This window comes from Terracoccus luteus, from assembly GCF_003635045.1.
GTDB lineage: Bacteria > Actinomycetota > Actinomycetes > Actinomycetales > Dermatophilaceae > Terracoccus > Terracoccus luteus.
Map to the genome: position 1 here is coordinate 2,169,839 of NZ_RBXT01000001.1, position 228,096 is coordinate 2,397,934.

Genomic DNA, 228,096 nt, shown 5'->3' on the forward strand with positions numbered 1-228,096 from the left:
CCGATGCCGCCGAGCAGCCCGGTGAGCACGTCGCGGATGCGGGGGTCGCCCGCCCACACGTGCTCGGGGCGGTCGCCCAGCACCGTCTCGCGGATCGTGGCGGCCGGGTCGAGCGAGTCGTCCTGCGAGAGCATGCCGATGCGGATGCCGTCGTCGCCGCCCTGCTTCGTGATGCGGCCGGAGTCGGGTTCCTGCAGACCTGCGATGACGCGCAGGAGGGTCGACTTGCCGCCACCGTTGACGCCGACGACGCCGATGCGGTCGCCCGTGAGGACGCCGACGCTCACCTCGTCGAGGACGTGCGAAGTGCCGAAGACGAGGGAGACGCGTTCGAGTGAGACGAGGTTGGCCATGTCGGGCCCGAGCCTATGTCCGCCGCGCTCCCCCGCCGTAACCGGGAGGGTGGGGCCAGGATGCCGGGTGGCTCAGTCGCGCGGCCCGGCGACGACCTGAGCGCCGTGCACCGGCCCCTTGGCCCGGCGCAGGTCGCGGCAGAGGTCGGCGGCGGCGAGCGACACCGAGAGGTCGAGGGCGGCCTCGTGGCTCTCGGTGACGAAGGCGACGGTGGGGCCGCTGCCCGAGACGATGCCTCCGAGGGCCCCGAACTCGACGCCGGCGTCGCGCAGCTCGCGCAGGTCGGGCCGCAGCGAGAAGGCGGCGGGCTCGAGGTCGTTGTGCAGGGCCTGTCCGAGCGCCGCCGCGTCCCCCTGGCGCAACGCGGCCATAAGGTCGGGGCGCACCTGCGGCTCCGCGACGCTCTCGCCCGACTCCTCACGCATCCGGTCGAGCTCGGCGTAGACGGCGGGCGTCGACAGCCCCTCGTCGCTGATGGCGAAGACCCAGTGGAAGGTGCCGCGGGCGAGCACGGGCGCGAGCTGCTCGCCGCGACCGGTGGCCATCGCGGTGCCGCCGCTGAGCGGGAAGGTGACGTCGCTGCCGAGCACCGCAGCCATCTCGGCGAGCTCGTCGCGGTCGAGCCCGAGGGCCCATAGCTGGTCGCACGCGAGCAGGGCCGCGGCGGCGTCGGCCGAGCCACCCGCCATGCCCCCCGCGACGGGGATGTCCTTGTCGATGCGGATGCTCAGCGACTCGTCGACGCCGCAGCGCTCGGCGACGAGCTTGGCCGCGCGCACCGCGAGGTTGTCCTCGTCGGTCGGGATGCCATCGGCGTAGGTGCCGGCCGGGACGACCTGCCAGCCGTCCCACCGCGCGACCGACACCTCGTCGTGCAGCGACACGGCCTGGAAGACGGTGGCGAGGTCGTGGTAGCCGTCGGGCCGCAGGGCCCCGACGTGCAGCTGCAGGTTGACCTTGGCGGGCACGCGCACCGTGACGGTGCCCGGCAGGGTCGGCGCGGCTGTCATGTCGCCACCCTACGGTCTCGTCGGGACGGTCGTACGGGACCGCCCCGTCGTGGTGGGGTCCGAGGCGATCAGGCGTCGGCGGGCTGCGGCCGGTTCTCGGCGATGCGGGCGAAGTCGAGGATGCCGAGCTGCTCGCCGCGCGTGCGGGGGTCGATGCCCGCCGCGACGAGCGCCTGCTCGGCGAGCACCGGCGACCCGGCCCACGACGCGAGGGCGCCACGAAGGGCCTTGCGGCGCTGGGCGAACGCGGCGTCGATGCACCGGAACACCTCGACCCGTGAGGCCGTCGTCGACGGCGGCTCGCGACGCACGAGGGAGACGAGGCCGGAGTCGACGTTCGGCGCGGGCCAGAAGACGGTGCGGCCGACACGGCCGGCGAGCTCGACGTCGGCGTACCAGGCGGCCTTGAGGCTGGGCACGCCGTAGATCTTTCCGCCGGGCCGGGCCGCGAGCCGTTCGGCCACCTCGAGCTGCACCATGACGAGCACCCGCTCGATGGTCGGGAAGTGCTCGAGGAAGGACAGCACGACCGGCACCGAGATGTTGTACGGCAGGTTGGCGACGAGGGCCGTCGGGTCGGCGCCGGGCAGAGACGTCACCGTCAGGGCGTCCGCGTTGACGAGCTTGAGGCGGTCGGCGTTCTCGGGCTGGAGGTCGCGCACCGTCTGCTCGAGGGCGCCGGCGAGGCGCGGGTCGACCTCGACGGCGATGACCTTCTTGACCGCCGGCAGCAGCGCGAGGGTCAGCGAGCCGAGGCCCGGGCCGACCTCGACGACGACGTCCTTGCGGCCGACCCCGGCGACGCGGACGATCTTGCGCACCGTGTTCGCGTCGATGACGAAGTTCTGCCCCCACTGCTTGGTGGGTCGGACCTCGAGCCGCTCGGCGAGCTCGCGCACCTGCGCCGCGCCGAGGAGGGCGGCGTCGTCGACGAGCGCGCCGGCATCCTTGGTGCTCATGATGCCCAGCCTAGGCGGCGGCTCCGTCAAAGGCCCCGTCGGTCGTGACGACGCCGACGGAACGCGCTCAGGCGCAGCCCCACGGGGACGTGCCCGAGCTGGCGTAGAGGCGGTTGGCCACGGTGATCTGCTCGGCCCGGCTGGCGAGGTCGGCCCGCGAGGCGAAGTCGGTGCCGCCGGCGCCGACCCACGTGCCCTGGGCGAACTGCAGGCCGCCGTAGTAGCCGTTGCCGGTGTTGATGGCCCAGTTGCCGCCCGACTCGCAGGCGGCGATGCGGTCCCACATCGCGGCGCGCGCGAGGTTGAGGCCCGCGCCCGACGGAGCCGGCTCGGATGCCGTGGGGGTGGGCGTCGGGGTCGCGGTCGGCGTCGAGCCCTGCGTCGAACCCTGCGCCGAGTCGTCGGACGAGTCGGACGAGGAGTCGGCGGAGCTCGAAGAGGAGGGCGTCGGGGTGGCGACCGGCTCGGGCCGGCGCTTCGTCCCGACGAGGACGACCTCGTCGACCGGCTTGCGGGTCACGGTCGAGGAGACCTCGGTGGTGCCGGTGGCGCGACCGTCGACGCTCGTCGTGCGGGTCACGACGGTGCGCACGCCGTCGCGGCCGCGGGTCTGCACGTCGGTGTCTCCGACGTAGAGGCTGCTGCTCTCGCGGCGCACGGTGTCGTGCCCGATCGTCTCGGTGCGGGTGGAGTCCTTCGTCGTCACTCGGGCCACGGTGACGGCGAGGCCGTCGGTGAGCGGGGTCGACGCGGCCGGGGTCACCCGGTCGCCGCGGCCGAGGGTGATGCGCAGCTGCCCGAGCGCCTCGGCGACGGTGCCTGCGGTGATGGTGCGGGTGACCTTCGTGCCGTCGACGGTGACCGTGACGCGCTTCGGCGTCACGACGGACACGGACAGGCCGGAGCGGCCGATGCCGAGGGAGCGCGAGACGGACAGGCGGGCCGCGTCGTCGCGCAGACCGAGAGCGGCGAGGGCGCCGTCGACGGTGCGCTCGGTGGTCGTGACCCGCTGGGTGCGGCCGTCGACCGTGACGGTGAGCGGCCGGGCGTAGGCGACGCTGACGGTCTCGCCGTCACGCAGCGGGGCGTCGAGCGACGGGCTGACCCGGTCGGCCGAGCCCACCGCGATGCCCTGGTCGTCGAGCAGGTCGCGCACCGTCGAGCCGAAGACGTGGTGGTCCGAGGCCTGGCCGTCGACCGACAGGGTCACGGCCTTGTCGAGGGCGGCGGCGGTGGCGCCACCCGCGGCGAGGACGATGGCGGTGGCACCCGCGGCGGTCGCGAGCAGGGTCTTGCGAGAGGGCACGTCACTCCGTACGTCGAGCTTCCCGGAGTCGACGTGAGCGCGGCCCGGTGGACGGGCGGCAGAGGCGGTCACAGTCACGGCATCCGGCCAACGGGACGACAGCCTGACGGACAGTCGTCGCCCAGGTCAAATTTCGGTAACGGTCGGGACTCGGATCGGTATCGACGCACGGGGCGTGCGGGACGTCAGACCCGGTCCCACGACCCGTAGACACGCTCGGCGTTCTCGGAGACGGCCCGGCACACCGTGGGCACGTCGACGTTGAGCACGCCGGCGATCGCCCGGACCGTCAGCGGCACGAGGTACGAGGCGTTCGTCGCGCCGCGGTGCGGGCTCGGGGTGAGGTACGGGGCGTCGGTCTCGACGAGCAGGTTCTCGAGCGGGGTGGCGCTGAGGGCGTCACGCAGGCCGCGGGCGTTCTTGAAGGTGACGGTGCCGGCGAAGCTGAGGAGGTAGCCGCGCTCGACGCACTCCCGGGCCATCGTGAGGTCGCCCGAGAAGCAGTGCAGGACGGTGCGGTCGGGCGCGCCCTCCTCGGCGAGGATGCGCAGCACGTCCTCGTGCGCGTCGCGGTCGTGGATCTGCAGGGCCTTGCCGAGCCGCTTCGCGAGGTCGATGTGCCAGCGGAAGCCGTCCTGCTGCACGTCGACGCCCTCGGGGCCGGTGCGGTAGTAGTCGAGCCCGGTCTCACCGATGACGCGGACCCGTTCGTGGGCGGCGAGGCGTTCGACCTCGGCGTAGGCGTCGTCGAGCTCACCCGACGCGGCGAGCCGGGGAACCTCGTTGGGGTGCAACGCGATCCCCCCGAGCAGCTCGGGGTGGCGGTCGACGGCGTCCATCGTGAAGTCGATGCCGTCGAGGTCGCAGCCGACCTGCACGAGGCGGGTGACACCGACCGCACGGGCGCGGGCGATGGCCTCGGCGACGTCGAGCGGCTCGTCACCCTCGCGGGTGATGTCGAGGTGGGTGTGGTTGTCGACGACGTCGATCGGCAGCGGGTCGGGCGCCTCGGGCAGGCCCCGGTGCCCCGACGGGGCCGGCGTCATGCGGTGGGCGTCGCGGGCTCGTCGGTCTGCGGCTGCAGCCGCGCGTGCTCGTCGGCCAGCACCTGCTCGGGGTCGAGCTTGACGAACACCGGCGTCGGCTTGCCGACGGTGGCACCCACCGTCACCGGGACCCGTTGCCATCGTGGGGTGTCCGAGTACTCGCCCGTGATGACGGGGTAGGTGCGGGTGTCGTCGTCGAGGTCGCGCACGACCTCGAGGCGCGGCATCGGCATGAGCTCGCCCTCGCCGCCGAGCACGTGGTGCACGCGGTTCGAGGCGTGCGGCAGGAACGGTGCCATCATCCGGTTGAGGTCGCTGACGGCCTGCGCGAGGGTGTGCAGCACGGTCGAGAGCCGCTCGCGCTGGCCGTCGCCCTTGAGCTTGAACGGCTCGGTGCGCGAGACGTAGGCGTTGGCCTCCCCGACCAGGCGCATGACCTCGCCGAGCGCTGCCTTCTGGCTGTGCCGCTCGAGCAGCGAACCGACCGTCGTGAAGCCGTCGGCGACGGCGATGAGCAGCTCGTCGTCGACGTCGTGGGCTTCGTACGCCCGCGGGACCTCGCCGAAGCTCTTCGCGATCATCGAGGCCGTGCGGTTGACGAGGTTGCCCCAGCCGGCGACGAGCTCGGTGTTGTTGCGCTTGACGAACTCGGCCCACGAGAAGTCGGCGTCCTGGTTCTCGGGCCCGGCCGCGCAGATGAAGTAGCGGATCGGGTCCGGCCCGTAGCGGGCCACGACGTCCTGCACGTAGATGACGTGCTTGCGGCTCGTCGAGAACTGCTTGCCCTCGAGGGTCATGAACTCGCTCGCGACGACCTCCGTCGGCAGGTTGAGCTCGCCGTAGGGCCCGGGCTCCCCGCCCCGGTCACCGCGACCGGCGTACCCGAGCAGCTCGGCGGGCCAGATCTGGGCGTGGAAGGTGATGTTGTCCTTGCCCTGGAAGTAGTACGACACGGCATCCGGGTCGTTCCACCACTCGCGCCAGCGCTCGGCGTCCCCGGTGCGACGGGCCCACTCGACCGACGCCGAGAGGTAGCCGATGACGGCGTCGAACCACACGTAGAGGCGCTTCGACGGGTTGTCCTCCCACCCGGGCAGCGGCACCGGGATGCCCCAGTCGATGTCACGCGTCATCGCCCGGGGGCGGACGTCCTTGAGCAGGTTCTTGCTGAACTTGATGACGTTGGGGCGCCACGAGCCCGAGGCCTCGCGACCGTCGAGCCACTCCCCCAGCGCACCGGCCAGCGCGGGCAGGTCGAGGAAGAAGTGCTGGGTCTCGATGAACTCCGGCGTCTCGCCGTTGATCTTGCTGCGCGGGTCGATGAGCTCGTCGGCGTCGAGCTGGTTGCCGCAGTTGTCGCACTGGTCGCCGCGGGCCTCGGGGAAGCCGCAGATGGGACACGTGCCCTCGATGTAGCGGTCGGGCAGGGTGCGGCCGGTCGACGGGCTGATGGCGCCGCGCGTCGTCTGCTCGACCATGTAGCCGTTGGCGTGCACCTGCCGGAACATCTCCTGCACGACGGCGTAGTGGTTGCGCGTCGTCGTGCGGGTGAAGAGGTCGTACGACAGGCCGAGGTCGGTGAGGTCCTGCGCGATGACGGCGTTGTACTTGTCGACGAGCTGCTGCGGCGTGAGGCCCTCCTCCTCGGCGAGGACGAGGATCGGGGTGCCGTGCTCGTCGGTGCCCGAGACCATGAGGACGTCGTGACCCGCCATGCGCATGTACCGGCTGAAGACGTCGGAGGGCACACCGAAACCGGCCACGTGGCCGATGTGACGCGGGCCGTTGGTGTACGGCCAGGCGACGGCGGACAGGACATGGCTCATGGGGGTTGATCCTAGGTGGCGGGCCTGCGGCGCGCGGACGGCGCCGCAGGCACGCGGCCGATCTACTCGGTGAACGTCACCTCGAGGGTGATCGGCACCGACTTGAGGGCCTGGCTCACGGGGCAGTTCTCCTTGGCGCCCTGGGCAGCCTCCTCGAACGCGGCGGCGTCGAGGCCGGGCACCTTGCCGGTCACCGTGAGGGTGATGTCGGTGATGCCGGTGCCGGGCTTGAAGCCGACGGCGGCCGAGGTGTCGATGGTCTCGGCCGGCGTCCCCGCCTCCGCGAGCGCGTGCGAGAGGGCCATCGAGAAGCACGTGGAGTGGGCGGCGGCGATGAGCTCCTCGGGGCTGGTGAGGCCGTTCGACTCGGTCGCGCGCGAGGCCCAGGTGACGTCGTGGGTGCCGAGGTCGGACGACTCGAAGGTCACCTTCCCGGCGCCCTCCATGAGCGAGCCCTCCCAGTGGGCCGACGCGTTGCGAATGATTGCCATGGCTGCAGATTCCTCCGGTTGGACGTGTGGTCCCCTGCGCCGCCGGTCGGCGGCCGGACATAAGCCTCGCCCGCGGCGCACGGCTCCACAAGTGCTCAGGGCCGGGCGACGGCCGCGTCGTACAGCGCCTTCTTCGACAGCCCGGTCGTGGCGGCGACGTCGGCGCAGACGTCCTTGAGCCGTTCGCCCGACTGCACCCGCTGCCGGATGCCGGGCAGCGCGTCCTCGACGGACCCGACCTGCCGCTCGGCGCCCGCCACGACGACGGTGATCTCGCCCCTGACCCCGTCCTGCGCCCAGGCGACCAGCTCGTCGAGGGTGCCGCGTCGTACCTCCTCGTAGGTCTTCGTCAGCTCGCGGCACACGGCCGCCCGCCGGATGGGTCCGAAGGCGTCGCGCATCGCGGTGAGCGTCTCGGCGAGGCGGTGCGGGGCCTCGAAGTAGACGAGGGTGCGGCGCTCCGTCGCCGACTCGGCGAGGGCCCGGGCACGCTCGCCCGGCTTGCGCGGGAGGAAGCCGTCGAAGGCGAAGCGGTCGACGGGCAGGCCCGAGACGGCGAGGGCCATGAGCACCGCGCTGGGACCGGGGACGCAGGTGACGCGGACGCCCGCCTCGACCGCCGCCGCGACGAGCCGGTACCCGGGGTCGGACACCGAGGGCATCCCCGCGTCGGTGACGACGACGACCCGGTCACCCGCGACGAGCCGCTCGACGAGCTCGGGCGTGCGGCCGGCCTCGTTGTGCTCGTGGTAGCTGAGGACGCGGCCCCGTGGCGTCACCTCCAGGGCTGTGAGGAGTCGGCGCAGGCGCCGGGTGTCCTCTGCCGCAACGAGATCGGCCGTCGCGAGCTCCTCCCCCAGCCGCGGGGCGGCGTCGCGGGGGTCGCCGATGGGAGTGGCCGCGAGGACGAGGACGCCGAAGGTCATGGGCCCATCCTCCCGTGCGGTCGCACCGGCGGCCCGCCCGCCTCACGCACGGGCGGGCAGCCCGAACTCCGTGTGCACTCCCGGGCTGAAGGCCACGTGGTCGGGCGTGCGGTCGGCGAGGTTGCCGAGGCCGACGGACCGCACGAGATCGTCGTCGAGCTCGACGACCTCCGCGTCGCGAACGGGCCAGGCGCCGTGGACGTTCGGCACGTAGAGGGTGCGCCCGAGATGCCGGACGTAGAGGCCCCAGCGGTCGCCGAGGTAGTGGTCGAGCTCGGTCGCCTCACGGGGGTCGCCCACCCGGATGCCGATGCGGCTCGTCACCGGTGCACCGCGTCGCCGCAGCCTCGCTTCGTAGTGGTGGACGTCGCGACCGGTGAGGTCGGGCTCGACGGTGTGCCGCATGTGCGCCCAGCGGTACGGCAGGCCGAACGCGGCCCGGGCCCCGGCCACGATGACCGAGCGGTCGGTGTCGAGGCTGAGGAAGACGATGCCCCGACGGCCGTCGGCGTCGACGGCGTAGAGACGGACGTTCGTCTCGAGGAAGGTCCCCGCCCACGGAACCCCGGGGCCGCGCCCGACCCCGGCCCCGACCATGCGGAACGGGATGAGGCCCACGTAGGTGCGCCCGTCACGGACGTCGGGCCGGGCGCCGGGCGGCATGAACCGCTCGACCTCGCTCGGGTCGACCGCCCAGTGGATGAAGGTCAGGTCGAGCCAGTCCTGGTTCATCATGATCGGCCCGGTGAGCGGGGGTGCGCTGCTCGGAACGTGGTCCGGCGCCGGGCGGCGCAGCCACGACCTCCGGCGTGGGGTCGCAGGGGACATGGACCCCACTATGCCGTCACGCCGCGTGACCGATGACCGGGGCCAGCGCCAGCACCGCCTGCCAGAGCTCGGCGTTGTCGGGTGTGTCCTCGATGGTGATGCGGTTGACGCCCTGACGTGTCGCCTCGTCTCTGCCGACGCCGGCGGATGGTGCGCCGGGCAGCAGCGGTGGGGCCTCGGAGTCGTAGCTGTGCCCGGTGCCGGTCGTGACCCGGACGGTGTGACCGCGTACTCCACCGTCCCGCCGCCCTTCCTGCTCCCGAGGCATGACGGTGCTGCTGAGGTCGGGGTGTTCCTTGGTCAGGTTGCACGCCACGCACAGGCCCTGACCGTTACGTGCGGTGGTGGCTCCGCCGTCGGCGTGCGGGGTGACGTGGTCGACGTGTCGGGCTGGGGCGTCGCACCACGGCGTCCGGCAGGTGGCGGCGTCGCGGGTCAGGACGAAGCGGCGTAGGCCGTCGCTGAAGAGGCGTCGTCGGGAGTCCATGGCGACGAGCTCGCCGGTGTCGGGGCGGACGAACAGCCTGCGTAGCCAGACCCGCCCGGCGCGGGACAGACCACCCCCACCCTCCCGGGGCTCATCACCGCCTGAATCGTCGGCGTTCTCAGGCCTGAGGTACTCGCGGGCCCAGCCGGCGGGCACGGTGCCGTAGCCGAGCAGTTGCGCTGGAGTGTCGGCGCCGTCGCCGGTGTTGAAGAGGGCGTCGAGTCCGATGACGAGCTGCACCTCGACGTCAACCCCGGCCCTGCCGGCCGGGCCGTCTGACCTCTCAGCCGGCCGAGGCTGATCGGTGGCGGCGTCAGCGTTCGCTGGCTGCCTCGGCGTATCGAGCTCGTCCCCGTCCTCACCAGTCTCGGTGCCGGTGGCGCTCTTCGCCGCATCAGCCGAGTCGGCCGCGTCGCCAGTGTCGGTCGTGGTGCTCGCGCGGCCGGTGATGCGGTCGACGAGGGTGTCGGCCATGACCTGGCCCTTACCCCGCTCGTCCCCGTCGGCCTTCGCGGACGCGGCCGCCCCGGTCAACGCGGCGTACGCGGCGACGGCTTCGGCGGCGGGGAGCAGTGCGGACAAGTACGCCATCGTGTCCGGCGCCGGGCGCAACGTCACCCGCCGCTCGGACTCCGCCTTGCGCGCCCGGGCCAGCACGCTCTCCGGGTCGAGCCGGTACGCGACGGCCCGCACGAGGCGCTGCAGCTCCCGGTCGCCCAGCCCGCCCAAGCGCTCACCCATCGAGTCGTGCAGCTCTCGGTCCAGGCTGCGACGGTCCTCCGGAGACAGGACCGCGGCCTCCTGCGTGATGGACAGGGCCCGCCGCTCGCTCAAGACGCCCGCCTCGAGCAGGGCGAGGGTGTGCGGCATGTCCTGGGTCAGGGTGAGCGCGAACCGGACGCCCTCGGCGCCCTTGAACGGAGACAGGTGCCGCGCCAAACCCACCTGCGCCGCCACCCCGCCCCTCGCGATCGTGTTCCGCCGCGAGGACGACACCGGCCGCTCCGACTCCCCGCCGGCGTCCGTCCCCGTGCGGCCGCTGCCGGCACCGTCACCCGAGCCAGACGCCTCAGACGCGTCGGCACTGTCGGAGGTGGCGCCCACGCGCGGATCGGGATGCGCCCCGAACTCCAGCGCCGCCGCCCACGAGGCCAGGTCCGCCTTCTCCCGCGCCGCCCGCCACCCGTCGAAATCACCCGACGCAGAGGCCGCCTGCGCCTCCTCGCGCCAGGCCAGGGACTCGTGCTCCTGCGACGCGACGAACCCGGCCGTCACCCGCACCTGCGCCGCCCCCACCGCCGCCTTGACCCGCTCCAGGGCAGACAGCACGTCGATGCGCTCCGCGTCGGTCAGACACCACGACGGCGGCGCCGGGGCTCGCAACGAGGCCGGGATGCAACGCGCCGCTCCCTCATCGGCCGCCGCCTGACCCGCCTCGCCACCGGCCGTCGACTCGGCCGGTTCGACGCCCGCGAGCGCCACCAGCAGGGCGTCGAGCCCTGTCGGCGTCACCCACTCGTCACTCTCGAACATGTGTTCGATTCTAACAGGAACCCCCCGTCCGCGGAAGACTTGTCCATACTCGAATTCAACCGTCCGACAGCGACATCCGCCCCTCGACCGACAGGCGTGGACGAACCGTCGGCCCGTCACGACTCGGACGAACACCACCGAGCCGCGACCACGAAACGCCCGTGACCGGCATCCCCCCGGCTCCCGGTCGCTGGTCACGCGCTGTTCACCACACGGCCACCGCGCGCCCACCCGACGCGGCACGGACGCTCCTAGCGTCGGTGACGTGCCCACGCCCCACGGCGCAGCCGCACCTCACACCCCGCCCTAGGAGCCACCCCGTGACCCCCAAGCTTCTCCCCCTGGCGTCGGTCCCGCGCCACGGTTCGCGCAGCCGGATGACCTGCCTCTACCGCTGTGGCAACGCCTGCGACGCCCCCGTGCCCAACGACACCGACAACCCGCACATCCACGACCTCGTCGAGGGCGCCATCGCGCGCCGCTCGGTGCTGCGCGGCAGCGCGCTCGGCGCCGGCGCCCTCGTCGTCGCCGGCCTCGCCGCCGCGAGCCCCGCCGCCGCGGCCACCACCACAGCAGGCAAGGTCGCCGCCAAGCCCGCCCGCCCCGTCGCGAACGTCGGTCGCACGAGCTTCACCCCCGTGGCCCCCAACAAGGTCGACGCCGTCACCAACGCCCAGGGGTTCACCCACAACGTCGTCATCCGCTGGGGCGACCCGGTCACCGCCGACGCCCCCCGCTTCGACGTCATGAAGCAGACGCCCGAGGCGCAGGCGAAGCAGTTCGGCTACAACAACGACTACGTCGGCGTCCTGCCGCTCACCGGCCGCACCGCGCTGCTCGTGACCAACCACGAGTACACGGACGAAAACCTCATGTTCCCGACCGGCGCCTACGACGACGACACGGTCAAGAAGATCGCGATGGCCGCTCACGGCATGGCCGTCGTGACGATCGAGAAGGGCCGCAAGCAGGGTCAGTGGATCCGCAGCGACCACCGCCGCGCGAAGCACAACCGCCGCATCACCGCGACCTCGACCTTCGAGCTCGTCGGCCCCGCCGCCGGCCACGAGCTGCTCCGCACGGCCGCCGACCCCACGGGCACCCGCGTCTACGGCACGTTCGGCAACTGCGCCGGCGGCACGACGCCCTGGGGCACCGTGCTGTCGGGCGAGGAGAACTTCAACGGCTACTTCGACGCCTCGGGCGACGTCGACGCCTCGCACGCCACCGCCTTCAAGCGCTACGGCCTCGCCACGACGACGGCCACCAACCGTGGGTGGTCCAGCGTCGACGAGCGCTTCGACCTCGCCAAGAACCCCAACGAGGCCAACCGTTTCGGCTGGATCGTCGAGCTCGACCCGACCGACCCGACCTCGACGCCGGTCAAGCACACCATGCTCGGCCGCTTCAAGCACGAGGGCGCCAACGTCATCGTCAGCCCCAGCGGTCACGCCGTCGCCTACATGGGCGACGACGAGCGCGGCGACTACCTCTACAAGTTCGTCTCCGCCGACACCGTCCGCAAGGGCAACGGCAAAGCGGCCCGCGAGCACAACAAGCAGCTGCTCAACCGCGGCACGCTCTACGTCGCGAAGTTCGTGGGCGACGGCACCTCGGACGACGAGTTCGACGGTGCCGGAGTGTGGCTCGCCCTCACGAGCGACACCCGCTCGTACGTGCCCGGCATGAGCGTCGCCGAGGTGCTCATCCACACGCGCCTCGCCGCCGACACCCTGGCGCCGACGAAGATGGACCGCCCCGAGGACGTCGAGCCCAACCCCGTCAACGGCAAGGTCTACGCCGCACTGACCAACAACTCGGACCGTGGCGTCAAGTACCCCACCGACGAGACGAACCCGCTCGCCTCGAGCCTCGTCCGCGAGACCCCCGGTGGCCCGCTCGTGAGCAAGAGCGGCAACCGCAACGGGTACGTGCTCGAGCTCAGCGAGTTCGGGAACGACCACACCGCAACGAAGTTCGCGTGGGACCTCTTCCTCGTCTGCGGTGACCCCACCGCCCCCGAGACGTACTTCGCCGGCTTCGACAAGCGACTCGTCAGCCCGATCAGCTGCCCCGACAACGTCGCCTTCGACGCCGTCGGCAACCTGTGGATCTCGACCGACGGCAACCAGCTCGGCAGCAACGACGGGCTCTTCCGCGTCCCCGTCGCCGGCGCGGACCGCGGCAAGGTCGAGCAGTTCCTCACCGTGCCGCTCGGCGCCGAGACGTGCGGCCCGCTCGTCAGCGAGGACCAGCGCTCGGTCTTCGTCGCGGTGCAGCACCCCGGCGAGGTCGACGGGGCGACGTTCGAGTCGCCCGCCAGCACGTGGCCGCACACCGACGGCTTCCCCCGCCCCGCGGTGGTCGTCTCGTACCTGCGCTGACGACGCCTCCCACAGCCACGGCGGCCCGGTCCCTCTCGGGGAGACCGGGCCGTCGTGCGTCCCGACAGCGGGCCCGCCGAGAGCGACGACGACGCCCGGATGCCGGTCAGCGGGCTCGCGTGGGCAGGTGCCGTCGCGGGGGCATCCGGGCCCCGTGGCGCGGGCGGTGCAGGCCGGCGAGACCGAGCAGGTGTTGCACGCGGTAGCGGTGCCCGGCGAACGGCTCGAGCAGCTCGGCCATCCCGGCGTCGTCGACGGGGGTGCCGGTCAGGGCCCAGCCGACGTCCTTGGCGACGTGGTAGTCGCCGAAGCTCGGGGAGTCGGGGTCGCCGAGCGCCCGCTGGGCCACCTCGGCGCAGGTCCAGACCCCCACCCCCGGCAGGGCCCGCATGCGCCGGTGGGCCTCTGCGACGGAGAGCGACAGGCCCTCCTCGAGCCGGCCCGCGTGACCCGCGGCGCGCACGATCGTGCGCGAGCGCGCACCGTCGACCGACGCCTGCAGCCACGCCCACGACGGGATCGCGGCCCAGCCCCGCGCGGGGGGCGGTGCGTACAGGCCGAGCCCCTCGGCATCCGCCCCGAAGGGCCCGGGGGCCGGCGCGCCGAAGCGACGGACGAGGGCGCGGTAGCCCGCGAACGCCTCCTGGCCCGTGACCTTCTGCTCGATGACGGCCGGTGCGAACGCGTCGAAGAGCAGGCCCGACCGTGGCACCCGCCAGAACGAGAAGCGGCGCCACGCCTCGGCCACGACCGGGTGGTGCGCCGCGAGCGCCGTGAAGCCGGAGGCGTCGTCGCCGTCGCCGAGCAGCGACGGCACGGAGTCGAGCAGCCACTCGGCACCCGGCCCCCAGCCGCGGGCCTCGACGACCCCGTCGGACGGGTCGACCCACAGGTGCAGCGTGCCGGCGCCCTCGGGGGTCTGGGAGGCGCGGGTGAACGACCCGTCGGCGCCCCAGCGCGAGGTGGGGTCACCGGCCCCGCGGCGGAAGACGTGCAGCTGGGCCCGGAGCCGGATCTCCCGCCGCGGGCGCCACCGGCGCAGCAGGGGTTCGTCCGTTTCGGTCACCTCGACAGTCTCGCTTACACTCGGGGCGTCGTTGGCACGCGCACGACCGACGTGCACCGCCGCTCTTCGACGCCCCCGACCCGACGGAAGAGGAACGATGGCCCGCGAGACGAGCCGAGACCGCCGAGCCAAGGTCGCCGAGATGCAGGCGCAGCAGAAGAAAGCCGAGCGACGCCGCCTCATGACCGTCGTCGGGGCCTGCCTCGCCGTCGTCGTCATCATCGCCGGCGCCGTCGGCTTCGCAGTGGTCAGCGAGCGCAACAAGGACTCCGAGGCGCTGCAGGCGCTCTCCGGTGACGCGAGCGCGGCGTCGTGCGACCCGGTGACGACCGACCCGGCATCCGGCAGCAGCGACCACGTCGGCCCCGGCACGAACCAGGCCGACGTCACCCGGGTCGACTACACGACGGTGCCGCCCTCCAGCGGCAAGCACTTCGCGAGCCCGGCACTCGACGGCCGCCGTGTCTACACCTCGAGCGACGCCCCGGCCATGGAGAACCTCGTGCACAACCTCGAGCACGGCTACACGATCCTCTGGTACGACAAGAGCGTCGAGAGCGCCGACGCCGCGAAGTTCGACGCGCTGCAGAAGCAGATCAACGCCCTGCCCGAGGCGGGCAACAAGTTCATCATCTCGCCCTGGGACACCTCCTACGGTGCCCTCCCCGAGGGCAAGAAGTACGCCCTGTCGCACTGGTCGGCCAAGTACGACACGAGCACCGGCGCCGTGAGCGACCAGGCGGGCCACCGCCAGCTCTGCGGGGGCCTGAGCGCCACCGTCGTCGAGCAGTTCGTCAAGGCCCACCCGTGGAGCGCGTCACCCGAGCCGAACGCGGCCTGACCGGCGGTCCCGCCACCCCGTAACAGCGACAAACCCGAGACACCAGACACACCCGACGACGAGTGAGGATGCCGTGAGCGACCAGCAGCGCGAGAGCGAGTACGTGCCCAGCACGAGCCAGTGGGTGCGGGAGCAGGTCGAGGAGATCGAGCGCACCGGCACGACCGCCTCGGTGCACATCCAGGACCGGCCCGTCGTCATGCTGACGATGCGCGGGGCGAAGTCGGGGGCCACCCGCAAGGTCCCGCTCATGCGCGTCGAGCGCGACGGGAGCTACGCGGCGGTCGCCAGCCAGGGCGGGGCGCCCACGCACCCGCAGTGGTACCACAACCTCAAGGCCCACCCGGACATCGAGCTCATGGACGGCGAGCGCAGCTTCCCGGTCCGCGCGCGCGAGCTCGACGGCGAGGAGCGCGAGCAGTGGTGGCAGCCCTGCGTCGACGCCTTCCCGCCCTACGCCGAGTACCAGACGAAGACCGACCGGCTCATCCCCGTCTTCGTCCTCGAGCGCCGCTGACGTCGGCTGGGTCGTCCGACCCGGCTTCGGGCTCGGCTTCGACCTCGGGGTCGGCGGCCGGTCGCGCATCGTCGACGAGGTGGTGCGAGCGGGCGTAGGCCCACCCGAGGGCGGCGGCGAGGACGTCGACGACCGTGACGATGAAGCGGCTGAGGATGGCGACGGCCGCCGCGGCCGGTGCCGGCACCGCCGTGGCGAGGGCCAGCGTCATGAGTCCCTCGCGCGCGCCGAGCCCGGCGGGCAGGATGATCGTCAGCATCCCGACCGACACCGACAGGGCGTAGCCGGTGAGGGCCGCGACCGTGAGGTCGGGGTGCGGGGCGTCGCCCGCGACGGCGCGGGCCAGCAGCAGGGTGTGCACGCCGAAGCAGGCCCACACCCCGAGGAAGACGACGACGGGAACGAGCACGGCGCGGGGCGACAGCTCGTGCTCGAGCGGCTCACGACGCAGCGTCCTGAGCCCGAGGGCGATGGCGCGGTTCAGCACCCGCGGGACGAGCAGCACGAGCGCCACCGGAACGGCGAGCAGCACCCACCACGGGGACCCGCCCCAGTGCTCGCGCAGCAGCAGCGCCGCCGCCGGCAGGCCGACGAGGCCGCCGGTGAGCAGGGCGAAGCCGAGGGCGAGCAGGCCGGCGACGGCGGTGCGCCGGCGCGGCACGCCGAGGCGGGCGGCCATGTCGGCCTGCACGAGCACCGACCAGAGCGAGCCGGGCAGGTACTTTCCGAGCTGGCCGACGAAGTAGACCCCGCTCGCGGGCGCGACGTGCAGGTCGGAGCCGAGCTCGCGCAGGAGCACCTTCCACCCCAGCCCGGTCAGCCACGTGCCGACCGCGGCGGCGAGCGTCGAGGCGAGCAGCACGGGCCACGAGACCTGCCCGAGGTAGCCGGAGACGTCGGCCCAGTTGCGGGCGATGGCGTAGACGACGGCGGCGAGCACGACGACCGCGACCGTCACGCGCAGCGTCTGCAGGAGGCGGCCCCGGCGCGACGGTGGCGCGGGCGGCGACGACGGCGAGGGCGACGAGGGGGGCGTGACGCCCTCCGCCGGCGCGGTCACCGACGCCTCAGCGCGAGTCGCACGAGCCCGTAGGCGGCGTCCCCCGAGCGGGCGCGGGCGGCGGCCTCACGCATCCGGGCGTTGACGTCGCCGTCGAGGTCGCCGACGAGCACGAAGCCGACGTCGTGCGCCCGGGCGAGGATGCCGCGCACGTCCGACGGGCCGAGGGCCCCGTCGGCCGACGGTGGCCCGATCGGCACGGTGACGACGAGCAACCCGCCGACGCGCAGCGCCCAGGACGCCTGCTCGAGGACGTGGTCGATGTCGTCGGCGTCGCACCCGCGCGGGTGCACCCGGGCGATGACGTCGAGCGAGCCGGTGTCCACGTCGAGGGCGGCGACGCTCGGGCGCAGGCCGGTGAAGTCGATCTCGACCGGGGCGAACCCGACGGCCCGGCTCCACCGCGACAGCACCGACCGCGGGCCCGTCTCGTCGACGACCACGGCCTGCCGGCGGCCGTCGTCGCGGATCCGGAGGATGGCGGCGAGCGTGCCCAGGGCCGCCCAGGCGGCCACCCCGTCGCGCGTGCGGGGCAGGCCGAGCGACCGGGCCAGCCGGCGCGCCTCGTCGGCCTGTTCGGGGTCACCGAGGACGTCGGTGACGAGCACCTCGTCGGGCAGGTCACGCGCCTGCAGCGCCACGACCGCGCGACGCGACTCGAGCCGGCGACGGACCGCGCGACCGCGACCCGCCCCCCGGGCGGCGAGTCGCCCGACGGCGCGGCCGGGCCCGGTGCGCTGCAGGGCGCTCGACCGGCGGGCCAGGCCGGAGGCCACCTCCGACACGGTGTGGGCGGTCGCGTCGAGGACCGACCGCGGCCCGCCCGCGCGGTCGTCGGACCCGTCGTCGTCCTCCGCCTCGAACGGGTCGTTCGAGTCGTCCGGGTCGGTCGAGCGGTCCGGGTCGGGCGCGGCGACGTGGTCGGCGCGACCCGTCGTCAGCGCCCCGACGTCGACCGACAGCGACTCGATGAGCCCGAGGTAGGTGGCCCAGGCGGCCGGCAGGTCGGGCGTGCGGGCGTCGTCGGCGAAGCGGCGGCGCAGCTCGGGGTCGCGGAGGCGGCGCAGCGCGGCCGCGAGGGGCGCGACGGGATCGGGTCCGCCGTCGGCGACGAGGAGTCCGTCGACCCCGTCGGTCACCCGGTTCGAGAACGGCGGGGCGTCGGGCGCCAGCACCGGCAGCCCGTGGGCGTGGGCGAGGGCGACGCCTTGCGCCGCCGTCACGGACCCGGCGGTCAGTGCTAGGACGTCATGACCGCCCAGCAGGACGGCGAGCTCGTCGTGCTGCCTGGCGGACACCACGACGTCACGGACCTCGACCCGACCCTGCAGCCGCGGGTCGGCGGCGACCGCCGAGGCCACGGCGGAGGCGGTCCCGTCGTCGGACACGGGGTCGCTGGATGCCGGCCCGGCCGGGAGCACGGTGAGCGTGACCTCGGGCACCCGCGCGACCGCCGCGAGCAGCCGGTCGAGCCCGGCTCGCTCGGGGCCGACGCAGAGCAGGCGCGTCGAGCCGGCGCCGGAGCCGTCGGGGTCGTCGGGCCCGTGTGGGCCGTCGACCGGCTCCGGCGGCAGCTCGACGGTCGCGACCCGCGCCGCGCCGAGGCCGGTCGCGACCCGCGCCTCGTCGGGAGTGTGCACGACGACCGAGTCGACGCGGCGCAGCAGCGACCCGACGAGAGCGGCGTCACCGGGGCGGGTCTCGTGGGGCAGGACCTCCCCGCACACGAGCACCGATCGCGGTCGCCGGTCGGCGCCCGCCGGCGTCGTGGCACCGGTCGGGGGCAGGGCCCCGGCCGCGCGCAGCAGGGCGAGGTGGGCCGGGGCGAGCGACGGGCTCGTGGCCACGACGACGACCGCGTCGACGTCACGCAGCCGCCGACCGACCCGCAGCCACGAGTCGGGCCGGGCCCGGCCCAGCGCCCGGATGGTGCGGGGGAACGGCGCCACGGCGGAGCCCGTCCCCGTCCCGATGGGACCGGGCGCACCGCTCCCCCCGGTCCGCTCGCCCCGCTCCGCCCGACCGGGCAGCAGCGAGGCCCACGACACGAGCGTGACGTCGTGACCGGCATCCGCGAGGTGGTGCGCGAGCAGCGTCGTGTGGGCGGCGAGGCGCCCCGGGGCCGGGTGCGCGGGCCCGATCACCGCGACGTGCAGGGCGGCCTCACCGGTGGGCGGGCCGGCCGGGATCGGCGGCAGGGTCCTCGCGTGCGTCATGATGACTCGACTCTAGACGCGCCCGGCGACGACCCGCCCCTCACGCCGGGCGACGCACCGAGACGATCGCGGCGAGCGGTACGAGGGTGCGCGCGACGAGGTTGGCCGACCGGCGCGGCTCGTCATGAGCGTGCACGGCCAGCTCGAGGTGGTCGGCCCCGACGACGTCGATGGTGCCGGTCGTGACGACGCCGTCGACGTCGGTCACCGCCACGGCCGCCCGGTCGCGGCTGACGGCGCGCAGGGCGGCCCCGAGACCCAGCCGACGCGCCACGACGGATGCCGGGGCGGCCCCGTCGCGCAGGCCCGTCACGGCGCGCACGGCGCCGAGGGCGACGAGCAGCGACCGGTCGCGGGCGACTTCGAGCGTGAGCCAGTCGGGGCCGACGTCGCCGACCGTGCCGGTGACGACCTCGGGACCGGTGGAGCCCGGCGGGGCGGGCAGCCGCAGCGACACCGTCACGCCGACGTTGGCCAGCAGCCTCGCCTGCAGGTCTACCTGCGCCCGCTCGCGGCGGGTGCGGTCGGCGACCTCGGCCTCCTGCTCACGCCGCTCGTCGAGCTCGAGCTGGGCCTCGAGGTCGTCGAAGAGCCGCTCCCACCGCATCCGTCCCCCCTCGGTCGCTGGGCGGAACGGTAACGGATTGGGGCGGCGTCTGTCACCGACCATCCACACCCTTGACCAAACGCAAGCAAACGGCCTTCAATGACGTCATGCGCACACTGTCAGGGGTGGACGCGTCTCGAACCCCACCCTCTCCACCCTCTCCACCCGTCCCGTCCTCTCCACCGACCCGGCAGGCTCTGCACGCACTCGCCCCCGCCCTCGCCCCCGCGGTAGCGGTGGCCGCCTGCCTCGCCCTGCTTCGTGTCACCTCGACCCTGGCGCTCTCGTCGTGGCCGACCGGCGCGAGCAGCGCCCCGGCCGGCGCCGACGACGTCCTGCTCGGCGTCATGGCGTGGGCCGCGACCGCCCTCAGCGCCTGGCTCGCCCTCGGTGTCCTGCTCGGCCTCCTCGCCGCCCTGCCGGGTCGGTGCGGACGCCTCGCGGCGGCCGTGGCCGCTCGCGTCACCCCCGCAGCGCTACGGCGGGTGACGGCGCTGCTGGTCGGCGCCTCGGTCGGCACCCTCGCCCTGCCGGTCGGCGCCGCCCACGGCTCGCTGGCCCGGGCCACGACCGCGAGCGCGCCGGCTGACCCGGCCAAGGCCGGGCCCGGGTGGTCGGTCAGCCCACCCCCGGCCATCGAGGGACCCACGCCCCTCTCGCCCGCCCTGCGCCCGACCCCCACCGCGACCACGCGACCCCAGCCGGCCGACGGCCCGGGGTGGCGCCCGACGCGTCCCGTCCGCACGGCGGCCCCCGCCCCGACGCTGCTCACCCCGACGCCCCGGCCCTCCCGGGCGCTGCTCGAGGCCGTGACCGTGCGACGCGGCGACTGCCTGTGGTCGGTCGTGTCACGTCACCTCGGACCCGGCGCCAGCGACGCCGAGACGGCCCGTGAGGTGGGGCGGTGGTACGCCGCGAACCGCAGGGTCATCGGCGACGACCCCGACCTCGTGCTCGCCGGCCAGCAGCTCGTCCCCCCGCAGCCGGCAGGAGACCGACCATGACCCCGCAGCACGCCCCCGCCCCCGCCCCCGCACAGCTCGACCCGCCGGCCGCGGTGACCCCGAGCTTCGTCGTGCGCCGCATCCCCGACACCGCGCCGCGCGTCATCAGCGCCGACGAGGCCTGGGCCACCGGGTCGTCGTGCTGCGCCGCCCACGCCGCCGGCGAGCGGGGCACCGAGGTCTACGCGCAGGGCGCCCTGGCCCTCGACTTCTCCCGCGACTGCGACGAGGACGACTTCGGCCCGCAGCCGACCCGCTCGAGCCTCCTGCCGCAGCCGGAACCGTTCGTCGCCACCCTGGCCCAGGCGGTCATGGAGGTGCTCTCGGGGCAGCGGCCCGCGAGCCAGCTCGTGCGCCACCTCTCCCCCACGGTGCACGCCATGGTCGCCCGTCGGGCGCTCGTCGCCACCCGCCGCGCCGCCCCCGGTGCGCGGCGGGCGGCCATGGTGCGCCGGGTGCGGGTGTGCGAGCCGGCCGACGGCGTCGTCGAGGCCTGTGCCGTCGTGGTGTCGCACGGCCGGGTCGGCGCGCTCGCCCTGCGTCTCGAGGGCCGCGACGGCCGCTGGGTGGCGACCGCCCTCACCGTCGGCTGACCCGCCCGACGTCACCGCAGCACACCGCACCGCACGGCACCGCACGGCACCGCACCGCGGGACGCAGCGACCCGGCATCCGAGAGGGATGCCGGGTCGCGACGGACGTGCGGGAGGTCAGCCGCGCTTGCGCTTGACCTTCTTGCCGCGACGGTCGGCCTTGCGCTCGAACGTCTTGGCGTCACCGGTCTGCACGGCTTCGCCGTCCTCGCCCGGGGCCGAGTAGCGCAGGCCGGTCGGGCGGTCGCTGCTCGTCGTGAGGTCGACCCCCGAGACCATGACCTCGGCCGCGCCGTCGCGCTCGTCGGTGGCCACGGCGACGGCGCCCTCCCCCTGCGGGTAGGCGGCGGCGCCCGTGCGGTCGGCCGAGGCGGCGGACCCGCCCGAGAGGCCGCTCATCATGTCGCTGACCGACATGGGGGCGACCTCGCCGGGGGCCGGGGTGGGCGCGGTGACCTGGACCTCGACGGAGAAGAGGTGGCTCACCGACTCCTCCTTGATGGCCTCCATCATCGCCTCGAAGAGCTGGTAGCCCTCGCGCTGGTACTCGATGAGCGGGTCGCGCTGGGCCATGGCCCGCAGGCCGATGCCCTCCTGGAGGTAGTCCATCTCGTAGAGGTGCTCGCGCCACTTGCGGTCGAGCACCGAGAGGACGACGCGGCGCTCGACCTCGCGCATGGTCTTCTCGCCGAGGGCCTCCTCGCGCTGGTCGTAGGCGTGGTGGGCGTCGGACATCAGCTGCTCGCGCAGCAGCTCGGAGGTGACCGACTGCCGGCCGCCGGCCAGCTCGTCGATCTCGTCGACCGTGAGGGACACCGGGTACACCTGACGCAGCGCGTCCCACAGCTTGTCGAGGTCCCAGTCGGCCGCGAAGCCCTCGGCCGTGGCCGAGTCGACGTAGCCGCCGACGACGTCGTTGACGAACATGCGCAGCTGCTCGTGCAGGTCGCGGCCCTCGAGCACGGCACGGCGCTCGTCGTAGATGACCTGGCGCTGGCGGTTCATGACGTCGTCGTACTTGAGGACGTTCTTGCGGATCTCGTAGTTGCGGGCCTCGACCGCGCCCTGCGCCTTCTGGATCGAGCTCGTCACCATCTTGCTCTCGATCGGCACGTCGTCCTCCATGCCGGCGCTCTGCATGAACCGGTCGACGAGGCCGGAGTTGAACAGGCGCATGAGGTCGTCCTGCAGCGAGAGGTAGAAGCGCGACTCGCCCGGGTCGCCCTGACGGCCGGAACGACCGCGCAGCTGGTTGTCGATGCGGCGCGACTCGTGCCGCTCGGTGCCGAGGACGTAGAGGCCACCGAGGTCGGTGACGACCTCGTGCTCGGTCTCGACCTCGCGCTCGGCCGACTCCAGGGCCTCGTCCCAGGCGGCCTCGTACTCCTCCGGCGTCTGCTCGGGGTCGAGGCCGCGACGCTTGAGCTCGGCGACGGCGCGGAACTCGGAGTTGCCACCGAGCATGATGTCGGTGCCACGACCGGCCATGTTCGTCGCGACGGTCACGGCGCCCTTGCGTCCGGCCTCCGCGACGATGGCCGCCTCGCGCTCGTGCTGCTTCGCGTTGAGCACCTCGTGCTTGATGTTGCGGCGCTTGAGCTGCTGGCTCAGGTACTCGCTCTTCTCGACCGAGACCGTGCCGATGAGCACCGGCTGGCCGGCCTCGTACCGCTCGGCGATGTCGGCGACGACGGCGTCGTACTTCGCCTCCTCGGTGCGGTAGATGAGGTCGCGCTGGTCGATGCGCACCATCGGGCGGTTGGTCGGGATGGGGATGACACCGAGCTTGTAGATCGAGTTGAGCTCGGCCGCCTCGGTCTGGGCGGTACCCGTCATGCCCGAGAGCTTGTCGTACATGCGGAAGTAGTTCTGCAGGGTGATCGTGGCGAGCGTCTGATTCTCGTTCTTGATCTCGACGCCCTCCTTCGCCTCGATGGCCTGGTGCATGCCCTCGTTGTAGCGACGGCCGGGGAGCATGCGGCCGGTGTGCTCGTCGACGATGAGGATCTCGCCGTTGATGACGACGTAGTCCTTGTCCTTCTTGAACAGCTCCTTGGCCTTGATGGCGTTGTTGAGGTAGCCGATGAGAGGGGTGTTGACCGTGTCGTAGAGGTTGTCGATGCCGAGCAGGTCCTCGACGCGCGCGATGCCCGACTCGAGCACGCCGACCGTGCGCTTCTTCTCGTCGACCTCGTAGTCGCCCCGGCCGTCCTCACCCCGGTGCAGCCGGGCGACGATGCGGGCGAACTCGACGTACCACTTCGTGGCGAGGTCGGCCGGGCCGGAGATGATGAGCGGCGTGCGCGCCTCGTCGATGAGGATCGAGTCGACCTCGTCGACGATGCAGAAGTTGTGGCCGCGCTGGACGAGCTCGGACGGCTCCCAGGCCATGTTGTCGCGCAGGTAGTCGAAGCCGAACTCGTTGTTCGTGCCGTACGTGATGTCCTTGGCGTACTCGGCGCGCCGCTGCTCGGGCGTCATCGACGAGAGGATGCAGCCGGTCTCCATGCCGAGGGCGCGGTGCACGCGGCCCATGAGCTCGCTCTGGTACTCGGCGAGGAAGTCGTTGACCGTGATGACGTGCACGCCCTTGCCCGACAGGGCGTTGAGGTAGCTCGGCAGCGTGGCGACGAGGGTCTTGCCCTCACCGGTCTTCATCTCGGCGACGTTGCCCTGGTGCAGCGCGGCGCCGCCCATGACCTGCACGTCGAAGTGGCGCTTGCCGATCGTGCGCTTGCTCGCCTCGCGGACGGCGGCGAAGGCCTCCGGCAGCAGCGCGTCGAGGCTCTCGCCGTCGGCCAGACGCTTGCGGAAGTTGGGCGTCTCCTCACGCAGCTCGTCGTCGGTGAGCTTCTCGAAGTCTGCTTCGAGAGCGTTCACCTGGTTGGCGATTGCGTGGAGCCTCTTCAGGGTCCGGCCCTCGCCGGCTCGAAGCAGCTTCTCGATGACGGCCATCTGTGGTCTCTCCCGACTTCAACGTTCGACCCCGCCGGAGGGCGGGCGACAGGCCCGCGAGTCGTCGCCGACACTGGGTACGACGCGGTGACGCGGTACGGACTCGCCTAGGTTAGTCGCTGGGGTCGCTCCCCCACCAACGAGCCCGCGTCGCCGCCGGTTCCGGCGGCGGGCAGGTCGACCCGCGAGAGGCCCAGCCACGCGGCCATCGACTCCAGCTGGGCGAGCAGGGCCGACCGGGCCTCGGGCGGGGCGTCCGGCTCCCACGTCGTGCGGTGGCAGCGCAGCACACCGGCGCCCCGGTCGGCCTTGAGGTCGCACCGCGCGACGAGGCGGTCGCCGAAGAGGAACGGCAGCACGTAGTAGCCGTGCACCCGACGCTCGACGGGCGTGTAGATCTCGAGGCGGTAGTGGAAGTCCCACAGGGTCTGCACGCGCTCGCGCTGCCAGACCAGGGAGTCGAAGGGGCTGAGCAGCGCCTCGACGTGCACCCGTCGCGGCATCCGCGCCCCGGCGTGCAGCCACGCTCGCGGCCAGCCGGGCACCGTGACGGGGACGAGCTCATCGTCGGCGACGAGCCGCTCGACGGCCGGGCGCACCTGCTCGCGCGACAGACGGAAGTAGTCGGCGAGGCAGCGCTCGCTGGCCACGCCGTGCGCCCGCGCAGCGATGCGGGTGAGCTCGACGAAGCGCTGCGGGTCGGCCTCCTCGCCGGGCCGGTCGGTCCAGGCGTCGCGGATGCCGGGTGGTGCCGTCGTGCGCAGGGAGGCGTAGCGCCGCTCGAACTGGGGCGTGCGCCCGGCCGAGGTGATCTCGCCGGCCCAGAAGAGGTACTCGAGGGCCTGCTTGACCTCCGACCAGTTCCAGCCCCAGTGGTCGGTCGGACGGGGCGCGTCGTGCTCGAGAGCGGCCTCGACCTCGCGGCTCGTCAGCGGTCCGGAGGCCTCCACCTCGGCGCGCACGCGGTCGACGACGTCGGGGCGGTCGCGCACGACGCTGCGCATCCCGCCCCAGGCGTCCTGCGCGGCCTTGCGCATGCGGAAGTCGAGCAGCGGCCACGTGGTCGGCGGCACGAGGCTCGCCTCGTGGGCCCAGTACTCGACGAGCCGTCGCGGGGCTCGGTCGCGGGCCCGGTCGAGCAGCGCCGTGTCGTAGGGCCCGAGGCGCGAGAAGAACGGGAGGTACTGGCTGCGCGCGAGCACGTTCACGCTGTCGATCTGGACGACCCCGACGCGGTCGAGCACCCGCTGGACGTGCCGGGCGGTGGCGGCGAACGGCTCGGGCCGCGGGTCGAGGAACCCCTGGGCCGCGATGGCGACCCGCCGGGCCTGCGCGAGGGTGAGCGCGCGCGTGGCCGTCATTCGTCGGGGTCGATGAGGCGCTGGCGCACGGCGTACATCGCCGCCTCCATGCGCGAGTGCATCTGCAGCTTGTCGAGGATGTTGCGGATGTGGTTGCGCACCGTGTTCTCGCTGATGAACAGCTCACCGGCGATCTCGCGGTTGAGCCGGCCCCGGGCGACGCGCTTGAGGATGTCGAGCTCGCGGGCGGTCAGCCGCGGGACGTCGAGGCCGTCGTCGGCGGCGACTTCGGCGACGACGGACGAGCGGCTGATCTGGGCGAACTCGGTGAGCAGCTTCGAGGCCATGAGCGGCGAGATGAGCGACTGCCCCTGGTGCAGGGCCCGGATGCCGGCCGCCACCTCCTCGGGCGGGACGTCCTTGAGCAGGTAGCCGGTCGCCCCGGCGCGGACGGCCTCGAAGAGGTTCGACTCCTCCTCCGAGCTCGTGAGCATGAGGATGCGGGCCGACGGCACCTGCTGGCGGATCACCCGGGCCGCGTCGATGCCCCCGCGTTTGGGCAGCCCGACGTCCATGACAATGACGTCGGGCAGCAGCTCCTCGGCCCGCTCGACCGCCTCGAGCCCGTCGGCGGCCTCGCCGACCACCTCGATGCCGTCCTCCGTGCCGAGCACCATCTGCAGACCACGGCGGTAGAGCGCGTGGTCGTCGACGATGAGCACGCGGATGACGTCGGCACTGGTCACGCGCTCATCCTGTCAGGGCCCACCGACGCACGGGGCCCCCGAACGCCCGTGAGCGCTCGGGGGCCACCGTCCACGACGTGCGGGTGGTCAGGCGCCGACGGACGCGGTCGCCTGCGAGCGGTCCGCGTCCGACGCGGACGAGCCGGCGCCGGGGGTCTCGAGGTGCAGCACGCCGTAGCTCCAGCCGCGGCGGCGGTAGACGACGCTCGGCCGGTCGGTGTCGGCGTCGTGGAAGAGGAAGAAGTCGTGCCCGACGAGCTCCATCTGGTCGACGGCCTCCTCGAGGGACATCGGCTGCGCGGTGTGGACCTTCTCGCGCACCTCGATGGGCGAGTTGCCCACGGCCCCGAAGCGGTCGAGGTCGTCGACACCGCCGTCGGGCCCGTCGGCGCCGCTCGCGGTGGCGGACCCGTCAGACAGCTGCTCGAGCGGGTCGAGGGTGGTCGCGGCGCGGGCGAGGGACTCGGGCTGGCGTCGACCGCGGCTGATGCGCCGCTTGTCGTGACCCCGCCGGAGGCGCTCCATGAGCTTGTCCACGGCGGCGTCGAGGGCTGCGAACTTGTCGTCGAGGCAGGCCTCGGCCCGGACGACCGGGCCCTTGGCGTGGCAGGTGATCTCCACCTTCTCGGAGCCTCGGGCCACCTTCTCGTGGGTGACGACGACGTCGATGCGGTGCACCTTGGGCGCGAGGGCGGGCACCTTGGCCAGCCGCTCGTCGAGCTGCTCACGGAATCGGTCGGGGATCTGGACGTGGCGTCCAGTGACGACGATCTCCACAGTTCCTCCTTGATCGCGCGGGGATGGTGGCGGACTCCCCCGGGGAGCCCGTGCGATGCGGCGGCACCACCCCCTCTGGCTCGATCACTCCCTGCGGGGTCGGCGCCCCGGACCACGTGGTCGGGGCTCCCGCGGCGGGAACCGGCTTGTCCCCCGACCCTAGTGCGGAGGGACCCCGGACGAAAGGTGCACGGGACCTCGGGCGGGTCCCGACCGCCTCACCGGCGCGTGACGGCTCGGGGGTGACGCCGCCGGGTGACGGCGACGACCGCGCCCACGACGTCGGCCGCCCCCGCCTCGTGCAGGGCCCGGGCCCCCTCGGTGAGGGTGCTGCCCGTCGTCACGACGTCGTCGACGAGCACGACCGGCCGCCCGGCGACGACCGCGCGCCAGCCGTGCCGGACCGCGGCCGCCCCGACGAGGTTGGCGGCGCGCTGGTCACTGCCGAGGCCGGCCTGGTCGGCCACCTGACGCACCTGCTGCAGCGCGGGAGCGACGCGGAGCGAGGCACCGGGCGGGGCCCGGTCGACGCACGCGACCGCCCGCCCGGCGAGGGAGAGCAGGGGCGCGTCGCCCCGTCGCCGCACCGCGCTGCGCGACGACGGGGCGGGGACGACGAGCACCGCCCGCCCCGACCAGCCGGCGCCGGCGACCGCCGCCGTCAGCGACGCGGCGAGCAACGGGGCCAGGACCGGCTCGACGTCACGCCGACCCTCGTCCTTCCACACCGTGACGACCGTGCGCAGGGGCTCGCCGTAGGCGCCCCACGCCCACGTCGGCGGCGCGGCCCCGGCACTCAGCTCGTCGGGGTCGACGCGGGGCCCGGCACGTCGCAGCCGCCCGAGGGCCAGCTCGCAGCGGCGGCACCAGCCGGCCCCGGGGCGGCGGCAGCCGGCGCACTCCCCCGGGGCCATGAGGTCGAGCAGGGCCCCGGTGGCCGACCCGAGGCGGGCCAGGCTCGCAGAGGTGGCGGCGGGGGCGGCCAGGCGGCTGACGAGAGGGTGCACCCCCCGATCGCACCGCGCCCCGGCCGTCGCCACGACCACCGGGGCGCGGGCTGTGGACGACCGCCCGCCCGGCCCCGCGGCATCCGGGGGGTGTGGACGACGGCCACGCGGTCGACGACGGCCCCCGGACGACGACGGCCCGGGTCAGCGACCGGCGACGAGCAGCTCGTTGCCGGTGGCGATGCGCCGCCACGAGGCGCCGGCGCGGGCGAGGACGGCGTCCTGGTCGGTGACGACGATGAGGCCGCGCTGGTCGCCGACCGAGGTGATCGACTCCGCCCGCGGCACCGCCGCGAGGCGCCCCGATGCGGGGTCACCGGCGCCGCGACGGCGGACGCCGTCGAGCCCGGCGCCGAGGGTGCCGACCCACGGGCGCAGGCCGGTCTCGCCGGCGAGGGTGCCGAGCACCGCGAACGAGCCGGGGCCCAGCCACAGGGCGTCGCGCACGTCGTCGAGCACGAGAGCCTGCCGCCACGGGGTGGCGAGCGCGGTGGGCTCACCGTTGGCCGACCGCGAGATGCCGGAGACCCCGAGCTGCGGGTCGCTTCCGTCGGGCTTCGTCGTCACGACGAGCAGGCGGGCGCCCTCCGGCGACACGCTGAGGGCGACCACCCGACGGCCGGCGAGCCACGGCACCGACACGGTCTTGGGCGCGGGCCGCTCGCCACCGGCGGTGGGGCCGACCGTGAAGACGCGCGGCGCCCCCGACGTGTCGAGGCCACCGAGCCAGACGAAGCCCGAGCTGTCGTAGGCCGGCCGGGTCAGCTCGGTGCCGAAGGGGTCGAGCACGAGCGGCTCCTCGGTGGCCCGCCACAGCGAGAGGCCGACGCGGTCGACCCCGACGGCCGCGATCTCCTTGCTGTCGACCGACAGGGCGAGGAAGGCCCACACGTCGGGGATCGAGGTGACGTCACCGTCACGCGGCTTGGTGTCGGGCGCGCGGTCGTCGACGCTCGAGTCGGGGATGTACCGGGGGTCGATGCGCGTCAGGCGCGAGCCGTCGCGCAGCAGCGCCGTGTCGGTGAGCACCGGCCCCACCTGCTCGAAGCCGAGGTCGGCCGCACTCTTGACCGAGCTGAGGCCGCCGAGCACGAGGGGCGAGCCGTCGACCGCGAGCGACACCGAGGTCACCCCGCTCACCTGCGACAGCGTGGCCGTCAGCTGCGCCCACATCGCCGTGCGCCCGTCGGGGTCGGCCTCGAGGGCGGCGTTGCTGAGGTCGACGACGGCGCGCCCGGACCCGTCGACGGGAACGGCGTTGACCGTCAGGCCGGTGCGCGCCGGCACCCCGGTCGTGACGGCGCCGGCGAGGTAGCCCGGAACCCCCTCGAGCTGGGCGCGGGCCAGGGCCGTCGTCAGCCGCGGCCCGTTGGGGAACCAGCGGCTGTCGGGCACGAGCTTCCGGCCCGCGGGCGTGACGTAGTAGACGCTGCGGTTGGTGAAGAGCCGGTCGAAGGCGTTGGAGTCGAGCCAGAGCCCGAAGCCCGTGCGCGGCAGCTGCACCCGCCACTCGCCACTGACCCTGGCGAGGGCGAAGGTGACCTTGACGACCGTGCCCGGCGCGAGCTCGACGTACCGGCCCCCGGGTGTGACGCGGGCGAGCGCCGTCGTCGTCACCTCGACGCGGTCGTTGCCCACGGCACGGGCCGTGAGGTCGTTCGTCAGCGAGTCGTAGACGTAGACGTCCTGCTCCGACCACCGCCACAGGTCGACCGACGACGGCGTGAGGAACTCCTTGCCGATCTGGTGGGCCTCGTCGCCGTCCTCCCCTGCCTTGACGAACCCCTTGGCGATGGTCTCCGGCGAGGCGCCGTCGAAGGGTCCCTGCGGCGTCACCCGGATCGGCTGCTGCACGGAGTCGCCGAGCTCACGACCCTCGACGACCGGCCCGCTGCCGGGCAGCCCGGTGCAGCCCGCGAGCACCAGCACGGCGGTGACCGCTGCGAGGAGGGCCACCCTCGCCCGGCCCCCGGTCACGACGCGTCGCCCCCGGGTCGCGAGGTGATCGGATGCCGGTCGGCGGGTGTCGTCGTCGGCGCCGGGTTCGTCGTGGCCGGGCCGGCAGCTCCGGCCGGGAGCGCCCGGGCCGCGGCCGCCTCGGCCGCGAGGGGGCTGAGTGGCAGGGGTGAGGAGGTGATGGTCGCATCGGCCTGGCGGGGCAGGGTGAGCCGGAAGCACGACCCCTCGCCGAGGGCGCCCCACGCCTCGAGCCGCCCGGCGTGCAGCCGGGCGTCCTCGAGGGCGATGGCCAGGCCGAGGCCGGTGCCACCGGTCGTGCGGGCGCGGGCCGGGTCGGCGCGCCAGAAGCGGGTGAAGACGAGCGCCGCCTCACCCGGTCGCAGGCCGACCCCGTGGTCGCGCACGGTGACGGCGACGGCCGAGTCGTTGCCCGCGACCGTCACCTCGATGGGCCGGCCCTCACCGTGCTCGACCGCGTTGGAGACGAGGTTGCGCAGGATGCGCTCGATGCGGCGGGAGTCCATCTCGGCGATGACGGGCTCGTCGGGCTGGGTGATGACGAGGGCCGTGCCCTTGCGGGCGGCGAGGGTGCGGTGGGCGTCGACGGCCCGCTCGATGCTGGCCCGGACGTCGGTCGCCTCGACCTCGAGCGAGGCCGCGCCGGCGTCGAACCGGGAGATCTCGAGCAGGTCGGTCAGCAGCGACTCGAAGCGGTCGAGCTCGTGGTACAGCAGCTCGGAGCTGCGGGCGACCGTCGGCTCGAAGTGCGCCCGGGAGTCGTGGATGAGGTCGGCCGCCATGCGGATCGTCGTCAGCGGGGTGCGCAGCTCGTGGCTGACGTCGGAGACGAACCGCTGCTGCACCCGCGAGAGGTTCTCCAGCTGACCGATCTGCTGCTGGATCGAGGCGGCCATCGCGTTGAAGGAATTGCCGAGCCGGGCGAGGTCGTCCTCGCCGCGGGCCCGCATGCGCTCACCGAGGTTGCCGTCGGCGAAACGCTCGGCGACGACGGCCGCCCGGCGCACCGGGTCGGCCACGAGGCGGGTGACGACGAAGGCGATCGCCCCGACGAGGAGGATGAGGGCGATGCCGGCGAGCAGGAACGTCTGCCCGATGAAGTCGATGATCTCCCGCTCGCGGTCCATCGGGTAGATGAAGTACAGGCCGTAGTTGCCGGCAACGGGCAGCGTCACCTTCTGGCCGACGACGACGGCCGAGATGGCCGAGCGGCCCTCGCCGAGGCTCGTCAGCTGCAGGTGCTGCCGGTCGGGCGCCTGGGCCACGGCGCGCCTGAGGTCCTCCGGCACCTCGCGCAGCCCGACGACGCCGCTGTCGACCGTGTTGACGACGACGGGCGCGGTCGTCGTCTCCAGCCGCGACAGCACGACGTAGCGCACGTCGTTGCCGGTGTTGCGCTGGTACTGGTTGACGATGTCCTGCGCGCTCTGCGACAGCTCGGCCTGGGTGGCGTTCTTGTCGTTGCGGTCGAAGAGCTGCTGCGCGGCGGTCGCGTCACGCAGGCTGTCCTGCGAGGCGATCCGCTGGCGGCTGTCGACGAGGCCCTGCCCGATCGAGCCGTAGAGGTAGGTGCCCACCGCCGTCAGCACGAGGATGCCGAGCAGCATCGTCACCATGACGACGCGGAAGGCGAGCGAGGCCCGCCAGAGGTGCACGAGCCGGGAGCCGAGCCGGCGCAGCAGGGACCACGCGCCCGACGCGAGGCGGCGGACGCGACCCGGCCGACCGGCATCCGGCCCACCTGCCCCCGGCCCGGCGTGGCCACCCTCGACCCGCGCCACGCGGGTGACCGCGCTCATGTCAGGACGGGCCGGCCTTGTAGCCGACGCCGCGCACGGTCACGACGATCTCGGGGTGCTCGGGGTCGTGCTCGATCTTGCTGCGCAGGCGCTGCACGTGGACGTTGACGAGGCGGGTGTCGCCGGCGTGGCGGTAGCCCCACACCTGCTCGAGCAGAACCTCGCGGGTGAAGACCTGCCACGGCTTGCGCGCGAGGGCGACGAGCAGGTCGAACTCGAGCGGTGTCAGCGAGAGCGGCTCCTCGCCGCGGCGCACGGAGTGGCCGGCGACGTCGATGTCGAGGTCGCCGATCGCGAGACGCTCGGGCGCGGGCTCGTCGCCCCGGCGCAGCCGGGCGCGGACGCGGGCGATGAGCTCCTGCGGCTTGAACGGCTTGACGACGTAGTCGTCGGCCCCGGACTCGAGACCGACGACGACGTCGACGGTGTCGGTGCGGGCGGTGAGCATGACGATCGGGACGCCGCTCTCGGCCCGGATGCGCCGGCAGACCTCCATGCCGTCGATGCCGGGCAGCATGACGTCGAGCAGGACAAGGTCGGGACGGCTCTCACGGAAGGCGCCGACCGCCTCGGCCCCGTCGGCGACGTGGGTGACGTCGAGGCCCTCGTTGCGCAGGACGATGCCGAGCATCTCCGCGAGAGCGAGGTCGTCGTCGACGACCAGAACCCGACCCTTCACCGCACACCCCTCTCGCGCGGGCGCCCGGCCCGCGGTCCTCGTGCGTCCATCTTCACACACGCCCGCGGACTCACCGCCGAGCCCGGCCGCGGCTCAGCGGGTGACGTACCACTTCCCACTGATCTTGACGGCCTTGAAGCTGGCGATAACCTGCGCGGCCGCCGCCGGCTCGGTCGTGGCCGCCTCGAAGGTGGCGTCGTTGCCCTTGACGGTCGCGCCCTTGATGTCGAGGTTCGACAGGACGCTGCCGAGGCCCTTGACCTGCTGGAGCAGCGGGGTGATCGTCTTGCCGCACGACTCGCCCGCGCCTTTGATCTCGCTGATCGCCTTGCCGCCGCTCGCCATGAGGTTGCAGACCGCGGTGCCGTCGCCGGCCACCATCGAGTTGAGCCACGACGTCATGGCGGCCTCGGGCGTGCCCTGGTCGATCGCCACCGCGGGAGCCGAGCTGGTCGAGCCGGCCGAGCTCGTCGAGCCGGTCGGGCCGCTCGAGGTGGCCGGGCTCGACCCGCCGGTGGCCGGTGTGCTGGCCGAGCCGGACGGCGTCGACGACTCCGTCGGCGTGGCGGCGGACGTGGTGGGGGCGCTGCTCGTCGAGCTCGGCGCCGGGCTGGCGGGCGCCGGGGTGGCGGCGTCGTCGGCCTTGCTGCAGGCGCTCAGCCCGAGGGCGAGCAGGGCGGCGGCGGTGACGGTCGTGAGCTTGTGCATGGCTTCCTCGTCAGGTCGGTGGCAGGGCCGTCGCGCTCGTCGCGCGACGGGGTGTGCACTGACCCGACCCCGCCCGACGCCCGACGGTTCCATCGTCGTCATCCTCGCACGGGGCGGGCGACCGACCCGGGAAGCACGGATGCCGCCCTCCGTGCGGGAGGGCGGCATCCGGCGTGAACCGCGCCGAGCGACCGGCGGGGCTGGGACCTCGATGCTACGTCAGCAGGCGCCGGGGCGTCAGACCCGGCACGGCTGCCGACGCGGCGGGCTCAGTAGCGGTAGTGGTCGGGCTTGTACGGGCCGGCCACGTCGACGCCGAGGTACTCGGCCTGGCCCTTGGTCAGCTCGGTGAGCTGGACGCCGAGGGCGTCGAGGTGCAGGCGCGCGACCTTCTCGTCGAGGTGCTTCGGCAGCGTGTAGACCTTGTTCTCGTACTCGCCGGGCTTGGTGAAGAGCTCGATCTGGGCGATGGTCTGGTTGCTGAAGCTGTTGCTCATGACGAAGCTCGGGTGGCCGGTGGCGTTGCCGAGGTTCATGAGGCGCCCCTCGGACAGGACGATGATCGAGCTGCCCGACGGGAAGGTCCACTCGTGGACCTGCGCCTTGATCTCGGTCTTCTCGATGCCGGGGACGCGGGCCAGGCCGGCCATGTCGATCTCGTTGTCGAAGTGGCCGATGTTGGCGACGATCGCCTTGTTCTTCATGCTCGTCATGTGCTCGGCGGTGATGACGTCGTAGCAGCCGGTCGTCGTGACGAAGATGTCGGCGGTGTCGACGACGTCCTCGAGGCGGGCCACCTGGTAGCCCTCCATCGCGGCCTGGAGCGCGCAGATCGGGTCGATCTCCGTGACGATGACGCGAGCGCCCTGTCCGCGCAGCGCCTCGGCGCAGCCCTTGCCCACGTCGCCGAAGCCGGCGACGACGGCGACCTTGCCGCCGATGAGCACGTCGGTGGCACGGTTGAGCCCGTCGATGAGCGAGTGACGGGTGCCGTAGGTGTTGTCGAACTTGCTCTTGGTCACCGCGTCGTTGACGTTGATGGCCGGGAAGAGCAGCTCGCCGGCCTCGGCCAGCTGGTAGAGGCGGTGGACCCCGGTCGTCGTCTCCTCGGTGACGCCCTTGATGCCCGCGGCGACGGTCGTCCACTTCTGCGGGTCGGTCGCCATGGTCTGGCGCACGAGCTCCTTGAAGACGCCGAACTCCTCGCTGTCCTCCTCGGTGGTGGGCGGCACCTGGCCGGCCTTCTCCCACTCGAGGCCCTTGTGCACGAGCATCGTGGCGTCGCCGCCGTCGTCGAGGATCATGTTCGGGCCCTCGCCGCCGGGCCACGTGAGGATCTGGTCGGTGCACCACCAGTACTCGGGCAACGTCTCGCCCTTCCAGGCGAAGACGGGGACGCCCTGCAGGTCGTCGGCGGTGCCGTTCGGGCCGACGACGACGGCCGCGGCCGCCTCGTTCTGGGTCGAGTAGATGTTGCAGCTGGCCCAGCGCACCTCGGCGCCGAGGGCGGTGAGGGTCTCGATGAGCACAGCGGTCTGCACGGTCATGTGCAGCGAGCCGGCGATGCGGGCGCCCTTGAGGGGCTGGGTCGCGGCGAACTCCTCGCGGATGGACATCAGGCCGGGCATCTCGTGCTCGGCCAGGCGCAGCTGGTGACGGCCGGCCTCGGCGAGGCTGAGGTCGGCAACCTTGTAATCGAAGGACATGCGAAATCACTTCCGTTGACTGTCGGTGGCAGACCCGGCGCGCCCTTCTGGGCTCATCAGCGGGTCATCACCCACGCCGGCAGGTGCTCCCAGTCTAGCGACGACTCCCCCGCCGCTCGACCTCACTGCCCCGGGTGTGAAGGCTTCGCGCCCCAATGGGGGCTCAAACCCTTCACACCCCTCCCACCACAGAGCACGGCGCGGGCGGCCGGCGGTCAGTGGGCGGCGGCGGCCTTCTTGCGGCGGGGCAGGACGTGCAGCACGGCGACGATGACGGCGCCGACGACGAGGCCGATGAGGGCCGACGCGAGGGTGTTGACGAACCAGGCGAGCACCCCGCCGACGCCCGCGACCCCGGCCACGCCCTCTTCCAGGTGGTGGACCAGCGCGTAGAGCGAGTGCCAGCCCAGCTCGTCGACGCCGACGAGCAGGATGTGGCCGCCGACCCACAGCATCGCGGCGATTCCGACCGTCGAGAGCACCCGCAGCAGAACGGGCATCCCCTTGACGAGACCGCGGCCGACCTTCTGCGCCGTGCTCGACTCGCGGCCGGCGAGGTTCAGGCCGATGTCGTCCATTTTCACGATGAGGCCGACGACGCCGTAGACGAGCACCGTGATGAGCACGGCGACGACGGCGAGGATGACGGCGCGCGAGATGAACGGCTCGGTCTCGACCTCGTTGAGGGCGATGACCATGATCTCGGCCGACAGGATGAAGTCGGTGCGGATGGCGCCCGCGACGACGGTGTCCTCGCCCGAGCCGTCGACCGCGACCGGCTCGGCCTCCTCGTGGTGCCCGCTCACGGCCTCCCACAGCTTCTCGGCCCCCTCGTACGCGAGGTAGCACCCGCCGACCATGAGGATCGGGGTGAGCAGCCACGGCACGAACTGGCTGAGCAGCAGCGCGGCCGGGAGGATGAAGAGCAGCTTGTTGCGCAGCGAGCCGAGGGCGATGCGCTTGATGATGGGCAGCTCGCGCTCGGGCTCGAGGCCCTGCACGTAGCGCGGCGTGACGGCGGTGTCGTCGACGACGACTCCCGTCGCCTTGACGCTGGCCCGGGCCGCCGCGGCGCCGATGTCGTCGACCGACGCCGCCGCCAGCTTCGCCAGGGCCGCGATGTCGTCCAACAGCGCTACGAGTCCACCTGCCATGCGGTCATCCTAGGGGCGGGCCCACCGCGGGTCAGTCAGCGTCGAGCTCGAGCCCCAGCAGCGCGTTCTCGACCACCTCGGCGAGCGCCGGGTGGATCCAGTACTGCCCGCGGGCCAGCTCGTGCGCCGTCGTGCCGAACGCCATCGCCTGCACGAGCGGCTGCACGAGGCTCGAGCTGAAGGGGCCGAGCAGGTGCGCCCCGAGCAGCCTGCCGGTGGCCGGGTCGGCGATGACCTTGCAGATGCCGGTCGTGTCCTCCATCGCCCAGCCGTAGGCGACGTCGCCGAACGCCTGCACCTTGGTCGTGTACCGCAGCCCCTGCTCGCGGCACTCGCTCTCGGTGAGCCCGACCGACGCGATCTGGGGGTTGGTGAAGACGGCGGCGGGCACGTGGTCGTGCGGCATGGCGCGCAGGTCGTCGGGGTGCACGAGGTTGTGTGCGACGGCGCGGGCCTCGGCGTTGGCGACGTGCTTGAGCTGGTAGGGCGAGCTGACGTCGCCGAGCGCCCAGACGCCGGATGCCGTCGTGCGCCCGTAGTCGTCGACGCGCACCCGGCCGTCGTCGTGCAGCTCGACGCCCGCCTTGTCGGTGTGCAGGTCGGGCGTGCTCGGCGCGCGGCCCGTCGCGACGAGCAGCAGGTCGGCCTCGACGGTCGAGCCGTCACCGAGCGTGGCCCGGATGCCGTCGCCCACCGTCTCGAGCGCCGTCACCTCGGTGCCGGTGCGGACGTCCCAGTGCCCGCGGGCGATCTCGGTGAACCGCTCCGACAGGTCGTCGTCGAGGTGGCGCAGCAGCCGGTCGCCGCGCGCGAGGATCGTGACCTCGGTGCCGAACGAGCTGAAGACGTGGGCCATCTCGCACGCGATGTAGCCGCCGCCAACGACGACCATGTGCTTCGGCAGGGCGTCGACACGCATGATCGTGTCGCTCGTGTGGAAGGGCACGCCCGACTGCTCGACCACCGGCGGCACGACCGGGTGGCCACCCGTGGCGATGACGACCTGGTCGGCCGTGAGCACCGCCTCGCCGCCGTCGTCGAGCGAGACCGTCAGCTCGCGCTCACCGGTGAAGCGGGCTCGACCGAGGTAGGCCGTCGTGTTGGGCCCGTCGATGCGCCACTGCTTGCCGCCCTCGGCGATGGGGTCGATGCGCCCGAAGATCCGGTCGCGCACGTCGGTCCACCGCACCCCGTCGAGGGTGGCGTCGACGCCGTAGCGGGCCGCCCCCGTCACGTGGTCGGCCGTGTCGGCGGCGTAGACGAACATCTTGGTCGGGATGCAGCCGACGTTGAGGCAGGTGCCCCCGAAGCGGCCCGACTCGATGACGGCGACCAACTTGTCGTCGAAGTCGGGTGTCACGAGCGAGTTGCCGGAGCCGGTGCCGATGATGGCGAGGTCGTAGTGCGCGGTCACACCGCGAGCCTACGGTGACCCGCCGACACCGCGTCGGGTCAGGCGTGCCCGGGCCGGGCGCCGCGCAGCAGCTGCACGTGCGGCGACGTCGCCGGGTCGTAGCCGTGCCCGATGGCGAGGTAGGTGGCCGCGAAGTCGGTGAGGGCGACGTGGGAGGCCAGCCGCAGCAGCGGCGACGACGCGTCCGAGTCGACCCGCGAGATGCGCACCCCGGCGTCGTCGGCCACGGACTCGACCGTCTGGGCGAGCCGCCGGGCCGCGACGCTCGGGTCGTCGACCAGCTCGGCCCCGTCGGCCGCCCGCGGGTCGGGCGGGGGCAGCGGTGAGGTGTCGCGCAGCAGGACGAGGCGCAGGGGCGGCCGGCTCGGCCCGTCGAGGAAGGGGTCGGCGAAGATGTCGCGCCCGCCGCCGCCGGCGTCGCCCTGCCCCGCGAGGGGTCCGTCGAAGCAGGCCACCACCTGGCTTGCCGCGTCGGGCAGCGCTCCCGAGGTGACCGGCATCCGGCCCGTGCGCCCGAACATCTCGGCGGCCCGGCGTGCGGCGACCCCGCCGAACGGGCCGTCCCCGAGCACGATGGCGGCCGACTCGGCGACCTCGCACGCGAGCAGCTTGGCGGGGTTGTCGAACGACTCGGTGGCGGGCCCGGACCGACGCGCACGGTCGTCGAGGACGTCGGCGAGCTCGGCGAGCAGCCCCGGGGGCACCGACGCGAGGCCCAGCACGTCGGCGGCGAGCAGCACCGGGGCGGCCTGCGCCCACATCGACGTGCGCGACCCGGCCCCGTCGACGCGGACCGGGACGTGGATGCCGTGGTGGCGGGCGCTGAGGTCGGCCAGCGGCGAGTCGGGGGCTCCGACGGTGAGCAGCGAGGCCCCGCGGCGGCCCGCCTCGGCGGCGAGGGCGAGGGCCCCGGCGGCGCGGCCCGACTGCGAGACGGCGACGACGAGGTCGAGGGCCCCGACCCACCCGGGCAGGGGCGCGGAGGTCACGGTCTGCACCGGTACCGCCCCGCCGACCCGGGTCAGGGCCTCGAGCAGGTCACCGACGCAGGCGGAGCCGCCGGCGGCGCCGACGACGACTCCGCGCGGACCCAGCCCCTCGAGGCGGTCGAGCCCGGCCTCGGCGGCGGCGTGGACGGCGGTGCGCACCTGCGCGCCGGCACCGGCGAGCGCTCGCAGGCTCAGCCCGGGGTCGACCTCGGCGAGCGCCCGCTCGTCGTCGAGGCGCTGCTCGTCGAACGTGGCCACGGCTGCCGCTCCGACGTCAGCCGGCGAGGGGGCGGGCCAGGTCGACGAGCAGGACCGGCACGCCGTCCTCCACCGGGAAGCCGAGCGAGTCGGTGGCGCAGTGCAGCTCGGGCCCCTCGGGCCCGGTGGCGTCGGTCAGCTCGCCGTGGCAGCGGGGGCAGCGCAGGATGTCGCGCAGCCAGGGCTCGATGGTGGGCGTCTGCGTCATGACCGGTCTCCTCCGTCGTCGGATGCCGCCGGGGACCCGCCGCGGATCACACCGAGCAGCTCGTCGCGCACGGCCTCCATGGTCTCACGGTCGGCGGCCTCCACGTTGAGCCGCAGCAGCGGCTCCGTGTTCGAGGCGCGGACGTTGAACCACCACGTCGGGCTCTCGCCCTCGGGGCTGCCGATGGTGAGGCCGTCGAGCTCGTCGAGCGAGGCACCGCGGTCGACCGCCCAGTCGCGCACACGCCCGACCACCGTGGCGGTGTCGTCGACCGTGCTGTTGATCTCGCCCGACGCGACGTACCGCTCGTAGCCGGCGGCAAGCTCGGACAGCGGGCGGTCCTGCTCGCCGAGCGCGGCGAGCACGTGCAGTGCCGCGAGCATGCCGGTGTCGGCGAACCAGAAGTCACGGAAGTAGTAGTGCGCGGAGTGCTCTCCGCCGAACACCGCTCCGGCGCGGGCCATCTCGCCCTTGATGAACGAGTGGCCGACGCGGGTGCGCACCGGCGTGGCGCCGTTCTCGCGCACGACCTCGGCCACCGCGGCGCTCGAGATGACGTTGTGCACGATGGCCACCTCGGTGTCACCGCCCGCCCTGGCACGGCGGATCTCGCGCTCGGCGACGAGGCCGGTGACGGCGCTCGGGGAGACCGGCTCGCCGTCGGCGTCGACGACGAAGCACCGGTCGGCGTCGCCGTCGAAGGCGAGGCCGAGGTCGGCGCCGTGCTCGCGGACGGCGGCCTGCAGGTCGACGAGGTTGGCCGGGTCGAGGGGGTTGGCCTCGTGGTTCGGGAAGGTGCCGTCGAGCTCGAAGTAGAGCGGGACGACCTCGAGCGGCAGGGGCTCGAGCCCGGCGTCGGTGCCGAGCACCGCCGGCACGGTGAAGCCGCCCATGCCGTTGCCGGCGTCGACGACGACCTTGAGCGGGCGGGAGCCGGACACGTCGACGAGCCCGCGCAGGAACCGGGCGTAGTCGGGCAGGACGTCGCGGTCGTGGCGCGAGCCGGGGCCCTCCGCCGGGACGGCGAGACCGGTGCCGCCGTCGAGCAGCCACTGGGCGAGGTCGCGGATCTCGGCGAGGCCGGAGTCCTGGCCGACGGGGCGCGCGGCCGACCGGCACAGCTTGATGCCGTTGTAGCGCGCGGGGTTGTGGCTCGCCGTGAACATCGCGCCGGGCAGGTCGAGCGCCCCGCTCGCGTAGTAGAGGCCGTCGGTCGAGCACAGCCCGATGACGGTGACGTCGATGCCGCGCGACCGGACGCCGTCGGCGAAGGCCTCGGAGAGCTCCGGCGAGCTGGGGCGCATGTCGTAGCCAACGACGATGCCGCTGCTGCCGTCGGGGATGACGACCACCTCGGCGAACGCCGTACCGATGGCGCGTGCCACCTCCGGCGAGAGCTGGTCGGGCACGAGGCCACGCACGTCGTAGGCCTTGATGAAGTCGGCAAGGTTCGGCACGTCAGCACCCTAGCGTCCGGGCGCCGCCCGCCCGGTCAGGTGTCGGTCAGGTGTCGCGCAGGATGCGCAGGTGCCCGCGGCGGCCCGACTCGACGACGCCGGAGTCGGCCTCGGCGGCGGCCTGCCCGCGGGCGGGGGCCTGCTCGCCCGAGGCCACCGCGCGCTGGCCGGGCCGCGGCCGCCCGGCTTCCCGGACGGCATCCGCGAGGGCGAGGAGGTCGTCGGAGGCGAGGGCGGGCTCGGAGTACTCGCCGCCGACGCGTACGACCTCCCAGCCACGGGGGGCGGTGAGGCGCTCGGCGTGCGTGCGGCACAGGTCGTACGTGTGCGGCTCGGCGTAGGTCGCGAGGGGCCCGAGCACGATCGCCCGGTCGGCGTACGCGTAGGTGAGCGTGGCCACCGCCGGCGCGGCGCACCCCGTCTTCGAACATCCGCGTGTCAGGCCCACGGGAGGACCCTACCCGTGCCCTCCGGGCGCCCTCCGGTGCCACGCCGCGGCGCCCCCACCGACCGGCGCGTCGGAGACCTAGAGTGGATGCCGTGAGCACGAGTCCCGGCCCCGGTGCGGGCCCGACGGCCGACCGTCCCGCAAGACGGGCGACGGGCAGGCGTGACCGGCACGGTCGCGGTCACCGGGGGCCGCTGGCGTGGCCGCCCGTGCCGGTGATGACGAGCCGGCGCGACGCCTTCGACGACTACGTCCTCGACGCCGCCGCCCGGCTCGAGGCGACGTGCGGGCGCGCTTTCCCCGCAGTGGAGTTCGCGGTCGAGGACGTACCGCGTGGCCCCGCGCCGTGGGACCACCGCGAGGTGCCGCTCGGTCGCCTCTACCCCGCGACGGGCGGACGCCCGGCCCGCATCGTCGTCTACCGGCGCCCGGTCGAGACGCGGGTGACGGACCCGCGCGACAAGGCCGCCCTCGTGGCCGACGTCGTCACGGAGCAGGTCGCCGGCCTGCTCGGGGTGTCGCCGGAGGAGCTCGACCCCGGCTTCGACCAGTAGGCCGGCGGCACCCCGCTCCGGGTGCCGCGACTGCTCGCCCGCGAGGGCTCGCGTCAGTTGTCGACCTGGCGGACCGGCACGGCGAGCGTCGTCACCGGCGCCGACGAGAGCGCTGCGACCGACAGGTAGGGCACGCCGGCGACGGCTCCACCGACGCTGACCGCGGCCCGCGGCTCGCCGCGCTGCACCGACAGCCAGACCTCGTCGGCCGACGAGACGTCGACGGTGGCCACCGAGTCGACCCCGACCGTCACGGGCAGCGCACGGTCGGTCACCGCCCCCGCCGCCGACCGGCTGCGCAGGTGCACGGTGGCGTCGGCACCCCCGTCGCCCGCCGCGACCACGAGGGTGGCGGTGCCGCCGGGCTGCCGCGCACCGGCGATCTGCACACCGGCCAGCCCGTGGACGGCAGGCGTCGCCGGGGCCCAGGCGAAGTCGCCCATGCGGTCGGCGCCGCTCGCCTGCCGTCGCTCGACCCACGCGGCGGCGACGACGGGCTGGTCGGAGGTCAGGCGCAGCCCGTAGCGCCCCGCACCCAGGGCGAGGGGCACGTCGGCCGTCGACCCGGCCGGCACGCGTACGGCGCGCAGCGCCTCCGGCTGGCTCGGACCGCGGTCGGTCAGCACCCGCACCTGCACGAGCGCCTCACGGGTACCGGGGTTGGCCACGCGCACGAGCGACTCGCCGTCGTCGTCGACACCGGCCACGACGAGGTCGGTCGCGGGGGCCGCAGCGCGGACGGAGTCGTCGATGCCGCGCCCCGTCGCCCCGTCGATCCAGGCGTCGTCGAGCACCGCCGACACCACTCCCCCGGTCGCGACGACGTGGACGGCCGGTCGGGTCTCGCCCAGTGCGAGGGCGTCGAGGGAGACGGCGACGCGCGAGCGCGGCGGCACCGACACGTCCCGCCCGTCGGCCGAGGCCACCGGTCCCTTCGCCCCGAACACCTCGAAGGAGACGCTGACGGCGTTGCCCCCGGGGTTGGCCACGACGACGCGCTCCGAGCGTGAGGGGCCACCCCCACCCCCCACGAGCCAGGCGTCGGAGGCCGGCAGGGTGCACGGCGTCACCGCGAGCCCGCGGTCGTCGTCGCCGGCGCGCCACCACGTCTGCGTCGCGGCGAGCCCGGGGGCGAGGCCGCCGGTGGCGGTCGCGGTGACGAGCGCGGATGCCGTGGGGCGGGCCGTCACGGCACCTGCCTTCGCGGCCGTGGCGGCGTCGGCCGACGCGTCGGGCGCGGTCACGCCCAGCGAGGCGCTCGTGCCGTCGCCGAGCGTGATGCGCCCCGTGGAGCTCGTGGACCCCGTGGTCGAAGCCGTGGACGAGGTGTCGGCGGCGAGCCCCGCCTCGGCGAGCGCGGCGGCGGGAGGGGCAGACGCGGTGACGGTGACGGTGCCCGCCACGTCGCGCAGACCGGTGAGGCCGACGCGCTGCGGGCCGGGGCACAGCACCTCGGACTCGCGCACGAGGACGTCGGTGGACTCGGGCAGCCCGGCCCGGCCCTGCGCCTGCGCGAGCTGCACCGTCGCGTCGGACCCGAGCGCGTCGACGCGTGTCGCACCGACCGCGAGGCCGGCCACGGCGAGGCCGGTCAGGGCGAGGCGCACGACCCCCGAGGTGTTCCTCACGCCTGCCTCCTCGAGCGACGGTTGCCGAAGGGGACGGCCATGAAGACGACGAAACCGAGCAGCACCGCCTGGCCCAGGCGCCACCAGGGGTCGGCCGCAGCGAGGTCGACACGGACGGTGCCGGCGGTGGCGGGCAGGGCGTACGTCGGGGCGTCGCGGCCGGCGACCGGCTGGAGGACCGCGTCGTCGAAGGTGACGACGGCGTGGTGGGCCCAGTCGGAGGGCTCGGCGACGGTGAGGTAGCGCGGGCCGTCGCCGCCCGCCGCGGGCAGCCGCTCGTCGAGGGCGGCGTGCGGTCCATCGGTGGGCACGGCGGCGAGCAGGCGCCCCTGCCCGTCGACGAGACGCGCCCGGGACGGCGCGGTCGCGGGCGGGGCGCCGGGAGCGGCCTCCGTCGGCTGGACCTTCCAGAGGATGCCGTGCTCGCTCGTCCCCAGGCGGCTCAGGCCACCGGAGGCGTCGAGGCGCCGGGAAAGCGGGTCGTCGACCCCGCCACGGACCTGCACGAAGCCGACGCCGAGGGCGGCCAGACGAGAGGCGTCGAGGGAGTCGCCGCCGCGACCGCCGACGATCTCGGCCACGGCGTCGACGAGGGCCGCGTCATCGGCGCCGGCCGGCCGGTCGAGGTCGCGCAGCAGGTCGCCGGGCTCCTGCCCGACGAGCACGAAGTCGGTGACGTCGTCGGAGGGACGGAGCAGCAGCAGCCGGTTGCCGAGCGGACCGCTGCCCTGCTCGACCGCGACCGCCGGGAGGGTGGCCTGCCCGACGGTCAGGCGGTCGCCCAACCCCACGGCGCCCCACCGGACGAGCAGGCCGGCCGTCGGCAGCACCGCCAGCGCCACCGCGAGGGAGGCGACCGTGACCGCCCCGACCCGTCGGGCCCGCGCCCCCCGGGTACGGGCGGGCGGCGGCTCGGCGCCGTGCCCGGACGCAAAGACCGACCGACGGGTCAGCGTGCGCAGGGGCACACGGCTGCCGGCCAGCAGACCGACGACCAGGGCGGCGACCCACAGCTGCAGACCGAGGCCCGGCCAGAGGTGGGCGGGTCGGGAGGTGCCGACGCCGGTCTGCGCGGTGCCGAGCACGACGTGGGCCGAGGCCAGCGCGACGGCGAGGCCGAGCAACCCGAGCAGCGACGCGACGCCGAGGGCGATGCGCTCGGCGCGACCGGCGCCGCGCACTGCGAGGCCGAGCAGGCCGAGCACGACGACGGGCGCGAGCAGCCAGCTCGTGAGACCGAGGTCGGCGTCGGGCTGCCCGAGCAGCGCGGTCAGCCAGGTGGGGCCGGGGCCGGTCGAGACGAGCCCTGGGCCCGAGAGCAGCAGACGCGGGTCGTCGACGAACCGCGCCGCCCACGGGCCGAGCAGGGCGCCGGGGACGACCAGCAGCACGAGTGCGCGCCACCTCCGGGCGCCCGGCCCGACGAGGAGCAGCACGAGGGCGGCGACCACCGACAGCGCGAGCAGGGACGGGGCGAAGGCACCGAGCACCGCGGTCGCGAGCGCGGTCGCGAAGGCACCCGTGAAGGTGCCGTCACGGCGCGCGGCGAGCACGAAACCGGCGAGCACGAAGGGCAGCAGCACGTGGGCGGCCGCGGCCGACAGGCGGCCGGCGGTCGTCGCCTGCGGCAGCACCGCCACGCCGGCCCAGACGAGGGCACCGAGGGCGCGGGCGAGCCGGGACGGGGTGACGACCCGGCCCGCGAGGTAGGCCGACCAGGCCGCAAGGGCCGGGGCGAGGAAGAGCAGCCAGGCGATGGTCAGGCCGGCGCTCGAGCGGCTCTCGGCGACTCCCGGCACCCGCTCGGCGAGCCAGGTCAGGCCGGAGAGGACGGCGAGGTGCGGGCCCGACTCGAGCCCGGTGCCGAGCCCGGCGCCGTGCCACGCGTCGCGGAAGGCGTGCCACAGGCCGTCGGCGCCGGTCGTGACGGGCCGCAGCTGGCCGCCCGCGAGGCCCGTGTGAGTCGGCGACAGCGCGCCGGCCCGGATCGGGTCGCGCCAGGCCGCCACGGTGGCGACGAGCACGGCGAGGACGGCGAGGAACCCGGGGTGGGTGAGCACCCGCCGGGGCAGGGATGCCGGCAGCGTCGTCAGCGACGCCACGTCGTCGTCGACGGGGCCGGGTTCAGCCGTCGTCACGACCTCGCGCCGGGGCCGGGTGCGCTCCGGGGTCACGGCGTCCTGGATGTGGTCGACGGTCGTGCGCATCGCCGCACCGGGGGTGACGAAGAGGGTGGCGAGGTCGTCGCGCCGCAGGCGCTTGGTGCGCCGACCGCGCCACCGGGCCGACAGGACGGCGCCCGGTCGCATCAGGGCGGCGAGGTCGGTCAGCTCGCGCCAGGCTCTGCGCGGTCGCTTGGCGACGAGCAGCACGACCGCCGAGACGACCGCCGAGCACGCGATCCACACGGCGAGCAGGGGCATGGCCAGGGGCGAGCAGCGCGCGAGCGCCACCTGCCGGGCGGCGCGGCGCGCCCCCCGGTCGGCCTCGCGGGTCGCCCGCGCGGCGGTGGGGTCGGGCGGGTCGGAGGTGAGGCCCGAGGCGTCGCGCACCACGGCCGACGGGACGACGACGACGCGGTGGTCGGCGAGCTGCGCCCGCCAGCCGAGGTCGAGGGCGGCGCCGTGCTCGACGAAGCTCGGGTCGAAGCCGCCGAGCAGCTCGTGCACGTCGCGGCGCAGCAGCATCCCGGCCGTGCCGACGGCGAGGACGTCGGAGCGTCCGTCGTACTGGCCCTGGTCGGTCTCGCCGACGGCCGGGGAGGCGATGCGACGCCCGGTGCGTGTGATCTGCAGCCCGAGCTCGACGAGGCGGCGGGGGTCTGCGGCGCTCACCCGCTTCGGGCCGGCCACGCCGACCGACGGCGAGCGCAGCACGGTCTCGTGCAGGCGGGCGAGCGCGTCGGGGTGCGGGAGCGTGTCGTGGTGCAGGACCCACACCCAGCGCCCGGCCCGGTCACCCGCCCCGGAAGCGTCCTCGGGGGTCTCGGCGACGACGGGGAGCGCCGCCACGCCGGCGTCGACGGCGACGGCGAGCGGGGCGCGTCGGGTCAGGCGCAGCACCCGGACGTCGGGCACGACGCGACGCACGGGCTGGTGGGCCTCGGCGATGGCGGCGGAGGTGTCGGTGCTCGCGTCGTCGACGACGACGAGGCGGCGGGGGCGCACGGTCTGGGCGGCGAGGGCGTCGAGGCAGCGCGCCAGCCAGGGCGACCCGTCGCGCACGACGAGGACCACGTCGACGTCGACGGTCCCGCTCGAGGCCGCGGGGCCTGCGGGCACGACAGAGCCCCGCCCACCGGCATCCGGTCGGCGGTGCGGCGTGTCACCGAGGGCGGCCTGCTCGGGCGGGTCCACCGGCGGACCGTCGCGCCTCAGGTCGGCGCCGGTGACCGTCGCGCTCGCGGTCGGCGCGTCATCGGGCACGGTCGCTCCTCCACGCTCCCGCTGAGGCTCCGGACGCCCGGGACTCCCGGGCGTGACGGCGCACGGTCAGACCGCGCGCTTCTTCAGCTTGCGACGCTCGCGCTCGGACAGCCCGCCCCAGATGCCGAAGCGCTCGTCGTGGGCGAGGGCGTACTCGAGGCACTCCGAGCGCACCTCGCACCCGACGCAGACCTTCTTGGCCTCGCGGGTGGAGCCACCCTTCTCGGGGAAGAACGCCTCGGGGTCGGTCTGGGCACAGAGCGAGCGCTCCTGCCACGAGACCTCGACCTCGTCCTCGACCTGTCCCGACATGACCACCAGCTCGTGCATGACCCCTCCTCGACCCTGACCGCCCTGTACGCCCTGAACGCCACCGTGTGTGTGCCAGCACCGTCGTGCCCTGACCCGGGCCAACCGTTCAAAACGGACAGTAGGCCAGGGCTCGGCAGGAACACAACAGTGAAATTACAAGCGTGTCATCCTGTCCACGTCAAGCCCTGCGTGATATTTGCCGCCACCGCCCATCACTGCTACGGAACCGCTACGGACCGCCTCCCCCGGGGCGACCGACGACCGGCGGGGCTGAGAGGATCAGCCCATGCGCATCACCGCCCTCGCGGGCGGGGTGGGCGGTGCCCGCTTCCTGCGCGGGCTGCTGCGCCACCTCGCCGTCAACCCGTCCGCCCTCCCCGACGACGACGGCGAGGCGCAGCTGACGATCATCGGCAACACCGGCGACGACATCACCCTCTTCGGGCTGCGCGTCTGCCCCGACCTCGACACCCTGCTCTACACGCTTGGCGGGGGCATCGACGAGCGGCAGGGCTGGGGTCGCGCCGACGAGACGCACTCGGTCGCGGGCGAGCTCGCGGCCCTCGGAGCGCAGCCGCAGTGGTTCGGTCTCGGCGACAAGGACATCGCCACCCACGTCCACCGCTCACAGCTGCTCGGGCAGGGCGTCCCGCTCAGCGAGGTCGTGGCCCGGCTGGCCGCCCGCTGGGGGCTGCCGGAGCAGGGCGTGACCCTCCTGCCGATGACCGACACCCCGGTCGAGACGCACGTCGTCGTCGACGACGGCGAGGGCGGCGAGCGCGCCATCCACTTCCAGGAGTGGTGGGTGCGCCACCGCGCCGCACTGCCCGCGCGCCGCTTCGTCGTCGCCGGCCTCGACCGCGCGACCCCCGCGCCGGGCGTCCTCGACGCGGTGCGCGGCGCCGACGTCGTGCTGCTGCCCCCGAGCAACCCCGTCGTCTCGATCGGCATCGTCCTCGGTGTGCCCGGCGTGCGTGACGCGCTGCGCGGCACCCGCGCTCCCGTGGTCGGCGTCTCGCCGCTCGTCGGCGGGCGACCGGTCCGCGGTCACGCCGACGAGTGCCTCCGGGCGATCGGCGTCGACTCGACGAGCGAGGCCGTCGCCGGTCTCTACTCCGACTTCCTCGACGGCTGGCTCGTCGACGAGGTCGACCCGATGCGCGACCGCCCCGGGCTGCGCCTCGAGCGCCGGCCCCTGCTCATGAGCTCGGTCGACGCGGCCGCCGACCTCGCGGGCGCCGCCCTCGAGGTCGCGCTCGACCTGCGGCGGCACCGGGCCACCGCGTGAGCGACGCAGGCACACAGGGCACACCACGCACGCCGGACGCCCCGGGCACGGTCACCGTCGTCCCGCTGACCGGCATCCCCGAGGTGACGGAGGGCACCGACCTCGCGGATGCCGTCGACGCGGGCCTGCGCGCCAGCGACGTCACGCTCGTCGACGGTGACGTGCTCGTCGTGTCGAGCAAGGTGGCGAGCAAGTCCCTCGGCCTCGTCGTCGACGACGCCGTCGACAAGGACGCCCTCGTGCTACGCGAGAGCTCGGCCGTCGTCGCCGAGCGGGCCACGGCCGACGGCCGCGTCACGCGCGTCGTACGGGCCACGGCGGGCCCGGTCATGGCGGCCGCCGGCATCGACGGCTCGAACACCGGGGCCCGCGGCGGCTGGCTGCTGCTCCCCCACGACCCGGACGCCGTCTGCGAGCGGCTGCACGCCGAGCTCGTCCGACGGCACGGCGTGCGCCTCGGCGTCGTGCTCAGCGACACCTCCGCCAGGCCGTGGCGCGTGGGCCACTCCGACTTCGCCCTCGGTGCGCACGGGCTGCACGTCGTCGACGACCTGCGCGGCGGCGTCGACGCCGACGGGCGTCCGCTCGCCGTCACCACGCGCGCCGTCGCCGACGAGATCGCCTCGGCCGCCGACCTCGCCAAGGGCAAGGCGAGCGCCGTGCCGGTGGCCGTCGTGCGCGGCCTGGCCACGCTCGTGCTCGAGGACGACGCCACTGGCACCACTGACACCGGCACCGACGCCGCCACCCGGCATCCGCGGGGACGGGACCTCGTGCGCACCGGGCCCTACGACTGGTTCGGCATGGGACGGGCCGAGTCGGTGCGCGCCGCTCTCGGCGTGGCCCCCGGCTCGGCGGCCTCGCTCGAGGTCGGCGTCGCCCCCGCCGAGCCGGGCGACGACGGAGCGCTGTCACGCGCCGTGCGGGTGGCGATGCGGGGCTGCGACGAGGTCACGGCCGACGTCGGGGCCGGCCAGGTGACCCTCGGTGCGCCCTCGCCCTACGAGCTGGGCCGGTTCGTGGCCCGGCTCGAGGTCGCCCTCTGGGGCGAGTGGCTGGAGGGCGAGGTGTCGGCCCCCTCGGCCGACGGCGTGTCGGTAGGGGTCACCCTCAGCCGACGGTGAAGACCACCTTGCCGAAGAGCTCGCCGTCGACCATGCGCGCGAACCCCTCCTGAGCCCGCTCGAGGGGCACCACGCTGTCGACCACCGGCTCGATGCCGCTGCGGTCGACGAAGCGGGCCAGGGCGGCGAGCTCGTCACGCGTGCCCATCGTCGACCCGACGACCCGCAGCTGCTTGAAGAAGATCTTCGTCAGCTCGGCCTTCGCGGGCGCGTCACCCGACGTCGCGCCGGAGATGACGATGGCGCCGCCGGGGTTGAGGGAGTTGACGGAGTGCGACCACGTCGCCGCGCCGACGGTCTCCATCACGGCGGCGACCCGCTCGGGCAGACGCTCGTCGGCGGCGAAAGCCCGCTCGGCGCCGATCTCGACCGCCCGCGCGCCGCGCGCCTCGTCGCGGGAGGTCACCCACATCCGGATGCCGGCCGCCGCGCCGAGCTGCACGAGCGCGGTGGCGACCCCGCCCCCGGCGCCCTGCACGAGCACCGTGTCGCCGGGGCGGACGCCCGCGTTCGTGAAGAGCATGCGGTAGGCGGTCAACCACGCCGTCGAGAGGCAGGCGGCGGTCTCCCACGACAGGCCCGCCGGCTTGGGCACGACGTTGCCCACGGGCACGGCGACCTGCTCGGCCAGCGTCCCGTCGTGCAGCTCGGAGAGCAGGGTCCGGCGCGGGTCGAGGGTCTCGTCGCCGGCCCAGCCGTCCGACGCGATGACGGCGTGGACGATGACCTCCTCGCCGTCGGCGGTGACGCCGGCGCCGTCGCAGCCGAGCACCATGGGCAGGCGGTCGGCGGGCAGCCCGACGCCGCGCAGCGACCAGACGTCGTGGTGGTTGAGGGCGGCGGCTCGCAGGTCGACCACCTGCCAGCCCTCACGGGCGGTGGGGGCGTCCCGCTCCCCCACTCGCAGACCCGACATCGGGTCGCTGGCGGACTGGCTGACGGCCTGGGCGGCGAGCATCCCCCGACCCTAGCCGCCGAGCCGCCGGTAGGGTCTGCGCGTGACCTCAGCACCGCGCCCCGCCGGCTCCCGCGACCCCGGTCCGACGCTCTCACCCGGCCCCGGCGACCGGCCCGCCACCGACGCGTCGACCGACCGTCGCGCACCGCGCGGGGTCGACGCCCAGTCGGTCGCCCTCGTCGCCGTGTTCGCCGCGGTCGTCGTCGCGGCGGCGGTGGTGCCCGGCATCCCGGTCGGTGGTCTCGGCGTGCCGATCACGCTGCAGACGTTCGCCGTCATGCTGTGCGGCCTCGTGCTCGGCCCCTGGCGCGGCGGGTTGGCCGTGCTCGTCTACCTGCTCATCGGCTTCGTCGGCTTCCCGGTCTTCAGCCGCGGCCAGTCGGGGCTGCAGGTGCTCGGCGGCCCGTCGGCGGGCTACCTGCTCGCGTTCGTCGTCGCCGCCGTCGCCGTGGGCCTGCTGGCCCGTCGCATCGTGCGCACCCAGCCCCGCTCGCGCTGGGTGCCGACGCTGTTCGCCGCCGCGATGCTGACCTCGATCGTCGTCGTGCACACCTTCGGGGTGGCCGGGCTCATGGTCAACGGCCGGCTCTCGCTGCCGGCCGCCCTCGCGACCGACGCCGCCTTCTTCCCGGGCGACATCGTCAAGAACCTCGTGGCCGCCATGGCAGCCGGGGCGGTGCACCGCGCCTTCCCCGACGTCCTCGTCCGCCGAGGCCGCTGAGCCCCCGGGACCCGGGGCCGGCGGGACCAGCGGGACGGGCAGGAACGGCGGTGGGCGGGACCCGGCATCCGGCCGTGATCGAGCTCGACGGGGCGGTCGTCGAGGTCCCGGTCGACGACGACGCGCACGTCGCGCCCTCGCGCGGGGCGGGCGGCGACCGGTGGCGCACCATCGTCGGCCCGCTCGACCTCACGCTGCGCGAGCGCCGCGTCACCGTCGTCGGGGCGAACGGCTCGGGGAAGTCGACCCTGCTGCGCCTGCTCAACGGGCTCGTCCTGCCGTCGCGTGGCACGGTGCGCGTCGACGGTCTCGACACCGGGCGCGACGGGTCGGCGGTGCGGCGCCGGGTCGCCTTCGGCTTCACCGACCCGCTGTCCCAGCTCGTCATGCCCACGGGCCGTGAGGACGTCGAGCTGTCGTTGCGTCGCACCCACCGGGGGCGGGCCGAACGAGCGGCGGCGGCCGGCCGGGTGCTCGACCGCTTCGGGCTGGCCGACCTCGGTGACCGCAGCGTCTACGACCTCTCCGGCGGCGAGCGCCAGCTGCTCGCGCTCGCCGTCGTGCTCGCGACCGACCCCGCCGTGCTCGTGCTCGACGAGCCGACGACCCTGCTCGACCGGCGCAACACCCTGCTGCTGCGCCGGACCCTCGAGTCGCTGCCGCAGACGGTGGTCGTCGCCACCCACGACCTCGACCTCGCGCTCGAGGCCGACCGCACCCTCGTCGTCGACCGGGCCCGTGTCGTCTTCGACGGCCCGCCGCGGGAGGCGGTCGAGCGCTACGTCGCCCTGACGGCGACACCGTGAGGGCCCGGCGCAGGGGTGTGGCGCGACGCCGTGGCGTGGCCCGGCGCAGCGGGGGCCTGTTCGCCCACCACGTGCCCGGGCGGTCGCCGGTCCACCGCGCTCCCCTCGGCCTCAAGGTGGGTCTCGTCGTCGCCGTCGGCGCCTCGACGTGGCTGGTCCCCTCGTGGCAGGGGTCGCTCGCCGTGCTGGCCGTCCCCGCCGCCCTCACCGTCGTGGCCCGTCTCCGCCCCGGACGGGTGGCCCGCTCGCTCGTGGCCATCGCCCCCGTGCTCGTGCTCCTCGGTCTGTTCCAGGTCGTCACGCAGGGGGTCGGTGACGCCGTGGAGGTCGTGTCCGGCATCCTCGCCTGCTACCTCGCAGGAGGACTCGTCACCGCCACCACCCCGGTCACCGAGATGGTCGACGGGGTCGTCCGGCTGGCCCGGCCGCTGCGGCGCTGGGTCGACCCCGAGGTCGTCGCGCTGACGCTGGGCGTCATGCTGCGCTCGGTGCCGTGGGTGGCGGGCGCCTTCGGTGAGGTGCGCGAGTCGGCGCGGGCCCGCGGTCTCGAACGGTCACCGCGGGCGGTGGTCGCCCCCGTCGCGGTGCACGTCGTCGCCTACGGGCGACGCACCGGTGAGGCGCTCGCCGCGCGGGGGCTCACCGATCCCGCTCCGTGGCCTCACGACGACGGGCCGCCGCCAGCCGACCGGTGAAGGCACGGCCGGTGACGAGGCGGCCCGACGGGGTGCGCGGGGCGTCGGCCCGACCCTCCCTGTCGTCACGCTGGGCGAGCGCGCGCTGCAGGGCGTCGACGACGGCGGGGTCGTACTCGTAGCCCAGCCCGAGGTAGATGCGCTCGAGCGCGGAGTCGCGGGCCCGCGGGCCGCGGGCGCCCGCCGACAGGTCCTCGTACGCGTTGGCGACCTTGACGATGCGGCTCGTGAGCGGGATGCGCTCGCCCAGCTCGCGTACCTGTCGGTAGGGCGTGGTCTGGTGGGCGAGGATGTCGGCGACGTCGTCGAGCACTCCGGTCTCGCGGACGATGTCGACCGTGTCGTTCTCGATGCGTCGCTGGTCGGCGGGGGCGGCCAGCACCGTCGCCCCTCCCGGGATCGGCTCGACGAGCGCGACCTGACCGATGTCGTGCAGCAGCGCTGCGTACTCGAGGTCGAGCAGCTCGCGCTCGGAGACGCCGAGCTCACGCCCGAGGGCCGTCGCCAGGGCGGCGACCCGCTCGGAGTGGCCCGCCGGGGTGTAGCCCGCCGCGTCGGTGAGACGCGAGAGCGTACGGATGCTCTGCAGGTACGTCGCGCGGATGCCGGCGTAGCGGCGGAAGGCGAAGAGTGTGAAGACCAGCGGGGCGAGGAAGAGCGGCAGCGCCGCCACCCCGACCGGCACGGCGGCGAGGGCGACGAGCACGCCGGTGACGACGACCGCCGACGACAGCGGCGCCGACGAGACGACCTCGTCGATGAAGGTGCGGCGCAGGTTGGTCGCCGACGACGTGCTGTGCATGAGGGTGGTGAAGACGACGTCGGCGAGCAGGGCGATGAGCGAGATGCCGAGCATGAGCAGAGCACGCAGCGCCGGGTCGAAGTGGTCACCGTGACCGGCCGCGGCCACGACCGAGGAGGGGTCGAGGTGCACCTGTCGGTACAGCACCGTGGCGACGCCCGCCGCGAGCAGCCGCCCGGCCACCTCGACGATGCTCACCGTGCGGCCCGTCGCACACCGCAGCACCTGCCCCGCCACCGTGCCCACCCCGATCACGGCGAGGACGAGGGCCGGGGAGAGCGGCAACCGGTCGCCGTCAGGCAGGTCGAGCATGAACGCCAGCGCGAAGGCCGACGACGTCGCGATGGGCGCCGTGGCCCGCAGTCCAGGTGCGGAGATGGCGTAGAGCTCGCCGAGCACGATGGCCAGCGCGAAGGTCACGTAGACCACGAGCGTCCCCATCGTGTCGATGCCCGGCGGGCGGGTACCCGACAGGGCGGACACGATGGCGGCCGCGATCCCGACGACCGTGACGACGAGGATGAGCACCTCACGGCTGGAGGTGCGACGACGAGGGACGTCCGCGGGACGGGCGGCCAGGCGGTCGAGGAGGCTCACGGCTGGCTCCCTGCGACGGGGACGGCCCAGCCGTGGCGCTCGAGGACGTCGGCGATCGCCCGCACGGCGCGGGGGTCGAAGCGGCCGGCGTCGTCGGCGATGCGCGCCAAGGCGATCTCGGGAACCAGAGGCGGGACGCCGTGCCTCGGTTGGGTGAGGTCGACGAACTCCCCTGCCACCGCGATGATCCGGGCGGCCGGGGGGATGTCGGTACCGGCCAGCCCGTCAGGCCGCCCGGTGCCGTCGAAGCGTTCGTCCTGGTGCTGGATGCCGGAGCGTGCGTCCTCGAGGAAGTCGATCCCCTCGATGAGGCGGGCCCCGACCTGCGCGTGGCCGCTGAGGACGCGACGCTCGGGGTCGCTGAGCAGCTCGGGCGGCCGGTGCAGCACCCGCCACGGCACACCGATGAGACCGATCTCGCGCAGCGCGCCCGCGTAGCGCACGGTGCCGATCTGGGCCGGCGTGAGGGCCAGCTCCTCCGCGACCCACTCGGCGAGCTGGGCGGTGGCGCGGCTGCGGGCCACCGCGTCGGCGTCCTTGCGGCCCAACGTGGTCACGAGGGTCTCGAGGGTGCGCTCGTGGGAGCGCAGCTCCTCGCCGTACTGCACGAAGGCCCACCGGGCCACGAGGAGCGGGGCGAGGATGAGCACGGCGCTGTAGGCGCCGAGCTTGGCCGGGAACCAGAGGATGACGAAGAGGAAGCCGATGACCCCGTAGCCGATGTAGGCCGTGCCCGACGAGACGAGGATCTGCCGCACCAGGACGCGGACCGGCGCGCCCGTCGACACGTGGATGACTCCCGACAGCAGCGAGGCGTTGATGAGGCACTGCACGATGTCGGCGATGATGAGCGGGATGCCGACGTTCAAGCCCAAGGCGTTGAGACCCATCAAGCCACCGACATCGGCGGCCCCGCCGACCAAGAGGTAGGCCCACGCGCCGACACCGCCGACGATCGAGGCCTGTGCCGTGTTGAAGGTCACCGCTTGCCACCGCATCGCGGAGTTGCGATCAGTGGCCATGGAGACGAGTCCGACGAGCCAGGCCCCGAAGGGACCCACCACGACGGCCGACGCGAGCAAGATGATGCTGAGGAAAGAGAACGCGATTCGCGAGGTCACGTTGGGCTCACGCAGACGGACGCTCAACACGCCCATGGCACAGAACAAAAGCAACGGGGCCACGTCGACAGAGGTGCCGAAGGCGAACGAGCACACGCCCACCAGAACCGCGGCACAGGCCACGACGCTGATGTAACGCGTGACCGACGCGGGCTGACGAGCGGCTTCCCCCTTCACCGGCACCTCACCAGGACATTCTCTCCTATGACGAACCCGGCGCCACCTATGACCAGGGGCCCGATGATCGCGCTGAAGCGAACATCAGGCCCCTGGAGTTGTGGGTCAGCGCGGGTTCCAGCTCCAGATGTTGCCGATGACGGTGATCACGGTGGTGACGGTCTCGTTGCTGGCGAGATTGAGCAGGAGGGTGGAAAGCATGAAGTACTCCTTCAGGGTGGGATGGGAAAAGACCCCTGTGGCACGCCTGGGGACGGACGACGGAACCGAGCCTCGGGGGACGAGGCACCAGTCTGCCAAAATCGGACGAAAAGGACAAAACCCCTATACCCAATCCTGTCCAAACTTCTACAAGGCTACTGCAGGGCGAGACGATTTAGTGACTTCTCGGTCGGTGTGAGACCATCTGAAACCTGTCTGTCCGTCGCACATCACCGCAGGTGAGAGCCCATCTCGGGGCATAGACGGACAGAACGCACCACGACGTCGAGTAGAGAAGAGCAGACGATGAGCAAGCGCGCCCGCAAGCGCCGCTCCCGCAAGGGCAACGCCGCCAACCACGGCCGCAAGCCCAACGCCTGAGCGCAGTTGATCACGACAGAAGGGCCCGTCCCCCAGGGGACGGGCCCTTCTGCATGCCGTGGCTGCTCCTGCGCCGGTCAGCTCACGACGTAAGGATCGTCAGCGGCCTTGCTCGAGCTCGACGACGGTGAGCGAGATCCGACTCATGATCGTCGACCGCAGTACGTCGGGCGCCTGCTCGCTCCCGCAGGACCGCTTGACGATCGCCTTGAGAGTCGTGTCGAGGTCGTACTCCTGCAGGCACGGGGCGCACTCGTCGAGGTGAGCCTGGATCTTGGCGCAGTCGTCGGGGCCGAGCTCACCGTCGAGGAACTCGAACACCCGCAGGAGCGCTTCGGAGCATTCGGCCTTGGACGGCGCCGCGGGCGAGGGCGACGAGGTCGACTCGCCCGTCACACCGGGAGGCATCCACCCGGGCTCGCTGCCCGCGAGGGTCTGCTGCTCGCGTGTCCTGTCCTCGTTCACGACGCTGCTCCCTTCACACCCGTGCCCGTCGCCGCGAAACCGCGGCCGGCGGCGTAGCCGGCCAGCTTCTCGCGCAGCTGCCGGCGACCGCGGTGAAGGCGACTCATCACGGTGCCGATCGGGGTGTCCATGATCTCGGCGATCTCCTTGTAGGCGTAGCCCTCGACGTCGGCGAAGTAGACCGCTAGGCGGAACTCCTCCGGGATGTCCTGCAGCGCCCGCTTCACGTCGCTGTCGGGGAGGTGGTCGAGCGCCTCGGCCTCGGCCGAGCGGAGGCCGACCGACTGGTGCGACTCCGCGCGCGCGAGCTGGTAGTCCTCGATCTCGGCGGCGTCCGACTCCAACGGCTGCCGCTGCTTCTTGCGGTAGCTGTTGATGTACGTGTTGGTGAGGATGCGGTACATCCAGGCCTTGAGGTTCGTGCCCGGGCGGTACTGGTGGAAAGCCGCGTAGGCCTTCGCGAAGGTCTCCTGGACCAGGTCCTCGGCATCGCTCGGGTTGCGCGTCGTGCGCAGGGCGGCGCTGTAGAGCTGGTCGAGCAACGGCATCGCCTCGCGCTCGAACCGGGAGCGACGTTCCTCGGTCGTCTCGGTGGAGACGTCTGCGGTGGCATCCGCCTGAGCCTGCACGTCGAGGTCGTCGACCGTGGCTGCCACCGTCGTCGCCGTGGTGTCCTTGTCCTTGGTTGTCATCGCTTCCCACCCTAGCCGGGACGCAGAGGACGGCGGTCTCGTGGAGACATCGGCAACGGGCGCCAGCCCTGCCCCCGTGTCCCTTCGCTCCAGACTCATCAACATGCAATCGTCAACGACGGCCACGCGAGGGGCATTCCCACCCTTCGAGTCATACCGGCCCACCCGCCGGCGGCCTCAGACTTCCGAGCTTGTTTCCGGCCTGGAAACGGCTTTGGGCTCCGAGAAGATCCATGACCGCGCGGACGTCGCTAGCCACTGTTCGGCGTGATACGCCTACCCGACGGGAGATGGCGTCGTCCCCGAGCCCTTGCGCGAGGAAACACGCGACGGCGAACTGGCGACGATTCAACGGCGGCAAGTCAGGGTCCTCCAACACCGGTGTCGCAAGCTGCCACGCGGACCTCCATACGCCGAGCGCAAGCCCAACCCAATCCTCTCGGGAGGCGGCCCAGATGGTGTCGTGGCCACTCGTTGCTCGAAGACCGGCATAGACCACCACAGACTCGTCGAGGAGGATCATCGACAGGGGAACAGGACCTGTTCTCACAATGGGGTACTGAGAGCTGACCAACGGATTCGCCACCAGGCCGCTTTCAGCGAGGATCAGGCGGGTGTTGTGGCCCGCACGACGTGAGCGTTCATTGAGCTCGTCCCAGGGGTCCTCGGCGAAAAAAGGCAGACGCACCTGCATGTTCCACACAGATCGGCGCACCCGGGCTTGCAGTGTGGCCAGGACCCCGGGCAGCCGCGAATCTGCGTAGCCGAGCAGTTCGAGCCCAGCTACCTCGGCGCCGGTGAGCACATCCAACTCAGACCCGCGGACGGCACGCACGAAATCGTCAGCGAGAGCGAGCAGCTTCCGGTCACCCGCCCCCGGATCGCGGGTTGTCTGCGGGCCTGGCGAACGTGGACGGCCGATGGCAGGAGAGGATCGGCGGGCGTCACCATCTCCCTGCGCCACGATGCACCTCCTCAGCGCGACCCTTCGACGTTACCGTCACGTAACCCCGACCGTAAGCCGTCTCGCCCCCGGCCGCAGGCGGCGGGATGCCGGCCGGCTCAGTGCCGCAGCACGTCGAGTCCCTGCGCCGCCGTCGTCAGCGCCGCCGTCAGAGCCGCGCGGGAGCCCGCGGGGAAGGAGTGGGCACCGGCCACCTCGAACAGCGTCGCACCGTCGGGCAGGTGGGCCCGCACCTCGTCGGGGGTCCCGAAGGGGTCGGTGCGGCCGTGGACCAGCCACGACGGCGACGGGGCCAGGGCCAGCTCGTCCGCCCTCAGCCGGTCCGGCCGACCGGGTGGGTGCAGCGGGAAGCTCAGCAGCAGGGAGCCGTCGGCCTGCACCTGCGCCCCGGTGCGACAGGCGACCCGCGCGCCGGCGCTGCGTCCGCCGACGACGAGGGGGCGGGGCAGCCGCGCACGCCCGGCCAGGAGCGACCGCACGACCGGCACCCACGCCTCGTCGAGCGTCGGGGGGCGCCCGGCGATGCGCCGCCCGGCGACGAGCCACGGCTGCTCGACGAGTACGAAGGCCCAGCCCTCCCCCGTCAGCACCTCTCCGGCCACGGCCAGGTCGAGGGCACCGAGCCCACCGCCCGCGCCGTGGCCCAGCACGACCGTGCCGCGTGCCCCGCGAGGCCGTCGGACGTGGGCGCGGGCGGCGCCCTGCGGGGTCTCGACCTCGCGCACCGACGTCGTGACCGGCATCCTCAACCCTCGAAAAGGGTTGCACCGTCGATGATCTCGCCGGTCATCGGGTCGACGACGCCCTGCAGCTCCTCCGCGGGTGCGGGCTCGACGAGTCCGGGACCGTTGTTGCTCGTCGCTCCGACACCGCGGCCGACGGGGTGGGCGACGAAGCGGCCGGGGTCGGAGTACTCGAGCAGGCCGCGCACGACCTCCGGGTCCTTCTCGTCGGGGTCGAGCCAGTCCCACCATTGGTCGCGGTCGAGTACGAGCGGCTGTCGGTCGTGGATGCGGTCGAGGCCGGGCTCGGCGGCCGTCGTGATGATCGTGAACGTCGTCAGCCACGCGTCGGGGTCGTCGTCGGGCAGGTCGCGGTCGCGCCAGAACTCGTAGAGCCCGGCGAACGCGACGGGGTCGCCGTCGGCGCGGTGGACGAAGAACGGCTGCTTGCGCGGCTTGCCCTTCGCGTCCGTCGCCGTGGGGCTGGCCTGCCACTCGTACCACCCCTCGGCGGGCACGATGCACCGCCGGGACAGGGCCGCCTTGGCGAAGGCGCCCTTGCCGAGCACCGACTCGGCCCGGGCGTTCGTCATGCGCTGGCCGATCTTGACGTCCTTGGCCCACGAGGGCACGAGCCCCCACGTGAGCAGGCGCAGCTGGCGGGTCGGGGCCGCCTCGGCGGCACTCTCGCGCGCCTCCCGTGGCGCGCGGGTCAGCACGACGAGCGCCTGCTTCGACGGGGCCATGTTGTAGTCGGGCTCCCCCGGTGGCGGGCTCTGCGGTCGCTTGAGCAGCGACCGCGTCGGCTCGTCGCTGTGGTCCTCATCGACGTCGAACGCCTCGACCAGCTCGTCGGGCCGGGCGCTGGCGGCGTACCTCCCACACATGGCGCCAGCGTATTGCGGATGCCGGTGGGCGAGGGGCCCGAGGTCGCCGCCCTCGGCCGCCACCCCGGGGGCCGAGGGTATGTCGATAGCGTAGGACCCAACCGATCCACGACGGTGGCACCGACGGTGCCCCTCCAGGAGGACAGCCCCATGATCGTTCGTCGTCTGGCCCGCCCGTTGCTCGCGTCCGTCTTCATCGCCGGAGGCATCGACGCGCTGCGCAACCCCGCGGCCCGCACCGACCGGGCGGCCAACCTGCTCGAGAAGGTGCCGAGCGACTCGGTGCCGAACGACCCCGACCTCGTCGTGCGCGTCAACGGCGCGGCCCTGCTCGGCGGTGGGCTCCTGCTCGCGACCGGCCGGCTGCCGCGCCTGGCCTCGACGGTGCTGGCCGCCTCGATCGTGCCGACGACCGCGATCGAGCACGCGTTCTGGGACGAGACCGACCCCGCGAAGAAGGCCCAGAGCCGCAGCCTCTTCCTCAAGAACGTCGGCCTGCTCGGCGGGCTGCTGCTCGCGAGCGTCGACACCGCCGGCAAGCCGGGTCTCGCCTGGCGCGCCCAGCAGGCCGGCCGCACGACCCGGCGCGAGGCCCGTCACGCCAAGCGTGCGGCCCGCCGCGAGGGCAAGCTGCTGGCGGCCCGTGCCCACGACGTCGTGAGCTGAGGTCGTCCCCGAGTGAGTGCGCATCCCGGGGCTCGCGACGGCGAGCCGACCGACGGCGACTGGACCGCCCCCCGGGCCACCGGCCCCCTCGACGCGACCGTCGTCCTGCCCGGCAGCAAGTCTCTGACCAACCGCTACCTCGTCCTCGCGGCGCTCGCCTCCGACCGGTCGCGCCTGCGGGCCCCCCTGCGCTCGCGCGACACGCTGCTCATGGCGCAGGCCCTGCGAACCCTCGGTGTCGGCGTCGACGACGTGCCCTCGGACCCGGCCGACGCCGTCGGAGGGCCCGACTGGATCGTCAGCCCACCCGACGCGCTGCGCGGCGACGTCGACGTGCACTGCGGCCTCGCCGGCACCGTCATGCGGTTCCTACCGGCTGTCGCGGTGCTGGCCGACGGTGACGTCCGCATGGACGGCGACCCCCAGGCCCGGGTGCGCCCGATGTCACCGGTGGTCGACGCCCTGCGCACCCTCGGCGCATCGATCGACGACGACGGCACCGGCTGCCTCCCCCTCACCGTCCACGGCGCGGGCCGGATGCCGGGTGGCTCGGTGACGATGGACGCCTCGGCCTCGTCGCAGTTCGTCTCCTCGCTCCTGCTCGCGGGCGCCCGCTACGAGCAGGGCGTCACCGTGCACCACGACGGCAAGCCGGTGCCGAGCCAGCCGCACATCCTCATGACCGTCGAGGCGCTGCGCGACGCCGGTGCGGTCGTCGACGACTCCGAGCCGAACACGTGGCGCGTGGAGCCGTCGGAGATCAACGCCCTCGACGTGTCCGTCGAGCCCGACCTGTCGAACGCCGGCCCGTTCCTCGCCGCCGCCCTCGCCGCCGGTGGCAGCGTGCGGGTGCCCGGCTGGCCCCAGCACACGACGCAGGCCGGCGACCTCATGCGCGAGATCCTCGACGCCATGGGCGCCGACGTGCGCCTCGACCGCACCGGCCTCACCGTGACGGGGGGCGACGAGCTCGTCGGCATCGACATCGACCTGCACGACGCCGCCGAGCTGACCCCGACCGTCGCCGCCCTCGCCGCCCTCGCCTCCACCCCGTCGTGGCTGCGCGGCGTGGCCCACATCCGCGGCCACGAGACCGACCGCCTCGCGGCCCTGTCGGCCGAGCTGGGCCGGCTCGGCGGCGACGTCGAGGAGACCGACGACGGCCTGCGCATCCGGCCGGCGGTGCTGCGCGGTGGGCGTTTCCGCACCTACCACGACCACCGGATGGCCACGGCCGGCGCCATCCTCGGGCTCCGGGTCGACGGCGTGACGGTCGAGGACGTCGGCACCACGGCGAAGACGCTGCCCGACTTCACCGGCCTGTGGCAGGGGATGCTCGACGGCGCGGACCCGTCCCGCCCGGTCGTCGGGCGCGACGGCTCTCGCGACGGCTCCCACGACGGCACCGTGCGATGAGCTGGCGCGGCCTCGACGAGAGCGACATCCGAGTTCGCCCCAGCCGCAAGGGGTCTCGTCCACGGACGAAGGAGCGCCCTGCGCACTCGGACGCCGTCGTCGCGATGGTCATCGGCGTCGACCGCGGGCGCTACACCTGCCTCGTGCCGAAGGGTGTTCTCGGCCGCAAGGAGCCGGAGCGCGTGGTGACGGCGATGAAGGCGCGCGAGATCGGGCGTACGCGCGTCGTCGTGGGCGACGACGTCGCCCTCGTCGGTGACCTCGCCGGCGGCCCTGACGCCTTGGCCCGGATCGTCCGCATCGAGGAGCGGAGGTCGGTGCTGCGTCGCACCGCCGACGACACCGACCCTTACGAGCGCATCATCGTCGCCAACGCCGACCAGCTCGTCATCGTCACGGCCCTGGCCGACCCGGAGCCGCGCCCGCGGATGGTCGACCGGTGCCTCGTCGCGGCGTACGACGCCGACCTCGACCCGCTGCTCGCCCTCACCAAGGCCGACCTCGTCGACCCGGCCCCGTTCCTCGCCAGCTACGCGCCGCTCGACGTCGCGCACGTCGTCACCTCCCGCGGCCCCGAGGTGGCAGGGGCCGACGGCGCCGGCAGTACCCGCGGCATCGTCGGCATCGAGGGCGTGCGCGAGCGCCTCGCCGGCAAGGTGTCGGTCCTCGTCGGCCACTCCGGCGTCGGCAAGAGCACCCTCGTCAACGCCCTTGTCCCCGACGCCCTGCGCGCCGTCGGGGTCGTCAACGACACGACGGGCCGGGGCCGGCACACGTCGACGAACGCCGTGGCGCTGCGCCTGCCCGGCGACGACGACGGCTGGGTCATCGACACGCCCGGCATCCGGTCGTTCGGGCTGGCGCACATCGACGTCGACCACATCATCGACCACTTCCCCGACCTCGCCGCGGGTACGGACGGCTGCCCCCGGGGCTGCACCCACGACGAGCCCGAGTGCGCCCTCGACGAGTGGGTGGAACAGGGTCGCGCGGGGGCCGCCGGCCCCTCGCGGCTCGAGTCGCTGCGCCGGCTGCTGTCGAGCCGCTCGACGCCTGACTGAGCCGCGGCGCAGGCGGGTCCGAGCCGCCCCGGCCCCCCGGTAGGTTGGGCCGGGTGACCTCCTACGACGACGACCTCCGCCTGGCGCACGTGCTCGCCGACGCCGTGGAGAGGGTGACGACCTCGCGCTTCCTCGCCGCCGACCTCGTCGTCGAGAGCAAGCCCGACCTCACCCCGGTGACCGACGCCGACCGTGCCGCCGAGGAGCTGATCCGCAGCCAGCTCAAGCGGACCCGTCCGCGGGACGCGGTCGAGGGCGAGGAGTTCGACACCACGGGCCGCGGCCAGCGCCGCTGGGTCATCGACCCCATTGACGGCACGAAGAACTTCGTCCGCGGTGTCCCGGTGTGGGCCACCCTCATCGGCCTCGTCGACGAGGGCCGCCCCGTGCTCGGCCTCGTCTCGGCGCCGGCGCTGCAGCGCCGCTGGTGGGCCGCCGTCGGATCCGGAGCCTGGACCGGGCGCTCCCTCACCTCGGCGCGCCGCATCTCGGTCTCGAAGGTGAGCGACCTCTCCGACGCCTCGATGAGCCACTCGTCGCTCGGCGGCTGGCGCGAGCGGGGGCGGGGCGCCGAGGTGCTCACGCTCATGGACGACTGCTGGCGCAGCCGCGCCTACGGCGACTTCTGGTCGTACATGCTCGTCGCCGAGGGCGCGGTCGACATCGCCGCCGAGCCCGAGCTGGAGGTCCACGACATGGCCGCCCTCGTGCCCATCGTCGAGGAGGCCGGCGGCCGCTTCACCGGTCTCGACGGCCGCCCCGGGTGCTGGAGCGGCAACGCCCTCGCCACCAACGGGCTGCTGCACGACGAGGTGCTCGCGCGCATCGGCCTGCCGGCACGGGAGGGCTCGGGATGACGGAGCCCGAGCGCCCCCGCGCCGTCGTGCGGCGGGCCACCCCCGACGACTCCGCCGCCCTCGCGCGGGTCGCGGCGGCCACCTTCGCGCTGGCCTGCCCGCCCGGCATGGCCATCGAGCGCATCGACGCCTTCATCGACGGGGTGCTCTCACGCGCCCGTTTCGACGACTACCTCGCCGACCCCGACCGGGTCGTCCTGCTCGCCGAGGCCGACAGCGCCGGTGACGCCGCCGTGGGCTACGCCATGCTCGTGGCCGCCGAGCCGGGTGATCCCGACGTGGCCGCCGCGGTGACCCGCCGGCCCACCGTCGAGCTGAGCAAGATCTACGTGCTGCCGCAGGCGCACGGCACGGGGGCCGCCGCCCGGCTCATGGCCGCCGGCCTTCGGTGGGCCGGTGAGCGCGGCGCGGCGGGTGTGTGGCTCGGCGTCAACCAGCAGAACGAGCGGGCCCAGCGCTTCTACCGCAAGTCGGGGTTCGAGGTCGTCGGCACGAAGCGCTTCCTCGTCGGCGACGCCTACGAGGACGACTTCGTCATGGAACGCCCGCTGCCCGCGGGCGACGCCTGACACCGCCGCCGGACTCCCCCGAGCCGGTGGCGACCCTCAGTCGCGCACCACGGTGACGGGCCCGAGCCCCAACGCCTCGACCTGCTCGGCATGGGCCGACGCGTCACCGACGACGACGATCGTCCAGCCCGCGCCACGCGACCCCGTGCCGATGCCGGCCCCGGACGCGAAACGGGCCCACGCGGCATCCACCCGCTCGCTCGTGACCGTGGCGAGGTCGTGCAGGTTCGAGGTCGTGAACTCCGTCGTGCGGCCGTCGAGGGCCATGCTCACGGCCTCGTCGGCGATGGCGTCGGCGGTGGCGTAGCGGCCCGGCGCCGTCTTGGAGATGAAGTCGACCCCCATGCGCACCTCCTCGTCGGTGAAGCCGCCGGAGGCGCCCTCGAGGATGTCGACGAGCAGGCCGACCGACTCCGCCGTCACGTCGGCGCGCACCGAGCCGTACGTCAGGAAGCTCCCGCCGCCGCGGCGGGGCCGGAAGACCGAGCGGGCGCCGTAGGTGTAGCCCTTCTCCTCGCGCAGCACCGCGTCGACGCGCGCCGTGGGCGAGCCGCCGAGCACGAAGGCGAGGGCCGGGTAGGGCGCCCAGCCGCCCGGCGCCGAGCGGTCGGGGCCGGGCGCGCCGACGACGAAGTCGCTCTGCACGGCTCCGGGGCGGTCGACGAGCACGATGTGGGCGCGGTCGGCCGCGTAGCGCGTCGTGCGCTCGACGTGGCGCCCCCTAGCCGGTCCGCTGCGCCAGCCGCCGAGCGCGGCCTCCACGAGGGCCGGGACGTCGAGGCCGTCGAGGTCGCCGGCGACGACGATCGTCGAGCCGGATGCCGTGACGTGGGCCCCGTGGTGCGCCACGACGTCGTCGCGGGTCACCGCACCTACGGTGGCGGCCGAGCCGCCCGTGGGCCGCGAGATCCGCTCGTCGTCGGCGTAGAAGGTGTCGACGAACGCGAGCATCGCCCGGGCCGCGCCGACCGAGCGCTCGTGCTCGATCTCGGCCAGCCGGCTGCGCACGTGGCGGGCCACCTCGACGGCCGGGAAGGCGGGCTCGGTGAGCACCTGGCGCAGCAGGTCGAGGGCCGGCTCGAGGGTGCCCTTGACGACGTCGAGGTCGATGGACAGGCCGGAGTCGGAGACGCCCGCGCCGTACCCGATGCCCTTGCGCTCGAGCAGGCTCTGGAACTCCTCGGCGGTGTGGTGCTCGGTGCCCTCGTCGAGGGTGCGAGCCATGATCGTCCCGACGCCCTCCCGGTCGCGCGGCTCGCTGTCGAGCGGCACCGGCACACCGAGGCGCACCGAGAGCACGTACTGCCCGGGGACGTCGTAGGTGAGCAGCCGCAGCCCGTTGGGCAGGTCGTGCGTGCCGGCCGGGGGGAAGTCCCACGGCGCCGGCGGCTCGACGGTGGGGCGGGGCACGGCCACGGCGTCGTCGGAGGTGAGGGTGCTCATGCCGCGGCCTCCTGCGTGCGTCCGTCACGCGGTTCGCCGTCGTCGTGCGGGTCACCGTCGTCGCGCTGGTCGCGGTCGGTGAGGTAGCGCACCACCGCGCGCGAACCGGGGTCCAGCCATGCGGCCGCGGCGGCCCGGACGTCCTCGGCCGTGACGGCGGCGAGCTGGTCGACGTAGGTGTTGACGTAGCCCGGGTCGCCGGTGAGCATCGCGTGGTGGCTGAGGTGGTCGGCCCGCTCCTCGATGCTCGCCAGGGCACTCAGCCACGAACGCTCGGTGTCGGCGACCACGGACTCGAGCTCGACGGCATCCGGGCCCTCGGCGATGAAGCGGGTCAGCTCCTCGCACACGGCGGTCTCGACGGCGTCGGGGTCGGCGCCCTCGGCGACGTCGGCGGTGATGGCACCGAGGCCGACACCGTCGACCAGGCCCATGCTCCAGCCGCTCACCGACACCGCCGTCTCGTCATTCCGCACGAGCCGGCGCATGAGGCGCGAGCTGGCGAGGCCGCCCACGACGTCGAGGGCGACCGTCGTGGCGAGGTACTCGGGGGTCGCGTCGACGGGGATGCGGAAGGCGAGGTAGACGCGGTCGTTCGGGACGTCGCCGACGCGGTCGAGGCGCACGACGTCAGCGAGCGGGGGCAGCTGCTCGTGACGGCCCCGGCGCTGCAGCTCGATGGCGGGCAGGGCGCCGAAGTAGCGCTCGGCCGCGGCGAAGCCCGCCTCGGGGGTGACGTCGCCGACGAGCGTGAGCACCGTGTTGTTGGGGCCGTAGTGCGCGCGGAAGAAGGCGTGCACGTCGTCGACGGTGGCGGCGTCGAGGTCGTCCATCGAGCCGATCGTCGGGTGGTGGTACGGGTGGTCGGCGGGGAACACGGTGGCGTAGAGGTCGATGAGCGCGCTGCCGTAGGGCACGTTGTCGTACCGCTGGCGCTTCTCCTCCTTGACGACGTCGCGCTGGTTGTCGAGATTCTCCTGCGTCACGGCGTCGAGCAGGTGGCCGTGCCGGTCGGCCTCGAGCCACAGCGCGAGGTCGAGCGCGCCTGTCGGCACCGTCTCGAAGTAGTTCGTGCGGTCGAACCACGTCGTCGCGTTGAGGCGCGCCCCCTGCGCCATGAGGGCCGAGAAGTGCTCCCCCGAGGCGACGTTGCGGCTGCCCTGGAACATGAGGTGCTCGAAGAGGTGGGCGAACCCGGTGCGCCCCGGGGTCTCGTGGCGCGAGCCGACCCCGACCCAGAGGTTGACGGCGACGTTGGGCACCGTGTGGTCCTCGGAGACGACGACGCGCAGGCCGTTGGCGAGGGTCCGCTCGACGATGGGATAGGAGATCGGGGTCACCTCCTCAACCTACGTGACACCCCCGACCGCCACCCGTCGGTCTCCCCCTGCGGGAGCGTGCGGGAGCGTGACGTGAGCGTGTCGGGAACCCGGCGGCGACCCGCCGACGTCCTCGCCCTGCGGGGCGGGCGGGAACGTACCCTCGTCCCCAGGCAGGCGGGACACGTGCAGCGACGGGGGGATGCCGGTGAGCGAGCGACCGGGGGACGTGCAGATCGACTCGAGCCAGGCCGCGACGCTCAACGCCGCCGCGTGGCTGCGTCATTGGGGCCACCCGGACGCCCAGGCGACCGACCGCGGGGCCGACGGGGCGGTCGACGTGTGGTCGACGACGGCGCTGGCCCGGGTCTCGTTCGAGGCCGCGCCGGTCGGGGCCGACACCGTGGCCGCCGTCGTGGCGGCGGCCGCCCGTGACGGAGGCAAGCGGCCCTACGTCTTCTCCGGCGCCGGCTTCACCGCGCAGGCCGTGGCCCACGCCGACGCCGTCGGGGCCGCGCTCGTCCGCTACGACCTGCGGGGCGGGGTGACGCCGGCGAGCTCGGCCGCCCCCGGTCTCGGGGTCGTCCCGGGGGCGGCCGGTGTGCCGCCCACCGCTCCCCTGCCGACGTCGGTGGACGCCGAGGCCAGGCACCGCCTGCTGCTTCGGGCGTTGCCGTCCTTCCCCCGCGACCAGGTGCGGTGGTGGACCAGGACCGCGTACGAGCACTCGGTCTCGAGCCGGTCGGCGCCGGCCGGCGGCTGGTGGCGGCGCAACTGGACGTTCACCGCCGCCGGTGTCCTCGGCCTGTCGACGGTCAACAACATCGCCCAGGCGGCCACCGAGACGATCCCCGCCAACCCGGGCGGCAACGTCACCACGCTCTTCATCGCCGGGGGCCTGACCTTCCTCGGCGTGCGTCGGCGTCGGCGGGCGGAAGCCTGGCGTCGGCACCAGGCCCGGCCGACGGGCGTGCACGAGCTGCCCAGCGAGGTCGCCGACGTCGTGCTCAACCTGCCGACCGTCGCCCACCACGGCGCCCCGTCGACGGTGGCGCAGTTCGAGCGGGTGCGGGCCGAGCTCGACTCCTACCTCGAGGAGGGCGAGTTCGTCACCGACGCGCTCGTCTGGGCCTACTACGTCCGGCCCCAGTCGGCCGGCACGCTGCGAGACTGGGTCGACTCCCGCCCGGCCCGGATGGCCCAGGTGCCGCGCGGCTGGTGACGCCAGCGTCACGGCCGCCCTCGCGACCTGTCTGACGGCTGCGGCCGCGGCGACAGGCTCAGGGAACGACGAAGGCCCGGACCGTGTGGTCCGGGCCTTCGTCGTGACACGTTGGTAGCGGGGGCAGGATTTGAACCTGCGACCTCCGGGTTATGAGCCCGGCGAGCTACCGAGCTGCTCCACCCCGCGTCGGTGATCCCTACGGTACAAGACCGCGGCGGTCACACCAAATCGCGTCGTGCAGCAGCCCGGCCCGGCTACGGGTTGCCCGTCGCGGTGTCGCGCGGCGAGGCCCCGACAGCGCGCTCGAGCGCCGCCTTGAGCTTCTCCTGCGCGGCGCCGTAGGCGGTGAAGTCGCCCGCCTTGAGGGCGGCCTGACCCTCGGCGTACGCCGTCTCGGCGTCCTGCAGCGCCTGCTGCAGCACGGCCGGGTTCGGCGTCCCCGACGGGGCGGGGGTGCTCGCCGACGGGGCCGGCGACGACGGGGTGGCGCTCGGCGTGCCCGACGGCGTCCCGCTGGGGGTGCCGGTCGGGGTGTCCGGCGTCTCGGTGCCGTTGTCACCGGCGTTCGCGCCCGACTCGCCCCCGAAGAGGTCGTTGAGCGCCGCGTCGAGCGAGCCGGCCCACGCGATCTTCGAGCCGAACGCCACGGCCACCGCCGACAGGCGCGGGTAGGAGCCCGACCCGGCCGACTTCGCCTGCACGTAGATGGGCTGCACGTAGAGCAGGCCACCGCCGACGGGCAGGGTCAGCTGGTTGCCGAAGATGACGTTGGCGCCGGTCGAGCTCGTCGTCGAGATGAACTGCGCGAGGGTCAGCTGTCGGCCCAGGCTCGCGTCGTTCGAGGTCACCGTCGAGCTGCGCATGTCGTTGTAGACCTGCCCCGGGCCCTTGACGTTCTGCCCCGTCGTCTCGAGCAGCCTCAGGGTGCCGTAGCTGCTCGACTTCTTGCCGTCCTCGCTGCCGGCGTCGCCGTCGACCGCGATGAAGCCCGAGAGCACGTTGCGGTCACCGGTCGGCATGAAGGTCGAGGTGAGCGAGAAGGCGGGCGCGCTCTGCCCCGGCATGGCGAGGGACAGGTAGTACGGCGGCTGCACCGGGTTGACGAGCGCGGCCTGCTGCTGCGTCGGGTCGTCGGGCACGCGCCAGAAGTTCTGGCCGCCGTAGAAGGAGTTGGCGTCGGTGTCGTGGTAGCGCGTGAGCAGCTGGCGCTGCACCTTGAAGAGGTCCTCGGGGTAGCGCAGGTGCTGCATGAGGGAGCCCTTGATGTCCGAGAGCGGCTTGACGCTGTCGGGGAAGATCGACATCCAGGCCTTCAGCACCGGGTCGCTCTCGTCCCACTGGTAGAGCGTGACGGTGCCGTCGTACGCGTCGACGGTCGCCTTGACCGAGTTGCGCACGTAGTTGACCTGGCCGGCCTGCACGGCCTGCACCGAGCGGCGAGTGCTCGTCACGGCGTCCTCGGTGACGCTGTCGAGGGTCGTCATCTCCGAGTACGGGTAACCGGAGGAGGTCGTGTAGCCGTCGAGCACCCACAGCACGCGACCGTCGACGATCGTCGGGTAGGCGTTGCCGTCGAGCGTCAGCCACGGCGCGACGCGCTGCACCCGCTCGCGCGGGGTGCGGTGGTCGAGGATGCGCGAGTCGTTGGTGACGGCATCCGACAACAGGAAGTTGATCTCGCGGTACTTGACCGCGTAGGCGATCCGCTTGACCGCGTCGAGCTGCACGCCGCCGAGCCCGTCGTACTCGTTCGTCTTCTGACCGGTGCCGGCGGGGTCCGGGAAGTCGAACTCCTTCTTGCCGCCGCCGACGATGGAGTACTCGGGCGAGCTCTCACCGAAGTAGATGCGCGGCTGGTAGTCGCCGAGCAGGCCCTTGCTACCGATCTGCGACTCGATGAAGGTCGGCTCGCCGTTGTCCTCACGGGTGTTGCCGCGAGCAGCGACGAGGCCGTAGCCGTGCGTGTACACCGTGTGGTCGTTGAGCCAGTTGCGCTGCCCGTCGGGCACGCCGTCGAGGTCGAGCTCGCGCGCGGCCACGACGGTGTCGGTCGAGGTGCCGTCGATGTCGTAGCGGTCGACGTCGAGCACGTCGGCGAACTGGTAGTAGCCCTTGCTCGCCTCGAGCTGCTTGAACGTCGGGCTGACGACGTTGGGGTCGATGAGCCGGATGCCGGGGACGGTCGCCGCGTCGGCGGCGAGCTGCCCGGGGGCGGCGACGTCCTTGGTGCTGTAGCCCTTGACCTCGGTCGCGTCGAATCCGTAGGCGGCCCGGGTCGCGTCGATGTTGCGCTGGATGTACGGCACCTCGAGCGACTTCTCCGAGGGCTTGACCTTGAGCGACTGCACGAGTGCCGGGTAGATGCCGCCGACCGCGACGACGATGACGGCGAGGGTGGCGACGCCGACGACGGGCAGGCGCCACGAGCGGGTCCAGATGACGGTGAGGAAGAGGACGGCGCACATGACGGCGGCCAGCGCGAGGATGCCCTTCGTCGGGATGACGGCGTGCGACTCCGTGTACTGGATGCCGGTCATGCGCGTCGACTGCGCGGTGGCGAGGTTGTAGCGGTCGACCCAGAAGCCGACGGCGCGCACGAGCACGAGCGCGGCCGCGATGACCGACAGGTGCACGCGGGCGGCCTGCGTCGAGCGCGTGCGCTGCCCGGCGACGATGCCGCCGTAGAGGTAGTGCACGAACGCCGCGACGATGAAGCCGATGACGAGCACCATCGTCAGGAAGCCGATGACGAAGTTGATCCACGGCAGGGTGAAGACGAAGAAGCCGATGTCCATCTGGAACTCGGGGTCCGTCGTGCCGAACGGCGTGCCGTTGCGCCAGAGCAGGAAGGTGTCCCACTGCGTGGCGGCCGACAGGCCGGCGAAGAGGCCGATGGCGAGCGGAGCGGCGATCGTCACGGTGCGGCGCATCGGCTCGACGACCTGGCGGTAGTGCTCCATCGCCTGGGTGTCGGGCGACGGCGCGTAGATCGGCCGGTTGCGGTAGGCGAAGTGGATGCTCGACCAGACGACGGCCGCCATGACGAGGCCGCCGACGACACCGAGCGCCACCTTGGCGACGATCTGCGTCGTGAACACGCCGGTGAAGGACACCGACTGGTACCAGAGCACCTCGGTCCAGAACTGGGCCGCGATGGCGAGCGCCACCGCGATCGCGGCCGCGACGACGAGCGCCGTCACGAGGGGCCGCCGGTTCGGGGGCTGCTGGGCCGCCTCGGGTCGTCGGGGCGGGCTCGGCTCGCCGCCGCCGGAGCTGGGCCGGGGTGGGCCGAAGTCGCTGTCACTCACGTGGTGTCTCGCCTCGTCGGGCTGGGCATGGTCGGGCGTGCCGGGCGGGACACGTGCGTACACCTGCGTGCAGATGCCCTCGACGGGATGCCGTAGGGGTGACCGCCCGCGCACACCTTAACCCGGGTCCGCGACGGTTCCGTGGGGCTGAGGGGCGCTCCCCCGGGAGCGTGACGACAGTGTGACCGACCCGTGACCGGGAGGTCGCCGGGCACCGTGACGGACGCGTGCGGCACGATGGGCGCGTGAGCTCGCAGCCGGTCATCGACCCCCTCTCCGTCGCCGCCCTCGACACCGAGCGCCACGTCGCCGCCGCGGGGTGGGACCAGCCCGCCCGGCTGTTCGCGCTCGTGCGTACCGCCGAGCTGCTGCGCCGTGAGCCCCAGCTCGAGGCCCAGATGGGTGCGTCCGACCGCGCCGAGGGCGCGCTGACCGCGATCGAGCAGGAGGGGCTGCCGACGACGACCTCGCTCGAGACCCTCCTCGGGCGACTGGCCTGGCCCGACGAGGTCGACGGCTGCGCCTTCGCCATCGAGCGCATGGTCGTGCCGCCGGAGGCCGAGCGCGACCTGCCCGCCCGCAGCGAGGCGGCCGTCGAGGCGCTCGCGAAGCACCCGGACCGCAAGGACGTCCGGCTGCTCGTCGCCGTGCTGCGCGACGGCAGCTCGATCTGCCTGCTGCGCCAGCGCGACCACGACTCCGACGACGCCGTCGCGACGGGCAAGGACATCGCCCCCGGCATCGTCGAGGCGCTGCGGGCCAGCCTCACCCCCTGACGGGTCCTGCCCCCCTGCGGTCGCCCGCGCCCGCCTCGACCAGGCTGCGGCTCAGCCGCTCAGCAGCGCGGTGGCTCAGCAGCGCGGCAGCGCGCCCGTGTCGCCCTTCGCGATGGCCTCGACCGCGGCCCGCCCCTGGTCGAACGTCGAGACCTTGAAGACCTCCAGCCCGTCGGGGACGTTGCCGACGACCTCGTCGCAGTTGTCGGCGGGGGCGAGGAAGAAGTCGGCGCCGCCGTCGCGCGCCCCGGCCATCTTCTGCTTGATGCCGCCGATGGGGCCCACGTCGGCGGCGTCGTCGATCGTCCCGGTCCCGGCGATGCGTCGGTCACCGGTGAGGGAGCCCTCGGTGAGCTTGTCGTAGATGCCGAGCGAGAACATCAGGCCCGCCGAGGGTCCGCCGACGGCGCCGGCGTTGATCGTCACCGTGGCAGGGAAGTCGTGGTCGAGCCGCAGGAAGGTGCCGAGCGCGGTGCGACCGTTCTGGCCGGCCACGGTCGTCACCTTCGCCTGCACGCGCTCGCCGCCCTTGCCGCCCCGGGTGACGACGACGTCGACCGGCTGCCCGACCTCGACCTTCTGCAGGCCGTCCACGACGTCCTGCGCCTGCCGCACGTCGACGCCGGCGACGCTGACGAAGCGGTCGCCCGCCCGCAGGATGCCCTTGGCCTTCGAGTCGGAGGTCAGCCCCGCCACGGTGATGTAGGTCGGGACGTCCTGCCCGATCGCCCGCAGCGCCACGGCGGTGGCCTCCTGCTGCGAGCCCTCCATCTGCACCGAGTTCTCCTCGGCGATCTGCTCCTGGGTCGCCTGGGGGTCGAAGACCTCGTCGACGGGCTGTACGTCGCGGGCCGGGTCGACCCACGCCCCGAGCACGTCCCAGAGGTCGACGGGATAGCCGGGGCCACCGGCGATGCTCACGGTGGTGAAGTCGAGCGCGCCGTCGGTCGGGTAGGTCGGCAGGCCCGAGACCGCGATGAGCGGCACCTGCTTGCCGTCCTGCTCCTGCGTGCCCAAGGTGTCGACGATCGGCCCGGGGCTCGTCACCGCGTAGGGCAGGTGCACGAGCGAGCCGGCCACGAGCACGACCAGGGCCGCGAAGAAGGCGCCGAGGGTGACCTTGTTGGCCCGGCTGAGCCGGGTGTCCTCGGGCGCCGAGGAGGCGTCACCGCCAGGGGTCGCCGGGTCGAGGTCGCGCCGGATGGTGCGCCTCACGGCAGGCCGACCCACTCGTCCGCCCCGTCGGCGAAGCGCTGGTGCTTCCAGATCGGCACGGTGGCCTTGAACTCGTCGATGAGCTCGCGGCAGACGTCGAAGGCCTCGCCGCGGTGGTGGGCGCTGACCCCGACGACGACGGCGACGTCCCCGACCTCGAGGTGTCCGGTGCGGTGCACGACGCCGATGCGCACGCTGCGCCCGTCGGCGGCCAGCCGGTCCGCGAGGGCGCGCGCGGTCTCGGCGGCCTGCGGGTGCGCGGAGTAGTCGAGGTGGGCCACGACGTCGGGCTCGCCGTCCTCCCTGCCGTCGTGGTCGCGCACGGTGCCGACGAAGAGGCAGATGCCGCCGGCCGTGGGGTCCGAGACGCTGTGGAGCACCTCGTCGACGGACAACGGGGTCTCTCGGATCTCGGCCAGCACGACGGTCACGTGCGTCATCGTATGTGGCCGGCCTCGGCGACCACGCGGTGTCACCCGGTGTCACCCCGGTGTCACCCCGGACTCGATGCGGACCCGACGTGGGCGCGACGCGGGGGCACCTCGCCCGGATGCCGGTCGGCCGCGTCCCGAGGGAACCAAACGGCCGCCCCCGTGGTTGTCTTGGACAGGCCACAGGCCGGCACCACCACTTCAGCCAGGAGCATCCCATGTCCGACATCCGGGGGCCGCACGACGGCCCTGACGACGGCCGCGACGACGACCGCGACGACGAAGCCGGCCTGCCCGACCTGCAGGGGATGAACCCCGCCGACCTCGGCGCCATGCTCGAGCAGGTGCTCGGCGAGGCGGTCAACAACCCCGAGCTCGCCGAGGCCATGCGCGGCATGGGCGTCGACCCCAGCGACCCGCGCACGCAGGCCGCGATGAAGGCGCAGCTCGGCACCTTCATGGCCGCCCAGCAGTCGCCCACCGGCTCGCGCGACCTCGCCACCGAGGTGGCGCGCAAGCACGTCGCCGCGACCGAGGGCAACGACGTGCACGACCCGGCGGCCGCGCGGGCCATCGACGACGCCGTGGCCGTCGCCACGCTGTGGCTCGACGAGCAGACGACGTTGGCCGCGCCGGCCTGGCGCGCCCTCGGGCTGTCGCGGGCGGAGTGGGTCGAGGCGACGATGCCGCGGTGGTTCCAGCTCGTCGAGCCCGTGTCCGAGGGCGTGACCGCCGCGACGTCCGAGGCGCTGCGCAAGCAGGTCCGCGACCTCGGGCCGGAGGCGTTCGGCGACGAGATGCCGCCCGGTATGCCCGCCGGCTTCGACCCCGCCAAGATGGTCGAGCAGTGGGCCCCGATGCTCGGCAACCTCAGCCGCCAGATGTTCGCCGCGCAGCTCGGACAGGCCGTGGGCACCCTCGCCACCGAGGTCGTCGGCGCGACCGAGGTCGGCCTGCCCCTCACCGAGCGTGGCGTCGTGGCCCTGCTGCCCGGCAACGTCCGGCTCATGGCCGACGCCCTCGAGATCGACGTCGCCCAGGTGCGGCTCTACCTCGCGGTGCGCGAGGCCGCCCGGGTGCGCCTCTTCTCCGAGGTGCCGTGGCTCGGTCCGCAGCTCATCTCGGCGGTCGACGACTACGCCCGCAACATCACCATCGACACCGAGGCCATCGAGTCGGCGCTGACCACCATCGACGCCACCGACCCCGAGGCGCTGCGAACGGCCTTGCAGGGCAACCTGTTCCGACCGCAGCCGACCTCGGCGCAGCGGGCCGCGCTCGCCCGCCTCGAGACCCTGCTCGCCCTCGCCGAGGGCTGGGTCGACCACGTCACCGACCGCACGACCTCGAAGCACCTGCCTCAGTCCGCCGCGCTCGCCGAGACGATCCGTCGGCGCCGCGTCGGCGGGGCCGCGCAGAAGACCTTCGCCGGGCTCGTGGGCCTCGAGCTCTCCCCCCGGCGCCTGCGCGACGCGGCGAACCTCTGGGCCGCGCTCGAGCGCGCCGGTGGCGCCGAGGCGCGTGACGGTCGCTGGGCGCACCCCGACCTCGCCCCGACCGCGGCCGACCTCGACGACATCATCGGCTTCGTCGAGCGGTGCACCGGCTCGCGGCCGGATGGCGTCCCCACCGGCGTGACGGGCTCCCGGCCCGACGGTGACGACGACGGGACGGCCACGCCCTCAGACTCCGCCACCGGCTCGGCGGGGTCGGCGGGCTCCAGCTCGAGCGACGCGGGTGACGCTGCCGGTCCGCCTACCGACGACGCCGCGGCCCTGCTCGCCTCCGCCGACCTCGGGGCCGACCTCGACGCGGTGCTCAAGGGCATCCTCGACGACGCCGACCGCGAGCGCCGCGAGGGCGGGGCGGCACCGGGCGACACGGGTCACGAGACGGGCGACGCCGACGACGCCGCCGACGACGACGACGACGACGACGACGACGACGACGACGACGACGACGACGACACTCCCCCGTCCCGGGCGTGACCACGACCCCACCGGGCGGGCCGACCGGCTTCGCCCGGCTGCACACCGACGCCCTCGAGCGGCTCACCGCCTGGGCCCCGCCCGACGACCGGCAGGCAGGCCTGCGTGACGAGTTCGTCGCCCACCTGAGGGCCCATCCCGACGCCATGAGCAAGCAGGGCCCGCCGGCGCACCTCACCGGCAGCGTCCTCGTGCTCGACCCCACCGGCGAGCACGCCCTGCTCACCCTCCACCGCCGGGCCCGGCGCTGGTTCCAGCTCGGGGGCCACTACGAGGCCGGTGACGCGAACGTGCTCGCCGCCGCGACGCGGGAGGCCCGCGAGGAGTCAGGCCTGCCCCACGTCACGCCGCTGCCGCAGGTCGCCCAGCTGGACCGTCACGTGCTCGCCGGCGACTTCGGCACGTGCCACGAGCACCTCGACGTGCGCTTCGTCGCCGTCGCGGGCCCCGGCGCCCAGGCCGTCGTCAGCGACGAGTCGCTCGACCTGCGCTGGTGGCCGGTCGACGCGCTGCCCGAGGACAGCCGCGACGAGCTGGCGCCGCTCGTCGCAGCCGGGCGGCGTCTGCTGGCCGGCGCCGCGACGGCCCCGTCGTCAGTCGTCGCCGATGGCCAGGCCTGACGCCGCCGACACCCCCTGGAGGTAGCCACGGGCCCGCTCGAGGCGCGGGTAGCCCTGCAGCCGCGCCCAGAAGGCGGGGCCGTGGCCCGGTTCGAGCAGGTGCGCCAGCTCGTGCAGCAGCACGTAGTCGACGACCCAGCCGGGCATGCTGCGCAACGTGTCGGACAGCCGGATGGAGCGGTCGCCCGGGGTGCACGACCCCCACCGCGTCGTCATCGTCGAGACCCACCGCACCGACGCCGGCACCGCTGTGCCACTGAGGAACTCACGTGACAGCTCGAGCGCACGACGGTGCAGGTCGTCGTCGGTGCGCGAGCGCCGCTGCTCGGAGGCGGACACCCGCTGCACCATCGTGCGCAGCCACCGCCCCTCCTCCGCCCGGCTCATGCGGGCGGGCACGAGCACGACGAGCCGCCCCTCGTGGCGGTAGGCCGAGACGGTGCGCCGGCGCCGGGCACTGCGACGCACCTCGACGTCGACGCCGTCGACGACGGTGCGCTCGACGGCATCCTTCGCGGTGGGCATGAGTGAAGGGTAGGCGCCGGGGCCGACACCGCCGGGAGGCCGTGCACAGGGCCGCGCCGTGCTCACGACACGGGGCACCGGCGTGAGTTCGTGCTCAGCGTGCTCTAGGGTGATCGGAGCCTAGGCGCCCGTCGGATGGGTGCCAGCATCGAGGAGACACAATGGCCGACGAGACCTACAAGGGCGAGTTCTACTGCGTCAAGTGCAAGGAGAAGCGCGAGGCCGAGGGCAAGGTTGTCGTGTCCGACAACGGCCGTCGCATGGCCAAGGGCCAGTGCCCCGTGTGCGGCACCAACCTCAACCGCATCCTGGGCAAGGCCTGACGGCCCCTCCGGCATCGCGGTAGCACCGCAGCCGACGAGAGGGACGCGACCGACCGGTCGCGTCCCTCTCGCACGTCCGGGGGCCTGTGGACGACGCCGTCCGACCGGCCACGCCCGATGGCAGCCTGTGCCCGGGGCGGCACGGCGACGGTGAGGGAGCAGGTGGTCATGCGATGACCGATCGGATGCCGGGTGGCCGCCCCGGCGGGACGACGTCCCCGGCGTGGGCGCCCTCCCCCGGGAGCCGGGCGCACATCCCGGGCGGGCTTCGGCCCCTCGTGCGGGCACCCGGGGAGGTGCAGTTCGGCCTGACCGCCCGCGGGCCCATCGTCTCGGGCCTGACGACGGCCGAGATCGGGCTGCTCTCGCGGCTCGACGGGCGGCAGGCGGTCGCGGGCACGTTCCGCGACGCCGCCGACGCGGGGGTGGCGGCGGCGCGGTGGCACGAGCTGCTCGACCTGCTCCGGCGCCTCGAGGTGCTCCGGGTGGCGCCCGCCGACGACGGACCGCTGCCCGTCGGCATCGAGGGCGAGGGGCCGCTCGCCGACTCCGTGTCGCGGGCCCTGCGCCGCTCCGGCCTCGTCCCGGTGCCGTCCCGTCCCGGGGCCGCGCCCGCTCCCCCGGTCGAGCCGGCGCCCGTGCTCGTCGTCCTCGTCGGCTCCCCCGCGGTGGACCCCCGACGGGGCGACCCGTGGCTGGCCGCCGGCGTTCCGCACCTGCCGGTGTCTCCGGGCGGCGGCCACGCCACCGTCGGCCCGCTCGTCAGCGGGCGGCGCCAACCGTGCCTGTGGTGCCTGGACCGGCACCGCAGCGACCGGGACGCAGCGTGGCCGACCGTCATGGCGCAGGCCGCGACGCCGGCCCCGGCGTCTACCGGGGCACTGGGAGCGGTGGATCCACTCGCCCGCCCACCGGCATCCGGGCCGCCGCGTCACGCCGGCGTCCCTCCGGGCAGCGGCGACGTCGTCGACCCGGCCCTGGCCGACGTCGTGGCCGGCAGCGTGGCCGCCATCGCCCGCAGCCTCGTCGACGGCCACCGGCCCCCGCCCGGCGTCTCGGTCGACGTCTGCCTGCCCTGGCCGCGGATGGACCACCGTCGCTGGCAGGTGCACCCCGCGTGCGACCGCCACGGGGCGGCCCCCGCCGACACCGACTCCGACCCCGACTCCGACCCCGGCAGCACGGACGCGGCGCCGCCGGGGCTCGCGCGGCGGCAGCACCCGGTGGGGCGTGGACGCGCGCCGCACCTCGTCTAGAGTCGAGAGGGAGCACGACCGAGCCGACGAGGAGGTGACGCCATGACGGATCTGCCCCGCAAGGCCGTCGTCCGCAGCGCGCGTCTCGCCAGCGTCCCACTCGGCCTCGCCGGCCGCACCGCGCTCGGCTTCGGCAAGCGCATCGGGGGCAAGCCGGCCGAGGTCGTCGCCGCCGAGCTGCAGGCCCGCACGGCGCAGCAGCTCTTCCAGGTGCTCGGCGAGCTCAAGGGCGGGGCGATGAAGTTCGGCCAGGCCCTGTCGATCTTCGAGGCCGCCTTCCCCGAGGAGATGGCCGGCCCCTACCGCGCCATGCTCACCAAGCTGCAGGACAGCGCGCCGCCGATGCCGGTCGCCTCGGTCCACGGCGTGCTCCGGGCCGAGCTCGGGTCCTCCTGGCGCAGCCGGTTCACCGCCTTCGACGACCAGCCCGTGGCGTCCGCCTCGATCGGCCAGGTGCACCGCGGTGTGTGGGCCGACGGGCGCGAGGTCGCCGTCAAGATCCAGTACCCGGGCGCCGGCGCGGCCCTCATGAGCGACATCAAGCAGCTGTCGCGGGTGGCCAAGGTGGCGACCTCGTGGGTGCCCGGCATCGAGATCGGCCCGATCCTCGACGAGCTGCGCGAGCGGATGGCCGAGGAGCTCGACTACCGCCTCGAGGCGAGCTCGCAGGAGACGTTCGCCACGGCGTTCGACGACGACCCCGACTTCGCGGTCGCCCACGTGCTCGAGGGCACCGAGCACGTCATCGTGTCGGAGTGGATGGACGGCGTCCCGCTCTCGCGCATCATCACCGACGGCGACCAGCAGCAGCGTGACGACGCGAGCTCGCTCTACCTCGAGTTCCTCCTCGCCGGCCCGGCCGAGACGGGTCTGCTGCACGCCGACCCGCACCCCGGCAACTTCCGCATGCTGCCCGACGGCCGCCTCGGCATCATCGACTTCGGCGCCGTCAACCGGCTCCCCGACGGGATGCCGCCGGAGATCGGCCGGCTGCTCACCCTCGGGCTGGAGGGCGGGGCCGACGGGGTGCTCGCCGGCCTGCGCGAGATCGGCTTCGTCCGCGAGCGCATCGACCTCGAGCCGGAGCGGCTGCTCGACTACCTCGAGCCCTTCCTCGCCCCGTTCCGCACCGACGAGTTCACCTTCAGCCGCGACTGGCTGCGGGGCGTCTTCGCCCACATCAACGACCCGCGGCAGCCGAACTACGCCGTCGCGTACAAGCTGAACCTGCCGCCCGAGTACGTCCTCATCCACCGGGTGTGGGGCGGCGGCATCGGGGTGCTCAGCCAGCTGGGCGGCACCGTGCGCGGGCGTGAGATCGTCGACGCGCTCCTGCCGGGAGCCGACCTGCCGCCCGTCGAGGCCTGAGGCGGGCCGCGGCGGGAGCCGCCGACCGACCCCGGACAGGCGAAACCGCGGGTGACGTGCGCGTCACCCGCGGCTGCCTCACTGCGTCCTGCTGTCGTTCCTGGGCTGGTTCCTGCCGTGCTTCCTGTCGTACTCCCTGTGGTGGGTGGGCGGCGGCGCCGTCCCTCCCGGGCTCGCTCAGTCGGCGTGTCGGCGACTGTCGCGGATCTGCAGGGCGATGAGCCTGGCACTGCGGCGAACTCCGCTGCGGTCGTGCCGGCGGCGCTGTGCCTGGATCCGTTCGCGAGCCAGCATCTCGAGCTGGTTCATGTCGTTCTCCTGGTCGTGGGTCGGATGCGGGCATCCGTGGGTGGTGGTGCGGGGTGGCCGTGGTCGTCGGGTCGGACCCGACCGGCCGGTGCGGTGTGCGCACGGTGGGCGGTCCTCAGGCCGCCACCGGGTGCTTGCGGGGGCGTCCCCGCGGCCGCTTGCGGGGCACGACGACGCCCTGGACGAGCAGCTGCCCGCCCCAGACGCCCCAGGGCTCCTGCCGCTCGAGCGCCCCGGCGAGGCACTGGGTCCGGGCGGGGCAGAGCCCGCACAACGTCTTGGCGAACTCGACGTCGTCGGGTCGCTCGGCGAACCAGAGCTCGGCGTCGTAGTCGCGGCACGGGATCGTCTCCCCGACCTGCTGCGCCTGGGTGCGCAGGTCGATCAGCTCGCTCAGCTGCATCGTTCTCACCTCCGTCTCGGGAGCGCCCGGTCGGGGCGCCACCTGTTCGCTCTCGGGCCGCAGACCCGCGCCGGTGTGGCGGGTCTCCGGGGTGCTGGTCTGGATGCGCGGGGTCATCTCGGGTCCTGGTCTGTCGGGCACCGTGCGGTGCGTCGGCTGTGCTGCTGGATGCGGTGGTGCTGCTCGGCGCCGGAGCGCCCCGGGACGACAGAAAGGCCGCGAGCCCGGTGATGTCGGGTTCGCGGCCTGGGGTGAGGCTCAGGTCTGGGTCAGACCGGGGGCCTCCCCGAGGGGGAGCGAACGACATCGGTGGCCATGAAGGCGGAGTAGGCGAGGGCCGAGACCTCTCCCGTGAACGGGACGGTGGCATCTCCCGTGAACGGGACGGTGGCATCGACGCGGACGCCGGCGGCGTCACGCGCGACGGCGCCGAGGACGCTGCCGAGACCCAGGCCGGTGTCCGTGGTGCTGCCCGTGATCGGGCCGGCGAAGGACACAGCGGTCCCCTGGGCCGGCACACGGACGGCTGCACGCAGGAGACGGCCGTCGACGCGCAGACGCGCGGAAGCAACGCAGCGGGCTGCGTTCTTCGTCATCGTGGTGCTGTCCATGTGGCCGACCTCCTCACCGTGTCTCGTGGTCCCCCGGCGGTAGCCGATACCCCTGGGGCCTGTCCCGACAAGGGTAGGGGCCCCGCGTCAGGGGGGACAACCGATTTACGCGCCTTTTCCGAACTTTTTCTGCGGCGACCCCACCGGTCCGCGAATCACGTTGTCGCAGAACGACTTTCGAGCAGCTCTTGCGGGTCGGCGCCGCCGACGACGGCGATGACGTCGGCCCCGTAGAGACCCAGCTTGCGCGCCCCGACCCCGCTGATGGCCGACAGGCCCGCCTCGTCGGACGGTGCGCTCTCGGCGATCGCCGTGAGCGTCGCGTCGGTGAAGACGACGAAGGCGGGCACGCCGGCCTCGCGGGAGACGGCGAGCCGCCAGGCCCGCAGCCGCTCGTAGGTCGCCTCGTCGTACGTGGGCGGGCAGCTGTCGCAGCGGCCGGTCTTGCGCTGGGCGGCGGTCGTCAGCTCGGCCCCACAGCCACGGCACGTGCTGCGGGCGGCCACCTTGGGCGAGGAACGGCGCGAGCCGCCCGACGGTGCGGTCGGCCGGGCGCCGTCGCCGAGGATGCCGGCGGCCGGCGCGAGGAAGCGCGAGACCCGGCGGCCGGCGCGACCGCCGGGGTTGCGCGCCGCGGCCCACGACAGGTGCAGGGCCCGCCGGGCGCGCGTCACCCCGACGTAGAGGAGGCGGCGCTCCTCCTCGATCGCGGCCTCCCCCTCGGCCATCGAGATCGGCAGCAGCCCGTCGGAGGCGCCGACGAGGAAGACGGTGTCCCACTCGAGTCCCTTGGCGGCGTGCAGGCTGGCGAGGGTGACGCCTTGGACCGTCGGCGCGTGCTGCTCGGCGGCCCGTCGGTCGAGCTCGGCGACGAGCTCGGGCAGCCTCGCCTCGGGTGAGGTGACGGACAGGTCGTCGGCGAGCGAGGCGAGCGCCGACAGCGACTCCCACCGCTCACGGGTGGCGCCGCCGCCCGACGGCGGCGACTCGGTCCACCCGGCGCCGGTGATGACGTCGCGCACGAGGTGGCCGAGCGGCTTCTCACCGTCGTCGGAGCGGGCCGCCCCGCGCAGCAGCAGGATCGCGTCGCGCACCTCCTTGCGGGCGAAGAAGCGCTCACCGCCGCGGACGAGGTAGGGCACCCCGGCATCCGTCAGCGCCGACTCGACGGCCTCGGACTGCGCGTTGATGCGGAACAGCACGGCGATCTCGGCGGCGGGGTGGCCCTTGTCGACGAGCTCGCGCACCCGCTGGGCGACGGCGGCCGCCTCGGCGACGTCGTCGGCGTGCTGGGTCAGGGTGGGCGCCGGTCCCTTCTCGCCCTGCGCGACGAGGCGCACCGCCGCCCGCCGCGCGGCGACGGGGCCGGCGCCGATGACGGTGTTGGCGAGGTCGACGACCTGCGGGCTGGAGCGGTAGTTGCGCACGAGCTTCACGGTGCGCGCGGACGGGAACCGCTTCGTGAAGCCGAGCAGGTGCTGGGGGCTCGCACCGGTGAAGGAGTAGATGGTCTGCGACGGGTCGCCGACGACGACGAGGTCGTCGCGCTCGCCGAGCCACGTGTCGAGCAGTCGCTGCTGCACGGCGTTGACGTCCTGGTACTCGTCGACGACGAAGTGGCGGTACTGCCCGCGGACCGTGCGGGCGATGTCGTCACGCTCGTCGAGGATGCCGACGGTGGTGAGCAGGACGTCCTCGAAGTCGATGACACCGCGCCGCTGCAGCACCTCGCCGTACGCCTCGAAGAGGCGGGCCATGGCGGTGAGGTCGAGGCCCGGCGGCTCACGCCCGGCAGCCCGTGCCCCCGCGACGTACGAGCCGGGGTCGAGCAGGTTGACCTTGGCCCACTCGATCTCGCCGGCGAGGTCGCGGATCGTCGTGCGGTCGAACTGCAGCCGCAGGCGCCCGGCCGCCTCGGCGACCGCCGACGCCTTCTGCGGCAGCACCTCGGGGGCGGCCCCACCGACGGCCTGCGGCCAGAAGAAGTGCAGCTGGCGCAGGGCGGCGGCGTGGAAGGTGCGGGCCTGCACCCCCTGCACCCCGAGCCCCCGCAGGCGGGTGCGCATCTCGCCGGCCGCCCGGGCGGTGAAGGTGAGGGCGAGCACCCGCTGGGGCTGTACGAGCCCCGAGTGGGCGGCGTAGGCGATGCGGTGGGTGATGGCCCGGGTCTTGCCGGTGCCCGCGCCGGCGAGCACGCAGACGGGCCCGGGCTCGGCGAGGGCCACCTCGCGCTGCTCGGGGTCGAGCCCGGCGAGCACCTCGTCGGCGCCACCCGGGGCGCTCAGGACCGCCCCGCTCGGGACGGGCCCGCGGCCCACGGCGAGCGCCGTGGTCGCCGGGAGGATGCGGGCGGGACCATGACATCATCCTGTCACCGGCCGCCGACGCCCTCGACGGCGGCGCCAGCACGAGGAGCACCGGTGAGCGACGAGCAGCAGACGACCGACGGCACGACGGACGGCCGCACGGGCCGGACGCCGGACCTCACCCCGCCCGGCGGCTCGGTGACGATGTTCACGACGTCGTGGTGCGGCTACTGCGCCCGGCTCAAGAGACAGCTGACGCGCGAGGGCGTGCCGTTCACCGAGGTCGACATCGAGCGCAACCCCGAGCACGTCGACTTCGTCGAGCACGTCAACGGGGGCAACCGCACCGTGCCGACCGTGCTCTTCCCCGACGGCACCGCGGCCACCAACCCGTCCGCGGCGCAGGTCCGCGAGCGTCTCGGGGCCTGAGCACGGCCCGCAGGCCCGCGCCCCTCGCGCCCCCGGAACGGCCTCAGAAGGTGCGGCCGCCGACGTCCTCGACGGGGTGGCCGAGCCAGTGCTCGATGAGCCGCTTCGCGATCGAGATCCCGCTCGGCGTGCGGATCTCGTCGGCACGCAGGGCCGCCCGGTACTCGTCGCGACTGACCCAGCGCGCCTCGGCCATCTCGACGGGGTCGAGCACGAGGGTCGGGTCGCTCGTGCGCGCCGTGAAGCCGACCATGACGGATGCCGGGAACGGCCAGGGCTGGTTGCCGAGGTAGCGGGCGTCGTCGACGACGACACCGACCTCCTCGCGCACCTCGCGGGCGACCGCCGCCTCGAACGACTCGCCGGGCTCGACGAAGCCCGCGAGCACCGAGAAGCGGCCCTCGGGCCAGTGCGGCGCCCGGCCGAGCAGCAGCCGGTCGTCGGGGTCGATGACCGACATGATGACGGCGGGGTCGGTGCGCGGGTAGTGCTCGCTGCCGTCGGCGGTGCAGCGGCGCACCCACCCGGCGTGCACGACCTCGGTCGGGGCGCCGCAGCGCGGGCAGTGGGTGTTGCGGGCGTGCCAGTTCGCGAGCGCGAGGGCCGTCGTGAAGATGCCGGCGTCCTCGTCGCCGAGGCGCTCCCCCGACTCGCGCAGGCCGACCCACGCGTCGTCGCTGCCGTCCGACCAGTCGGCGCTGTCGGGCTCCATGGGGTCGGCGACGACCACGAGGTGGGCGTGGCCCGCCGGGTCGCGGCCGAGGTCGATGACGAGCCGGTCGGCGTCCGAGGCCAGCGGCGCCCGGACCGCGAGGCGCGTCGTGCCGCCGTCGCCGGATGCCGTCTCGAGCAGCTCGCCGCGCAGCTCGTGCACGAAGGTGGCGGGGTCGGCGAGCAGCCGGCCGAGCAGACCCTCGTCGCGCCGCTCGTTGCCGGCCCGGTCGAGCGTCCCCCTCGACAGGGCGAGGTCGCGCAGCACGTCGGTGGTGGTCACGGGCTCCATGTCGCGCGTCGTCCGGGTGGTCGTCTCGGGGGTCTCTGGCACCCGGCCAGCGTAGGCGCGGGGCCGGGCCCACCGGCATCCGACCTGCTCGTCGCCGGGCACCTCCCACCGGGAGGGCGAGCGGCCGAATACCGTGGGGCCGTGACCCGCAGCCCGCTGTTCCTCGCCGCCCTGGCCAGCTCGGCGGTGCCCGGGCTCGACCCCGTGACCGTCGAGGGCGTGCGCCGCGGGCCCGACGACCTCTTCGAGGTCGCCTACCTCCGTGACACGCAGGACCGCCGCTGGGTCGTGCGGGCACCCGTGTCGCAGGCGGCCGGCGCCATGCTCGAGGACGTCACCACGCTCGGGACGCTGCTCTCGCGCCGCCTCGACGTCGCCGTGCCGACGGTGCGCGGACAGGTCGTCGTTCCCGAGGGCCGCGCGGTCGTGTACCTGCGCCTGCCGGGGCGCCCGCTCGACTTCTCCGCCCTGCCGCCGGGGCCGCTCGCGGGCGAGGTCGGGCGCACCCTGGCCCGCGTGCACAACCTCGACCACCTGCTCTACGACGAGTCGGGCCGGCCCGCCTACGACGCCGAGGCCCACCGCCGGCGCCAGCTGAGCGAGCTCGACCGCGCCGCCGCCACCGGGCACGTCCCGACGGCCCTGTTGAACCGGTGGGAGGACCTGCTCGAGGACGTCTCGCTCTGGCGCTTCGCCCCGTGCCCCATCCACGGCAGCTTCACCGGCGAGAACGTGCTCGCCGGCTTCTCCGACGACGCCGACGCCTCGAGCGGCACCGTCCACGGCGTGCTCGCATGGGAGGAGGCGCGGGTCGGTGACCCCGCCGACGACTTCGCCGAGCTCGTCACCCTCGCCTCGCCCGACGCGCTCGACTCGGTGCTCGAGGGCTACGCCCACGAACGTCACGAGCGACCGGATGCCGGGCTGGTGCGTCGGGCGCGCCTCGCGGGCGAGATGGCGTCGGTACGCCTGCTGCTGCGGGCCGTGTCGGCGGGTGACGTGCACCGCGTCGACGACCTCGCGGAGCAGCTGCGTGAGCTCGACGAGACCATCGAGGCCGACGACCGCCGTCACGCCGACGAGGACGCCGCCCGCGAGGAGCGGCGGCGGGCCGAGCGGGCGGAGGCCTTCGCCGCGGCGGAGGCGGCGGCCGGTCGCAGCCGACCCGAGTCGCTGCCCGACGACGCCCCGTGGGACGCGACCGTCCCCCACGACCCCTTCGCCGCGCCCGTGACCGGCACGGTCGCCACCGGCGCGGTGGCCCAGGGTCCCGACGACCCGGACGGAGTGGCAGCCGAGGGCGACGGTGCCGTCGACGGTGCCGTCGACCTTGCTGCCGACGGTGCTGCCGAGGCGGCGCCCGCGACGGCGGCGGGCCTGGGCGACGAGGGTGAGGGCGTCGGTGACCGGACCGGTGCCGCGATCCCCCGCACCGACGAGGTGGCGGTCGTCGACCGCGACGACTCCCCCTTCGAGATCGACGAGGCCGAGGCCCTGCCCCCGGTCGACGACACCAACACCGACACCGACACCGACACCGACACCGACGCCGACACCGACGCCGACGCCGCGGAGGTTCGCGACGCCGACGGGACCGGCGACCCGGTCGTCGACGAGCACGAGGGTGCGTCCGACTTCGTCCCCGTCCGCACCGACGGCTCGGGCGACCGGCCGGCCCGTACGGGCGCCGTCCGCGGGACGAAGAAGAACCGCGGCGGCCGCCGCCGCTGACGCGGGACACGGCGCCACGGCATCCGGTGTCGTGACGGCCGCCGGGGCACCGGTCAGTCGGGCAGGGTGGCGAGCAGTCCCGTCAGCGCGTCGGCGCCCGGCAGCTCGGGACGCACGGTGACGCCCTCGGCGGCGTAGAAGAAGGCGGCGTCGACCATCGACGGGTCGACCCCGCGCAGGCGGGCGAACGCCAGCGCGTAGGCCCCCAGCTGCAGCGCCCGCACGGCGGCGTCGCGACCACTGGGTCGGCGGCCCGTCTTCCAGTCGACGACGGTCCAGCCGCCGTCGTCGCGGGCGAAGACGGCGTCGATGCGGCCGCGGACGGCGATCCCGTCGAGCAGGGTCTCGACCGACAGCTCGATCTCCTCGGGCACCCGCTCGGACCACTCGCTGGCGAGGAAGTGGTCCTTCATCGTCTCGAGGTCGCCCTCGTCGGCGGCGCCGTCGTCGGCACTCCCGGGCAGGTCGAGCAGGTCGACGATGGCGGCGCGCGAGTAGTGCTCCTCGACCCAGGCGTGGAAGGCGGTGCCGCGCCGGGCCGAGGTCGCCGGGGCGGCGGGCATGGGCCGGCGCAGCGTCATGGCGAAGTCCTCGGGGTCGCGGGCGAGCGCGACGACGGCGGAGGCCGACAGGTGCCGGGGCACCTCGACCACGGGCTCGCCGCGCGACCGGCGCGCGGCCTGCTCGGCGAGCAGGAGGCGCAGGTCTGCCAGCCGGGGGTCCCGCGTCGGCGTCGTGTCGTCGTCGATGAGGTCCTGCAGCCGCTCGACGACGCCGGCGAGAGCCGCCCGGCGGTGTCCCATCGGGTCGTGCGGCCACGGGGCCGAGACCGGCTCGAGCAGGTGGGGGTTGGTCGGGGCGGCCGGCTTGCCCTTGGAGTCCTCGACGGGCTCCGGGTCGGGGAACCAGGGGCCGCGCGCGACGGCCGCGCCGAGGCCGTCGACGATCTCGATGAGGAAGCGGCTCGGGACGGACAGCGTCTTCTTCGTCGCGCCCCAGACGTGGGTGCTGAGCAGCAGGTCGGAGCGGGCGCGGGTCACGGCGACGTAGGCCAGGCGCCGCTCCTCGGCCACGGCGTGCCGGCCGCCGTCGAGGGCGAAGGCCTCGACGGCCGCACCGAGCTGCTTGCGGTCGGAGAGCGAGCGCCAGTCGAGGTGGGGCAGCCCGTCGCGGTCACCACGCAGGTCGTACGGCAGGGAGTCGAGCCCCACGAGCCAGCCCTTGTCCTTCGGGGTGCCCGAGGTCGCGTAGGCGACGGGCGAGGACCCCTGGACGACCGCCACGGACGTCGACGCGTGGTCGGGGAAGGCCCCCTCGACGAGCGCGGGCACCGCGACGACGTCCCACTCGAGACCCTTGGCGGCGTGCACCGTCAGCACCTGCACCGCGTCGGCGTCACTCTCGCTGTGGCCGGCGTCGAGGCCGCGCTCCTGGTCGCGCGCGGCCTCGAGCCAGGCGAGGAAGCCGCCCAGCGTCGGCCGGTCGGCGCTCGCCGCGTACCGGGAGGCGACGTCGGCGAAGGCGTCGAGGTGCACGCGCGCCGTCGACGCGGTGTGCTCGTGGCGGGCCAGCACCTCGATGTCGAGCCCGAGGGCGACCTCGGCCTCCGCGACGAGGTCGACGAGCGGGAGGGCCGTCAGCCGCCGCAGCCGCCGCACGGTGTCGGCGAGCGCGTGCAGCCGGGCCAGTGCCTCGTCGCCGACCCGGGCGCCGTCGCGGGCGCTCCACCCCGGACGCGGCAGGTCGTCGAGCGCCTCGACGAGCGTCGCGGTGTCGGCGCTGTCGGCGGCGAGGTCGCTGCCGCGGCGGTCGTCGACGGATGCCGTGTGGGCCGGCCGGTCGGCCGCGGCGGCCGCGTCGGAGTCGCCGGACGCGTCGGTTGCGCCGGGCGCGTCGGCCGGGACGGTGGCGTCGGCCGGGACGGTGGCGTCGGCCGGGACGGTGGCGTCGGCCGGGGCGGCCGGGACCGCCGGGGTCAGCCGGTGCAGCTCACGGGCCCAGGCCCAAAGCCCGGCGAGGTCGGCCGCCCCGAGCCGGACGACGGGGCCGGTGAGCAGCCGCATGAGCTGGTCGCCGCGGGTGGGATCCTGCACGACCCAGAGCGCGGCGACGAGGTCGCTCACCTCCGGCATGACGAGCAGCCCGCCGAGGCCGACGACCTCGACCGGCAGGTCGGCCGCCCGCAGCGCCTCGACGACGACGGGGAACGACGACCGGCGCCGGCAGAGCACGGCCGCCGACCGCCCCGTGCGCCGCCCGCTCGGCGAGCGCCACCGCTGAGCCACCCACTGCGCGACGTGGGCGGCCTCCTCCTGCGCCGTCTCGAGGCGGGCCACCGTGACGGCGCCCGGTCCGGCGTCGGGGCGCGCCGACAGCGGGCGCACGTGCGTCGTGGCGAGGGGCGCCGCCGTCACGTTCGCGGCCTCGAGCACGAGCTCGTCGTTGCGCCAGCTCGTCGACAGCGGCAGCACTCCGGCCTCGCCGTCCGGGCCGGCGAACTCCGCCGGGAACCGCAGCAGCGTCGTGGCGCTCGCCCCGCGCCAGCCGTAGATCGACTGGTTGGGGTCACCGACCGCGGTGAGCGCGACCGCCGGGTCGTGGAAGAGGCTGCGCAGCAGCGTCAGCTGGGCCTCGGAGGTGTCCTGGAACTCGTCCAGCAGCACGGCGCTGAAGCGCTCGCGCTCGGTACGCCCCACCTGCGGGATGGTCGTCGCGAGCCGCGCCGCCAGCGCGATCTGGTCGGCGAAGTCGAGCGACTCCCGTGACCGCTTCAGCTCGAGGAAGGCCTCGACGACCGGCAGCACGAGCCGACGCTCGCGCAGCACCGCGACCACCTCCCTGGCGACCGTGAGGCTGCCCCGCCCCTCGCCGTCGGGCAGGGCCTCGAGACAGGCGATCACGGCATCCAGGTGGGTGACGACCTCGGCCGGCGTGCGCACGTGCTCGGCCATCTCGCCGGCGAGCGACATGACGGCGTCGATGACGGTGCTCTCGGACTTCGTCATCGGCTCCATCGGCCCGTCCCAGCGCGAGACGGCCTCGGCAGCCAGCTGCCACGCGCCGGCCTCTGTGAGCACCCGGAACTCGGGCTCCACCCCGACGCGCAGGGCGTGCTCGCGCACGAGCCGCCCCGCGTAGGAGTGGTACGTCGAGACCGTCGGGGTGCCGCCGAGCACCTCGGCGCCCGACCCGTCGTCGGCGGGCGGGGCCCACAGGCCAGCCCGCTCGAGGCCCCGCAGCCGGCGCCCGATGCGCGCCGACAGCTCGGCCGCGGCCTTGCGGGTGAAGGTGAGACCGAGCACCTGGTCGGGGCTGACGAACTCGTTGGCGACGAGCCAGACGACGCGCGCGGCCATCGTCTCCGTCTTGCCCGACCCGGCGCCCGCGACGACGAGCAGCGGCCCCGGGCCCGCCTCGATGACGGCGGTCTGCTCGGGGGTGGGCGGCGGCAGCTCGAGGGCGCGGGCCACGTCGAGCGCCGAGTGGCGCACCGACGGGGCCGTCGCCGTGGTCGACGACGGGCGCGCGGGTGTCGGGCCGGAGGGCACGCCGAGGTCGAGGGTGTCGGTCACAGCGCGTCCCCCTCGGGCTGGACCGGGCACGAGGCCTTGACCGGGCAGGTGCGGCACGTGCCGTGCGACGCGGTGAAGGTCGCCGCCGCCATGCCCTCGGCGGTGGTCTCGACGAGGGCGCGGGCCCACGCCGGGTCGGGAGCCTCCGACACGGCATCCTGGCTGAGGACCGCCGGCTGGAGGTTGGCCAGCCCGCCCTTGCCGATGAAGACGAGGGAGGCGCCCGCGCTGTGGGTGCCGAGGTCGGCGAAGCCCCCCTCCTCGACGGCCACCTGGTAGGTGCCGAGCTGGCCGTGCTCGGCGAGGTCGGCCCGCGTGGGCTTGCTCGTCCCGGTCTTGAGGTCGACGATGCGCAGGGCCCCGTCGGCCTCGCGCTCGATCCGGTCGACCCGGCCGGCGACGACCGCCCGTCCGACGGTGACGCGGAAGTCGGTCTCGATGCCGACGCGCGCGCGCTCGCGCTCGGCCGCCTCGCGGTAGGCGACGAAGCGGGCGACCATGTCGTGGGCCTCGCGCCGGGTGCGGTCGGTGACCCAGCCCGGGGACAGGCCGAGCCGACCCCAGCGGGCGTCGACCTCGGCGTTGAGCCGCTCGCGCGGCTCGTCGGGCAGCTCGGCCACGATGTCGTGCACGAAGGTCCCGACGGACGCGGCGCCGAGCTGCACCCCCTCGCCCCCGACGGTCGTGAGGAACCAGCGCAGGCCGCACTCGCCGAAGTACGTGACCTTCGACGGTGACACGGGCACCGGGTCGCCCGGGGCACGCACCGGGTCGTGGCTGCTCGGCTCGCGCAGGGCCCACCAGGATGCCGGGTGGGCCCCCCGCACGCCGGCGCGCGCCGCGGTGGCGAGCAGCGCGAGGGCCGGCTCGGCGACACCCGGGTCGGGGCTCGTGACGTCACGGCGCAGCTCGCCCACGAGCCCGGGCAGCGTCATGGTGCGGGCGACCTCCGTGTGCGGGCGCACCTCGTCGGCGAGGCGGGTGCGCTCGGGCGGGTCGACGAGGTCGAGGTAGACCGAGGGCTGTTCGTCCTCGTCGCCGACGGCGGTGACGAGCAGTCGCTCGGTGGCCCGGGTGACCGCGACGTGGAAGAGGCGCGTCTCGTCGTAGCGCACGGCGGCCTGGGCGGCGCGGAAGCCGAGCGGCCGCTGCGCGACGACGTCGACGAGGTCCTCCGAGCCGAGCACCGACCCGCGCAGCCGCAGGTCGGGCCAGACGCCCTCCTGCACCCCGGCGACGACGACGATGCGCCACTGCCGGCCCGCCGCCGTCTGCGGCGTGACGAGGGCGACGCGTCCGCCGGCCTGCGCGCCGACGAGCAGGGTGTCTCCGGGAACGTCCTGCCCCTGGACGTGCTCGAGGAAGGTGTCCGGGCCCGCGGTCGGCAGCCGGTCGACGAAGGCGCCGGCGGCGTCGAAGAGCGCGAGCACGGCGTCGAGGTCGCGGTCGGCCCGCTCCCCCGACGAGCCGCCGGCGAGGGCGGTGCGACGCCATGTCTCCCCGACCCCCGCGCCCTGCCAGAGCGCCCACAGCACGGTCTCGGCCGTGACCCCGGCCGCCCAGCGGCCGTCGTCGTCGAGTCGGGCCGCCGCGGCGCCCGCGGCGAGGGCGGACGCGATTCGGGCGGCCGGCCGGGCGACCGGCCCCAGCACCGCCGCCCGTGCCGGCTCGAGCAGCAGCGCGGCGAGCAGCTCGTCGCTCGAACGGCCCCCGCCGTCGGCGAGCTCGTCGTGTCGGAGCCGGCGCCGCAGCCGTCGCAGGGCGACGGTGTCGCAGCCTCCGACGGGCGAGAGCAGCAGGTCGGCGGCGCGGACGGGGTCGACCGCGTGGTCGCGCCGCTCGTGGCCCGCGCGCACGACCGCGATGGCCTCGTCGAGCAGGTGCAGCAGCGGTCGGACGGCGGCCTCGTCGCGCACCGGCGCCTCGGCGCTGCCGGCCTCGACGGGGACCCCCGCCTGGCCGAGCAGTCGGCGCATCGTGTCGGCCCGCGACGAGCCGCGCACGACGACGGCCATGTCGCTCCACGGCACCCCCTCGACGAGGTGGGCCCGCCGCAGCACGGCCGCGACGTGCGCGGTCTCCTGGGCGGCCGAGCGCAGCAGGGCGACGTCGACGCGGCACCGGTCGGGCCGGGGCGCCGCGGCGACGAGGCGTCGCTGCTCACCGCCGCCCAGGGCGCCGATGCGCCGCGTCACGCGGTCGGCCACCCCGGCCAGCGCGGGGCCGAGGCGGTGGCTCTCGGTGAGCACGACGGTGCGGATGCCGGGGGGCTCGCCATCGGCGTCACCCTCGGCTCGCGCCTCCCGCGGCTGACCGGCATCCGTCTCGGTGACGGCCTCTGGCGATGGCTCGGGCTCGGCCTCGAGGTCGGGGGCGAAGAGCGCGAGCTGCTCGGCCGGTCGGGGACCGCGCGGCGGGTCGGCGAGCTCGGTCCAGCCCGAGGCGAGGAAGCGGGGGTCGGCCCCGCGGAAGGTCTGCACGGCGAGGTCGGGGTCGCCGACGAGCACGACCCGCGGACCACCGCCGCGCACGAGCACCCGCAGCAGGCGCGCCGCGGCCGACGTCGCCTCCTGGGCGTCGTCGACGACAACGAGGCGCACCCGCTCGCGCAGGCGGTCGAGGGCGAGCGGGTCGTCCTCGAGCAGCTCGGCGGCGGCGGTGAGCACCCAGGCCGGGTCGTAGGAGCCGTACCGGCTGAACGAGGTGACGTCGTCGTACTCACGCAGCACGTGGGCGGCGGCGACCCACTCGGGTCGGTCGTGCTCGCGGCCGAGGGCGGCGAGGTCGTCGGGCCCGAGCCCGTGCTCGACGGCGCGCATCAGCAGGTCGCGCAGCTCGTTGCGGAACCCGCGGGTGGGCAGCGCCTCGCGCAGGCCCTCCGGCCACGAGGGGCCGGGCACGTCGCCGGAGGCGTGGCCGGCGAGCAGGTCACGCAGGATGACGTCCTGCTCGGGCCCGCCGAGCAGGCGCGGGGCGGGGTCGCCGTGCAGTGCCGCCTCGGCCCGCAGCACCCCGAAGCCGAAGGCCTGCCACGTGCGGGCGAGCGACTCCGTCGAGGTCCCGTCGAGGCGGGCGGTGACGCGCTGGCGCAGGGCGGCGGCGGCGGTGCGGCTGGCCGTGAGCACGAGGCAGGAGTCGGCGCGCAGCCCCCGGTGGCGCACGGCGTCGACGACGAGCTCGACGGCCAGCGTCGACTTGCCGGTGCCGGGGCCGCCGAGCACCCGCAGCACCCGGGCCCGCGAGGCGAGCGCCTCGCGCTGCCGCTCGTCGAGCCGCACGTCGGCGGGAGCCGGGGCGGGGGCGCGACGGAGGATGACCACGGGGCGATTCCATCACGCCCCACCGACACCTCCTCCGACATCGTCGGGAGGCCACGTCCCGACGCGGGATGACGGCCACGGCACGGCCGGGACACGGACAGCAGGAGGGCCCGGGCCGGCATCCGGCTCGGGCCCTCCTGGGGACCTACGACGCGACCTGTGACGCGATCTGTGACGCGACGGGCGTCGTCAGCGCAGGTCGAAGCGGTCGGCCTCCATGACCTGGTTCCACGCCGACACGAAGTCGCGGACGAAACGCTCACGGAAGTCGTCCGAGGCATAGACCTCGGCGAGGGCCCGCAGCTCGCTGTTGGAGCCGAAGAGCAGGTCGACCCGGCTGCCGGTCCACGTCCGGTTCCCCGCGGCGTCGGTGGCCTGGTAGGTGTCGGCCGCCTCGGACGTCGCCGTCCACGTCGTGCCCAGCTCGAGCAGGTTGACGAAGAAGTCGTTGCTCAGCACACCCGGGCGGTCGGTGAGCACACCCACCGTCGAGCCGCCGCTGTTGGCGCCGAGGACCCGCAGGCCACCGACGAGCACCGTCATCTGCGGGGCCGAGAGGCCGAGCAGGTTGGCGCGGTCGACGAGCAGGTACTCGGCGGGCACGCGACCGGTCTTGCCGAGGTAGTTGCGGAACCCGTCGTGCCGCGGCTCGAGGTAGCGGAACGACTCGATGTCGGTCTGCTCCTGCGTCGCGTCGACGCGGCCCGGGCGGAAGGGCACCTCGACGGTGACCCCGCCGGCGGCCGCGGCCTTCTCGACGCCCACGGCACCGCCGAGGACGATGAGGTCGGCGAGCGAGACGGTGCGCCCGCCGCGGCCGTCGAAGTCGGCCTTGACGCCCTCGAGCGTGCGCAGCACGACGGCGAGGTCGGCCGGGTCGTTGACGTCCCAGCCCGACTGCGGCTCGAGGCGCACGCGGGCGCCGTTGGCGCCGCCGCGCTTGTCGCTGCTGCGGAAGGTCGAGGCCGAGGCCCACGCGGCACGCACGAGCTGCGAGACCGTGAGGTCGGTGGCCGCGATGGCCTGCTTCAGCTCGGCGACGTCGTCACCGGTGACCGGCTCGCCCTCGGCCTTGGGCAGCGGGTCCTGCCACAGCAGCTCCTCCTGGGGCACCTCCGGGCCGCGGTAGCGCTCGATCGGGCCCATGTCGCGATGCGTCAGCTTGAACCAGGCGCGGGCGAAGGCGTCGGCGAACTCGTCGGGGTTCTCGTGGAACCGGCGCGAGATGCGCTCGTAGGCCGGGTCGGCGAGCAGCGCGAGGTCGGTCGTCAGCATCGTCGGCAGGCGCTTCGCGCCACCCTCGTCGGGAGCCGGGATGCTCGCCTCGGCGTCCTTGGCCACCCACTGCCAGGCGCCGGCGGGGCTCTTGGTCAGCTCCCACTCGTGGCCGAAGAGGTTGTCGAAGTAGCCCATCCCCCAGCGGGTCGGGGTCTGGGTCCACGTCACCTCGAGGCCGCTCGTGATGGCGTCCTTGCCCTTGCCGCTGCCGAACTTCTGGCGCCAGCCGAGGCCCTGCTCCTCCAGCGGGGCACCCTCGGGCTCGGGGCCGACGTACTCGAGCGGGTCGGCCGCACCGTGGGTCTTGCCGAAGGTGTGGCCACCGGCGATGAGGGCGACGGTCTCCTCGTCGTTCATCGCCATGCGCCCGAAGGTCTCGCGGATGTCGCGGGCCGAGCTGAGCGGGTCGGGCTTGCCGTTGGGGCCCTCGGGGTTGACGTAGATGAGGCCCATCTGCACCGCGGCCAGCGGGTTCTCGAGGTCGCGGTCACCGGTGTAGCGCTCGTCGCCGAGCCACTCGGTCTCGGCGCCCCAGTACACGTCGTCGTCGGGCTCCCACACGTCGGGGCGGCCGCCGGCGAAGCCGAAGGTCTCGAAGCCCATCGTCTCGAGGGCGACGTTGCCGGTGAGCACGATGAGGTCGGCCCACGAGAGGCTCTGCCCGTACTTCTTCTTCACCGGCCACAGGAGGCGGCGGGCCTTGTCGAGGTTGCCGTTGTCGGGCCAGGAGTTGAGGGGGGCGAAGCGCTGCTGACCGGCCCCGGCGCCACCGCGTCCGTCCTGCACGCGGTAGGTGCCGGCGCTGTGCCACGCCATGCGGATCATGAAGGGGCCGTAGTGGCCGAAGTCGGCGGGCCACCAGTCCTGCGAGTCGGTGAGCACGTCGGCGATGTCGCGCTTCACCGCGTCGAGGTCGAGCGTCTCGAAGGCGGCCGGGTAGTCGAAGTCGTCACCGAGCGGGTTCGCGACCGCCGGGTTCTTCGCCAGCACCTTGAGGTTGAGGCGGTTCGGCCACCAGTCGGTGGTCGTCGTGCCCGCGGGGCGCGAGGTGCGGTCGTGGGCGACCGGGCACTGGGCCACCTCCGGCTCGTTCATCTCACCGACCTCGGCGTTCGGTGCGGCGTAGTGCGTCTGCTCGGTCACTGGAGCGTCCTTGTCTCTCGGGAACAGTGCTGTCGTACAAGCGTTTCGGCTGGGATTGGGCTGGTGCGTGGCGGGTCGGGCGGTCACCCGTGACGGGTCAGGCGCACCGCGGGCACCGACCCCAGTAGGTGACCTCGGCCTGGTCGATGACGAAGCCGCCGCTGTCGGACGCCGTGAGGCACGGCGTCTCACCGACCGCGCAGTCGACGTCGGCGATGGCGCCGCACTCTCGGCACACGACGTGGTGGTGGTTGTCACCGACGCGCACCTCGTAGCGCGCGACGGAGCCCGCAGGCTGGATGCGCCGGACGAGACCGGATGCCGTGAGGGCGCGCAGGACGTCGTAGACGGCCTGGTGCGACACGTCGCCGGCAACCTCTCGCACCTGACGGATGACGGTGTCGGTGTCGGTGTGCGGGTGGTCCTCGAGGACCGTCAGCACCGCGACCCGCTGGCGCGTGACGCGCAGACCGTAGTCACGCAGCCGGCTCTCGGCGGTCGTGACGGCGGGCTGGGTCATGTCGTCGAGTGTGTCAGACGTTTCTTGAACCGATCAAGTCTTGTCCCGCGATCCGGATGCCGGGTCGCGGGCCTCGTCGAGACCCCCGCCGTCGGCCGCGACGAGCTCGACCTCGAACCCCTCGCTGCTCTCGAGGTAGGCCGCGTAGTGCTGCGGTCCGCCGGCGTACGGATGCCGGTCGGCGAAGAGCAGCGACCACCCGGCCTCCGCGCAGTGCTCGACGACGGCGTCGACGTCGGCGCGGGTGCCGGCGTGGAAGGCGAGGTGGTTGACCCCGGCGCGGTGCCGCTCGTGGCCGCCGGCGACGTCCGGGCCCGACTCGACGACGACGTAGAGCGAGCCGAGCTCCCACGCCTGGCCGTGACCCCAGTCGTCACCGAGCCGGTAGCCGAGCCGCGCGAGCAGCCGGCCCCACTCGGGCCCGGAGACGGCGAGGTCGTCGACCCACACCTCGACGTGGTGCAGCGACCCGCGTGACCCCGCCGGACCGGTCTGAGTCACCGACGCCGGCGACTCGGGCACCCACCGGGCGCGGGCCATGTCGGCGCGGGCGCCGGCCCCGGCCGCCGCGGCGGCGAGCGGGCCGCCGACCACCGGGACGCCCTCCTCGAGCCAGCGGCGGACGGCCTCGTCCTCGTGCCCCAGAGGCGGCCGACCGTCGGCGCGCACGACCCGCCACCACGGCAGGTCGGACGCGTAGCCGGCCATGACGTTGCCGACGTACCGCGGACCGCGGTCGCCGAGCGCCCGGCCGACGTCGCCGTAGGCCATCACCCGCCCCGCGGGGATGCGGGCGACGACCTCGAGCACCCGTTCGGCGTGCTCGTCGAACGGCACCCGGGGCGCCACGTCAGTACTCCGGCAGCGTCGGGTCGACCTGCCGGACGTACTCGATGACACCGCCGGCGACGCTGGCGACGTCGGTGTACCCAGCCGCGAGCGCCAGCCGTGTCGCCTCGCCGGAACGCCCACCGACCTTGCAGTGCACGAGGATCCGTCTGTCTCGCGGCAGCTGCGACCAGGCCTCGCCCGACCGGAACAGGTCGAGGTGGACCGGCACCGCGCCCGGGATCGAGACGACCTCCCGCTCCTGCTCGCCGCGGACGTCCACGAGCAGCGGCGGCGCCTCGGAGGCGAGCTCGTCGACCATCTCGCGCACCGTCACCTCGGGGACCCGCTCACCGGCATCCTGTCCGCCCGGGCGCGGGACCCCGCAGAAGTCGGCGTAGTCGACGAGCTCGGTGACGGTGGGGCTCTCGCCGCACACGGGGCAGCCGGGGTCGGCGCGCACGGTCAGGGTGTCCCACGTCTGGCGCAGCGCGTCGTGCACGAGCAGCCGCCCGGTCAGCGGCTCGCCGAGGCCGAGCAGCAGCTTGAGCGCCTCGGTCGACTGCACGGATCCGACTGCGGCACAGAGCACCCCGAGCACCCCACCCTCCGCGCAGCTCGGCACCGAGCCGGGCGGGGGCGGCTGCGGGAAGACGCACCGGTAGCAGGGGCCGTGGCCCGCCCACCAGACCGAGACCTGGCCGTCGAAGCGCAGGATCGACCCCCACACGTGGGGCTTGCCGAGCAGCGCGCAGGCGTCGTTGACGAGGTAGCGCGTCGGGAAGTTGTCGGTGCCATCGACCACGAGGTCGTAGCGCCCGATGACGTCGAGGGCGTTGGTGGAGTCGAGGGTGAGGTCGTGTCGCTCCACCGTCACGTGCGGGTTGACCCGGTGCACCGCGGTCTCCGCCGACTCCGTCTTGAGGCGGCCGATGCCGGCGTCGGTGTGGATCACCTGACGGTGCAGGTTGGTCAGCTCGACGACGTCGGCGTCGACGACGCCGATCGTGCCGACCCCCGCGGCGGCGAGGTAGAGCAGTGCCGGCGAGCCGAGACCGCCCGCCCCCACGACGAGGACACGGCTCGCCTTGAGCCGCTCCTGGCCCTCGAGACCGACGCCGGGGACGAGCACGTGGCGGGCGTAGCGCGTCACCTCGGCCGGCCCGAGGGGGGCGCGCGTCGTGACGATCGGGTCGTGCGACATGACGCCACCGTACTGCCGGGTACCGGTGGGTAAGGTGAGCGGACACCGTCGTCCTCGAGCCCCGGGGCCGGCCCCGTCCACACGAGCAGGCCGCGCGGCCCGCCCCGACCCCTGAGGACGACACCGCCATGACCGACGTGAGCCAGACGGCCCGGGGGCAGCGACTGCCCCGCTCGGAGCGACGTGCCATGCTCCTCGACGCCGCCCTCGGCGTGTTCGTCGAGAAGGGCTACCACCAGGCGGCCATGGACGACATCGCGGCACGGGCTGGGGTCTCGAAACCCGTTCTGTACCAGCACTTCCCGGGCAAGCTCGAGCTCTACCTCGCCCTCGTCGACCGCCACGCCGGCGAGCTGGAGACGCTCGTGCGCGACGCCCTCGCCCTCGAGGACAACAAGGCCCGCATCCGCACCATGGTCGACGCGTACTTCGACTTCGTCGGGCAGGAGGGGGCGGCCTTCCGGCTCATCTTCGAGAGCGACCTCGCCAACGCCCCCGAGGTCCGGGCCCGCCTCGACCAGATCGACCTCACCTGCGCCCGCTCGATGGCCGACCTCATCGCGGCGGAGACGACGATGGACGCCGAGGAGGCGCTGCTCGTCGGCGTGCAGCTCGTCGGCCTTGCGCAGACCTCGGCGCGCTACTGGCTCACCCACGAGGCGACGCTGTCCAAGGAGACCGCGGTCCGGGTCACCGGGGCGCTCATCCGCCGCGGCATCGCCGCCTTCCCCGCCCGTGACGGCCGTGACGGCCGTGAGGCGACGCCGCCCGCCCGGGAGCGGGAATCGGCGGGCACCGCCGCTGGTTAAGGTGGTCGGAGTGGGAGGTCTCCTCCCGACAAAAGGACGAGTGACATCGCGGCGACGCGGAGGAAGTGGGTTTGACGTGGAGGTCCGCATCGGCGTGCAGAACGTGGCGCGCGAGATCAGCTTCGAGACGACGCTGACGTCCGACGAGCTCGTGGCCGCCGTCAAGGCCGCGGCCGGCGACGAGCTGCTCGAGCTCAAGGACGACAAGGGTGGCCGCATCATCGTGCCGACGCAGTCGCTCGGCTACGTGATGACCGGCAGCGAGAAGAAGAGCGGGGTGGGCTTCGGCGCCCACTGACGCCACCGCCCCCCGCCGTCGCCACGAGGCGGCGGACGAGAGCCCCATCGCCCCAGCGGCGGTGGGGCTCTCCGCGTACCGGGCCCCGCACGGCCGCGGGCCGACGCGTGGGCCCGGGCACGACGGCATCCGGTCGGCGACGCTGTGACGCAGGGTGACTCGTGCTCGTTCTTGGTCACGGAAGGGTCACCGGTGACTGTGCCGCTCGGGGAACGGGTACAACCTCGCCGGATGGGACGGGGGGTCGTCACCGCCGGCCGCTCACCCGAGAGGCCACACGGCGCGGTCACCGACGTCACATCCACCACAACTGCCCCAACGGATGGGACAGTGGTGGTGCTGCAACTGATGTCCGCACACCGTGCGGACCGTGCGGTCGCCAGGGGCGACCAGAAGGAGCTGTGACCAAATGATCGGAACCATCATCGGGGCCATCGTCGCCGGTCTCATCATCGGTGCGCTCGGACGGCTCATCCTGCCGGGCAAGCAGAACATCTCGCTCGTCGCGACGATCATCATCGGCATCGTCGCGTCGCTCGTCGGCACGTTCATCCTCGGTGCCATCTTCGGGTACGGCAACGACAACGGCGGCATCCGCTGGTGGTTCTGGATCGTCGGCGCCCTGCTCGCCGCCGCCGGCATCACCGCCTACGGCCGCGTCACGAACAAGCCGGTCTGACCCGACCAGGCTCCTGCACGGCGAAGGGCCCGACCGTCTGACGGTCGGGCCCTTCGCCGTCCCCGGGCGGCTACGCCGACAGCCCGAGTCGCGCCATGCGGTTGGTGTGCTCGTCGGTGAGCCGGGCGAACATGCGCCCCAGCTCGGCGAGGTCAGCCCCGGCCCGACCGGGCGCACCGACGAGGATGCCGGCCAGCGCGTCGCGCTCGACACCGAGCCGTTGCGCCTGGGTGATCGCCTCCCCCACGAGCCGGCGGCCCCACAGGGCGAGCCGCCCGGCGACGCGGGGCTCCTGACGGATCGCGGCCCGCACCGCGGTGACGATGAACTCGGCCTGACCGGTGTCGGCAAGGACGTCGGTGACGAGCGCCCGGGTGTCCTCGTCGACGTAGGCCGAGATCTCGCGGTAGAAGTCCTGGGCGATGCCCTCGCCGACGTAGGCCTTGACGAGCCCCTCGAGCCAGTCGGCGGGGACGGTGCGCTCGTGGAACCCGTCGAACGAGGCGACGAACGGCTGCATGGCGTCCTCGACCGCGACCCCGAGGTCGGTGAGCCGCTCGCCGAGCCGGCGGTAGTTGCCGAGCTCGTGCGCCGCGAGCTGCGCCAGGGCGGCCTGGTGGCGCAGGTCGGGGGCGAGCTCGGCGTCCTTGGCCAGCTGGAGGAAGCCGCGCAGCTCGCCGTACGCGAGCACCCCGAGCAGGTCGGTGACGGCCGCCCGGTAGGCGGACGACGACTCGGCGGACGACTCGGTGGACGGCTCGGGTGTCGGCGTGGGGTCGGCGGGGGTGCTCACGGTCGCCACAGTAGTGACGGCCGGGCGCGCCGGGCGGCCGCAGGACGGCCGCGGGACCGTCGCAGGACCGTCGGGGAACCGTCGCGGGACGGCCACGACGGGGTCAGGCGGTAGACTGAGAAGGACAACCGGTGCCCGGTCGGCACGACGACACGCTCTCTGACACCCCCGATCGGCCCGTCACGCGCCACTGAGCTCCCGCCTACCGCGGGGTGCTCGTGCCGAACGAGAGATCTCGATGACCGACCAGAACACCACCCTGTCCGCTGCCGCCGGCTCCGACGAGCCCGCCACGGACGTCACCGACACCGCCACCACCAATGACACCGACACGGGGATCGTCACCGTCCCGGACGCCGACCTCATCGTCGTCCCGGAGGACGAGGTCGACCCCGCCGCCGTCGTCCCCGAGGTCACCTTCGCCGACTTCCCCGTGCACCCCGACATCGTCGCCTCGCTCGCCGACGCCGGCATCCGGACGCCCTTCCCCATCCAGGCCATGACCCTGCCCGTGGCCCTCGCCGGCCACGACATCATTGGCCAGGCCAAGACCGGTACCGGCAAGACCCTCGGCTTCGGCGTCCCGATGCTCAACCGCGTCGTGGCCCCCGGCGACGCAGAGTTCGAGTCGCTGGCCCGTCCCGGCAAGCCGCAGGCCCTCGCCGTCGCCCCCACCCGCGAGCTCGCCGTCCAGGTCGCGGGCGACCTCGAGCGCGCCGGGCGCCGCCGCGGCATCCGGGTGCTCACCGTCTACGGCGGCCGCGCCTACGAGCCCCAGATCGAGGCCCTCAAGCAGGGCGTCGAGATCGTCGTCGGCACGCCGGGCCGGCTCATCGACCTGATGAAGCAGGGCCACCTCGACCTCTCGCAGGCACGCATCGTCGTGCTCGACGAGGCCGACGAGATGCTCGACCTCGGCTTCCTGCCCGACGTCGAGACCCTGATGAGCCAGACGCCGGGCAGCCGCCAGACGATGCTGTTCTCGGCGACCATGCCGGGCGCCATCGTCACGCTGGCCCGCCGGTACATGACCCAGCCCACGCACATCCGGGCGATGGGCGACGAGAACGAGAACGCCCACACCGTCAAGGCGGTCGAGCAGTTCGTCTACCGCGCGCACGCGATGGACAAGGTCGAGATGCTCTCGCGCATGCTGCAGGCGCGCGAGCGGGGCCTGACCATCATCTTCAGCCGCACCAAGCGCACCGCCGCCAAGGTCAGCGACGAGCTCGTCGACCGCGGCTTCGCGGCCGCGGCCATCCACGGTGACCTCGGCCAGGGCGCCCGCGAGCAGGCGCTGCGCGCGTTCCGCAACGGCAAGGTCGACATCCTCGTCGCCACCGACGTCGCCGCACGCGGCATCGACGTCGACAACGTCACCCACGTCATCAACTACCAGTGCCCCGAGGACGAGAAGACCTACCTGCACCGCATCGGTCGTACCGCCCGCGCCGGCAACACCGGTGTCGCCGTGACCTTCGTCGACTGGGACGACCTGCACCGCTGGGCCCTCATCAACAAGACCCTCGACCTCGGCATCCCGGAGCCGCAGGAGACGTACTCGAGCTCGGAGCACCTCTTCGCCGACCTCGACATCCCCACCGACGCCAAGGGTCGCCTGCGCCGCTCGCAGCAGACGCGGGCCGGCCTCGGGGCCGAGGAGGTCGAGGACCTCGGCGAGACCGGCAAGCGCCACGCCCGTGGTGGCCAGGGCCCCGCCGGCGGTCGTGGTGAGCGGGGCGACCGCGGTGGTCGCGGCCGTGACGACCGACGTGACGACCGACGTGACGACCGACGTGACGAGGCGGCCCCTGCCGAGGGTGAGGACGCCGCCCCCCGCGAGCGTCGCAGCCGCAACCGTCGCCGCACCCGCGGGGCCGGTGCCGCCGCCGCCGGCGCGGCCGGCTCCACCGAGGCTCCGGCGTCGCCGTCCGACGGCTCCGGGCCGGAGGCCGACTCCTCGTCCTCCGACGACGCCTCGCGCCGTCCGCGCCGCCGTCGCCGCGGTGGCAGCGGTCGTGGCCGCGGCGGTGAGGGCGCAGCCGAGAGCGCTCCCGTCGCCGCCGAGTGACGCAGGCGTGGCCCGGTCCGTGAGGGCCACCACGACGTGACGGATGCCGGTGTGCCCCACGGGGCACACCGGCATCCGTGCGTCTCGGCCCGACCCACCGCGCGGGCTGCGCGGCCGGGTCGGTTGCCCGGTCTAGGAGGTCGGGCTCGTCTGTCGGCGCGAGCCGCGGCGCCGACGCTCCCGCTCGGGGTCGGGCACCCCGGCGGTGAAGACCATCTCGTGGTCGCCCGTGACGCCGACCCTGGGCCGGCGCCCGAGGGTCTCCTCGATGACCGGGCCCTGGCCGGTGAGGGCCATGACCGTCGGCCCGTCGGCCCCGACCTCGACCCGCTCACCGCGCACGACGACCTCGACGGCGTCACCGCTGCGCAGCGTGAAGGCGATGCGGTCGCGGGCCAGCTCGACGAGCAGCCGGCTGCCCCGCACCGCGATGCGGAACCGCAGGCTGGGCCACTCCTCCGGCAGGCGCGGGTCGAAGGTGAGGGTGCCGTTGTGGTCGCGCATGCCGCCGAAGCCGTAGACGAGCGCGTTCCACACGCCGCCGGTGGAGGCGACGTGCACCCCGTCGGAGGCGTTGCCGTGCAGGTCGGCGAGGTCGACGTAGAGGCCGGAGTGGAAGTAGCCGAGGGCCAGCTTCCGATGGCCCACCTCCGCCGCGATGATCGACTGAACGACCGACGACAGCGTCGAGTCGCCGGTGGTCAACGGGTCGTAGTACTCGAAGTCGTTGCGCTTCTCCTCCTGCGAGAACATTTGTCCCTGCAGGAAGAGGGCGGCGACGACGTCGGCCTGCTTGAGCACCTGGAAGCGGTAGATGACGAGCGGGTGGTAGTGCAGCAGCAGCGGCCGCTTCTCGTCGGGCGTGGCGGTGAGGTCCCACACCTCGCGCTCGAGGAAGTGCTGGTCCTGGGGGTGCACCCGCAGGTCCTCGTCGTAGGGCACGTACATGCCCGCCGCGCAGGCCGCCCACTCCTCGACCTCACCCTCGCCGAGGTCGAGCCGCGCGACGATGCGGTCCCACGCCTCCGGGTGCTCGTCGCGGACGCGCTCCGCCCACCGGGCCGCCTGGCGCAGGTTGTCGCTCGCCATGACGTTGGTGAAGAGGTTGTTGTTGACGACCGTCGTGTACTCGTCGGGGCCGGTGACGCCGTGCAGGTGGAAGCGACGGGCCTCGTCCCGGCCGAGCCAGAAGCCGAGGTCGGTCCACATACGGGCCGTCTCGACGAGGATGTCGATGCCCTCGCGCAGCATGAACTCGTCGTCGCCGGAGGCCTGCACGTACTTGCACAGGGCGAAGGCGATGTCGGCGTTGATGTGGTACTGCGCCGTGCCGGCGGCGTAGTAGGCCGAGGCCTCCTCGCCGTTGATGGTGCGCCAGGGGTAGAGCGCGCCGGTGTTCGACAGCTCGGCCGCGCGCCGGCGGGCGGCCGGCAGCATGAGGTAGCGGAACCGCAACGCCCCCCGGGCGATCCACGGTGAGGTGTAGCTGAGGAAGGGCAGCACGTAGGTCTCGGAGTCCCAGAAGTAGTGGCCCTCGTAGCCCGAGCCGCTCACGCCCTTGGCGGGGATGCCGACCTGCTCGATGCGACCGGACGCCTGGGCCAGCTGGAACAGGTTCCACCGCACCGCCTGCTGCACGGCCGGGTGGCCCTCCACCTCGACGTCGCTGTCGGCCCAGAACCGGTCGAGCCAGCGGCGCTGCTCCTCGTGAGTCGCCGCCACGCCGACGTCACGGACGCGGTCGAGGGTGCGGCGGGCGCGGTCGACGAGCTCGCGCGTCGGCACGCCGCGGGAGGTGTGGTACGCCGCGACCTTGGTGATGCGGATGGTCTGGCCCACCTCGCCGCGCACCCGGTAGATCTTCTTGCCGAGGTCCTCCTCGGCGTGGTTGAGCTCCTCGAACTCGTTGTCGGTCTCGATCTCGTGGTCGACCGCGACGGCGAGCGTCATGCCGGAGTCGACGCAGCGGTAGCTGAGCACGGTGCGCCGGTCGCTGCACCAGTGGCTCTGCGGGTCGAGCACCCGTTCGCTGAGCCGGCTGGCGCGGCGGGGGTCGAAGGCGCCGCTCTGGGGCGAGCTGACGTGGTAGTCGTCGGTGCCGTCCTGGCGGTTGAGCACCTGCGAGGAGATGGCGACCGGGGCGTCGCGGTCGAGCAGGGTCACCTCGAAGGTCATGACGGCGAGGTGGCGCTGCTCGAACGAGACCATGCGCGTGCTGTCGATGCGAACCCGGTTGCCCGAGGGGGTGCGCCACACGAGCCCGCGCCGCAGCATCCCGTCGCGGAAGTCGAGGGTGCGTTCGTACTCGAGCAGCTCGGCCATCGAGAGCATGAGGGGCTCGTCGTCGACGTAGACCTTGATCGTCTTGACGTCCGGCACGTTGACGATGGTCTGGCCGGTCTGGGCGAAGCCGAACGCCTCCTCGGCGTGGCGGATCTGCCAGGTCTCGTGGAAGCCGTTGACGTAGGTGCCGTGCGAGTGGACGTCACGGCCCTCCTCGACGTTGCCGCGCATGCCGAGGTAGCCGTTGCCGACGGCGAAGGCGGTCTCGGTGAGGCCGAGGTCGTCGGCGGAGTACCACGTCTCGCGCCAGGCCCACTCGTCGACCGGGAAGCGGGTGCGGTCGATCGGGTCGGGGTCGTTCTGCAGGTCGCGTCGCATCACGGTGGGCTCCCGGGTCAGCCGTCGGACCGGCCGGGCACGAGCTCGTCGAGCTCGCGCACGACGACGTCGGCACCCGCGCCCAGCAGCGCCTCGCGGCCGGCGCCGCGGTCGACGCCGACGACGAGGCCGAAGTCACCCGCGCGCCCCGACTCGACCCCCGAGAGGGCGTCCTCGACGACGACCGCCCGGGAGGCCTCGGTGCCGAGCAGCCGGGCGGCGTGCAGGTAGGTCTCCGGCGACGGCTTGCCGGCGAGGCCGGCCTCGGCGGCGACGCGTCCGTCGACGACGTGCTCGAAACGGTCGGCCAGACCGGCGGCCTCGAGCACGAGCGGCGCGTTGCGCGACGACGAGACGACGGCGACCTTCGTGCCGCGGTCGGCCAGCCAGTCGAGCAGGGTCACCGACGCCGGGTAGGGCTCGACGCCGTCGCGCTCGAGGATGGCGGAGAACATCGCGTTCTTACGGTTGCCCAGACCGCCCACCGTCTCGGCGTCGGGCGGGTCGTCCGGGGTGCCCTCGGGCAGCTCGATGTCGCGTGAGGCGAGGAACGTGCGCACCCCGTCGAAGCGGGGCTTGCCGTCGACGTGCGCGAAGTAGTCGGATGCCGTGTAGCGGGCGAGGCGACCGGCATCCGGCCGCTGCTCGAGGTAGTCGTTGAACATGGTGTCCCACGCCCGCATGTGCACCTCGGCGGTGGGGGTCAGCACGCCGTCGAGGTCGAAGAGGACGGCGTCGTAGTCGCTCCAGGCGAGCTCGGAGACGCCCTTCCCCTCGGCCCCGGCGCCCGCCTCGGCGGGCCGGTCGGTCTGGTGGGGCGGGTCGGCGATCACGCTGTCGTCAGGCACGGTCACGAGCCTAGGGCCCGCACGCCCCAGCCGCGTGACCCGCCCACAGGGGCGGCGCCGGGACGTGTCGCGTACGGACTAGCGCGCGAGGCGCGGCAGCAGCGAGCCGGCGACCTCGCGGTAGGCCTGGGCGCCCTTGCTCGTGCGGGCCGTCGCGAGGATCGACCGCCCGACCGCCGGGGCCTCGGCGAAGCGGACGGTCTTGGGGATCGGCGGTGAGAGCACCGGCAGCTCGTAGCGCTCGCCGACGTCGCCGAGCACCTCGCGCGCGTGGGTGCTGCGACCGTCGAAGAGGGTCGGCAGGATGCCCCAGACGGCGAGGTCGGGGTTGAGGATCTGCTGCACGTCGGCGACGGTGTCGAGCAGCTGTCCGACGCCGCGGTGGCTGAGCATCTCGCACGGCATCGGCACGACGAGGCCGTCGGCGGCGGTGAGGGCGTTGAGCGTCAGCACTCCGAGGCTGGGCGAGCAGTCGAGCAGGACGACGTCGTACGGGCGCTCGTCGTCCGTGTCGGCGTCGGTGTCGACGGCGTCGGCCAGGGCGTCGAGGGCGGTGCGGAGGACGTACTCACGGCCCGGCCGCCCGAGCAGCATGGCCTCGGCGCCGGCGAGGTCGATGGTCGAGGGGACGAGGTCGACACCGTCGTCGCAGGGCACGACGACGTCGGCGAGGGCGGCCCCGCCGGTGAGCACGTCGTGCACGGAGGCCTCCACCGCGTCGGGGTCGACCCCGAGCGAGAAGGTGAGGCAGGCCTGCGGGTCGAGGTCGACGAGCAGGACGCGCAGGCCGTGCTCGGCGAAGGCGGCACCGAGGCTGGCCACCGACGTCGTCTTGGCGACGCCGCCCTTCTGGTTGGCCAGCGCCAGCACGACCGGGCCGGAGCGGGTCGTGCGCGCGGCCGGCTTCCTGCGGGCCCTCGTGCCGGTGGTGCGGGTGCTCGCCATGGCCGCCAGTCTGTCAGGTGCCCCACCGGCCCCCACCACCACCGTCCTGGCGCGACGCCGGACCGTCGGCGGGTCAGTCGGTCGTGACGAGCCCGGCCCAGTCGCTCTTCTCGGGCCCCTGCGCCTGCCCCTCCGGGCAGTGGGCGCGGAAGTCGCACCACGAGCAGAGCGCCGACGGCCGCGGCGCGAACCGCGGGGAGTCGGCACCGACGTCGGCGTACTCCGCGTCGGCGCGACGCAGGTCGGTGGCGATCGACTCGGCCTCGGCGACCTTGCGCTGCAACGACTCCGGGGTGTGGCGGTGGCGCGCGACCGTGTTGCTCGGCACGTGGTGCAGCTCGACCGTCGTGCACGGCTTGCGCCACATGCGGGCGGCCGCGACCGCGTAGAGGGCCAGCGGCAGCGAGGTGCGGGCGTCGTCGTCGGTCGGCACCGCGCGGCCGGTCTTGTAGTCGACGACGGCCACCTCGTCGCCCCGGTCGTCGAGCCGGTCGATGCGCCCGGTCACGGCGATGGTGTCGGTCTTGAGCGAGACGCTGCGCTCGATGCCGACCGGCTGGTTCTCGCGGTCGATGCCGCGCAGGTAGTCGGTGACGGCCTGGCGCACCCGGGACCGCCACGCCGCCGACTGCTCGGGGTCGCGGAAGCCGACGTCGATCCATGACGTGCGCACCAGCTCGGCGACCCCCTGCGGCGTGCGCTGCGAGGCGGGCAGGTCCCAGAAGTCGCGCAGCACGTTGTGCGTCGCGATGCCGACCGAGGTGTGGGCCCGCTGGGGTCGGGCCGCAGGGCGGGGCCGGTCGAGGTACTGCATGCGGTAACGCCGGGGGCAGTCGAGCCACGCCAGCAACCGCGACGGCGACGAGCCGTAGAGCGGCGTGGGCATGCCGGCGAACCCCGTCTGCTCGGGTCGCACGCTCGGTGGGCTGCTCACGGCGGCCACCCTACGGGCCCGCGCCGACACGGACGGCGGGCGGCCCACAGGCCCGGCGACCCGGCATCCGGGAGCGCGTGGCCGACGACGTCAGGGGCGCAGCACGCGCGTCGGACCCGTCGCGGCGGCCTCGATCGCGGCCAGCGCTTCGGGCGTCGTCGTGTTCTCCGCGAGGCGGTTGCGCTTGCCGGTGCCGTGGTAGTCGCTCGACCCCGTGAGCACGAGACCGTGTTCGGCGGCGAGGCGTCGGCAGTGCTCGACCTGCGCCACGCCGTGGTCGCGGTGGTGCGCCTCGAGCCCGGTGAGGCCGGCCTCGACCATGCGGGCGACGAGCTCGTCGGTGACGGTGTCGATGCGGGTGCGCGTGAACGGGTGGGCGATGACGGCGACGCCACCCGCCTCGCGGATGAGCTCGGTCGCACGCACCGGGTGCGGCGAGTAGTGGCCGACGTAGTAGGGCGAGTCGTCGGACAGCCACTCGCGGAAGGCCTCGTCGCGGTGCGCGATGGTGCCGCTCGCGACCAGCGCGTCGGCGATGTGGGGGCGCCCCGGCGTCGCTCCCGGAGCCACCTGCGCGCGCACCTGCTCGATGGTGACGGGGATGCCGTCCGCGGCCATCCGTTCGACCATCCGTTCCAGCCGGGTGGCCCTCGACTCTCGGGCGCGGGCCAGCTCGGCCATCAGGCCGGGCGCCTCCGGGTCGGTGAGGTAGCCGAGCAGGTGGACGCCCGCCTCGCCGAACGAGCACGACACCTCGATGCCGCGGACGAGGGCGATGCCGTGCTCGGCCGCGGCGGCCGCGGCCTCGTCCCACCCGACGACGGTGTCGTGGTCGGTGATGGCGACGACGTCGAGCCCCGCCTGCGCCGCCGACCGGACGAGCTGCGCCGGCGCCTCGGTGCCGTCGCTGGCGTTCGAGTGCGTGTGCAGGTCGATGACGGGCGCGCTCACACCCCGACCCTAACGACCGCCCGCCGCCGACACCCCGGCCCGCCCCGTACCGCCCCGTACCGCCCCGTACCGCCCCGTACCGCCCCGTACCGCCCCGTACCGCCCCCGTGCCGCTCGCCTGGCGAACACACCGAGCACTGTGCAGATCTGCGTGTTGCAACTCGCCGTTCTGCACAGTGCTCGGTGTGTTCGCGCGGAAGCGTCGGCTCAGCCGGCGCGGACGAGCCGACGGGCGGCCTTGACCCGCTCAGCGATGAGCGCGGGCCGGTCCAGCTCGCTCCAGATGACGCGTTCGACCGGGAAGCCGAGGCGGCGGATGGCGTCCTCCCGTCGCTTCTCGGCCCAGACCACGGCGGCGGGGTCGACGTCACGGTCGGCCGGGTCGCCGCGGTACTTGACCCGCCCGTCGAACTCGACGACGACGCCCTCGACGAGCAGGTCGACCCGCGCGACGACGGTGCCGTGGCGGTCCTGAAGCGCCACCTGTGCCCGTGGCACGAGACCCGCGTCGACGAGGATGAGCCGCGTCAGCGTCTCGCCGACCGACTCGGTCTTCGGCTCGACGAGCCCCATCGCACGCGCGGACCGGCCGCGCCCCTCGTGGGCGGACACCCGAGCCACCTCCGCCCAGAGCCCGTCCGTCGTCACCAGGCCTCGGTGCAGGGCGGCATCCGCACCGACGACCGCGGCGTCGCGCCCGCAGGTCAGCGCCGTACGGACGACCGACCACGCCACCGGCGCGACGAGCACGCCGTCGACCACGTCCGGGCGTTGTTCGTCACGCGGATGCAGGTGCACCCCGCGCCGCTGGACCGCTTGGCCGACGTCGGTGAGCAGGTCGATGCGACAGCCGCGCCGGGGCCACACCGGTAGTCCTCTGACGGCGAGGGCAGCCTGGTGGCTGAGGACATCACCCGGCCGGCTGCGGGCCAGCGCACGGCACGCGAGGCGGAACCGCTGCTCGTCATCACCGTCGTGCCAGGTCGGGCCGTCGACGTAGGCGCCGCGGCGCAGCCGCACGAGCTCGCGACGGGCCACCGCTCGTCGCAGTGAGGAGGGCTCGACGCCGCGGGCGGACGCCTCCGCGGTCGAGAACACCCCGGCCTGAGCGCCCACCAGGGCGTGAAGGGCAGCTTCCATGCCTCCCACGCTGACCGGCATCCGGGCTTCTGCCACGAGGCCGTCGCGGCCCTGTGGAGGACGCGGCCCCGGATGCCGGGTGGTGGGCGAGGTGTGGACGGCCCGGCCACCCGGCGAACACACCGAGCAATGAGCAGAACCACGAGTTGCAACACGCGAACATGCACATTGCTCGGTGTGTTCGCCGGAAAGCCCCCGGGGGTGCGGGTCAGGGGGCGTCGGTGGGGCGGTCTGGGTCGGGGTCGGGGTCGGGGTCGGTGTCCGACGACGGGGGCGGCAGCGGCGCCTGACGCTGGACGACCGGCAGCTCCCCCGTGTCGGACAGGATGGCCGAGGTGTTGATGCGGGTCTCCGAGGTCGCCCGCAGCGTCGCGGCGGCGGCCGGCCGGGGCCGCACGCCCTGGCGCTTGGCCTGCAGCAGGCCCGCGAAGTACGTGCCCATCGCCACGCCCGCGGCCAGGCCCAGGCCGGTGCCGAAGGCCTGCGCCAACGTCGACAGTCCGCTGCTGACCCCCGTCTCGTCGGGCTGGGTGACGACCTGGCTGATGCCCTGGTAGGCGAGGCGGCCCGGCAGCAGCGGCACGATGGCCGCGGTCGTCACCGCGAGCGCCGACACCCCCAGCCGCTTGGCGACGACGCGGGCGGCGAAACCGACGAGGGCGGCCGCGAACGCCGAGCTCGTGATCGAGCCGAGCGACAGGGCGCGCTCCCCCACGGCGAGGACGACCCAGCCGAGCCCGCCGGCGACCCCGGCCACCGCCACAACCCGCCCCCGGGCGAACGACATGACGGCGAAGGCGACCGAGATCGCGACCGCGCTGACGACCTGCACGACGACGTCGCTGGCGAGGAAGGTCCGTTCGCTGATGGCGATCGGGAAGCCGAGCCGCTGCCCCAGCGACAGCACGGCCGAGACGCCGACGGCGATGCCGAGCGAGAGCACGACGACCTCGAAGGCCCGTGCCCCGGCGGTGACGTAGTAACCCTCGAGCGCGTCCTCGGCCGCACCGACGACCGACATCCCCGACAGCAGCAGCACGATGCCCGAGGCGACGACGAGCGACGGGGAGACGTCGGCGACGAAGCCCACCCCCGCCGACTGGGCGACGACGACGAGCGTCGCCACCACGGTCGGGATCGCCGCGCCCACGCTCTGCGCGAAGAACGAGGCGACCCCCGCGCCGGTGAGCCAGGCGAGGACCCGTCCGACGACGAGCGCGGTGAGGAAGCTGATGAGCACGATGACGGCCCCACCGCCGACGAGCGCCGCCGCCCCCGCCGCCAGCACCCCGCCGGCGGTCGTGACCACCCAGCGGCGGTACGGGTGCGGGGAGCCGATGACACCGTCGAAGAGCACGCGGGCGTCGTCGACCGGGACCGGCGACTGCGTCAGCTCGACGACGAGCTCGCGCAGCCGCTCGAGGCGCGTGTAGTCCTGCGACCGGAAGGCGACGATGCGCATCACCGTCATCGGGTCGGCGTGCGGCCCGCGGTGGTAGCTCACCGTGATCGAGGTGTACGTGACGTCGACGTGCACCGACGCCAGCCCGTAGGCCTTCGTCAGCAGCAGCACCGTCGCGGTGACGTCGGCCGCTGCCGCGCCCGTCGAGAGCATGGCGACGCCGGCCCGCATGGCGAGGTCGATGACGGCCTGCGCGGTCGCGCGGTCGACCCCGTCGGGCCCCGTCCACGTGGCGATCTCGTCGGTCGGGGGCCCCAGCGGGCGCACCACGCGCCGGGTGCTCGCGCGCAGCGACGGTCGCGCCGCCCGCACCCCCGCCGCGCGGGAGTTCGACGGCCGGGCAGGTCGGTCTCGGCGGGCCACACGCAGACCCTATGACCTGCGCTGGGGGCGTCCGGATGCCGTGTCGTGGCCGTCCGCGCCCGTGGCACCATGGGCGGGTGAGCAGCGAAGAGCAGCAGACCTCCCCCAGCCGCAAGCGACCCACGACCGAGGAGTTCCGCGCGTTCGTGGCGAGCGGCTGGGCCCCGCGGTCCGACGTGCGCCCGACGCGCGCCGAGGTCGCCGACTTCACCCCGGCCCGACGGGATGCCGTGAGCGCCGCCTTCCCGGGTGAGCGTCTCGTCGTCCCGGCCGGTGGCCTCAAGGTGCGCAGCAACGACTGCGACTACGTCTTCCGCCCGCACTCGGCCTTCGCCCACCTCACCGGCCTGGGCAGCGACCGCGAGCCCGACGCCGTGCTCGTCCTCGAGCCGGTCGACGGTGGCCACGAGGCCGTCCTCTTCTTCCGCCCGCTGGCCCCCCGTGACAGCGAGGAGTTCTTCGGCGACGCCCGCTACGGCGAGTTCTGGGTCGGGGCCCGGCCGAGCCTCGCCGACGTCGAGAGCGAGCTCGGCCTGTCCGCGCGCCACATCGACGAGCTGCCCGACGCCGTGGCGAAGGATGTCGGCGTGGTCGGGGTGCGCGTCGTGCGTGACGCCGACCCCGGCGTGACCGCGCTCGTCGACTCGGCCCGCGGTGCGGCATCCGAGGGGGCGTCGTCGAACGAGGGCGAGCAGGAGCACGCGGCCGACGACGAGCTGGCCGCGATGCTCTCGACCCTACGCTTCACGAAGGACGACTGGGAGGTCGAGCAGATGCGCTCGGCCGTCGAGGGCACCCACCTCGGCTTCGAGGCGGTCATCGCCGACCTGCCCGAGGCCGTGCGGCGGGGTCGCGGCGAGCGCTGGGTCGAAGGGGTCTTCGGCCTGCACGCGCGCCACCACGGCAACGGCGTCGGCTACGACTCCATCGCCGCGAGCGGTGACCACGCCAACACCCTGCACTGGATCAAGAACACGGGCGACGTGCACGAGGGCGACCTGCTGCTGCTCGACGCCGGTGTCGAGGTCGACTCGCTCTTCACCGCGGACATCACGCGCACGCTGCCGGTGAGCGGGACGTTCACCGACGCCCAGCGCCGCATCTACGACGCGGTGTTCGCGGCGCAGGAGGCCGGCATCGCCGCCTGCCGCCCGGGCGCGAAGTTCAGCGAGATCCACGACGCGGCCATCCGCGTCATCGCCGAGCACCTGCACGCGTGGGGCCTGCTGCCCGGCGACGTCGACGTCGAGCAGACGCTCGACAAGGAGCACGGGCAGTACCACCGCCGCTGGATGGTGCACGGCACGAGCCACCACCTCGGCCTCGACGTGCACGACTGCGCGCTCGCCACCCGCGAGGAGTACAACGACGCCGAGCTGCGCCCCGGCATGATCGTCACCGTCGAGCCCGGGCTCTACTTCAAGGCCGACGACGAGCTCGTGCCCGCCGAGCTGCGCGGCAACGGCGTGCGCATCGAGGACGACGTCCTCATCACCGAGGACGGCTGCGAGAACCTCTCGGCCGCCATGCCCCGCAGCAGCGCCGACGTTGAGGCGTGGATCGCCCGCATCTGGGCGCGCGACTGACGCACCGTCACCCCAGGTCAGACACAGAGCGAGGCCCGACCGGATCGGTCGGGCCTCGCTCTGTGTGCGCGTGCGTCAGGCGACGGGCGGGCGCCCCGGGCCGTCGGTGGGCGGGCCGCTGGGCGGCGGCGCCTGCGGGGTGAGGCTGCTCGTCGCGGTACCGGTCTGCTGCGCGCCCCACGACGGGGTGGACATGCCACTGATGCCCGCCTCGGAGAGGATCTGCCGGCCCTGCTGGGCGACCTTGTGCTCGCAGAAGACCTCGTAACGCGTCGCGACGACCTGCGATACCGACGAGAAGTCACGCGCCCCCCGGGTGAAGGCGTAGCCCACGAGCGACCACACGAGGCCGAAGAGCACGCCGTAGAGGGCGGTCGACAGCAGGAGGGTCAGCGCGTTGTCGGTCTGCACGAACAGCGAGAAGATGAGGCCGACGAAGAGGCCGAGCCACAGGCCCGACAGCGCGCCGCCGAGCGCGACCCGCCCCCACGTCAGGCGCGCGGTGACCCGCTCCATCTGCTTGAGGTCGGTGCCGACGATGAGGCAGTTCTCGACCGGGAACTCCTTGTCCGACAAGGTGTCGACCGCCTTCTGGGCGTCGACGTACTTCTCGAACACCCCGAGCGACAGAGGGTACTCGAGCGACAGGGTCGCGAAACCGGCTCGACCGGGTCCCTTGGGTTGCAGGCTCATGCGCCCATTCTCGCATCCCGTCCGCCTCGGAGCCGGACCACCACGTCGCGGCGGGGCGGCCGCGGCGGCACACGTGGGCGAGGAGGCCGGACCGGCGGTGGCCCCGCCCGCAGCGGCGCGAAAACCCGGTTGCGGACCGGGCGGCCCGACCGCGACGCTGGTGACCGCACGGCGACGGCATCCGGCCACCGCCACGGACCCAAGGAGGGTGACATGTCCGACCAGGCCACGGGCGTCCCCGCCCCTCTCACCCCAACCTTGGAGTTCCCTTGTCGCACAACGCTTTCGACGGTCAGGCCCTAGGCCGGTCCGTCCACGACCACTACCTCGACGACGTCCCCGCGTCGGCCTCACGACGCGGCCGCCGCTTCCCGGCCCACCGTGACGGGGACGACCCCGCCTTCGCGGTCGACAGCGAGCCCGACCGGCCGCCCGCCGGCGACCGCTGGTCGTCGTGGGACGGCGCCACCCACGGCCCGACGCCACGCCCCGACTGGGTCGTGACCGACCTCGGCGCCGTCGACGAGGACCTCGGCGTCCTCAAGACGGGCAAGGAGGCCGACGTCCACATCGTCCGCCGATGGGTCCCCGCCCCGGACGACCACGAGGCCCCCGGCGGCCCCGACCCGTCCCACGGCTCACCGCACGACGACCGCTCGGTGCTGCTCGCCGCCAAGCGCTACCGCCCGGCGACGAACCGCCTCTTCCACCGCGACGCCGGGTACCTCGAGGGCCGTCGGGTGCGCAAGTCGCGCGAGACCCGGGCCATGGCCACCCGCACCGCCTTCGGCAAGCAGGTCATCAGCGGGCTGTGGGCCTTCGCAGAGTTCGAGACGCTCTCGACGCTGTGGAAGGAGGGCCTGCCGGTCCCCTACCCGGTGCAGATGGACGGCCGCGAGATGCTCATGGAGCTCGTCGGCGCCGACGGGCAGGCGGCACCCCGCCTGGCGCAGTGCCGGCCGGACCGCGGCGTGCTGCCCGACCTCTTCGAGCAGCTGCGCGAGGCGATGCTGCGCCTCGCCGAGCTCGGCTGGGCCCACGGCGACCTGTCGCCGTACAACGTGCTGCTCGACGACGCCGGCGGGACACCACGGCTGGTGCTCATCGACTGGCCGCAGATCGTCGACGCCATCGGCAACCCGCACGGCCCCGAGTTCCTCGAGCGTGACGCCCGCGCCATGTGCGAGTGGTTCACCCGGCGCGGGTTCGAGGTCGACCACGGCGTGCTGTTCGGCGACCTCATGGCCGCGGCGACCTCGCGCTGGTGAGCGGGCCACCCGCCCGACCCGACGTCACGGGTCGGTGAGAAACCCTGCGGCGTGGCCGAACTCGTCCGAATGGACGAAGGCGGCCAGGGGCAGGCGCGAGCGCGGCAGCCGTGCCCGCGCCTGCACCCACCCGGGCAGCGTCCACTCCTCACCGCGCGTGCCGGGCAGCCCCAGCGCCACGCCCGTCGTCACCGACCAGTGGGCGGGCACGCGGAATGTGGCCGCCGCCCGGGCGTGGTCGAAGCCGCCGAACTGGCGCACCTGCAGGCCCATCGACCGGGCCTGAACGGTGAGGTGGGCGACGGCCTGGCCGAGGTCGAACATGGCGTAGTCGCTGTAGCTGACCTCGTGGTCCTCGTCGAGGGCTGCCTGGTGCAGCGTCAGCACGAGGGCCGACGCCGCCGGCGCCCACGCCTGATTGGCCGTCGACAGCGCGTCGACGATGCCGGCGTGGGTGGCGTCGCCGCGCCGGCCGACGATGAACCCCCACGGCTGCGAGTTGCCCGCCGAAGGGGCCCAGCGGGCCGCCTCGAGGATGCCGCGCAGGGCGGCCGCCGACAGCTCGTGCGTCGGGTCGTAGACCATGACGCTCTCGCGCTGGCGCAGCAGTGGGGTGAGGATGCCGGGCTGCGCGTCGTCGCGCCCGGACCCGTCGTCCCTGCGGCTCATCCACGACCTCCCTGACGTCCGTGGCGTCCGTGGCGGCCGGGCCGACCCTGACGGACCGAGGTCCGCACGTCAGTACGCCCGCCCGACGACCGCGAGGGCGCCGGGGGTGTCGTCGGCGGGCGGGACGGTGCCGTCCGGCATGGTGAGGCAGCGCACCGTCACACCCGACTCGGCGAGGCGGGCCTCGCCCTCCGGCCCGAGGTCGGCCCACGGCATCCGGGCCCACCCGGTGGCCGCGGCCTCGCGCGCCTCGTCCAGCGTGCCCACGTCGTGGGTGCGCCCGTCGCGGTGCGCGAGCGCCTCGTCGTAGAGGGCCCGGTGGTCCTCGTCGAGGGCGGCGACGACCGTGTCCACCACCGCGCCGAGCGCGACGGGGGCCTTGCCCCCGGCGATGCGGCGCACGACCGTGACCGACCCCTCGGCCAGGTCGCGCGGGCCCACCTCGACGCGCACGGGGAAGCCCTTGAGCTCGGCGTCGACCGCACGCCGCCCGAAGGGGGTGTCGGTGCGGTCGTCGAGCTCGGCGCGCACCCCGGCCGCGGCGAGGTCGTCGAGCACCTGACGGGCCGCCGCCGGCACACCCTCGCCGTCCTTGACGACGGTCACGAGCGCCTGCACCGGCGCGAGGCGCGGCGGCACCCGGAGCCCGGCGTCGTCACCGTGGGCCATGATGAGGCCCCCTAGCATGCGGGTCGACGTGCCCCACGAAGTCGTCCAGCACAGCTCCTGCCGGCCCTGCTCGGACAGGTAGGTGATGTCGAAGGCGCGGGCGAAGTTCTGGCCCAGCTCGTGGCTCGTGCCCATCTGCAGCGCCTTGCCGTCGCGCATCATGCTCTCGAGCGCGAGGGTGTTGACGGCGCCCGCGAATCGCTCGCGGGCCGTCTTGCGCCCGAGCACGACCGGCATCGCCAGCATCTCGCGCATGAAGGGGGCGTAGACCTGCTCGTGGATGCGGGCGGCGTAGGCCCGCGCGTCCTGCTCGGTCGCGTGGGCGGTGTGGCCCTCCTGCCAGAGGAACTCGCTCGTGCGCAGGAACACCCGCGGACGCAGCTCCCACCGCACGACGTTGGCCCACTGGTTGAGCAGAAGGGGCAGGTCGCGGTAGCTCTGGGTCCACTTGGCCAGATACTCGCCGATGACGGTCTCCGAGGTCGGCCGCACGACGACGGGCTCCTCGAGCTGCTTGCCGCCGGCGTGGGTGACGACGGCCAGCTCGGGGCTGAACCCCTCGACGTGCTCGGCCTCGCGCGTGAGGTAGCTCTGCGGGATGAACAGGGGGAAGTACGCGTTGCGCGCCCCGGCCGCCTTGATGCGGGCGTCCATGTCGGCCTGCATCCGCTCCCAGATCGAGTAGCCGTACGGTCGCACGACCATCGTGCCGCGCACCGGTCCGTTGTCGGCGAGCTCGGCCTTCGCGACGACGTCCTGGTACCACCGGGGGAAGTCCTGGGCCTGGGGGGTGAGCACGGATCTGGCCATGCCCGCGATCCTACGGTCGGGCCCGGAGCCCGGGCCGCGGGTCGGTCCCGGGTCGGTGGCGGCTCGGCCCGGGCCCGGTCGACGGTCAGTCGCGCTGCATCGTCGCGACGAGGAAGGCCTGCCACGCCTCGCGCGAGGCGTCCAGCCCCTCGGGCCGACCGGCATCCGCGGCGACCTGCCCCGCCGCGTCGAGGCTTCGGTCGTCGAGCTCGCCCGTCACCGTCACGTCGGTGCGGCCCCACACGTGCACGAGCATCGCCTGCACGCCCTGCGCCTGCACCCGCGAGCGCCGGATGAGGCGGGGCCGCTCGGCACCGAAGCGGCCGAGGTCGACGTGCACGTGGTTGGCGTGGGCGTCGTCGTAGAGGTAGGTGAGCACGTCGGCGAACTCGTGGTGCAGCCCCGCGGCCGTGCGCCAGTACGTGCGCAGCCGCCGGGCCAGCTCGGATGCCGGGGCGTCGCGCCACACGTCGTGGCGCAGCGAGGCGAGCTCCCGTCCACCCCCGCGCAGGCGCGCGACGTCGACCGCCTCGCCCGAGCTGTGCCACGAGGACGACGAGCCGGCGACCCACGCGCCGAAGGTGCGCACCTCGTCGGCCGCCTGGCCGACGTGCCGCCGGTGCAGGGCGAGCCACGCGTCGACCCGCTCGCCGAGGTCGGGGGTCACGAACGCGGCGCTCGGGCGCCCGGTGACCTCGTAGACGTGACGCGCCGGCCCGAACGACCGGCGGGTCGACAGCGCGTCACGACCGACGGGGACGGGTCGGGCCCGCAGCTCGGGAGGGAAGGGGGCCGACCAGCCCGACACCCCCGGCATCCGGTCGAGGGAGGGCAGGTCCGCACGCTGGAGGGCCACGGCGCCCCCGACGGCGCCCGCACCGAGCAGCCCGGCCACGAGCACGCGGCGACGCGTCACGCCGCCCCCGCCCTGCCCACGGCTCGGTCCCGGCTGTTGCCCCATGCCCCGTCAACGCCGGACGGCGGTCGGAGGGTTCCGGCCGATGGGTACTGTCAGGGGGTAGCGATGACGCGGACGGCCCCCGGGCCGGAGGGTGAGGACACGCATGACCCAGCACGACATGGACCGGTCGACCCACCCCCTGCGTGACCGGCTGGCCTCCCTGCCGGTACGACCCCGCCCCGCCCCCTCGCCCGCCGGCGAGGTCGACCCGGTCGAGGTCGAGCGAGGACGCATCCGCAACAAGGCCGCGGGCATCGAGGCGGTCGCGGTGACGGCGCAGCGCGGTGTCGAGCAGATGGGCCTCGTACGGTCGGTCAAGACGCTGCGCATCATCAACCAGACCGAGGGCTTCGACTGCATGGGCTGCGCGTGGCCCGACCCCTCGCCCAAGGAGCGCAGCTTCGCCGAGTTCTGCGAGAACGGCGCCAAGGCGGTGGCCGAGGAGGCCACCCTGCGCCGGGTCGGCCGCGACTTCTTCGCCGCGCACGACGTCGACGAGCTCGTCGGGTGGAGCGACTTCATGCTCGGCCAGCAGGGCCGGCTCACCGAGCCCATGGTACTGCGCGCGGGCTCCACGCACTACGAGCCCATCTCGTGGGCCGACGCGTTCGCCCTCGTCGCCGACCGGCTCAACGGGCTCGCCTCCCCCGACGAGGCGGTCTTCTACACGAGCGGGCGCGCCTCGAACGAGGCGGCGTTCGTGTACCAGCTGTTCGTGCGCGCCTTCGGGACGAACAACCTGCCCGACTGCTCGAACATGTGCCACGAGTCGACCTCGGTCGCCCTCGCCGAGACGATCGGCATCGGCAAGGGGTCGGTCAGCCTCGAGGACATCCACGACGCCGAGCTCATCGTCATCGCCGGCCAGAACCCCGGCACGAACCACCCGCGCATGCTCTCGGCGCTCGAGAAGGCCAAGAAGAAGGGTGCCCGCATCGTCGCGGTCAACCCGCTGCCCGAGACCGGCCTGCGCGGGTTCGACAACCCGCAGACCGTCAAGGGCCTCACGGGGGTCGGCACCGAGCTGGCCGACGAGTTCATGCCGATCCGCCTCGGCGGTGACCTCGCCCTCTTCCAGGCCCTCGGCGCGCTGCTCGTCGCGGCCGACGACGCCGGGCGCGACGCCATCGACCACGAGTTCGTGCAGCGTCACACCGAGGGCTACGAGCAGTGGGCGCAGTCGATGCGCGAGCTCGACTGGGACCTCGTCGACCGGGCCACCTCGCTCGACCGCGCCCAGATCGAACGCGTGGCCGAGATGTTCATCTCCTCGCGCCGCACCGTCGTGTGCTGGGCCATGGGCGTCACGCAGCACCGGCACGCGGTGGCCACGATCAAGGAGATCACCAACGTCTGCCTCGTCCAGGGCAACATCGGCAAGCCCGGCGCCGGCCTCTGCCCGGTGCGCGGGCACTCCAACGTGCAGGGCGACCGCACGATGGGCATCTGGGAGAAGCTGCCGCCGCACTTCGGCGACGCCCTCGAGCGCGAGTTCGGCATCACCGCCCCCACCGAGCGCGGCCACGACGTCGTCAACTCCATCCGCGCCCTGTGCGACGGTGAGGTCAAGGTCGCCGTCAGCCTCGGCGGCAACCTCGCGGCCGCGGCGCCCGACACGGCCGTCACCTTCGCGGCGATGCGCAACGCGAAGCTCAACGTGCACATCGCGACCAAGCTCAACCGCTCGCACGTCGTCGTCGGCGAGGAGGCCCTCATCCTCCCGACGCTCGGGCGCACCGAGCGTGATGTGCAGGCCGGCGGTCCGCAGGGCGTCACGGTCGAGGACAGCATGTCGAGCGTGCACCTCTCGCACGGCCGGCTCGACCCGGCGAGCGCCCAGCTACGCTCGGAGGTCTCGATCATCTGCGGCATCGCCGACGCGACGCTCAAGGGCCGTGGCGGCGCCGAGGGCGACATCGACTGGACGGCCATGGCGGGCGACTACGGCGTCATCCGCGGCCACATCTCCCGGGTCGTGCCGGGCTGCGAGGCCTACGACGAGAAGGTCCACCGGCCGGGCGGCTTCGTCCTGCCCCACCCCCCGCGCGACTCGCGCACCTTCGAGACCCCCTCGGGCAAGGCCGTCTTCACGACGAGCCCGCTCGAGATGGTGACGGCGCCGGAGGGGCACCTCGTGCTGCAGAGCCTGCGCAGCCACGACCAGTTCAACACGACGATCTACGGCCACGACGACCGTTACCGCGGCCTGTCCGGCGGTCGAGACGTCGTCATGGTGCACCCTGACGACCTTGCCGCGCAGGGCTTCGCCGACGGCGACCTCGTCGACGTCGTCGCCCCGTGGTCCGACGGGTCGGTCCGCGTCGTCCACGGCTTCCGGGCCGTCAGCTACCCGACGACCCGGGGCTGCGTCGCCGCCTACTACCCGGAGACCAACCCGCTCGTCGCGCTCGACTCGACCGCCGAGGGCAGCAACTGCCCCGTGAGCAAGGCCGTCGTGGTCAAGCTCGTGCCGGCCGGCCAGGGCCCGCGCCACTCGGCCATCGAGGGCCTCGACGCCGGTGAAGACGACTGGAAGCGCAGCGAGGTCAAGCCGCACCACCTCAGCTGAGCCGGTGGGGTGGTCGGTCGCGGCCACCCCGCCCCACCCGCATCGCCCACCCGCACCGCCGTCGGTGCCGGATGCCGGTCACGACCTCGGGCGCACCGCCTCGGCCAGCGCGAGGGTGCGGGCGGCGTCGTCGGCGTGCAGCTGCTCGACCAGGCGGCCCCGGTACGTCGCCACCGCGCGACCCTCCGCCCGCGCGGCGGCGAAGGCCGCGCTGACACCGCGAGCGTCCTCGAGCTCCGCCTCGTCCGGCGTGAAGACGGCGTTGACGACCTCGACCTGTCCGGGGTGGATGACGGTCTTGCCGTCGAACCCGAGGTCGCGGCCCTGGCGGGCCTCGGCGGCGAGACCCTCGAGGTCGTGGACGTCGTTGAAGACACCGTCGAGGGCGACGACGCCGGCGGCCCGGGCGGCCAGCAGCACGAGCGAGACGGCCGTGAGCAGGCTCGCCCGGCCCGGTGCGGGGCGGGCCCCCAGCTCGTGCGCGAGGTCGTTGGTGCCGACGACGAGGGCGGTGAGCCGCTCGTGCGCGGTCGCGACGGCCTCGGCGTGCAGCACTCCGGCCGGGGTCTCGACCATCGCCCACACCGCCGTGCGGTCCGGGGCGCCGGCGGCCTCGAGCGACGCGACGACACCACGGACGTCGTCGGCGCTGCCCACCTTGGGCACCACGACGGCATCCGGGCCGACGGCAGCGAGCGCGGCGACGTCGTCGGCGTGCCACGGGGTGCCGGGGGCGTTGACGCGGACGGCCACCTCGCGATGGCCGAAGTCCACGGATCGCACCGCCTCGCAGGCGGACTCGCGGGCCGCGGCCTTGTGCTCCGGCGCGACGGCGTCCTCGAGGTCGAGCACGACGGCGTCGACGGGCAGGGTCGGTGCCTTGGCGAGGGCGCGCGCGTTCGAGGCCGGCAGGTAGAGCACCGACCGGCGGGGGCGCAGGCGCAGGGACGGGTGACGGGCCATGGCCGCCACACTAGGCTCGACGCCATGCCCGACGAGCAGCCCGACCCCGGACCCGCCGAGCGCCCGCTCGACGTGACGGCCCTGCTCGGCGAGGCGATGAGCAAGTCCGGGCTGTTCTGGGTCGACGTCGAGGGCGACCGCACGTGGCCGGTCTGGCACGTCTGGGACGACGGGGCCGCCTACGTCGTGAGCGGCCCCGGCGAGCAGCCGCTGCCGTGGCTGCCCCCGGAGGTGCGGCTCATCCTGCGCAGCAAGGACACCGGTGGGCGGCTGCTCACCGTCAGGGCGCACGCGCACGTGCTGCGCCCCGGCACCGGGACGTGGGTGCGCGCGGCCGAGCTGCTGCGCGCCTCGCGCCTCAACGCCGTCGACGACAGCTGGAGCCGCTGGGCCGACGAGTGCACCGTCACCGCCTTCCTGCCGTTCGACGCGCCCCTCGAGGCGCCCGGGTCGTTCGCCGACGCCGACGGGCGCGACGTCCCGGCGCGCACGACGGCCACGACCGCGGCCTGGCGACCATGGCACTGGAAGGGCCGCCAGCGGCGCGCCCGCCGACTGGCCGCTCGGGGCCGAGGCTGACCCCCTAGCCTTGGGCGCATGAGTGCGAGCACCCGCGTCTTCGTCGCACGACTGACCGGCCTGAGCGTCTTCGACCCGCTGGGCGACCAGGTCGGCCGGGTGCGGGACGTCGTCGTGATGTTCAGCGCCACCCGACCGCAGCCCCGTGTCATCGGACTCGTCGTCGAGGTGCCGGGTCGTCGCCGCGTCTTCGTGCCGATGACCCGCGTCACCTCCATCGACGCCGGGGCCGTCATCACGACGGGCCTGGTCAACATGCGCCGCTTCGAGCAGCGCACGAACGAGGTGCTGGTCGCCGCCGAGCTCTTCGACCGCGCGGTCACCGTCACGGCGCCGGATGCCGTGGAGGCGGGCTTCGCGAGCTCCGTCGTCGAGGACGTCGCCATCGAGCAAGGGCCGCGGCGCGACTGGCTCGGGGTGCGCGTCTTCGTGCGGCAGGCCGCCGGGGTGTCGTCGGCGTCGAAGGCGATGTCTCGCCTGACCCGTCGCCGCTCCGGCCGGACGATGCTCGTCGACATCCGCGACGTCGTCGGGCTGCACGACGCCTCCGGCGAGCAGAGCGCCGAGCGACTGCTCGAGACCTACGACGACCTCAAGGTCGCCGACCTCGCCGAGGTCATCCACGACCTCAACCCCAAGCGCCGCGGCGAGGTGGCCGCCGCCCTGTCCGACGAGAAGCTCGCCGACGTGCTCGAGGAGCTGCCCGAGGACGACCAGGTCGAGATCATCGCCGGGCTCGACACCGAGCGGGCCGCCGACGTGCTCGAGGCGATGGAGCCCGACGACGCCGCCGACCTGCTCGCCGACCTGCCGCCCGACCAGGCCGAGGCCCTGCTGCAGCTCATGGAGCCCGACGACGCGGCCCCGCTGCGCCGACTGCTCACCTACGAGGAGAACACCGCCGGCGGCATGATGACGACCGAGCCGGTCATCCTGCCGCCGGAGGCGACCATCGCCGAGGCCCTCGCCACGGTCCGGCGCGAGGAGCTGGCCCCGGCGCTCGCGTCGATGGTCTACGTCTGCCGGCCACCGCTCGAGGCGCCGACCGGCCGCTACCTCGGCCTCGTGCACATCCAGAAGCTGCTGCGCGAGCCGCCGCACGGCGCCATCGGCTCGATCATCGACAAGGAGATCGAGCCGGTCGTGGCGACGGCGTCGCTCGAGACCGTGACCCGCACCCTCGCGACGTACAACCTCGTCTCGCTGCCCGTCGTCGACGACGACAACCGACTCATCGGCGCGGTCACGGTCGACGACGTGCTCGACCACATCCTCCCCGAGGACTGGCGTGAGGTGCGGCACGACATCGAGGTGCGCGCGTGAGCGACCGCACCCCGCGCACCGAGCGGGGCGAGCGGCAGGAGCGGCGCCCCCGCCCGAGCCGCGTCGAGCGCGAGCGGGACAAGCTCGACCAGCCGCAGGAGCAGCGGGCCCGGGTGCTCCCCCGGTTCTCGTTCTCGCAGGAGGCGTTCGGCGTCCTGTCGGAGCAGTTCGCCCGCCTCATGGGCACGCCCGGCTTCATCATCGGCATGACGGTCTTCGTCACCATCTGGCTGGCGTGGAACACCTTCCTGCCCGAGGCGCAGCAGTTCGACCCGCGGGCCACCAACTACACGCTGCTCACGCTCATCCTGTCGCTGCAGGCCTCGTACGCCGCGCCCCTCATCCTGCTCGCGCAGAACCGGCAGGCCGACCGCGACCGCGTCGCCCTCGAGCAGGACCGCGCCCGCGACGAGCGCAACCTCGCCGACACCGAGTTCCTCACCCGCGAGGTCGCCTCGCTGCGGCTCGCGCTGCGCGAGCAGGCCACCCGCGACTTCGTCCGCTCCGAGCTGCGCAACCTGCTCGACGAGCTCGAGGACCGTCAGCTCCTGCGGCGGGACGACGAGGCCGAGCGACCGTCCGGCTGACCGACCGCGCCGGGTGACCGACCGCACTCCCGGCGCGGTCGGTCGGGCCGCGGCGGCGACATACGATGGATGACATGTCCGTCGCCGTCCTGCCCACCCGTGACGAGATGCTCACGGCCCTCTCGAAGGTCAACGACCCCGAGATCCGCAAGCCCATCACCGAGCTGGGGATGATCAAGTCGGTCGAGGTCGACGAGGCCGGCCGGGTCGACCTCGCCATCTTCCTCACCGTCTCCGGGTGCCCGATGAAGGAGACGCTGACGAAGGACTCCAGCGCGGCCCTGCTCGCGCTCGAGGGCGTCACGTCCGTCGCCGTGGAGCTCGACGTCATGAGCGACGAGCAGCGGGCCGATCTGCGCCAGCAGCTGCGGGGCGGCGCCCCGGAGAAGGAGATCCCCTTCGCGAGGGCGAGCAGCCTGACCCGCGTCTACGCGGTCGCGTCCGGCAAGGGCGGGGTCGGCAAGTCGTCGGTCACCGTCAACCTCGCCGCCTCGCTCGCCGCTCAGGGTCTGCGCGTCGGGGTCGTCGACGCCGACGTCTACGGCTTCTCGGTGCCGCGCATGCTCGGCGTCGAGCAGCGCCCGACCCAGGTCGACGACATGATCCTGCCGCCCATCAGCCACGACGTGAAGATCATCTCGATCGGCATGTTCGTCCCGGGCAACCAGCCCGTCGTGTGGCGCGGGCCGATGCTGCACCGCGCCTTGCAGCAGTTCCTCGGCGACGTCTTCTGGGGCGACCTCGACGTGCTGCTCCTCGACCTGCCGCCCGGCACCGGTGACATCGCCATCTCCGTGGCCCAGCTCGTGCCCAACGCGGAGATCCTCGTCGTCACCACCCCGCAGCAGGCGGCGGCCGAGGTGGCCGAGCGCGCCGGCTCGATCGCCCTGCAGACCCACCAGCGGGTGGCCGGGGTCATCGAGAACATGAGCTGGCTCGAGCTGCCCGACGGCACCCGTCAGGAGATCTTCGGCTCCGGCGGCGGCCAGCGCGTGGCCGACTCGCTCTCGACGAGCATCGGTGCGCCCGTCGCCCTGCTGGGTCAGATCCCGCTCGACCCGCGGCTGCGCGAGGGTGGCGACAACGGCATCCCGGTCGTGCTCTCGGAGCCCGACTCCGCGGCGGCCGTCGCGCTGCGCGGCATCGCCAGGGGACTGGCCACGCGGGCCCGCGGACTCGCGGGGCGCTCGCTCGGCCTCACCCCCGCCGGCCGCTGACCGGCATCCCCTCACCCCGCAGGTCGGGGACTGGCCTTTCGACGGTGCCTATTTGGCCTCTCGACGGGGGGGTGGGGGCCCGGGGAGGTCAGGTGGCCTCGGAGTCCCACGGGGTCGGGACGAGCGGGTCGTGCCCCCTGGGGGCGCTGACCGGCTTGTCGGCCGGCTCACGCTGGTCGGGCTCGTCGTCGTCGGTCGCGTTGAGGGCGTCGCGGACGATCTTGCGCGGGTCGTACTGACGCGGGTCGTAGGCCTTCCAGTCGACCTCGGAGAACTCCGGGCCCATCTCGTCCTTGAGCTGGTCGCGGGCGCGGTCGGCGAGCGATCGGGCCTGTCGCACGAGCTTGCCGAACTTCGCGGCGTACTCGGGCAGCCGTTCGGGGCCGAGCACGAGGATCGCGAGGATGCCGAGCAGCAGCAGCTCCCACCCGTTGATGTCGAACACTGTCTCTGCCTTTCGCGCGCCGGACTGCTCGCCATCGTAGGGGTGGCGCGCGAGCTCACTTCTGGTCGGGGTCTGCCTCGAGGGTCATCCGCAGCTTGACGTCCTGCCCGCCTCGCCGGACCGTGAGGCTGACGGTGTCGCCGACGGCGCGGGCGCGGATGGAGACGATGAGCTGATCGGGGGTGCGCACGCGCTTGCCCTCGAAGCCGGTGATGACGTCGCCGGGCTGCACGCCCGCCTTGGCGGCCGGGCCACCCGCGACGACGGCGTCGGACTGGTCGACGACCTGGGCACCCTCGCCGCTGAAGGTGCGGTCGAGGGAGACGCCGATGACGGGGTGGGTCGCCTTGCCCGTGGCGATGAGCTGGTCGGCGGTGCGCCGGGCCTGGTCGCTCGGGATGGCGAAGCCGAGCCCGATGTTGCCGCCGGTCGTGCCGCTCGTGCCCGGCACCCGGGCGATGGCGGAGTTGACGCCGATGACCTTGCCGGACAGGTCGAGCAGCGGGCCGCCGCTGTTGCCCGGGTTGATCGCCGCGTCGGTCTGGATGGCGTTGATGTACGACGACTCACTGCCGGTGCCGGGGGTGACGGGGCGGTTGAGGGCGCTGACGATGCCGGTCGTCACCGTCTGCTCGAGCCCCAGCGGGGCGCCGACGGCGATGACCTGGTCACCGACGACGATCTGGTCGCTCTCGCCGAGCACGAGCGGGGTCAGGTCGGTGCGGGCGAGCTTGAGCACGGCGAGGTCGTAGCTGACGTCGCGCCCGACGATGGTCGCCTTCTCGGTGTCGCCGTTGCTCAGCACGACCTCGATGTCGCCGCCGGACGCACCCGCCTCGACGACGTGGTTGTTCGTGAGGACGTGGCCCTTGGCGTCGACGACGAAGCCGGAGCCGGTGCCCGAGCCCTCGCTGCCGCCGTCGACCTTGATGGTGACGACGCTGGGCAGGGCCGTGGCGGCGATGTTCGCGACCGAGCCCGCGGGCCGGGCCGTCGCGCCGGGGCCAGGCTCCGGGAGGGTCGACCCGGCGAGGTTGACGCGGTCGTCGGCCAGCTGGCCGGCCACCCCGCCGACGACGCCGGAGAGGAGGCACAGGCCGACGACGCCGGCCACGAGCGTCCCGCGACGACGGCCGGGAGGGGCGGCCGTGACCGGGGGCCCGTACGCGGACGGGTCGGTGCCCCAGCCACCCGGGGCGCCCTGGGCAGTCGCCGGCCCGGACGCTGCACCGAGGCCGGCCCGGTAGCCCTGCGTCGGGCCGCCGGCCGTCGGGGCTGCGACGGCCGACATCGGTGAACCCTGGCCGGGCGCGCTGGCTGTCGCGGCGGCGGTCGGCGGGGCGTAGGCGGCGCGGTGGGCCGCCTCGTCCTCGGCGTCGGCCCGGTCGCTGCCCCACGGCGCGTCGGCCCGGGCAGGCACGCCCGCGCCCTCGGTCGGGTGCTCGGGCGCGAAGCGGTCGAACCACCCGGCGGAGTCGTCGCGACCGGGGTCGCCACCGGCGTCGTCGTGCGGGGTGTCGCCATGGCTGGCCCCGGCGCCGGGGGCCGGCGCCGCCTGCGGGATGGCCTGGGTGCTACCGACGTCGATGACCCCCGTCGGCTCGGACTGCGCGGCCGGAGGATGGGGGGTGGACGCGCCCGCCTCGGGCTCGTCGCCGGGGCGGGTGCTCGCGTCGGTCATCTCGTCTTCTCTGCCGAAGGGGTCACGGAGCGGGCGGCCACGCCCGGCTCACCGCGTGCATACCCCGTCCGGACGAGCCAGTACGACGCGGGCAACCCGGTCGAGGCGCTGCCCTCACCGGCGCTAGTCGACCCGGCCCGGGCCCGCGGCGGTGCGTTGACCCTGCTCGAGACGGTCGAGCCGATGGCCGCGCCCACGGACGAACCGCCCGACGAGCCCGAGACGCTGACCGGCCCGCTGACCGGCCCGCTGACCGGCACGGCCGACGACCCGACGGCTGAGCTCGTCGTGGCCCCGATGCCGGCCAGCCCGAGGGCGGCCGCCCCCGTGACGCCCGGGCGGGCCGCGGTGACGGGACCGCGGGCGGTGCCGGGAAGGGGCGCGACGGCGAGGCCCCAGGCCGCCGCGACGGACGCACCGGCGGCGATGGAGGCGACCACAGCCGCCCGCACCGGCGAGCGGTGCAGCGGGGGTGAGGTCGGAGCCACGGTGGGCACGGGCGCGTGGGGCGAGGCGACCGGCATCCGGTCGAGACGGTCGAGGAAGGACGGGGTGGGCACCGGGGGCACCGACCGTCCGTCGGGCGCACCCCGCAGGGGGGACGGGCCGGAGCCGAAGGCGGCGAGCGCACCCGACGAGTGACCCTCGGCCGGGATGCTGTCGGGCTCGGCGGCGAGGCCGACGCCGAGGCCCATGAGGGAGGAACGCAGGCTCATCGGCACCCCGCCGGTGTCGCTGCGGAGGGCGGCGACGATGCGTCGCTCCTGCTCGGCCGCGGCCCGGCACAGCTCGCAGCACACGAGGTGCCGGTCGAACATGTGCAGCATCGCCTCGGGCAGCGCCCGGTCGACGTAGGCCCGGACGTAGCCGCGCAGGTGTGGCGTCATCCCCGTCTCACCCCTCCATCAGCGCGTGCCCGCCGCCACGCGGCGACCCGGCAGGCGCAGCCCGGTGCGGCGGCCCTCGGGGGCGGCCACGGTCTCGGGGGCACGGTGGGCGAGGGCCTCGCGCAGCTGGGCGCGGCCCCGGTGGATGCGCGAGCGCACGGTTCCGAGCTTGACGCCGAGCGTCGCGCTGATCTCCTCGTAGGACAGACCCTCGATGTCGCACAGCACGACGGCGGCGCGGAACTCCGGAGCCAGGGCGTCGAGCGCGCGCTGTACGTCGTCGTCGAACCGGGCGTCGTGGTACGTCTGCTCAGGGCCCTTCTCGCCGCTGGGAAGCCGGCCGGCGGCGTCCTCGGGCAGCGAGTCGAAGCGGATGCGCTGCTTGCGGCGCATCTTGTCGAGGAACACGTTCGTCGTGATGCGGTGCAGCCAGCCCTCGAAGGTGCCGGGCTGGTAGCTGTGCAGCGAGCGGAAGACGCGCACGAAGACGTCGTGCGTCAGGTCTTCCGCGTCGTGCGGGTTGCCCGTGAGGCGGTAGGCCAGGCGGTACACCCGGGCCGAGTGCTGCTCGACGATCTCCTCCCACGTGGGCGGCGTCCACGGCGCGTCGGGCACGTCGCTCCCGCCGCTCGTCGCCGGGGTGGTTGCAGTGGTCGTCACGCTGAACAGCGCCTTTCGGTGGGGTCCTGCCGGGGTCAACGCCCGTGCTCGTCCGTTCGTTCCCCCCAAACGTGCCCGTTCGCGGTCTCAGGCACCCATCGTTTCACTGTGAATCACCTGTGGATGCCGATGAGCCGGCCCCGGCGCCCTCGACCGACTGCGTGCCGCCGTCGTCGGGGCTCGCCTCGTGGCCGCGGCGACCGTGGGTGCGCCGGTCCTGCTTCATCTCCGCCTCGAAGAGATGGCGCCGGCCACCGACGAGGCGCTGTCGGGCGTCGGCCTCGAGGCGCCTGAAGTCGGTGTAGTAGCCGTCGTCGTACTCCTCGACGACCTGGAAGGTCCACCGGCCCTGCACGACGTTGCGCCCGACGAGCTCTTCTTCGAGCCGGTCGGCGAGCACGCCCAGCTCGGTGTCGCCGGAGTCGCGCATGAGGTCGACCGCCTCGCCGAGGGTCAGGTCGGCCTGGCCGGACAGCCGGTGGAAGCCGTAGAGGTGGCCACGTGCGTCCTCGACCACCTCGAGCGCCTCGGACAGCTTGCCCAGGGCCTCGACCGTGGCGTCCGTGACCCCGTCGGGGCGGCGGTGCTCCGGGGTGGGCTGCTCGGTCGCGTCAATGCCCTGGGGCGTGTCGGTGGCCATGACGACACGCTAGGCGAGGCCACCGACAACGGCACCGGCAGAAGCATCGGCAGAAGCACCGGCAAGAGCACCGACAAGAGCACCGGCAGCGGCCCCGGTCGTCGGTACGGACGGCGGCAGGGCGGCATCCGGCACGGCACTAGGCTTGTCGCCATGAGTACGCAGAAGGTCGCCGCCTGGTCGCACGCCGAGACGTTCGTCGCCCCGAGCGAGCACGTCGAGGCCGCCGCCCGACGCGGCGAGCAGCTGGGTGCGGCCCCCGTGCCCGACGGAACGGGTGCGGTGCTGCAGGTCCTCGCGGCCGCCATCGGCGCCCGCGCCGTGATGGAGGTCGGCACCGGGGCAGGGGCTTCCGGCCTGTGGCTGCTCGGCGGCATGCCGGCCGACGGCATCCTCACGACGATCGACCTCGAGACCGAGAACCAGCGCGCGGCGCGCGAGGCCTTCGCGGCCGCCGGTGTCGCCCACCAGCGCACCCGCGTCATCGCCGGCCGGGCGCTCGACGTGCTCCCCCGCATGACCGACGGCGCCTACGACCTCGTCGTCGTCGACGCCGACCGCGCCGAGTACCCGGAGTACGTCGAGCAGGCCGCCCGCCTCCTGCGCACGGGCGGCACGCTCGCCCTCACGTGGTCCGACCGGGAGTCCGACCCGGCCAACCGCGACGACGAGACACGCACCCTGCGCGAGGTGGGCCGGTCGCTGCGCGAGCGCAGCGACTTCCTCGTCTCGCTGCTGCCCGTGGGCGACGGCCTGCTCGTCGCCGTCAAGCGCTGACCCGGAGCCCCCGGCACCCCCGCACGACGAAGGGCCCCCGACCGCTGCGGTCGGGGGCCCTTCGTCGTCCGCCGCGGCCCGTGCGAGCCCGGCGGACACCGTCAGTTGACGCCGTCGCAGCCCTGGATGGCGTCGCGCAGGTTCGCAGCCTCGTCGGGGGTCATCTCGACGACGAGCCGGCCGCCACCTTCGAGGGGCATGCGCAGCACGATGCCGCGACCCTCCTTGACGACCTCGAGCGGCCCGTCACCGGTCCTCGGCTTCATTGCTGCCATGGTTCCCCTTCCATAGGAATGGCGTGATCTGACGTCCATTATTCCGTGTGCCCGTCGGCCGTACCTAATCGGGTTGTGACCGCGGCCACGTCGCCCCGTCGAGGGCGTCCGTCGACGGCCGTCGGCGCGGTGGGACAGAGTGTGGCCATGAGCGACACACAGCCACAGCAGGGTCCGGGCGAGGATGCCGGGCCGGTCCGTCTCGAGGTCGACGCGGGGGTGGCGTGGGTGCGCCTGCACCGCCCCGAGGCGATGAACAGCCTCGACCTCGGGCTCAAGCAGGCCCTGCTCGCGACGCTGCAGCGGGTGGCCGACGACCCCGGCGTCCGCTGCGTCGTGCTCACCGGCGACGGGCGCGCCTTCTGCGTCGGACAGGACCTCAAGGAGCATGTCCGCTCGCTGGCCGACCCCGACTCGCGCCTGTCGACGACGGTGACCGAGCACTACAACCCGATCGTGCTGCTGCTGGCGACGATGGCCAAGCCGGTCGTCGCGGCCCTCAACGGCGTCGCGGCCGGGGCCGGGCTCAGCTTCGCCCTCGCCTGCGACGTGCGGGTGGCCGCCCGCAGCGCTGGGCTCAACACGGCCTTCGCCGGCATCGCCCTGTCGTGCGACTCCGGGGCCTCGTGGGCGCTGCCGCGCCTCGTCGGGCCCGCCAGGGCCAAGGAGCTGCTGCTGCTACCGCGCACCGTGCCCGCCGAGGAGGCCCTCGCGATGGGGCTCGTCACGCAGGTCGTCGACGACGACGCGCTCGAGGCGACCGTCCGCGAGCTGGCCACGACGCTCGCCGCCGGGCCGACCCTCGCCTACGGGTCCATCCGGCGGGCGGTGGCCTTCAGCGCCGGCGTCGGTCTCGCCGACGCCCTCGACAACGAGGCCCAGCTGATGGCCCTCACCGGCGCGAGCAGCGACCACCGGGCCGCGGTCGACGCGTTCCTGGCCAAGCGGCCGCCGGAGTACACCGGTCGGTGACCGTCGCGCCCGGGGCGACGCGGGCGCCCGGATGCCGTCGCCCGCCCGTCCGGGGTCACGGCGGGTAGTCGCTCGGCGGCACGAACCGCCACAGCTCGTCGGTCCACCAGTACTGGCCCCAGACGAAGAGCACGAGCAGCGGCAGGGTGCGCACGAGCACGCGCACCCAGCCGTTGCCGCGCCGGTCCACCCAGCCGGCGCCGACCATGACGACGAGCAGCGGGAACAGCGGCACGAGGTAGCGGAAGAGGCTCGTGAACGGGTCGAGCACGGCGCCGAGGTAGAGCGGGTAGCCGAGCGACCACGTGCGCAGGTCGGCCCCGAGCCCGCGGGCCCAGGGCCCGGCGACCATGGCGACGAGGACGACCGGGATGGCCACGAGCACGAGGCGCCCCTGCTGGCCGCCGAGCAGGTCGGTGGCCCGGTCGAGCCACGGCCGGAAGGGCTCGATCGAGGCGTAGCCGCGCCAGGCCGACATCGTGTCGGTGTAGGCCGAGCGGCTGCCGGTGCGCGCCCAGGCCACCGCCGGCCAGAGCAGCCCGGCCACGCCGCACCCGACGAGGGCGGCGAGCATCGACGCGTACGTCCCACGAGTGATGGGCGCGGTGCGGCGCCGGCGCCACCGCAGCACGACGACGACGAGGGTGACGAGCCCGAGCGGCACGCCGATGGGCCGCGACAGCCCGACGAGCACGGCCACCCCGGTGGCGACGAGCCACCGCTCCCGCGACAGGGCGAGTAGGTAGGCGACAAGCAGCAGCACGGCCAGCGACTCGGTGTAGGCCAGCTGCAGCGTCACCGACGCGGGGAAGGTCGCCCACAGCACGACGACCGCGAGCGCCGCGGGGTCACCGATGCGCGGACGAAGGAGCAGGCCCATGAGCACCGCCGCGCCGACGCCGCAGAGCAGCGCGACCGTCGACCCGGCGACGGGGAACGAGGCCCCCGTGACGGCCATGACGGCGCGGGCCGCGAGTGGGAACAGGGGGTAGAAGGCCCACGGGTTCTGGGCGACCTGGCCGCCGTCGGCAACGGGCAGGGTGTCGGGGTACCCGCGCTCGGCGATCCGCTGGTACCACTGGCCGTCCCAAAGGGCGGTGAAGGGGAAGTACGTCACCGGCACGTCGTCGCCGCCGGTCATGCCGCTCGGCGCCTGGTGGGGCAGGACGGCGAGCAGGATCGTCGTCGTCACGACGCGGCACAGTGCATAGAGCACGACGACCCACAGCACGAAGGTGCGCCCGCGCAGCAGCGCGGGTCGCGAGGCCGCGGTCATCGCGTGGATGCCGGCGGTGTGGCCTCCCGGGCACCCGCGGGCTCCCCGGCATCCTGCGTCTGCGTCGAGCCGTCGGCCTCAGGGGGCTCGGTGGGCTCGGTGGGCTCGGCGGGCTCGGCAGGCTCGACCGGCCCCTCGGTGGGGGCCGCGAAGCCGTCGCCGCGCAGGACGGCGATCTGCTCGTCCTTCTCGCGCAGCTCGCGCCGCAGCCGGTCGAGGACGCCGTCGACCTGGGTCATCCGGTAGCCGCGGGCGCCGACGTCGAAGGTGAGGGCGTCGAGGTCGGCGTCGGTGAGGGTCTGCTCGGGCAGCGGCTCGTGCCGCAGGCTCGCGGTCGGGCGGCCCATGCCGCCGGCCCCGACGAGGCCGAGCAGCAGCGCGACGACGCCGCACAGCACTACGACGCCGACGAGCAGGATGAACCACGTCACGGGGCCTGCTCCTCCGGCTGCGCGTGGCTGCGGATGACCTCGATGGCCTCGGCCGGGCTGTCGGTCAGGGTGAGGCGGTCGAGGTCGTCGGGGCCGATCATGCCGGCCGTCAGCACGGTGTCGCGCAGCCAGTCGATCATCCCGCCCCAGTAGTCGCTGCCGAGCAGCACGACCGGGAACCGGGTGACCTTCTGCGTCTGCGCGAGCGTGACCGCCTCGAACAGCTCGTCGAGGGTGCCGAAGCCGCCGGGCAGCACGACGAAGCCCTGCGCGTACTTGACGAACATCGTCTTGCGGGCGAAGAAGTAGCGGAAGTTGACGCCGAGGTCGACGTACTCGTTGAGGCCCGTCTCGAAGGGCAGCTCGATGCCGAGCCCGACCGAGGTGCCCTTGGCCTCGAACGCGCCCTTGTTGGCCGCCTCCATCGCGCCGGGGCCACCGCCGGTGATGACGGCGTAGCCCGCCTCGACGAGCCGCCGCCCCACCTCGACGCCGAGGGCGTAGCTGGGGTCGTCGCGACGCGTGCGGGCCGAGCCGAACACCGCTACCGCGGGGCCGAGGTCGGCCAGCGCGCCGAAGCCCTCGACGAACTCGGACTGGATGCGCATGACCCGCCACGGGTCGGCGTGCAGCCAGTCGGCGGGCGCCGTCGTGTCGAGCAGCCGCTGGTCGGTCGTGGTGGCGGGCACCTGGCCGCGCCGCAGCGTCACCGGCCCCGTCTGCCGGCGCCGGCTCGTGCCCCCCGAGGGCGTCTCGTCGCTCACACAGGCCACCCTAAGCGGCGCCCGGGCCCGTCCGGATGCCGGTCGGCCGCGTCGGCGTGGTCGGCGCGCCCCGCGGTCGGGGCCCTCAGCGCAACCAGCGCAGCAGGGCGGCCTCGGCGTCGACGTACTGCTGCACGGGGCAACGCTCGTCGTCCATGTGGGCGAGGTTGGGGTCGCCGGGGCCGTAGTTGACGGCCGGGACGCCGAGGGCCGAGAAGCGGGCGACGTCGGTCCAACCCTCCTTCGGGCCGACGGAGACGCCGAGCGCGTCGACGAACGCCTTGGCCGCCGGCAGGTGCAGGCCCGGGCGGGCGCCGTCCGCGGCATCCCCGAGGGTGGTCTCGAAGCCGTCGAACACCTCCTGCACGTGGGCGAGGGCCGCGGCGGTGTCCTTGTCGGGCGCGTACCGGTAGTTGACGGTGACGGTGCACCGGTCGGGCACGACGTTGCCGGCGATGCCGCCGCTGATGCCCACCGCCTGCAGCGCCTCGTGGTAGTCGAGGCCGTCGACGGTGACGGTGCGGGCCTCGTAGGCGGCGAGGCGCGAGAGCACGACGGCGGCGTCGTGGATGGCGTTGTGGCCCTTCCACGGCCGGGCGCTGTGCGAGGCCACGCCCGTGGTCGTCACGTCCACGCGCATCGTGCCCTTGCACCCGCCCTCGACGGCGCCGTCGGTGGGCTCAAGCAGGACGGCGAAGTCGCCCTGCAGCAGCTCGGGGCGGGTGGCGCCGACGCGGGCGAGGCCGTTGAACTCGCCGTCGATCTCCTCGCACTCGTAGAACAGGAAGGTGAGGTCGCGGGCCGGCTCGGTCGCCTGGGCGGCGATGCGCAGCATGACGGCCACGCCACCCTTCATGTCGACCGTGCCGCGCCCCCACAGCTCGTCGCCCTCTCGCCGGGTCGGCAGGTTGGGCACGGCGGTGAGCGGGACGGTGTCGATGTGCCCGGCCAGCACGACCCGCTCGGCACGGCCGAGGTTCGTGCGGGCCACGACGGTGTTGCCGTCGCGGACGACCTCGAGGTGGGCCAGCGGCGCCAGGGCGGCCTCGACGGCGTCGGCGAGGGCGGCCTCGCCCCGGCTGACCGACTCGATGTCGCAGACGGCGGCTGTCAGGGTCGTCACGTCGGCGGTGAGGTCGAGGGCGGGCGCGGGGGCCAGGTCGGGCAGCGGCATGCCCCGAGGCTAGCGGCCGGTCGGGGTGGACACCGGGCGGCCGGCCCCTCGCCCTCCCCTAGCCTTGGACCCATGTCCGACGAGCGCACCGCCTGGGGCTTCGGCCTCGCCACGACGACCCCCTCGGGGCAGGTGCTCGACACCTGGTACCCGTCGCCCGCCCTCGGCGCGGTCCCCGCCGACGCCGCCGTGCCCGATGAGCTGGCGGCCTTGGCCGGCGCCGACGAGCTGCGCGACGTGCGCCTCGAGGTCGTCCGCGTGAAGGTCGACCTCGACGCGGCGCCGCAGGGCGCGAGCGACGCCTACCTGCGCCTGCACCTGCTCTCGCACTGCCTCGTGCGACCCAACGAGCTCAACCTCGACGGCCTCTTCGGCGCCCTGAGCAACGTCGTCTGGACGAGCGCGGGCCCGTGCGCGGTCGACGGCTTCGAGCGGACGCGGGTGCGGCTCCGGGCGCGCGGGCACGTCGCCGTGTACGGCGTCGACAAGTTCCCCCGCATGACCGACTACGTCGTGCCCCCGGGCGTGCGCATCGCCGACGCCGACCGCGTGCGCCTCGGCGCCCACCTCTCCCCCGGCACCACCGTCATGCACGAGGGCTTCTGCAACTTCAACGCCGGCACGCTCGGCACCTCGATGGTCGAGGGGAGGATAGTGCAGGGCGTCGTCGTCGGAGACGGATCCGACGTCGGGGCGGGCGCCTCGATCATGGGCACGCTGTCGGGCGGTGGCACCGAGCGGGTCAGCATCGGCGAGCGGTGCCTCATCGGCGCCAACGGCGGCATCGGCATCGCCCTCGGTGACGACTGCGTCGTCGAGGCGGGCCTCTACGTGACCGCCGGCACCAAGGTGACCCTCCCCGACGGAACCGTCGTCAAGGCCAGGTCGTTGTCGGGGTCCAGCAACATCCTCTTCATCCGCAACAGCGTCACCGGCGCCGTCGAGGCCCGCGACCGCGCGGGCACCGGCATCACGCTCAACGCGGCGCTCCACGCCAACTGACACGCCAACTGACGCGCCGCAGCACCGACCGGAAGGACCCCGTGACCAGCCGAGCCCGCCGCCGCCGACGTGGCTGGCTCGTGCTGCCGGTCGTCGTCGGGGTTCTCGGCGCGGGCGCGTGGGCGGGTACCCACCTCGTGAGGTCGGTGCAGTCCCCCGAGTGCACCATCACGGCATCCGGTGTGACGGAGACGTTCGACCCCGACCAGACGGCGAACGCGGCGCTGATCGCGGCCATCGCGGTCGAGCGGGGGATGCCGGCCCGCGCGGCCACGATCGCCCTGACCACCGCGTTCCAGGAGTCGAAGATCCGCAACCTGCGGTTCGGCGACCGCGACTCGCTCGGCCTCTTCCAGCAGCGACCGAGCCAGGGCTGGGGCACCGAGCAGCAGATCCTCGACCCCGTGCACGCGACGAACGCCTTCTACGACGCCCTCGTGAAGTTCAAGGGCTACGAGAACGCCGACATCACGACGATCGCCCAGCGGGTGCAGCGCAGCGGCTTCCCCGAGGCCTACCGCGACCACGAGGGCCAGGGGCGCGTGCTCGCCTCGACGCTGACCGGCTACTCCCCCGCGGGCCTGACGTGCCGCCTCGACCCGGCGACCGACCACGCGAAGCCGTCGACGGTCGCCGCCGACCTGCGCGAGCAGATGGGCGTCACCCGCTCGACGGCCGGCGCCGGCACCCTGACCGTCACGGCCGCGGACGAGCGGCAGGCCTGGGCGGTCGGCCACTGGGCCGTGGCCCGCGCCGAGACGTACGGCGCGACCAAGGTCTCCGTCGGCGCCCGCACGTGGGACCGCGACGCCGGGGCCGACGGCTGGTCGGACGGCGCCGCGACGACCACGGTCACCGTCACCCTGCGCTGACCCCGCCGCATCCGGCCCTCCGTCGGCGGACGTCCTCCCGCACCGCCCCTGGGGCGACTGACTCGAACGAACCGTTCGAGGTCGAACACGTCGGCGGAGGTCGAACGCCTCGGTGCACCGGCGCGTTCGGTACCCAACCATGAGTTCGGCACCGAACGACGCGTTCGAGGCGGTCACCCGAGGGGGCAGCCGGCATCCGGAAACGACGACGACACCGGACGCGTGCGTCCGGTGCCGTCGGGGGTGGTGCGGTGGTGCGAGGTTGGGCTCAGACGCCCGGGTAGCTGCGCTCCGGCGAGCCGGTGTAGATCTGGCGCGGGCGGCCGATCTTGGTCTCCGGGTCGTTCATCATCTCGCGCCACTGGGCGATCCAGCCCGGCAGGCGCCCGATGGCGAAGAGCACGGTGAACATCTTCGACTCGAAGCCCATGGCCTTGTAGATGAGGCCGGTGTAGAAGTCGACGTTCGGGTAGAGCTTCCGCTCGACGAAGTAGTCGTCGGCGAGGGCGATCTCCTCGAGGCCCTTCGCGATGTCGAGCAGCGGGTCGTTCTGGCCGAGCTTCTCGAGCACCTCGTCGGCGTACTTCTTGACGATGGCCGCGCGCGGGTCGTAGTTCTTGTAGACCCGGTGCCCGAAGCCCATGAGGCGGACGCCGTCCTCCTTGTTCTTCACCTTCTCCATGAAGGCCTTGGGGTCGTCGCCCGACGCGTGCAGCTTGCCGAGCATCTCGAGCACGGCCTGGTTGGCGCCGCCGTGCAGCGGGCCGGACAGGGCGTGGATGCCGGCGGACACTGAGTTGAAGAGGTTGGCGTGGGCCGAGCCCACGAGCCGCACCGTCGACGTCGAGCAGTTCTGCTCGTGGTCGGCGTGGAGGATGAAGAGCAGGTCGAGGGCCTTGGCGACGGTCGGGTCGACCTCGTAGGGCTCGACGGGGTAGCCGAACGTCATCCGCATGAAGTTCTCGACGAACGACAGCGAGTTGTCGGGGTACATGTACGGCTGGCCGATGCTCTTCTTGTGGGCCATCGCCGCGATGGTCGGCACCTTGGCGAGCAGGCGCACGGTCGAGATCTCGACCTGCTCCTGGTCGAAGGGGTCGAGGCTGTCCTGGTAGAACGTGCCGAGGGCCGAGACGGCCGAGCTGAGCACGGGCATCGGGTGCGCGTCGCGGGGGAAGCCGTTGAAGAAGGCCCGGAGGTCCTCGTGCAGCATCGTGTGCCGACGGATGTTGTCCTCGAAGCGCGAGAGCTCCTCGGGCGCGGGCAGCTCGCCGTAGATGAGCAGGTACGCGACCTCGGTGAAGGTCGAGTGCTCGGCGAGCTGGTCGATCGGGTAGCCGCGGTAGCGCAGGATGCCGGCGTCGCCGTCGATGTAGGTGATGTCGCTCTTGCACGAGGCCGTGTTGACGAACCCCGCGTCGTAGGTGACGAGGCCCGTGTCCTTGAGCAGCGAGCCGACGGACAGACCGTCGTTGCCCTCGACGGCCTTGACGCCCGGGAAGGTGAGCTCCTTGTCGGCGACCTTGACGGTCGCGTCCACTGGCGTGGTCACTGCGTATCGCCTCCTCTGGTCCGGACCGTGCGTCGGACCTGTTCGCGAGCGACGTTACCCCAGCGCGGGCGCCCGCATAAAAGCGGCCTCAGCGGGCGAGGCGGTCGGCCGCCTCGGCGATCCGTTCGTCGGTCGCCGTCAGCGCGATGCGGACGTGGCGGTGACCCGCCGGGCCGTAGAACGAGCCCGGGGCGACGAGCACCCCACGGTCGGCGAGCGCCTCGACCGTGGCCCAGCAGTCCTCGTCGCGGGTCGACCAGAGGTAGAGCCCGGCCTCCGAGCCCTCGACGCGCAGCCCGAACGCCTCGACCGCCGGCAGCAGGGTCTCGCGGCGGCGACGGTAGACCTCCCGCTGCGCGGCCACGTGCTCGTCGTCGCGCAGGGCGACGGCCATGGCACGCTGCACCGGGGCGGGCATGATCATGCCGGCGTGCTTGCGCACCTCGAGCAGGGCGCCGACGAGGGCGGGGTCGCCCGCCACGAACGCGGCGCGGTAGCCCGCGAGGTTGCTCTGCTTCGATAGCGAGTAGACGGTGAGCAGCCCGCTCAGGTCGCCCCCCGTCACGTCGGGGTGCAGCAGGCTCGGGGTGCTCTGCCCGTCGTGACCCGGTCGCCAGTCGAGCTCGGCGTAGCACTCGTCGCCGGCGACGACGACGCCGTGCTCACGGGCCCAACCGACGACCTTGCGCAGGTGCTCGACCCCGAGCACGCGGCCGTCGGGGTTGCCGGGGCTGTTGAGCCACAGCAGCTTCGGCGTCGTGGACGCGGTCGGCGGACCGAGAGCGGTCAGCGAGTCGACCGGCACGGCCGTCGCGCCGGCGAGGCGGGCGCCGATGTCGTAGGTCGGGTAGGCGACCGACGGGTGGCCGACGACGTCACCGGGCTCGAGGCCGAGCAGCGTCGGCAGCCAGGCCACGAGCTCCTTGCTGCCGATGGTCGGCAGGACGGCATCCGGAGTGAGCCCAGGCACGCCACGGCGACGGGCGAACCACTCGCAGATGGCCACCCGGAGGTCGGGAGTGCCCGAGGTCAGCGGGTAGCCGGGGGCATCGACGGCGTCGGCCAAGGCCCGGCGCACCACCTCGGGGGTGGGGTCGACGGGCGTCCCGACCGAGAGGTCGACGATGCCACGGTCTTGGTCCCCCGCCCGCGCCTTGTAGGGGGCGAGCGAGTCCCACGGGAAGTCGGGGAGGCCGAGCGGCTTCAGTGCCGGCTCACTCGTCGTGCTCCTGCGGGGGCAGGGCCGCCACGAGCGGGTGGTCCTTGTCGATGACGCCCATCTTCGCGGCGCCGCCGGGGCTGCCGAGGTCGGTGAAGAACTCGACGTTCGCGTTGTAGTAGTCGGCCCACTCCTCGGGGACGTCGTCCTCGTAGTAGATGGCCTCGACGGGGCACACCGGCTCGCAGGCACCGCAGTCGACGCACTCGTCGGGGTGGATGTAGAGAGAGCGGTTGCCCTCGTAGATGCAGTCGACCGGACACTCCTCGATGCAGGCCCTGTCCTTGAGGTCGACGCACGGCTGGGCGATGACGTAGGTCATGGGGGCGGGGACCTCCTGCAGGGGCTGCGCTCGGGTGGTTCTGACGGTCACGACTGCGCGCCTCGTACCCGGTCGGGACCGGCCCGAGACGCCGCACCTAGTATGCCGGACATGACTGGCGCGACCCCTGCCGACCCCACCGGTGAGACGGCGTCGGGGGTGCGCGCGGGCCACCGGCTGACCGAGCACCTCACCGTCGGCGGGCGGGTCTCCGTGCGCCACCGCCTCCCGGCCTCCGCCGGAGCGGCCGGAGCCGCCGGGTGGGCCACCGACGTCGTCGGCGAGCTCGTCTCTCGCGACGACGACACGCTCGTCGTCATGGGCCGGTCCGGCCCTGTCCCGGTGCGGCGCGCCGACGTCGTCGCGGCCAAGGACGTGCCCCCGCCGCCCTCGCGCCCCGGGCCCGCCCACCGGCGCATCGGCGTCGACGACCTGCAGCGCCTCATGGACCGCGGGTGGCCCGCCACCGACGCCCGTGACCTCGGCGACTGGCGACTGCGCTTCGCCGGTGGGTTCACCGGGCGCGCCAACTCCGTTCTCGCCGTTGGTGATCCGCGGATGCCGGTCGGGGGGGCCGTCGACGCCGCGGAGGCGTGGTACGCCGAGCGGGACGCCCCGGCCCTGTTCCAGGTCGTCGGCGAGAGCGGCTTCGACCCGGCCGGTACGCCGCTCGGCGCCGAGCTGGTGTCGCGCGGCTACGTCGTCGGCGGCGGACGCCCCGACTGGGAGCGTGTGCTCGTCATGACGGCCCTCGCCGACGACATCCCGGCCCTGACCGAGCAGTCGGCTCGCGTCGTCGCCGACGCCACCCTCACCCCCGAGTGGCTCATGACCTACGGCGAGCAGCGGTCCGTCGTCCCCGGGGTCACCGAGTCGGTGCTCACCGGCTGCGACGGCCTCTTCATGTGGGTGCGCGACCCGGACACCCACCGCATGGTCGCCCTCACCATGGCGACCGTGCAGACCGGCTGGTCCGGCGTCTTCGGCCTCTGGGTGCACCCCGACCACCGGCGCCGCGGCCTCGCCCGCGACCTCACCGCCGCCGTCGGCATGCTCGCCCGCGGCAAGCAGCTGCCCGCCGTCTACCTGCAGGTGTCGGCCGACAACGCCGCCGCGCGAAGTCTGTACGAGTCGATGGGGTTCGGCGTCCACCACGAGTACAGCTACCTGCGCCGACCCTGACCCCCTCGCCACGCGCCGCGTGGCACCCGGTCCGACACCGGGCCGCGGCGCGCGGTGTCAGGGTGTCACGGCGTCACGGCGCGCAGCGGACGGTGTCCTGCGGCTCGTAGTGCGTCGTGACCGGCTCGCTGCGCACCGGAGGCGTGCCGGCCGGCGCCCCGGCGGGGACGAGCTGCCGGGTGACGGTGATGTCGAAACCGGGGCTCCCGGCCTGCGCCCGGCAGCCGGCGCCACGCTCGGTGACGACCGTCGAGGGGACGACGGCCGTGCGGGCCCCGGCGACGGTGCGGACGTCGAAACGCCTGGTGCCCCAGAGCCGCCCGTGCACGCGGTCGCCGTCGACCCACACCTGCAGGAGCATGCCGTGGGGTGAGTCGTTCGTGAAGCTGACGTCGCCCTCGGGCCAGGTCAGCGCCGACTCGCGCCCCGCCGGGTAGCGCGGGTCGAAGCTCCACCGCGAGCTGGACGACACGAGCTGGGCGCCCGCGCCCCACGCGAGGTTGTACACGACGGTCGCGACCTGCGAGGCACCTTCCTGGCCGGTGACCGGCACCTTCCCGACGAGGGCCCGGCCGAGGCTGAAGGTCGTGGCGGGGGCCACGAAGGTGCCGTTGAGCGCGGCGGCGGCCCGGACGGCATCCGCCCGCCTGGTCGTGTCGCCCGCGGGGAGCACGGAGACGAACTCGCCCACGACGGAGCCGACCCCGGACGCCTGGGCCTGGAGCGTGGTGAGGGCGGGGGTCGCCGTCGTCGGCGTCACGGTGACCGTGCGCCGGCCGCTGCCGACCGCCGCGACGACCGCCTTCGTCGCGGCGTCGATGTCGAGGGCGCTGCCGTCGGTCGACGGCAGGACCTTCGGCCGACCGTTGCCCGGCTCGAACGTCCACCGCGCCGGCACCGCGCGCCTGGTCGGCACGACGAGCCGCGAGGCCACGAGCGCGCTCACGGCCTTCGCGTCGACCCTCGGCGTCAGCCCTCCCCTGCCGTCGGCCACGACGGTGACGGCCGGGGCGAGGTCCGCGGGGGTCAGCTCGACCCGCGTGGGCCCCGACACGAGCGTCACCGGCAAGGACATCGCCGTGGTGGCGAAGCCGTTCGCGACCGACTGGATGGTGGTGGCCGGGGTGCGCGGCGCGATCGCGCGCACGACGGCCTCGGCGGTCGTCGTGTCGGGGAAGGCCCGCCGCACGGCCAGCTTCGTCGCCGTCACGTCGAGGGCGCGACCGGATGCCGGGAGGGCCACGACCACACGGCCGTCGGGGAAGGTGATCCCACCCTCGCGCGGGCTGACGGCCACGGCCGTCTTCAGCGCGGTGACCGCGGCGGTGAGCCGGTCGTCGTCGACGCTCGTCAGCAGCGGCAGCTCGACGCTGCCGGCGAGCCGCGACCAGATCGTCGTCGGGTCGAGGCTGAAGCCGACGAGGCCGTCGAGCGACCGCTCGACGTCGACCCGCAGGCCGGCGTCACGAGGGACGACCTGCACCGGGTCGCCGCCCGGGACGTCGAGCACGATCGGGGTCGCGAGCACCCCGGTGGTGGCGCGGGTGAGGGTCGCGGCGGCCTCGTCGGGGCTGCGGCCTCCGAGCTGCACGCCGCCGACCGACACGGTGTTGGGCAGGTGCGTCGAGCTCCACCAGGCGACGCCGACGTAGGCGCCGCCGAGGACGAGCATGGTGACGAGCAGTCGCAGCACCGTGGCCCGCCGGTCGCGGCGCCGGGCGTCGTCGCCCCACGGGTCGGGGTCGTCGGGCTCGTACCGGTCGGTGTGATCGACGAAGGCGGATCGGGCCATGCGGGTCGCTCCGTGCTGGTGGGGCCGGTGGTGCGTGCTCCGGGTGGCCTCCCTCGGGGCGGGCGTCGCCGGTGTGGGACGACGGTAGCCCCGCGCCGCCCGCGCGGCGGTGAGGCGCCCCGCAGGCCGCGGGCGCGACGCCGATGTGCCCCCTGTCCACATCGCCTCCGGTTCACTACCCTCGACGACGTGCACCGCATCTTCACGACGAGTGTCGCCGCTGTCTACCCCGCCTACGTCGCCAAGGTCGAGCGCAAGGGGCGCACGAAGGCCGAGCTCGACGAGGTCGTCGAGTGGCTGACCGGTTACGACGACGCCGCCCTGCGACGCCACCTCGACGCCGGGACGACCTTCGAGGAGTTCTTCGGCGCCGCCCACCTCAACCCGAACGTCTCCGCGATCACGGGGACGGTGTGCGGCATCCGGGTCGAGACGATCGAGGACCCGCTCATGCAGCAGATCCGCTGGCTCGACAAGCTCGTCGACGAGCTGGCCAAGGGTCGCCCCATGGCCAAGGTGCTGCGGCCCCATCCGGCCTAGTCGAGCAGCCCGGGTCGTGACGTCCCCGTGCGGGCGGCCGGCGACGCAGGGGCGCCACCACCGTGCGCCGGCTCCCACGTGCGGGGGTCGACGAGCCGGAAGCCCTCCCGGTCGCTCGACCGGGCCGCGACGAGGTTCGACAGCGCGTAGAGCTCCTCGTCGGCGACGACCACCTGGGTGGCGTGCGCCCGCAGGGCGTGGTTCTTCACCGCGCGGGCGGCGAGGTCGACGACGGCGTGGCTCACGTCGGCGTCCGGCACCACCGACGGGGTGAACGGCGCGTCCGCCTCCGGCGGGACGAGACGGTGGCCGCGGACGACGAGCCGGTCGGGGGCGCTCGCCCGCACCGCGTCGCGGTCGTCCCGGGCCCACGAGCGCGGCGTGACGATCTCGAGCACGCGGGCGGGCAGCCCGGCGTCGTCGAGGCGCTGCATAGCGGCCCGGGTGGCCCGGTGGGCCTGCACGTGGTCGGGATGTTCGTAGCCGCCGAACCGGTCGTAGGTCACCACGACGTCGGGGCGCAGGCGGCGCACGACGTCTGCGACGAGCGCCCCCGGGCCGTCGGGGGCGCCCGGGTCCGCGGCCGCGAAGGCCTCCGGGCGCGCGGCGGCGGCCGAGCCCACCATGCCGGAGTCGCGGTAGCGGGGCGCTCCCCCTCGGTCACTGTCGCCGAGCAGGTGGCCGGTGACACCGAGGCGGCGCAGCGCCTCGGCCAGCTCGTCGCGCCGGTACGGGCCGAGCAGGTCGTCGGGGTGCCCCTCGAGGTGCGCCAGGTCGGGCGGGATGACCTCGCCCTCCTCCCCCAGGGTGCACGTCAGGACGTGGACGTCGTCACCGCGGGCCACGTGGTGGGCCAGGGCGACGCCGCACGTCAGCGTCTCGTCGTCGGGGTGGGCGTGCACGAACAGCAGGCGGGACACCCCGGCATCCTCTCAGGACGACGACACCCGCCGACCTGACGGTCGGCGGGTGCGGTCCGGTGGAGCGGGCGGCGACGCGTCAGGCGTCGGCCTTGGCGGCCGAGCGGGCGCGGGAGGCGCTGCGGGCGCGCACGGTGGCGTCGAGCTCGACCTTGCGGATGCGGACGGCCTCCGGCGTGACCTCGACGCACTCGTCCTCGCGGCAGAACTCGAGGCTCTGCTCGAGGCTGAGCTTGCGCGGCGGCACGATCTTCTCGAAGTTGTCCGAGGAGGAGGCGCGCACGTTGGTGAGCTTCTTCTCCTTGGTGATGTTGACGTCCATGTCGTCGGCGCGGCTGTTCTCGCCGACGATCATGCCCTCGTAGACCTCGGTGGTCGGGTCGGTGAAGAGCGTGCCGCGCTCCTGCAGGTTGACCATCGCGTACGAGGTCACGACGCCCTTGCGGTCGGAGACGAGCGAGCCGCTCGTGCGGGTCGTGATGGGGCCGAACCACGGCTCGTAGTCCTCGAAGACGTGGTGGGCGATGCCCGTGCCGCGCGTCTCGGTGAGGAACTCGGTGCGGAAGCCGATGAGGCCACGGCTGGGCACGAGGAACTCCATGCGGATCCACCCGGTGCCGTGGTTGGTCATCTGCTCCATGCGGCCCTTGCGAGCGGCCATGATCTGCGTGATCGCGCCGAGGAACTCCTCCGGCGTGTCGATCGTGAGGCGCTCGACGGGCTCGTGCACCTTGCCGTCGACCTCACGGGTGACGACCTGCGGCTTGCCGACCGTCAGCTCGTAGCCCTCGCGACGCATCTGCTCGACGAGGATGGCGAGGGCGAGCTCACCGCGGCCCTGGACCTCCCACGCGTCGGGGCGCTCGGTGTTGAGGATGCGCAGCGACACGTTGCCGATGAGCTCCTTGTCGAGGCGGTCCTTGACCATGCGGGCCGTGACCTTCGAGCCGCGGACCTGGCCGACCATCGGGCTCGTGTTCGTGCCGATGGTCATCGAGATCGCGGGCTCGTCGACCGTGATGAGCGGCAGCGGGATCGGGTTCTCGGGGTCGGCCAGCGTCTCGCCGATGGTGATGTCGGGGATGCCGGCGACGGCGATGATGTCGCCGGGTCGGGCCTGCTCGGCGGGCTTGCGCTCGAGGGCCTCGGTCATGAGCAGCTCGGTGATCTTCACGCGCTGCTGCGAGCCGTCGTGGCGGCACCACATGACCTGCTGGCCCTTCTTGATCGTGCCGTTGAAGACACGGAGCAGGGCGAGGCGACCGAGGAAGTTCGACGCGTCGAGGTTGGTGACGTGCGCCTGCAGGGGCGCCTCGTCGTCGTAGGTCGGCGCGGGGATCGTCTCGAGGATCGTCTCGAAGAGGGCCTCGAGGTCCTCGCCCTCGGGCAGGCCGCCGTTGTCGGGGCGCTCGGTGGAGGCGCGGCCGGCCTTGGCCGAGGCGTAGACGATCGGGAAGTCGATCTGCTCCTCGGTGGCGTCGAGGTCCATGAACAGCTCGTAGGCCTCGTCGACGACCTCGGCGATGCGCGAGTCGGGGCGGTCGACCTTGTTGATGCAGAGGATGACCGGCATGTTGGCGGCCAGGGCCTTGCGCAGCACGAACCGGGTCTGCGGCAGCGGACCCTCAGACGCGTCGACGAGCAGGACGACGCCGTCGACCATCGACAGGCCGCGCTCGACCTCGCCACCGAAGTCGGCGTGGCCGGGGGTGTCGATGATGTTGATGGTGACGCCCTCGGTGAGGCCACGGTCGGCGGCGGCCTTGCCGGTGTAGTGCACCGCGGTGTTCTTGGCGAGGATGGTGATGCCCTTCTCGCGCTCGAGGTCACCGGAGTCCATGGCCCGCTCGTCGACGTGCTGGTGCTCGCCGAAGGCACCGGACTGCCAGAGCATCTTGTCGACGAGGGTGGTCTTGCCGTGGTCGACGTGAGCGACGATGGCGACGTTGCGGATGTCCGCGCGGGTCTTCATGGGCATGGGAACAAGTGTCTCAGCATTTTCGAGTGCTCCTGTCCACCCCCGCCGGGGCCGGGAAACCGGGCTGACACCCGACGCCGCCCGGCCACGATGGGCGCCATGGACCACGAGCACCTCGAGACCAACCGCGCCAACTGGGACGAGCGCGCCGGCCTGCACGCCGCCCGGGAGGGCACGGGCTACGAGACGCGCCGCTTCGTCGACGACCGCTCGCTGCTGTCGGACGTCGTGCGCTTCGACCTGCCTCTGCTCGGCGACGTCACGGGCCTGCGTGTCGTACACCTGCAGTGCCACATCGGCACCGACACCCTCTCGCTTGCGCGGCTGGGCGCCGCCTCGGTCACCGGGCTCGACTTCTCCGGCCGCTCGGTGCAGGAGGCCCGGCGGCTCGTGGCCGAGACCGGGGACGCCGTGGAGTTCGTGCAGTCGGACGTCCACGCCGCCACCGACGTGCTGCCGGCGGGCGGCTTCGACCTCGTCTTCACCGGCATCGGCGCGCTGTGCTGGCTGCCGAGCGTCGAGGCGTGGGCCGGCGTCGTCGCCGACCTGCTCGCGCCGGGCGGGTCGCTGTTCCTACGCGAGGGCCATCCCCTCCTCTGGGCGATGGACGAGACCCTCGACGACGACCTGCACCTGCGCCTCCCCTACTGGGAGCACCCCGAACCGACGGAGTGGGACGGCGACCAGTCGTACGTGGCGACGAAGACCTACGAGTGGAACCACTCGCTCGGCGAGGTCGTGACGGCCCTGGCCGACCGGGGCCTGCGCATCGACCGTCTCGTCGAGCACGACAGCGTGCCCTGGGAGGCGCTGCCCGGCCAGATGAGGCTGCGCGACGACGGCGAGTGGGTGCTCACCGAGCGCGCCGGGTCGGCGCCGCTCACCTACACGCTGCGCGCGAGCAAGCCTTCCGCGTAAGGGTTTTCCCCGTCGTCGCGCCGTGACCGACCGCCCTCAGTCGAGGCAGAACTCGTTGCCCTCGATGTCCTGCATGACGATGCACGACTCGTCGAAGCCGTCGGCCTCCATGACCCGCACGACCGTCGCCCCGAGGCCGGCCAGGCGCTCGCTCTCGGCCGTCAGGGTCGCCAGCCGCTCGTCGCCGACGAGCCCCGTCCCCACGCGGACGTCGAGGTGCACGCGGTTCTTCACCGTCCTGCCCTCGGGCACCCGCTGGAAGAACAGCCGCGGCCCGGCCCCGTCGGGGTCGACGCACGCGAAGGCCGAGCCCTGCCGGTCGGGTGGCAGCGATCGGTCGAACTCCGCCCAGTCGGCGAAGCCCGGCGGCGGGGGCGGCACGACGTAGCCGAGCACCTCGCACCAGAACCGCGCCACCCTCTCGGGGTCGGCGCAGTCAAACGTCACCTGCACCTGTCGCACCTGCCCCACCGTCGCCATCCGCCCACGATAGGGCGCGCGTCACGGCAGGTCGACGATCTCGACGCCGCGCACCTCGCCGTCGGCGACGTCGAGCAGCGCGAGCGTGCGGCGCGGCTGGCGCCGCTTGTCGCTCGGGCTGCCGGGGTTGACGATGCGCAGGCCGCCCTCGGTGACGTCCATCGGGATGTGCGAGTGCCCGAAGACGACGAGGTCGGCGGCCGGGAACCGGCGCCTCAGCCGCGCGACCCGCCCCACCTTCGCGCCGCTGTCGTGCACCATCGCGACGCGCACCCCCTCCAGCTCGAGCTCGAGCGTCTCGGGGGCACCCCACCCGGCCACCTCGGGCAGGTCGTTGTTGCCCATGACGACGTGCACCGGGGCGAACCGCGCGAGGTCGTCGAGCACGTCCGCAGTGCACACGTCGCCCGCGTGCAGCACGAGGTCGGCCGACCCGAGGTGGGCGGCCACGGCATCCGGCACGCCCTTCCAGAACCGCGGGCTGTGGGTGTCCGACAGCAGCACGACGCGCACGGATGCCGGTCCGCTCAGTCCGCGCGGCGCGTGCCGTGCCGAGCGACGAGGCGGTCCATGCGGGCGTCGACGCCGGCATCCACCCGTCGACGGGCGGGGTCGGCGTCGAACCACTCGACCATCTCGGCGGCCCCGCGCCAGAACGGGACTCGCGCCTGCCACCCGGGCACGAGGGTCTTCACCTTGGTGTTGTCGAAGACCATCGAGTGCGACTTGTCACCCCGCAGCGGGGCCTCGGCGCCGGGGTCGTCGGCCACGAGGTCGTCGGTCGTCACGTGCACCAGCCGCGGCTCCGCCCCCGCGGCGGCGGCCATGGTCTCGTGGATCGCGTCCCACGACAGCCACTCGTCGGAGGTGATGTGCACGGTCTCGCCGACCGCGGCCGGGAGACCGAGCAGACCGGTGAAGGCGCGGGCGAAGTCGGTGTGGTGGGTGAGGGTCCAGAGCGAGGTCCCGTCACCGTGCACGACGACCGGCGCGCCCCGGCGCATCCGCTCGACCACGGTCCAGCCCCCGTCGAACGGCGGGGCGGTGTGGTCGTAGGTGTGCGACGGGCGCACGACCGTGACCGGCACCCCGCGGTCGCGGTAGGCAGCGGTCAGCAGCTCCTCGCACGCCGTCTTGTCGCGGGCATACTGCGAGAAGGGGTTGCGCAGCGGGCTCGACTCGAGCACGGGCACCCGCGCGGGCGGCTTCTGGTAGGCCGACGCCGAGCTGATGAAGACGTACTGGCCGAACCGGTCGCCCAGCGTCTGCAGCCGGTCTCCCACCTGGGCCGGGGTGAAGGCCCGGAAGTCGACGACGACGTCGAACTCGCGACCGGCGACGGCGTCCGCGAACGAGTCGTCGTCGAGGTCGGCGGTGAGCAGCTCGCAGCCCTCGGGCGAGGGCCGCGTCGTCGAGATCCCCCGGCCGAGCACGGTCACGGCGAAGCCGGCCGCGAGCGCCTCGCGGGTGCAGGCCCAGCTGATGACGCCGGTGCCGCCGAGGAAGAGGACGGACGGTGCGGCCATGGGGGTCTCCCGAGTGGGTCGGAGGGGTGGTGCGGTGGGCTCAGGCGGTGGGCTCAGGCGGCCGTGAGCAGGGGCGCGAGCGCCTCGACGATCGGCAGGTCGGCCGGCAGCCACCCGACCTCGTGCAGCCGGTCGGCGGCCAGCCAGCGCAGCTCGTCGTGGTCCTCGAGCGGGGCGGGCTCCCCCTCGGTGACCTCGGCCAGCCAGACGATCATCTCGAAGCGGTCGGTGAGCGGCCAGGTCGCGCCGGGCAGCGGACCGGGGAGCAGCCGCCCCACGCTGATGCGCACCCCCAGCTCCTCGTCGATCTCACGGTGCAGCGCGACGATGGGCGACTCCCCGTCGTCGACCTTGCCGCCCGGCAGCTCCCACCCGCCGGCGAGCGCCGAGGGCTCGGTGCGGCGGGCCGCGAGCAGGCGCGTCGGCGACGAGAGGTCGTCGACGATGGCCGCGCCCACGACGAGCCGGACGGCCGGGGTGGCGGGAGGGGTCTGCGAGGTCATGGTCGACCGATCGTGGCACACGGGTCGGCGGCACCGGCGGGCGACGGGCGGACCGGTGGCGGGCACGCGGGCGGCGGGCGCGGCATGCTGGGCCCATGAGCCGACTGCTGACCGACGAGGAGATCGACCGACAGCTGCGCGACCTGCCCGACTGGCGGCGTGACGCTGCCGACCGCGCCGTCATCACGGCGAGCTTCACGGCACCCGACTTCCCCACCGGCATCCGCCTCGTCGACGAGGTCGCCGACGTCGCGCAGCAGATGGACCACCACCCCGACATCGACATCCGGTGGACGACGGTGCGCCTCGCGGTGTCGACGCACAGCAAGGGCGGGCTGACCCAGCTCGACGTCGAGCTGGCCCACCGCGTCAGCCAGGAGGCGGCCCGCCTCGGGGTCGAGGCCACGCGCGAGGAGACGTCCGCCGGGTGAGTGTGCCCTAAACTCCTCGCATGCGATCCGACTCTCCGGAGGGCCATAGTCCCTCGCCGGGCCCGCCTCCGTGCGCCCGGCTGCCCCTGACCCACCACCTGCTCGCCGGGGTGGTGAACGCATGAGCATCGCCCTCGGGATCCTGCTGATCCTCGCCCTGACGGCCGCGACCGGCTACTTCGTCGCGATGGAGTTCGCCTACGTCGCCGTCGACCGCAACGCGCTCGGTGAGCTGTCCGCACAGGGCGACGAGCCCGCCAAGCGGGCGCTCGACGTCACCTCGCGCCTGTCGTTCACCCTGTCGGCCGCGCAGTTCGGCATCACCGTCACCGCCCTGCTCGTCGGCTACGTCTCGGAGCCGCTCGTCGGCGCGGGCCTCGCCGACCTGCTCGACCCGTCGATGTCGTATGCGACCCGTCTCAGCCTGTCGGTGACGGCCGTGCTCATCTTCTCGACCGTCGTGCAGATGGTCTTCGGCGAGCTCGCCCCCAAGAACCTCGCCATCGCGCGGACGGTGCCGCTCGCACGGTCGCTGAGCCGCTCGACGCTGGTCTACCTCACCGTCGCCGGGCCCGTCGTGCGCCTCTTCGACGAGGCCTCGACGCGCCTGCTGCGCCGCGTCGGCATCGAGCCCGTCGACGAGCTCGAACACGGCGCCACCGCAGAGGACCTCACCCGCATCATCGACGAGTCGCACGCCGGCGGCCTGCTCGACGACGACCTGTCCGAGGTGCTCGAGGGCGGCCTACGCTTCCGTGAGCTCGACGCCGGTGACGTCATGACCCCGCGCGTGCGGGTGCAGACGGTTCGGGCCGACGAGCCCGTGAGCCGCCTCGTCGAGCTGCTCGACACCGGCTGGTCGCGCTTCCCCGTCACCGGCACCGACGGCGACGACATCGTCGGCGTCGCCGGCATCGCCGAGGTGCTCAAGGTGGCTCCGGGCGACCGCGACCGAACCGCCGTCGGCGTCGTCACCCCCCAGCCGACCGTCGTGCCCACGAGCGCGCCGCTGCCGCGGGTGCTCGAGCAGATCAGGGCCGACCACCGACAGATGGCCGTCGTCGTCGACGAGCACGGCGGCTTCGCCGGCATCGTCACCTTCGAGGACATCGCGGAGGAGGTCGTCGGTGAGATCCTCGACGAGGACGACAGCGACGTGCCCTCGGTCACGAGCGAGGGCGACGACATCTGGCTCGTCCCGGGCCACCTGCGCCTCGACGAGCTCGAGACGGCGAGCGGCGTGCAGCTAACCGCCTCCGACGAGTACTCGACCATCAGCGGCCTCATCCTCGAGAGCCTCGGGCGCACCGCCCAGGTCGGGGACGTCGTCGACGTCGACGGCCGCCGCGAGGCCGACGAGCCGTCGACCGACACCTCCGACGCCTCCGACACGTCCCCCGACGACACGGTCGTCGACGTCGTGGCCGGCGCCGGGGTCGACGGCCACCCCGAGGGGTCGACGCAGGTCACCACCGACGAGGATGCCGCCGACGCCGGGTCTCGCACGCACCCGCCCGCCCAGCACGCCGGCGACCACGAGCCCGCCCGACGCCTGCACGTCGGGGTGCGCCTCACCGTCGAGGAGGTCGACCGCCACGTCCCCGCCACCGTGCGGGTCGCGGTGCTCGGCCTGCTCGACGACCTCGAGCGGCTCGCCGACACGATGGGCGACGGCGTCCACGACGCGAGCGGCCCGGCATCCGACGACCGGGACCACCCCGTCGCCGGTACGGGGGCCGACATGCCCGACCGGGCGGGCGCCGTCGTGAACGGGGGTGCCCGGTGATCACCGCGCTGCTCGTCTCCGTCCTGCTGCTCGTGCTCAACGCGTTCTTCGTCGCGGCCGAGTTCGCCCTCATCTCGAGCAAGCGTCACCGCCTCGAGGACCTCGCCGAGCGCGGCAGCCGCGCCGCCCGCGCGGCCGTCAACGGCAACCGAGAGCTCTCGCTCATGCTCGCGGGCGCGCAGCTCGGCATCACGTTGTGCACGCTCGCCCTGGGAGCCGTCGCCAAGCCGGCGGTCGCCGACCTGCTCGAGCCGGTGCTGACCTTCCTCCGGCTGCCCGACGCGGCCGCCGGCGTCATCGCCGTCCTGCTCGGCGTCGCCGTCGTCGTCTTCCTGCACATGGTGGTCGGCGAGATGGCGCCCAAGTCCTGGGCCATCGCCCACCCGGAGCGCTCCGCGGTGATGCTGGCCCTGCCCTTCCGCGGCTTCGCCTGGATCGCGCGGCCGGTGCTGAGCCTGCTCAACGCCATGGCCAACGGCTGCCTGCGGCTGGTCAAGGTGGAGCCGCAGAACGAGCTGGCCCAGGTGCACGGCCCGAAGGAGCTGGCGCTGCTGCTGCGCAGCGCCCGCGACCACGGCCAGCTCGAGGAGTCGGAGCACCGCGTCCTCGCCGGCGCCATCGACCTCGACACGACTACCCTTGCCGAGGTCATGATCCCCCTCGAGAAGGCCGTCGGGGTGCCGCACACGGCCTCGGTGCTCGACGCCGAGGCGGTGTCCCGCGAGAGCGGGCGGTCGCGGCTCGTCGTGAGCGACGCGTCCGGGCCGGTGGGCCTGGCCCACGTTCGTGACATCGTGCGGGCCGACCCGGCATCCGCCGTCACCGACGTCACCTCGCCGGCGCTGTCGATCGACCGGTCGGTCTCGCTGCTCGACGCCGTCAGCGCCATGCGCGCCGAGCGGGCCCAGCTCGTGCTCGTCGGTGGCCCCGACGGGCCGGTCGGCCTCGTGACGATGGAGGACCTGCTCGAGCGGGTGCTCGGCCAGTTCGACGACGAGACGGATGCCTCACTGGCGACCGCACGCTGACGAACCACCCGAGCCACGCATCCCGCCCACCGGAGACTTTCCGGTGGGCGGGCTGCTCTGCCAACGGAAATCTGGTCGCGTCACGATTCGGCCACGTCGGTTGTCGTCGCGCCGGTCGGGGCCGAAGATGGGGCAGCGCGACCCGGGGGTGGCCTCCAGCCCGCTCCGCCGCGCCGTGACAACGCTGTGGTCGACCCGTCCGACAGCCCGAACGACAGCGACTGCTGCTGACCCGGAGGTGGCCACCCAGTGAGCACTCCCCTCGAGATCGACCCGAGCGCCACGGCGCAGCCCGAGGCGGTGCTCGCGGGACCGGGTCGCATCGAGGGACGCTCGCTCGGACAGATCGCCTGGGGTCGCCTCAAGCGCGACAAGGTCGCCCTCGCCGGTGGCCTCTTCGTCGTCCTGCTCGTGCTGTGCGCGGTGTTAGCGCCGCTCATCGTCGGGGTGCTCGGCCACCCGCCCGACGAGTTCCACCAGGAGCTCGTCGACGCCGACCTGCAGACCCCCATCGGCCCGTTCGGCGGGGCCTCGTGGGACTTCCTCTTCGGCGTCGAGCCGATCAACGGCCGCGACATCTTCAGCCGCGTGCTCTACGGCTCGCAGATCTCCCTGCTCATCGCCTTCCTCGCCACCGTGCTCTCCGTCGTCATCGGCACGACGCTCGGGGTCGTCGCCGGCTTCTTCGGCGGGGTCGTCGACAGCCTCATCAGCCGGGCGATGGACATCTTCCTCGCCTTCCCGCTGCTCGTCTTCGCCCTCGCGCTCGTCGGCGTCATCCCCGACGAGGCCTTCGGCCTGAGCGGTGACTCGCTGCGCATCGCGGTCATCGTCTTCATCATCGGCTTCTTCAACTGGCCCTACATCGGGCGCATCGTGCGCGGGCAGACGCTGTCCCTGCGCGAGCGCGAGTTCGTCGACGCCGCCCGCAGCCTCGGCGCGCGCAACGGCTACATCCTGCGCAAGGAGCTGCTCCCCAACCTCGTGGCGCCGATCCTCGTCTACTCGACGCTGCTCATCCCGAGCAACGTCCTCTTCGAGGCCGCCCTCAGCTACCTCGGCGTCGGCGTCCAGCCGCCGCGCGCCACGTGGGGCGGCATGCTCTCGGACGCCGCCAAGTGGTACCAGACCGACCCGTGGTTCATGCTCCCGCCCGGCCTCGCCATCTTCGTCACCGTCCTCGCCTTCAACCTCTTCGGCGACGGCCTGCGCGACGCCCTCGACCCGCGCTCACGCTGACAGCTCGTCACCGCCCGCGCCACTCCTCGACCCACGCCACTCCCCGACCCGGGACCCGGGCCCGACCGGCCCCCGTCCCACCCGAACCGCACCACCTGCAGTCACGCCACACCCCATCCCGCAAGGAGAGCACCGACCCATGAAGAACAGACGCATCCTCACGGTGGCCGCGACGGCCGCCCTGGCCCTGGGGCTCTCCGCCTGCGCCGGTGGCGGCGGCGGTGGCTCGACCGGCAGCGGTACCGGCGGCGGCAACGGGGGCAGCGGCTCCGCCGGCGCCGACGCCGCCATCGGCAAGATCGTCAACGCCTCGGACGCCAAGGGCGGCACCCTGCGCTTCGGCATGGCCGGCGACTGGGACTCCATCGACCCGGGCGACACGTACTACGGCCTCTCGTGGAACTTCCTGCGCAACTACGCCCGCACCCTCGTCGTCTTCAAGGCGGCCCCGGGTGAAGGCGGCACGCAGCTCGTCCCCGACCTCGCCACCTCCCTCGGCAAGCCGAGCGACGGCAACAAGACGTGGACCTACACGCTGCGCGACAACCTCAAGTACCAGGACGGCTCGCCCATCACGAGCAAGGACGTCAAGTACGCGGTCGCCCGCCAGCTCGACAAGGACACCTTCCCGAACGGGCCGACGTACTTCAACGACTTCCTCGCCGACGTCCCCGAGGGCTACTCGGTCTACAAGGACAAGAACCTCGACGACCTCAAGTCGATCGAGACGCCCGACGACAAGACCATCGTCTTCAAGCTCAAGACCGGCTTCTCGGGCTTCGACTACTTCGCCCAGCTGCCGGCGACGGCGCCCGTGCCGCAGGCCAAGGACACCGGCTCGAAGTACAAGGAGACCATCGTCTCGAGCGGGCCCTACAAGTTCACGAGCTACCAGGCCGGCAAGAGCTACGAGCTCGACCGCAACGAGAGCTACGACCCGGCGACCGACCCCGACTCCGGCCGCAAGGCGCTGCCGGACAAGCTCACCGTCGAGCTCGGCCTCAACGCGGCCGACGTCGACCAGCGGCTACAGGCCGGCGACCTCGACGTCGACATCGCCGGCACCGGCGTGCAGGCCGAGTCGCAGGGCAAGATCCTCGCGGACCCGACCCTCAAGGCGCAGACCGACAACGCGTCGGCCGCCCGCACGTGGTTCACGGTGATCAACAGCGACGTCGCGCCGCTCGACAACATCGACTGCCGCAAGGCCGTCGTGCTCGCCTACGACAAGACCGGGTACCAGCGCGCCTACGGCGGCAAGACCGGCGGCGACATCGCGACGAGCCTCATGCCGCCGAACGTCCCCGGCCACGAGGACATCGACCTCTACGACTTCAAGGCCAAGCCGCAGGGTGACCCCGACGCCGCCAAGGCGGCCCTCGCCAAGTGCGGTCAGCCCAACGGCTTCGACATGAACATCTCCTACCGCGCCGAGCGCCCGAAGGAGAAGGCCGTCGCCGAGTCGCTGCAGCAGTCGCTGGCCAAGGTCGGCATCAACCTGTCGATCAAGTCGTTCCCGACCGCCGACTACACCAAGCTGTACGCCGGCAAGCCCGACTACGCCAAGACGAACAAGCTCGGCCTCATCGTCTACGGCTGGGGCGCCGACTGGCCCGACGGCTTCGGCTTCCTCAGCCAGATCGTCGACAGCCGCGTCATCCGCCCCTCGGGCAACACGAACCTCGGCATCAAGATCCCGGCCGTCGACACGCTCGTCGACCAGGCCCTCGCCGAGAACGACGCCGCCAAGCGCGACGCCATATGGGGCCAGGCCGACAAGACCGTCATGGAGAACGCGGCCGTCGTGCCGGGCGTGTGGGCCAAGGGTCTGCTCTACCGCCCGAGCAACCTGACCAACGTCTTCGTCAACGACGGCTTCACGATGTACGACTACGCCGCGATGGGCACGTCGCGCAAGTGAGGGGCTGACGGCATCCGCCGACACCCCGGGCCCGTGCCCCGGCACGCGCCCACCGCCCGTCCGACCGCCACCACCGAGAGAAGGTGAAGGCGACGGTGGTGGCGGCCGGCCGGTCAGACCCTGACCGCGCCGGCCGCCACCGCCACGCCCCCCGATGCTGACGTACATGATCCGCCGGCTCATCAGCGCCGTCGTGCTGCTCTTCATCGTGAGCGCCGCGACCTTCGCCATCTTCTTCCTCGTGCCGCGCATCGGCGGCGCGACGGCCGACGACCTCGCCTCGCGCTACGTCGGCAAGACGGCGGGCCCGGAGCAGATCCACGAGGCCGCCGTGCGCCTCGGCTTCACCGACCCCATCTGGGTGCAGTACGGCCGCTTCGCCAAGGGCATCGTGGCGGGCTCCGACTACGACTACGGTGCCGGCGTCGAGCACTGCGACGCGCCCTGCCTCGGCTACTCCTTCCTCACCCAGAACCCCGTGCTGCCCGACCTGCTCGACCGGTTGCCGGTCACGCTCTCGCTCGCCGCCGGGGCCGCCGTGCTCTGGCTCTTCGGCGGGGTCGCGACGGGGGTGATCTCGGCGCTCAAACGCGGCAGCCCGCTCGACCGCGCGTCGATGGGCATCGCCCTCGCCGGCGTCTCGCTGCCGATCTTCTTCACCGGCCTGCTGTCGCTGACGATCTTCAGCTACGGCCTCAAGTGGACGGCCGGCGGCGGCAGCTACACGCCGCTGCTCGAGAACCCGGCGGCCTGGGCCTACGACCTGCTGCTGCCGTGGATCACGCTCGCGTTCCTCTACGCCGCCGCTTACGCGCGCCTCACCCGCGCCGGCATGCTCGAGACGATGAACGAGGACTACATCCGCACCGCGCGCGCCAAGGGGCTGCGCGAACGCGACGTCGTCGTCAAGCACGGGCTGCGGGCCGCGCTGACGCCGATCCTCACGATCTTCGGCCTCGACCTCGGCCTGCTGCTCGGTGGCGCGATCCTCACCGAGTCGACGTTCTCGCTGCCCGGCATCGGCAAGTACGCCGTCGACGCCATCTCCAACAACGACCTGCCGAAGGTGCTCGGGGTCACGCTGCTGGGGGCCAGCTTCATCATCCTGGCCAACCTCGTCGTCGACCTCCTCTACGCCGTCGTCGACCCGAGGGTGCGTGCCGCATGACCGAGACCCGCATCACCGACGAGGGCACCGGGCGGACCGGGCGCGCGGGTGCGCGCGTCCGGGACCGGCTGCGTCGCGGCGGCCGCGTCACCGAGCGCACCGACGACCGCGCGGGCATCGGCGGGCTCGGCGAACCGGCATCCGACGCCTTCCTGTCCGTGCGCGACCTGCGCGTGCACTTCCCCACCGACGACGGCCTCGTCAAGTCGGTCGACGGCCTCTCGTTCGACCTCGCCCGCGGCAAGACCCTCGGCATCGTCGGCGAGTCGGGCTCGGGCAAGAGCGTGACGAGCATGTCGATCATGGGGCTGCACAAGCCCGGCACCGTGCGCACCGCGGGCTCGATCCGCCTCGACGGGCAGGAGCTCGTCGGCGCCGACGGCGAGACCGTGCGCGGGCTGCGCGGCAAGCGGATGGCGATGATCTTCCAGGACCCGCTGTCGGCCATGCACCCGTTCTACACGGTGGGTCACCAGATCGTGGAGGCCTACAAGGTGCACAACGGCGTGAGCACCTCGGCGGCGCGCAAGCACGCCGTCGACATGCTCGACCGCGTCGGCATCCCGCAGGCGCGCTCGCGCGTCGATGACTACCCGCACCAGTTCAGCGGCGGCATGCGCCAGCGCGCGATGATCGCGATGGCGCTCTCGTGCGACCCCGACCTGCTCATCGCCGACGAGCCCACGACCGCCCTCGACGTGACGGTGCAGGCCCAGATCCTCGACCTCATCCGCGACCTGCAGAGCGAGTTCAACTCGGCCGTTGTCATCATCACCCACGACCTCGGCGTCGTCGCCGAGCTCTCCGACGACATCATGGTGATGTACGCCGGGCGCTCGGTCGAGTACTCGACGGCCGACGACATCTTCCACCGGCCGCGGCATCCCTACACGTGGGGCCTGCTCGGCTCGATGCCCCGACTCGACCGTGAGCGCACCGAGCGGCTGCGCCCCATCCCGGGGTCACCGCCCAGCCTCATCAACGTGCCCTCCGGCTGCCCGTTCCACCCCCGGTGCGCCTACGTCGGCCGCACCCACGGGCTCGGTGACACCGAGCGACCCGCGTTCGCGCAGACGTCGCAGGGTCACTGGTCCGCCTGCCACCTCTCCCCCGATGAGCGAGAAGCCATCTGGGAGAACGACATCCGCCCCACCCTGTGAGCGAGACCATGACGACCACCGCCGGTTCGACCGCGCCCACCCCCGCCTCGAAGAGCCCGTCCTCGGGCCGCGACGCCGGCGACCCGCTGCTGCGCGTGGCCGGTCTGACGAAGCACTTCCCCATCCGCCGGGGGCTCCTGCAGCGCCAGGTCGGCGCCGTGCAGGCGGTCGACGGGCTCACCTTCGACGTGTACCGCGGCGAGACCCTCTCCCTCGTGGGCGAGTCCGGCTGCGGTAAGACGACGACGGGCCGGATGCTGACGCGGCTCATCGAGCCCACGGCGGGCACCCTGCACTTCGAGGGCGAGGACGTCACCCACTGGTCGGTGGGAAAGCTGCGGCCGCTGCGCCGTGACGTGCAGATGATCTTCCAGGACCCGTACGGCTCGCTCAACCCGCGCCACACCGTCGGCACCATCGTCGGGGCACCCTTCCAGCTGCAGGGGATCCGGCCCGACAAGGGCGTCAAGGCGACCGTGCAGGAGCTGCTCGAGCTCGTCGGCCTCAGCCCCGAGCACTACAACCGCTACCCGCACGAGTTCTCGGGTGGCCAGCGCCAGCGCATCGGGATCGCCCGGTCGCTCGCGCTGCGGCCCAAGCTCATCGTCGCCGACGAGCCGGTGTCGGCGCTCGACGTCTCGATCCAGGCCCAGGTCATCAACCTGCTAGAAGACCTCCAGGACGAGCTGGGCCTCACCTACGTCGTCATCGCCCACGACCTGTCGGTCGTGCGGCACATGAGCGACCGCGTCGCCGTCATGTACCTCGGCAACCTCGTCGAGCTCGCGGACCGCGACGAGCTCTACACGCGGCCGATGCACCCGTACACGACGGCGCTCATGTCGGCCGTGCCGCTGCCCGACACGAACCGGCGCGGCAAGCGCGACCGCATCCGCCTCCAAGGCGACGTGCCGAGCCCGATCGACCCGCCCCCCGCATGCCGCTTCAACACCCGCTGCTGGAAGGCGCAGGAGGTGTGCCGCACCGTCGCGCCGCCGCTCGTCGAGCTGGCCCCGCGCCACCAGGTGGCGTGCCACTTCCCCGAGAACGGCGACACCCCCGCCGCCGGCGACCTCACCGACCTCACCGACCTCACCGAGGGCGCCGACAGCGCCGATCGGCCCGACCGGCCCGACCGGGCCCCCGAACCGCGCTGACCAGGCAGGCCGGGGTCTCGTTCAGGCGACGGGCACGACGAACGGGGCGACGGGGCTCAGCCGCAGCAGCTCGGACAGCCGTCTCGTGGTCGAGGTGGGGCCGTCGAGCGTGACGCGGCGGTGGCGCAGGGCGGCCGACAGCGGCAACCGGCCGAGCCATACCGCGTACAAGCTGGCGACGTCCGAGCTGATCGTCAGGCTCACGGGGTAGCCGGGATCGACCATGCACACCGAGGGCGTGCCGTGGTCGACGAGGATCCAGAAGCGACGCGGGTCGTCGACGAAGCGCACGTGCAGAACGTGCCGGTCGCCCACGAGCACGGAGGTGTCCAGTCGGGTGTGCATCCACCACACGAGCAGCGCAGCGTCCAGCTCTGCCGGTGTCGGGTCACCGAACACCCACTCGGCTCCCCACTGCGCCAAGCCGAAGACGATCGGCTCGAGGGCGCGCCCGGACGGGGTGAGCAGGTAGTGGCTCCCCGACCGCTCGACCACGCCCGCCTTCTCGAGGTGGCGCAGCCGCTTGCTGAGCAGAGTGCGTGAGAGCCCCGGCAGCCCGCGCGCCAGATCGTTGAAGCGGGTGGTCCCGACGATGAGGTCGCGCACGATGAGCAGCGACCACCGCTCACCCACCACGTCGAGCGTGCGCGAAATGGGGCAGTACTGGCCCGCACCGGGGTCATGTCTGGTCATCGCCTGCTCCTTCGAGGTCAGGGTCGCGACGCTGCCCGTCCAGTATCGGTCTCGAACGTGTACCGCGTCAGTCCTCTTCGTGTACTGGGTATCGCCGCGCCGACGCCGCACTCTGGAGAACAGGCGGTGACGCGGCATCCAGCTGCACGTTCCCCCGCCTCCGCCAGAGAGGGAGAACGATGACCATCCACCTGCAACCCCCGACGAGCAGCCCGGCCGCGAGCACTCCGGATGCCGCTGACGTGGCTCTCAAGGCCAAGCACGCCACGATGTGGGGGCTCGGTGACTACCCGGCGGTGGCCCGAGAGCTGATCGCCACCCTTGGGCCCGTCGTCGTGGAAGCCCTCGACGTGAAGCCAGGGCAGCGCGTGCTCGACGTCGCGGCCGGCACCGGAAATGCCGCGATACCGGCGGCGCTCGCCGGCGCCGTGGTGGTGGCAACAGACCTGACCCAGAGCCTGCTCGACGTCGGGCGTGCCGCCGCCGAAGCTGCGGGCGCCCATCTCGAGTGGCGCCAGGCTGACGCCGAGGCGCTGCCCTTCCCCGCTGCCACGTTCGACACGGTGCTCTCAGTCGTGGGCGTGATGTTCGCCCCCCACCACCAGGCGAGCGCCGACGAGCTGGTGCGGGTGTGCCGGCCTGGCGGGCGCATCGGCCTGATCTGCTGGACGCCGGAGGGCTTCATCGGCCAGATGTTCGCGGCGATGAAGCCCTTCGCGGCGCCACCCCCGCCTGGAGCCCAGCCGCCGCCGCTGTGGGGCCGGGAGGAGCACGTGCGGCTCCTGCTGGGTGAGCGGGTCGTGTCGGTGAGCGCCGAGAAACGAACGGTGGCGGTGACCTTCGAGAGCGGAGAGGCCTTCCGCGACTTCTTCAAACGGACGTACGGACCGACGATCGTGACCTACCGCTTCATCGCCGACGATCCTGAGAAGGTCGCCGCGCTCGATGACGCGCTGGCCGAGCTGGGCCGGTCTGCCCTGGACCACCAGGGTCAGATGGAGTGGGAGTACCTGTTGGTCACGGCCACCCGCGCCTGAGCCCGCGGCCCTGCCCGACGGCATCCGGCACCATGCCCTGGCCGGCCCCTTCTCCGATCGCCTGTTCTCCCCCACCCACCCACCCCTGAGCGTCGAAAGGCCACGTTCTGCCTCGTCAGAACTGGGCCTCGACGTGCACGACCCCGCGCAACGTCGCCTTGAGACGGTGGACGAGGCTCAGGTGAGGGCGGCTCGCGCACGCGCGGCGCCCGGGGTCGATCTCAGGCCGCGCTGGAGGGCGTCGAGCCGGGCGCGAGGGTCGCCGTCAAGGGCCAGCAGCCGACCGGCGACGGCGCGGATCTCGCTCGCCGTGGACACGTTGGGGTCGAGGGACTCCCCGAAGCCGACGCGCTCGAGGGCGGCGGCCCCGGCGAACTGGTCGGTCGACAGCGGCAGCACCACCATCGGGACGCCCGAGGTGAGGGCCTCGGTGACGCTGTTGTTGCCGCCGTGGGTGACGGCCAAAGCGGCGTGCTCGAGCAGCCGCACCTGCGGCAGCGTGCCTCGCACCAGCCACGACGCGGGCACCGGCCCGAGGTCGGCGACCGCGGTCGACCCGCGCGCGAGCGCGACCCGCACGTCGAGGTCCCGCAGCGCCTCGGCCACACGCGCGAGCACGTCGGAACGCACCGACAGGAAGCTGCCGAGGCTGACGTAGACGAGCGGGCGGTCGTCGGCCGCGAGCCAGGCCTCCACCTGCTCGTCGCGGGGCTCGCTGCGCACGGCCGAGCCGAGGAAACGGTGCGGCGGGAGCAGCGCCGTGCGCGCCGGGTCGTGCAGCTCACCCGGGTAGTTGAGCAGCAGCACGTCGCCGGTCTCCGTGAACGCGTCTGTGCTGTGGGCCGACCCGGGCGCGAGCTCGTCCAGGGCGGCGTTCCAGCCGGCGGTGAACGTGTCGCGCACCTGCTCGCAGAGGCGGCGCAGCGAACGCAGCTCACCGGCATCCGTGGGGATGGCCTCCGGGAAGACCGGCGGGTGTCCGTAGACCTCGTCACCGACGGTGAGGGCGGTGGGGTGGCCGAGCACGACGTCGGCGTGACGCACGCCGGACGCCCGCAGGGCGAGCCGGGCACTGAAGGCGAGGTGGTCGACGACGACGTGGTCGGGCCGCACCCGCTCGACGATGCGCTGCACGGCGCGCGCCACCCCGACGGGGTCCCACAGGAGGTCGTCACCGCGGGCGCGAGCCTGGTACGCGAGGGTCTCGACCGCGCCCCGGCGGGTGGCGTCGAAGAACCCGCGGAGCGAGTCGTCCTCCCCCGCGGGCTGGTCCTCCACCCGGATGACGCCCGGGTTGCTGCCGCGCCCGAGCTGCAGATGCTCGCGCTCGAAGCCGAACTCCGTGACGAGGGCGTCCGTGGCGGGCCCGGTCGCGACGACGACGCGCTCACCGGCGTCGCGCCACGCGGTGGCGAGCGTGGCGAGCGGGTAGAGGTGCGAGGCGTAGTCGGGGCTGACGACGAGCAGGGTCACCGGGCCACCTCCGTCGGGGCGACCGCGCGGTAGACCGTCGAGAGGGCGTCGGCCATGCCCGCGATGCCGAACCGCTCGCGCACCATGCGTCGTGCCTGCTCGGCGTGGTCGTCGGCGTCGGGCGTCGCCGCGAGGTCCAGGGCGGCGTGCACGGCCTCCGTCAGCGCGGTCGCCGATGCGGTGTCGACGAGGATGCCGGTGACGCCGTCGTCGACGTACGTGGCCGGCCCGCCGGTGGCCGGGGCCACGACCGGCAGCCCGGTGGCCATGGCCTCGAGGATGGCGATGCCGAACTCCTCCTTGAGGCTCGACGAGACGTACACCCCGTGGGGCGCGGCCCGGCCGGGGCGACCGGCGCGCACCGCGGCGAGCCAGGTCGTCACCGTGGCGTTGGGCCGGTGACCGGGCAGCAGCAGGCCCCGGCTCGCGGCGTCGTCGAGCGGCACGACGGCGTCGATGGCGTCGAGCTGCTCGCGCTCGTCGTCGGAGGGGTCGGCGAGGTCGCCGCCGACGACGAGCAGGGTGCACCGCTCGTGCAGCCGCCGGTCCGCGGCCCACGCCTGCACGAGCGTGGCCGTGCCCTTGACGCGGTTGAGGCGCCCCACGCTGACGGCGAGCGGCAGCCGGCGGCGGTGGGCGGGCAGGGTGTCGAGCAGCCGGTCGAGCTCGTCTAGCGCCTGCCGCTCGCGCGCCGGTGGCGTGGCCGTCGTGACGGCCTCCGCGGCCCGGTCGACGGCCTCCAGGCTGATGCCCTCCGCGACGGGGGTGACGCGGTCGGCCTCGGCCCTCACGTCGAGGCCCATGAGGCGGGCCATGTCGTCGGCGAGGTGCGGACGCGGGAAGAGCACGAGGTGGTCGGCCCGCCGCTGCAGTCGCCCGAGCAGTCGCTCGCGGAAGACGAGGTGCTCGACGGCGTCGGCCTCCCCGAAGCCCTCGCGGGTGAGGGTGCCCGCGGCGTCGCGGCTCGCGACGAGCGCGTTGGGGTCGGGGGCGAGGGTGAAGACGACGGGGATGCCGAGCTCGTCGGCGACGTCGGCGGCGACCATGGTGGCGACGTCACCCATGCGCAGGTGCAGCGCGTCGACGCGGCCGGCAGCGCGCAGGATGCGCCGCAGCCCGCGACGGACGGCCACCCGCAGCGGCCACGCCCTGCCGGCGGGCACGGGCGGCCCCCACAGCGGGACCGAGAGGTAGTGGTGACCCCTGCGGTCGAGGTGGACTAGCCCGAGAGCGGCGTCGTCGGGGCGGCCACGGGAGACGGTGAGCACCCGGCCGATGCCCGGGTTCGCCTGCAGCAGAGCGTCGCCGAGCTGCACGAGCAGGGTGGCGATGCCACCGGTGTCGCCCTGACCCGCCCGCGACAGGTCGCCGTCGACGTCGGCGTGCAGGAACAGCTGCGCCACCGTGAACGGGCCGGCCGGGGCGGCCGGCGTGGCGGATGCGGGGCTCTCGGCCGCCGCGGGCGGCCGGGCCAGGTCGCTCAGCGCGAGCGCGGCGACCGAGCCGAGCGGGCCGCCGTCGTCGACCACCTGCGCGAGGGCGTCGTGGCGGGCCGACGGTGCCCTCGGTGCGGTCGCTGCGGGACGGTCGGCTGCGTCCGGCTCGCGGTCGCCCAGGGCGGCGGTCGCTGCGGCCCGCGACGCGTGGGGCTCGGTGTCGTCGAGCGCGAGGCGACACAGGGCCTCCTCCGCCGCCTCGCCGTGCAGCAGCCCCCAGGTCTCGACGAGGGCGGCCCGACCGGCGGGGGTCGAGCACCGAGCGAGCGCGGCCTCGAGGGCGCGCCCCACGGCATCCGGCTCGGTGGCACCCCGGACCTCGAGGGTCCACTGGGCGAGCATCCCCCGGAAGCCACCCTCGGCGACCGCCTCGGCGAGCGGGGCGAGGGCCCGCTCGGTCAGGGTCACCCCCCGCAGGGCCTCCGCAGCGGCGTCGCGAAGGTGGTCGGGTCCGGTGGTGAGCAGGTCGACGAGGGCGTCGGCCGAGGCGGGGCCGCCCACCCGGCCGAGGGCGCGTACGGCGAGGGACGCGGTGAGGGCGTCGGTGCCGCGCGTGGCCTCGAGCAGGACGTCGGCGCCGTCGGGGCCCTCGGCTGCGGCCGACCGCTCGAGGTCGGGGCCGAGGCGCAGCGCTTCGAGCAGCGTGGGCGCGTCTCGCACGGCGGCGAGGGCCTCACGGACCGGGACGGGGTGTGGGGCGTCACCGGCGCTCTCGCGCGCAGCAACAAGGCACCCAGCCGTCTGCTCGACCATGTCGCCAGCCTAGGTCGCTTTCCCGCCCTCACCGCCATTGGCCCGCTCGGCCCGCTCGGCCCGCTCGGCCCGCTCGGCCCATTCGGCGCGGAGAACGGAGTAGAGGTAGCCGTCGTGCCAGCCACCGGCGCGCCACTGCGCCCCGCGCACGGTGCCCTCGCGCGTGAAGCCCGCCTTCTCGAGCGCGCGCTGCTCGCCGATGTTCTCGACGTCGGTGTGCGCCTCGACGCGGTTGACGGCGGTGTGGCGGAAGACGAGGTCGACGAGCAGCCGCTGCGCGCGCGTGCCGGCCCCCCGGCCGCGGGCCGACTCCTGCAGCCAGATGCCGATCATCGGGTTGCGGCACGACGCCCCGGGGCCCCACTGCACCCAGTGCCAGCCGACGCTGCCGACGACCTCGTCGTCGAGCAGCACGGCGAGCGACCCGTCGGCGTCGAGCCGGCAGGACGGCAGCCGGTCGTAGCCCGGGCGAGGTCCGAAGTCGTCGAAATCGCCCTGTTCGTAACGCGGTTCGCTCAGCTCGCCGGCGCGGAGGGGGCGTAGCGCGACACGGTTCTGCGCGGCATCCATGACGTGAGCGTAGGACGGGCGACCTGACGGCCCCCTGTGATGGTGCGGGTGGTCGACAGGTCAGGTGGTGCGGACGGGCTGAGCCTCGGCGATGCGCCGGATGGCGTCGGGGGTGCTGCGCCCGCGCGCGGCGTCACGTTCGACGAGCGCCTTCGCCGCTGCCCGCTGGGCCGTCGTCACGACCACGGTCTTCTTGGCCACCGGGGGCCTCCTTCCCGTCGGTCCCCGATTCTACGCCGGATGCCGGGTCGCCGGTCGTGATCGTCACCACGGGAGGGGGCTCGACGAGCACCTCGGCCTCCTGCCCGGCCAGCTCGGCCGCCTCGATGGCCGACCGCGGGCCTTCGAGGGCCTGGGTCAGGGCGGCGTCGACGAAGGCCTGCTGCTCGTCGTCGTTCATCTCCGACTGCGACAGCGCCCGCAGCTCGGCCACGCCGAGGGCGGCTCGCCCGTCGTCGGGTGAGATGGCGAGCTCGGCGGCCCAGCGCAGGGTGCGCATCGTCTCCTCGCGCCGCGAGCGCTGCTCGGTCTCGCCCGCGGTGCGCCGGGCGACCCAGTTGCTCACCACCACGCCGAGCACCGCCCCGACGGGCGCCCCGAGGCTGACGACCCAGACCGCCCACGTGGGGAGAACGGTCATCTGGTCCATATCGCCGATGCTAGGTGGCGCCACCGTCAGAGGCGGGCGCGTGTTCGGCCCGCCTGCGGGTCAGCCTCGGGGCGGGTCAGCGCCAGAACAGGTGGTGTACGACGCCGCTGGGGCTCGGCACGACGTCGTGCTCGTAGCGGTCGTCGAGCTCGTCGGGGGTGGTCCACAGGCGGCTGCCGTCACCGAGCTCGACCGGCGCGACGGCGACGTGGAGGCTGTCGACGAGGCCGGCGTCGAGGAACTCGCGCACCGTCTGCGCTCCCCCGCCGAGCCGCACGTCGCGACCCTCGGCGGCCTGCTTGGCCTGGGCGAAGACGTCGGCCGGGTCGCCGCCGACGAAGTGGAAGGTCGTGTCGCCCTTCGTCAGCGCCGGCCGCGGGAAGTGGGTGAGGACGAAGACCGGGGTGTGGAAGGGCGTGTCATCGCCCCACCAGCCCCCCCACTCGAGGTCGGGCCATTCGCCGCGCACCGGGCCGAACTTGTTGCGGCCCATGATCTCCGCGCCGATGTTGCGGCTGAAGTCGCGTACGAGGAAGTCGTCGAGGCCCCGGCTGCCGCCCGGCTCGGTGCGGTTCGGCCAGCTGTCGGTGGCGCCCGCCCACGCCATCATGACGCGGGGGTCGGCGTGGCCGAACGGATGCTCGAGCGACTGCCCGGTGCCCGCGCCGTACCCGTCGCTCGACACGGTGAAGTTCTGGACCTTCAGCAGCTGCGCCATCGCCTGCTCCTCACGCTCGACCCCAGCAGGCTAGCGACGGACGCGTCGCACCGCCTCATTTCGTCGGGACGCACCGGGCCGTGAGCAGCCGTGCGCAGCCGGGTGCGGGTGGGTGTCGCGGTGTCGTCCTCTCATCGGGGACACTGGGGGATCACCACCCTTCTCGACAGGAGCAACCCGTGACCGAGGGAACCGTCCGCTGGTTCGACGCCGACCGAGGTTTCGGCTTCATCGACCTCGGACCCGAGGCAGAAGACCTCTACGTCCACGCATCCGAGATCGTCAGTGACGACGGGGTGCGCACGCTCCGCGAGGGTCAGCTCGTCGAGTTCGAGGTCGGCGAGGGTGACCGCGGCCCGCAGGCACGCGGAGTCCGGGTCACGGGAGACTCGGCCTCCGGCGCGACGGGCGTGCTCGGAACGGTGTCCTGGTACGAGCCCGCCAAGGGGTACGGCTTCGCCAACCCCGACGGCGGCGGCGCTGAGGTCTTCGTGCACAGCTCGTCCATCGTGGGCGGCGGCGTGGTCTCGGAGGGTCAGCGGGTGGCGTTCCTCGTCGTCGACGGCGAGAAGGGCCCGCAGGCCGACCACCTGCTCCCGCTCGGGGCCCAGGCCGCCCAGCCGGCCGATGCCCCTGCCGACGGTCCCGACGGGGCGGACGGCACCGTGTCCTGGTACGACTTCGACAAGGGCTTCGGCTTCATCACCCCCGAGTCCGACGGGCCCGACGTCTTCGTCCACGCCCGTTCACTCGCCGACGGGCTGCCCGAGCTGCGGGAGGGCGACCGGGTGATGTTCGAGGTCGTCGAGAGCGAGAAGGGGCCGCAGGCCCGCGACGTCCGCCTCGTGGGCGGTCCCCCGCCGAGGGCGAGCGCCGGGAGGGCGCCGAGCCGCGGACGGTCGGGGCAGCGCGACGCGTCAGACGCACCGGCGCGTGGTGGTCAGGGTGTCGTGGCCCGCTTCGACCCGGAGCGCGGGTTCGGGTTCATCTCCCCGGATGCCGGCGGCCCGGACCTCTTCGTACACGTGTCCGTCCTCTCCGGCACCGACGACCTCTACGCGGGCGACCGCGTCCGGTACCAGGTGCGCCAGAGCGACCGCGGTCCGCAGGCCGACCGCGTCGAGCTGCTTTGAAGATCGGTCTGTCAGCAAGGACCGACCCCGCATCGCGGAGTCAAATCTGAATGATGAGCGGTCTGCGGCTACGTGCCTGCGGACCTCCGTGCTACATCATCCAGCTACTGGGCGAAGGCATGGGCCGCGCGTCCCCTTTACCTCTGCTAGCCACTGGAGGTCGCCGTTAAAAACCTTTGAGCCATGGCTGTTACACAACGCAACTCTGTTGGGCCACAAGAGGAACGGTGCCTGGCAGCCGTAGCACTGACCGCTTGAGGGCTAGTACGGACGGCTCGCGAAGCGAGCCATAGCGCGGGTTGAATGATGATATTTCCCGCTGTCTGAAGGCATGAGTGCGTGTCGTGCGCTTTACTGCTTCTGACAGCAACGGAAGGTCATGAATGACAACACAGCAAGGTGGCCCGGCGGCGCCGGTGACGGCATCGGATGCTGAAGGTTTTGCCGCCGTATGCGCCTTCGCCCGCTTGAACCTTCGTGATGCCCTGGACCTCATCGCCGTTCACGCCGAACAGCCTGTCAGTGGCCTTCAGCCCAGGGCGGCTCTTAACTGGGCCATCGTGGTCGCCGGGATCAGTTCTTGGGAGCGCTTCGTCGCTGACCTAGAAGGGCTGGCGGCTTCAGGTGTGATTCAACGAGGGGAGGCCGGGGTCCTAGTCGACCCCTACAAGATCGGAACACACGTCGGAGGGTCAAGTTTCCACCCCCGCGAGACTGGTGGCCGCCTCCGCAAACTTGGCTACCTGTCGAGCGCAGACCTGATCGACCGCTGGGTGGTGGACGTACCCACAGGCTGGAAGGGGGCATACCCCGGCGCCTGGGAGCGACTTGCATCTGCGACAAAGGTGGATTGGGGGGCGGAGGACTACCTCGAGTCGGCGATCCTGGTTCGTAACGCAGGAGCACATCGAGCCTCGCATGCACTGGCGGAGCTGTTGGCGCGAAGGGATCTGCCATTTCTCGACAGCGATGCGAAGTCGACCACGATCCAACACGGGTACGCCCGAGGCGTAGTCGCGCTGGTGCTGCAGGTGCTTGACTCTACGATCGTCGCGATTTGCTCTGACAAGGGATGGTCCACGGCTTCGCGAATGCCGCCCGAGTGGTTTGCGGGAAAGCCGCAAGGTAGGGGCCGTCATGAGGGCGTGAACTTCTGGCGTCGCCAACTTCCCCGGGCGTAGGCCATGGCCACGTGTTGATGCTAAGTGCAATTGAGCGACTGAGAAACGAAGCCAGTGGAAGCTTGGATTGCGGTGGTTGGAACGCTCGGAGGGACTGCTTGGGGCGGTGCCATCTCGTGGTTGTTGCAACAAGCGGCGGAGCGCCGCAGACTCGAGGAATCACGCGGCACATTGCGGCGAGAAGCGACCATTGAGTTCTTGGTCTCCGTGCACACCATGTATCTGGCGGTTGACAGTGTGCAGCGACAGATGTCGGCGCAGGGGTTTGACCCGAGACTCGCCACACGAGACCTGCGAAGCATCGATGCAGAGCGAGCACAAAACGCCTTGGAGAGTCTGCGACTGATCGCAGGCGACAGAGTGGCGGCACGGGCAGCCTCGCTTTGGTCGCATATGCGACGAGAAGACGTTCCTACGAGGGGTGAGCCAAGCAGGCAACTTCAGCGTCAGTGGAAGTCTGAGTACTGGCAGCGTCGCCGGGCGTTACTCGATGCCGCCCGTGTAGACGCAGGGCTTCCCGAACTGGATTGGGAAATGGCAGGCGTGTCGTCGACCCCACCCCAGCCCCAATCCCCCAGCACGAGTTGAGGCAACCGGTCAGACGTTGAAGCGGAACGTGTCATGCGGACCCGCGCTAGGCACAGAAATCAGCCGTCAGCCGTGTGACCTGCCCAAACACCGTTGGCGAGCGTTGGCGACAGTTGGCCTGGTTCGAGCGTCTTGCGGACTGCCTGCGGACTGATTTGCTGAGAGGGCTGTGGTGGCAACGAGGGAGGCGCCCCGTCCTGACGGGGGCTGTGGCCTGCGCCTTCAGGCGACGCCGCCCTTCGGTCGATCACGGTCCCGGCGGTTCGGCAGATATTCGCGACGTCAGGAGCGACGGGTCGACGCCCAGTCCCTGGATCGCGCGCTTCAGGCAGGTAGGTACCCTCCGAGCGTGATCACAGGTGAACTCAAGGGCAAGATCGACCGCGTATGGGATGCCTTCTGGTCGGGCGGCATCAGCAACCCTCTCGAGGTGATCGAGCAGATCACCTATCTGCTGTTTGTCCGCCGCCTTGACGATCTCCAGACCCGCAAGGAGGCGCAGGCCAGGTTTAGCGGGAGCATTCAGGACCCGGTCTACCTGCCGGGCCAGAGCCACTTGAGGTGGTCGCACTTCAAGAACCAGGACGCCGAGGTCATGTTCCAGACCGTCGGCCAGCAAGTCTTCCCGTGGCTCCAGCAGCTCGGCAAGCAGGTCAACGGTGGTGACCACTCCACCTACTCCGACCACATGAAGGACGCCCGGTTCACGATCCCGACACCGGCACTCTTGTCGAAGGTCGTTGACATGCTCGACGACGTGCCGATGGAGAAGCGCGACACCAACGGCGACCTCTACGAGTACCTGCTGAGCAAGATCGCCTCCTCAGGCACGAACGGCCAATTCCGCACCCCGCGCCACATCATCGAGCTCATGGTCGCAATGACGGCACCGCAGCCGACTGACGAGATCTGCGACCCTGCCTGCGGCACGGCCGGCTTCCTCGTCGCCGCCTCCGAGTACGTCCGCGAGCAGCATCCGTCGATCATGACCGACGCGCAGCAGCGAAAGCACTTCCACCAGGGCATGTTCCACGGGTACGACTTCGATAGCACGATGCTGCGGATCGGCAGCATGAACATGCTCATGCACGGCATCGAGTCCCCGGACGTCCGCTACCGCGACTCGCTGTCAGAGGGCGCCAGCGGCGACGCCGAGAAGTACTCCCTCATCCTCGCCAACCCGCCCTTCGCTGGCAGCCTCGACTTCGAGTCGACCGCCAAGGACCTGCAGCGCGTCGTCAAGACAAAGAAGACCGAACTGCTCTTCCTCGCCCTCTTCCTGCGGCTGCTCAAGCCTGGCGGCCGCGCCGCGGTCATCGTCCCCGACGGCGTGCTCTTCGGGTCGAGCACCGCCCACAAGGCGCTGCGTAGGGCACTCGTCGAGGACCAGAAACTCGACGCCGTCGTGAAGCTCCCCGCCGGAGCGTTTAAGCCGTACGCCGGCGTGTCGACCGCGATCCTGTTCTTCACGAAGACCAACAGCGGCGGCACGGACCACGTGTGGTTCTACGACATCCAAGCGGACGGGTGGAGTCTCGACGACAAGCGCACCCCCCTCCTGTCGGAGGACAAGCTCGGGTGTATGCCACTGGGCTCGCTCTCTGTCGAAGACCACCACCGCAACAACCTCCCTGACGTCCTCCGGCGCTGGCAAGCAATGGAAGAGGAGAAGGCGCGCGAGCGGACTGAGCAGTCGTTCCTCGTCTCGAAGGAGGACATAGCCGCCCAGGGCTACGACCTGTCCCTCAACCGGTACAAGGAAGTCGTCCACGACGACGTCGAGCACCGGGAACCGGGCGAGATCATCGCGGACCTCGAGAAGCTGGAAGCAGAGATCGCCGAAGGTCTCGCCAACCTCAAGGCCATGCTCTCGTGAAGTCGGTCACGCTCGGCGAGCTCGCGACGTTCACCAATGGCGGGACACCTGCGCGCAACACACCAGCGTTCTTCGACGGTGACATTCCGTGGATAACAGGCGCTGATATCGACCTGCAGGGCCGAACGTCGGCACGGTCATTCATCACGTCGGAGGCCGTGCGAAAGTCCGCCACAAACCTTGTGCCCGCCGGCACGGTCCTCCTTGTAACGCGAACGAGCATTGGCAAGGTTGGCGTCTCGCGTGAGCCACTCTGCTTCAGTCAGGACATCACAGCGATTCAGCCAGACAAAGCGAGGTTGGATCGCGACTACCTCGTGCACTTCCTGCGAGCGAACGAGCACCATTTCGCGTCGCGTGCTCGCGGAGCCACCATCAAGGGAGTTACGCGTGAAGCCGTGACTTCGCTCGAGGTGCCACTGCCACCGGTCGGGGAGCAGCGGAGGATCGGGGCGATCCTGGATGAGGCGGACGCGTTGCGCGCCAAGCGCCGCGAAGCCCTCGCCCTCCTCGACGACCTCACCGAGTCCATCTTTATCCAGGCCGTGACGTCGCCTGCGGCGGACGCCTGGCCGGTCGTGACTGTTGCGGACGTCGCCGGCCAGGAAAAGGGTTCCATACGAACCGGCCCGTTCGGCAGTCAGCTGCTCCATAGCGAGTTCGTCGAAGAAGGCGTAGCAGTGCTCGGCATCGACAATGCTGTCAACAACGAGTTCCGCTGGGCAGATCGGCGATTCATCACGACAGAAAAGTATCGCTCCCTCCGTCGTTACACCGTCCACCCTGGAGACGTGCTCGTGACGATCATGGGAACGTGCGGTCGATGTGCCGTCGTGCCGGAAGACGTCCCGCTCGCCATCAACACCAAGCACCTATGCTGCATATCGGTGGATCGTGCGAGGTGCCTACCTGAGTTTCTCCACGCCAGCTTCCTCTGGCAACCAGTGTCCCGCTCTGCCCTAGCACGCGCTACCAAGGGCGCCATCATGGATGGCCTGAACATGGGACTGATCAAGGCCATGCCGCTGCGACTTCCTCCCATGGATGTGCAGGTTGAGCTGGTTCAGAAGATCAAGTCCGTCGGGGAGAATCGCGCAGTACACACGCGGTCTGTCACGGAGCTGAATCAACTCTTCATCTCACTGCAGGCGCGGGCGTTTGCGGGGCGGTTGTGATGCTTCACGTCGGGATCGATCTGGCATGGAACACAAACGCCCGAACCGGGCTTGCTATTGTCGACAGCGGGGGTGCACTTGTTGAGTCGGCGGGCGTTCGCACCGATGACGAGATCGACGCGTGGCTGGCTCCCCACGCCGGTTCCCTGGTCAACGTTGCGATTGACGCGCCCCTGATCGTCGTCGACGAGAGCGGGATGCGCCCGGTTGAAAAGATGCTCAATCAGACATACGGCAGGTACGACGCAGGCGCCTACCCAGCGCGCCGGTCTGATCCGTCCATGAATCCTCCAAGGGGCGGCAGTCTGGCCGCGCGCCATGGTTGGAACATCGATCCAGCCCATGGCTCTTCGCCGACGAGTCCGGGCTGCATCGAGGTCTATCCCCATCCCGCCATGGTGGGTCTCATGTCTCTCGGCAGGACTCTCAAGTACAAGAAGAAGCACGCCATCGGAATACGCAAACCGGCGTTTGTCGAGCTGATGGAGCGTCTAGAGGCGATCGAGCCGCTTCGCTTATCGGAGAACCCCCGCTGGGCCGAACTGCGCGCCGTCGTGGATGGTGCGTACACGATGGGAGCCTTCAACAAGATCGAGGACGAGGTCGACGCCATACTCTGCGCGCACCTCGCTTGGCTCTGGCACACGGATCGTTCCACGCTCCAGGTCTACGGAGATGTCGGGACCGGGTATATCGTCGCGCCGCCGCCGCCGAATCACCCGCCTAGTCCGCGCACCTCCGTGTCGAACCCAGCCCAGCCGCATACGGCTGCGTCGTTGCCGTCGATGACATTTACCGTCGACGGAGTGCCGGCCACGTTCGCAACGGGCGGCGAGCGGCCGTGGCGCCAGGCAGTCAAGGCCGCGGCAAGCACAGCCATGGGGACGAAGCCCGCGCTCACCGGACGGTTCGCGGTCGAGATCGACTTCGTGCTGCCGGCACCAACGATCAAGGGTCAGGGCTGGGACCTCGACAACCTCATTAAGCCGACGATCGACGCGCTCGGCCCGGTCATCGGGATTCGTCCGGGCAACTGGACTAGCGAACAGGCCGATGACGAGCGAGTGGACCGCCTCGTGGCGTCGAAGCGGACCGTCACAGAAGGCGAAAAGCCATTGGCGACAATCACTGTCAGTGTCGTGCGCGACATTGATTAGTTCGCCATGATGGGCACACGTTCACGGGGGAAACAGGGATGAGCACGAACTTCGACTTCATCGGCACCGAGTGGCCGGAGATCCACGCGGACTGCGTCCGGGCCGAGGGCTACGGCCGCACGGACCCACGCTCGAGCGTCTTCTACGCGCGCCGCGTCGTCGAGCAGATCGTCCGGCACATCTACGTCGTCGAGAAACTTCCCGAGCCATACAAGGCTGATCTTGCGGCGCGCATCTCGGACGCAGGCTTCAAGAAGATCGTCGGCCCGCAGTTCGGGAGCAAGGCGGACCTGATCCGGCGCGTCGGCAACACCGGCGTACACGAGACCAAGGTCATCTCCGAGATGACCGCCCTCAACTTGCTCCGCGAACTGCACCATGTCGTGGTCTGGAGCGCGTTCCGCTACTCGACCGCGCCGGACAGAGTGCCGACGTCCGCGGCATACGACCCGTCGCTTATCCCCGCCCCGCAGGCGGCGGGCGCCGAGGCACCGCTGTCGACCGCCGAGCTCAACGCACTACTCACCAAGTTCGCGGAGAAGGACGCCGCCATCGAGGCGGAGCGCGGGTCGAATGCGTCCCTTCAAGCCCAGATCGTGGAGCTGCGCGCTCAGATCGCCGCGGCCCAGGCCGCGAAGGTCCACACCGTCGACGACCACAACTACGACGAGGCGGCCACCCGTCAGCGTCTCATCGACCTCTACCTCGGCGAAGCCGGGTGGGCGCTGGACCAGAAGCGCGACCGCGAGTACCCGCTGACCGGGATGCCGACACCCGGCGGGACGGGTTTCGCCGACTATGTGCTGTGGGGTGGCGACGGGCTGCCGCTAGCGGTCGTTGAGGCCAAACGTTCATCGAAGGACGCGACGGTCGGCCAGCACCAGGCGCGCGCCTACGCGGACGCGCTCGAGCAGATGACCGGCCAGCGCCCCGTGATCTTCTACTCCAACGGCTACGAGCACTGGCTTTGGGATGATGCCGCGGGTTACCCGCCGCGGCAGGTCTCCGGCTTCTTCACCAAGGGCGACCTCGAGCTGATGGTCCAGCGACGTCAGTCGCGCCTGCCGCTCGCGGGAGCACCCATCGACAAGGAGATTGTCGGACGTCACTACCAGCTGCGCGCGATACGAGCTGTCGACGCGGCCCTCGAAAAGAATGAGCGTGAGGCGCTGCTCGTCATGGCGACCGGCTCCGGAAAATCCCGGACCGTCATCGCCCTCGTCGATCAACTCATGAAGGCCAACTGGGTCAAGAAGGTCCTCTTCCTAGCCGATCGGACGGCACTCGTGAAGCAGGCCGCCAACGCCTTCAAGACACACCTCGACCACGTCGCGACGGTCAACCTGCTCGACGACAAGGTCAGCGAGGCCCGCGTCTACGTCTCGACATACCCGACGCTGATGGGCCTGATCGACGAGGCCCACGAGGGCGTGCGGAAGTTCGGCCCCGGATACTTCGACCTCATCGTCATCGACGAGGCGCACCGCTCGGTGTACCAGAAGTACCGGCACATCTTCGACTACTTCGACGCGATGCTCGTCGGGCTGACGGCGACCCCGAAGGACGAGATCGACCACAACACGTACTCGCTCTTTGGGCTCGAGGACGGGGTGCCGACGGACGCGTATTCGCTCGACGAGGCCGTGGCCGAGGGGTATCTCGTGCCGCCGGTCGGGGTGTCCGTGCCGCTCAAGTTCATGGATCGAGGCATCAGGTACGACGATCTCCCTGAGGACGAGAAGGACCAGTGGGACTCTCTCGAATGGTCTGAAGAGGGGGAGATCCCCGACTACGTCGACCCGGAGAAGCTCAACCGATTCCTCTTCAACGCCGACACCGTCGACAAGGTGCTGGAAACTCTCATGAAGAAGGGGCACAAGATCGCTGGAGGCGACCGGATCGGCAAGACGATCATATTCGCCAAGAACCAGCGGCACGCCCAGTTCATCCAGCAGCGCTTCGACAAGGCTTACCCGTGGCTCGAGGGCACCCACGCACAGGTCATCACCAGCTCGGTCGAGGGAAACGACCGCCTCATTGAGAAGTTCGCGACGCCCGACGCCGAGCCGCACATCGCCATTTCCGTCGACATGCTCGACACCGGCATTGACGTGCCCGAGGTTCTCAACCTCGTCTTCTTCAAGCTCGTGCGGGCGAAGTCAAAGTTCTGGCAGATGATCGGCCGCGGCACTCGGCTGTGCCCTGACCTCTACGGGCCCGGCGAGGACAAGACCAACTTCTACGTTTTCGACTTCTGCCAGAACCTCGAGTTCTTCAGCCAGCCGGAAGCCGGGTCCGAGGGCTCGATGCAGAAGTCGCTCTCGCAGCGGCTCTTCGAGGCCCGTGTCGCCCTCCTGCTCGGGCTCGAAGGCCACCCGGCGGCATACGACGGCGCTGGTGACGGCACCGAGTCCGTCGGAGGCCTGCGAGCAGACACCGCCGCCTACCTGCGCGAGGTCGTCGAAGCCATGAACGTCGACAACTTCATCGTCCGACCCCAGCGCCAGTGGGTGGAGCGGTACAGCACACCCGCCTCATGGAAGAGGCTGACTCCTCAAGCGGCCGGCGACGCGGCCATGCACCTGGCCGGGCTGCCGTCTGCGGTCACGGACGGCGACGAAACGGCCAAGCGCTTCGACCTCATCATGCTTAGGACCCAGCTCGCTCAGCTCGACGACGACCTCTTCACGGCCGAGCGACTGCGCCGAACGGTTCAGGACATCGCCGGCTCACTGCTGAGCCAGACCTCAATCCCAGCTGTGGCCGCGCAGACGGAGCTACTCGAGAACCTGTCCACCGACGAATGGTGGGTCGACGTCACCCTGCCCATGCTTGAGCTCGCCCGCCGGCGGATGCGTGGGCTCGTCGCCTTCCTCCCAAAGGCCCAGAAGAAGACGGTGTACACGGACTTCAAGGACGAACTCGGTGAGCAGTCCATAGTCGAACTGCCCGGCGTGAGTGTCGGTACCGACTGGGAGCGGTTCAAGGCAAAGACACGGGCGTACCTGAAGGACCACGAGGACAACGTCGCACTGCAGCGACTCCGCCGGAACCGGCAGCTCACCTCGTCGGACCTCTCGGCCCTGGAGCAAGTGCTCGTCGAAGCCGGTGCCGCCCAACCGGACATCGACAAGGCGACCGAAGAATCCCTCGGACTCGGACTCTTCATCCGCTCACTCGTAGGGCTCGATCGGGAAGCAGCCTCCGAAGCGTTCAGCGCCTACCTGGAGGATGGGAAGTACACCGTCGACCAGATCCGCTTCGTCAACCTGATCGTGGAAGACCTCACTGCGAACGGTCACATGGCAGCCGCGCGCCTCTTCGAGTCGCCGTACACGGACGACGCCCCGCAAGGGCCGCTCTCGCTGTTTCCCGAACGAGATGTGGAGGGCCTAGTCACGATCCTCAACACCGTTCGATCAAACGCCGCCCCAGAGAGCTCGATCGCCTGAGATGTACGCCGACGACTGGACCCTAGACCTGGGCCTGCAGGTTGCGGACGAACCGCCACCACTCACGACCGCACAAGGAGCCAAGCGATCGGTTTCCGGCATGGTTGATGAGTGCATCGAGTCAGGCGCGGCTACCAGTCTGGATGACCTCATCCGTCAGGTGTCGAACTTCCGCCAGTACCGTCTCTTCAACGCGCTCCTGGCCGTGCTCCAACTCCCGAACCCCCGCCTGCTCCTCCCCGCCCACGAGTGGGCCAGCCGATGGCGGAGGACAATCCGTCCTGAACAACGCCCGCTAGTGCTTCTGCTCCCCAACGGGCCCGTGATGTTCCTCTATGACGTGTCCCAGACGGAAGGCAACACAGACTCCCGGTCACTCCCTGCTGCCTTGCAGAACCCGTATGCCATGAAACACGTTCGGGACGCCGACTACGCACTCTCGTGGCTGAGCAAGAACGCCAAGCATGATGGAGTTCGGATCACCGAAGGACGACGCGGACAGTCGTCAGCTGGCCACATCAAGCGATCACTATCCGGCCAGAAGATGCGCGTGGACTCCCGCGACGGTCAGGTGGTCGCCGAGATGGTGACCGTGAGATTTGAGTGCATGCTCAACCAGTCGTACTCGGAGACGGAAAGGCTGGCAACACTCGCCCACGAACTTGGCCACCTGTACTGCGGACATCTGGGCAGCGGCGCGGACGACTGGTGGCCCACGCGCACCGAACTCAGCCATGAGCAAGACGAGTTCGAAGCCGAGACCGCAGCGCAGCTCGCTTTCAGGCGGATCGCGCCGGCTGCCAAACTCCCGGACCATCTGGATCAGTACAACATCGACGAGAATCGGATCGACGCAGACTGGGGTGCAATCACGCGCGCTGCGGATCGCATCATCGCCATGTCTCAAGGGTCGAGCCCGAAACGCCGCTGACCTTTGGGCCCACCAGTTGGACGGTTGGCGACCCCACAGATATCCCCCAGTGAGACCCCCAGAATTTTCTCCCGTGTGTTTCAAGGCCCCACCATCCGCACCGGGGGGTGGGTCGTGAAGAAGTGGGAAGGGGGGCCCAACCATCCTTCGCCGGTGGAAGATTGCCCGGCAGGCTGCAGTCCATTGCTAATGCTCAGGCGTGCGGTCCTGCGACTCGACGACCGGCCGTCGAATTCAATATCCCCTGCACGGAGGAGAGCGACCAGCACACTCCCCCGCGGGCCGTGGGCACGCCCTCATCCGTGAGGCGCTGGGCGATCTGCTTCAACGTGCTGCCGTTGGCCCTGTCCAGCACGATTCGCTCAACGACGTTCAGCGGGACGCTTCTTGGCCGGCCGACATGAACGCCTTCTGCACGGCGTTGAGCCATGCCCTCCCGTGTCCTTGCTCCAATGAGATCACGCTCGTACTCGGCAGCGGCCGCAAGCACATGCGCCGTGAACTTGCCGGCGGGATCCTCGGTGTCGAGGTTCGGGGACAGCAGAACGATCCTCCAGGACCGCTTCTTGGCGCGTGCGAGCAGCCCCGCGAAGTCGGCGACGGACCTGGACACACGGTCAAGACGCACCGCGAGGAGGGCATCCGCTCCCCCACTGTCCAGTCGTTCTAGTGCGGACGCAAGGCCAGGGCGCCTCAGGTCCTTAGCACTGAATCCCTCGTCGGCGACCACCTCGCAGTCCCAACCCCGGCGCAACGCCTCCGCACCTAGGGCAGCCCGCTGGGCATCCACACTCGCGCCTTCGGTGGCCTGCTCGGCCGTCGACACACGAACGTAGGCCAAGGCGAGAGGACGAGATCGGGCGATGCGCGTACGTGCCATGTCCGGAGCATGCTCCTCGGTTTACGAAAAGGAACCCTTTTCGTAAAACGACCCTGCGTCGCAGCTTCAGGGAACACTGCGCCGGCGTGCAGTTCCACGGCCTCAACCGTGTCAGGTGCGCATACCGACCCGCTCCCCCAGCGGGATGAGCGAGTATTGAGCCGTCCACCGGCGGTGAGTGAAGCGGTTTCAGACGCCGTCACCAAGCGAAGCGCGCCTTGCGGCCCAACTCGGGCTCGCCGTCCTTGGGCGGGTGCACCGTGTACCCGAGCGCTTGCAGTTCTTCCGCGGTCTCACGCGCCATCGCCCGAGCTACGGCGCGCGCTTGGATCACCCTGAACTCCGCACGCCGCTCATCGACCGCTGCCTTCCACCCCGCGACCTCGTCAACCCCACACTCGGTGATGAGGAACTGGATCACGTCTTCGAGGTCGGGCCGGAACCGGCTTCCCCCGGTTGGCAGGTGGAGTGCTGACATGTCGTGCGCCTTGGCGCGCCGAGTTCGCGTCAATAGGTGCGAGAGCGTGCCCCGTTCGGCGTGCACGTGGATATGTGAGTGCGGAGTCGTCCGCGCCTCATACTCGTACTCGAACCGGATCAAAGGGCTACGGTCCTTGGTCGAGACGATCCAGAACTTTGACCCGTCTACCGCGAGGTATCTCCCCGTGCTGTCGGGCCTGCACGAGTAGGTCACCCGAAGCCACGCGAGAGGCACACCCCTGACGTGCAACGGGACCCCGCCACGCTCCCGTCCGTTCTCGTCCAGGGTCTGCCCGTCCGGCCGGATCCAGAGCTTCGACCCCAGCACCGAAACCCGCATGTTCGGGGCTTGCGGGAGGGTTCTGCGCAAGAGGCCACCAACCTTGTCCGCGAACGAGCGGGCCTCGGACTCGAGCCACGCTTCAGGCTCATTCATCGAGGAGATAACCGAGTTCCTCAACCTCGGCCCACGCGACCCACTCCTCGCCGACCAACTCACCGGCCGCGGCCATGCGCCTCAACTCGTCGAACGTCAGGCCGAGACGGGCGAGGATGGCATCTATCTGCGCGCGCAGTTCGGCCCGAGTGGGGTGGTCGATTGCGGTCATGCACTTACGGTAAGCCCAAGGTCCGACAGCGCAGGTTGACACGCTCATCGGCCACGACTGCGCGGTGGCGCGGATCCGAATAGCCGCAGAGGCTACCGAAGCGTCAGCAAGAGTCTTATCCGGCGTCACACCATGCGCTGGGCTCGTGTACCGCGGATGAACGCGTAGTCGCTCTCTTCCTGTGGGGTCATCGCGATGATGTTGATAGGCGGGCTCTCGTCGTCCCACGCGCGTACCGACCGGATCGCCTTGATGTCCGCAGGGTCTTGGTACAAGAGCAGGACGTCGAGGTCAGCCGGCGTGAGACTCGTCAGGACCGACCCGAACACCCACAGCTCGACTCGTGGGTGCCTCCTAACGACTTGGCATAGTCGATCGAGCTGTGGCCAACCTCTTAGCTCTCCCACGGGTCCCGCAGCGAGGACAGGAATTCTGGGAAGGTCGTGATCTCGACCCCGGCGTGAGAGACGGCATCAAGCGTCGCACGTGAGAATCCATGACAGCTTGAGTTCGTGTTAACAAGGGCATCAACATCGATCTCGGGGTAAGCCTCGATGAGGCGGTAGACCTCCTCCTGGGTGACTTCGTACGGGTTCAGGGTGATGATGACCAAGTTCCGCAGGCCGCCCGGTCGCTCAATCTCGTAAGCGTCGTACCCGACGCGTCGCCAGGCCTCGATGTTGCGGTTGATGCTCAGCCGTCGTTGGACATACTCGTGGTTCTTTGACTTGTAAGCTCCGACGTCTGGGAGGCGGCCTAACGCGTCCTGCAGCGTGCCGAGCCCGCCGACTGCGATGCCGAGCGCGTCAGCCTTGGTGTATGTAGGGCTAGTGACGGTTGTGGCCTTGGTCACGACGACGAACTGGATGTCAGCCATCTCCTCCAACGCGGCATCCAGATCGTCGGGGGTGAACACTCGGGCGATGTTGGGCTCAGCACAGTAGATGGCCGCGGGCGGGAGGTCTTCGCGGATCGCCCTGAGGCTGTTCGGTCCTTCAGTGATGACTTCGGTAACGCCGGTGGGGCGTCCGTAGTTGTCCTCGTGTAGCCGCTCGCCAATCCAGTCGCATAGAGTCATTCATCGTCCTTAAGGATCTCGTCCATTCCTTCCGGGAACCTAGAGGTCCCAGTCGCATAGTCGCCCAGAACATGACGGGCGGCAAACTCATCCTGATGCAGGGAGAACTTGTCCGCGGTGGACCGCTCCTCGGGTGTCAGCAGGTGTCGGTTAACCGCGAGGGCGCGAACGAGCTTCGCGTTATTCGGCACCAGCCGCCGAACAGCGTGGGTACGCCACTGGTGCGCGCGATCGTCGGAGAAGTCATCGTCCAAGGGGCCGTAGGTTTCGAAGATCGTTTGGTTCTCGGCGATAACCGGTTCGATGTAGGCGCGCGCGGCCTGCCTGTCCAAGAACCGGGGGGTGCCCAGCGCCCGCTCAAGGTCGCTTCGGTGCCCAGCCTTCCATGCCCGCATCAACTGCACCGGATGGTTGACTGGGTCCTTATCAACCCAGGTATGGCAATTGGCGCACAAGACCGCGATGTTGGAGTGATGGGCCCGGTCTGCCTCCGACATCTGCTCCTTAGGGACATCCCGGGCGCCGCCGGTTGTAGCTGCGACTATGTGCGCCATCTCCGCGAAGTCAATGTCACCATCGTCAGGGAACAGGAAGCTCCGGCAGTCCGGCCGCTGGCAGTACCCGCCAGACTCGGCCCAGAGACGCCGCTTGGTCTCGGCCTTCAGCGTTAGCCGATCGCACCGGTTGGGGTCCTTCTGCTTTCCTTTAGTCGCCACTGACCGATTCTGCCCCAGATCAACCAGCGACGCTGACACCCTGCGCCGGGGTCCCCGGAAGCAGCTGTGGTGGGTGCAAGTCAGGGCTAGTGCGCTCGCTTCGCATCGGCATGTGACCACTCGCAAAGCATCCGGAGAAGCAGCACGTGTCATGAGTAGAGGGCTCGGAGTTGGCGGACAAGGCTCCGACTTCGCCCCCAGGTCGTTAGCTGCTGCACACTTCTTCGGGCGTGCGCGCGCGTTAGGGCGCCGCAGAAACCACACCCACATGGGCCAGTTCGACGATTGCCCCGGCATCGAAGTCCAGCGCCCTTAGAGGTCCAACGCCCCAAGGGTCTACCAGTTCGCTTGCGTAGAGGTCGAGGTTCTTTGCCTCGTTTCGGTACTTCGTGACAGTGGCGCCATCGAACGCAGAAGGCATGAGCGCGTCGAGCCACAGTTGCCCCAACATCGCTCGCACATGGTTCGCCGGCTTCGAGGCAATCAACTCACCGACGGCGACCAGCGTCTTCTGCCGAACGGAGCCCACGGGGGTGCCGAACCGGCACCGGTGGAAGTATCTCTCCGCCAAGGTCCACAACCTCGTAGGACTGAGTTCCCCAACGGATGCCACGCCTTCCTCCTCGAGGCCGCGGCGTCGGAGCTGCAACTCGTACCGAAGTCGGTCCTGGTTCTCGAGGGCGTGCGCAAGCCTCTCCTGCTGCGCGTGCGAAGCAACGTCTGAGGAAGCCCCCTCGCGCGAACCCGCATAGAGCGCTGAACGGAGGTACAGCCTCGCCTGCCACCGCCCCGTCTCGCGATAAAGGGTCTGGACGCCAGGAGACTTGGAGGACATGTAGCCGTGCGTGGCCGCTCGCTGCGCCGGTACACGGGCGAGTCCTGCGAGGTGGGCGTTCGCCTGGGTCACTCCCTGGAAGTCACGGACGACGTCCAGACGCATAAGGGTGAGGTCTTCGGGCTCGCACTCCCATTGGACGTGCTCGCCCACGAGGCCCCACAGATCCTCGACCGCTGACTGCACCTCTGCAACGGGAGCCGCGACGGTGTTGTCCCCATAGAGAAGGTTCGGGACCGAGCACTCCAGCATGACCTCGGGCCGTCCGCGCCAGTGGTCGGCACGAATCATGACGCCGTCCGCGACCCACACCTCAGCCGAAGTCTCGGTCTCATGCGCCGCACCCGTGACAACGTCTATATCCCGCCGGATGCGCTGTCTGGGCAGCGATCCCAGGGTGTCCGGATGGACTCGGCCTCGAAGGGCGATGGTGTCGACACCCACCGTGCCGGACTGGGCAGATTTTGGGGTGTTCCGCTGCCTGTCAGTTGGCGCAGTGGGCCCGAGCGTGTCCGGCATCAGCGAGCCACAGCACCGTCAGCGACGCGACGGCCCTCAAGCCAGGTGCTCACGTCATCCGACGCATACAGCACACGCCGCCCGACCTTGAAGCCCTGTGGGCCGGTGCCGACGTGACGCCAGTAGCGAACCGTGGCAGGCACGGTGCGGCAGAGCGCGGCGACCTCATCGGTGGTCAGGAGCGGAGTGTTGAAGGTGGACTTGAGTGCAGTGTTCGAAAATTCGTTGCTCACGTTGGTAGGAACGCGGGACCGCCGAAAAGGTATCACTTTTGACCCGTTATGTGATCCAGATCACATGGATTGGGCCAAAAGCGTGTACTCGCTAACATGTGCGCACCTGTACGCTTCTCCCTCGCCATCCGGATGCCGGTACGATCCAATCGACGGAAGGCGGACAATGGCCAGCATCACGAAGCGCCCCAACGGCAAGTGGCGGGCTCGGTACCGAGACGAGAGCCAGCACGAGCACGCTCGCCACTTCGAGCGAAAAGTCGATGCCCAGCGATGGCTCGACTCCGTGACAGCCTCCATCGTGCGAGGTGAGTACGTCGACCCTCGGGCGGGAGCGATCAGCTTCATGACGTTCTACGACTCGTGGGCAGAGCGTCAGGTGTGGGCTACTGGAACTAGAAGACCCATGGACTTGGCCGCAGGGTCCTTCCCAGACGTGCGGCTGAGCTCCTTGCGCCGGTCCCACTTCGAGGGGTGGGTCAAGGCAATGACCGAACGAGACCTGGCCCCCGGAACCATCAAGACCCGAGCCCAGAATGTACGTTCCGTGCTTCGCGCTGCCGTCGCGGACCAGGTGATCCCTCGTGACCCCAGCATCGGCGTCACGCTCCCCCGCACTCGCCGCAAGGAAGCGAGCATGTCCATCCCCTCGACCGAAGTCGTGGGGCGCTTGTTGGAGCGATCCGAGCACTCTGCCTTCATCGCCGTTTGCGCCTTCGCGGGGCTTCGCCTTGGCGAGGCGGCAGCTCTGAGGCCGACCGACATCGACGCAGAGAGGGGCGTCCTCTCGGTCACTCGACAGGTTCAGCGGGAGCGCGGTGGGTCCGTCGAGATCAAGTCACCAAAGGCTGGCTCGGAGAGAGTTGTGTTCATCCCTGACAGCCTGACTTCGATGCTGCTTCAACTCGTGGACGCGAAAGGTCGTACGGAGTGGCTGTTCGCCGACGACGGCGAGAACCCGCCCCACCAGAACACTGTCGGTCACTGGTGGCGGACGGCGTGCAAGCGTGCTGGCGTCTCCTACCGACTCCACGACCTCAGGCACTTCTACGCAAGCGGACTCATCGCCGCCGGCTGTGACGTCGTCACGGTGCAACGGGCGCTCGGACACTCCAAGGCAACGACCACGCTCGACCGCTACTCGCACCTCTGGCCCACCGCCGAGGACCGAACCCGCAAGGCGGCGGCTGAGCTCCTTGCGGACTCGTTGCGGACCACGAGGAAGCTACACGCCGTCTGACCTGGGCAGACGCGCTCGACTAGACGTTGAAGCGGAACTCCACGACGTCGCCGTCGGCCATGACGTAGTCCTTGCCCTCGATGCGCACCTTGCCGGCCGACTTGGCCGCGTTCATCGACCCGGCGGCGACGAGGTCGTCGAAGCTGACGACCTCGGCCTTGATGAAGCCGCGTTGGAAGTCGGTGTGGATGACGCCGGCCGCCTGCGGGGCGGTCCAACCCTTGCCGATGGTCCAGGCGCGCGACTCCTTCGGGCCGGCCGTCAGGTACGTCTGCAGCCCGAGGGTGTGGAACCCCTGCCGGGCCAGCTGGTCGAGCCCGGACTCCTCGGCGCCGAAGCTCTGCAGCATCTCGAGCGCCTCGTCGGGCTCCATCTCCATGAGGTCCATCTCGAGCTTCGCGTTGAGGAACACCGCGTCGGCGGGCGCGACAAGCTCGCGCAGTGACTCGTGCAACGCGGCATCCGCGAGCTGGTCCTCGTCAAGGTTGAACACGTAGATGAATGGCTTGGTCGTCAGCAGCCCGAGCGACTTGGCCTCGGTGAGGTCGACCCCCGCAGCGGCGCCGTGGCCGTAGAGCGTGTGACCCTCCTCGAGCACCTTCTGCGCGGCGAGCGCGTTCTCGAGGGTGGCCTTGCGGTCCTTGTTGATCCGCGCCTCCTTCTCGATGCGCGGCACGGCCTTCTCGAGGGTCTGCAGGTCGGCGAGGATCAGCTCGGTGTGGATGGTCTCGATGTCGCTGGCCGGGCTGACCTTGCCGTCGACGTGCACGACGTCGCCGTCTTCGAACGCGCGCACGACCTGGCAGATCGCGTCGGCCTCGCGGATGTTGGCGAGGAACTTGTTGCCCAGCCCCTCCCCCTCGCTCGCGCCGCGTACGATGCCGGCGATGTCGACGAAGCTCACCGTCGCGGGGAGGATCTTCTCGCTGTTGAAGATCGAGGCCAGCTCACCGAGCCTCGAGTCGGGCAGCGGCACGACCCCGACGTTCGGCTCGATCGTCGCGAACGGGTAGTTCGCGGCGAGCACGTTGTTCTTCGTCAGCGCGTTGAACAGGGTCGACTTGCCGACGTTGGGGAGACCGACGATTCCGATGGTGAGTGCCACGGTTGCAAGAGTCTAGTTGGCCGCACGCCCTCCCCCGACCAGCCCGGATGCCCGAGAGCCCGGTCGATCGGGCCGCCCTCCTTCGCGGTGGGCCGCGTCACCGGCCCCCGCACCGGCCCTGCGGCCCCCGGCCCAGCGGGTGCGAGCGCGATCAACTGGCCGATCAACCGACATTCGGTGTCGCCCTGGCAGCACCGGGTGCCAGCTGATCCGCCAGTTGATCTGCCGGCTGATGGGCTACAGCCCTGCCGGCGACCGCCGCAGCCGGTCGGTGCAGCTGTCAGCGGGAAGGGCGGTCGCGGTAGCCGCAGAGCTGGCGCGACTGGGCCACGAGGCGGCCCGTCGCGTCCCAGACCGTCGCGTCCTCCTCCATGAGCCCGCCGCCGACGTTCTGGCTGGTCAGCGCCACCTGCAGCCAGCCGGGGGCCGGACGACGGCGCACGTGACCGGTGAACTCGAGCGTCGGGGTCCAGCCCTGGAAGCCGAGGTCGAAGGCGACGGGCGGAAGCGCGTCGAGGGCCAGCACGAGCATGGTCGGGTCGGGCTCGCTGTCGTCGCGCATCCGCAGCCAGCCCCGGATCGAGCCCCGCCCCGACGGCCGGCCGGCCGCCCACCCCGCCGTGGCGGGGTCGAGGCGCAGGTCGAGCCGGTCGAGGAAGCGCATCTGCGCGAGGAACGACGGTGGGGCGTCCTGCGCCGAGAGGCATCGCTCGGGCGGGGGCATCTCGGGCGCTGCGGCCTCGCGCTCGAGCTCGGCCCCCTCGAGGTCGCCGAACGAGGCGAGGGCGCGCATCCGTTCGACGACGACACCGTCGGCACCGGGCTGGTGCACCGACACCTGGCCGGTCGAGAGGGTGCGCCCGCGCCGGACCACCTCGCTGGCGGTCGTGAACGGCCCGGGGCGGGCCGCGGTGAGGAAGTACGCGGAGATCGCGACCGGGTCGAGGTGATCGGTGTGCTCGTCGGTGTCGTGCCGCAGCCGGTGACCCAGGGCGGTGAGGGCAGAGGCCATCACGAGGCCGCCGTTGACGGCGTTGCCGATGACCCAGTCGTCGCTGAAGCGCCCGTGGTGCCGCCCGGGCTCGGTGCCGCGCCGGACCGTCACCGCGTCGTCGTACTCGCTCACGGCGACAGGTCTAGCAGAGGCGGGCGACATGGCCCGCGCCGTGTCGCGCCGTGTCGCTCTCCGGCGCTGTCGGTGGGCTCTGCGACGGTGTCGCCATGGACACCTCACCCGTCGCCACCGGGCTGGTCGCAGCGCTGCTCGGCCTGCTCGTCGGCGCGCTCGTGGCGTGGTCGTGGGCCCGGGCCTCGCTCGGCGTGCGCGCGGCGGCGGCCGAGGCGGAGGTCAGCGTGATGCGCGAGCGCGTGGCCGACCTCGAGGGCGGGCGCGAGGCCGACGACGCCACCGCGGCCCTGCTCGGCCCTCTGCGCGAGACCATCGGCCGGGTCGAGCAGCAGGTCGTCACCCTCGAGCGCGACCGGGTCGAGCAGTACGGCGAGCTCGGCGAGCGCCTCACCGCCGTCGGCCGCAGCACCGAGTCGCTGCTCCACGAGACCTCCTCGCTCGCGACCGCCCTCAACGCCTCGACGGTGCGCGGGGCGTGGGGCGAGGTGCAGCTACGCCGCGTGCTCGAGCTGTCGGGCCTGCTCGCGCGCTGCGACTTCGACGAGCAGGTGAGCGCGGTCAGCCGTCACGGTGTCCGCGTGAGGCCGGATGCCGTCGTCAACCTCCCGGGTGGTCGGCACGTCGTCGTCGACAGCAAGGCGCCGATGACCCACTTCCTGCAGGCGCACGGCGACACGGTCTCGCCGCAGGAGCGGGCCGAGCTGCTCGGCGCCCACGCCACCGCGCTGCGCCGACACGTCGAGTCGCTCGCCGGCAAGCAGTACTGGTCGGCCTTCGAGCGCTCGCCCGAGGTCGTCGTCTGCTTCGTGCCGGGCGAGGCCATCCTCGCCACCGCCCTCTCGGACGACCCGGGCCTCTACGAGCACGCTCTCTCACGCAAGGTCGTGCTCGCCTCGCCCGGCACGCTCTACGCCGTGCTGCGCACGGTCGGGGCCATCTGGCAGCAGGACGCCCTCGAGCAGAACGCCCGCGACCTGCTCGCCCTCGGCCGCGACCTGCACGACCGGCTCGGCACGCTCGGCGGGCACGTCACCGCCATGGGCACGTCGCTGACCCGGTCCGTCGAGCAGTACAACCGCTTCGTCGGCACCCTCGAGTCACGGGTGCTCGTCACCGCCCGGCGCCTGCACGAGCTGCACCTCGCCACTGAGGCACCGACGTCACCGTCGCCGCTCGAGGTCGGGGTGCGCCCGCTCAGCGCCGCCGAGCTCGTCGACGGCCTGGGGCGCGAGGAACGGGACGCCGCCTTCCTCGACGAGCAGCGCCCCGAGCCGGCTCGACGCGACGCGACCGGCTGATCAACCCGTCAGTGGAGCGAGCCGGCGTCCTCGAACGCGGCGTCGTGACGCACCTGACCGGCGTCCTCGCCCTTGCGGGCCTTGAGGTCGCGTCGCAGCTCGGTCGGCAGCGAGAAGAGCAGCGTCTCCTCGGCGGCGACGACCGCCTCGACGTCGGCGTAGCCCCGCTCGGCGAGCCACGTGAGCACGTCGCGCACGAGCACCTCGGGCACGCTCGCGCCCGAGGTGACTCCGACCGTCGAGACCCCCTCGAGCCAGGCCTCGTCGAGCTCGTCGGCGTAGTCGACGAGGTGACCGGCGCGGGCGCCGTGCTCGAGCGCGACCTCGACGAGGCGCACCGAGTTCGAGGAGTTGCGCGAGCCGACGACGATCATGAGGTCGGTGTCCTTCGCCATCTTCTTCACCGCGAGCTGGCGGTTCTGGGTGGCGTAGCAGATGTCGTCCGACGGCGGGCTCTGCAGCGCCGGGAAGCGCTGCTTGAGCCGGTCGACCGTCTCCATCGTCTCGTCGACCGACAGGGTCGTCTGCGAGAGCCACACGACCTTCTCGGGGTCGCGCACCGTCACGTTGTCGACGTCGTCGGGCCCGTCGACGAGAGTGACGTGGTCGGGCGCCTCACCGGCGGTGCCGACGACCTCCTCGTGGCCCTCGTGGCCGATGAGCAGGATGTCGTAGTCCTCGTCCGCGAACCGCACGGCCTCGCGGTGCACCTTGGTCACGAGCGGGCACGTCGCGTCGATGGTCTTGAGCGAGCGGGCCGCGGCCTCCTCGTGCACGACCGGCGCGACGCCATGGGCCGAGAAGATGACGGTGGCGCCCTCGGGCACCTCGTCGGTCTCGTCGACGAAGATCGCGCCGCGCCGCTCGAGGGTCTGCACGACGTGCTTGTTGTGCACGATCTGCTTGCGCACGTACACCGGGGCGCCGTAGAGCTCGAGCGCCTTCTCGACGGTGACGACCGCGCGGTCGACGCCGGCGCAGTACCCCCGGGGCGCCGCGAGCAGGACCTTCTTGGCGGGCGTCGTCTCGGCTGGCGTCGTCATGACCCCATCGTACGTGCGCCGGTGGCCGTCACCGGCTGCCTCTAGGGTGGCGCGGGTGAGCACCCAGGGCCCGCTGCCCGAGAAGGCGGCCGACACGAGCGCCGAGCAGCCGTGGCCGGTCCGGGTGCTCAGCCTCAAGATCAGCGACTACGTCGACCGCATGAGCCAGCTGTGGGTCGAGGGCCAGGTCGTCCAGCTCAACCCGCGGGGCGGCACCGCCTTCCTCACCCTGCGTGACCCCGACGTCGACATGTCGCTGTCGGTCTCGGTCCCGATGAACGCCGTCCGCGCCATGCCGATGCCGCTCACCCCCGGCGCCCGGGTCGTGCTGCAGGCGCGCCCCACCTTCTGGACCAAGCGGGGCACCCTGCAGCTCGAGGCCCGCCAGATCCGCCCCGTCGGCATCGGCGACCTCCTCGCGCGCATCGAGATCCTCGGCCGCACCCTCGCCGCCGAGGGCCTCTTCGACGACGACCGCAAGCGGCCGATCCCGTTCCTCCCCCGCTGCGTCGGTCTCGTCACGGGCCGCAGCTCGGCCGCCGAGCGCGACGTCGTCGAGAACGCCCGACGCCGGTGGCCCGCCGTGCGGTTCGAGGTGCGCGAGGTCGCCGTGCAGGGCACGAGCGCCGTCACCGAGGTCGTCGAGGCGCTCCGCGAGCTGGATGCCGACCGCGACGTCGACGTCATCGTGATCGCCCGCGGTGGCGGGGCCCTCGAGGAGCTGCTGCCGTTCTCGAACGAGGCCATGGTGCGGGCGGTCGCCGAGGCCCGCACCCCCGTCATCAGCGCCATCGGCCACGAGGTCGACCGGCCCCTGCTCGACCTCGTCGCCGACTGGCGCGCCTCGACCCCCACCGACGCGGGCAAGAAGGTCGTGCCCGACGCCGCCCACGAGCTCGCCCTCGTCACCGGCTCGCGCGACCGCATCGGCTCGGCCCTGCGCCGTCGCCTCGACGCCGAGCGGCGCGGCCTCGTCGCCACGACGTCACGGCCGGTCATGGCCGACCCGACAGCGGTCGTGCGCGCCCGCCGCGAGGAGCTGACCCACCTGCGGGCCCGCGCCGGTGACCGGCTGCAGGTGCGGCTGCACCGGGCCCTCGACCAGGTCGAGCACCTTCGACGCCAGGTGACGGCACTGTCGCCGCAGTCGACCCTCGAACGCGGCTACGCCGTCGTGCAGCACGCCGACGGCCGCATCGTCACCGACCAGCGCGACCTCGAGCCCGACGAGCTGCTCCGGGTGCGCGTCGCCCACGGCGACTTCGGCGTGCGCCCGGTGACCTCGGCCACGGCCGCGGCCACGGCCGCGAGCGCCGCCGGCAGCCCGTGACGCCCACCGACGGGGCCGTAGGGTGACGCCCATGCCGCGCGAGACGACCGACCGCCCCGACGCCGCCGTCGACGACGACTCCGTCGACGACCCGGCCGCCCGCGCCGACACCGACGCCGACGACGAGGCCACCGACGCGCCCGAGGCGGGCGGACCGGCATCCTTCCCCGACATCGCGGGTCTGCGCTACGAGCAGGCGCGCGAAGAGCTCGTCGGCATCGTCGCCACGCTCGAGGCCGGGCAGGCGCCGCTCGAGGACTCCATGCGGCTCTGGCGGCGCGGCGAGGCGCTGGCCGCGCACTGCGCCCAGTGGCTCGACGGCGCCCAGGCCGAGATCGAGCAGGCCACGGGCCGCGCGCGCTGAGCGCGGTCGGTCAGGAGTCGCTCGGGGTGACCGGGCGCAGCGCCGCGACGAACGCGGTCAGCTCGTCCTCGGTCGCGCTCGAGGTCGCCACGAGCGTCAGGGCCTTCTCGCCCTCGCCGCGCACGACGTAGCTGACCTGGCCGTCGGACGTGGTGTAGCGGTCGAAGGTGCGACCGGAGACCGTGCGCTCCCCCTCGCGAGCGCCGTCGGCGACCGACCGGGTCAGCCACACGTTCGTCGCGTCGGCCGCCTCCTTGAGGGCGATGTCGCCCCCGCCCGGCGCCTTCCACACGGTGGTGAACGTCTCGACCCCGTCGGTGCTCTTGGCGTACGTGGCGACGGTCGGGGTCCAGTCGGACCCGAGGCCTGCGGGCAGCTCGATCGCCCAGCCGGTCTGGGCCGCGGTCTGGCTCGCCTTGGCCGAGGCGTCGATCGCCGGTCGGTCGACCTGGCTGATGCGGGGCACCAGCGCGACGAGCAGCAGCACGAAGAACCCGATGGCGAGCATCGAGCGCAGCATGTTCGGCAGCGTGCCCATCGAGTAGCGGCTGCGCGGGGGCGCCGCGGCGGCGGGCTCGGGCTCACCCGGCGCCCGCAGCGCGGCGGGTCGCGAGGCGTCGGAGGTCGACGGGTCGGTCGGCAGGTCTGCCGCCACCGGGTCGGCCGCGTCGGGGGTCATGACCCCATCGTCGCGCAGCCACGGACGGCCACCAAACCGCGTCACCGCGCCCCGCTAGGCTGCGGGGCACTCGACCGCGTCTGGAGGACCGATGAAGAACCCCAGCAAGCCCGACCGCAACCTCGCCCTCGAGCTCGTGAGGGTCACCGAGGCGGCCGCGATGGCCGGCGGTCGCTGGGTGGGGCGCGGTGAGAAGAACATCGCCGACGGCGCCGCCGTCGAGGCGATGCGGGCCATGATCTCGACGGTCAGCATGCGCGGAACCGTCGTCATCGGCGAGGGCGAGAAGGACAACGCCCCCATGCTCTTCAACGGCGAGGTGGTCGGCGACGGCACCGGGCCCGAGGTCGACGTGGCCGTCGACCCCATCGACGGCACGACCCTCACCGCCAAGGGCATGAACAACGCGGTCGCCGTCATGGCCGTGGCCGACCGGGGCGCGATGTACGACCCCTCGGCCGTGTTCTACATGGACAAGCTCGCGACCGGCCCCGACGCCGCCGACGTCGTCGACATCCGCCTCCCCGTGGCCGAGAACATCCGCCGGGTCGCCAAGGCCAAGCACGAGACCCCCGCCGACGTCACCGTCATGATCCTCGACCGCCCCCGCCACGAGCGGCTCGCGGAAGAGGTGCGCGAGGCCGGCGCGCGCATCCGCTACATCGTCGACGGCGACGTCGCGGGCGCCGTCATGGCCGCCCGCCCCGGCACCGGCGTCGACCTGCTGCTCGGCATCGGCGGCACCCCCGAGGGCATCATCACCGCCTGCGCCATCAAGTGCACCGGCGGCGTCATCCAGGGCCGGCTCTGGCCCAAGGACGACGCCGAGCGGCAGAAGGCGCTCGACGCGGGCCACGACCTCGACCGTGTCCTGTCGACCGAGGACCTCGTCCGTGGCGACTGCTTCTTCGTCGCGACCGGCATCACCGACGGCGAGCTGCTGCGCGGCGTGCGCTACGGCGCGAAGTCGGCCCGCACCAACTCCCTCGTCATGCGCTCGCGCAGCGGCACCATCCGCACCATCGAGAGCGAGCACCGCTTCGACCGGCCCGGCTGGTTCGGCAGCACCGACATGATGGATGCCGGCCGGTGACGACGCCCGCGGACAGCACCCCCACCCTCGTCGTCGGTGAGGCCCTCGTCGACGCCGTGAGCAAGCCCGCCCCCGACGGCAGCGACACCGACACGCAGGAGCACGTCGGTGGCAGCCCCGCCAACGTCGCCTTCGGCCTCGCCGCCCTCGGCCACCGCACCGACCTCGCCACGTGGATCGCCACCGACGAGCGCGGTCGGCGCATCGAGGAGGTCTGCGAGCGCCGCGGGGTCCGCCTGACGCCGGGCTCGCAGGGCGCGCCGTTCACGTCGGTCGCCCACGCGCGCTTGGACCCCACCGGAGCCGCGACGTACGTCTTCGACCTCGAGTGGCAGCTGGCCGCCGTCCCCGACCTCGGCGGCTACGGCCACGTCCACACCGGCAGCATCGCCGCCGTGCTCGAGCCCGGGGGCAGCGCCGTGCGACGCACGATCGAGGCCGCCCGCGCGACGGCGACCGTGTCGTACGACCCCAACGCCCGCCCGTCGCTCATGGGCCATCCCGACCAGGCCCGCCGCACCATCGAGGCGACCATCGCCCTCGCCGACGTCGTCAAGCTCAGCGACGAGGACATCGCCTGGCTCTGCCCCGGTGAGGACGTCGACGACGTCCTCACCGCCTGGGGTGCGCTCGGCCCGGCCGTGCTCGTCGTCACCCGCGGCGGCGAGGGCGCGCAGGTCCGCGTCACGCGCACCGCCGAGTCGCGCTCGCTGCCGGCCCCCGGCGTGACCGTGGTCGACACCGTCGGCGCCGGCGACTCCTTCATGGCCGGCCTCGTCTCGGGGCTGCTGGATGCCGGTCTGCTCGGTGGGCCGTCCGCGCGGACCGCGCTGCGCGCCGCCTCCCTCTACGACGTGCTCCCCGCCGTCGAGCGCGCCCTGACGACCGGGGCCCGCACGGTCGAGCGGGCCGGCGCGCACGCGCCCGGCCGCGCCGACCTCGCCTGACGGCGCCTGACCGAACCCGCCCGACCCCGCCCGCGGGGCGGCGCCGTCCGCGCCCGCTTGCCCGTGCCGGCATCCGATGGCGACATTGTTGTGGCTTCGTCACTCCCACCCCACCGACAACGGTGGACCACCACCTCCGGAGGCGGTAGGAATGGGGCACCTGGGCGGCGAGTACCGCCGGGTAGCGGGGGGACGCAGAACTCGACGACGAGGAGCAACCATGACCAGAATGCCGAGACGGGCTCTCATGGCGGGGGGCGCGGTCGTCGCCACCGCCGCCCTGCTGTCCGGCTGTCTGCAGAACCCGAACGCCGGCAGCGGCTCGGGCGGCGGCGGCGGGGGCAACGCCTTCGTCGACGGCGGGACCGCCGACGGCGACAAAGTCGTCACCATCCTCGGCGCCTTCGGTGGCGACGAGGAGAAGAACTTCAACGCCTCGCTGGCCGAGTTCGAGAAGAGCAGCGGCATCGACGTGCAGTACACGTCGGACCAGGACTTCACGACGACGATCAAGCAGAAGGTCGGCTCGGGCGACTCCCCCGACATCGGCCTGTTCCCCCAGCCGGGCGGTCTGCTCGAGTTCGCGGCGCAGAACAAGATCCAGCCGATCGACAGCTACCTCGACTACGACAAGCTTCAGGGCACGCTGCTGCCCGGGTTCCTCGACGCCGGCCGCTACAAGGGCCGCGTCTACGGTGCCCCGATGCGCAACGCGGTCAAGAGCATCGTCTGGTACCCGAAGGCGGCCTACGACAAGGCCGGCTACGAGAAGGAGCCGTCCTCGATCCAGGACCTCCAGAAGAACGTCGCCGACAAGATCGAGGCGAGCGGGACCACGCCGTGGTGCATCGGCTGGGAGTCCGACCAGGCCACGGGCTGGGTCGGCACCGACTGGGTCGAGGAGCTCGTCCTGCGCATGTGGGGCCCGTCGGTCTACGACGACTGGACCTCGCATCGCATCCCGTTCAACGACGAGCGCATCGTGAAGTCGCTCGACGAGGCGGCGAAGTTCAACAAGGACCCGAAGATGGTGCTCGGCGGCACGAAGGGAGTGCTCAACACGGCCTTCGGCGACGCGATGACGCCGGCGTTCCAGAACCCGCCGAAGTGCATGCTGCACCGCCAGGGCAACTTCGCCACGACGTTCTACCCCAAGAACGTCCAGGCCGACCTCGACGGCACCGTCGGCATCTTCGTCTTCCCGAAGTTCGAGGGCGGCTACGACGGTCAGGCCATCCTCGGCGGCGGTGACCTCGCGGGCCTCTTCAACGGCAACGATGAGGACTCCAAGAAGGTCATGGAGTTCCTCACCTCCGACAAGTTCGGCGGCCCGTGGGCCAAGGCCGGTGGCTGGCTCTCGCCGCACAAGACGTTCGACGTCAGCAACTACCCGAACCAGACCACGAAGGACATCGCCGACATCGCCAACAAGGCGAGCGTGCTGCGCTTCGACGGCTCGGACCTCATGCCCAAGGCGGTCGGCTCGGGCACCTTCTGGACCGAGATGGTCAAGTGGGAGAACGGGCAGAGCTCGCAGCAGACGGCCGACAACATCGAGGCAAGCTGGCCCAAGTCATGAGCACGAGCGTGCGCGCGGCAGCGCCGCGCCAGAAGATGCGCGCCGACGACGACCTCGGGGCGAACCTGCGGCTCAACCCGGCCAAGGTCGCGATCGGGCTGCTCGGCATGGTCGTCGTCGTATGGGCGCTGGCGAACCTCTTCCTCGCCTTCGGGTACTACCCGCAGTGGTTCGGCAACAAGGTCGTCATCGGCCTGCTCGCCATCATCGGTGGGGTCGGCGGCGCCGCGGTGCTGTTCTTCTTCCTCAACATGTTCGTCGAGGGGCTACCGCAGCGACTGTCCGAAGGCGTGATCCCCTACGCCTTCCTGCTGCCCGGTCTCGGGCTCGTCGGGCTCATGCTCATCTACCCGACCTTCCAGACCATCAACTACTCGTTCGCCAACTCCGACAGCACGGCCTACATCGGGTTGCAGAACTACAAGACGATCTTCAGCGACAGCGAGTTCTGGAGCTCGATCGTCAACAACGTGCTGTGGCTGCTCATCGTGCCGGCGGTCACGGTGGCCCTCGGCATCATGGTGGCCGTGCTGGCCGACAAGCTGTCGGCCACGGGCGAGAAGGTGGCCAAGAGCCTGATCTTCCTGCCGATGGCCATCTCGTTCGTCGGTGCCACGGCCATCTGGGGCCTGATCTACGCCTACAACAACCCGGGTCAGACGCAGACCGGCCTGCTCAACGCCATCGTCGTCGGGCTCGGCGGCGAGCCGCAGACCTGGCTGCAGATCAGCACGGCGAAGCTCAACTCGATCCTGCTCATGGTCATCCTGGTCTGGCTGCAGGTCGGGTTCTCGATGGTGCTGCTCAGCTCGGCCATCAAGGGCGTCCCCGAGGACACCCTCGAGGCGGCCCGCATCGACGGGGCCAGTGAGGTGCAGATCTTCTTCCGCGTCATCATCCCGCAGATCCGCGGCACGATCATCACGGTCTTCGTCACCGTCTTCATCCTCGTGCTCAAGGTGTTCGACCTCGTCTACGTCACGACGAACGGCTCCTACGGCACGAACGTCATCGCGAACCTGTTCTTCAACAAGCTGTTCGCCGCGAGCGAGGCCGGTCAGGCCACGGCCATCGTCGTCGTGCTGCTCCTCGCCGTCACCCCGCTGATCTGGTTCCAGATCCGCCACTTCAAGGAAGAGGAGGCCTCGCGATGAGCCGCACGCTCATGAAGGACGGGCGGCCCCGCAGCCCGTTCTCGATGGTCACGATGACCATCCTCGCGCTGCTGTGGACCCTGCCCACCCTCGGCCTGCTCGTCACCTCGTTCCGCAGCCGCGACGACGCGGCCGCCTCCGGCTGGTGGAGCGCGATCTTCAACCCGTTCGGCGCCGACTGGACGACGAGCAACTACCAGGGCGTCTGGGGCGGTCAGGACTTCGCGACCGGGTTCATCAACAGCATCGTCATCGCGGTGCCGGCGACCCTGATCCCGATCATGTTCGCCGCCTTCGCGGCCTACGCGTTCACCTTCATGGACTTCCCGTTCAAGGAGTTCTTCTTCCTGCTCATCATCGCCGTCATGGTGGTGCCCATCCAGGTCGCGTTCCAGCCGATGCTCAACTTCCTCGGCCCGCGCGGTCTCGGCATCTCGGGGCAGTACATCGCGGTGTGGCTGCTTCACACCGGGTTCGGCATGCCGCTGTGCATCTACACGCTGCGCAACTACATGAGCACCCTGCCGCGCAGCGTCGTCGAGTCGGCGAAGATCGACGGCTGCACCCACTTCCAGACCTTCTGGCGCCTCGTGGCCCCGATGTCGATCCCCGCCATCGCCGCCTTTGCGACGCTGCAGTTCCTCTGGGTCTGGAACGACCTGCTCATCGCCAAGCTGTTCCTGCGCTCGGAGAACACGACGGTCATCGTCAAGCTGCAGCAGCTGCTGGGCACGCAGGGCCAGGGCGCCGAGCTGCTGACGGCCGGCGCGTTCATCTCGATCATCGTGCCGATGATCGTGTTCTTCACCCTGCAGCGGTTCATGATCCGGGGCATGACCTCGGGCGCCGTCAAGGGCTGACGCCCACTCGCGGCACACCCACGGCACCCTCGCGGACCACGCGAGGCCCGCACACGGCATCCCCCTCGGCGTTCACTACGCTGGGGGGGATTTCGTGTGTGTGGAGGAGTGAGCGCGTGACCAGCTTCGAGTACGAGGACCTGCTGCCGATCGGGTCCGACGAGACCCCCTACCGTCGCCTGACGACCGAGGGCGTGCGCACCGTCGAGGGGCCGGGCGGGCGCACCTTCCTCGAGGTCGACGACGAGGCGCTGCGGTTGCTCACCGAGACCGCGATGCACGACATCGCCCACTACCTGCGCCCCGGGCACCTGCAGCAGCTGCGGAACATCCTCGAGGACCCCGAGGCGAGCAACAACGACAAGTTCGTCGCCCTCGACCTGCTCAAGAACGCGAACATCGCCGCGGGCGGTGTGCTGCCGATGTGCCAGGACACCGGCACCGCCATCGTCATGGGCAAGCGCGGCCAGCACGTGCTGACCACCGGCACCGACGAGCGCGCCGTCAGCGAGGGCGTGGGCGACGCCTACACCCGGCTCAACCTGCGCTACTCGCAGATGGCGCCGCTGACGATGTGGGACGAGCGCAACACCGGCAGCAACCTGCCCGCCCAGGTCGAGCTCTACGCCGACACCGCGCCCGGTCACGAGGCGCAGTACAAGTTCCTCTTCATGGCCAAGGGCGGCGGCTCGGCGAACAAGAGCTTCCTCTACCAGGAGACGAAGGCGATCCTCAACGAAGGGGCCATGCTGCGCTTCCTCGACGAGAAGCTGCGCTCGCTCGGCACCGCGGCCTGCCCGCCGTACCACCTCGCCATCGTCATCGGCGGCACGAGCGCAGAGTTCGCCCTCAAGACGGCGAAGTACGCGTCGGCCAAGTACCTCGACACCCTACCCACGACCGGCTCGCCCACGGCCCACGGGTTCCGCGACACCGAGCTCGAGGAGAAGGTGCTCGAGCTGACCCGGCAGTTCGGCATCGGCGCGCAGTTCGGCGGCAAGTACTTCTGCCACGACGTGCGCGTCGTGCGCCTCCCCCGCCACGGCGCCAGCCTGCCCGTGGCCATCGCGGTCTCGTGCTCGGCCGACCGCCAGTGCCTCGGCAAGATCACCCCCGAGGGCGTCTTCATCGAGCAGCTCGAGACAGACCCCGCGCGCTTCCTGCCGGATGCCGGGAGCGTCGACCTGGGCGACCACGAGGACGACGCGGTCGGCGTGAGCTCGACGAGCCGCAACGTCGTCGTCAAGGTCGATCTCAACCAGCCGATGGACGACATCCTCGCCGAGCTTTCACGGCATCCGGTCAAGACCCGCCTGTCGCTCACGGGCCCGCTCGTCGTCGCCCGCGACATCGCGCACGCCAAGATCAAGGAGCGCCTCGACGCGGGCGAGCCGATGCCGCAGTACCTGCGCGACCACCCCGTGTACTACGCCGGCCCCGCCAAGACCCCCGAGGGGATGCCGTCGGGCTCGTTCGGGCCCACGACCGCCGGGCGCATGGACAGCTACGTCGAGCAGTTCCAGGCCGCCGGCGGCAGCAAGGTCATGCTCGCCAAGGGCAACCGCAGCCAGCAGGTGACCGACGCGTGCGCGAGCCACGGCGGGTTCTACCTCGGCTCCATCGGCGGCCCCGCCGCCCGACTGGCCCAGGACTGCATCCGCCACGTCGAGGTGCTCGAGTACGAGGAGCTCGGCATGGAGGCGGTGTGGAAGATCGACGTCGAGGACTTCCCGGCCTTCATCGTCGTCGACGACAAGGGCCACGACTTCTTCGCCGACGTGAGCAAGCCCGTGGCCTTCACCATCGAGAAGCGGCCCGGGCTCTGACCCCGGCCCGAGCTGCGGCCCGCGGGCCGCGGAGAGGTGTGCGCATGACCGAGACCCCGACGACCCCGACGGCCCCCACTGAGGGCGGCGGCTTCGACGACCTGCTCGAGGCCAACCGCGCCTTCGCGGCCGACTTCCACCTCGGCGGCTTCGACGGCATCGCCCGGCGTGGCGTCGCCCTCGTGACGTGCATGGACTCGCGCATCGACCCGCTGGGCATGCTGGGCCTGTCCCCCGGCGACGCGAAGATCTTCCGCAACCCCGGGGGGCGGGTCACCGACGCCGCTCTCGAGGCGCTCGTGCTCGCGACGCACCTGCTGGGCGTCGACCGCGTGCTCGTCGTGCCGCACACGCGCTGCGCCGTCGCCTCCAACTCGGAGGCCGAGCTGCGCGAGCGGGTGGGCCAGAGCGCCGGCGCCGACGCGACGTGGATGAGCTTCGGCGTCATCACCGACCAGCGCCGTGCCCTGCGCGAGGACCTCGCCCGGGTGCGTAGCCACCCGCTCACCAAGGAGGGCACCCTCGTCGGGGGCTTCCTCTACGACGTCGACTCGGGCCTGCTCGAGCCCGTCGACTGAGCCCGTCGACCGGGTCGGGCGGGTGCGGCCGGGCTCAGAGCGCGAGCTCGGCCTGCACGACGCCGACGAGCCGGTGCGCGACCTCCGTGGCCTGCTGCTCGTCGGCGGCCTCGACCATGACGCGCACGACGGGCTCGGTGCCCGACTTGCGCAGCAGCACGCGGCCGGTGTCGCCCAGCTCGTTCTCGGCGGCGGTGACGGCGTCGGACACGACGGTGCTGCTCTCGAGGCGCGCCTTGTCGACGTCGGGGACGTTGACGAGCACCTGCGGGAAGTGGCTCATGATGGCGGCCAGCTCGGCGAGCGACCTGCCCGTGGCGGCCATGCGGGCCGCGAGCATGAGGCCGGTGAGGGTCCCGTCGCCGGTCGTGCCGTGGTCGAGCATGACGACGTGGCCCGACTGCTCGCCGCCGAGCGAGTAGCCACCCTCGTTCATGCCCTCGAGCACGTAGCGGTCACCGACCGCGGTCTGCAGCACGGTGATGCCGTGCTCGTCGAGGGCCCGGATCATGCCGAGGTTCGACATCACGGTGGCCACGAGGGTGTCGTGACGAAGCCGACCGGCATCCTTGAGGGCGACGGCGAGGATGGCCATGATCTGGTCACCGTCGACGAGACGGCCGTCGGCGTCGACCGCGAGGCACCGGTCGGCGTCGCCGTCGAGGGCGATGCCGACGTCGGCGCCCGCCGCGACGACGGCCTGCTGGAGTCCACCGATGTGGGTCGAGCCGCAGTCCTCGTTGATGTTCTCGCCGTTGGGGTCGGCCCCGATGACGGTGACCCGGGCCCCGGCGGCCTCGAAGGCGGCGGGGGCCACGACCGCGGCGGCGCCGTTGGCTGCGTCGATGACGACGTGGAGGCCCTCGAGACGGTGGGGCAGCACGCCGAGCAGGTGCGCGACGTAGCGGTCGGCGCCGTCGACGAAGGGGGTGATACGGCCGACGCCGGTGCCGACAGGGCGCTCCCAGTCGGCGCGCAGGCGCTTCTCGATGCGGTCCTCGAGCTCGTCGGCGAGCTTGTGCCCGCCGCGGGCGAAGAACTTGATGCCGTTGTCGGGCATGGGGTTGTGCGAGGCGCTGAGCATGGCGCCGAGGTCGGCCTCCTGCTCGGCGACGAGGAAGGCGATGGCGGGGGTCGGCAGCACCCCGGCGTCGCGCACGTCGACGCCGGCCGACGCGAGGCCGGCGACGGTCGCGGCGGAGAGGAACTCGCCGGACGCACGCGGGTCACGGCCCACGACGGCGACGGGCCGGTGGCCCTGGAACTCCCCCACCTCGGCGAGGACGTGGGCCGCCGCCACGGAGAGGTCGAGCGCGAGCTCGGCCGTGATGTCCCTGTTCGCCAGGCCGCGCACCCCGTCGGTGCCGAAGAGTCGAGCCACGCCTACGCCTTCCGGTGGCCCTCGACGGGCCGTGCTCAGTGTTCGCTGGGCCGGGGCGGGCGCCCGGGCCGACTGCTCGGACGACGATACAACCCCGGTCCCGGGGGCGTCGGACCCGTCGTGGTCCGACACGACGTCGGCCCCCGAGCGGTGCTCGGGGGCCGACGTGACGGGCTTCAGCCAGGCTGGCAGTGAGCGACCTCGTCGCTCGGCGCCAGCCGACGCATCAGCGCTTGGAGTACTGCGGGGCCTTGCGGGCCTTCTTGAGACCGGCCTTCTTGCGCTCGGGCACGCGGGCGTCGCGGGTGAGGAAGCCGGCCTTCTTCAGGGCGGGACGGTTCAGCTCCTCGTCGACCCCGTTGAGTGAGCGGGCCACGCCGAGGCGCACCGCGCCGGCCTGGCCGGAGGGGCCACCGCCGTGCACGCGCACGAGCACGTCGTACGAGCCGTCGAGCTCGAGCAGCGTCAGGGGCTCCTTGACGATCTGCTGGTGCACCTTGTTCGGGAAGTAGGCGTCGAGGGTGCGGCCGTTGATCTTCCACTCACCCGTGCCGGGGACGATGCGCACGCGGGCGATGGCCTGCTTGCGACGGCCGGTGGCGGCGCCGGGGGTTGAGACCTGGCGGCTGCGGCGGGTCTCGCCGCCGACCGACGAGTCGGTCTCGGTCGTGTACTCGGTCAGCTCGGGCTCGTCGGTGTCGAGCACGGCCTCGTTGGCGATGTCAGTCATGATGGGTGTCGCTTTCCGGTCAGCAGCGCGTCAGCCGGGGGGCTTACTGCGCGACCTGGGTGATCTCGAAGGGGACGGGCTGCTGGGCCCCGTGCGGGTGCGCGGCGCCGCGGTACACCTTGAGCTTCGAGAGCTGCTGGCGCGCCAGGGAGTTCTTGGGGAGCATGCCGCGGACGGCCTTCTCGATGGCCTTCTCGGGGTTCTTGGCGAGCAGCTCGGTGTACGAGGTCGCCTTGAGGCCGCCCGGGAAGCCGGAGTGGCTGTAGGCCATCTTCTTCTGCGCCTTGGAGCCGGTCAGCACGACCTTCTCGGCGTTGATGATGATGACGAAGTCGCCGGTGTCGACGTGCGGGGCGAACTGCGGCTTGTGCTTGCCGCGCAGCAGCACGGCCGTCTGGCTCGCGAGCCGGCCGAGCACGACGTCGTTCGCGTCGATGACGTGCCAGGTGCGAGTGACCTCGCCCGGCTTCGGGGTGTAGGTGCGCATGGGTCTGCCTTCTGTTCTTCGGTGGAGCGTCGGCCGACCGTCGAGGCCGGATGCCGGTGGGCCCGGTTCGCGGTCGCCACACCCTCTCGGGGGCAAGCACCACCGGCCGGACCAGCACAACAGTGCACAAGTCTACGGACGGGCCGACCGCGCAACAAATCACGCCGCGGGCGGCCGAAAAGGGGTGGTGACCTGCGGAGATACCGCATGCACCGCCGACTGGACCGCAGTGGTGCAGCCATAGTGTGCACAGGTATTCTGCACACTATGGCTGCGAGCGACCCCCGACACGACACCTCGAGGACCCGGGGGCCGGCGAGAACAGCAGCGTCCTCGGCGCCCTCGGCGTCCACGGCATCCGTCGACCCGACGCACGGTGCCGACACGGATGCCGCGCCGCTCACGCCCGACGCGCTGGCGGCCCTGGCCCACCCCGTGCGCTCGCGCCTCGTCGCCCACCTGCGCGAGTCCGGTCCGGCCACGGCCACCGAGCTGGCGGCGACGCTCGGCACGAACAGCGGCGCGACGAGCTACCACCTGCGTCGGCTGGAGTCGGTGGGCCTCGTGCGCGACACCGGCGAGGGCAAAGGGCGCCGACGGGTGTGGTCGGCCCCGGCCCGCTCGCTCTGGTGGCAGCAGGACGACCTCGACGACGACTCTGAGTCGGCCCTCGCCTGGCTCGGGCGCGACCTCGTGCGCCACTTCGCCGAGCAGTACGACCACTGGCTCGAGCAGTCGGGCGGCTGGCCCGAGACGTGGCAGGACGCCTGCGGCGTCGACGACGCGTCGGTGCTCGTCACGCCCGAGTCGCTGCAGCAGATGCGGTCCGAGCTGCGCGAGGTCGTGCAGCGCTACCGCCGCGTCGGCCAGGGCAACCCGCGGGCGCGACGGGTCGCGGTGTACGACTTCGCCTACCCGGTCGACCTCGACCGTCCCCCGGTGGACGCGACGACGTGAGGGGCGGCCGCCCGCTCAGTCGGGAGCGGTGATCTCGTCGAGCTCGGCGAGGTCGTCGGGGCTCGGGTGCCACGAGCCGGCCCGCACGTTGTCGGCCACCTGCTCGACCGACGTCGCCCCGGCGATGACCGACGCCACGGCCGGCTGCGCCGCGAGGCCGCCGATGGCGACGTCGACGAGGCGCAGGTCGCGGGCGTCCGCGTAGGCCTGCAGCGCCTCGACGGTGTCCCAGTCGGCGGCGGCCAGGCGGTCGTCCATCGACGCGAGCCGGGTCCCCTCGGGGGCCTTCTCGTCACGGCGGTACTTGCCGGTGAGCAGGCCGGACGCGAGCGGGAAGTAGGGCAGCAGGCCCACCCCGACGTGCTCGCACGCCGGCACGAGCTCGTCCTCGACGTCCCGCTCGAGCAGGGAGTACTCGTTCTGGGCCGAGACGAACCGCTCGCGTCCCTCGGAGCGGGCGACCCAGTCGGCATCGACGACCTGCCAGGCGGTGAAGTTGCTCGACCCGAGGTAGCGCACCTTGCCCTCGCGCACGAGCTCGTCGAGGGCGGCGAGGGTCTCCCCCACCGGGGTGTGCGGGTCGGGACGGTGCAGCTGGTAGAGGTCGATCCAGTCGGTGCCGAGACGTCGCAGACTCGCCTCGACCGCCTTGCGCACGTAGCGACGCGACCCGCGCGAGCCCCAGTCGGGGCCGTTCGCGCCCTGCATGTCCATGCCGAACTTCGTCGCCACGACGACGTTCTCGCGCTCGGCGCCCAGGGCGACCCCGAGCTGCTCCTCGCTCGCCCCCATGCCGTAGATGTCGGCCGTGTCGAAGAGGGTGATGCCGGCGTCGAGAGCGGCCCGCACGACGGCGGTCGTGGCGTCCTGGTCGAGGCGCCGACCGAAGTTGTTGCAGCCGAGCCCGACGGCCGAGACCGTGAGTCCGCTGTCGCCGAGCTGCCGATGGGTCATGTCTGCCGTGGTGGTCACGCCTCCAACGTAGCCACCACGGCATCCGTTCGCTCGCCCCCCGGGGGGCGCGACCTCAGCTCGGCTGCACGAAGACCGCGACGGTGCGCGCCGGGACCGTGACCGTCCCCGCCGACGCGTCGTGGGTCGCGGTCTTGACGACCGGGTCGGACCCGCCCGCCTGCACCGGGCTCAGCTGCAGCGCCCCGCCGACACCCGGCACCTTCTGGGTGACGGCATCGGGCGTGGCGTTGAAGACGACGACGAGGCCGTCGAGCCGCGGGTCGGCGTCGGCGCCCTTGGTGTCGTCGACGCGCATGACGACGACACCGGGGTGCGCGTCGGCCGTGCCCGACACCGGGAACGAGACCTTGTCGTCGATGGCGGCGGCCGAGCCGAGCCGGAACAGCGGGCTGCTGAAGCGCAGCCGCAGCAGGTCCTGAGCCGCGGCGGTCGCCGTGGCCACGTCGCCGGCCGCCGGCTCGAGGGCCGGGTTCGCGAGCAGCGGCTTCATGAACGGCCACTTGGCCTCGTTCGCGGCCTTGGGCGGCAGCCCGTGCCCGAAGCCGTTGTCGGTGCCGGTCCAGTCGAGCCGGTTGAACCAGTCGCCGCTGTCGTACGAGTCACGGTCGAGCGACTTGCTGCGCAGCAGGTCGGCGCCGGCGTGCCAGAACGAGGGCGTCTGCGACAGCGCCGTCGTCGCCAGCGAGAGCGTGTTCATGCGCACCCGGTCGGGCATCGTCGTCGCGACCGGCAGCTTGTACACCAGCGCGTCGAAGAGGGTCTCGTTGTCGTGCGCGTCGACGTAGCTGATGACCTCGTCCGGCTCGTCGGCGTAGCCCGCCGGCTGACCGTTGTAGTCGACGGTCGACCCGGTGACGGGCTCGCCGCTGGCCTGGCTGCGGAAGGCGAACGAGCGCAGGTTGCCCGCGAGCCCGAGCTGCACGAGGTCGGTGTCGTGGGCGAGGCGCGCGGCCGCGTCGACGTTGACCGGGAGGCCGTCGGGGGTGGTGGCCCCGTTGTCGTCGGTCGACTCGCCGCTGCCGAAGCCCTGGCGACGCGGGTCCTCGTCGAAGGGCCCACCCCCGCGGACCGCGTCGCGCAGCCGGTCGCTGAAGGTGCCGATGCCGGTGCCACCGAGCTGGCCCTGCGTGGCCTGCTGGAACAGGGCGTTGTCGGCGACCTCGCCGAAGTTCCAGCCCTCGCCGTAGAGGTAGACCTTCGACCCGTCGACGCCGTCCTTCGCAGGCGTCAGGGCGTCGAGCCCGGCCCGCACGGCGAGCATGTTGGCCTTGCTGTGGTGGCCCATGAGGTCGAAGCGGAAACCGTCGACCTTGTAGTCACGGGCCCACCGCACGACGGAGTCGACCATGAGCTTCTGCGCCATGGCGTGCTCGGTGGCGACGTTCTGGCAGCAGGTCGAGGTGTAGACCGCGCCGGTCGGGTCGAGCCGGTGGTAATAGCCGGGGACGATCTTGTCGAGCACGCTCTTGTCGTCCTGCCCCGAGGCCGCGGTGTGGTTGAAGACCTGGTCGAGCACGACGCGCAGGCCGTCCTCGTGCAGGGCGCCGACCATGGTGCGGAACTCGGCGACGCGGGCGCCACCGTGCGCGGCCTTGGCCGTCGAGGCGTACGAGCCGTCGGGCACGCCCCAGTGGTAGGGGTCGTAGCCCCAGTTGAAGGCGTCCTTGTCCGCCACGGCGGAGACGCAGGCCTGCTGCTGCTCGCTGTCGGGGGCGTAGGAGGCGAGGTCGCAGTCGGGGCTCTGCTGCTTCTTCGGGTTCTCCTCGATCGAGGCGATGTCGAAGGTGGGCAGCAGGTGGACGGTGTTGAGCCCGGCGGCGGCGAGCGCCTTGAGGTGGGCCCGGCCGGCACCGTTCGCGGCGAAGGCGAGGTAGCTGCCGCGCAGACCGGCCGGGACCGTGGCGTCGCTCATCGAGTAGTCGCGCACGTGCAGCTCGTAGATCGTCGAGTCGACGCTCTGGGCCAGGGCCGGTGAGGCCGCCTCGCGCCACGAGCGCGGCATGAAGGCGGGGTCGCGCAGGTCGACGGCGACCGACCGGGTCGAGTCGAGGGTCAGCGCGACCGAGGCCGGGTCGGTGACCCGGTTGGTCACGACCGTGCCGGTCGTCGGCGCGTAGACCCTCACCTCGTAGAGGTACTGGCCGTTGCGGTCCGAGCCCGGGCGCGTCACCGACCAGGAGCCGTCGCCGGCCCTGCTCATGGGCGTGCGCGTGGCGGCCGCCAGGAGGCCGTCGGCGGGCGCCGCCGTCGATGGCGCCGACGACGCGCTGCGCGCCGGCCACGTCAGCAGCGTCACCGACTGCGCGGTGGGCGCCCAGATGCGGTAGCCGACCCGGTCGCCCGTGAAGCTGACCCCGTAGCCGCGGCTCGCGGCGCCCGGGTAGAGGGCGTCGAGGGCGATGGCCGTCTGGGCCCCGCTCGCGTCGAGCAGCTGACCGGTGGAGGAGTACATCCCCACGGCCACCTGACCGGTGAGGATGCTCGGCATCTGCCGGGCGGTCCGGGCGTCGAGGCGTAGGGCGAGCGCCCCGGCCAGCTCGGGGTGCGCGGCGGCGAGCGACGCCGGCAGGCCGGCGGGGTCGCGGGTCAGCGTGGCGACCGAGCCGCCGGTGACGGCCTCGGCGTCGAGCCCGAGCCCGCCGCGGGCCGACCAGTGCAGGCGCCACGTCAGGGTGCGCGGGTCGGTACCGGCCGGCACGGCGGACGCCGGCCAGGCGACGAGGTCGCGTCCGGCGACGAAGGCCTTGGCCTTGCCGAGGTCGGGGGCGGCACCGGCGCGGGAGGTCTTCACGGTCACCTCGTGGCTCGACAGGACGTAGCTGATGGTGGTGACGACGCCGTCGGCGGGAACCGAGAAGGCGACGTTGTCAGCCGGGTACGCCTCGTCCCACGTCAGGCCGTGCGCGACCTTGAACTCGTAGCTGCCGGCCGGGATGCGGTCGCTGCTCCACGTGTAGGTGCCGTCGCCGTCGGGGTCCTGTAGCCACGAGCGCATGCAGTCGGGCTGCCAGTCACCGCTGCAGCCGAGCTCGCTCTGGAAGGAGCCGGGTGCGGTGAGGATCGGCCCCTGCGCGTCGCTCGTGGCCCAGTGCGTGGCGTGGTCGTAGTAGAAGGTGACCGGGCCGGCCGGGGCCCGCAGCGGGATGTTCGAGCCGCCGGGCGCCCCGCCCAGGCCGTAGTTCTCGTCCCACGAGCGGTCGACGGCGGCCTTGTACTCGTAGTCGCCGGCGGGCAGCGTCCACGTGCCCTTCCAGATGTCGTCGTCGGTGTCGCGCGTCAGCTGGGCCTGGTCGCAGTCGGGCGCCCAGTCGCCGGGGCAGCCCATCTCCGAGTTGAGCGACCCGGGCACCGAGACGGCGTCGGGCTGCACGACCGGACCGGTCGGGGTGCCCCCGCCGGTGTCGCCGCCGGTGCTCGCCTCACCGACGACGCCGTAGGTGGAGGTCGCCGACACGCGGCCGAAGGCGTCCTTGGCCACCATGCGGTACTCGACGATCGAGTCCTTGGGCAGGCCGGTGACGTCGTGGAAGACGCGGTAGGGGGCGTTGTCGTCGGTGCCGATCGGCTGCCACGCCGTGGTGCCGACGGGGCGGTAGAGGAAGCTCACCTCGGCGAAGGTGTTGGTGGGCACGGCGGCCGAGATCTCGGCCCGGCCACCGACGGTCGACCCCGCCGACGGCGAGGCCGCGTAGACCTCGGGGGTGCCGACGGCCGCGGCCATGGTCTGCTGGGCGCGGTAGACCCGCACGGACAGCGGCGGCACGGTGACGCTGACCCGGCCGGCGCGGTCGGAGGCCAGGGTCGGCCCCCCGCCGCTCACCGAGGTGAAGCGCCCGTCGCGGGAGTACGTCGAGAAGGTCGCCGACGCGGGCTTCGTGTCGTTGTTCGCGACGACGAGGTACTCGCGGCGGTCGCCCTTGTCGATGCGCGAGAAGGCGTAGACGCCGGCCCGGTCGCTGGCGTAGCGGTGCACCTGGGCGCCGTCGGTGAGGGCCGGGTAGGTCGCGCGCAGGGCCGACAGGGCCTTGATCTGGCGGTACAGCGGGGCCGTGCGGTCGAAGTGGTCGCCGGTACCGGCAGGCCCGTCGCTGCCGACGATCGTGTCGTCGGCGTACTCCGGCGTCTGCGTCGCGAACATGTCCTGACGCGACTCCTTGTCGCCGCCGGGGCCGGTGAAGCCCTGCTCGTCGCCGTAATAGACGACCGGCTGCCCGCGGGTGAGGAACATGAGCGAGTGTGCGAGGCGGTCGCGCTGCAGCAGCTCGTCACCGGAGTACCCGGCCTTCTGCAGCATCATCCCGACCCGGCCCATGTCGTGGTTGCCGAGGAACGTCGGCAGCTCGTAGGCGTTGCTGTCGAGGTCGGTGTAGTAGTCGTCGCCCGCGAAGAGGTCCCGGATGCCGGTCGTCGCCGTGCTCTGGGCGAAGCCGAGGGCCGCGCCCTGGAAGCCGAAGTCGAGCGTCGCCGGCAGCTTGCCGGCGGTGGTGAACTGGCTCGTGTAGGCCGGGTTGCCGTCGTACACCTCGCCGAACATGAAGAAGTCGGGCCGGCCGACCGCCTTGGCGTGGTCGAGCACGTCGGGCGCGAACTTCTGCCAGAACTCGAGGTTGACGTGCTTGACGGTGTCGATGCGGAACCCGTCGATGCCGAAGTCGACCCACGACTTGTAGATCTCGCCCATGCCCTCGACGACGTCGGGCTGCTCGGTGAAGAGGTCGTCGAGCCCGACGAAGTCGCCGTAGGTCGACGACTCGCCCGAGAAGGTCGAGTCACCTCGGTTGTGGTAGTTCGTGGGGTCGTTGAGCCAGGCCGGGACCTTGACGGTCTTGTCGGCCTCGCTGCGGAACACCGGCTGGTACGGGAACGAGGTGGCCGGGTCGAGCGCCGGGAAGGTGTCCGTCCCGGCGTAGGTCGTGTCGTCGAACACCTGGCCGGAGGCGTCCTTGTAGGGCGCGGTCTCCTTGCTCACGTAGGTGTGCTGACCGCCCGCGTAGTCGATGACGTCGGCGGTGTGGTTCGTGATGATGTCGAAGTAGACCTTCATGCCCTTCTTGTGGGCGGCGGCGATGAGGGCCTTCATCTCGGCGTTCGTGCCGAGGTGCGGGTCGATCTGCGTGAAGTCGGTGACCCAGTAGCCGTGGTAGCCGGCGCTGGCGTCGGAGCCGGTGCCCTGCACGGGGCGGTTCTTGAAGGAGGGCGTCAGCCAGATGGCGGTGCTGCCCAGGCCCTTGATGTAGTCGAGCCGGTTCGTCAGGCCCTTGAGGTCGCCGCCGTGGTAGAAACCGGGGCTCGTCGGGTCCAGCCCCGTCTCGAGGCGCCCGCCCGTGAGGCCGCCGGCGTCGTTGGCCCGGCTGCCGTTCGCGAAGCGGTCGGCCATGACGAAGTAGAAGCGCTCCTTCGTCGAGCCGGCGCGCAGCGAGGGGGTCGCGAGGCGACGGTCGTCGGCGTTCGCGCCGCCGGGCAGGTCGGTGGGGGTGACCGTGATGGCGTGGGTGCTGTCGTCGTAACCGAAGCGCAGCGTGGCCGGCGCGGTGAGCACGACGGGGTAGTTGCCGCCGCCCTTGCCGTAGCTCTCGTCCCACGCGTGGTCGATGGCCACCTTGAACTCGTACGACCCGGCGGGGACCGTGAAGGTGGCGGCGTAGGTCGACCCGCCCGCGGGGGCCAGGTCGGTGGCCGTGCAGGACGGGTCCCAGTCGCCGTCGCAGCCGAGCTCGCTCTGCAGCGACCCGGCGAGGGTGGCGGTACGGGGGGTCTCGGCCGCCGCCGCGGTGGCCGCACCGACGAGGGGGACGGTGGTCCCACTCAGCAGCAGCGCCCCCACGGTGACGGCGGACAGGACGGGGCGTCGGCGCATGCGCACTCCTTCGTGCTGGTGGCGAGAGGTCGACGGTGGCTCGGTCCGTTCGACCGACCGGTTCTCGCCGCCGGGAGCAACGTATACGTCGCCGCCGACACAGACCAGACCTGCGCTGCAAGAAATTGCGACTACTTGCAGCGCGCTCGGACGTGCGCGTCCGAGATGTCCGTGGTTGCCGGATCCGGCGCCCGTAACGACCGCGCAGCGCTCCTCAGCGGGTGCGGCCCGACGCCTCCAGCAGGGCGGCGACCGCCGCGTCGAAGTCGTCGACCTGACGCAGGACGATGTCGTCGTGGTCGAGGCGGACGTCGGTCGGCCAGCCCGGCCCGCCGACGATGACCGTCATGGGCCAGTCGACGGCGTCGAGCGCGGTCCAGAACGGCTCGTGCCGTCGGCGCGAGATCGAGGCCCAGAGGAAGACGGCGGGAGGCGTCGTGCGGCGCATCGCCTCGACGAGGGCGGGCGTCGGCATCCGGGGCCCGAAGAAGAGGCTCGCCACGGCGTGCCGGGCCAGCTCGGCCTCGAGGGCGACGAGGGGCAGGTGGTGGTGCTCCTCGTCGGCTCCGGCGAGCAGGACGGGCGGGCCGGCGAGCCGCAGGCGGTTGGCCCGGACCACGCTGCGCAGCTCGCTCTGGAGCAGCTCGCTGGCCAGGTGCTCGGACTCGACCCCGAAGCGGCCGCCCTCCCACAGGTCGCCGATGCGGCGCAGGGAGGGGGCGAAGACGTGCGTCCAGGCGTCGCCGACCTCGCGCTGGCGCAGGGTCTGGCGGTAGAGGTTGGCAAGGGTCGGACCGTCGAGCTGGTGGGCCGCCGACACGATGGACTCGACGATCGTGCTGGCCGCCACCCCGGGGCCGGTGCCGCGGCGCGCCTGTCGGCGCTCGGCCCGGGTGTCGTCGCGCTCGCCGTCCCCCGCAGAGCGACCCGCACCGTCGGAACCGGGGTCGGTACGGTCGGCTCCGGCCGTGACGTCGCCGGCCGGGTCGCCGTCGGAGGCGGTGAGCTGGCGCTCGACCGCCTCGTCGTCCATCGAGGCGATGACGTCGGCCGACGCCTGGGCCGGGACGCCTTGGGCGGTCAGGCGCGCCATGAGCGTGACCCGGTTGATGTCGGTCTCGCTGTAGCGCCGGTGGTTGCCGCCCGTGCGGTGCGTCGGCCCGACGCCGTGGCGCCGGTCCCACGACCGCAGCGTGGGGGCGGCGATGCCGAGCCGCTCGGACACGGCACCCACCGGCCAGCTCAGCTCGGGCATGGCTGCGGGCACGCCGTCGAAACCGGCGGCCCGGAGGCTGTCGGCTGACGGGCGGGGCTTCGCTCGGTTGTCACTCACTCGAATCACCACTCACGTTTGTACCCGGGCCACCTGCCACGACCCTCGAGAGGGCCGGAGCACCCGGCTTCCGGGCACCCTCAGCATAAACTGATGCAGCCATCTTGTGCAATGCATCGATCCTGCGTAAGTTCTGCATCACAGAAGCTTGCTTGAACGCACAGGCATCGCGGAAGCAGCACCATCGTCCTTTCCTGGAGCCATCATGAGCGGCATCACCCGACTCCCCCGCCCCATGCTCGAGAACTACGAGTGGCAGCAGCGCGGCCTGTGCCGTGGCAGCGACGTCGAGCAGTTCTTCACCGACGACCCCGACCAGAGCCGCAAGGCGCGCAACGACCGCACCGAGGCCGCCAAGGCCGTGTGCGCCGGCTGCCCCGTCGTGCAGCAGTGCCTCGACCACGCCCTGCGCGTGCCGGAGCCCTACGGCATCTGGGGCGGCTCGACCGCCAGCGAGCGCGCCCGCATGCTGTGGGACGTCGCCGGCTGACCGGTCGTCATCCGCACCGCCCGGTGCGGTCAGTGACGGTCGTCGCCGCCCTGCGCATCGCCGCGTGGGAGCGCAAGGTCGATGACGACCGCGCCGGGCAGGGCTGCGAGCTCGGCCCCGTCGAGCAGCAGCTTGGCCCCTCGGGTTCCGGCACCGACGACGACCGGCCCCGCTGAGGCCACGGCCCGGTCGACGAGCACCGGCCACCCCTCCGGCAGCCCGACCGGCGTGATGCCACCGCGCTGCATTCCCGTCAGCGACTCCACCGTGCCCTGGTCGGCGAACGAGATCTTGCGGACGCCGAGGTGGCGACGCACCGCCTTGTTGACGTCGGCCCGGTCCGTGGCGAGCACCATGACCGCCGCCCGGGTGACCTCCTCGCCGCGGCGCCCCTCCACGACGACGCAGTTCGCGGACGCCTCGGGCGCCACCGCGTAGGCCTCGCAGAACGCGGCGGTGTCGGCGAGCGTCGCGTCGATCTGCGCCGCCCGCGCCCCCGGCACGAGCGACAGGGCCGCAGCCACGGGCGGGGCCAGCCACGCCGTGCGCTCCCCCGCCGGCTGCCAGTCGAGTGTCCCCTCCGCGCTCGGCACGGTGCCACCGCCCCCGGATGCCGGTCGGCCTGCCGCCGTGCGGGCGTCACGGGCGGCGACCAGCTCGTCGCGCCACGCCGCCACCACGGCGGCCGCCGGAACTTCACGGGCACCCGCCAGACCCGTCCCGGCCCAGGGGGCCACCCCGTCGGGGTCGTCGACCGCGGCCGCGGCGCGCCGCAGCGGGACCGTGAGGTGGTGCACCTCCGGGTAGGCGGTCGGGGCCCCGTCGTCGTACCGACGGACGAACTCGTTCTCGACCGAGCGGGCGGGCCGGCCCGAGAACGCCCGCGTCACCCTCGTCACGCCGCCTGCGCGCACGGCGCGGCGGTGGGCCAGCGACGTGCCCGCCTCGGGGGTGAGCAGCAGTGCGGTGCCGACCCCGACGGCATCCGCCCCGGCCGTGATGGCCCGGGCCGCCGTCGCGGCGTCACCGAGACCGCCCGCGGCGACGATCGGGACGTCGGTCAGGGCCCGCACCCGGGCCACGAGCTCGTCCAGCGGCAGGTCACCGGGGACGGCGTCCTCGTGCAGCGTCCCGCGATGGCCGCCCGCACCCGGCCCCTGCACCCACAACGTGTCGGCGCCGGCCTCGAGCGCCGCCCGGGCCTCGTCGGGGTCGGTCACCGTCACCATCGTCACCGCGCCCGCCCGACGCAGCTCGCCGAGCACCGCAGCGCCGGGCAGCCCGAAGGTGAACGACACGAGCGGGACCCGCTCGCGCACGACGAGGTCGAGCTTGCGCTCCCAGTCATCGTCGCCGGCGACCGGGCGCTCGGGCAGCTCGACCCCGCGACGTCCGGCCTCCGGCAGCAGCCGCTCCCGGTAGGCCCGCACGGCCTCGACGCGGGCGCGCACGTGCTCGGGCGTCGCCGGGGGCCGGGCGGTGTTCGCCCCGGCCGGCACGAAGAGGTTGACGCCGAATCGGGTCGTGCCGTCGTCCCACACGCCGGCGATGTCCCGGGCCAGCCCCTCGCACGAGAGGTAGCCGCCCGCGAGCAGGCCCAGCCCGCCGGCGGCGGCGACCGCCGTGACGAGGTCGGGGGTGGACGGCCCCCCGGCCATGGGGGCGGCGACGAACGGCACCTCGAGCTCGGCGATGACCATGATCGACCGTATCGCGCGCCGCGCCCGCCCCGGCAGGTCAACGGGTGAGTGCCCTCCGGGTCAGCGGCGGCGCACCACCCGGGACTCGTCCCACACCGGCTCGTCGCTCTCGTACACCCGGCCGTCGCTGCCGAAGACGAGGAAGCGGTCGAAGCCGCGCGCGAACCAGCGGTCGTGGGTGACGGCGACGACGGTGCCGTCGAAGCGCTCGAGCCCCTCCTCGAGCGCCTCGGCCGACTGCAGGTCGAGGTTGTCGGTGGGCTCGTCGAGCAGCAGCATCGTCGCCCCGGACAGCTCGAGCAGCAGGATCTGGAAGCGCGCCTGCTGCCCGCCCGACAGCGACTCGAAGCGCTGCTCCCCCGACCGGGCCAGCTCGTAGCGGTCGAGCGCCCGGGCCGCCTCCTCGCGGGGCTTGCCGGCCCGGTGCTCGTCGCCCCGGTGCAGGACCTCGAGCAGCGTGCGCCCGAGCAGCGTCGGGTGCTCGTGCGTCTGGGCGAACCAGCCGGGGCGCACGCGCGAGCCGAGGCGCACGACCCCGGTGTGCTCGACCGGCGTCGGCGCGACGTCGCCCACCGGCCGGTGCTCCGGCTCGGGGTCGCTGCCCCCGGCGGCGAGCAGCCGCAGGAAGTGCGACTTGCCCGAGCCGTTGCTGCCGAGCACCGCGACGCGCTCGCCGTACCAGACCTCGAGGTCGAACGGCTTCATCAGCCCGGTCAGCTCGAGACCGGTGGCGACGACGGCGCGCTTGGCCGTGCGGCCGCCGGCGAGGCGCATCCGCACCTTCTGGGTCTGCGGCGTCTCCTCCGGCGGCCCGGCCTGCTCGAACTTGGCCAGCCGCGTCTGCGCCGCTTGGTAGCGCGAGGCGAGGCCGTCGTTGTAGGCCGCCTTGGTCTTGTACATGAGCACGAGGGCCTTGAGCTTGGCGTGCTCCTCGTCCCAGCGGCGACGCAGCTCCTCGAGCCGGCTCATCCGGTCCTCGCGGGCCTGCGCGTACGTCGCGAACCGCCCCGGGTGAACCCAGAGACCGGCGCCCGCGGCACCCGGCTCGAGCGTCGCCACGCGGGTCGCGACGCGGTCGAGCAGCTCGCGGTCGTGGCTGATGAACAGCACGGTCTTGGGGCTCGCGACGAGCGCCTCCTCGAGCCAGCGCTTGGCGGGCACGTCGAGGTAGTTGTCGGGCTCGTCGAGCAGCAGCACCTCCTCGGGCCCGCGCAGCAGCGCCTCGAGCACGAGCCGCTTCTGCTCGCCGCCCGAGAGCATCGTCACCTTGCGCCACTGCGCCCGCTCGTACGGCACGCCGAGCGCCGCCGTCGTCACCTTGTCCCAGAGGGTCTCCTGCTCGTAGCCGCCGGCCTCGCCCCACTCGACGAGCGCGGTGGCGTACGCCATCTGGTCGGCCTCGCTGTCGCGCTCCATCATGAGCAGCTCGGTCCGGTCGACCTCGGTCGCCGCCCGGCGCAGCCGCTCGGGCGCCACCGACACGAGCAGGTCGCGCACCGTCGACTCGTCGCGCACCTGCCCGACGAACTGGCGCATGACGCCAAGGCCCCCCGACCGGGTGACAGCGCCCTCGTGCGCGGCGAGATCACCCGAGACGATGCGGGTCAGCGTCGTCTTGCCCGCCCCGTTGGGGCCGACGAGGGCGACCTTCGCGCCCTCGCCCACCCGCAGCGAGACGCCGCCCAGCAGCGGCCTGCCGTCGGGCAGGGTGAAGGAGACGGAGTTGACGTCGACGTGGCCCACGGGGTCAAGCCTGTCGGATGCCGGTCGGCGGCGTCACGTCGTTATCCGGCGGTCCAGCGCCACGAGGCGACGATGCGCCCGAGCTGGGCCAGGGCGTTGGCCCCGTCCTGCTGGCTGCTGCTCAGGGTGAGCAGGTAGACCTTCCCCTCGCGGGCCATGGCGTACGAGCGGGCGAGAATCTTGACGCCCTGCTGCTCGTAGGTCGTCTGGAACCCCTTGGCTGTGACCCCCGACACCTGCACGTCGGGGGCGTCGGAGACCTTGCGGCCGGCCTGACCCATCTGGGTGCGGCCCTTCTCCAGCTCCTGCGCGACGACCGTCGCGTCGCCGGGGGTGACGATGACGACGAGGTTGTTGCCGAAGCCGGCCACCTTCGACGACGAGAGCAGCACGAGGTCGATGCCCTGCACGCTGTCGGCCTGGTCGGTGGCCACGCCCCAGCCGGTGGGCGCGGTGACGGTGTACGTCCCCGACCGCCCGGCGACCGGGCCCGACGAGGTCGTCGAGGTCGGCGACGACGCCGACGTCGAGCTCGCCGAGGTCGGCGCGGTGGCCGACGACGAGGCCGCGCCACTCGTGGAGCCGCCGCTCGGGGCGCCCGTCGTCGTCGAGGTCGTGGGGGCGGCGTCCGGGGCGGTGGTGTCGCCACCGTCCGTGCTGCACCCGGCCAGCACGAGCAGCGCCGTGAGCAGGGTGACCGAGAGCAGCCGGGCCGGTCGCGTCATGCGCCCGAGTCAACCACAGGGCCGGAGGTGTCCCGTCCGGTGACCTCGTCGGCCCGGCGCCGGTTCATCGTGCGGCCGGCCTGCGCCGTGAGCGCGGCGTCGGCCGGGTAGCTGACCTCCTCGAGGCTGAGGCCGTGCGCCGGCATGACGACGCCGGGCCCGCGCTCCCCGCGGACCTGCACCGCGGCGGGCCAGGCGACGTCGTGCGCCCCCTCGCCCACCCGCACGACGGCCCCGACGAGCGAGCGCACCATCGAGTGGCAGAAGGCGTCGGCGCGCACGGTGCCGAGCAGCACGCCGTCGTCGTCGCGGCGCCACGAGTACTCGAGCAGCGTGCGGATTGTGCTCGCCCCCTCCCGCCGCTTGCAGAACGCGGCGAAGTCGCGCAGCCCGGTCAACGGTGCGCTCGCCGCGTCCATGGCCTCGACGTCGAGGGGCCGGCGCCACCACACGGTGTCGCGGCGGCGCAGCGGGTCGCGCGTCGCGCCGGGTGGCGCCAGCCGGTAGAGGTAGCGCCGCTGCGTCGCCCCGAAGCGCGCGTCGAACCCGGCCGGTGCCCGCGTGACCCGACGCACGACGACGTCGGGCGGCAGGATGCCGGTGAGCCGGGTCGCGAGGGCGGCTTCGGGCGCGCGGTCGCTGCGACCCGGCATCCGGGCCAGCTCGTCGTCGGTGACGTCGACGTGCGCGACCTGGCCCCGGGCGTGCACCCCCGCGTCGGTGCGGCCCGCCACGGTCATGTGCACCCCGCCCTCACGGCGCAGCACCGTGGCCAGGGCCGAGGTCAGCTCGCCGCACACGGTGCGCAGCGTCGGCTGCGGCGCCCAGCCGGCGAAGTCGGTGCCGTCGTAGGAGAGGTCGAGGCGCAGCCGCACGAGCGCCGGCTCGGTCACCCCGGGGGCGGGTTCGGGGGTCTGCTCGTCCACCGCGCCATTGTGCCCGGCGCCAGGTCAACCACGACGGCCGCGGTGCGCGTCTACAGGGCACGACCCCGGCAACGGGGCTGGGGCCGTCGCCGATAGGGGGTACCCACCATGTCCGACACCACCGCCCACACCCGGGCCGCAACCCGCGGTCGCCGCGCGGGACGGAGCCGTCGTACGGCCGTCGTCGCGAGCCTGGCGCTGCTCGCACCACTCGTCCCCGCGCTCGCGGGGACGGGGTCATCCGTCGCCTCACAGGCGGCCACGACGAGCGCGGCCGCGGCCTCGACCGCCGGCCAGCGCGCGCCGTACTGCGGGCTCGTCTGGGGGTCCGACCCGGAGCGGACCGGCCCGGGCCTGATGTGGACCGGCCGCGTCTCCGGTCTGCGCGCCGGCCAGCACCCCTGCTGGGACCGGCTCGTCGTCGACGTCGCGCCGGGCGCCGGGGCGCTCGGCTACGACGTCCGCTACGTCGACCAGGTCGTCGGCCCCAGCGGGCTGCCCGTCGCCGTCTCCGGCGGCGCCCGGCTGCAGGTCACCGTGAACGCCCCCGCCACGAGCGCGGTGCCGGCGTCGACGCTGACGTGGTCGGGGTGGCGCACCTTCCGGCAGGCCCGCTTCGTCTCGAGCTTCGAGGGCTACACCGACATCGGTCTCGGGGTCCGGGCCCGACTGCCGATGCGCGCCTTCGTGCTCACCGACGCCGACGGAGGGCGCCGGCTCGTCATCGACGTCGCGCACGCCTGGTGACGGACACGCGAGAGGCCCCGCACCGGTGCCGGTGCGGGGCCTCTCGTCGGGGTGCGGCTGCGGTCAGCTGCCGGCCTTGGTGAAGCCGGCGGCCTCGGCGGCGGCGGCGTCCTTGAACCAGAACTCCGCGACGGTCTGCCCGTAGTACCGGCCGTCGGGCTCGTGGTACTTGCCCGAGTCGGCGTTGCCCTTGACGGTGTAGCCCTCGGGGGCCGAGCCGTCCTCGTTCGGCAGCGCGGCGCCCTCGGGCAGCGCGGTGTCGGACGCGGTGTCGGTCGAGGCGTCGGTCGACTCGGTGCCCTGGGCGGCGGTCGTCTCGTCGGCCTTCTCGGCGTCCTCGGCGGCCTTCGTGTCGGCGGCGGCGGCCTTGGCCTCCTCCTGCTTGGCCGCACGGCGGGTGGCGCCCTCGGCCTCCTTGACGGTCGCCTTCTTGGCCGACAGCGGCTCGCGGACGAGCTCGATGACGACCATGGGGGCGCGGTCACCCTTGCGGGCGCCGATCTTGGTGATGCGGGTGTAGCCGCCCTCGCGAGCCGCCATGTCGGGGGCGATCTCGGCGAAGAGGCGGTGCACGACGCCCTTGTCACGCACGACGGTCAGGACCCGACGGCGGGCGTGCAGGTCACCGCGCTTCGCGAAGGTGATGAGGCGCTCGGCGAGCGGGCGCAGGCGCTTGGCCTTGGCCTCGGTCGTCGTGATGCTGTCGTGCTCGAACAGCGACGTCGCGAGGTTGGCCAGGATCAGCCGCTCGTGCGCGGGGCCGCCACCGACGCGGGGACCCTTGGTGGGGGTGGGCATTCTTTGTCTCCTAGAAAGTCCGACCAGGCCGGCTCGAGGGGGCCGTCACGGCATCCTCGATGGCTCGGTCACGGGTGGTCAGAGCTGCTCGTCCTCGGCGAAGGACTCGTCGTCGTCGTAGTCGTCGCCGTAGCCGTCGACGAGCGCCGACGGGTCGAACCCGGGGGGGCTGTCCTTGAGCGCGAGACCCATGTCGACGAGCTTGGCCTTGACCTCGTCGATCGACTTCGCACCGAAGTTGCGGATGTCGAGCAGGTCGGCCTCGCTGCGACCGACGAGCTCACCCACGGTGTGGATGCCCTCGCGCTTGAGGCAGTTGTACGACCGCACCGTGAGGTCGAGGTCCTCGATCGGCAGGGCGAGGTCGGCGGCGAGCGCGGCGTCCGTCGGCGACGGGCCCATGTCGATGCCCTCTGCCTCGACGTTGAGCTCACGGGCCAGGCCGAAGAGCTCGACGAGGGTCTTGCCGGCCGACGCCATGGCGTCGCGCGGGGTCATCGAGTTCTTCGTCTCGACGTCGACGATGAGCTTGTCGAAGTCGGTGCGCTGCTCGACACGGGTGGCCTCGACCTTGTAGGTCACGGTCAGCACGGGGCTGTAGATGGAGTCGACCGGGATGCGGCCGATCTCCTGGTCGCCCGACTTGTTCTGCTGCGCCGAGACGTAGCCACGGCCACGCTCGACGGTCAGCTCCATCTCGAGCTTGCCCTTCTCGTTGAGCGTCGCGATGTGCAGGTCGGGGTTGTGCACCTCGACACCCGCGGGCGGGGTGATGTCGGCGGCCGTGACGGCGCCGGGGCCCTGCTTGCGCAGGTACATCACGACCGGCTCGTCGTGCTCCGAGGAGACGACGAGGGTCTTGATGTTGAGGATCATCTCGGTGACGTCCTCCTTGACCCCGGGCACGGTGGAGAACTCGTGGAGCACGCCGTCGATGCGGATCGAGGTGACCGCGGCACCCGGGATGCTCGAGAGCAGGGTGCGGCGCAGGGAGTTGCCGAGCGTGTAGCCGAAGCCGGGCTCGAGGGGCTCGATGGCGAAGCGGCTGCGGTTCGGGGCCACGACCTCTTCGGAGAGCACGGGACGCTGTGCGATGAGCACTGTTCATTTCCTTCCCACGGGCGACCGCCATATGACGCCTCGTGTGACTGCCCGGTCTCGCTCCGGGCGGGCGGGGTCGGCTCTGTCCGCGACCTCGCCCCGGACGCGACGGCACCGGATGCCGGGGAGCGGGCTCCCCGGCATCCGGGCCGGTGCGTCAGTTCTTCGAGTAGAGCTCGACGATGAGCTGCTCGGTGAGCTGGCTGTCGATCTGCCCACGCACCGGGAGCTGGTGGATGAGGATCTGCAGCGAGCCGGGGACGACCTGCATCCACGCGGGGACCGGGCGCTCGCCGTACGTCTGGCGGGCCAGCTCGATCGGGAAGCTCTCGGCGGACTGCTTGCGCACCGTGACGATGTCGTACTGCTCGACGCGGTAGCTCGGGACGTCGACGCGCACGCCGTTGACCTCGAAGTGACCGTGCGAGACGAGCTGACGGGCGTGACGACGCGTGCGGGCCAGGCCGGCACGGTAGACCACGTTGTCGAGGCGCGACTCGAGGATCTGGAGGAGGTTCTCACCGGTCTTGCCGGGGCGCTTCGCCGCTTCCTTGTAGTAGCGGACGAACTGCTTCTCCATGACGCCGTACGAGAAGCGGGCACGCTGCTTCTCCTGCAGCTGGGACAGGTACTCCTTCTCCTGGATCCGGCGACGGCCGTGCTGGCCGGGCGGGAACGGGCGGAGCTCGAAGTTCTTGTCGCCGCCGACGAGGTCCATCTTCAGGCGGCGGGACTTCTTGGTGATCGGGCCGGTGTAACGAGCCATGATTCGGGTTTCTCTTCCTGGTCTCTGGGCCGGATCAGACGCGGCGGCGCTTGGGCGGGCGGACGCCGTTGTGCGGCGTGGGCGTGACGTCGCTGATCGCGCCGACCTCGAGGCCGGTGGCGGTGAGCGAGCGGATCGCCGTCTCACGGCCCGAGCCCGGGCCCTTGACGAAGACGTCGACCTTGCGCATGCCGTGCTCCATGGCACGGCGGGCGGCGGCCTCGGCCGCCATCTGCGCGGCGAACGGCGTCGACTTGCGCGAGCCCTTGAAGCCGACCTGGCCGGCGGAGGCCCAGGCGATCACGGCCCCGTTGGGGTCGGTGATCGAGATGATCGTGTTGTTAAACGTGCTCTTGATGTGAGCGTGCCCGTGGGCGACGTTCTTCTTCTCCTTGCGACGGACCTTCGTCGCGCGAGCCTTGGGAGGCATGTTTCTCCTACGTCAGAACGAGATGTCGGTGGTGGCCGGCCGCGGTGCGGTCCGGCTCACTTGGCCTTCTTCTTGCCGGCCACGGTGCGCTTCGGGCCCTTGCGGGTGCGCGCGTTGGTCTTGGTGCGCTGACCGCGCACGGGAAGACCGCGACGGTGACGGAGACCTTCGTAGGAGCCGATCTCGACCTTGCGGCGGATGTCGGCCTGCACCTCACGGCGAAGGTCACCCTCGAGGCGGTAGTTGCCCTCGAGGAAGTCACGAAGCGCAACGAGCTCGGCTTCACCGAGGTCCTTGACGCGGGTATCGGGGCTGACGCCGGTCGCGACCAGCGCCTCCTTGGAACGGGTGCGACCCACACCGAAGATGTAGGTCAGGGCGACCTCGACGCGCTTCTCGCGCGGCAGGTCGACGCCAACAAGACGAGCCATGTTGGTGGTTCTCCTGGGTTCTGTTTCGCGGAGGTCTGGCAGCAGCCACCGGTCCGGTGCTCCCGCTCCCCTCGTGAGGGGGCGGCCGGTCCCCGGCCTCCGTGCCGGGGGTGACGTCCTGCGCCGACGCGAGGGTCGGTCATCAGGGGCCGGGTGACTGCTGTACTGCTGTGTGCTGCGTGCTGTCGAAGACTGTCGACGGCGAGGTGGTGCTGGCTGCTCAGCCCTGGCGCTGCTTGTGGCGCAGGTTCTCGCAGATCACCATGACCCGACCGTTACGGCGGATCACCTTGCACTTGTCGCAGATCTTCTTGACGCTCGGCTGAACCTTCATCTGCCTGCTGTCTTCAGATCGCGCCCGCGTCCGACCGCCCCGCGGGGCGGGTGGGCGAGGGCTGGTTTCACTCGGGTGGGTGCGTCGTGCACGTCCGGCCGGGGCCGGGCGGGCGCTCAGCGGTAACGGAAGACGATCCGACCGCGGGTCAGGTCATAGGGCGAGAGCTCGACCACGACCCGGTCCTCGGGGAGGATCCGGATGTAGTGCTGGCGCATCTTGCCCGAGATGTGGGCGAGAACCTTGTGACCGTTGCTCAGCTCGACCCGGAACATCGCGTTCGGGAGAGCCTCGACGATCGTGCCCTCGATCTCGATGACACCGTCCTTCTTGGCCATATCCTCCGTCAATCTGTCGTGGTGCAGAAGTTGTCGTACTCGTGTGCTGCTGGTGTGCTGCTGGGTGGTGCACCTGCGTCGTGTCCGGCACAGCACGAAGCGCGGGCGGCGGGACACGCGACACCCAACGCACAACTTTACGCGACGTCCCGGTATACGAGAAATCGAGGATGCCGGCCCGCCCCCTCAGACGGTCGAGAGGCCAGTTCCCGCCGGCGGGCGCGATGACGGGGCGTGGCCACTCGACGGTTCAGGATCGGTCAGGCGGGCCAGCGGGTGCGCACGAGGGCGAGCGTCGCGTCGAGGTCGAGACCGGCGCGCCCCGCCGCCGCGACGAGGGTGTCCGCGGCGTCGTCGAGCGGCGACGCCGACGCGGGGTCGACGGAGGGGGCGACGGCCGGGCGGGCGCCGCGCCACCGGCTGCGCGGTGAGACGACGGTGCCCGAGCGGACCCGGCTCGCGACGAGGCCCGCCTGCTCGAGCTCGCGGTAGACCCGCGCGACCGTGCCCGCGGCGAGCCCGAGGTCGGCCGCGAGCTGGCGGATCGCGGGCAACCGCTCGCCGGGGGCGAGCGACCCCGCCTCGATGAGCGCCGCGAGCTGGGACCGGACCTGCTCGAAGACGGGGACCGGGCTGCCGGGGTCGACGGACAGGGCGGCCGTCGTCACCGCGTGCCCCGACCGCTCACGCCAAACCCCGGGGCGTCGCCGGTGCGGGCACGGCGGCCGGGTCGGCCGCTCCCCCGGCGCGCACCGACGCGCTGCGGTCGGCGACGAACCAGCCGAGCGCAACGCAGACGACGAGGGTGAGAGCGCCGACGCCGTCGCTCACGCCACCCGACCACGCCCCCTCCGGCAGGACTCCCGCCGCGAGGTCTGTCAGCCGCCCGAGGGGCACCCCCGACGCCGCGATCGCGCAGCCGCAGAGCACGGTGAGCGAGTGGGCGCGCAGGGCGTCGTCGGCGGCGAGGAGGGAGGCGTCGTCGGTGGGCTGGGGGCGGCGGACCACCCGCCGCGCCGTCACGGCGAGGGCCGCCGCCGCGACCAGGGTGCCCACCACCCACACGGCCCAGGTGCCGGCGCGCCCGGTGGCGACCGCCCCCACGAAAGCCACGGCGGCGACCGCCGCGGTGAGTCCGAGCACCGCCGAGAGCAGCACCCGGTCGAGCGTGGTGACGTATGTGCCCAGCGACCGCGCACGCAGCGTCGCACGTCGCGGCCCCGTACCGACGGGCAGACCGGCCGCGAGCCACTCCGCGACCACCGCGCCGGCGAACCAGCCGAGGAACATGGCGACGAAGTCCACGGTGAGCTCGCCTCGGGTGACGGAGACGAGGGCCGCGACGGCGAACCCGGTGACGAGGCCGAGTCGGCGCCAGCGCAGCACCAGCGCGAGCGCCCGCACGACGTGGCCGCCGTTCGCGGTGTCGACGACGAGGTGCTGCCGGCGCGCGAAGCGGTCGACCGTGCGTCGCCCCATCGGTGCCCGGACCGCGTGGACGAGCAGGACGACCACCGCGAGGGCGAGGACTGCGAATACGCCGAGCAGCAGCGTGGGGTCAGCGGTCATGCGCCCAGCGTGGCGGGCGTCGGCGTCTGTGTCAATGTATCGACACAGTGACACATTGGTCCTAGGCTGCCGCCATGACGAGCCGCCGCCCGACACCCGCACCGAGCCCGTGCCCATGAGCGCGCCCGCCCCGCCCGGCGTCGACGCCCGCACGTGGGACGACCTCCGCCCCCGACGAGAGGATGCCGACCGGCTGGCCCGCCGCTCGACCGGCCGGGCCGCGGTGGGCGTGGCCCTGGTGCTCGCCGCCGTCGGGTTCGCTTGGTGGGCGGGCCTGCTCGCGCCCCGCATCGCCCTCGGGCACCACGGCGGTGGCGCGCCGTCGACGGCATCCGCCCCCGGGGTGCGGGAGGTGACGGACGCGCCCGAGGTGCTCGACGCCGGACGTCTGCCGCTGCACGTCACGTCCGTGCGCAGCCTCGTCCCCGGTGTCACCGCGTCGCTCGACACCGTCGTCACGCTCCGCCCCGGCGGCACCGACCTCCCCCTGCGCTGGACCGTCACCGACTGCACGGCCGCGCGGCGGGCGCTCACGGCGGAGGAAGGCGAACAGGTGCGGGTCCCGGTGAGCCTGACCGTCGACACGTGGTGGGGCACGACGCACGGCGAGCTCGACCTCGACGGTCTCAGCGTGCTCGCCGACGGCGTCGACTCCCTCTGCCCCCGCTAGGGCCTGCCGCCGACCGGGCGCCGTCGGCATACTGGCGGGATGCGCGATCCCGAGACGCCCGAGGAGTACCACGCCCGCATCGCCGCGGCCGCCGACGCCGAGGGACGACTGCCCGTCGCCGTCGAGGAGATGCCCGGCTGGGACATCTTCCCGTACGAGCTCGACGGCCTGCGCCTGAAGCCGCTGCAGCCGCTCGCCGACGAGGAGCCGCCCCGGCGCGGCGAGGTGGCCGCCGACTGCCCGTGCACCCAGGGGCCGCCTCCGGAGGACGACGGCCGCACCCGCGTGTGGACGAACGAGCGCTGGCGCGTCGACCTCGCCACCGACACGGGGCTGCCGGTGCAGCTCATGCTCATGCCCTTCGAGCACCACGACCTGCCGACCCTGCCGCGTGACCTCGCCGCCGAGATGGGTCAGGTGCTCATCGCCCTCGCCGACGCGGTCGAGCACGTGCCCTCCGTGGGCCGCGTGCAGGTGGCCAAGTACGGCGACGGCGGCGCCCACCTGCACTGGTTCGTGCTGGGCCGTCCCGCCCGCCTCCTGCAGTTCCGCGGCTCGCCGCTGCTCGACTGGGAGGAGAACCTCCCCCGCGTGCCGCTCGAGGTGCTCCAGGCGAACGCGCGCGTCGTGGCCGAACGCCTCGTCGTGCACCTCGGCGGGGTGCCGGGGGCGCTCGGCGCCTGACCTGCCGGCGTGCGTCAGTCGGTCGTGCGCACCGCGAGGCCGAAGGGGTCCGGGCCCATGAGCGAGCCCAGGCGCCACGTCATGCGCACCTCGCCGGAGGCGTCGGTCGTGCTGTCGAGGGTGCTGTCGTCCGGGGCGTCGTCCAGCCGGCCCTCGACCGTGAACCGGTGGGGCGTCTCGATGGCGATGACCTCGGCGACGTAGTGCGTGTCGTCGGTCCAGCCGCCGCTCGCGACGATGGGCAGACGCCAGCCGTCGGCCTCGAGCTGCGACTCGAGCCACTCCCCCGACCCGACCCGCACCGGGAGGGTGAGGCCGTCGCGGTCGAGCTCGAGGGTGCTCGCCCCGTCCGGGCCGCGCCGCACGGTCGACGCCCGGTACGCGCGGGACAGGGCCGAGGACGGCTCGTCATCGGCGCGTCGGAGCCGGGCCACGTCGGGCCCGGCCGGGGCGGCGGCCCGGCGGGGCTCGATCCGCGCGTCCGCGAGCCGGCCGGCCAGCTCGGCATCCGCCTCGGGTGAGCCGGCGCGGTCGACGGCCGGGACGAGGTGCTCCCAGACGAGGTCGAGCAGGCTCTGCATCCGCTCGTGCTCGCTCGTCACCGCGACGACGACGTCGTGCTCGGGCAGCACGAGCAGGAACTGGCCGAAGGCGCCGTCGCCCCGGTAGCCGTGCCGCTGCACCCAGAGCGAGAAGCCGTAGCCGCGCCGCCAGTCCTCACCGGCGTCGGGGTCGGCGTTGAGGGGGCCGAAGGCGACGGCCGCACGGTCGAACCAGGCCTCGTCGACCAGCTGCACGCCGTCGCGACGTCCGCGGTCGAGGTACAGCTGGGCCAGCGAGAGCACCGTGCCGGTCGGTACGTGCGCTCCGCTGAACCCCATCTCGCGCCCGAGCGGGTCGCGGTGCCACGGGATCTCGCCCACCTCGAGCACCTCGGGGATGCCCTCGAGCAGCACCTGCTCGACGCCTCCGCCGGCGACGGCGGTGACGACGACCGACAGCAGGTAGGTCGCGGCCTGGTTGTAGGTGAACAGGGTGCCCGGCTCGCGGGTGGGAGGGGTGGCGAGCACGCGGTGGAGCCACTCGTCGTCCGCGCGGAAGTCCTGCGGCCGCGAGCGGTCGAACACCCGGCCCTCGACGTCGGTCTCGAAGCCGACGGTCATCGACAGGCAGTGCGAGAGGCGCACGCGCGACCAGATCGGGTCGATGGCGTCGCGGTCGACACCCGGCAGGTGGTCGAGCAGCAGGTCGTCGACGTGCAGCAGGCCCTGCTGCTGGAGCAGGGCGACCGCCGTCGCCGTCAGCGTCTTCGACAGCGAGTAGACGAGCGCCGGCCGCTGCGCGGTGTAGGGCGCCCACCAGCCCTCGGCGACCACCCGGCCGTGCCGGGCCACCATGAGGCTGTGGAGGTCGAGGTCGGCGGCGCGGGCCGCGTCGACGAGGTCACGGATGCCGGTGGCGTCGACGCCCTCGGCGCTGCACGTGCTGCGGGGCAGGGTCACCCGTCGACCCTACGCGGACCGGCTCAGTCGTCGGTGAGCGGCGCGAACGGCGCGCCCACGGCGGCGAGGGCCGCGCGGCCGCCGTCGGTCGCGGTGAGGATCCACAGACCACCCTCGCGGACGGCGACGGAGTGCTCCCAGTGGGCCGCCCGGGACCCGTCGGCGGTGACGACGGTCCAGTCGTCGGCGAGCACCGTCGTGTCGGTCGTGCCGAGGGTCACCATCGGCTCGATGGCGCCGGTGAACCCGTCGACGAGCTTG

Annotated in this window: 206 protein-coding genes and 1 tRNA gene (2 of these 207 only partly in view); 76 read left to right on the forward strand and 131 right to left on the reverse strand. The window is 72.7% G+C overall.

The window, feature by feature from the left end; genetic code table 11:
* The 10 genes from DFJ68_RS09820 to DFJ68_RS09865 form a co-directional block, all read right to left on the reverse strand.
* Positions 1 to 353 carry the start of an ABC-F family ATP-binding cassette domain-containing protein gene (locus DFJ68_RS09820; RefSeq protein WP_121032794.1) on the reverse strand. Its footprint begins 1,498 nt before the window's first position, so the window shows 353 of its 1,851 coding nt (coding positions 1-353); its start codon is at positions 351 to 353; the stop codon falls past the left edge of the window.
* Positions 354 to 425: 72 nt separating this feature from the next.
* Positions 426 to 1,364: a 4-(cytidine 5'-diphospho)-2-C-methyl-D-erythritol kinase gene (locus DFJ68_RS09825; RefSeq protein ID WP_121032796.1), complete on the reverse strand. Its 939-nt coding sequence runs from the start codon at positions 1,362 to 1,364 to the stop codon at positions 426 to 428.
* Between the two features lie 68 nt (positions 1,365 to 1,432).
* Entirely contained in the window at positions 1,433 to 2,323 is an 891-nt protein-coding gene (gene rsmA, locus DFJ68_RS09830; RefSeq protein ID WP_121032798.1) for a 16S rRNA (adenine(1518)-N(6)/adenine(1519)-N(6))-dimethyltransferase RsmA, read from the reverse strand.
* Between the two features lie 67 nt (positions 2,324 to 2,390).
* Complete coding sequence (locus DFJ68_RS18950; protein ID WP_121032800.1) at positions 2,391 to 3,629, reverse strand: resuscitation-promoting factor; 1,239 nt, start codon at positions 3,627 to 3,629, stop codon at positions 2,391 to 2,393.
* A gap of 185 nt (positions 3,630 to 3,814) precedes the next feature.
* Entirely contained in the window at positions 3,815 to 4,675 is an 861-nt protein-coding gene (locus DFJ68_RS09840) for a TatD family hydrolase (RefSeq protein WP_121032803.1), read from the reverse strand.
* A complete protein-coding gene (gene metG / locus DFJ68_RS09845; RefSeq protein ID WP_121032805.1) occupies positions 4,672 to 6,501 on the reverse strand; it encodes a methionine--tRNA ligase in 1,830 nt (609 codons plus the stop codon). The genes DFJ68_RS09840 and metG overlap by 4 nt, the downstream gene beginning before the upstream one ends.
* Before the next feature lie 62 nt (positions 6,502 to 6,563).
* The gene (locus DFJ68_RS09850; RefSeq protein ID WP_121032807.1) at positions 6,564 to 6,992 is read right to left on the reverse strand and encodes an OsmC family peroxiredoxin; all 429 of its coding nucleotides are present in this window, start codon (positions 6,990 to 6,992) and stop codon (positions 6,564 to 6,566) included.
* 95 nt (positions 6,993 to 7,087) lie between these two features.
* Positions 7,088 to 7,918, reverse strand: a complete 831-nt coding sequence (rsmI, locus tag DFJ68_RS09855; RefSeq protein WP_121032809.1) for a 16S rRNA (cytidine(1402)-2'-O)-methyltransferase — start codon at positions 7,916 to 7,918, stop codon at positions 7,088 to 7,090.
* 42 nt (positions 7,919 to 7,960) lie between these two features.
* Positions 7,961 to 8,653 carry a YqjF family protein gene (locus DFJ68_RS09860; RefSeq protein WP_121032811.1) on the reverse strand — a complete coding sequence of 231 codons (693 nt, stop codon included), beginning with the start codon at positions 8,651 to 8,653 and terminating at the stop codon, positions 7,961 to 7,963.
* Between the two features lie 109 nt (positions 8,654 to 8,762).
* On the reverse strand, positions 8,763 to 10,997 hold the full coding sequence (locus DFJ68_RS09865) for an HNH endonuclease (protein ID WP_170165741.1): 2,235 nt from the start codon (positions 10,995 to 10,997) through the stop codon (positions 8,763 to 8,765).
* An 89-nt stretch (positions 10,998 to 11,086) separates the two neighbouring features.
* Here DFJ68_RS09865 and DFJ68_RS09870 point away from each other — a divergent pair, with 89 nt between their 5' ends.
* Positions 11,087 to 13,150, forward strand: a complete 2,064-nt coding sequence (locus DFJ68_RS09870) for a PhoX family protein (RefSeq protein ID WP_211333325.1) — start codon at positions 11,087 to 11,089, stop codon at positions 13,148 to 13,150.
* 106 nt (positions 13,151 to 13,256) lie between these two features.
* On the opposite strand, the gene DFJ68_RS09875 is transcribed toward DFJ68_RS09870, so the two are convergent.
* Positions 13,257 to 14,216, reverse strand: a complete 960-nt coding sequence (locus DFJ68_RS09875; protein WP_245963569.1) for a DNA-3-methyladenine glycosylase family protein — start codon at positions 14,214 to 14,216, stop codon at positions 13,257 to 13,259.
* A gap of 97 nt (positions 14,217 to 14,313) precedes the next feature.
* Between DFJ68_RS09875 and DFJ68_RS09880 the strand changes: the two genes are divergently transcribed.
* Both DFJ68_RS09880 and DFJ68_RS09885 read left to right on the forward strand, forming a co-directional pair.
* Entirely contained in the window at positions 14,314 to 15,057 is a 744-nt protein-coding gene (locus DFJ68_RS09880) for a DUF3105 domain-containing protein (RefSeq protein ID WP_121032817.1), read from the forward strand.
* 73 nt (positions 15,058 to 15,130) lie between these two features.
* Entirely contained in the window at positions 15,131 to 15,574 is a 444-nt protein-coding gene (locus tag DFJ68_RS09885; RefSeq protein ID WP_121032819.1) for a nitroreductase family deazaflavin-dependent oxidoreductase, read from the forward strand.
* Here DFJ68_RS09885 and DFJ68_RS09890 read toward each other — a convergent pair.
* From DFJ68_RS09890 to DFJ68_RS09900, 3 genes are all read right to left on the reverse strand, one after another.
* Positions 15,543 to 16,532: a lysylphosphatidylglycerol synthase transmembrane domain-containing protein gene (locus tag DFJ68_RS09890; protein WP_245963570.1), complete on the reverse strand. Its 990-nt coding sequence runs from the start codon at positions 16,530 to 16,532 to the stop codon at positions 15,543 to 15,545. The genes DFJ68_RS09885 and DFJ68_RS09890 overlap by 32 nt on opposite strands.
* 98 nt (positions 16,533 to 16,630) lie before the next feature.
* Entirely contained in the window at positions 16,631 to 18,850 is a 2,220-nt protein-coding gene (locus DFJ68_RS09895) for a glycosyltransferase family protein (RefSeq protein WP_121032823.1), read from the reverse strand.
* 40 nt (positions 18,851 to 18,890) lie between these two features.
* Positions 18,891 to 19,457 carry a hypothetical protein gene (locus DFJ68_RS09900; protein ID WP_121032825.1) on the reverse strand — a complete coding sequence of 189 codons (567 nt, stop codon included), beginning with the start codon at positions 19,455 to 19,457 and terminating at the stop codon, positions 18,891 to 18,893.
* Between the two features lie 236 nt (positions 19,458 to 19,693).
* Here DFJ68_RS09900 and DFJ68_RS09905 point away from each other — a divergent pair, with 236 nt between their 5' ends.
* Both DFJ68_RS09905 and DFJ68_RS09910 read left to right on the forward strand, forming a co-directional pair.
* The gene (locus DFJ68_RS09905; RefSeq protein WP_121032827.1) at positions 19,694 to 20,461 is read left to right on the forward strand and encodes a LysM peptidoglycan-binding domain-containing protein; all 768 of its coding nucleotides are present in this window, start codon (positions 19,694 to 19,696) and stop codon (positions 20,459 to 20,461) included.
* Positions 20,458 to 21,054 (forward strand): Rv3235 family protein, encoded by a 597-nt coding sequence (locus DFJ68_RS09910; protein WP_121032829.1) that lies wholly within the window; start codon positions 20,458 to 20,460, stop codon positions 21,052 to 21,054. Before DFJ68_RS09905 ends, DFJ68_RS09910 begins: the two co-directional genes overlap by 4 nt.
* 116 nt (positions 21,055 to 21,170) lie before the next feature.
* Here DFJ68_RS09910 and secA read toward each other — a convergent pair whose 3' ends face one another.
* The 16 genes from secA to DFJ68_RS09990 form a co-directional block, all read right to left on the reverse strand.
* Entirely contained in the window at positions 21,171 to 24,008 is a 2,838-nt protein-coding gene (secA, locus tag DFJ68_RS09915) for a preprotein translocase subunit SecA (protein WP_121032831.1), read from the reverse strand.
* Between the two features lie 107 nt (positions 24,009 to 24,115).
* Positions 24,116 to 25,369, reverse strand: a complete 1,254-nt coding sequence (locus DFJ68_RS09920) for a winged helix-turn-helix domain-containing protein (RefSeq protein ID WP_121032834.1) — start codon at positions 25,367 to 25,369, stop codon at positions 24,116 to 24,118.
* Entirely contained in the window at positions 25,366 to 26,055 is a 690-nt protein-coding gene (locus DFJ68_RS09925; protein WP_121032836.1) for a response regulator, read from the reverse strand. Before DFJ68_RS09925 ends, DFJ68_RS09920 begins: the two co-directional genes overlap by 4 nt.
* A gap of 87 nt (positions 26,056 to 26,142) precedes the next feature.
* Positions 26,143 to 26,832: a ribosome hibernation-promoting factor, HPF/YfiA family gene (gene hpf, locus DFJ68_RS09930; RefSeq protein WP_121032838.1), complete on the reverse strand. Its 690-nt coding sequence runs from the start codon at positions 26,830 to 26,832 to the stop codon at positions 26,143 to 26,145.
* A 218-nt stretch (positions 26,833 to 27,050) separates the two neighbouring features.
* Positions 27,051 to 27,839 (reverse strand): ComF family protein, encoded by a 789-nt coding sequence (locus DFJ68_RS09935; RefSeq protein WP_121032840.1) that lies wholly within the window; start codon positions 27,837 to 27,839, stop codon positions 27,051 to 27,053.
* 144 nt (positions 27,840 to 27,983) lie between these two features.
* Entirely contained in the window at positions 27,984 to 29,816 is a 1,833-nt protein-coding gene (locus tag DFJ68_RS09940) for an LpqB family beta-propeller domain-containing protein (protein ID WP_121032842.1), read from the reverse strand.
* Positions 29,813 to 31,615, reverse strand: coding sequence for an MtrAB system histidine kinase MtrB (gene mtrB, locus DFJ68_RS09945; protein ID WP_121032844.1), 1,803 nt, complete (start codon positions 31,613 to 31,615; stop codon positions 29,813 to 29,815). The genes DFJ68_RS09940 and mtrB overlap by 4 nt, the downstream gene beginning before the upstream one ends.
* A gap of 1 nt (position 31,616) precedes the next feature.
* Complete coding sequence (mtrA, locus tag DFJ68_RS09950; protein ID WP_121032846.1) at positions 31,617 to 32,294, reverse strand: MtrAB system response regulator MtrA; 678 nt, start codon at positions 32,292 to 32,294, stop codon at positions 31,617 to 31,619.
* 93 nt (positions 32,295 to 32,387) lie between these two features.
* Positions 32,388 to 33,002 carry a hypothetical protein gene (locus tag DFJ68_RS18715; RefSeq protein ID WP_245963571.1) on the reverse strand — a complete coding sequence of 205 codons (615 nt, stop codon included), beginning with the start codon at positions 33,000 to 33,002 and terminating at the stop codon, positions 32,388 to 32,390.
* Between the two features lie 269 nt (positions 33,003 to 33,271).
* Positions 33,272 to 34,708, reverse strand: coding sequence for an adenosylhomocysteinase (gene ahcY, locus DFJ68_RS09960; protein ID WP_121032848.1), 1,437 nt, complete (start codon positions 34,706 to 34,708; stop codon positions 33,272 to 33,274).
* A 215-nt stretch (positions 34,709 to 34,923) separates the two neighbouring features.
* Positions 34,924 to 35,862, reverse strand: a complete 939-nt coding sequence (locus tag DFJ68_RS09965) for a DUF808 domain-containing protein (protein ID WP_121032850.1) — start codon at positions 35,860 to 35,862, stop codon at positions 34,924 to 34,926.
* A gap of 31 nt (positions 35,863 to 35,893) precedes the next feature.
* The gene (locus DFJ68_RS09970; protein WP_121032852.1) at positions 35,894 to 37,276 is read right to left on the reverse strand and encodes a mycothione reductase; all 1,383 of its coding nucleotides are present in this window, start codon (positions 37,274 to 37,276) and stop codon (positions 35,894 to 35,896) included.
* A 38-nt stretch (positions 37,277 to 37,314) separates the two neighbouring features.
* Entirely contained in the window at positions 37,315 to 38,523 is a 1,209-nt protein-coding gene (locus DFJ68_RS09975; RefSeq protein ID WP_121032854.1) for an SIS domain-containing protein, read from the reverse strand.
* 16 nt (positions 38,524 to 38,539) lie between these two features.
* Positions 38,540 to 38,731 carry a Trm112 family protein gene (locus DFJ68_RS09980; RefSeq protein WP_121032856.1) on the reverse strand — a complete coding sequence of 64 codons (192 nt, stop codon included), beginning with the start codon at positions 38,729 to 38,731 and terminating at the stop codon, positions 38,540 to 38,542.
* Complete coding sequence (locus DFJ68_RS09985; protein WP_121032858.1) at positions 38,728 to 40,188, reverse strand: phosphomannomutase/phosphoglucomutase; 1,461 nt, start codon at positions 40,186 to 40,188, stop codon at positions 38,728 to 38,730. The genes DFJ68_RS09980 and DFJ68_RS09985 overlap by 4 nt, the downstream gene beginning before the upstream one ends.
* A 46-nt stretch (positions 40,189 to 40,234) precedes the next feature.
* A complete protein-coding gene (locus DFJ68_RS09990) occupies positions 40,235 to 40,636 on the reverse strand; it encodes a DUF3499 domain-containing protein (RefSeq protein WP_121032860.1) in 402 nt (133 codons plus the stop codon).
* Between the two features lie 92 nt (positions 40,637 to 40,728).
* Here DFJ68_RS09990 and DFJ68_RS09995 point away from each other — a divergent pair, with 92 nt between their 5' ends.
* Positions 40,729 to 41,190, forward strand: coding sequence for a metallopeptidase family protein (locus DFJ68_RS09995; protein ID WP_245963572.1), 462 nt, complete (start codon positions 40,729 to 40,731; stop codon positions 41,188 to 41,190).
* Positions 41,191 to 41,243: 53 nt separating this feature from the next.
* On the opposite strand, the gene DFJ68_RS10000 is transcribed toward DFJ68_RS09995, so the two are convergent.
* The 3 genes from DFJ68_RS10000 to DFJ68_RS10010 all read right to left on the reverse strand — a co-directional run bounded on the left by DFJ68_RS10000 (position 41,244) and on the right by DFJ68_RS10010 (position 46,573).
* On the reverse strand, positions 41,244 to 42,818 hold the full coding sequence (locus DFJ68_RS10000) for a DUF5719 family protein (protein ID WP_121032864.1): 1,575 nt from the start codon (positions 42,816 to 42,818) through the stop codon (positions 41,244 to 41,246).
* The gene (locus DFJ68_RS10005) at positions 42,815 to 46,243 is read right to left on the reverse strand and encodes a glycosyltransferase (protein WP_245963573.1); all 3,429 of its coding nucleotides are present in this window, start codon (positions 46,241 to 46,243) and stop codon (positions 42,815 to 42,817) included. Before DFJ68_RS10005 ends, DFJ68_RS10000 begins: the two co-directional genes overlap by 4 nt.
* Before the next feature lie 66 nt (positions 46,244 to 46,309).
* Positions 46,310 to 46,573, reverse strand: coding sequence for a WhiB family transcriptional regulator (locus tag DFJ68_RS10010; protein WP_121032866.1), 264 nt, complete (start codon positions 46,571 to 46,573; stop codon positions 46,310 to 46,312).
* Between the two features lie 268 nt (positions 46,574 to 46,841).
* On the opposite strand from DFJ68_RS10010, the gene cofD reads away from it, so the two are divergent.
* Positions 46,842 to 47,843, forward strand: coding sequence for a 2-phospho-L-lactate transferase (gene cofD, locus DFJ68_RS10015; RefSeq protein ID WP_121032868.1), 1,002 nt, complete (start codon positions 46,842 to 46,844; stop codon positions 47,841 to 47,843).
* Positions 47,840 to 48,967, forward strand: a complete 1,128-nt coding sequence (locus DFJ68_RS10020) for a coenzyme F420-0:L-glutamate ligase (protein ID WP_121032871.1) — start codon at positions 47,840 to 47,842, stop codon at positions 48,965 to 48,967. Before cofD ends, DFJ68_RS10020 begins: the two co-directional genes overlap by 4 nt.
* Here DFJ68_RS10020 and DFJ68_RS10025 read toward each other — a convergent pair.
* Positions 48,954 to 49,925 carry a zinc-binding dehydrogenase gene (locus DFJ68_RS10025; protein WP_121032873.1) on the reverse strand — a complete coding sequence of 324 codons (972 nt, stop codon included), beginning with the start codon at positions 49,923 to 49,925 and terminating at the stop codon, positions 48,954 to 48,956. The two genes, DFJ68_RS10020 and DFJ68_RS10025, sit on opposite strands and share 14 nt — an antisense overlap.
* Positions 49,926 to 49,965: 40 nt before the next feature.
* Between DFJ68_RS10025 and DFJ68_RS10030 the strand changes: the two genes are divergently transcribed.
* From DFJ68_RS10030 to DFJ68_RS10040, 3 genes are all read left to right on the forward strand, one after another.
* Positions 49,966 to 50,646 (forward strand): biotin transporter BioY, encoded by a 681-nt coding sequence (locus tag DFJ68_RS10030; RefSeq protein ID WP_121032875.1) that lies wholly within the window; start codon positions 49,966 to 49,968, stop codon positions 50,644 to 50,646.
* 74 nt (positions 50,647 to 50,720) lie between these two features.
* Positions 50,721 to 51,452 (forward strand): energy-coupling factor ABC transporter ATP-binding protein, encoded by a 732-nt coding sequence (locus DFJ68_RS10035; protein WP_420823657.1) that lies wholly within the window; start codon positions 50,721 to 50,723, stop codon positions 51,450 to 51,452.
* 35 nt (positions 51,453 to 51,487) lie between these two features.
* Positions 51,488 to 52,147 (forward strand): energy-coupling factor transporter transmembrane component T family protein, encoded by a 660-nt coding sequence (locus DFJ68_RS10040; RefSeq protein ID WP_121032877.1) that lies wholly within the window; start codon positions 51,488 to 51,490, stop codon positions 52,145 to 52,147.
* Here DFJ68_RS10040 and DFJ68_RS10045 read toward each other — a convergent pair.
* Both DFJ68_RS10045 and DFJ68_RS10050 read right to left on the reverse strand, forming a co-directional pair.
* Positions 52,092 to 53,546: an HD domain-containing phosphohydrolase gene (locus tag DFJ68_RS10045; protein WP_245963574.1), complete on the reverse strand. Its 1,455-nt coding sequence runs from the start codon at positions 53,544 to 53,546 to the stop codon at positions 52,092 to 52,094. The two genes, DFJ68_RS10040 and DFJ68_RS10045, sit on opposite strands and share 56 nt — an antisense overlap.
* On the reverse strand, positions 53,543 to 54,568 hold the full coding sequence (locus DFJ68_RS10050) for an HD-GYP domain-containing protein (protein WP_245963575.1): 1,026 nt from the start codon (positions 54,566 to 54,568) through the stop codon (positions 53,543 to 53,545). The genes DFJ68_RS10045 and DFJ68_RS10050 overlap by 4 nt, the downstream gene beginning before the upstream one ends.
* Before the next feature lie 783 nt (positions 54,569 to 55,351).
* Between DFJ68_RS10050 and DFJ68_RS19080 the strand changes: the two genes are divergently transcribed.
* On the forward strand, positions 55,352 to 55,426 hold the full coding sequence (locus DFJ68_RS19080) for a 50S ribosomal protein bL37 (RefSeq protein WP_369791897.1): 75 nt from the start codon (positions 55,352 to 55,354) through the stop codon (positions 55,424 to 55,426).
* A gap of 99 nt (positions 55,427 to 55,525) precedes the next feature.
* Here DFJ68_RS19080 and rsrA read toward each other — a convergent pair whose 3' ends face one another.
* The 5 genes from rsrA to DFJ68_RS10075 form a co-directional block, all read right to left on the reverse strand.
* Complete coding sequence (rsrA, locus tag DFJ68_RS10055) at positions 55,526 to 55,891, reverse strand: mycothiol system anti-sigma-R factor (RefSeq protein WP_245963576.1); 366 nt, start codon at positions 55,889 to 55,891, stop codon at positions 55,526 to 55,528.
* Positions 55,888 to 56,583, reverse strand: coding sequence for a sigma-70 family RNA polymerase sigma factor (locus tag DFJ68_RS10060; RefSeq protein ID WP_245963577.1), 696 nt, complete (start codon positions 56,581 to 56,583; stop codon positions 55,888 to 55,890). Before DFJ68_RS10060 ends, rsrA begins: the two co-directional genes overlap by 4 nt.
* A 151-nt stretch (positions 56,584 to 56,734) precedes the next feature.
* On the reverse strand, positions 56,735 to 57,547 hold the full coding sequence (locus DFJ68_RS10065; protein ID WP_147431557.1) for a helix-turn-helix transcriptional regulator: 813 nt from the start codon (positions 57,545 to 57,547) through the stop codon (positions 56,735 to 56,737).
* 98 nt (positions 57,548 to 57,645) lie between these two features.
* Positions 57,646 to 58,290, reverse strand: coding sequence for an alpha/beta hydrolase family protein (locus tag DFJ68_RS10070; RefSeq protein ID WP_121032883.1), 645 nt, complete (start codon positions 58,288 to 58,290; stop codon positions 57,646 to 57,648).
* 2 nt (positions 58,291 to 58,292) lie between these two features.
* Entirely contained in the window at positions 58,293 to 59,156 is an 864-nt protein-coding gene (locus DFJ68_RS10075; RefSeq protein WP_121032885.1) for an SOS response-associated peptidase, read from the reverse strand.
* 150 nt (positions 59,157 to 59,306) lie between these two features.
* On the opposite strand from DFJ68_RS10075, the gene DFJ68_RS10080 reads away from it, so the two are divergent.
* From DFJ68_RS10080 to DFJ68_RS10100, 5 genes are read left to right on the forward strand one after another with little or no spacing between them, the layout of a single operon-like run.
* Positions 59,307 to 59,822: a DoxX family membrane protein gene (locus DFJ68_RS10080; protein WP_121032886.1), complete on the forward strand. Its 516-nt coding sequence runs from the start codon at positions 59,307 to 59,309 to the stop codon at positions 59,820 to 59,822.
* Positions 59,823 to 59,834: 12 nt separating this feature from the next.
* Positions 59,835 to 61,238, forward strand: coding sequence for a 3-phosphoshikimate 1-carboxyvinyltransferase (gene aroA, locus DFJ68_RS10085; protein WP_121032888.1), 1,404 nt, complete (start codon positions 59,835 to 59,837; stop codon positions 61,236 to 61,238).
* Complete coding sequence (gene rsgA / locus DFJ68_RS10090) at positions 61,235 to 62,299, forward strand: ribosome small subunit-dependent GTPase A (RefSeq protein ID WP_121032890.1); 1,065 nt, start codon at positions 61,235 to 61,237, stop codon at positions 62,297 to 62,299. The genes aroA and rsgA overlap by 4 nt, the downstream gene beginning before the upstream one ends.
* A 53-nt stretch (positions 62,300 to 62,352) precedes the next feature.
* Positions 62,353 to 63,156 (forward strand): histidinol-phosphatase, encoded by an 804-nt coding sequence (gene hisN, locus DFJ68_RS10095; RefSeq protein ID WP_121032892.1) that lies wholly within the window; start codon positions 62,353 to 62,355, stop codon positions 63,154 to 63,156.
* Positions 63,153 to 63,725, forward strand: coding sequence for a GNAT family N-acetyltransferase (locus DFJ68_RS10100; protein ID WP_121032894.1), 573 nt, complete (start codon positions 63,153 to 63,155; stop codon positions 63,723 to 63,725). Before hisN ends, DFJ68_RS10100 begins: the two co-directional genes overlap by 4 nt.
* A gap of 36 nt (positions 63,726 to 63,761) precedes the next feature.
* Here the strand turns inward: DFJ68_RS10100 and DFJ68_RS10105 are convergent, their stop codons facing one another.
* Together DFJ68_RS10105 and DFJ68_RS10110 are read right to left on the reverse strand one after the other, a co-directional pair.
* Positions 63,762 to 65,168 (reverse strand): M16 family metallopeptidase, encoded by a 1,407-nt coding sequence (locus DFJ68_RS10105; RefSeq protein WP_121032896.1) that lies wholly within the window; start codon positions 65,166 to 65,168, stop codon positions 63,762 to 63,764.
* The gene (locus DFJ68_RS10110) at positions 65,165 to 66,508 is read right to left on the reverse strand and encodes a M16 family metallopeptidase (protein WP_121032898.1); all 1,344 of its coding nucleotides are present in this window, start codon (positions 66,506 to 66,508) and stop codon (positions 65,165 to 65,167) included. Before DFJ68_RS10110 ends, DFJ68_RS10105 begins: the two co-directional genes overlap by 4 nt.
* Positions 66,509 to 66,695: 187 nt before the next feature.
* On the opposite strand from DFJ68_RS10110, the gene DFJ68_RS18270 reads away from it, so the two are divergent.
* On the forward strand, positions 66,696 to 67,709 hold the full coding sequence (locus tag DFJ68_RS18270) for a hypothetical protein (protein WP_170165742.1): 1,014 nt from the start codon (positions 66,696 to 66,698) through the stop codon (positions 67,707 to 67,709).
* A gap of 112 nt (positions 67,710 to 67,821) precedes the next feature.
* On the opposite strand, the gene DFJ68_RS10120 is transcribed toward DFJ68_RS18270, so the two are convergent.
* Together DFJ68_RS10120 and DFJ68_RS10125 are read right to left on the reverse strand one after the other, a co-directional pair.
* Positions 67,822 to 67,898: transfer RNA gene (locus DFJ68_RS10120), tRNA-Met, on the reverse strand.
* A gap of 68 nt (positions 67,899 to 67,966) precedes the next feature.
* Positions 67,967 to 71,020 (reverse strand): UPF0182 family membrane protein, encoded by a 3,054-nt coding sequence (locus DFJ68_RS10125; RefSeq protein WP_121032900.1) that lies wholly within the window; start codon positions 71,018 to 71,020, stop codon positions 67,967 to 67,969.
* Positions 71,021 to 71,265: 245 nt separating this feature from the next.
* On the opposite strand from DFJ68_RS10125, the gene DFJ68_RS10130 reads away from it, so the two are divergent.
* On the forward strand, positions 71,266 to 71,796 hold the full coding sequence (locus tag DFJ68_RS10130) for a PPA1309 family protein (protein ID WP_121032901.1): 531 nt from the start codon (positions 71,266 to 71,268) through the stop codon (positions 71,794 to 71,796).
* A 75-nt stretch (positions 71,797 to 71,871) separates the two neighbouring features.
* Here DFJ68_RS10130 and DFJ68_RS10135 read toward each other — a convergent pair whose 3' ends face one another.
* A complete protein-coding gene (locus tag DFJ68_RS10135) occupies positions 71,872 to 73,011 on the reverse strand; it encodes a YlbL family protein (RefSeq protein WP_121032903.1) in 1,140 nt (379 codons plus the stop codon).
* Complete coding sequence (locus DFJ68_RS10140; RefSeq protein ID WP_121032905.1) at positions 73,008 to 73,451, reverse strand: molybdenum cofactor biosynthesis protein MoaE; 444 nt, start codon at positions 73,449 to 73,451, stop codon at positions 73,008 to 73,010. The genes DFJ68_RS10135 and DFJ68_RS10140 overlap by 4 nt, the downstream gene beginning before the upstream one ends.
* A gap of 209 nt (positions 73,452 to 73,660) precedes the next feature.
* Between DFJ68_RS10140 and DFJ68_RS10145 the strand changes: the two genes are divergently transcribed.
* Positions 73,661 to 75,430, forward strand: coding sequence for a zinc-dependent metalloprotease (locus tag DFJ68_RS10145; protein ID WP_245963578.1), 1,770 nt, complete (start codon positions 73,661 to 73,663; stop codon positions 75,428 to 75,430).
* Entirely contained in the window at positions 75,427 to 76,050 is a 624-nt protein-coding gene (locus tag DFJ68_RS10150; RefSeq protein ID WP_121032907.1) for an NUDIX hydrolase, read from the forward strand. Before DFJ68_RS10145 ends, DFJ68_RS10150 begins: the two co-directional genes overlap by 4 nt.
* Here the strand turns inward: DFJ68_RS10150 and DFJ68_RS10155 are convergent.
* Positions 76,024 to 76,575, reverse strand: a complete 552-nt coding sequence (locus DFJ68_RS10155) for a SprT-like domain-containing protein (protein WP_121032909.1) — start codon at positions 76,573 to 76,575, stop codon at positions 76,024 to 76,026. The genes DFJ68_RS10150 and DFJ68_RS10155 overlap by 27 nt on opposite strands.
* A gap of 161 nt (positions 76,576 to 76,736) precedes the next feature.
* Between DFJ68_RS10155 and DFJ68_RS10160 the strand changes: the two genes are divergently transcribed.
* From DFJ68_RS10160 to DFJ68_RS10170, 3 genes are all read left to right on the forward strand, one after another.
* Positions 76,737 to 76,898: a DUF5679 domain-containing protein gene (locus DFJ68_RS10160; protein ID WP_020143053.1), complete on the forward strand. Its 162-nt coding sequence runs from the start codon at positions 76,737 to 76,739 to the stop codon at positions 76,896 to 76,898.
* 278 nt (positions 76,899 to 77,176) lie between these two features.
* Complete coding sequence (locus DFJ68_RS10165) at positions 77,177 to 78,154, forward strand: hypothetical protein (RefSeq protein ID WP_211333327.1); 978 nt, start codon at positions 77,177 to 77,179, stop codon at positions 78,152 to 78,154.
* 42 nt (positions 78,155 to 78,196) lie between these two features.
* Complete coding sequence (locus DFJ68_RS10170; RefSeq protein ID WP_121032913.1) at positions 78,197 to 79,522, forward strand: ABC1 kinase family protein; 1,326 nt, start codon at positions 78,197 to 78,199, stop codon at positions 79,520 to 79,522.
* 177 nt (positions 79,523 to 79,699) lie between these two features.
* On the opposite strand, the gene DFJ68_RS18955 is transcribed toward DFJ68_RS10170, so the two are convergent.
* The 4 genes from DFJ68_RS18955 to DFJ68_RS10185 form a co-directional block, all read right to left on the reverse strand.
* The gene (locus DFJ68_RS18955; RefSeq protein ID WP_276330700.1) at positions 79,700 to 79,831 is read right to left on the reverse strand and encodes a hypothetical protein; all 132 of its coding nucleotides are present in this window, start codon (positions 79,829 to 79,831) and stop codon (positions 79,700 to 79,702) included.
* Positions 79,832 to 79,946: 115 nt separating this feature from the next.
* The gene (locus DFJ68_RS10175) at positions 79,947 to 80,234 is read right to left on the reverse strand and encodes a WhiB family transcriptional regulator (protein WP_121035273.1); all 288 of its coding nucleotides are present in this window, start codon (positions 80,232 to 80,234) and stop codon (positions 79,947 to 79,949) included.
* Between the two features lie 269 nt (positions 80,235 to 80,503).
* Entirely contained in the window at positions 80,504 to 80,845 is a 342-nt protein-coding gene (locus tag DFJ68_RS10180; RefSeq protein WP_147431559.1) for a hypothetical protein, read from the reverse strand.
* Between the two features lie 155 nt (positions 80,846 to 81,000).
* Complete coding sequence (locus DFJ68_RS10185; RefSeq protein ID WP_245963579.1) at positions 81,001 to 83,163, reverse strand: ATP-dependent DNA helicase UvrD2; 2,163 nt, start codon at positions 83,161 to 83,163, stop codon at positions 81,001 to 81,003.
* 192 nt (positions 83,164 to 83,355) lie between these two features.
* Between DFJ68_RS10185 and DFJ68_RS10190 the strand changes: the two genes are divergently transcribed.
* Positions 83,356 to 83,580, forward strand: a complete 225-nt coding sequence (locus DFJ68_RS10190; protein ID WP_121035275.1) for a mycoredoxin — start codon at positions 83,356 to 83,358, stop codon at positions 83,578 to 83,580.
* Positions 83,581 to 83,623: 43 nt separating this feature from the next.
* Here the strand turns inward: DFJ68_RS10190 and nudC are convergent, their stop codons facing one another.
* On the reverse strand, positions 83,624 to 84,625 hold the full coding sequence (gene nudC / locus DFJ68_RS10195; RefSeq protein ID WP_245963580.1) for an NAD(+) diphosphatase: 1,002 nt from the start codon (positions 84,623 to 84,625) through the stop codon (positions 83,624 to 83,626).
* Positions 84,626 to 84,724: 99 nt separating this feature from the next.
* On the opposite strand from nudC, the gene DFJ68_RS18500 reads away from it, so the two are divergent.
* Positions 84,725 to 86,314 (forward strand): phosphotransferase, encoded by a 1,590-nt coding sequence (locus DFJ68_RS18500; protein WP_211333329.1) that lies wholly within the window; start codon positions 84,725 to 84,727, stop codon positions 86,312 to 86,314.
* A gap of 53 nt (positions 86,315 to 86,367) precedes the next feature.
* On the opposite strand, the gene DFJ68_RS10205 is transcribed toward DFJ68_RS18500, so the two are convergent.
* From DFJ68_RS10205 to moeB, 6 genes are all read right to left on the reverse strand, one after another.
* The gene (locus DFJ68_RS10205; RefSeq protein WP_245963581.1) at positions 86,368 to 89,886 is read right to left on the reverse strand and encodes an ATP-dependent helicase; all 3,519 of its coding nucleotides are present in this window, start codon (positions 89,884 to 89,886) and stop codon (positions 86,368 to 86,370) included.
* Positions 89,883 to 93,206, reverse strand: coding sequence for an ATP-dependent helicase (locus DFJ68_RS10210; protein WP_121032917.1), 3,324 nt, complete (start codon positions 93,204 to 93,206; stop codon positions 89,883 to 89,885). Before DFJ68_RS10210 ends, DFJ68_RS10205 begins: the two co-directional genes overlap by 4 nt.
* Before the next feature lie 189 nt (positions 93,207 to 93,395).
* A complete protein-coding gene (katG, locus tag DFJ68_RS10215) occupies positions 93,396 to 95,579 on the reverse strand; it encodes a catalase/peroxidase HPI (protein WP_121035277.1) in 2,184 nt (727 codons plus the stop codon).
* A gap of 145 nt (positions 95,580 to 95,724) precedes the next feature.
* Positions 95,725 to 96,147, reverse strand: a complete 423-nt coding sequence (locus DFJ68_RS10220; RefSeq protein ID WP_121032918.1) for a Fur family transcriptional regulator — start codon at positions 96,145 to 96,147, stop codon at positions 95,725 to 95,727.
* A gap of 33 nt (positions 96,148 to 96,180) precedes the next feature.
* Entirely contained in the window at positions 96,181 to 96,984 is an 804-nt protein-coding gene (locus tag DFJ68_RS10225) for an MGMT family protein (RefSeq protein WP_121035278.1), read from the reverse strand.
* A gap of 13 nt (positions 96,985 to 96,997) precedes the next feature.
* On the reverse strand, positions 96,998 to 98,179 hold the full coding sequence (gene moeB / locus DFJ68_RS10230) for a molybdopterin-synthase adenylyltransferase MoeB (protein ID WP_121032919.1): 1,182 nt from the start codon (positions 98,177 to 98,179) through the stop codon (positions 96,998 to 97,000).
* Positions 98,180 to 98,307: 128 nt separating this feature from the next.
* Here moeB and DFJ68_RS10235 point away from each other — a divergent pair, with 128 nt between their 5' ends.
* From DFJ68_RS10235 to DFJ68_RS10245, 3 genes are all read left to right on the forward strand, one after another.
* Complete coding sequence (locus DFJ68_RS10235; protein WP_121032921.1) at positions 98,308 to 98,988, forward strand: TetR/AcrR family transcriptional regulator; 681 nt, start codon at positions 98,308 to 98,310, stop codon at positions 98,986 to 98,988.
* A 76-nt stretch (positions 98,989 to 99,064) separates the two neighbouring features.
* The gene (locus DFJ68_RS10240) at positions 99,065 to 99,286 is read left to right on the forward strand and encodes a DUF3107 domain-containing protein (RefSeq protein ID WP_121032923.1); all 222 of its coding nucleotides are present in this window, start codon (positions 99,065 to 99,067) and stop codon (positions 99,284 to 99,286) included.
* A gap of 409 nt (positions 99,287 to 99,695) precedes the next feature.
* A complete protein-coding gene (locus DFJ68_RS10245) occupies positions 99,696 to 99,965 on the forward strand; it encodes a GlsB/YeaQ/YmgE family stress response membrane protein (protein WP_121032925.1) in 270 nt (89 codons plus the stop codon).
* A 70-nt stretch (positions 99,966 to 100,035) separates the two neighbouring features.
* On the opposite strand, the gene DFJ68_RS10250 is transcribed toward DFJ68_RS10245, so the two are convergent.
* On the reverse strand, positions 100,036 to 100,758 hold the full coding sequence (locus DFJ68_RS10250) for a ferritin-like fold-containing protein (protein ID WP_184508763.1): 723 nt from the start codon (positions 100,756 to 100,758) through the stop codon (positions 100,036 to 100,038).
* A 238-nt stretch (positions 100,759 to 100,996) separates the two neighbouring features.
* Here DFJ68_RS10250 and DFJ68_RS10255 point away from each other — a divergent pair, with 238 nt between their 5' ends.
* Positions 100,997 to 102,829: a DEAD/DEAH box helicase gene (locus DFJ68_RS10255; protein ID WP_121032929.1), complete on the forward strand. Its 1,833-nt coding sequence runs from the start codon at positions 100,997 to 100,999 to the stop codon at positions 102,827 to 102,829.
* A gap of 132 nt (positions 102,830 to 102,961) precedes the next feature.
* Here DFJ68_RS10255 and DFJ68_RS10260 read toward each other — a convergent pair whose 3' ends face one another.
* From DFJ68_RS10260 to DFJ68_RS10290, 7 genes are all read right to left on the reverse strand, one after another.
* Positions 102,962 to 105,490, reverse strand: coding sequence for a glycoside hydrolase family 65 protein (locus tag DFJ68_RS10260; protein ID WP_121035279.1), 2,529 nt, complete (start codon positions 105,488 to 105,490; stop codon positions 102,962 to 102,964).
* 17 nt (positions 105,491 to 105,507) lie between these two features.
* Positions 105,508 to 106,338 carry an HAD family hydrolase gene (locus DFJ68_RS10265; RefSeq protein ID WP_245963582.1) on the reverse strand — a complete coding sequence of 277 codons (831 nt, stop codon included), beginning with the start codon at positions 106,336 to 106,338 and terminating at the stop codon, positions 105,508 to 105,510.
* 78 nt (positions 106,339 to 106,416) lie between these two features.
* Positions 106,417 to 107,283: a ParA family protein gene (locus DFJ68_RS10270; RefSeq protein WP_121032931.1), complete on the reverse strand. Its 867-nt coding sequence runs from the start codon at positions 107,281 to 107,283 to the stop codon at positions 106,417 to 106,419.
* 73 nt (positions 107,284 to 107,356) lie between these two features.
* Positions 107,357 to 108,217 (reverse strand): RecB family exonuclease, encoded by an 861-nt coding sequence (locus DFJ68_RS10275; protein WP_245963583.1) that lies wholly within the window; start codon positions 108,215 to 108,217, stop codon positions 107,357 to 107,359.
* A gap of 90 nt (positions 108,218 to 108,307) precedes the next feature.
* Positions 108,308 to 109,168, reverse strand: a complete 861-nt coding sequence (locus DFJ68_RS10280; RefSeq protein WP_211333331.1) for a PHP domain-containing protein — start codon at positions 109,166 to 109,168, stop codon at positions 108,308 to 108,310.
* Between the two features lie 207 nt (positions 109,169 to 109,375).
* A complete protein-coding gene (locus DFJ68_RS10285) occupies positions 109,376 to 110,308 on the reverse strand; it encodes a type IV toxin-antitoxin system AbiEi family antitoxin domain-containing protein (protein ID WP_170165743.1) in 933 nt (310 codons plus the stop codon).
* 208 nt (positions 110,309 to 110,516) lie between these two features.
* Positions 110,517 to 112,133, reverse strand: a complete 1,617-nt coding sequence (locus DFJ68_RS10290; RefSeq protein WP_245963584.1) for a threonine/serine exporter family protein — start codon at positions 112,131 to 112,133, stop codon at positions 110,517 to 110,519.
* Between the two features lie 35 nt (positions 112,134 to 112,168).
* On the opposite strand from DFJ68_RS10290, the gene DFJ68_RS10295 reads away from it, so the two are divergent.
* Positions 112,169 to 113,719, forward strand: coding sequence for an aminopeptidase P family protein (locus DFJ68_RS10295; protein WP_121032935.1), 1,551 nt, complete (start codon positions 112,169 to 112,171; stop codon positions 113,717 to 113,719).
* A gap of 75 nt (positions 113,720 to 113,794) precedes the next feature.
* Here DFJ68_RS10295 and DFJ68_RS10300 read toward each other — a convergent pair whose 3' ends face one another.
* Positions 113,795 to 114,412, reverse strand: a complete 618-nt coding sequence (locus tag DFJ68_RS10300; protein ID WP_121032937.1) for a YflT domain-containing protein — start codon at positions 114,410 to 114,412, stop codon at positions 113,795 to 113,797.
* Positions 114,413 to 114,681: 269 nt separating this feature from the next.
* Between DFJ68_RS10300 and DFJ68_RS10305 the strand changes: the two genes are divergently transcribed.
* Complete coding sequence (locus tag DFJ68_RS10305; protein ID WP_121032939.1) at positions 114,682 to 115,680, forward strand: serine protein kinase RIO; 999 nt, start codon at positions 114,682 to 114,684, stop codon at positions 115,678 to 115,680.
* A 24-nt stretch (positions 115,681 to 115,704) separates the two neighbouring features.
* Here the strand turns inward: DFJ68_RS10305 and DFJ68_RS10310 are convergent, their stop codons facing one another.
* The 3 genes from DFJ68_RS10310 to DFJ68_RS10320 form a co-directional block, all read right to left on the reverse strand.
* Positions 115,705 to 116,349 (reverse strand): nitroreductase family protein, encoded by a 645-nt coding sequence (locus tag DFJ68_RS10310; RefSeq protein WP_121032941.1) that lies wholly within the window; start codon positions 116,347 to 116,349, stop codon positions 115,705 to 115,707.
* Positions 116,350 to 116,418: 69 nt separating this feature from the next.
* On the reverse strand, positions 116,419 to 117,828 hold the full coding sequence (gene proS, locus DFJ68_RS10315) for a proline--tRNA ligase (RefSeq protein WP_121032943.1): 1,410 nt from the start codon (positions 117,826 to 117,828) through the stop codon (positions 116,419 to 116,421).
* Between the two features lie 85 nt (positions 117,829 to 117,913).
* Entirely contained in the window at positions 117,914 to 118,744 is an 831-nt protein-coding gene (locus tag DFJ68_RS10320; RefSeq protein WP_245963586.1) for an extensin family protein, read from the reverse strand.
* A gap of 148 nt (positions 118,745 to 118,892) precedes the next feature.
* Between DFJ68_RS10320 and DFJ68_RS10325 the strand changes: the two genes are divergently transcribed.
* The gene (locus tag DFJ68_RS10325; RefSeq protein WP_245963587.1) at positions 118,893 to 121,358 is read left to right on the forward strand and encodes an FdhF/YdeP family oxidoreductase; all 2,466 of its coding nucleotides are present in this window, start codon (positions 118,893 to 118,895) and stop codon (positions 121,356 to 121,358) included.
* A gap of 78 nt (positions 121,359 to 121,436) precedes the next feature.
* On the opposite strand, the gene DFJ68_RS10330 is transcribed toward DFJ68_RS10325, so the two are convergent.
* Complete coding sequence (locus tag DFJ68_RS10330) at positions 121,437 to 122,321, reverse strand: HpcH/HpaI aldolase/citrate lyase family protein (RefSeq protein ID WP_211333332.1); 885 nt, start codon at positions 122,319 to 122,321, stop codon at positions 121,437 to 121,439.
* 24 nt (positions 122,322 to 122,345) lie between these two features.
* Between DFJ68_RS10330 and DFJ68_RS10335 the strand changes: the two genes are divergently transcribed.
* The 4 genes from DFJ68_RS10335 (at position 122,346) to DFJ68_RS10350 (ending at position 126,027) form a co-directional block, all read left to right on the forward strand.
* Positions 122,346 to 122,900: a hypothetical protein gene (locus DFJ68_RS10335; protein WP_121032947.1), complete on the forward strand. Its 555-nt coding sequence runs from the start codon at positions 122,346 to 122,348 to the stop codon at positions 122,898 to 122,900.
* Positions 122,901 to 122,918: 18 nt separating this feature from the next.
* Positions 122,919 to 124,223, forward strand: a complete 1,305-nt coding sequence (locus tag DFJ68_RS10340) for a magnesium transporter MgtE N-terminal domain-containing protein (protein WP_121032949.1) — start codon at positions 122,919 to 122,921, stop codon at positions 124,221 to 124,223.
* A complete protein-coding gene (locus DFJ68_RS10345) occupies positions 124,220 to 124,810 on the forward strand; it encodes a DUF1003 domain-containing protein (protein ID WP_121032951.1) in 591 nt (196 codons plus the stop codon). The genes DFJ68_RS10340 and DFJ68_RS10345 overlap by 4 nt, the downstream gene beginning before the upstream one ends.
* A gap of 74 nt (positions 124,811 to 124,884) precedes the next feature.
* Positions 124,885 to 126,027, forward strand: a complete 1,143-nt coding sequence (locus tag DFJ68_RS10350; protein WP_121032953.1) for an Mrp/NBP35 family ATP-binding protein — start codon at positions 124,885 to 124,887, stop codon at positions 126,025 to 126,027.
* Positions 126,028 to 126,115: 88 nt separating this feature from the next.
* Here DFJ68_RS10350 and DFJ68_RS10355 read toward each other — a convergent pair whose 3' ends face one another.
* The 5 genes from DFJ68_RS10355 to DFJ68_RS10375 form a co-directional block, all read right to left on the reverse strand.
* Entirely contained in the window at positions 126,116 to 126,472 is a 357-nt protein-coding gene (locus DFJ68_RS10355; protein WP_121032955.1) for a twin-arginine translocase TatA/TatE family subunit, read from the reverse strand.
* A 55-nt stretch (positions 126,473 to 126,527) separates the two neighbouring features.
* Entirely contained in the window at positions 126,528 to 128,153 is a 1,626-nt protein-coding gene (locus DFJ68_RS10360; RefSeq protein WP_121032957.1) for a trypsin-like peptidase domain-containing protein, read from the reverse strand.
* Positions 128,150 to 129,040, reverse strand: coding sequence for an anti-sigma factor family protein (locus DFJ68_RS10365; protein ID WP_121032959.1), 891 nt, complete (start codon positions 129,038 to 129,040; stop codon positions 128,150 to 128,152). The genes DFJ68_RS10360 and DFJ68_RS10365 overlap by 4 nt, the downstream gene beginning before the upstream one ends.
* A gap of 18 nt (positions 129,041 to 129,058) precedes the next feature.
* Complete coding sequence (gene sigE / locus DFJ68_RS10370; RefSeq protein ID WP_121032961.1) at positions 129,059 to 129,700, reverse strand: RNA polymerase sigma factor SigE; 642 nt, start codon at positions 129,698 to 129,700, stop codon at positions 129,059 to 129,061.
* Between the two features lie 103 nt (positions 129,701 to 129,803).
* Positions 129,804 to 130,340 (reverse strand): hypothetical protein, encoded by a 537-nt coding sequence (locus DFJ68_RS10375; protein ID WP_121032963.1) that lies wholly within the window; start codon positions 130,338 to 130,340, stop codon positions 129,804 to 129,806.
* A 153-nt stretch (positions 130,341 to 130,493) separates the two neighbouring features.
* Here DFJ68_RS10375 and DFJ68_RS10380 point away from each other — a divergent pair, with 153 nt between their 5' ends.
* Entirely contained in the window at positions 130,494 to 131,117 is a 624-nt protein-coding gene (locus tag DFJ68_RS10380; protein WP_121032965.1) for an O-methyltransferase, read from the forward strand.
* 101 nt (positions 131,118 to 131,218) lie between these two features.
* Here DFJ68_RS10380 and DFJ68_RS10385 read toward each other — a convergent pair whose 3' ends face one another.
* On the reverse strand, positions 131,219 to 131,392 hold the full coding sequence (locus DFJ68_RS10385; protein WP_121032967.1) for a DUF3117 domain-containing protein: 174 nt from the start codon (positions 131,390 to 131,392) through the stop codon (positions 131,219 to 131,221).
* A 147-nt stretch (positions 131,393 to 131,539) separates the two neighbouring features.
* Between DFJ68_RS10385 and DFJ68_RS10390 the strand changes: the two genes are divergently transcribed.
* A complete protein-coding gene (locus DFJ68_RS10390; protein ID WP_121032969.1) occupies positions 131,540 to 132,364 on the forward strand; it encodes an enoyl-CoA hydratase/isomerase family protein in 825 nt (274 codons plus the stop codon).
* Between the two features lie 55 nt (positions 132,365 to 132,419).
* On the opposite strand, the gene DFJ68_RS10395 is transcribed toward DFJ68_RS10390, so the two are convergent.
* The 4 genes from DFJ68_RS10395 to dapE all read right to left on the reverse strand — a co-directional run bounded on the left by DFJ68_RS10395 (position 132,420) and on the right by dapE (position 136,009).
* Positions 132,420 to 133,640 (reverse strand): hypothetical protein, encoded by a 1,221-nt coding sequence (locus tag DFJ68_RS10395; RefSeq protein ID WP_121032971.1) that lies wholly within the window; start codon positions 133,638 to 133,640, stop codon positions 132,420 to 132,422.
* Positions 133,637 to 134,071 carry a DivIVA domain-containing protein gene (locus tag DFJ68_RS10400; RefSeq protein ID WP_211333333.1) on the reverse strand — a complete coding sequence of 145 codons (435 nt, stop codon included), beginning with the start codon at positions 134,069 to 134,071 and terminating at the stop codon, positions 133,637 to 133,639. Before DFJ68_RS10400 ends, DFJ68_RS10395 begins: the two co-directional genes overlap by 4 nt.
* Positions 134,068 to 134,835, reverse strand: coding sequence for an LOG family protein (locus DFJ68_RS10405; protein WP_121032973.1), 768 nt, complete (start codon positions 134,833 to 134,835; stop codon positions 134,068 to 134,070). Before DFJ68_RS10405 ends, DFJ68_RS10400 begins: the two co-directional genes overlap by 4 nt.
* Before the next feature lie 85 nt (positions 134,836 to 134,920).
* Positions 134,921 to 136,009, reverse strand: coding sequence for a succinyl-diaminopimelate desuccinylase (dapE, locus tag DFJ68_RS10410; RefSeq protein WP_121032975.1), 1,089 nt, complete (start codon positions 136,007 to 136,009; stop codon positions 134,921 to 134,923).
* Positions 136,010 to 136,081: 72 nt separating this feature from the next.
* Between dapE and dapD the strand changes: the two genes are divergently transcribed.
* On the forward strand, positions 136,082 to 137,011 hold the full coding sequence (gene dapD, locus DFJ68_RS10415) for a 2,3,4,5-tetrahydropyridine-2,6-dicarboxylate N-succinyltransferase (protein WP_121032977.1): 930 nt from the start codon (positions 136,082 to 136,084) through the stop codon (positions 137,009 to 137,011).
* A gap of 41 nt (positions 137,012 to 137,052) precedes the next feature.
* Positions 137,053 to 137,883, forward strand: a complete 831-nt coding sequence (locus DFJ68_RS10420; RefSeq protein ID WP_121032979.1) for a hypothetical protein — start codon at positions 137,053 to 137,055, stop codon at positions 137,881 to 137,883.
* A 268-nt stretch (positions 137,884 to 138,151) separates the two neighbouring features.
* On the opposite strand, the gene DFJ68_RS10425 is transcribed toward DFJ68_RS10420, so the two are convergent.
* From DFJ68_RS10425 to fdxA, 3 genes are all read right to left on the reverse strand, one after another.
* Positions 138,152 to 139,423: a citrate synthase gene (locus tag DFJ68_RS10425; RefSeq protein ID WP_121032981.1), complete on the reverse strand. Its 1,272-nt coding sequence runs from the start codon at positions 139,421 to 139,423 to the stop codon at positions 138,152 to 138,154.
* Between the two features lie 100 nt (positions 139,424 to 139,523).
* Entirely contained in the window at positions 139,524 to 140,642 is a 1,119-nt protein-coding gene (gene dapC, locus DFJ68_RS10430; RefSeq protein ID WP_121035286.1) for a succinyldiaminopimelate transaminase, read from the reverse strand.
* Between the two features lie 7 nt (positions 140,643 to 140,649).
* A complete protein-coding gene (gene fdxA / locus DFJ68_RS10435; RefSeq protein ID WP_121035287.1) occupies positions 140,650 to 140,976 on the reverse strand; it encodes a ferredoxin in 327 nt (108 codons plus the stop codon).
* A 111-nt stretch (positions 140,977 to 141,087) separates the two neighbouring features.
* Here fdxA and DFJ68_RS10440 point away from each other — a divergent pair, with 111 nt between their 5' ends.
* Complete coding sequence (locus DFJ68_RS10440) at positions 141,088 to 142,158, forward strand: GNAT family N-acetyltransferase (protein WP_147431560.1); 1,071 nt, start codon at positions 141,088 to 141,090, stop codon at positions 142,156 to 142,158.
* 73 nt (positions 142,159 to 142,231) lie between these two features.
* Here DFJ68_RS10440 and DFJ68_RS18960 read toward each other — a convergent pair whose 3' ends face one another.
* On the reverse strand, positions 142,232 to 143,950 hold the full coding sequence (locus tag DFJ68_RS18960; protein ID WP_121032985.1) for a VanW family protein: 1,719 nt from the start codon (positions 143,948 to 143,950) through the stop codon (positions 142,232 to 142,234).
* A 189-nt stretch (positions 143,951 to 144,139) separates the two neighbouring features.
* On the opposite strand from DFJ68_RS18960, the gene DFJ68_RS10450 reads away from it, so the two are divergent.
* Positions 144,140 to 144,490, forward strand: a complete 351-nt coding sequence (locus DFJ68_RS10450) for a DUF2200 domain-containing protein (RefSeq protein ID WP_121032987.1) — start codon at positions 144,140 to 144,142, stop codon at positions 144,488 to 144,490.
* On the opposite strand, the gene mshB is transcribed toward DFJ68_RS10450, so the two are convergent.
* Both mshB and typA read right to left on the reverse strand, forming a co-directional pair.
* Positions 144,487 to 145,410 carry an N-acetyl-1-D-myo-inositol-2-amino-2-deoxy-alpha-D-glucopyranoside deacetylase gene (gene mshB, locus DFJ68_RS10455; RefSeq protein WP_121032989.1) on the reverse strand — a complete coding sequence of 308 codons (924 nt, stop codon included), beginning with the start codon at positions 145,408 to 145,410 and terminating at the stop codon, positions 144,487 to 144,489. The two genes, DFJ68_RS10450 and mshB, sit on opposite strands and share 4 nt — an antisense overlap.
* Before the next feature lie 79 nt (positions 145,411 to 145,489).
* Complete coding sequence (gene typA / locus DFJ68_RS10460; RefSeq protein ID WP_121032991.1) at positions 145,490 to 147,388, reverse strand: translational GTPase TypA; 1,899 nt, start codon at positions 147,386 to 147,388, stop codon at positions 145,490 to 145,492.
* 99 nt (positions 147,389 to 147,487) lie between these two features.
* Here typA and DFJ68_RS10465 point away from each other — a divergent pair, with 99 nt between their 5' ends.
* Complete coding sequence (locus DFJ68_RS10465; RefSeq protein ID WP_121032993.1) at positions 147,488 to 148,306, forward strand: class I SAM-dependent methyltransferase; 819 nt, start codon at positions 147,488 to 147,490, stop codon at positions 148,304 to 148,306.
* A 36-nt stretch (positions 148,307 to 148,342) separates the two neighbouring features.
* Here DFJ68_RS10465 and DFJ68_RS10470 read toward each other — a convergent pair whose 3' ends face one another.
* From DFJ68_RS10470 to DFJ68_RS10485, 4 genes are read right to left on the reverse strand one after another with little or no spacing between them, the layout of a single operon-like run.
* Entirely contained in the window at positions 148,343 to 148,786 is a 444-nt protein-coding gene (locus DFJ68_RS10470) for a VOC family protein (RefSeq protein WP_211333334.1), read from the reverse strand.
* Positions 148,787 to 148,807: 21 nt separating this feature from the next.
* A complete protein-coding gene (locus tag DFJ68_RS10475) occupies positions 148,808 to 149,299 on the reverse strand; it encodes a metallophosphoesterase family protein (RefSeq protein ID WP_121032995.1) in 492 nt (163 codons plus the stop codon).
* Positions 149,300 to 149,313: 14 nt separating this feature from the next.
* Positions 149,314 to 150,312, reverse strand: coding sequence for an NAD-dependent epimerase/dehydratase family protein (locus DFJ68_RS10480; RefSeq protein WP_121032997.1), 999 nt, complete (start codon positions 150,310 to 150,312; stop codon positions 149,314 to 149,316).
* Positions 150,313 to 150,365: 53 nt separating this feature from the next.
* The gene (locus tag DFJ68_RS10485; RefSeq protein ID WP_121032999.1) at positions 150,366 to 150,815 is read right to left on the reverse strand and encodes a (deoxy)nucleoside triphosphate pyrophosphohydrolase; all 450 of its coding nucleotides are present in this window, start codon (positions 150,813 to 150,815) and stop codon (positions 150,366 to 150,368) included.
* A gap of 95 nt (positions 150,816 to 150,910) precedes the next feature.
* Here DFJ68_RS10485 and DFJ68_RS10490 point away from each other — a divergent pair, with 95 nt between their 5' ends.
* The 8 genes from DFJ68_RS10490 to DFJ68_RS10525 all read left to right on the forward strand — a co-directional run bounded on the left by DFJ68_RS10490 (position 150,911) and on the right by DFJ68_RS10525 (position 160,705).
* Complete coding sequence (locus tag DFJ68_RS10490; protein WP_121033002.1) at positions 150,911 to 151,246, forward strand: 4a-hydroxytetrahydrobiopterin dehydratase; 336 nt, start codon at positions 150,911 to 150,913, stop codon at positions 151,244 to 151,246.
* Positions 151,247 to 151,367: 121 nt separating this feature from the next.
* Complete coding sequence (locus DFJ68_RS10495) at positions 151,368 to 153,032, forward strand: hemolysin family protein (protein ID WP_211333335.1); 1,665 nt, start codon at positions 151,368 to 151,370, stop codon at positions 153,030 to 153,032.
* On the forward strand, positions 153,029 to 154,060 hold the full coding sequence (locus tag DFJ68_RS10500; protein ID WP_121033004.1) for a hemolysin family protein: 1,032 nt from the start codon (positions 153,029 to 153,031) through the stop codon (positions 154,058 to 154,060). Before DFJ68_RS10495 ends, DFJ68_RS10500 begins: the two co-directional genes overlap by 4 nt.
* A gap of 249 nt (positions 154,061 to 154,309) precedes the next feature.
* Positions 154,310 to 155,299 carry an ABC transporter permease gene (locus DFJ68_RS10505; RefSeq protein ID WP_121033006.1) on the forward strand — a complete coding sequence of 330 codons (990 nt, stop codon included), beginning with the start codon at positions 154,310 to 154,312 and terminating at the stop codon, positions 155,297 to 155,299.
* A 139-nt stretch (positions 155,300 to 155,438) separates the two neighbouring features.
* Complete coding sequence (locus tag DFJ68_RS10510; protein ID WP_121033008.1) at positions 155,439 to 157,220, forward strand: ABC transporter substrate-binding protein; 1,782 nt, start codon at positions 155,439 to 155,441, stop codon at positions 157,218 to 157,220.
* 154 nt (positions 157,221 to 157,374) lie between these two features.
* Positions 157,375 to 158,388: an ABC transporter permease gene (locus DFJ68_RS10515; protein WP_121033010.1), complete on the forward strand. Its 1,014-nt coding sequence runs from the start codon at positions 157,375 to 157,377 to the stop codon at positions 158,386 to 158,388.
* Complete coding sequence (locus tag DFJ68_RS10520; RefSeq protein WP_121033012.1) at positions 158,385 to 159,548, forward strand: ABC transporter ATP-binding protein; 1,164 nt, start codon at positions 158,385 to 158,387, stop codon at positions 159,546 to 159,548. Before DFJ68_RS10515 ends, DFJ68_RS10520 begins: the two co-directional genes overlap by 4 nt.
* 8 nt (positions 159,549 to 159,556) lie before the next feature.
* Positions 159,557 to 160,705, forward strand: coding sequence for an ABC transporter ATP-binding protein (locus DFJ68_RS10525; protein WP_121035289.1), 1,149 nt, complete (start codon positions 159,557 to 159,559; stop codon positions 160,703 to 160,705).
* A gap of 21 nt (positions 160,706 to 160,726) precedes the next feature.
* Here the strand turns inward: DFJ68_RS10525 and DFJ68_RS10530 are convergent, their stop codons facing one another.
* Positions 160,727 to 161,398 (reverse strand): winged helix-turn-helix transcriptional regulator, encoded by a 672-nt coding sequence (locus DFJ68_RS10530; protein ID WP_121033014.1) that lies wholly within the window; start codon positions 161,396 to 161,398, stop codon positions 160,727 to 160,729.
* 179 nt (positions 161,399 to 161,577) lie between these two features.
* Between DFJ68_RS10530 and DFJ68_RS10535 the strand changes: the two genes are divergently transcribed.
* A complete protein-coding gene (locus DFJ68_RS10535) occupies positions 161,578 to 162,435 on the forward strand; it encodes a class I SAM-dependent methyltransferase (protein WP_121033016.1) in 858 nt (285 codons plus the stop codon).
* Between the two features lie 177 nt (positions 162,436 to 162,612).
* Here DFJ68_RS10535 and DFJ68_RS10540 read toward each other — a convergent pair whose 3' ends face one another.
* The 5 genes from DFJ68_RS10540 to DFJ68_RS10560 all read right to left on the reverse strand — a co-directional run bounded on the left by DFJ68_RS10540 (position 162,613) and on the right by DFJ68_RS10560 (position 168,094).
* Positions 162,613 to 163,908 carry a glycosyltransferase gene (locus DFJ68_RS10540; protein WP_121033018.1) on the reverse strand — a complete coding sequence of 432 codons (1,296 nt, stop codon included), beginning with the start codon at positions 163,906 to 163,908 and terminating at the stop codon, positions 162,613 to 162,615.
* On the reverse strand, positions 163,905 to 166,157 hold the full coding sequence (locus DFJ68_RS10545) for a glycosyltransferase (RefSeq protein ID WP_121033020.1): 2,253 nt from the start codon (positions 166,155 to 166,157) through the stop codon (positions 163,905 to 163,907). Before DFJ68_RS10545 ends, DFJ68_RS10540 begins: the two co-directional genes overlap by 4 nt.
* Before the next feature lie 9 nt (positions 166,158 to 166,166).
* Positions 166,167 to 166,727: a GNAT family N-acetyltransferase gene (locus DFJ68_RS10550; protein ID WP_121033022.1), complete on the reverse strand. Its 561-nt coding sequence runs from the start codon at positions 166,725 to 166,727 to the stop codon at positions 166,167 to 166,169.
* Positions 166,728 to 166,860: 133 nt separating this feature from the next.
* A complete protein-coding gene (locus DFJ68_RS10555) occupies positions 166,861 to 167,376 on the reverse strand; it encodes a hypothetical protein (protein ID WP_121033023.1) in 516 nt (171 codons plus the stop codon).
* A 76-nt stretch (positions 167,377 to 167,452) separates the two neighbouring features.
* A complete protein-coding gene (locus DFJ68_RS10560; RefSeq protein ID WP_121033026.1) occupies positions 167,453 to 168,094 on the reverse strand; it encodes a dihydrofolate reductase family protein in 642 nt (213 codons plus the stop codon).
* Positions 168,095 to 168,273: 179 nt separating this feature from the next.
* Here DFJ68_RS10560 and DFJ68_RS10565 point away from each other — a divergent pair, with 179 nt between their 5' ends.
* From DFJ68_RS10565 to DFJ68_RS10590, 7 genes are all read left to right on the forward strand, one after another.
* Complete coding sequence (locus tag DFJ68_RS10565) at positions 168,274 to 169,227, forward strand: cold-shock protein (RefSeq protein WP_121033027.1); 954 nt, start codon at positions 168,274 to 168,276, stop codon at positions 169,225 to 169,227.
* 383 nt (positions 169,228 to 169,610) lie between these two features.
* A complete protein-coding gene (locus DFJ68_RS18275; RefSeq protein WP_170165744.1) occupies positions 169,611 to 170,408 on the forward strand; it encodes a hypothetical protein in 798 nt (265 codons plus the stop codon).
* 937 nt (positions 170,409 to 171,345) lie between these two features.
* Positions 171,346 to 172,872 carry a type I restriction-modification system subunit M gene (locus tag DFJ68_RS10570; RefSeq protein ID WP_121033029.1) on the forward strand — a complete coding sequence of 509 codons (1,527 nt, stop codon included), beginning with the start codon at positions 171,346 to 171,348 and terminating at the stop codon, positions 172,870 to 172,872.
* The gene (locus DFJ68_RS10575; protein WP_121033031.1) at positions 172,869 to 174,047 is read left to right on the forward strand and encodes a restriction endonuclease subunit S; all 1,179 of its coding nucleotides are present in this window, start codon (positions 172,869 to 172,871) and stop codon (positions 174,045 to 174,047) included. The genes DFJ68_RS10570 and DFJ68_RS10575 overlap by 4 nt, the downstream gene beginning before the upstream one ends.
* Positions 174,047 to 175,204, forward strand: a complete 1,158-nt coding sequence (locus DFJ68_RS10580) for a DUF429 domain-containing protein (RefSeq protein WP_121033033.1) — start codon at positions 174,047 to 174,049, stop codon at positions 175,202 to 175,204. The genes DFJ68_RS10575 and DFJ68_RS10580 overlap by 1 nt, the downstream gene beginning before the upstream one ends.
* Positions 175,205 to 175,242: 38 nt before the next feature.
* A complete protein-coding gene (locus DFJ68_RS10585; protein WP_121033035.1) occupies positions 175,243 to 178,656 on the forward strand; it encodes a DEAD/DEAH box helicase family protein in 3,414 nt (1,137 codons plus the stop codon).
* Between the two features lies 1 nt (position 178,657).
* Positions 178,658 to 179,587 carry an ImmA/IrrE family metallo-endopeptidase gene (locus tag DFJ68_RS10590; RefSeq protein ID WP_121033037.1) on the forward strand — a complete coding sequence of 310 codons (930 nt, stop codon included), beginning with the start codon at positions 178,658 to 178,660 and terminating at the stop codon, positions 179,585 to 179,587.
* Between the two features lie 193 nt (positions 179,588 to 179,780).
* Here DFJ68_RS10590 and DFJ68_RS10595 read toward each other — a convergent pair whose 3' ends face one another.
* The 8 genes from DFJ68_RS10595 to DFJ68_RS10630 all read right to left on the reverse strand — a co-directional run bounded on the left by DFJ68_RS10595 (position 179,781) and on the right by DFJ68_RS10630 (position 184,936).
* Positions 179,781 to 180,467, reverse strand: coding sequence for a recombinase family protein (locus tag DFJ68_RS10595; protein ID WP_121033039.1), 687 nt, complete (start codon positions 180,465 to 180,467; stop codon positions 179,781 to 179,783).
* A gap of 199 nt (positions 180,468 to 180,666) precedes the next feature.
* A complete protein-coding gene (locus tag DFJ68_RS10600; protein WP_121033041.1) occupies positions 180,667 to 181,383 on the reverse strand; it encodes a hypothetical protein in 717 nt (238 codons plus the stop codon).
* Positions 181,376 to 181,555: a hypothetical protein gene (locus DFJ68_RS10605; protein WP_121033043.1), complete on the reverse strand. Its 180-nt coding sequence runs from the start codon at positions 181,553 to 181,555 to the stop codon at positions 181,376 to 181,378. The genes DFJ68_RS10600 and DFJ68_RS10605 overlap by 8 nt, the downstream gene beginning before the upstream one ends.
* Positions 181,556 to 181,680: 125 nt before the next feature.
* On the reverse strand, positions 181,681 to 181,884 hold the full coding sequence (locus DFJ68_RS10610; RefSeq protein ID WP_121033044.1) for a hypothetical protein: 204 nt from the start codon (positions 181,882 to 181,884) through the stop codon (positions 181,681 to 181,683).
* 65 nt (positions 181,885 to 181,949) lie between these two features.
* Entirely contained in the window at positions 181,950 to 182,633 is a 684-nt protein-coding gene (locus DFJ68_RS10615; RefSeq protein WP_121033046.1) for a hypothetical protein, read from the reverse strand.
* Positions 182,630 to 183,349, reverse strand: a complete 720-nt coding sequence (locus DFJ68_RS10620) for a hypothetical protein (protein ID WP_121033049.1) — start codon at positions 183,347 to 183,349, stop codon at positions 182,630 to 182,632. The genes DFJ68_RS10615 and DFJ68_RS10620 overlap by 4 nt, the downstream gene beginning before the upstream one ends.
* A 241-nt stretch (positions 183,350 to 183,590) precedes the next feature.
* Positions 183,591 to 184,628 (reverse strand): hypothetical protein, encoded by a 1,038-nt coding sequence (locus DFJ68_RS10625; RefSeq protein ID WP_147431562.1) that lies wholly within the window; start codon positions 184,626 to 184,628, stop codon positions 183,591 to 183,593.
* 74 nt (positions 184,629 to 184,702) lie between these two features.
* On the reverse strand, positions 184,703 to 184,936 hold the full coding sequence (locus DFJ68_RS10630) for a helix-turn-helix transcriptional regulator (protein WP_211333336.1): 234 nt from the start codon (positions 184,934 to 184,936) through the stop codon (positions 184,703 to 184,705).
* A 166-nt stretch (positions 184,937 to 185,102) separates the two neighbouring features.
* Between DFJ68_RS10630 and DFJ68_RS10635 the strand changes: the two genes are divergently transcribed.
* On the forward strand, positions 185,103 to 186,176 hold the full coding sequence (locus DFJ68_RS10635; RefSeq protein WP_121033053.1) for a tyrosine-type recombinase/integrase: 1,074 nt from the start codon (positions 185,103 to 185,105) through the stop codon (positions 186,174 to 186,176).
* 19 nt (positions 186,177 to 186,195) lie between these two features.
* On the opposite strand, the gene ychF is transcribed toward DFJ68_RS10635, so the two are convergent.
* Both ychF and DFJ68_RS10645 read right to left on the reverse strand, forming a co-directional pair.
* The gene (ychF, locus tag DFJ68_RS10640; protein ID WP_121033055.1) at positions 186,196 to 187,281 is read right to left on the reverse strand and encodes a redox-regulated ATPase YchF; all 1,086 of its coding nucleotides are present in this window, start codon (positions 187,279 to 187,281) and stop codon (positions 186,196 to 186,198) included.
* A gap of 280 nt (positions 187,282 to 187,561) precedes the next feature.
* Positions 187,562 to 188,407, reverse strand: a complete 846-nt coding sequence (locus tag DFJ68_RS10645) for a thioesterase family protein (RefSeq protein WP_211333337.1) — start codon at positions 188,405 to 188,407, stop codon at positions 187,562 to 187,564.
* A 95-nt stretch (positions 188,408 to 188,502) separates the two neighbouring features.
* Between DFJ68_RS10645 and DFJ68_RS10650 the strand changes: the two genes are divergently transcribed.
* Positions 188,503 to 189,708: a DNA recombination protein RmuC gene (locus tag DFJ68_RS10650; protein WP_121033059.1), complete on the forward strand. Its 1,206-nt coding sequence runs from the start codon at positions 188,503 to 188,505 to the stop codon at positions 189,706 to 189,708.
* A gap of 8 nt (positions 189,709 to 189,716) precedes the next feature.
* On the opposite strand, the gene DFJ68_RS10655 is transcribed toward DFJ68_RS10650, so the two are convergent.
* Entirely contained in the window at positions 189,717 to 190,751 is a 1,035-nt protein-coding gene (locus DFJ68_RS10655; protein WP_121033061.1) for a 4-hydroxy-3-methylbut-2-enyl diphosphate reductase, read from the reverse strand.
* Positions 190,752 to 190,806: 55 nt separating this feature from the next.
* On the opposite strand from DFJ68_RS10655, the gene xseA reads away from it, so the two are divergent.
* Entirely contained in the window at positions 190,807 to 192,081 is a 1,275-nt protein-coding gene (gene xseA, locus DFJ68_RS10660; RefSeq protein ID WP_245963589.1) for an exodeoxyribonuclease VII large subunit, read from the forward strand.
* Positions 192,082 to 192,112: 31 nt separating this feature from the next.
* Complete coding sequence (locus DFJ68_RS19085) at positions 192,113 to 192,445, forward strand: exodeoxyribonuclease VII small subunit (RefSeq protein ID WP_121033065.1); 333 nt, start codon at positions 192,113 to 192,115, stop codon at positions 192,443 to 192,445.
* A gap of 10 nt (positions 192,446 to 192,455) precedes the next feature.
* On the opposite strand, the gene DFJ68_RS10670 is transcribed toward DFJ68_RS19085, so the two are convergent.
* Positions 192,456 to 193,124 carry a DUF4245 domain-containing protein gene (locus tag DFJ68_RS10670; protein ID WP_121033067.1) on the reverse strand — a complete coding sequence of 223 codons (669 nt, stop codon included), beginning with the start codon at positions 193,122 to 193,124 and terminating at the stop codon, positions 192,456 to 192,458.
* Positions 193,125 to 193,215: 91 nt separating this feature from the next.
* Here DFJ68_RS10670 and glpX point away from each other — a divergent pair, with 91 nt between their 5' ends.
* The 7 genes from glpX to DFJ68_RS10705 all read left to right on the forward strand — a co-directional run bounded on the left by glpX (position 193,216) and on the right by DFJ68_RS10705 (position 201,161).
* Positions 193,216 to 194,217, forward strand: a complete 1,002-nt coding sequence (glpX, locus tag DFJ68_RS10675) for a class II fructose-bisphosphatase (protein ID WP_121033069.1) — start codon at positions 193,216 to 193,218, stop codon at positions 194,215 to 194,217.
* Positions 194,214 to 195,164 carry a PfkB family carbohydrate kinase gene (locus DFJ68_RS10680; RefSeq protein ID WP_121033071.1) on the forward strand — a complete coding sequence of 317 codons (951 nt, stop codon included), beginning with the start codon at positions 194,214 to 194,216 and terminating at the stop codon, positions 195,162 to 195,164. Before glpX ends, DFJ68_RS10680 begins: the two co-directional genes overlap by 4 nt.
* A gap of 229 nt (positions 195,165 to 195,393) precedes the next feature.
* Positions 195,394 to 196,743, forward strand: coding sequence for an ABC transporter substrate-binding protein (locus DFJ68_RS10685; protein WP_338067417.1), 1,350 nt, complete (start codon positions 195,394 to 195,396; stop codon positions 196,741 to 196,743).
* Positions 196,740 to 197,897, forward strand: coding sequence for a carbohydrate ABC transporter permease (locus DFJ68_RS10690; protein ID WP_245963590.1), 1,158 nt, complete (start codon positions 196,740 to 196,742; stop codon positions 197,895 to 197,897). The genes DFJ68_RS10685 and DFJ68_RS10690 overlap by 4 nt, the downstream gene beginning before the upstream one ends.
* Positions 197,894 to 198,757, forward strand: a complete 864-nt coding sequence (locus DFJ68_RS10695; RefSeq protein WP_211333339.1) for a carbohydrate ABC transporter permease — start codon at positions 197,894 to 197,896, stop codon at positions 198,755 to 198,757. The genes DFJ68_RS10690 and DFJ68_RS10695 overlap by 4 nt, the downstream gene beginning before the upstream one ends.
* A 116-nt stretch (positions 198,758 to 198,873) precedes the next feature.
* Positions 198,874 to 200,583 carry a fumarate hydratase gene (locus DFJ68_RS10700; protein ID WP_121033078.1) on the forward strand — a complete coding sequence of 570 codons (1,710 nt, stop codon included), beginning with the start codon at positions 198,874 to 198,876 and terminating at the stop codon, positions 200,581 to 200,583.
* Positions 200,584 to 200,627: 44 nt separating this feature from the next.
* Complete coding sequence (locus tag DFJ68_RS10705) at positions 200,628 to 201,161, forward strand: beta-class carbonic anhydrase (RefSeq protein ID WP_121033080.1); 534 nt, start codon at positions 200,628 to 200,630, stop codon at positions 201,159 to 201,161.
* 34 nt (positions 201,162 to 201,195) lie between these two features.
* On the opposite strand, the gene glmM is transcribed toward DFJ68_RS10705, so the two are convergent.
* The 3 genes from glmM to rplM form a co-directional block, all read right to left on the reverse strand.
* On the reverse strand, positions 201,196 to 202,542 hold the full coding sequence (glmM, locus tag DFJ68_RS10710) for a phosphoglucosamine mutase (protein ID WP_121033081.1): 1,347 nt from the start codon (positions 202,540 to 202,542) through the stop codon (positions 201,196 to 201,198).
* Positions 202,543 to 202,768: 226 nt separating this feature from the next.
* Positions 202,769 to 203,272 carry a 30S ribosomal protein S9 gene (gene rpsI / locus DFJ68_RS10715; RefSeq protein WP_121033083.1) on the reverse strand — a complete coding sequence of 168 codons (504 nt, stop codon included), beginning with the start codon at positions 203,270 to 203,272 and terminating at the stop codon, positions 202,769 to 202,771.
* A gap of 43 nt (positions 203,273 to 203,315) precedes the next feature.
* Positions 203,316 to 203,759: a 50S ribosomal protein L13 gene (gene rplM / locus DFJ68_RS10720; RefSeq protein ID WP_121033085.1), complete on the reverse strand. Its 444-nt coding sequence runs from the start codon at positions 203,757 to 203,759 to the stop codon at positions 203,316 to 203,318.
* A 267-nt stretch (positions 203,760 to 204,026) separates the two neighbouring features.
* Here rplM and DFJ68_RS10725 point away from each other — a divergent pair, with 267 nt between their 5' ends.
* Positions 204,027 to 204,716, forward strand: coding sequence for an ArsR/SmtB family transcription factor (locus DFJ68_RS10725; RefSeq protein ID WP_121033087.1), 690 nt, complete (start codon positions 204,027 to 204,029; stop codon positions 204,714 to 204,716).
* 15 nt (positions 204,717 to 204,731) lie between these two features.
* On the opposite strand, the gene DFJ68_RS10730 is transcribed toward DFJ68_RS10725, so the two are convergent.
* The 3 genes from DFJ68_RS10730 to DFJ68_RS10740 all read right to left on the reverse strand — a co-directional run bounded on the left by DFJ68_RS10730 (position 204,732) and on the right by DFJ68_RS10740 (position 212,881).
* The gene (locus DFJ68_RS10730; RefSeq protein WP_121033089.1) at positions 204,732 to 205,670 is read right to left on the reverse strand and encodes an aldo/keto reductase; all 939 of its coding nucleotides are present in this window, start codon (positions 205,668 to 205,670) and stop codon (positions 204,732 to 204,734) included.
* A gap of 73 nt (positions 205,671 to 205,743) precedes the next feature.
* Complete coding sequence (gene pulA, locus DFJ68_RS10735) at positions 205,744 to 211,548, reverse strand: pullulanase-type alpha-1,6-glucosidase (protein ID WP_121035292.1); 5,805 nt, start codon at positions 211,546 to 211,548, stop codon at positions 205,744 to 205,746.
* 214 nt (positions 211,549 to 211,762) lie between these two features.
* Positions 211,763 to 212,881 carry a MerR family transcriptional regulator gene (locus DFJ68_RS10740; protein ID WP_147431563.1) on the reverse strand — a complete coding sequence of 373 codons (1,119 nt, stop codon included), beginning with the start codon at positions 212,879 to 212,881 and terminating at the stop codon, positions 211,763 to 211,765.
* A gap of 205 nt (positions 212,882 to 213,086) precedes the next feature.
* On the opposite strand from DFJ68_RS10740, the gene DFJ68_RS10745 reads away from it, so the two are divergent.
* Positions 213,087 to 213,371, forward strand: a complete 285-nt coding sequence (locus DFJ68_RS10745; protein ID WP_121033093.1) for a WhiB family transcriptional regulator — start codon at positions 213,087 to 213,089, stop codon at positions 213,369 to 213,371.
* Positions 213,372 to 213,400: 29 nt separating this feature from the next.
* Here DFJ68_RS10745 and DFJ68_RS19090 read toward each other — a convergent pair whose 3' ends face one another.
* Genes DFJ68_RS19090 through DFJ68_RS10765 form a run of 4 tightly spaced genes read right to left on the reverse strand, consistent with a single transcriptional unit; the run spans position 213,401 to position 218,465 of the window.
* The gene (locus DFJ68_RS19090) at positions 213,401 to 215,071 is read right to left on the reverse strand and encodes a nitronate monooxygenase (RefSeq protein WP_121033095.1); all 1,671 of its coding nucleotides are present in this window, start codon (positions 215,069 to 215,071) and stop codon (positions 213,401 to 213,403) included.
* A gap of 60 nt (positions 215,072 to 215,131) precedes the next feature.
* Complete coding sequence (locus DFJ68_RS10755; RefSeq protein WP_121033097.1) at positions 215,132 to 216,814, reverse strand: ABC-F family ATP-binding cassette domain-containing protein; 1,683 nt, start codon at positions 216,812 to 216,814, stop codon at positions 215,132 to 215,134.
* Between the two features lie 41 nt (positions 216,815 to 216,855).
* Complete coding sequence (locus DFJ68_RS18290) at positions 216,856 to 217,539, reverse strand: hypothetical protein (RefSeq protein WP_170165745.1); 684 nt, start codon at positions 217,537 to 217,539, stop codon at positions 216,856 to 216,858.
* Positions 217,536 to 218,465: a tRNA pseudouridine synthase A gene (locus tag DFJ68_RS10765; RefSeq protein WP_245963591.1), complete on the reverse strand. Its 930-nt coding sequence runs from the start codon at positions 218,463 to 218,465 to the stop codon at positions 217,536 to 217,538. The genes DFJ68_RS18290 and DFJ68_RS10765 overlap by 4 nt, the downstream gene beginning before the upstream one ends.
* 108 nt (positions 218,466 to 218,573) lie before the next feature.
* On the opposite strand from DFJ68_RS10765, the gene DFJ68_RS10770 reads away from it, so the two are divergent.
* Positions 218,574 to 219,212 (forward strand): AMIN-like domain-containing (lipo)protein, encoded by a 639-nt coding sequence (locus DFJ68_RS10770; protein WP_245963592.1) that lies wholly within the window; start codon positions 218,574 to 218,576, stop codon positions 219,210 to 219,212.
* Positions 219,213 to 219,275: 63 nt separating this feature from the next.
* Here DFJ68_RS10770 and rplQ read toward each other — a convergent pair whose 3' ends face one another.
* The 9 genes from rplQ to DFJ68_RS10815 all read right to left on the reverse strand — a co-directional run bounded on the left by rplQ (position 219,276) and on the right by DFJ68_RS10815 (position 224,979).
* Positions 219,276 to 220,010 (reverse strand): 50S ribosomal protein L17, sunset domain variant, encoded by a 735-nt coding sequence (gene rplQ / locus DFJ68_RS10775; RefSeq protein WP_121033099.1) that lies wholly within the window; start codon positions 220,008 to 220,010, stop codon positions 219,276 to 219,278.
* A gap of 78 nt (positions 220,011 to 220,088) precedes the next feature.
* Positions 220,089 to 221,111 carry a DNA-directed RNA polymerase subunit alpha gene (locus DFJ68_RS10780; protein WP_121033101.1) on the reverse strand — a complete coding sequence of 341 codons (1,023 nt, stop codon included), beginning with the start codon at positions 221,109 to 221,111 and terminating at the stop codon, positions 220,089 to 220,091.
* Between the two features lie 157 nt (positions 221,112 to 221,268).
* Positions 221,269 to 221,877, reverse strand: coding sequence for a 30S ribosomal protein S4 (gene rpsD / locus DFJ68_RS10785; RefSeq protein WP_121033103.1), 609 nt, complete (start codon positions 221,875 to 221,877; stop codon positions 221,269 to 221,271).
* A 34-nt stretch (positions 221,878 to 221,911) separates the two neighbouring features.
* Positions 221,912 to 222,307 (reverse strand): 30S ribosomal protein S11, encoded by a 396-nt coding sequence (gene rpsK / locus DFJ68_RS10790; RefSeq protein ID WP_121033105.1) that lies wholly within the window; start codon positions 222,305 to 222,307, stop codon positions 221,912 to 221,914.
* 56 nt (positions 222,308 to 222,363) lie between these two features.
* Positions 222,364 to 222,738 carry a 30S ribosomal protein S13 gene (rpsM, locus tag DFJ68_RS10795; protein WP_121033107.1) on the reverse strand — a complete coding sequence of 125 codons (375 nt, stop codon included), beginning with the start codon at positions 222,736 to 222,738 and terminating at the stop codon, positions 222,364 to 222,366.
* 220 nt (positions 222,739 to 222,958) lie between these two features.
* On the reverse strand, positions 222,959 to 223,072 hold the full coding sequence (rpmJ, locus tag DFJ68_RS10800; RefSeq protein WP_006592630.1) for a 50S ribosomal protein L36: 114 nt from the start codon (positions 223,070 to 223,072) through the stop codon (positions 222,959 to 222,961).
* Between the two features lie 116 nt (positions 223,073 to 223,188).
* Positions 223,189 to 223,410, reverse strand: a complete 222-nt coding sequence (gene infA, locus DFJ68_RS10805; RefSeq protein ID WP_013493543.1) for a translation initiation factor IF-1 — start codon at positions 223,408 to 223,410, stop codon at positions 223,189 to 223,191.
* A 260-nt stretch (positions 223,411 to 223,670) separates the two neighbouring features.
* Positions 223,671 to 224,078, reverse strand: a complete 408-nt coding sequence (locus tag DFJ68_RS10810) for a GntR family transcriptional regulator (RefSeq protein WP_121033109.1) — start codon at positions 224,076 to 224,078, stop codon at positions 223,671 to 223,673.
* Positions 224,079 to 224,094: 16 nt separating this feature from the next.
* Positions 224,095 to 224,979 (reverse strand): hypothetical protein, encoded by an 885-nt coding sequence (locus DFJ68_RS10815; protein ID WP_121033111.1) that lies wholly within the window; start codon positions 224,977 to 224,979, stop codon positions 224,095 to 224,097.
* A gap of 115 nt (positions 224,980 to 225,094) precedes the next feature.
* Here DFJ68_RS10815 and DFJ68_RS10820 point away from each other — a divergent pair, with 115 nt between their 5' ends.
* Both DFJ68_RS10820 and DFJ68_RS10825 read left to right on the forward strand, forming a co-directional pair.
* Positions 225,095 to 225,649, forward strand: coding sequence for a hypothetical protein (locus tag DFJ68_RS10820; RefSeq protein ID WP_121033113.1), 555 nt, complete (start codon positions 225,095 to 225,097; stop codon positions 225,647 to 225,649).
* A gap of 39 nt (positions 225,650 to 225,688) precedes the next feature.
* Positions 225,689 to 226,333: a hypothetical protein gene (locus DFJ68_RS10825; RefSeq protein ID WP_121033115.1), complete on the forward strand. Its 645-nt coding sequence runs from the start codon at positions 225,689 to 225,691 to the stop codon at positions 226,331 to 226,333.
* A 14-nt stretch (positions 226,334 to 226,347) separates the two neighbouring features.
* Here DFJ68_RS10825 and DFJ68_RS10830 read toward each other — a convergent pair whose 3' ends face one another.
* Together DFJ68_RS10830 and map are read right to left on the reverse strand one after the other, a co-directional pair.
* A complete protein-coding gene (locus DFJ68_RS10830; protein ID WP_121033117.1) occupies positions 226,348 to 227,835 on the reverse strand; it encodes a serine hydrolase domain-containing protein in 1,488 nt (495 codons plus the stop codon).
* Positions 227,836 to 227,858: 23 nt separating this feature from the next.
* Positions 227,859 to 228,096: the 3' end of a type I methionyl aminopeptidase gene (gene map, locus DFJ68_RS10835; protein ID WP_121033119.1), read on the reverse strand. It continues 611 nt past the right edge of the window; 238 of the gene's 849 nt are visible here — the last part of the coding sequence; its start codon lies off the right edge, out of view — the gene reads right to left on this strand; it ends in the stop codon at positions 227,859 to 227,861.

Bases quoted from the DNA above. Each gene is read 5' to 3' on its own strand.
- DFJ68_RS09825 (WP_121032796.1), bottom strand. From the start codon at position 1,364: ATGACAGCCGCGCCGACCCTGCCGGGCACCGTCACGGTGCGCGTGCCC.
- rsmA (WP_121032798.1), bottom strand. From the start codon at position 2,323: ATGAGCACCAAGGATGCCGGCGCGCTCGTCGACGACGCCGCCCTCCTC.
- DFJ68_RS09840 (WP_121032803.1), bottom strand. From the start codon at position 4,675: ATGACGCCGGCCCCGTCGGGGCACCGGGGCCTGCCCGAGGCGCCCGAC.
- metG (WP_121032805.1), bottom strand. From the start codon at position 6,501: ATGAGCCATGTCCTGTCCGCCGTCGCCTGGCCGTACACCAACGGCCCG.
- DFJ68_RS09850 (WP_121032807.1), bottom strand. From the start codon at position 6,992: ATGGCAATCATTCGCAACGCGTCGGCCCACTGGGAGGGCTCGCTCATG.
- rsmI (WP_121032809.1), bottom strand. From the start codon at position 7,918: ATGACCTTCGGCGTCCTCGTCCTCGCGGCCACTCCCATCGGCGACCCC.
- DFJ68_RS09860 (WP_121032811.1), bottom strand. From the start codon at position 8,653: ATGATGAACCAGGACTGGCTCGACCTGACCTTCATCCACTGGGCGGTC.
- DFJ68_RS09880 (WP_121032817.1), top strand. From the start codon at position 14,314: ATGGCCCGCGAGACGAGCCGAGACCGCCGAGCCAAGGTCGCCGAGATG.
- DFJ68_RS09895 (WP_121032823.1), bottom strand. From the start codon at position 18,850: ATGACGCACGCGAGGACCCTGCCGCCGATCCCGGCCGGCCCGCCCACC.
- DFJ68_RS09900 (WP_121032825.1), bottom strand. From the start codon at position 19,457: ATGCGGTGGGAGCGGCTCTTCGACGACCTCGAGGCCCAGCTCGAGCTC.
- DFJ68_RS09910 (WP_121032829.1), top strand. From the start codon at position 20,458: ATGACCCCGCAGCACGCCCCCGCCCCCGCCCCCGCACAGCTCGACCCG.
- secA (WP_121032831.1), bottom strand. From the start codon at position 24,008: ATGGCCGTCATCGAGAAGCTGCTTCGAGCCGGCGAGGGCCGGACCCTG.
- DFJ68_RS09920 (WP_121032834.1), bottom strand. From the start codon at position 25,369: ATGACGGCCACGCGCGCGCTCACCCTCGCGCAGGCCCGGCGGGTCGCC.
- mtrB (WP_121032844.1), bottom strand. From the start codon at position 31,615: ATGAGCGCGGTCACCCGCGTGGCGCGGGTCGAGGGTGGCCACGCCGGG.
- DFJ68_RS18715 (WP_245963571.1), bottom strand. From the start codon at position 33,002: ATGCACAAGCTCACGACCGTCACCGCCGCCGCCCTGCTCGCCCTCGGG.
- ahcY (WP_121032848.1), bottom strand. From the start codon at position 34,708: ATGTCCTTCGATTACAAGGTTGCCGACCTCAGCCTCGCCGAGGCCGGC.
- DFJ68_RS09965 (WP_121032850.1), bottom strand. From the start codon at position 35,862: ATGGCAGGTGGACTCGTAGCGCTGTTGGACGACATCGCGGCCCTGGCG.
- DFJ68_RS09980 (WP_121032856.1), bottom strand. From the start codon at position 38,731: ATGACGCAGACGCCCACCATCGAGCCCTGGCTGCGCGACATCCTGCGC.
- DFJ68_RS10010 (WP_121032866.1), bottom strand. From the start codon at position 46,573: ATGCACGAGCTGGTGGTCATGTCGGGACAGGTCGAGGACGAGGTCGAG.
- cofD (WP_121032868.1), top strand. From the start codon at position 46,842: ATGCGCATCACCGCCCTCGCGGGCGGGGTGGGCGGTGCCCGCTTCCTG.
- DFJ68_RS10025 (WP_121032873.1), bottom strand. From the start codon at position 49,925: ATGCTCGCCGCCCAGGCCGTCAGCCAGTCCGCCAGCGACCCGATGTCG.
- DFJ68_RS10050 (WP_245963575.1), bottom strand. From the start codon at position 54,568: ATGGCCACTGATCGCAACTCCGCGATGCGGTGGCAAGCGGTGACCTTC.
- DFJ68_RS10060 (WP_245963577.1), bottom strand. From the start codon at position 56,583: ATGACAACCAAGGACAAGGACACCACGGCGACGACGGTGGCAGCCACG.
- DFJ68_RS10070 (WP_121032883.1), bottom strand. From the start codon at position 58,290: ATGCCGGTCACGACGTCGGTGCGCGAGGTCGAGACCCCGCAGGGCGCC.
- DFJ68_RS10075 (WP_121032885.1), bottom strand. From the start codon at position 59,156: ATGTGTGGGAGGTACGCCGCCAGCGCCCGGCCCGACGAGCTGGTCGAG.
- DFJ68_RS10080 (WP_121032886.1), top strand. From the start codon at position 59,307: ATGATCGTTCGTCGTCTGGCCCGCCCGTTGCTCGCGTCCGTCTTCATC.
- rsgA (WP_121032890.1), top strand. From the start codon at position 61,235: ATGAGCTGGCGCGGCCTCGACGAGAGCGACATCCGAGTTCGCCCCAGC.
- DFJ68_RS10100 (WP_121032894.1), top strand. From the start codon at position 63,153: ATGACGGAGCCCGAGCGCCCCCGCGCCGTCGTGCGGCGGGCCACCCCC.
- DFJ68_RS10105 (WP_121032896.1), bottom strand. From the start codon at position 65,168: ATGAGCACCCTCACCTCCGACGACGCCGTGGCCGTGCCCCGCCCCACC.
- DFJ68_RS10140 (WP_121032905.1), bottom strand. From the start codon at position 73,451: ATGACGCACGTGACCGTCGTGCTGGCCGAGATCCGAGAGACCCCGTTG.
- DFJ68_RS10145 (WP_245963578.1), top strand. From the start codon at position 73,661: ATGTCCGACATCCGGGGGCCGCACGACGGCCCTGACGACGGCCGCGAC.
- DFJ68_RS10155 (WP_121032909.1), bottom strand. From the start codon at position 76,575: ATGCCCACCGCGAAGGATGCCGTCGAGCGCACCGTCGTCGACGGCGTC.
- DFJ68_RS10160 (WP_020143053.1), top strand. From the start codon at position 76,737: ATGGCCGACGAGACCTACAAGGGCGAGTTCTACTGCGTCAAGTGCAAG.
- DFJ68_RS10170 (WP_121032913.1), top strand. From the start codon at position 78,197: ATGACGGATCTGCCCCGCAAGGCCGTCGTCCGCAGCGCGCGTCTCGCC.
- DFJ68_RS18955 (WP_276330700.1), bottom strand. From the start codon at position 79,831: ATGAACCAGCTCGAGATGCTGGCTCGCGAACGGATCCAGGCACAGCGC.
- DFJ68_RS10175 (WP_121035273.1), bottom strand. From the start codon at position 80,234: ATGCAGCTGAGCGAGCTGATCGACCTGCGCACCCAGGCGCAGCAGGTC.
- DFJ68_RS10180 (WP_147431559.1), bottom strand. From the start codon at position 80,845: ATGGACAGCACCACGATGACGAAGAACGCAGCCCGCTGCGTTGCTTCC.
- DFJ68_RS10190 (WP_121035275.1), top strand. From the start codon at position 83,356: ATGTTCACGACGTCGTGGTGCGGCTACTGCGCCCGGCTCAAGAGACAG.
- katG (WP_121035277.1), bottom strand. From the start codon at position 95,579: ATGAACGAGCCGGAGGTGGCCCAGTGCCCGGTCGCCCACGACCGCACC.
- DFJ68_RS10220 (WP_121032918.1), bottom strand. From the start codon at position 96,147: ATGACCCAGCCCGCCGTCACGACCGCCGAGAGCCGGCTGCGTGACTAC.
- moeB (WP_121032919.1), bottom strand. From the start codon at position 98,179: ATGTCGCACGACCCGATCGTCACGACGCGCGCCCCCCTCGGGCCGGCC.
- DFJ68_RS10235 (WP_121032921.1), top strand. From the start codon at position 98,308: ATGACCGACGTGAGCCAGACGGCCCGGGGGCAGCGACTGCCCCGCTCG.
- DFJ68_RS10245 (WP_121032925.1), top strand. From the start codon at position 99,696: ATGATCGGAACCATCATCGGGGCCATCGTCGCCGGTCTCATCATCGGT.
- DFJ68_RS10255 (WP_121032929.1), top strand. From the start codon at position 100,997: ATGACCGACCAGAACACCACCCTGTCCGCTGCCGCCGGCTCCGACGAG.
- DFJ68_RS10260 (WP_121035279.1), bottom strand. From the start codon at position 105,490: ATGCGACGCGACCTGCAGAACGACCCCGACCCGATCGACCGCACCCGC.
- DFJ68_RS10270 (WP_121032931.1), bottom strand. From the start codon at position 107,283: ATGGCGAGCACCCGCACCACCGGCACGAGGGCCCGCAGGAAGCCGGCC.
- DFJ68_RS10285 (WP_170165743.1), bottom strand. From the start codon at position 110,308: ATGGAAGCTGCCCTTCACGCCCTGGTGGGCGCTCAGGCCGGGGTGTTC.
- DFJ68_RS10295 (WP_121032935.1), top strand. From the start codon at position 112,169: ATGCCGTGTCGTGGCCGTCCGCGCCCGTGGCACCATGGGCGGGTGAGC.
- DFJ68_RS10300 (WP_121032937.1), bottom strand. From the start codon at position 114,412: ATGAGCCTGCAACCCAAGGGACCCGGTCGAGCCGGTTTCGCGACCCTG.
- DFJ68_RS10310 (WP_121032941.1), bottom strand. From the start codon at position 116,349: ATGAGCCGCAGGGACGACGGGTCCGGGCGCGACGACGCGCAGCCCGGC.
- proS (WP_121032943.1), bottom strand. From the start codon at position 117,828: ATGGCCAGATCCGTGCTCACCCCCCAGGCCCAGGACTTCCCCCGGTGG.
- DFJ68_RS10325 (WP_245963587.1), top strand. From the start codon at position 118,893: ATGACCCAGCACGACATGGACCGGTCGACCCACCCCCTGCGTGACCGG.
- DFJ68_RS10330 (WP_211333332.1), bottom strand. From the start codon at position 122,321: ATGGCCCGTCACCCGTCCCTGCGCCTGCGCCCCCGCCGGTCGGTGCTC.
- DFJ68_RS10335 (WP_121032947.1), top strand. From the start codon at position 122,346: ATGCCCGACGAGCAGCCCGACCCCGGACCCGCCGAGCGCCCGCTCGAC.
- DFJ68_RS10340 (WP_121032949.1), top strand. From the start codon at position 122,919: ATGAGTGCGAGCACCCGCGTCTTCGTCGCACGACTGACCGGCCTGAGC.
- DFJ68_RS10350 (WP_121032953.1), top strand. From the start codon at position 124,885: ATGTCCGTCGCCGTCCTGCCCACCCGTGACGAGATGCTCACGGCCCTC.
- DFJ68_RS10360 (WP_121032957.1), bottom strand. From the start codon at position 128,153: ATGACCGACGCGAGCACCCGCCCCGGCGACGAGCCCGAGGCGGGCGCG.
- DFJ68_RS10365 (WP_121032959.1), bottom strand. From the start codon at position 129,040: ATGACGCCACACCTGCGCGGCTACGTCCGGGCCTACGTCGACCGGGCG.
- DFJ68_RS10375 (WP_121032963.1), bottom strand. From the start codon at position 130,340: ATGGCCACCGACACGCCCCAGGGCATTGACGCGACCGAGCAGCCCACC.
- DFJ68_RS10380 (WP_121032965.1), top strand. From the start codon at position 130,494: ATGAGTACGCAGAAGGTCGCCGCCTGGTCGCACGCCGAGACGTTCGTC.
- DFJ68_RS10385 (WP_121032967.1), bottom strand. From the start codon at position 131,392: ATGGCAGCAATGAAGCCGAGGACCGGTGACGGGCCGCTCGAGGTCGTC.
- DFJ68_RS10390 (WP_121032969.1), top strand. From the start codon at position 131,540: ATGAGCGACACACAGCCACAGCAGGGTCCGGGCGAGGATGCCGGGCCG.
- DFJ68_RS10395 (WP_121032971.1), bottom strand. From the start codon at position 133,640: ATGACCGCGGCCTCGCGACCCGCGCTGCTGCGCGGGCGCACCTTCGTG.
- dapE (WP_121032975.1), bottom strand. From the start codon at position 136,009: ATGCCGCTGCCCGACCTGGCCCCCGCGCCCGCCCTCGACCTCACCGCC.
- dapD (WP_121032977.1), top strand. From the start codon at position 136,082: ATGTCCGACGAGCGCACCGCCTGGGGCTTCGGCCTCGCCACGACGACC.
- fdxA (WP_121035287.1), bottom strand. From the start codon at position 140,976: ATGACCTACGTCATCGCCCAGCCGTGCGTCGACCTCAAGGACAGGGCC.
- DFJ68_RS10440 (WP_147431560.1), top strand. From the start codon at position 141,088: ATGACTGGCGCGACCCCTGCCGACCCCACCGGTGAGACGGCGTCGGGG.
- DFJ68_RS18960 (WP_121032985.1), bottom strand. From the start codon at position 143,950: ATGGCCCGATCCGCCTTCGTCGATCACACCGACCGGTACGAGCCCGAC.
- typA (WP_121032991.1), bottom strand. From the start codon at position 147,388: ATGCCCATGAAGACCCGCGCGGACATCCGCAACGTCGCCATCGTCGCT.
- DFJ68_RS10465 (WP_121032993.1), top strand. From the start codon at position 147,488: ATGGACCACGAGCACCTCGAGACCAACCGCGCCAACTGGGACGAGCGC.
- DFJ68_RS10470 (WP_211333334.1), bottom strand. From the start codon at position 148,786: ATGGCGACGGTGGGGCAGGTGCGACAGGTGCAGGTGACGTTTGACTGC.
- DFJ68_RS10480 (WP_121032997.1), bottom strand. From the start codon at position 150,312: ATGGCCGCACCGTCCGTCCTCTTCCTCGGCGGCACCGGCGTCATCAGC.
- DFJ68_RS10485 (WP_121032999.1), bottom strand. From the start codon at position 150,815: ATGACCTCGCAGACCCCTCCCGCCACCCCGGCCGTCCGGCTCGTCGTG.
- DFJ68_RS10490 (WP_121033002.1), top strand. From the start codon at position 150,911: ATGAGCCGACTGCTGACCGACGAGGAGATCGACCGACAGCTGCGCGAC.
- DFJ68_RS10495 (WP_211333335.1), top strand. From the start codon at position 151,368: ATGAGCATCGCCCTCGGGATCCTGCTGATCCTCGCCCTGACGGCCGCG.
- DFJ68_RS10510 (WP_121033008.1), top strand. From the start codon at position 155,439: ATGAAGAACAGACGCATCCTCACGGTGGCCGCGACGGCCGCCCTGGCC.
- DFJ68_RS10515 (WP_121033010.1), top strand. From the start codon at position 157,375: ATGCTGACGTACATGATCCGCCGGCTCATCAGCGCCGTCGTGCTGCTC.
- DFJ68_RS10520 (WP_121033012.1), top strand. From the start codon at position 158,385: ATGACCGAGACCCGCATCACCGACGAGGGCACCGGGCGGACCGGGCGC.
- DFJ68_RS10525 (WP_121035289.1), top strand. From the start codon at position 159,557: ATGACGACCACCGCCGGTTCGACCGCGCCCACCCCCGCCTCGAAGAGC.
- DFJ68_RS10530 (WP_121033014.1), bottom strand. From the start codon at position 161,398: ATGACCAGACATGACCCCGGTGCGGGCCAGTACTGCCCCATTTCGCGC.
- DFJ68_RS10535 (WP_121033016.1), top strand. From the start codon at position 161,578: ATGACCATCCACCTGCAACCCCCGACGAGCAGCCCGGCCGCGAGCACT.
- DFJ68_RS10545 (WP_121033020.1), bottom strand. From the start codon at position 166,157: ATGGTCGAGCAGACGGCTGGGTGCCTTGTTGCTGCGCGCGAGAGCGCC.
- DFJ68_RS10550 (WP_121033022.1), bottom strand. From the start codon at position 166,727: ATGGATGCCGCGCAGAACCGTGTCGCGCTACGCCCCCTCCGCGCCGGC.
- DFJ68_RS10555 (WP_121033023.1), bottom strand. From the start codon at position 167,376: ATGGACCAGATGACCGTTCTCCCCACGTGGGCGGTCTGGGTCGTCAGC.
- DFJ68_RS10560 (WP_121033026.1), bottom strand. From the start codon at position 168,094: ATGGCGCAGCTGCTGAAGGTCCAGAACTTCACCGTGTCGAGCGACGGG.
- DFJ68_RS18275 (WP_170165744.1), top strand. From the start codon at position 169,611: ATGACAACACAGCAAGGTGGCCCGGCGGCGCCGGTGACGGCATCGGAT.
- DFJ68_RS10580 (WP_121033033.1), top strand. From the start codon at position 174,047: ATGCTTCACGTCGGGATCGATCTGGCATGGAACACAAACGCCCGAACC.
- DFJ68_RS10585 (WP_121033035.1), top strand. From the start codon at position 175,243: ATGAGCACGAACTTCGACTTCATCGGCACCGAGTGGCCGGAGATCCAC.
- DFJ68_RS10590 (WP_121033037.1), top strand. From the start codon at position 178,658: ATGTACGCCGACGACTGGACCCTAGACCTGGGCCTGCAGGTTGCGGAC.
- DFJ68_RS10595 (WP_121033039.1), bottom strand. From the start codon at position 180,467: ATGGCACGTACGCGCATCGCCCGATCTCGTCCTCTCGCCTTGGCCTAC.
- DFJ68_RS10600 (WP_121033041.1), bottom strand. From the start codon at position 181,383: ATGAATGAGCCTGAAGCGTGGCTCGAGTCCGAGGCCCGCTCGTTCGCG.
- DFJ68_RS10605 (WP_121033043.1), bottom strand. From the start codon at position 181,555: ATGACCGCAATCGACCACCCCACTCGGGCCGAACTGCGCGCGCAGATA.
- DFJ68_RS10615 (WP_121033046.1), bottom strand. From the start codon at position 182,633: ATGACTCTATGCGACTGGATTGGCGAGCGGCTACACGAGGACAACTAC.
- DFJ68_RS10635 (WP_121033053.1), top strand. From the start codon at position 185,103: ATGGCCAGCATCACGAAGCGCCCCAACGGCAAGTGGCGGGCTCGGTAC.
- DFJ68_RS10650 (WP_121033059.1), top strand. From the start codon at position 188,503: ATGGACACCTCACCCGTCGCCACCGGGCTGGTCGCAGCGCTGCTCGGC.
- DFJ68_RS10655 (WP_121033061.1), bottom strand. From the start codon at position 190,751: ATGACGACGCCAGCCGAGACGACGCCCGCCAAGAAGGTCCTGCTCGCG.
- DFJ68_RS19085 (WP_121033065.1), top strand. From the start codon at position 192,113: ATGCCGCGCGAGACGACCGACCGCCCCGACGCCGCCGTCGACGACGAC.
- DFJ68_RS10670 (WP_121033067.1), bottom strand. From the start codon at position 193,124: ATGACCCCCGACGCGGCCGACCCGGTGGCGGCAGACCTGCCGACCGAC.
- glpX (WP_121033069.1), top strand. From the start codon at position 193,216: ATGAAGAACCCCAGCAAGCCCGACCGCAACCTCGCCCTCGAGCTCGTG.
- DFJ68_RS10685 (WP_338067417.1), top strand. From the start codon at position 195,394: ATGCCGAGACGGGCTCTCATGGCGGGGGGCGCGGTCGTCGCCACCGCC.
- DFJ68_RS10690 (WP_245963590.1), top strand. From the start codon at position 196,740: ATGAGCACGAGCGTGCGCGCGGCAGCGCCGCGCCAGAAGATGCGCGCC.
- DFJ68_RS10695 (WP_211333339.1), top strand. From the start codon at position 197,894: ATGAGCCGCACGCTCATGAAGGACGGGCGGCCCCGCAGCCCGTTCTCG.
- DFJ68_RS10705 (WP_121033080.1), top strand. From the start codon at position 200,628: ATGACCGAGACCCCGACGACCCCGACGGCCCCCACTGAGGGCGGCGGC.
- rpsI (WP_121033083.1), bottom strand. From the start codon at position 203,272: ATGACTGACATCGCCAACGAGGCCGTGCTCGACACCGACGAGCCCGAG.
- rplM (WP_121033085.1), bottom strand. From the start codon at position 203,759: ATGCGCACCTACACCCCGAAGCCGGGCGAGGTCACTCGCACCTGGCAC.
- DFJ68_RS10725 (WP_121033087.1), top strand. From the start codon at position 204,027: ATGGCTGCGAGCGACCCCCGACACGACACCTCGAGGACCCGGGGGCCG.
- DFJ68_RS10730 (WP_121033089.1), bottom strand. From the start codon at position 205,670: ATGACCCATCGGCAGCTCGGCGACAGCGGACTCACGGTCTCGGCCGTC.
- pulA (WP_121035292.1), bottom strand. From the start codon at position 211,548: ATGCGCCGACGCCCCGTCCTGTCCGCCGTCACCGTGGGGGCGCTGCTG.
- DFJ68_RS10745 (WP_121033093.1), top strand. From the start codon at position 213,087: ATGAGCGGCATCACCCGACTCCCCCGCCCCATGCTCGAGAACTACGAG.
- DFJ68_RS19090 (WP_121033095.1), bottom strand. From the start codon at position 215,071: ATGGTCATCGCCGAGCTCGAGGTGCCGTTCGTCGCCGCCCCCATGGCC.
- DFJ68_RS18290 (WP_170165745.1), bottom strand. From the start codon at position 217,539: ATGACGCGACCGGCCCGGCTGCTCTCGGTCACCCTGCTCACGGCGCTG.
- DFJ68_RS10770 (WP_245963592.1), top strand. From the start codon at position 218,574: ATGTCCGACACCACCGCCCACACCCGGGCCGCAACCCGCGGTCGCCGC.
- rplQ (WP_121033099.1), bottom strand. From the start codon at position 220,010: ATGCCCACCCCCACCAAGGGTCCCCGCGTCGGTGGCGGCCCCGCGCAC.
- rpsD (WP_121033103.1), bottom strand. From the start codon at position 221,877: ATGGCTCGTTACACCGGCCCGATCACCAAGAAGTCCCGCCGCCTGAAG.
- rpsK (WP_121033105.1), bottom strand. From the start codon at position 222,307: ATGCCTCCCAAGGCTCGCGCGACGAAGGTCCGTCGCAAGGAGAAGAAG.
- rpsM (WP_121033107.1), bottom strand. From the start codon at position 222,738: ATGGCTCGTCTTGTTGGCGTCGACCTGCCGCGCGAGAAGCGCGTCGAG.
- rpmJ (WP_006592630.1), bottom strand. From the start codon at position 223,072: ATGAAGGTTCAGCCGAGCGTCAAGAAGATCTGCGACAAGTGCAAGGTG.
- infA (WP_013493543.1), bottom strand. From the start codon at position 223,410: ATGGCCAAGAAGGACGGTGTCATCGAGATCGAGGGCACGATCGTCGAG.
- DFJ68_RS10815 (WP_121033111.1), bottom strand. From the start codon at position 224,979: ATGACCGCTGACCCCACGCTGCTGCTCGGCGTATTCGCAGTCCTCGCC.
- DFJ68_RS10820 (WP_121033113.1), top strand. From the start codon at position 225,095: ATGAGCGCGCCCGCCCCGCCCGGCGTCGACGCCCGCACGTGGGACGAC.
- DFJ68_RS10825 (WP_121033115.1), top strand. From the start codon at position 225,689: ATGCGCGATCCCGAGACGCCCGAGGAGTACCACGCCCGCATCGCCGCG.